Genomic DNA, 230,686 nt, shown 5'->3' on the forward strand with positions numbered 1-230,686 from the left:
TTTACCTCCTTCCCCTTCTGCACATTCCACTGCTTCAAGTGAAGATTTACCTGTGGTTATTACATCTTCAATGAGCAATATTTTCTCACCCTTTTTGATCTTAAATCCACGGCGTAATTCAAACTTACCATTAACGCGCTCGCAAAACATTGTCTTTATTCCAAGCTGCCTGCCAATCTCATAACCCACAATTATTCCACCAATTGCAGGAGATAATATTAAATCTATGGAGCTATTTAATTCTTTTTTTATTTTATCTGCTAATAATGCGCAAACTTTCATGGCTCTGCTTGGATTTTCAAAAATCTTCGCACACTGTATGTATGTGTCACTATGCAGCCCGGATGATAAAACAAAATGCCCATGCAAAATTGCTTCTGCTTCTTTAAATTCTTTTATTATTAGGTTATTTTCGTCTAATATCATTTTTTAAGTTTCACTATTACATTCTTTATTAATTATCTGAGTGATACAAACATCAGACCACACATTTATTGCAGTTTCAAACATATCGATGATTGTATAAATAGGCAAAATCAGTCCCATAATATGCAGAGGAACATTCATCGACATGAGATAACTGGTTGCCATAAAATAGCACCCCATCGGCACTCCAGCGTTACCAATTGCAGCCCCTGTAGCTAAAAAAATCCATATCAACATTTCGCTTAAGGAAAATACGTATCCGTTCATTTCTGCAACAAACATTACAGTGATTAGTATAAATGCAGCACATGCATTCATGTTAATTGTTGTGCATATTGGTAAAATAAAAGACGATAATTTCTTTGGCACCTTTAGCTTGTTCTGCACACATTCTATAGTTGTTGGCAATGTTGCACTGGATGATTTAGAAAAAAACGCAAGTGTGAGTGCTGGCATAACCCCTTTCAGCGTTTGAATTGGTGATATGCCTTTATACCACATAAATAGCGGTAAAATCAGAAATGCCTGCACAAAATTTGCAGACATTATGCAAACAAAATACCATAAAAGATTGTAGAACTCACTACCGCCTTTTAATTCATGCAAAAAACATGTGATAAAGGACCACACAGCAAGCGGAATGAATTTTAGTAACCCCTGAGCAATTTTAAGTAGCGTATCAAAAAGTGCAGAGAATATTTGATGTAATATATCCTGCTTTTCTTTTGAAAGTGAAACAATAGCTCCACCCATCAAAAAAGCGATTAATATGCTACCAATCATATTATTTTCAAGAAAAACTTGCACAAAATTAGAAGGAATGAGTGATTTTAAATATGAAAAATAACTGTGGTTATTGCTGTTAATACTCCCTATTGTATTACTTATGAAATTTTTTCTTGCTGGATCTATTAACAAATAAAACGATAATGCAACAAACGCAGCTATAATAGTTGTAAGCAGAGTATAAAATAGTGTTTTCTTAACTAAGACTTTGATTTCAATTGAGTCTTTGAGCCCGGAAATTGTGGAAACTATGGATAAAAAAACCAGAGGTAAGCTTATTAATTTGAGCAAGCTGATAAAGATATCACTAAATAGCTTTGCTATTTCAAATATGATTTCATTGTTTAGGTAGTAAGCAACTATTGCAAGCAGTATAGAAAAAAGTATTGCAAACTTGTGCATTGAAAATAAAACTTCAAAGTAACATTATACAATAATTTTGCTGTTTTGGAATCAGATTGATAGACAAAATAACTTTACAGATTAGGGAAAGATAAGAGGATGTGTTTATTCGGAGACAGTGTAAGATTTCTTAATTTAAATTTAGGTGCACTTAGCCCATTCTGGTGATAACAAATTGGAATAGATAAGATATGATAACTAACTCTTCTGCGAGTATATAGTTTTGCCGGACACAACAGTACGTACTACGTGTCCTTTTACTTTGCGACCATCGAAAGGAGAATTCTTTGATTTACTAGCAAAGTTGTCAGTTTTAATTTCCCATTCATGATTGAGGTCAACTAAAATTAAGTCTGCAGCAAGGTTTTTTTGTATACGACCACGTGGTATGTGTATTATATCTGCAGGCTTATATGTCAATTTTGCGAGCACATCAAGTAGACCCATTTGCCCACTGTGATAGAGTTCAAGTGAAAGGGGCAGCATTGTTTCAAGACCAACAATACCAAATGCAGCATTTTCAAGTGGCAGATCTTTAGAACTACGATCATGCGGAGCATGATCGGTTGCAATGCAATCAATCACACCTGTCTTTAAACCTTCAACCATAGCTAAACGATCTTCTTCAGTGCGAAGTGGCGGGTTCATTTTTGCAATTGCCCCATGTTGTTTTACTATATCTTCAGTCAAAGTGAAGTGATGAGGGGTTACTTCGCACGTAACATTTAATCCCAAATCTTTTGCACGTTTAATAGCATCAAGTGAATCTTTTGAAGAGACATGTAGAATATGGTAGTGCACATTCTCCATATCTTTCATGAGCAGTATATCGCGACTTACCATAACCGATTCTGACGCACTTAAGATCCCCTTTACTCCCAATTCTTCAGAAATTTTACCTTCGTTGATTGCACCACCTGCTGATAAATTTAAATCTTCTGCATGTTGAGCAATAGGAACACCCAGCATACTTGAATAAAGCAGCGCCTGTCTCATAATCATTGGGTTCATAACTGGCATGCCATCATCAGTGAACCCAACCGCACCTGCTTCCTTTAAAAGTGCCATTTCAGTCAGGTGTTCTTCCGAAGTGGTGATTTTAGCGTAAAATTCAACATTCACATGCGAAGTTTCAAATGCTCTATATTTCAAATATTTAGCCAAAACAACGCTATCAATTGCTGGAACAGTGTTTGGCTGACAAACTACAGTTGTAACGCCTCCTGCAGCTGCAGATTTGCTACCTGTATATATAGTTTCTTTATGTTCCTGGCCTGGTTCACGAAAATGTACGTGAATGTCAATAAGGCCTGGCATTAGAACAAGCCCTTTACAGTCTATTGTTTCATCAACTCCACTTGTTGAAAATAATGATTCACCAAAGTCAACAATTTTATCCCCTTCAGTCAATAATGAACCTTTTATATCAAGTTTAGTTTCCGGGTCGATAATACGAGCATTAGTATACGCAATTTTATAGCCTTCCTTTTGCCCTGTTTGCAACAAATCCCAAGTTTGAGTCATTATATTTGAGTATCGATTATAAAATAAATCTAAAGTTTTTTTAATAAAACACAACCAAATTAAAACACAGACTAAGAGCTGTCTTGAATTAAAGTGCTTTCATTATCCTAAAGATTTGGTTCTTATAACCTAGTTAGCTCAGTTTTAACGTTAATGTGTGAAGCTCTGAGTTCTGTTGAAGGATTTTCCAGCTGAATATCTAGCTCATTCTGTATGTTCGATAAACAAATTAAAGCTGAATCAAAAATTTCATCACACTGCTTTGCTTCATGTATATCATCAATTATTTCCTCGAATTCTTCCACATCATCCATTTCTTGCGGCGCACTTTTTAATATCGCTTTTATTTGGTTTAAGTTTTGACGAATTTTCTCCTGATATCCAACAATTCTCTCTTGATATATATCAATCATTTTTTGACATGCGTTGCCTCTAAATGGATGTTCTTTTTTCTCTTTTATGTAAGAATTTTGAAAGTCTTTACAGTTAAGGATTGCTTCTCTATGTTTTTTTATGTCATTAATTGCGCTGATTATCGACTTATCTATTTTCTTTAAATTTTCTTCCCGTTCTTCTCTTTTAATTATACTTTTGGATTCATTTTTTATCTGGTTCATTTTGTCATACAGGTTTCTGCATCCTTTGTAAGATGCCATTGGTTGTAACATTCCTTCTTCTACACCTTTATTGTAAAAATTCTTCAACTCATCACTTGATAGTATTGTTATAGCATCTTCCCTTTTACCTTGTGATTTAGGATACTTTTTATTCAATGAACTAACATGATTTAACAAGAAATCTTTAACTAGCCCTTCTTTTTTTACTTCGGATAATCTTTCTAGTGTTTCTATATATTTCAGAGTTTCCGCAAAGAGCTGTCAACCAGAGGGAGCAAATCCTTGAAGTGATTTACTCTGTGCTTTACAAAAATCGGTTTGTAAAAAATCTTCAGCTTGTTTTTTTATTACTGAAAGTTCATTAAAGGCTTTTTCTGGATTGATTTTTCTCAAAATACTAATAGCTTTTCTAATCGCTTTTTCTCTCTTTTTATTATCTTGTTTTTCATTTAATATGAGATGTTCAGTTTTGGTAAAAGCATCACCGCGATCACTCTTTGCAATGTTACAAACGATGCTTTTTACAACTTTTTCGGTTGCTGCATAATCTATTTCTTTTGCAAAGCAGTCAACAAATGATTGCCAAACTTTTTTATTAACAAGCTTACTTGTCTTATTTTCAAAATCTTCTATATCTTTGAATCCTAAAATAGTATAGAGATTTTTTTCGATTATTGGTTCGGCATGTTGTTTTGCCACTTTACCTTTTATATTGAATGGAAATTTACTAATCTTAGTTGTACCCACAATGTTACCTCAATATTAACGCTATCTATAAAAGTATAAAGATTTAATATTTAATTTTTAATTAATACTAGCACAGCTAACTACGGGAGCATTATGCTAGCATCAATTAACACTTTAACTTCTAACTTGTCATCAGTAATATTGTTTATATAAAAACTATAATTTTTTATGCCTGAACTTGGGAATATATTGCTATTGCTAGCCTGCTTATTGTCTTTGACATATTTGTTTTTACCGCTTAGTTCTTGTTGGTTTATTACCACTGCCATGTTTTTTTGTGTATCAACATCAATGGCTATTTTGATCTACTGCCACATTACAAATGATTTCTCACTCGAAAACGTATATTACCACTCACACACAACAAAACCTTTGATCTATAAGATTTGTGGTGTTTGGGGAAATAAAGAAGGGTCCATGTTGCTTTGGACATTAGTGCTTACCTTTTACCTATTTCTGATGGATATTTTTACTGATAACGACAGTAAATTGAAGAAAGTATCCTTGATCACCCAAGGCTTGATTTGCTTTTGTTTTTTACTGTTCACTTTACTTGAATCCAGCCCCTTCACTAAAATGCCAAGCGTTGAAAAAGATGGTCTTGGTTTTAATCCGATATTGCAAGATATAGGTCTTGCTATTCATCCACCGATATTATATTTAGGGTACCTTGGATTTAGCGTTCCTTTTTCGCTCTCTATAGCTGGATTAATTGCAAAAGTTGAAGGAAATGTTTGGGCTAAAATTGTCAGGCCTTGGATACTTATTTCTTGGTCGCTGCTCACTTTGGGCATCAGCTTAGGTAGCTGGTGGGCATATCGCGAACTTGGGTGGGGTGGATTTTGGTTTTGGGATCCAGTGGAAAACGTTTCTTTGATGCCGTGGCTAATTGCAGTGGCGCTGACACATTTGTTGCTTGTGGTGCGAAATTTCAATGTTTTAAGGAACTTTGCTATTTTACTTACGCTTACAACTTTTATATTGAGTGTGACTGGAACATTTCTAGTTCGCTCAGGAATACTTACCTCAGTGCACACGTTTGCAGATGACCCAAGGTATGGACTGTATATATTAGCGCTACTTGGTGTAATTACAGTCAGTAGCTTAGTAATATTTGTAGTATTTACGAGAAAAAATCACACGTCTGCGATGTCATTCCAATGCTTGACACTGGAATCTGAAAAGAAACCTGCTACTCAAGTGACAGAGGGTAGAAGATTCTTTTCACGCCTTACGATGATGCTGATGAACAATTTATTATTCATCACTGCCTTTTTCATTGTGTTCGTTGGCACTTTATACCCTACAGTGCTCGAATATTTAACCGGTGAATTAATTTCAGTTGGAGCACCATATTACAATTCTTTATTTAATCCTATTGCACTAGCTATTCTAGTGCTCACCATGATCGGGCAATACTGTAGTTGGCAGGGAAATAGTCTATTGCCAATATTCCGTGAATATAGATTTTCATTCTGCAGTGCTGCAGCTATTTTGCCGTTTATCTTTCACATGGAGCTAATGATTGTGCTATCAATTACTATCTCCATAGCATTATTAATCTTTGTTTTAGAAGCATACAGTAAAAGAATTCGTTTATTTAAGAGCGAATCAATTTTATTAGCAAAAAAAGTTTCTAAATCCTACTATGCAATGATGGCAGCTCATGCTGGAGTGGCAATTCTAGTGCTTGGTATAGCTTATTCAGTTGGTTGGCAGGAGAAAAAAGAAAATTACTTAAAAATAGGGGATAGCATAACAGTCAATAAATTTAAAGTTACTTTACGAAATATTGAGCTAATAAAAGAAAAAAATTTCCATGCAGTGAGGGGTACAATGGATATCAGGAATTTGCTGAATAACAAGATATTGGGTGAAGTAACTCCTGAATATAGATTTTACCTTGTGGAAGGTCAGAAAAATGTTGAAAGCAGTATCTACCACAATTTATTTTCTGATATTTATGTTGTAATTGGAGAGATTGATAAGAGTAAGAGCAAAATCGCAGCCAAAGTGCACTATAAAACTGGAATGTCTATAATCTGGTTTGGATCCTTTCTTATCGCTTTTGGTTCGCTCCTTGCTGCTTTGCCTTCTAGTAAACGGGCGAAGGTTGTCTAGCTGTCGTGGATTTATTAACAACGCTCCTAGGTCCAGAGTGCAATATATGAGAAATTACCGGGCTATAGATACTGATTTGCAAAGGTTAGAACCAAAGAAAGTTATATTTTTTTATTGACAGACCTATATATTACGATATTCACTAAGGGATTAGTGAGTAATGGTTATACAATATGAATGGTGGGGTATCAGACAAGGAAAAAGCTATACGCACTGCTTTCGGTTTTGGGGAGCCTGACAGCGATTGGCGTCAAAATCTTGAAAGTAATGCACAAACTCCTCTACAGCACTCCGATGATTCTTGTACAAGTGATAACAGTAATAATCATAGGTCAGGTGATTCAGATTCAGAAGAAGGTGATGGCCATGATTCAGGTATTAGTTCCGATGATGAGGATGACCGGACAACTTATACAAGCAGTACAATTAACTAATGATTCTCTTGATAGCCAAAGATATACAGGAATATGCATTCCAACACCAACTGATGGTTGGGTAGGTGAAAATAATCATCAGACTGGTTTATCAGGTAATTTGCCAAACGGAAGTAATAATCCACAAATTTTTGAAAGTACTGATTCAGTACAGCTAGATAGTATTGTTTTTAGCAATCTAATTCAGCTTTCCTTGATTAGTCAAGAGCATAATTCTACCTGCAATGATCATGTAATTTGTGATTCAGGTCACAATTTTGACGATGAGGATCAGATTCCAGAGGACTTTCCTTCAAGGAAACGAGTACGATCGATTGAAATTGATCAGTTTGAACCGTTGTACAAGAAGAGGAAAATAGAAGCACAAAATAATCAAAAATATACAGAAAATGTATGTAATCCAACAAATGGTGGTTTGTTAGGTGAAAGTGATAATCAACAGATTTCTGAAGATACAGAAATAACTTCTGATTGTAATCCAGATGATTCAGATCCAAAAGGGAATGAGGGCTATGGTTCAGATGGTTCTTGTGAAAGTAAAGAAAATTTGACAAAGGGCGCTGGTGGTAGTAATCAGACTTTTGAAGGTGAACAGAAAAGCTCAGAATTTCCGAAAGTTGACAATTGGTTAGATAGTGATGGGAACTCAGAAGATAGTTCGGACTGTGGTGATGATAATGTTGGTCATTATGATACAGATTGTGGTGAACGCTACAGTCATCTAAGTTTTCATGATGAAAACACAAACATAATAAGAAAAAAAGATTCTTTTTTTTTAGCCCAAATAGAACTGAATAAAGCAGAAAGGGAGAAGTATGAAAATATTTGGCAAGAAATGGACAAAATCCTTAGTAGTTCACATGAAGTTGGTCTATGTGAAGATGATATTGAGGAGTTGAAAGGGAGACTTGATGAAGTTATAAGCCAAGCACTGGAACAAAGAATTATGTTCACTTTTCCATATAGAGACGGCGAGTCCTTTGTAGACTGTATAATTAATACAACACAAGAACTATATTGGGTCGATTCTACTGAGAATTCTAGACTTCTAGAGGAGAAAAAGATATTACAAGTAATATCGGAGGGTGCAACTTTAAATAAATTTACTAAAGAAAGGTACGATGATTATGTAAATTGTATTTACAGAGAAAAAGAGATTTTAAGTCAAAGGAATAAAAATATTTTAGGACTTAATAATTTAGCATATGAAAGTATTGTAAACAAAAGCAAGCAGACTCAAAATGTATTAGGAGCGTCGAACAAGAAAAAAATCTTGTTAAACCGGAAAGAAACTATTTCTTCACTTCCATAGCAATTTTTATATATAATTTATCAAGAAGTACTTCTGCAGTTATAACCGACTGATCAATGGTGCTTAAGTGCCCGTTTAGGAGCGTGGTTTTGGAGGAACGGTTAAACCACTGATGGAGTCTATTATGACTACCTCGATTAGAAGATTGTATAATCTAACCGTCCCAAGCTTAAGTGCTTCTCCATTATAAGTTATAGTAGGATAATTACCATGATAAAGGCAAAAAGTAAACTAGAAATAGTGAATCCTGATACAGCAGGAATTGATATCGGCTCAGCTGTACATTATGTATGTGTACCTGAAGGAAGAGATGAACAACGTGTCAAAAAATTTGGATGCTTTACAGTTGATCTTCATAACTTAGCAGGGTGGTTAAAGAAATGTAAAGTTAGAACAGTAGCTATGGAATCAACAGGAGTATATTGGATTCCTTTGTTTCAAATACTTGAGTCATATGGATTTGAGGTAAAATTGGTAAATGCACGATATATTAAGAACGTGCCTGGTAGAAAATCCGACGTTCAAGACTGTCAATGGTTACAACAATTACACAGCTATGGATTACTCCATGGGTCGTTTAGACCTGATGATCAAATGTGTGTGTTGCGTAATTACGTTAGGCAACGTAGCAACCTGATTGAAAGTGCATCCACACATATTCTACGTATGCAAAAAGCGTTAATTCAAATGAACGTTCAATTACACAAAGTCATAAGTGATATTACTGGAGTGACCGGTATGCAAATTATCAAAGCAATAATTGAAGGTGAAAGGAATCCTGAAAAATTATCAGAATTGAGAGATGTACGGATAAGAAATGATAGATCTACCATGGCAAAAGCGCTAAAAGGCGACTACAGAAAGGAACTCTTATTTGTGTTAAAGCAAGAATTTGAATTGTATAATATTTATCAGGAAAAAATAGCAGAATGCGACAAAAGCATCGAACAATATTACAAAACATTTGAAACAAAATCTGACGAGAATAAGCGATGCAGCAAAATAAAGAATAGGTTTTCAAAAAACAGACCAGACTTTCCTTTACACGAAGAACTGTATAGAGTAACCGGTATTGATTTTACTAAAGTTCCTGGGCTTGATGTGCTAACTATACAAACAATTATCTCAGAAGTTGGTTTGAACCACGATAAATGGCCATCAGAGAAGCACTTTACTTCTTGGTTGGGGCTAAGTCCTGCTAATAAAGTTACAGGGGAAAAAGTATTTGGGACGAGAACTCGCAAAGTTATTGCTCGTGCTGCAAATGCTTTTAGGATGGCTGCCCAGTGTGTGTCAAGAAGCAACAGTGGGATTGGTGCATATTGCAGAAGGTTAAAAAAACGACTAGGAGCACCGAAAGCGATTACCGCTACGGCTAGGAAATTGGCGTGCATTTTTTATAGTATGCTAAAGTATGGACAGGAATATGTAGAGAAGGGCATTGATTACTATGAAAAGTTATATAAGGAAAAAATAGTGAAGACTCTAAGCAAGAAAGCTAGTGAATTTGGTTATGTCTTGATTAAAAAAGAGCTACTAGCAGAAAGAGTTTCTTAGAAGGTTAATCTCTCACACCCAAAATAAGTGTTTTTAAAGCTCTTTATAGCTCATGAATTCATTTGCTGGGGTTTATGGAGGGAGTTGTAAAAGATGATAAAATAAACAGCTAAGGTGCGCAGTAGCATTCTATGGTCATCTATGAAGGTAGTTTTTTGCCAACTCTTGAAATTTAGCTAACTTTAATAGACTTTAGCACAAAAACGTTGAATATTTCTTCACAATTGTGTATAATTATGAATGCTTTTTATCTTACTTTCTCATGGCTCTTTCCAAGTTTCTCGATCCTAAGAATGATATATCGTTCAAGCGCATCTTTGGTACTGAAAAAAATAAAGATATTCTTATTCACTTTCTTAATGATATTCTTGGCTTCACTGGTAAAAGTGCAATAAAGGATATAGAGTTTTTAAGTACTATTCAAGACCCTGAGATTGCCTCCAAAAAACAAAGCATTGTCGATGTTCTTTGTAGAGATGAAAATGGGCTACAAGTGATAGTCGAAATGCAGGTCGCTAAAACCAAAGGCTTTGAAAAACGTGCCCAATACTATGCTGCTAAAGCCTATTCAAGACAAGCCGATAAAGGTGATCAATACCAGGACCTTAAGGAAATTATCTTTATTGCTATAGCAGATTGTATTTTATTTCCTGATAAGTCTGAGTATAAATCAAAGCACACTATTCGCGATGAAGATACTAATGAACATGATCTAAAAGATTTTTACTTCATATTTATTGAATTGCCAAAATTTCCGAAGACAAAAGAAGATCAGTTAGAGAATATAGTTGAGAAATGGGTTTACTTCTTCAAATATGCAGACGAAACCAGTGAAGAAGAGCTGGAAAAAATAATAGGTAGTGATCTAATAATTAAAAAGGCCTATGAAGAGCTAAATAGATTCAACTGGTCAGAAAAAGAATTTATCGCCTATGAACAGGAGATCAAGCGTATTCGTGATGAACAGGCTGTCCTCGCTCAAAAACTCGATGATGCCACTCAAAAAGGTAGACAAGAAGGTAGACAAGAAGGCATCCAAATCGGTCATGAAAAAGGCAGAGCGGAAGGTCGCAAAGAAAGGGACATTGAAGTTGCAAAAAACCTACTTAAGGCTGGTGTTTCCATTGATATCATCTCCCAAACAACCGGCCTTCCTAAAGCTGAAATAAAACAACTTCAGAAAGAAATTGTCTGACATGATTCTTGTAGCTGCTTGTCTACTGTTGGATCATTTAAATAAGTTTCAGGGTTATCATCTATTCCGTCAGTAGTTTCTTGACTGTTTTCACCCCGATTTAAGGTACCCTTCCTGGTTTTTCTCTTAACTTTAGGATCATTTTGTTGTGCATTACCTAAATTTTGTCCTTGCTCCGTTCTACCAGATGAGCTACTTGACTCAAGGCCTACATTGGTTATTTTGTCTCCTTCACTAATATTCTGTTCATCTAAGAAAGCAGAAGGAGCTTTTCTGACTTTTTTATATAATATATTAAACATCTCATGCCGATTATTTTTGATAAGATTGTTTAAATACTTTGTTTTGTTGCCTGCCTTATCAAAACAAAGATCATGCAATTTTTCAAAGGTAGGGCAAATATTAAGTCCTACTCCATGTAATATCTTGGATAAATCCTTTGGTGTAAAAAGTTCTTTCTTGGCTAAGAAGTGATTTAAATGATTTTCTTTATTAAAATAAACTTTATGAAAATTTCTTAAAATAGAATTGGCATTAGTTCCTGCCATGGACAATATATTGGATAAATCACTAGGCATAAAACCCACCTTACGGAAATCAGCTAAAAGCTGCGTTTTGTTTCCTACCTCATCAAAACAAACATCATGAAAATCTTTTAAAGCAGAACAAATATTAGCTCTTACTCCATGCAATATATTACATAAATTGCTCAGCGTAAAACCTTTTTCCTCATTTAAAAAATGGTTTAAATACTTTTTTGTTTCTCCTATAAAACAAAAATCATGAAATTTTTCTAAACTATCCGCTGCTCCACTTAATATACTGCACAAATCACATGGCCTAAAACCTGCCTTATAGAAGTCATCTAAAAGTTTTGTTCTTTTTCCTTCGTCATTAAAACAAACGCTATGCAATCTTTTTAAGATGGAAGAAGTATGAATTCCTGCTTTACATAACATACAGGATAAGTTACTTGGCTCAAAACCTGCCTTATAGAAGTCATCTAAAAGTTCTGTTCTTTTTCCTTCGTCATTAAAACAAACACTATGCAATTTTTCAAAAGCATCTTTAGCACTAGCTCCTGCTCCACCTAAAATACTGGATAAGTTATACATCGTAAAAGTTTTTTCCCCATCTTTTTTCTCAATAAAATGCTTTAAATACTGCTTTTCATTTCCTTGCTCATCAAACCAAAGATCACATAAATCTTTAAAAGCTTTAGGAGCATTAGTTCCTGCTCCACCTAGAATACTGGATATATTAGATAGATTTATTCCTTCTTTCTCTAGAGTTTTTAAATATTGTGTTCTATTTCCTTGTTCATCAAACCAAAGATCATACGAGTCTTTAAAAGCTTCTGCAGCACTATTTCCTGCTCCATGCAAAATACTAGACACAGTAGATAGATTTATTCTTTCCTTTTCTAGAATTTTTAAATATTGCGTTTTATTTCCTCTTTTATCAAACCAAAGATTATATAAGTCTTTAAAGGCTTGAGCAGCACTATTTCCTGCTCGATGCAAGACACTGGACATATTAGCTAGATTCATTCCTTCTTTTTCTAGAGTTTTTAAACATTGCGTTTTATTTCCTTCTTCATCAAACCAAAGATTATATAAATCTTTAAAAGCCTTAGAAGCATTAGCTCCTGCTCCACTTAAGATACTGGACATACGAACTAGATCTACTCCATTTTCTCCTAGTTTTGTTAAATATTGTGTTTTTTTTCCGTTCTGATCAAACCAAAGATTATGTAAATCCTTAAAGGCTCGAGAAGCATTAGCTCCTGCTCCACTTAAGATACTGGACATACGAACCAGATCTACTCCATTTTCTGCTGGTTTTGTTAAATATTGTGTTTTTTTCCCGTTCTGATCAAACCAAAGGTCATACAAGTCTTTAAAGGCTTGAGCAGCACTCGCTCTCGCTCCATGTAAAATGCTTGACATATTAACTAGGTTTATTCCTTCTTTTTCTAGAGTTTTTAAATATTGCATTTTATTTCCTTCTTTATCAAACCAAAAGTTATATAAGTCTTTAAAAGCTCTTACAGCTTCATCTCCTGCTCCATGCAAAATACTAGACATATTAGCTAGACTTACCTCATTTCTTTTTAGAACTTCTAGATATCTTCTTCCTTCTCCCTTAATTAAAAAATTTAAGAATTGATAAAATGAGGGTGTTCCTTCTCTACCAACTAAGCTTCTAGCAAATTTGATTTCTTCATCAATATTTTTTTGAATTTTCTGATAACTAGACCTATTATTTTTTATATCTCCAAAAAGCTTTTCCATTATTCCCTTTGTAATAGGGCCAAATTCATGAGATTCTAACCAACGTAATGCTATTTCATGTAATTCTTTATAATTGTATGGAACTTTATTAGACTCATTATTTTTTTCTACTTCACTTTTAAGAATGCTGCTCAGTTCTTCTCTACTAGGCTGATTAATTGCAAATACTAATTTACCTAAAAATGCTTCTTTCATTTCTTCCTGAGAAAATTTTCTTTCTTTTATCACTTTCTGTATAGCAGAAGAACATTCTAATCGCTTTAAAAGTTCTTTTCTTGTTATTTTGTCTTGCGAAAATTGATAAAAACTATACCCTTGCGTATTATCGTTCATAAATAAAAAGTCTTTTAAAATGTCACATGCTTCCATATCTATACTATCAAATTTTAAAGGATAAAAACCTTTAGATAGCACTTTTTTTAATTCGTTTTTTCCTGTAAGATCTAGATCTGCATTAGTGTAGATAATAAAATATCTCATATCATTTTTTAACTCTTCAACAAAAAGAGAAAAATGCTTGTTAATAGAAAACGTATTCTTTCCTTTCTGTTTTCTGGAGGGAAATAACTGACTGTAATCAATATTACTACCTGCGTTATGAGCCTTTATGTAATCAGTTCTGTCTTTATAGTTGATAGTAATGCCATTAGATATATCAGAGCTTTTTCCTCCAAGGTTTATAGAAAACATATTTTTATGCAAGAACATATCATGCAAGAAAAACATTAACAAATTAAACTCATACATAATTCCAGGTACAAGTTCTTTATGCTTTTCTGAAGCTGTTAAATCACGTAATGTTTTTTCTTGTAATGTTATATAATTGTCTTGAATTTCACTATTCTTTTCCATTTCATTTTTAATAATGCTGTTCAGTTCTTCTCTATTAGGCTGATTAACTGCAAATACTAATTTATCTAAAAATTTTTCTTTTATTTCTTCCCGGGAAAGTTTTCTTCCTTTTATCACTTTTTGCACAGCAGACGAGCATTCTAATCGCTTTAAAAGTTCTTTTCTTGTTATTTTATCTTGCGAAAATTGATAAAAACCACACCCTTGCGCATTATCATTTGTAAACAAAAAGTCTTTCAAAATATCACATTCCTCTATATCCATGCTATCAAATTTAAAAGGGTAAAAATTTTTAAATCGTCCTTTTTTTAATTCCTTTTCTTCTGTAAGATTCAAGCATGAATTAGTATAGATAATAAGATATTCTATATCATTTGATAAACTATCCGATTTAGATATTAGATGTCTTACAAAACTCTCAAAGTAATCATTAATAAAAGAAAAACTTCGTTTTTCTTTAGTGAATAGCCTAGCATAATTAATGCCGTCATCCATATAATACTTGTCTACATTTTCAACTTGTATATGAATAGACTTCTTTTCGTAACGAAGAACAATATTACTAAACTTATCAATTTCAGAATCTTCAAATGCTAATGACAACGAAGGATATTTATGTTCATACATGGACTTTCTAAGTGAGCAAAGCACCGACAAGTCTAATTGATACATAAGCCCAATCAAATGATGAGGAATATATTTCTTAGTTTGACAAGTATTATCCAGTTCATCATGTTTAGATTCATCTTGTAAATCACTAGGAAACTCTGAGTCTTCATTATTAGTAACATTTATATTAATGCGTGCCCTTTTTATTACCTTACTGTCTTTATCTGTAACAGAACACTTACGTTTTCTAGAGCTTACACCAATTTCACAAATTTCCTTACTTGAACTTCTTGAATAACTACTTTGTTTGCGTGAGGAGTTTTCAATATTTTGCAATGGTATCGAACCGTAAACTTCCTCTCTAGAAACTTTTATGCCTCTCTTTATATCCTTTTTAATATTACTAAGAAGTGGTACAGAATGGTTTCTGTAATTCACTATATAAACAATATTATTACCTGTACCTACCTTACCTTTAGTGACATGTACTCCATCTATCTCTTCATCTCTCAATTCTATAACCCTAATTTTTACGCTATACTTTTCACATATCATTTTTCCTTCAATCTCAGATCTTCCCCATATAGCGTTTTCAATGTTTTCTGCAGTAAATTCAATACGTGAAATATATTCACAAAGTTTTCCATCTTCTCCTTTTAAAGCATTATCCAACCATGAGCCTTTTTTTGATTGATTAACTTGTTGTACATATTGCTTACAACTTTCCCGTAAAAACTTTACACTAAATCCTTTACTACTTGTAATCAAACCTTGATCTTTTAGCTCGTTCAATCCTTGAGCCAAGGAGTCAAAAAAACAATCCCCTTCACCCACAGCAGCCCCTATCTTAAAGCCCTCAGGCAACTTCTTCCTTAATGCCTCTAAAAGTCGATTTAGCTCCTCTTTTCTCTCTTCATTCTCTGCCTTTTTTATCTGACTAAAAATGGAAATAGGCTCTCTAGTCACACAGCTTTCTCGAGCACCACCATCAGATGATGAACCTGGTACTTCACTCAACTTCAACATATCAAACCCACTATATTAAACCTATACTATAGTATAGCAACAAAAATTATTAAAGCAAGTTACTTTTTGATGGCTAACAACATCACTTTAATTAATACATATTATCATATCTTCTATTATTAAATCAATAATATAATTATATTTATACATAATTAACAAGCAAACGTGAGAAGTGTTTTCTTTGGGATGTCATGGTCTACCAAATAACCAGTACGAACTTTTTTATATGGCAATTTCACTGTGCGCTAAAATCAGCTATATTAGCCCATTTCATCCATATCCACATACGAACTTTTTTGCCTAAGCTTATTGAAATAATTTAAATCTTCTATTTTTATAACCTTATTTTTACGCGGCTTGTTCTCACAAATATACGACCTTTTTTGCAATCTTAGGAAGAGTCAATAATTCAATTCTTTAGCTAGCATGGTATCTTCACTAAAATATTTTTTGAAAAAGTTAGTTGACTTATAAATAATTCTCTACTAATACTGGCATGTGTTTGTTTATTCTGCTGAAGTGGCTCCGCAGGTTACTGTATAAGCTTCAGCAGTTTCCGTACTCCTTTAAAGTATAATTCATCATGCTCTTATAGTAGTGATATCAAGTATAGGTCTTAACCATGTTGATTTATAGTAAAATTAGCTCGAATTTGGAGTCATAAGCAACTTTTAACCTCTCTATATACTCCATTGTTACTCACCATAAAAACTTAACAAAAATATGAGTAGTAAAAAGATTGTGTTGAAATTAGCTTGACCAATATTATATATTGTACATAATATATTCTATATCTAGGCTAGGAGGTAGTATGGTTACAGAGTCAGTAAAATATGTTGTAGAATCTATCAGTGAACAAAAGCTAGGAGAGGAATTAAATACTGAGCCATGGCATTCAAAAATTGAGCGTAATAGCAATGAGGGACCAACTCCTGAAAATGACGTAGCAGATTTAGGTGATTATAGTTTGTTTTTCCAAGGAATAAGTAATCGTTCGGAATGTTATGACCTTGATCAGAGACATGAAACTAGGGAGGCTGTTGACACATGTGTAAAACATACATTGTCGTATCAGAGTAAAACTGATGATATTGATTTATATTGGAAAAATTACCCTATTAGTCCAAGAGACTCTGCTTTAATTAAGCTAGATCTACCACTGACTGAAAGTGAGAGAAGTCTAATTGATGAATTTCGTAAAGAGTTAAAAGATGTAGTAGCAAAAAATGATCAAGGTTATAGGGATAAGCATGAAAATTTTACAAACACTGCTTTAGAGCGTATAGAGTGCATAACAAATAAATATTTGCAAAAAGGGATAAGACTCAATTCAAAATATAACGATGATAAGTATACTATAACAAGTTTAATTTTTAAGGAAATAAGAAATATCCCTGATAGAATACGACAGCATAAGGGATTACCACCTTATGAGAGTTTATCAGACGATAGTGAGACTATAACAAGTTTAGTTTCTAAGGGAATAAGAGATATTCCTGCCTACGAGGGTGTATCAGATGATAAAAATATAGGTATTATACGCAATATCATGAGTAATTTACTATTAAAAGGTGGAAGAGTAAAATGCAGTTCCTTTTATGATGATAAGTTATTGTATGCAACTTATGGGTTCAGTTATGAGATTTTTGCAGAATGTGAAGAAATCGATAACAAGCTAAAAAGTGTAGCAGATGAAGGTATTATAAACAGTAGTGCCCAAGGCAAAGCTTTACACGTAGAAATGGATAATGGATATTTTTATGTAAAATATTCGCAAGATAGCACTGTTGAGGTTGCAAAAGTTATAAATAATCCAAAAGTGAAAGATTTAAGTTTTAGACATCATATATTTCATGTTGGAAAGAGTATAGTAAGAGTTGAAAATGTAGGAGGAAAAAGAAATTATACAGACGTTTTAGAAGGTGGCATTGAAATGTCTTTTACTACTGAAGTAGGAAAGATTAGTATTCATCTACGTTCTAGTGATAAAGACAACAATAAAATTGAAGTAAAGATAAGTGACGATGACAAGAAGAAACTTGATCAATTAAAAGATAAGGAAGAAATAGGAGAAAATTGCTTACTTGGTGGATATTCAGTACATGATGCGATTAAACGAGGATATTTTGAAAAACATGAAACACTACGTCAATCTTCTGAAAAAATTACCTTATCTAATGAAAAGAAAAAAAATAGTTGGTGTGAGATAGTAACAAATTCAAAACAGACAACAAGCCGTACTGTAGGGTAAATGCTAAACTGCTTGATTGTCTAAAGATCTTATATTACTCACCATAAAAACTTAACAAACGACATAAGTAGTAAAAAGATTATGGTTATTGACTTAATGTTACATATCGCATACAATATATCATATATCTTAGCTTAAGGGGTAAGTATGAGTGAGTCTACTGGGATAGTAAAATCTATCATCAATTTACTAAAACCAAAATCCAAATCAGAACTATATGATTTCGAATATGAATCCATTATAGAACATTTATCATCTAAAGAGCATTTATTAAATGAACTGATGAATGATATGTGGTACTCAGGAGATTTACCATCAGTTAGAAATTATAATGAACCATCATCTTTGATAGATAGCAAACTTGGATTAAGTGAACAGATTTGTGTTTGGTTTGCTCTAGATCACGATCTTACGCCAAGTCAAAAAAATTTAAACAAAAAGTTACTTAGTGCTCTAAAATGTTTAGCTTCTAACTGTGGTTCATTTGATAATACTGAGCCCCTTGAAGAATTTTTACATGATAATAAAAACAATAAAGATTTAAAAGTAATTCTTAACCTAAGAAGAGGAGAATCTCAATCAACAGTATTGCATGCGATTGCAGGAGCAAATATTGGTGGATTTCGTCGCACAGGAAATCAGGCTATAGATTTACTCTTAGAAGCAGGTGCAGATCCTAACATACAAGATAATAAAGGAAAAACACCACTATACCTTGCTGCTGCTAAAGGTCATTACGATAATGCAAACTCTCTTCTCTTGAAAGGAGCTAACCCTAATATAACAAGTAGAAAGGGGAGAACTCCACAACAAATAGCAACTAATAACCTCTGCTATGATATTGAAGAATTATTTTTAACTGATAAACAGAAAAAGTTAAATGCAGAATTGTATGACTTACTTGTACTCGATTCAGACTGCACTCAAAATTTAAAGGAGTTTTTAAGTAAGCATAAAAGAGATTCAGACCTAAAAGTGGTGCTAAATATTCGGCAAGGAATGGGTGGATCAAAAGTGTTTTCGTATGTTGATCGTTTTTCTTGGGACAATGAAGGTCTTATTCAAGAGTTAAGAAAGATATTTTTAGAAGCAGGAGCATTAGATTATGCTATAAATATTTATCGTCAGCAAAAGGAAGGACAGGCCAGTAAATTACTCGTTAATTTAACTTCAAATCAAAAGGAGAAGTTAAATAAGTTTTCTGATAAGGTATTTCGAGCTCAAAACATGGCTGAACTTGAAAAGATTGTAAACGATGCTATAAAGTCTGGTGTACGATTAAACTATTCTCTTTCACAAGATTTCTTTTCAGGTAATGAGTACACTTTTACCGATTATGTGATGAAAAAAATCAGTGAGTTGGAAAAAAATCCTAAAGTTTCTAGTAGTATAATATGTCAATTAGTATCAAAAGGGGCAGTGTTTGGTAATACAGTTGATGCTAACACACTGACATCAGAATTTAAAGAGCATAAAACTAACCTAAAAAAAGCTTATATAGATTATGTTAGCAATTCTCATAAGTTTATTGAAATCGCAAAAAGTGCAACCAATAGCGAGCTAAAAGATGCAAGAATAGACAACTCCGTTTTTTACTTAGAATATTCTAAAGATAGTAAAATAGACATTATAAAGATAACAGATGGGGTAAGGGATTTAGGTCTAACCGATGGAGATGTAAAATGTGGAAGAAATATAGTAAAGATCGGCAATAGTGAAGTAGAAATTAAAACTGAAGATGGCAAAAGGAATTACACAGACCTTACAGAAGGCAGCGGTATAGTATTAACTTTTTATACTAGTTTAGGAGAATTAGAAGTTAGATTATATCCTGATGAGAACAATAAAAAATTGATAAGAGTAGAAGTGAGCGATGAAGATCTATTTGAAGAAATAGCAAGTCATGAAGAAATAGGGCAAAATTGCTTATTGGGAGGTTTATCGGTTATTGAAGCTATAGATCAAGGTGTTTTTGCTAGATCTGGTGGATTAATGCGTCCTGAAGTAATAAGCGAGTCTAACAACAAATGGACAGGACGTGAAGAGTTAAGAAGAACTTATGATTCTAGGGCTAGGTAGATTAATTTGCCATAAAGGTTAAAGATTATTATTTAAATATAAACTACTATAATTTATAGATTTTGGATCATTTTCTACCATTGTTGCATCCAGTATGCTAAAATCTTCATTATTTATATTGATATTTTTCGCATAATTGATTCTGTAACATTGACTTACTTTTCTATATCAATTTCAGCATCTTTTTGTGTGGCCCTTTGCAGTAGCTCCTTTTGTAATAACCTTTTTTAATTTTCTGGCACATACTTTTTTCGATGTTTTTTCATATTGTTACTTTTATAAACGTTACATTGCTAATCCATAAAATTTCTCCAATTGCTCGCTCCACAACATCGGTATTTCTTTCAAATCAGATAGCTTCAAACCTCTTGGCTGTCTCCCATTGACTATGTCTTCCTTAATCTTTGGTGCTAAATAATTCAACCTTAAAATTTGCTGTATACGTCTTGTACCTATATTAATTTTAATGCTCAGCTCCTTCACACTCCCATATTTTCCTTCCTCTAGTTGACGTTTCCAGGAATGGGCTCTCACCACTGCTTTCAGTAGCGCATTATTTGTTTTTCCTTCTGGCTCTACTACTGTGCATTTGTTTCCTTTCTTCTTCATTGGTATAAATTTTTCCTCTGATTCAGAACATACTTCTATTCCATCTTCTTTTACCATTACTCCCTTTATTAACTTTTTCACTACTTCTTTCTGTTCTCTGAAACTTAAATTTTTCCATTCTTCTCCCCATTTTTCATATAGCTGCTCTGTCTTTCTCATTACTTCTTTTTCCACCTCTCCCGCTACTATAGTTCTGTTTATTGATTCACAACCTTTTCCCCTTAAATGGTTATTGCACACGTAATATCGGTACCTTTTATTTTCTTTTTTTGCATACGTTAGTGTCATATTTACACCACAGCTCTTGCACTTAATTATTCCCCTAAGCAATGCTTCCTCATATTTTGCTTTTCTATATGGTTGATTCTTTATCAATTCCTGCGCTTTTTGCCATTTTTCTTCCTCTATTATTGCTTCATGCTTTCCTTCATACTCTTTCTCATAATGTCTTATCTTTCCCATATATATTGGATTTGTTATTATTCTTCTCACCGTCGCTTTCTTAAAGATATCTGATTTTGTTCTGTAACCTTCTCTATTTAACTCTCTTGCCAACTCTGCCATTGACTTCAACTCCAAATATCTTTCAAATATGTGCCCTACTATTTTCGCTTCTTTTTCATTTATTATTAATTCTTTATCTTTTACATCATATCCAAGCGGCAAAGTTCCTCCCATCCATAGTCCGTGTTCTTTTGATGTTGCTATTTTATTTTTTACTCTCTCTACTATCATCTCTCTTTCTAGTTGTGCTGCTCCTGATAATACCGTTTGTACAAACTTTCCCATTGGCGTATTATTGTCAAATATCTGCGTTACTGCTACAAAATTTACTCTGTGCCTTCTAAAAAATGACGTTACTTCGATGCTGTCTTTTGTTTCTCTTGAGAGCCTATCGAGCGTATATACTACTACACAGTCTATCTCTCCTCCTTTAACATCTTCAAATAATTCCTTTATTGCTGGTCTTTCTAAATTCTTTCCTGAATACCCACCATCATCGTACCTTTTTGCCAATGCTACCCAGCCCTCTTTGCTCCTGATGTACTTTTCACATGCTACTCGCTGCGCATCTAAACTGTTAAACTTCTGCTCTAGGCCATCTTCATTTGACTTTCTCGTATATATCGCACATCTTACCTCTTTTAGCATTTTATTCTCTTCAACTTTCATTTTTATCACGCATTCCAAATAATAAAGGCCCATTGTAGCTCATTCCCATTATTTTTCCGGCTACTGCTGATAATGATGTGAAAAATTCTTCTCTGTAGATTAAACCCTTATCTGTTACCATTACTGCATGCGTCTCTTCTCCTCTTTCTAATATTAGCTCTGTCCCTTCTACTGGTAATTTATCGCTACTTATTCTTTTTCCCTTCTCTAGTCGATCTGCTAGATACTCTAGTCTTTTTGCTCCTTTTCTTGACATTTCTCCATACGCTTCCTCCTGTATTCTATATGCTAGCCTCGGTATCAGATATTTCTTTGAGTATCTAGGCGCTTCTTCTCCATACACCTTCTTCCATATTTTTCTCAGCTCACCCAAAGGTTTTATCCCTAAATTCATTACTTTCTTCTCTATTTCTTTCTCCATATTTTTAGCCCTTCATAAATAGCTTCTCAATTCTGTCTGTTTCTTTCTTCAACACCTTGGTTACTTCTTTGCTATTTTTCGCATAATCCATTGCTTTCATTCCAAATTTATCTGCTTGTTCTATTTCTCCTCCAGCTTTTACTAACTCCTCCACTATTTCTTTTTCACCTACCATACATGCAAGGTGTAGCGGTGTGCATTTACTGCCATACTCTTCAGAATTAACATTTGCTCCTGACTTTATCAGTTCTCTCACGGTTTCTAGACGTTTCTCCGTTACCGCTAAGTGTAGTGCTGTATAACCTCCTAAATCTGCTGCATTCACATTCACTCCTTTTTCGACCAATAACTCCACTGTTTTTGCGTCTATCGCATAATGTAGAGCTGTTCTTCCCCTTTTGTCTCTTTCATAAATATTTTTAAACGAGTTCTCTAATAGTGACTCCTCTTTTTTACCGAGCTTTACCATAACTTACCCCACCTTTTCTTTAAATTTTAAGCCTTCCTTCTCACCCCCTCATCTATCATTTCGTTCACTTTGCTCATTATCTTGCTTGCTAAATTTTGACATTCTTTCTTTATTAGCGATTTGTCTCTCTTCCTTATTTCTCCTATCTCTATTATTTTTAGCTCCGGCATGTAGCTTCCATTCAACATGTCTGCTATTTCTCCTACTAGCCCCTCTATTCCATAGCACGTCAGTTCTCTACTTTTTGTTATTCCACCTTTTTCTCTTAAAAATTTACTTGCCTTTTCACTCTCTTCTCTATCACACAGAGAATACTTTTCACTTTCCCAGATATAGTACATTGGTGTTGCGCCATATTTATTCAGTTGATTAATTTCAGCCCCTGCTTTTACTAGCTCTTTTATTATTTCAACTCCTGCTCCTCCTATTTTGCATGCAGAGTGCAGTGGCGTACATCCACTGACATATTGAGTGGCATTTACTTCTGCTCCCGACCTTAGCAGCACTTTTACATTTTCTAAGCTTTTCGCAAATACTGCACAGTGTAGTGGCGTATAACCATTTTTATCTCTTGCATTTACCTCTGCTCCTTTTTTTATTAATAATCTCACTGTTTTGTAATCAGAGATTTCTACTGCTTGGTGCAATATCGTCTCTCCTTCTTCATTTCTTTTATTAATATCGTTACTTGATACTTCTTTAAAAAACTTACTAAAAGATTCTTTGCTAAACTTCATACTTACCTCACAAAACTAGCTTTTCTAGCGCCAGACAAATTTCTTATATTTACCTGCTGCTATTCAAGTCATGTCCTTTTTAGCATGAGAAAGCAAGTCTTTTTCTTTTTATTTCATACACTTTTACCTATTATTAATATAATATATGAGGATCTAAATATAAGTATTTAACTTATTATACATATTGCTTGACTATTTTTCCAACTTCTGTGCAAATGTCGATGTTCGTGCCATTTCAGTACTCCTGGATAAAACACTAAAATGTAATTTTCTAATTCGTGTATCGAATCTTCTTTTCCTGAACTTCTATCATTTTCGCAACTAACGTGATATTCCGTTAAATTAGCTTTCGCAACCTTTTGATCAGTAAGATTCTTTGCTTCATATTCATAGCTGATATTAAATCTTTCCAAAATTGGTTTGTATTCCAAGTTCCATAGCTGATCAGAAAGTTTATCATTACCAAGGAAAAGTATGCCTCCTATCTCTTCTTGATAACAAAGAGGAAAACAGCTATTTATTTCTCCTAATTTCCAGCTATCTGACAGTACAATCTGTGCTTTGACAAACTTAATTGCTGGTAATAAACTTTGTGGTAATGGATATAGTGCTTTTAAGTTGTACCACAAATGATTTCTTTCATAAATACCGTTATAATTCTTTGTGTGAGGCTCGGTTTCTCCAAGGATTGCTACATCTAGGCGATATATATCATTGCTTAAAGCTCGTTCATAATGATCGCGTAGATAGTTTTCTATAATCCTAATAACTGGACCACTAGACCTGAAAAAATTTACTCTTCCAAACGATAATACTGCTCCATCTTTTTCAATTTTTATCCCTGAGTAATCCGATAACAAACTTCCAAAAAAGCTTTCATCTAAAATAAACCTATCAACGTTGTAGTGGTCATTGAAAATCCTCATTAGCCGCGATCTTGCTGGTAGTGATAGTTTTGCAAGTTCCACAATTGCATCTACAAAAAAGTTATTTGGAACATCTTTTATCCCTACTTGCAACTCAAAAAAGTGTTTACCGGGTGGTTCTTCGATGATTGTAATGTCTTCTATATTTGCCCACTTGAGTGCTATTTTAAGTGATTTAGGTGTTCCTCGCAGTCTTTGAAATTTTACTCCTTCTATTACGGCTTTTCTTCTATCTTTTACCCAACGCAGTATCTCTTCTAAACCATATTCCTCAATCAACCACGGCAATATTTTTTCCCCTAGGCTAAATTTAAATCCTCTTATCCTGCTTGGATCAACTTTATAATCGATTGCATTAACCAGTGCTTGCTCTTGCTTTGTTGCGTTTGGCGGTAATAAACTTTTCATTTGTCTTTTCTTTCAAGTTGCTTTAATTTCCTTTATTTAGGTAGCTTATGAGTAACCAAGAGATCATTGCAGAAAAATAAAGATGTTCTTAATATCGAAAACACTCTCCATAATATTTGACCATATTATCCATACTTTAAAAAACAAGTTACAACTTCTGGAAGAAAATCAATACTTTCGTCTCCCTAACATTGGATCCAGTAAACCTTAAACCACTTATTGCACGCAATCCCCTCACTGGCACAAAACAAAAAAAATACGTTTTAAATCCTATCTAACTTGACGTGGCCAAGCACTGCACACTCATTCCCCAATACCACAACATCCTCTTTTGGTTCTATTAATTCTACGTTTTCTACACCCTCTACAAATAGATTCGCTATTATCCACGATCTTGTTACACTCCACCCTAATCTTTTTGCTAATTCAAACTTCTCAATAAACTGCTTCTTGATTTCCTCCTCTGATATTACAGGACTTATGCTCATTCTGCTGTGGATATCTATTTCCATAATATTGCAGCCAATTACTGTTACTGTATCGGTTAAAACCCTTATATCATCTCTAGTAACCTGCTTTTTTACAATTTCTAGTAACTCTTCTAACGCTATGCCAGTTGTGGATAATTATGTTGATAAGATTGAAATTTGTACTTTTCCTGGTATAGGTGATTCCACTAGTGCGTCTTTTACTCTACTATCTGCTGACAGTGCATGATATTTATAATATTCCTTACTTCCTCCTGTTGACCAACCTGCTATTTTTGCTTTTACCCTCTTTCTAAATCGTTCGTCATCTTCTTCTTTCTGCCTCTCTACTCCATAAAATTCAGCTAAATTACCAAGATCTTCTCCTGTTGCAAATTTTAGTAAATTACTTTTTACAGCTTCATTTATTCTTTCTCTGAGTAACAACTCTCTCCATGCTGCTACTTCTAATACCTTTATCGCTGGGTCACTTTCAATTAGTGCTGTAAAACTTTTATCTCGACTTATTAATTCTTCTTTCATCCGAGCAAAAATCTCTTCAAAGTTCAGTGGTTCGATAATATTTGGCTGCTGCATTTTTAAACAACTACTCCATTAATATTTATGAACTTACCTTCTGAAAGATAGACACCTTCTAAATTCAATGTTACTCTCCCTTCTTTTACTCCTTCAACTTTTACTTTTTCTAACTTAAATCTCTTTTCCCATTTTTCCAAAGCTTCTGCTGTTGCTGCATAGATTTCCATAGTTAAATCTCTACTGATTGGTTTATCCACTAATTCAAATAGCCTAGACCCATAATCTCTCCTCATGATTCTACTGTTTACCGGAGTAGTCAGTATATCAATTATCGACTGCTTTAAGTGCTCTATTCCTTCTAACGTCTTTCCTGTTTTAGCATCCATACCCTTCATTTCTATTTTGCAAAGACGCTTTCACTGCCTTTTATTACTTTAAACCCACATGAAACTATATCTCCTACTCTTCCTACACTAAGACCATTTGCAAACACTGTTTTTGATCCTTCAGTTAATGCTCTTCCTTCACTAAAACTGTCTCCTTGTCTACATATTGACTTACCGTTTACAAAAACATTATTACTTCCGCTAATGCAGAAATGTGGTATAGCTTCTCCACAGTAGTCTCCTAACCTCACTATTCCTTTGTTCAATTTAAGTCGATCCTTTCTGCTTTCAGTTTTATTCCACTTTTTGTCATTTCTATACTTGATCCCCCAGCTTTCAGTGTTATTTTGTCTACTACTTCAATCTCTAAATGATGTTTTTCCTTATCATATAACAATCTTGTTCCATCTTGAAACTTCATACTATTTATTTCTTTTTTATTCTCTGGTGCAGAGTATTTTTCCTGATATATTCCTCCTAATACCACTCCTAATGATAGTTCACCAAGAGGAGAAAATACCATAACCTGTTCATCGATATCTGGTGGAGACCAATCTCTATCTTTTCCTGCTTTACTCGTTATCCACGGCAACCAATCTGTTATAAATTCTCCTATTTTCACTCTTACTTTTGCTTTTTCATAATCTATTTCTTTTACAACTCCTATACGAATGATATTCGCTACTTTTCTCTGTAACTCTGCAATGGCAAAATTATTTTCCAACATGCATTTCTCCCACTGCTATTTTATGTGGTTTAATTTTCCCCTCTTCCCATACTGATTTACCTAAATGAAGCTGATGACTCCAATCAACCATCCACACCAAATATGCATCTAATTCGGGTCTCAATCCATCTGGCTCTGCAGAAAGAAATTCAGCCGGAGATACATTCTTTTCCCAGGTATTCTTGTTCACTACTCTTGCTACTTCTGCTGCTAATGACCTTACAACTAACGAGGAATCCTCGACTGTTCCATCAACTACAATCCTTGCCTCAAATCTTGCTCTCAGCGCTAATTCTTCTGTCCCTGGATCTTTTCCCGATTCTAAACTCACAAGCTCTACAAATAACGCTGGCGCTACTAATTCTTTCCTTATTGCTGGATAAATTTCACATGTCTGTATAGACGATATTTCTCTCTTCAGCGTAGTGCAGATTGCATTATGCAAATCTTTAAAATTCATACATTTCTTGTAATATCACGTTCAAAGAACTTTTTAAACACTTCCTCAACCTCATAATTAACAAGATTCCCTATTATCCTTGAAGCCTCAGGTTCGAGTGACAATTTAACTTCCTTTATTGGCAATGCTGCTCTTCCTTCACGTTTAAACATACCGCTATTTCCTTTTGGCATAACTGCTGCAAATCCTCCTATAAACTCATGCTTTCCTACTTTCGATCCTCTTCTTGTTTTTTGTATTTTGCCAATTGTCGATGCTCTAATGTCGTAGAGATTTGCTCTAATTAACACTTCTAATCTGCTTGTTTTTGCTTTAAAAATTCTTAATCTCTTTCTTATCAAACTTAATTTTATCTTCTTTTCCTCACTAATTTCTTTTGCTGTCTTCAATTTTAGCCATAGTGCTGTTCTGTTTAACGCTCTCACTATTGCTAATTCTATTTTTTTTCTTTTAGCATTTACACTTTCTATTACCTCAACTTCTATATGCACAGACATTTTACACCCCATACGCTTCGATTCGCCAGACCATTCCAGATTTATCTCTAAGTGGTGGTGTGTGTATTTTGTATTTGCAATCACCTATAACAAAAATATCTCCTACAATTGGCCTCAGTATATCAAAAATGCTTACCTCAAGAAAAAGCATCTCTCCCACAAATTGTCCTTCACCAATCTCGTATAATTTATCTGGCTGTTGCTTTAGTACTTGTACCATGTACGCCTTATTTTTCGACTTATACAAAGCTACTTCTCCTAAATGGGCAAAACAATCTTTTAGTAATCTCTTAATATTCTCTTGCATTCTTTCATAAGTATGCTAATAAGTTATATACTAGTAGAGTCCTCTTGTACCTCACCAACTTGTAGTTACTCTACCAGTATTGTTATGCTGCAACGACTTTTACTAATGTTCCTGGTCTGTGGCACATTGGCAATGGATTCGACTGCGTATGTAAATCAGTTCCTCTATCAAATCTCCTTGGCTCTTGTTTTGCATATAGTGGCTGTCCTAGTGTATTTACTGTCTCATTAAAGTCTGCTGGTGCAAAATATGTTGTAAATGTGCTCGCTGTTCCTACTGGAAAACAGTTTCCACTTTCCCTTTCTATAAACCTTCTCACATTTCCCTCAGGATCAGTTGCCTGCCCTCTATATTCCTCAAATGTTATTCCACAGAACGTAAATCCTGACCTCATATCATTTCGAAGTGCTGCTCCTTCTTGCCATCTTTCATATGCCTCTTTCACTTTACTATGCGAAGTTAGTGCATCAAAAAACTCAGGGCTTACCAGTGCATGAATTCCCGTCATATATTCACCACTTAAGTTATCCTCAATATGTCGCAATACCTCCAAGCACTTACGCTTTACATCAGTTGTTGCTGTTCCAAGGGCAAAATTTACTACTTTTGGTGTTATTTCAAATTCGTTGTACAGATTTAATAATTCCGACCCATCAGCATCTAAAATTATTCCCTTCAGCGCTCCCATACGCAAATGCTCCAACGTTATTGCATGTTTATTTCTCATTAGCTGCAAATGGTCAGTTATTACATCTGCCAGCGCTTTCAGTTCACTTTCCGACCCAAATGCTCTTATTCCCTGTACTTCCTCTGGTAACACTACATCATCGTGAGGAATATGTGGAATCGTAAATGTTCTTACTTTTCTTTTTCCTCTTTTTCCTACTGTTGCTGGTGCTCCTGGTATTTGTGTTGGTAATAAACTTAATACTCCGTTGTGTTCTTCTATGGTAATATGTCTAAATCTTACTGATCTACTTGGAAACAAATTTAAATTTTCAATTCGTCCATAATTTATCGGCAATATATTTATCGCATTTGTTAGTGCCGTCATGCTAAATGCTGTGTTTGTAAATGGATTTTGCATTTTTTATTTTCCCCCTTTGTGTTTTTTATTGTTTAATATAGCCTTAGACTGCTTTACGGATAATGATCCCTCGTCCTTCAAGTTGCTTTATTGCTGCATTTTTTTGCTCTTCAGTGATATTTGCTGGCCACACCACTGCATGATCTGCTAGTATTGCACCACGAGTAATAATTACTGCTTTGGCATTTTCTGTCGCATTTACATCACTTACTATTGCACCTATTGCTGTTTGTGTACCATCTGTGGCAGTTGGATTTATTATCTTAATCATGTTATCTTTATCGAGAGCCACTACTGTACCAAGTTTAAGATTTTGTCCCTTTGCTACTGTTATCTGATCTCTTGAATATAGACTTGACACCTCATACTTTAATAGGTCACCAAGATTATTTTGTTCGCTTATACAACTCATAAAATTTCCTCATTTATTTTCCCCTTTAGTTTTACCGCCATGTTTATAATTGTTGTACGCGGCGGTTATAAAAAAACTTAAATACTTGATTGTGCTCTAGCTTTAGCTACTTGTATCATCAAATCTTCTCCTGAATTCTGTGGTATTGCACTCAGTATCTCTGTCTTCTTTGTTCTCTCTGCAAGTAATTCCATTAAAACTTCCCTAGCTTGCTCAACACTTACACTTTGCTCAATAAATTCTCCTATCTTTTCTGGCATCTTCGATAAATTACATAAACGTATTAATTCAAGAACTTCAGTACGATACTTGGTTAAATTATCAGTTTCTAGGTCATTTGTAGTTTGTTCATTCATAGTAATACTCCTGTTTTTATTAATAGATGAAAGAATTGTCATTCCGTCTGCAAGGCCTATTTCTATTGCTCTCTCGCCAAAATATAGCCCTGCCTCCGTTGATCGAATCTTTTCAATTGAAAGACCTCTGTTCCTCGCTATTAGCTGCACAAACATTTCATATAGTCGGTCTACTTCTTTTTGTAAGCTTTCCAGACTTTCAGACGTCATTGGCTCATGTGGATTTAAATCATTTTTTCTACTTCCTGCAAATACTGTGGTATATTTTATTCCACATTTTTCATTAAATCCACTTTGATCTATATGACTTGCAATTACCCCTATGCTTCCTACTCCTGAGGTTCTGCTCACAAATACCTTTTCAGCGCTAGAGGCTATAGCGTACGCAGCAGAATATGCATCATCATTTGCTATCGCTATTATCCTCTTTTTTCCTCTTGATTCATAAATAAAGTCAGCTAGGTCAAATATACCGTTTACCTCTCCTCCGGGGCTATCTATTTCCAGTATAATTGTCTCTATGCTACTATCTGCTAATGCTTGTGTAATTTGTTCTTCTATTTGCTCATATGATGTCATTCCGAGCATTTCATCAAATGCACCAGGTTTTTTAGTTAAAATGCCATGTATCGGTATTATTCCTCTTTCACTATTTCTTACTGCATGTTTTATATTTTTAAAGATAGGCTGCTTTCCTGTTTGTAGTGACAGTAACTCAAAACTCCTTGGTTCTACCATTACACATCTGTTTAGCCATTGTTGTTTCATATCACCTCTTGATTTGCAGTAACCTCAGAATCAAAACTTAAGCCCAGTTCGCTTGCACGTCTTTGATCTTCTGCTATTTCTTGGTCAATTTCTTCAACATCGTAACCCATTTCTGATACTACTTCCGATCGACTCTTAAATCCATTTCTTACTGCCATTTGTTGTGCTTGCTGATCTTTTAGTGGATCTACCCAATCAAATCCCTGTGGTATCCATTTTACTTCTTCTTTCGCTGCTTTTACTACTTTTTCATCTATACAGAGTTCTCCACAAAGTACTGCTAACTCTAGCCATCTATTCCATACTGGTCTGCAAAATTGAAATACCATAATGTTGTGTTGCAGCATAGCACATCTACGACGAAACTCTATTAATCCTGCTCGAATGGATGAATAATTAACACCGGTTAAATCTCCTGTTAGCTGCTCATATGTTATTCCTGTACCTATTGCTATTGCCCTCAGTTGCTGTCTCATGAATGCTTCATAACTTCCTCCAACATCTGATGGCTCTGAAAATTTTATATCTTCTCCTGGGTCTAAAAGCTGCATTGTTCCAGGTTCTAGGCCAGATAGTGCTACTCCTTGCTCATTACTTTCACCTTCTCCCATGATATTTGCTTCTGGATCGAGTCTCGTAATAAATCCTGCAAACATTGCTGCAGTTTTCTTTCTCACCAGCTCTGCATCATCATATTGATCAAGCTCATAAAGCTTCAGCAGTATATTAGAAAGCCATGGCTCTCCTCTGATTTGCCCAGGTCTTAATGGTCTATAAATATGTAAAACATCATTTGCTGGCACTCTCACTGATTCACCAAACGAGCCTTCACCAGGGTGTTCTTTAAATAGGTAATATGCTTCTCTTTGCCCAAGCTTGTTAAACTCAATCCCGTTTCTTATTACATTACCATTTCCTAAAGTTTGATTTGTTTTATTATCTAAATGCTCTGATTCCAATACTTGAAGTTGCAATGGTACAGAAAATCCATCTTCGAGTTTACGATTTCGGAGACGTACGAAACACTCTCCACCTTCTATCATACTTCTGCATACTAGAGCTTGTAATCCATAAAAATCACTTACTCCACTACTGTCTGCTTCATCTGTCCATTTTAGCCATAATTCTTGCACCTTCTTTCGAAATTCACCATCTCTTGCTTTTGATTGTGGTTTTATTCCTGTGCCAATAGAGTTACTCACTATCGTATCAATAATATTTGCTGCATATGGATTTTTTCTCACCATGTCACGAGAACGACTACGTAAAGTTTCAAGGTTTTGAGACAACAAATTGTTTATACTTCCTAACTCTGGTTGAAAGTGAAAAAATCTTCTTCCTGAACCTGCTGCATCCCATGCTGAGCTTTTTATCTTTGGCTTGCTAAATAATTGCTTGAACGATTTTAATAGCATTACTTTTCCTGATCTGAAACTTTGGATAACTCAGCCTCTAGCTCTTCTACTGTTGGTAAAGCTGCCTTTATATTCTTTGGTAGATTTTCAGTAATTTTATATTCTGCCAACCCTATCGGTTTATTTATGTCTTTCAGTGTATACTTAGCTAGTACGTTATCCTTTGACTTGCATAAAATTAATCCTATAGATGGTTGATCTGTCTCATGCTTTAATAAATCATCAACGGCTGAAAGATAAAAATTCATTTTTCCTGCATATTCTGGCTTGAAATCTTTGTCTTTTAGCTCAATTACTACAAAGCAACGTAGCTTCAAATGGTAAAACAATAAATCAATATAGAAGTCTTTATTTCCAACATCTAAGTGAAACTGCCTACCAACAAATGCAAATCCTTCCCCTAGCTCAAGCAAAAACTTCTCTACATGGCCTACAAGCCCTTTTTCTACTTCTCTTTCGTGAGCATCGTCTCCTATACTCAAAAAATCAAAAATATATGGATCTTTTAATGTATAATGTGCTAAATCTGATTGGGGAGAAGGTAACTTATCTTTGAAGTTAGTAACAGCTTTTCCTTGACGTTTGTACAATTCACGTTCGATTTGCATCACCATTATACTACGTGACCAACCGTGCTCTATAGCCTTTTGAAAATAGAATAGTCTTTCTTTTGGATCTTTTACTTTATCTAAAATAACTACAATATGAAACCAAGGCAATTGTGCAGCAACCTGCTGCGTAAATTCAGTATCTTGATATTCTGCAGCAAATTGGCGCATATAAGTAAGATTCCTAGCACTAAATCCCTTCATTTCTGGAAATGCGCTTCTTAAATCCTTACTTAGCTGATCTATGATTTTAGCACCCCAGCCATGTTCTTTTTGGCGTTTTAAGATCTCTGTACCAATATGGTGGTAAAGCACAATAAGCTTGCTATTTACTGCCAGTGCTGCTTTATAACGACTAGTAGCAATCTGCTCTTTTAGCTGCTCTAAAAATTCTGTATATTCTTTTGCTATAATTTTTGTCATATGGTTCCTTTCAACGATATTATATGATCCCTTTACTCGTTGAAAAAACAATCTTTCTCTTTGGCTTCATTCCAGCAATCTTTAGTTCACCTTTGATGCGTTGTCTTAAGCTTAGCAAGTCATTTATCTGAACTTCAGCATATCTCACCACATGGTCACCATATGCAATTGATACTACTCGCTCTCCGCTTTGCAGTTTTTTTATCGCTTCTTCGACTTGACTTAAATATTCCTGATTGTACATTTTACTTCTCATTCAACCATTTACTTTGTCTCACTTTTTTAGGCTTTTTACTTTCCATTTTTCCACTCAAACTATTCCACTTACTCTCTGGCCATCTGTCTATTCCCAGTGCTATCGATGCAGCTCTTGCATAAATCCTACAGTCTAATACTTCATTTCTTTCTCTTACCTTCTGCCACTCTTGTTTGGTATATCCTTTCACTACTTTACTGACTAATTGCTCTGCCGTTAGTTGCTTAAAATATTCAGGTGCATACTCAGGAAAATGACAATATCCAGGTAGAGCTTTTCCCTCTTCTTCTTTCAAAATATTAAGTAATTGAAAAAGCTCTGACTTTAATATCGATACTCCTACTGGCCAGAGCTTTATTCCTCTTTTCAGCTTTTGACCACCAACTGTTATATCTACTCTGCTTGGACTGCTAAGTGGTACTAGCGCTTTGTTTACACCTTTCACTGCCATTACTCTTCCAGATCCTTGATGACCTCTTACCCAGTTATATACTTCTTGCGTTGCATATCCAGCATCTACCGCCATCATGCTTATCATATATTCAAGCCCATTTTCACCGATAAAATGATGACTCAGAAGCTCCGAAAGTTTTCCCCATACTTCTCCACCTCCTGTATCTCCTTCAAATACTCGGTAGTCTATTGACCAACTTTCACGGCTTTTTCCCCAGGCTACAACTTCCACCTCTAGACGATCTTTTTGGACATCTACTCCTGCAGTAAGTACCACTTCTCTCCTAGGTACTGTGCCAATCTGAAAAAATTCTCTCCTGTTAAATAATTGTTTCCAGTCTGGTACTTCTCCTTTGTCTACCCAGGTTTCTCCAAGCGTAGTATTTATCCATACTTTTAGTAATTGTTCACTTTCTTTTGCATAAAGAAAATCTTCTACTGCTTGAGTCCAACTATACCAGCCAACTGGACTATAAAGGCTTGAAAGATGAAATCCTTTTTTCTCACCTTTTACTCTATTAGTAGGCCTCCATTCTCCACGCTCAAGCATCTCTGTCTTTTGATGATTTTCTATTTTGCCGCTACATTCAGTGCAGACATAATGTGCTGTTCTTGAGTCATTGTTTTCCCATTTTATTTGTGACCATTTTAGAACTTGATAGTAATTACAATGCGGACAGGGAACAAAAAAATATCTCTTATCTGTTGCTTCAAATTCTTTCTCAATTCTGCTTATTCCATGAATTGTTGGTGTTGATACTAAAAAAATCTTTCGCTGTGCAAATGTATTAGTTCGAGCAATACTAAGCAGTACTGGATCTCCTTCTCCTCCTGAATCTCCTGGGTAGGCATCTATTTCATCAAGAAAGAGATATTTTACTGGCATGGATCTAAGTCCTACACTGCTATTCGCTCCAGTTATTACTACTATTCCACCTGGAAACTCCTTACTTTGTACAGTATTGCCTGAGTCTCTTGATCTTGGGTCTTTTACTTTACTCTTTAAACATGGTGTACTCTCTATCAACGGTGCAAATCTTCCCTTCGACCAACGTTTTCCCATTTCGACTGTTGGCTGCACAACTAACATTGGACCTGGTGTTTGATCGATAATATAGCCAATCCAATTGTTGCCAGCTTCTGTTCCCCCAATCTGCGCTCCTTTCATGAATACTACTTTTTCTGCAGGTGAAGACGGAGATAGTGAATCCATGATTTCTTTAAGATATGGTGTTCTCTCTGTTCTCCATTTACCTGGCTCTGATGCTGCAGTTGCTGCTAAAACTCGATATTCATTTGCCCACTCTGATACTTTAAGCTCTGGATCTGGTTTTAAACCTTCAGAAAAAGATGTGGCGTATATCATTGTCTGCATCTACTCGTAATTGGTTCTATCTCGACATCATTAACAGTAGAACTACACTCCTCCAGTTCCATAAACATCTTTTTCTGAAATTCGTTTTCTATATATCTTTTGCTCATCTCACTTATCATTATTGCTATAACAAGCGCAAATACCCCTGTTATTGTTGCAAAAATGATTGCACTGCTTATTGTTGCTGCTGTTAAACCTATATATGCTGCCATTACTACTGCGCTAACTGTAATACAGATGCAGATAATATTATTATGTTTTTTCATCCTTTTATCTGCTATTTCTCTCTGTGCTATATATTTATTATGAAGGGTTGGAAAATTAACAACGGTATCTCTGCAGAGCAATGACCCATTTTTTTCAGTAAATAAAACTTTAAGTAACTCCAAATTATTTGATTTGATTGCTAAGTGCAAAACAGGTGTATAGTTTGCTCCTTTTTTCAGTAGTAATTTTACTACATGTAAATGTCCTTTTTCTGCAGCAAGGTAAATCGGTGATAGACCTTTATTGTTTGAAATATCAATATCAATTTCTTCTTTTAAGATAGACTCTACAATCTCAATTTCTCCTCTTTGTGCAGCTAAATGGAGTAGACTATTCTTTTCAGAACCGTATTTATTACTCATCAAAGCCTTCTTTATCTCAGGTTTAGCGTAATCAAATGGTGTCTTGCCGCTATCGTCTTTTACCAGAGGGTCTATATCTTCTCGTGTTAGTAAAACCTCTATTGTTTTAAGTCTTTCAGCGTAATGTAGTGGCGTTTTATTTTCGTAATCTTGTAAATTGACTTGAGCATTAGGCTCCTTTATTAAGCATTTGAGGATATCAAGACATAAGTCTCTTTCATCGTAATTAGTATTACTTACAGCTATATGCACAGGTGACAATTTCATTGAGTTTTGTCCTATGCGTGCACTATTTACATCTGCTCCTAGCTTCAGCAGTAACTTTACTATTTCCAATTTTTTGTTATTAACTGCATAGTGCATTGGTGTCTGATTTCGCGCATCAAAGACATCTATTTCAGCTTTTCCTTCTCTTATCAAAATCTTTACAACTTCTGCATGTCCTATTCCTGCTGCTAGATGTAATGGCGTATGATGCAGAGCATTTCGTACATTAACGTCAATACCTTTTCCTATCAAATATCTGACTGCATTAACTTCACCTATCATTGCAGCTAAATGAAGTAAACTATCTTGTTCTGACCCGTATTTGTTACTAATTAACGCTTTCAATATTTCTGCTTTTTTCTCTTCTTTGGCGTAATCAAGAGATGTTTTACCTTCATTATCTTCCACAAAAGGATTAATGTTCTTCTTCGTGAGTAACAAATCCACCATACTTAATTCATCAAACTCTATAGCGCAATGTAGTGGGGTTTTTCCGTTTAATCCTCTAACATTTACATCTAATCCAGGTTGATTAATGAGACACTTTATTAACTCTAAACTTAAGTTATCAGCCATTTTATATTCAAAATCTTTTTTATATTTGAAATTTAGTATTAGATAATTCTTGTAATGAGTTTGTAATCTCTTCGGTTAGCGTCTTATGAATCTTTTCAGTGTCGCTCAGTGAGGCAAGCAGTGCTGAAACTCTATTTGGAATATTAAGCAAATTATTACGGACAACTCTTGCTACATTAAATGCATCGCGCTTTACTTCCTCTACTGCTACAAGTTCACCAATCTCAGCCTTAGCTTTCGCCTCAAGCAATTTGCCACGTTCCATCTCATTTTTTATTCGCGTTTTTAGCAACATTGTGGAAAGGTTACTTGTATTTTCGTTTTCTGGATTTTTCCTCCTCAGTGGCTGACTTAGATCTCTTATTGCTGCTACCGCTTCATTTGCTTGTTCTCTATTGATCAAACCATCCTCCAACTCAACTATTCCTTTTTTTACTAAATAACAGACGTATTGCTTTGATACTCCGATCTCTCTTGCCCATTCCGTCTGCGTGATTTTTTCCACTCTTTTCCTCCTCTCTTTTTGCTCCTTTTTACGAATTTTCTTCTTGAATTTCTGCAAAAGTTTTACCAGTACCAGAAAGAATTGCCTCCCTACCTGTGTATATTTGCCAACGTTTTATGGTGACATCTACAAATTTTGAATCTAGTTCTATTGTTCTGCAAATTCTTCCTGTTCTCTCACATGCAATCAGTGTACTTCCAGAGCCGCTAAATGGATCAAGTACGATATCTCCAGGTCTGCTGCTATTAACTATTGCTTTCTCCATTAGCTCTACTGGCTTCATCGTTGGATGTAGTGTATTATGTGTTGGCTTATCATAAAACCACAGATCACTTTGATTTCTACCTCCATGCCACTCACGTTTATTGCCGCTTTTCCATCCATAAAGCATTGCTTCGTATTGTCTTTGATAATCTGATCTGCCTAGTGTAAAATGATTCTTTGCCCAAATGATAAATGTTGACCAACGACCACCTGCTTCTTCAAATACTTTTTGCAACGTTGAAAACTCTGATGATGATATGCAGATGTAAATTGCACCTTTCGTATATGCTAAAATATTGGAACAGATGTCGTAGAGAAAAAGTTCGTACTTTTCACCTTGATTATCATTTAATATTTTTTTATCTTCTCTCTCCTGACTGCTACCATAATCAACATTATATGGAGGATCACACACAGTAATATCTGCCATTTTATCATCTAACAGCGCTTTATATGATTCAACTATAGAGCTATCACCACAATAGATTCGATGATCACCTAAAATCCATAGATCAGCTGGTTTTGTTATTTCTACTTTTTTGTCATCAACAACTAAGTCAGAAAGATCTTCTTTTTCACTATCTAAATCATCAAGGAAATGTTGAACTTTTTCTAATTCAAATCCAGTCATTTTAAGATCAAACTGCAAATCTTCTAACTCTTGAATTTCCACTCTCAAAAGATCATCATCCCACTTTGCCCAATTAGCTGATTGATTTGCAAGTAATCGAAAAGCTTTAGTTTGTGGTTCATTTAAATTATCACTTAAGACCACTGGTATACTTTCCATACCAAGTTTTCTTGCTGCTTTAAGTCTTAAATGGCCATCAACCACAGTCCCATCGCTTTTTGCAACTATTGGTATACGAAAACCAAACTCCCGAATAGAAGCACACATTCTATTTACTACGTCATCATTTTTACGTGGGTTACGCTCATATTCGACTAGATCTCGAGTAGGATAGTAGTGGATTGCTAAATTCATATATGTTTAAATTCTTAATAATTAAAAAGTTAATATTCAAAATATGTCTAACACTAGAAAAGGCCTGAGGTTAGCACCACCAAACCCGCCAGTATGGCCGAAAGGACCCACTTTCTATGGTATTTTTAATATGTTAAAATCTTTACCAAGATTCATAGCGTAAAACATTAAAGCAAGGGCATCTGCCTCATTATCATCTTTGGATAAAAAACCTTTTTCCTTTACAGCTTCAATAACTTCACTCTTACTTGCATTGCCTTTGCCTGTGATAAAGCGTTTTATAGTCTTAACAGGAACACTCTGATAGGGAATATGATTCTCTTCACACCAAGCAGACAAATGTGCCAAGAAACCTCCGTAGCAATGAGCAGCATCAGTTCCTAAGTGTCTTCTAACTTCCTCAAAATAAACGGTTTCAATACTTGGAAATTTTTCCTTCATTTGATTCAACCACTTACGAAAATTTAAGAAGTGCATGCCACCACCACTAAAACGACTACCATGAAAACTTTCACTACCACTTTGAATCACTCCGTTGTGAAGAATAGACCATCCTGTTTGTTTGCCTAGATCTAGTGTTAGTATTGACATCTGTATTGTAAAACTTGAAAGAAGAGAATTTGAGTTATATGTTATATATATACAAAGCAAGTTTCATTTTTTCTAAAGGAAAACAAAAAAAATTTAGAATTATAAAATTTCTTTAGGTAGATCTGTTTGTTTGCCTAGATCTAGTGTTAGTATTGAAACCTGTATTGTAAAATTTGAAAGAAGAGAATTTGAAAGATTCCTCGCTAAACCTCATACTTACCTCACAAAGTAATATGTTATATATATACAAAGCAAGTTTCATTTTTTCTAAAGGAAAGCAAAAAAAACTTAGAATTATAAAATTTCTTTAGTATCAAAGTTATTGAAATGCAAATAAGCCAAGCTCCTCTTTTTTAACTTTTTACTCCACCTAACTATAAATTATCAGTTTCATAGTATATTACATTTCATCATTACTTTATATTATTCTATATATATATGCATATATATTTACATATATTATATAATATATATAGATTTTCGGAAACCGGAAAGCTGGCCATTTTAGAGGATTTTAAAGCGTTCTGAACTGCCAAATTTTTTGGCAATGGAAATGCAATTTCTCCATATACTTAATTATAAAAAGTATTGAAATTCAATAGCTTATATTAAGCATGCTTTTATTTCCAAATTCTCAAATTTTACTGGAAATCATGGAAATTACAAAATTCAGATCAGCTTTTAGACCCCATTAAACTCATAAGAAATCTTATACGTATCCTATCTCTTTGTATACAAAAACTGGCATTCTGTAGGCCTTTAATTAATAAAGGTCATTTTATGAAATCAAAAAATATTTATAAAGGTATAAATCCTACAATCATCAAGTATGTTAAGTATCATGCTCTAAAACTTAAATCTAAGAGTTGCTTTGCCGATGAAAGTCTTGAAGACATTGAACAAGAACTTATTTGTCAGATTTGGCCTTACCTTAGTCATTATGACGAAACAAGAAGCAGTTTTAACACTTTTATTGATAGACTAGTTAATTCTCGTGCTCGCAATTTATTGCATAAACATCAATGTATGAAGTATAGCATGGTGTTTGGTCTTGATGATAATATACCTGATTATAAGCATTTTGAAGATGAAGTCTCATTGTACTTTGATATGGCAGATATTATTTCGACACTACCTGAAAATTGGAAAAATTTATGCATATTACTCAATGACTTCACTGTTGCTGAAGTAGCGGAAATTACAGGAATACCTTTATCTTCTGTCTACTATATCTTGAAGCAAATGCGTAATAAATTCTTACTGGTCAAATAATTTTTTTTTGCACCTTTTAGAAGATTTAAAAATTGCTTTGTATATATATCAAGTACATCGGGAGTAAAAATGAAAATAATGAACAGCAATGAACGGCTAAAAGTTCAAACAGGTGTAAAAATGGTCATCTTTGGACCTTACGGTATAGGTAAAACAAGTCTATTGAAGACTATAGATGACCCAACACTTTGTCTTGATTTTGAAGCTGGTTTACTTGCTGTTCAGAATTGGCAAGGAGATTCAATCAGTATTCGTACTTGGAATGAAGCGCGAGATATTGCCTGCTTAATTGGTGGTCCAAATCCTGCATTAAAATCTGATTCAGCATATAGTCAAAGACACTATGAGCACGTATCTGCTAAGTACAAAGAGCTTTTGCCAGAACTATCTAAATATCGCTGTATTTTCATTGATAGCATCACAGTAGCATCACGTCTGTGTTTATTGTGGGCAAAAATGCAACCTGAGGCTTTCTCTGACAGAAATGGCAAACAAGATATGAGAGCTGCATATGGCTTACTTGCTCAAGAAATGATGGCTTGGCTTAATCAGTTTCAACATATTCCCAATAAAGACATCATTACAGTCGGTACTCTTGGACAATATCTTGATGATTTCAATCGTCCAACATGGCTACCACAATGCGAAGGAGCTAAAACTGCCAGTGAAATACCCGGTATTGTTGATGAAGTAATTAGCATGGTTGCAATCAAGAAAGATGATGGCACAGAGGTACGTTCCTTTGTTTGTCATACCCTTAATTCTTGGGGATATCCAGCTAAAGATCGAAGTGGATGCCTTGAAATGGTTGAAGAACCACACCTAGGAAAGCTGCTTACAAAAATCAGAACTAAAACTTTTTCTAATGCTGTATAGGAGATCATTATGATACAAAATTTTTTCTCTATTAACCAAAAGGTTCCTTTTTTCAGTGTTAAGGAATACTTGGACGACCAATCACCAATACCAGAGGATATCATTCACCCAAGAATTTTAACTCAGAGGGGTTTATTGGTTCTAGGTGGCCCTCCGAAAATTGGCAAAAGTGACTTTTTGATTTCTTGGCTCGTTTGCATGGCTGCAGGAGTTTCCTTTCTTAGTATGACTCCAAGTAGACCTTTAAAAATCTTCTACATGCAGACTGAAATTGAATATGAATATATGAAAGAACGATTACAACAACTGCAACTAAATAAAGAACTTTTGAATATAGCTGCCAATAACCTACTTATTACACCAAGAGTACATTTATCATTTAATAATGAGGAAATAGATGAAATCAAGGAAATTGCGAAAGAACGCTTTAAACCTGATGTTATAGCTATTGATCCATTGCGAAACATATTTAGTAGTGAGTATGGAAATGAAAATGATAATAGTGCCATGCTATTCTTCCTTCAGAAAACACTTGAAAGGTTACGTAATGCTGTTAACCCCAATGCTTGCATAATCTTAACTCACCATACGAAAAAATTATCAAAGAAGATGCTTGAAGAAGATCCATTTCAAGGGCTAAGTGGCGCTGGATCTCTGAGAGGATTTTATAGCACTGGTATGGTTATGTATGGGCAAAATGAGGAGAGTTCCACACGTCAGATAGTTTTCGAACTACGCAATGGTGAACGTATACCAAATAAACTTGTCGATAAGATAAACGGTATTTGGCAAGTTGTTGATCAATGGAGTATTTAACCTTTTTATGGAGACTTTATGTTAGAAGAGTATTTAACTGATTTTAATACTGCAAAACTACAGAGTAGTTTAATACCTAAAGGTACAATAGTCAAGGTAAAAATGGCAATTAAACCTGGTGGTTACGAAAACTGGTTTACTAAAAGCTACGATACTGGAAGCATCTATTTAAACGCTGAATTTACTGTAATTGAAGGTCCATACGCAAATTGTAAGATTTACCAAATAATTGGTATTAAAAGTGGCAAAGCAGAAGGAAAAGAAGATACTTGGGGAGAATCTGGACGTTCTATGATTCGCAGTATTTTGGAGTCAGCTAGAAATATTCATGCAAATGACACTTCAGAAAAAGCAGTTCTTGCAAGAAAAATCAACTCAATTGCAGACTTAAATGGTTTAGAATTTACAGCAAAAATAGGCATTGAAGCGAATAATACCTATGGAGATAGGAACAAAATTGCTACGGTCATTACTCCTGAACAACAGAACAATTCAGAAGTTGATTGGGTGCCATTTTGAAGTACGACGAAGGAAAGTTGTGGGCTGCTGTTATTACTAGAGCTATTCAGGATGCAGCAGGAAAGAACCTAAAACTGAAAAAAGAGGCTTGTCAATGGATTCGCTCACGATCCTTTGAAACTGTTTGTGAGCTGGCTAATTTTGACTTTCAACGTCTAAAAAGTATGTTGAATAAATTTGGAATAAATCAGGAGGATTCTATGAATTTTTCATCTAAAAACGTTTTGAAAATAAAATTAATTGATAATATCAAAGATTGTGTATCTTATTTGCTACCTGATGGCAAATCTTACCAAAATAAATTTTATATTGGCAGTATAAACGGAAATAAAATAATAGTTGAAATAGAAGGAGAAAATGTAGGAAATTGGTACGATCTGATCGAAGAAAAGAAAGGAGATATAGTAGCAGTTGTGTTAAAAGTCAATAGAAAAATACTAAAAATAAATTTTTACTTAGTGGACTATAAAGCCAAAGATGCTTTTAACACATTTTACGTAATTTAAGTTGTAGTATTTGATTTGAATTCTTTTAAGAAGTGTGGATGTGGATAAGTGCTTTCAGTCTGTGTAAGCGCACTTATCCACAACTACACTAATTTTCAATCTAAGCAGCTTTAGGGCTATATTCCTCAGTAAAAACCCTGCCATCTCTGATTAAAGAGTTAGCAAGGATAAGTAATTTTCTCATGGCAGCAGTAGAAGCAACTTTATATGGTTTTTTGTATTGATCGTATAGCCTATCAAAGAAGATTCTTATATAAGAATTGTACTTTTGTGCACTAAGAACACACATATGTAAAACTGTTCTAATCTGTGATCTACCACCTTGAATACATCTTTTTCCTTTACTAAAACCACTATCTCGATTAAAAGGTGCAACTCCAGAAAGGCTAGATATTTCTTTATGTCGGAGAGTTCCTAATTCTGGTAGATAACAGATCATAGTAATAGCTAAGATTCTACCTGCTCCTGGCATACTAGTTATTGATATGTATTTTTCTTTAAGCTCTTGACTTTGCTCAATCAATGTTATCATCTCGTCTTCTAAAACTTGAATTTGACTTTGCAAAATGGCAAGTAGTTCTTCCATTTGTTTGATTATGGATATATCAGTTACTTGATGAGCTTGAGTTTTTTGTATTTTTGCCATTTCCACTAATTGATTTCTGCGAGATAACTTTTGCTTCAAACTGTCAATATTACTAACCTTTAAAGGAGTAACACGCATATCTGTATTATTGATATAACGTGAGATGATGCTGCAGTCTATTTTATCAGTTTTAGTAGCGATACCAAGGCTTTTTGCATAATCTCTAACCCATCTAGGTTGAATAACATATACTTCGAAACCATGGCTTAGTAAAGTATAAGCACATAATTTTTCGTACCCACCAGTTGCTTCAAGTCCAACTTTGGTTACATTATGCAAACGTAAAAAGTCGAGTATTTGATCAATAGCTTGAACGTCATTTTCAAATACTTTATAATGTCCAAGTGGATGAATGTGGATATCTAGCTTATTTTTGCTAACATCAATGCCAGCAATGATATTTGATGAATTCATAATTCCTCCGTAAGAATAATATAATACTGCATTTTCCACCCTTATATACGAGCCTAAAAACTCAATCAGTTGTTCGGAACTATTCAGTATATAAACAGAGAAGAGAACCTTGCTCCAATACGGTCCTTATGACCAAGATCTATGACGGTTCCTCTTCTCTATACATCTTTATATTACTACTTCTTAATACTTATAAAGACTTGTTTTTAACATATAAGGTCTAGAGTTATGGTTTATAAATAGAGGCAAAAAACGTGTTGCTGTGCAGATTAGAGAAACAGCAGTGGGAATGCCCTCACAAACTGTCATTGCTGAAAGCTATATTGAGCCAAAAGATATAAAGATAGATGGCACAGCAACACGTATAGAGTGGTCACCAGTGTTTTGCCATGCAGGACAAGAGTATGCAATAGTGCTACTCACTGATGATGCAGATACTGCAGTAAAAATAGCAGAACTTGGCAAATATGATGCAGTAAATAGCCGTTGGGTAACAAGTCAACCATATCAAGTAGGAGTATTACTCTCATCAAGCAATGCAAGTACGTGGACACCGCATCAAAATTTAGATTTAACGTTTCGACTACTAGCTGCAAAATTTAGCGAAAGTTCTCACGTTATTGATCTGGGCAAAATTACTGCAAATAACGCATCAGATTTAATAGTTTTGACAAATGTTGAGAAGGTGGCATTTGATACTAATGTGGAATTTATTCTAACAGATGAAGAAGGAAAAGAAAACTTTTTGTCTGATAATTTGCCGCTCGCACTGCGTGAAAGAATAAATGGGGAATTAACGGTAAAAGCAAGCCTAAAAGGAGGGCGAGAAAAAAGTCCAGTTCTTTATCCTGGGTTACAGTTAGTTATGGGTAATCTTTCAGAGTCTGGAGATTATGTTACAAGAAGCATTACAGCAGGAGCTAACACTAAGATTACCATAACATATGATGCGCTGATACCTGGCACTGCAGATGTTAAAGCATATGTGCAAAAAAATGTGGATTGGCAATTAGTAAATTTAACATCAGGAAAACCAATTGGAGAAAGCTGGGTGGAGAGAACTCATGTACTATCAAATTTTAATGCTAATGAGACGAGGGTAAAATTGGTTTTAAGTGGAACAGTTGTCTATCGTCCTAAAGTCAAAAATCTACGAATCATTATCACTTAGCAGAATGTCAGATGATAAAACAAGCAGAGGGTATCCACTGCCTCATCCAGAGAATATTGCTGTGCAGGATGTTGTTCGTATCCGTACTACAATTAAGAAAATAGATGAAGATATCGCTAAAAGAGAGAATGAGCACAATAAGCTTAAAAAAGCATTTGAACGACTGAATTTTGAGACTTTTTTGAATTTTTGGAATGACCATTGCTAACGAAGCCATAGATGCATTGCATCAAAGAATTAAAGATTTAGCAGCAAATAGCACACCTGATCAATTAGCGTACCTTGCTAAATCATTAGAATCGATGATAGGTAAAAAAGCTATTTCTGATATTGCGCAAATGACTAAAGTAAAAGAAATAATTGATGCACTACAAGAAAGGCTTAGGGATTTAGCAGCAAATAGTACGCCAGATCAATTAGCATATCTTGCTAAAGCACTGGAATCAATAATCGACAAAAGTGCAGTTTCTGAAATTGTGCAGATGACTGATGGTAAGCTAAAAGAACTTCTTGATAGTGCAAAAAAACACTTAACTGATCTGGATAATAAAAAAGCTAGTTCTTTAGCAGTGATCTCTGAATCAGAGAAGCAGTTATTAAAGAGAATTGATGAAAAAGGAACAACAAATTTATCACTACTTGATACGAGAAAGAATGCCAATATTGCAGCAATAAACAGTGTTGGCAATGATCATAAAGATGGTCTAAAAGGTTTAGTGAATAACTTCCGTACTGTTAATGATGTGCCAAGCGGTTCATCGATTATGAGGGAGATAAGGAGCAGAGAAAATCAACTAACAACTAAGCTTAACTCTATAAATGATGTACCAAGCGGCTCATCAATCATGAAAGAAGTAAGAAATCGTCACATGATTGAACCTGGAGCATTACCTTTTTTATTTGGTGTACTAAGTAGAAAAAATAATTACTTTGGTCACGGAACTTTTACAACTGAGCTTGGTCAGTGGAGTAGTGATATAACAAAAACAGACTATATGCTACAACTACTAGCAGGTACTCACACATATGATACAAGCTATGTTAGTTTTTATCGGCCAAGACAATTGTGCTTTTTAGAGGGAAGCAAAGGTACATTTATCTATGGAGAATCATACCCAAGATTCATGTATGATGGATTTTCTGAGCAATTCAATATGCTGAAATACCCTTATGCTGCATTGGGAGTAATATTCGTAAAAAACACAAGCAATGTAGATATAAGTAAAACTATAAACTTTGTTGGATCTGCAATGTGGTATAAAGATGAAGTTAATTATGGAGGAGCAGGATTATTTATAGGTACACCTGATAAAACTAATACAAGGAAGTCAGAGATTTCGAGAATTACTTGGACACGTATTTACCAGCATGAAATTAGCAGTTCTGAATTTATTGGATCAGGTAACATAATCATTCCAGCAGGAAAAACTGTTACAGTGTTACTTTATACGTCATCTAATCTTCACTCAGAAGGTGAAAGAGTTGGTGAGACACCTGAGTTCTTTGCAAGTGAGCATACGTATAGCACAATCTATGGTCAATTTATCCAGTGGGGAATATACAATTTTCGCAGCAATTTTTTAACTACAGGGCTTGAGGTGGACGTAGAGAGGACGCTAAGAGCTTGGCAATGTCCAGGGTTAGATGCAACATATAAACTTTGGCATTAAAAAAATATATAAGTTGAAACCAAAATACTTGTATCTTTCACTACGTAAGATATTAGAGCTTAAAAACAAGCCATAGGCACCAAAGAATTTTTATTGGTAAAAAAAGTTACTATTTAACAAAAGAGTATTAAACGAAGTGAAAAGAATATTCAAGAAGACTTATTACAAAATGCGTAGTTTTCTATATTTTCTAGTTTTTGTCTTTATTTTAATAAATATACTAAATCTTAAAAAGTAGTAATCAAAAGAAAATCAAAGAGTTTTCTTAACAATTTTAAAAAGCAAGTGAAGAATTCTTTAGAAAGTTTATAATAGCTATGACAGAACAATTTTTACATGGGGTAAATGTTATTGAGGTTACCTCAGGGACAAGATCAGTGCATACAGCTAAATCATCAGTGATAGGTGTAATTGGTACTGCACCTGAAGCCGATGAGCAAAAATTTCCGCTAAATAAACCAGTGTTAATTGCAGGAAGCTTAAAAGAAGCAGCAAAGCTTGGAAAGAGTGGCAGTTTACCTTCTGCAATAAATGGAATATTGTCCCAAATTGGTGCAACAGTAGTAGTTATTCGAGTTAAAGAAAGTGAAAACAGCGATTCAAAGCTCAAAGAAAGTGAAACTATCCAAAATATAATTGGCGGTGTTGATAAAGAGACTGGAGAGTATCAAGGGATAGAGGCATTCCTCAGCAGTGAAAGTATAATTCATGTTGCTCCAAGAATATTAATTGCACCTCAATTTACTCACCAACTACCAGAAGATGGCAAAAATCCAGTGGTTGCAGCATTAATTCCTATAGCAGAAAAGCTGAGAAGCATAATAGTAGCAGATGGACCAAATACTAATGATGAAGAAGCAATAAAATGGCGAAAGAGCATCGGCAGCTCAAGAGTTTACGTCGTTGATCCATGGATTAAGTTATTTATTGAAGGAAAAGAAGAAATCTTGCCAGCAAGCCCATTTGTAGCTGGTTTAATAGCGAAAGTAGATAGCGAACAAGGATTCTGGCACTCACCTTCAAATAAAGAAATAAACGGTATTGTTGGAACAAGCAGGCCTATTGATTTTACGCTCGGTAATACAAATTGTAGAGCAAACCATTTAAATGAAAATGAAGTAACAACGATAATTCATCAAAATGGCTACAGGCTTTGGGGCAATAGAACATGTTCAGATGACTCAAAATGGGCTTTTTTATCAGTGAGGCGTACTGCAGATTTGATTAATGATAGTTTACTTCGAGCTCATTTATGGGCAGTTGATCGAAATATCACCAAAACTTACATAGATGATGTAATTGAGGGGGTGAATTCTTATTTGGCCAATTTAAAAGCGCAAGGAGCGATTATCAGTGGAAAATGTTACGCAACTCCAGAGCTCAATACACCGGCAAACATTGCAAGCGGGAAAGTGTATTTTGACTTCGAGTTTACACCACCATATCCGGCAGAACAGATTACTTTCAGGTCACATCTTGTGAGTGGTACAATATTATAAAAATGGGAGAAAGAGATGTTACCGAAGATTTTAAAAAATTTTAATGTATTCGTAGATGGTCGGGGTTATGCAGGAAAAATAGATGAAATAACCTTACCGAAGCTTACCATAAAAACTGAAGAATATAGAGCTGGTGGTATGGATATTCCAATAAATATTGACATGGGCATGGAAAAGCTTGAAGCAGATTTTACTTTTGCAGAATATGATTCAGAACTTTTTAGACTTTTTGGTTTGATAGATGGAAATTCAGTAGCTTTGACGCTCCGTGGTGGAATGCAAGGGAGTGGTAGTAACGATATTGAAGCTGTAGTAATCAATCTCAGGGGAATATTCAAAGAATTTGACTTTGGTAGCTGGAAACCTGCTGAAAAAGCCACTCTCAAATGCACTGTCGCTGCTCATTACTATAAACTTACTATAGGTGGTAATGAGTTAATAGAAATCGATGCTGAAAATATGATTAGAAAGATAAATGGTGTTGATCAGATGGCACTACTTCAAACGGTGCTTGGAATATGAAGATTTTTAGAATTCTATTTTTTAGATGTTGATCAAATAGTTACAACATTTTACAAGATTTTATTTTTTATAGGAGAATTTTATGCAAACTATAACACTAAACAACCCAATAACAGTTGATGGTATTTCTGTCTCAGAGTTATCGATGCGTGAACCTAAAGTAAGAGATTTACTTACTATAGAACGCATAGAAGGCGAAGCTTTGAAAGAGGTAGCTTTAATTGCTAATCTAGCATCTGTGCCAAAAGAAGTAGTTGAAGATTTATGTATTAAAGATTATGTAGAAATACAAAAGGTACTAAAAGATTTTTTGTCGCCGCTGGAACAGAGGAGTTAAGATTCAATATTTTAAAACTTAGCTCAACAACAGGAAGTGGAATTGAGCAAATTATTAATATGAGTATAAAAGAGTTTCTAAAGTGGTTAGAAGTAAGTGAAGGAGTAACAAAAAAATGTCAATGCTTTCAATAAAGATCGGTGCAACGTTAGATGGCAGTTTTAATAGTGCAATGACAGGTAGTACAGCAAAGCTTTCTAAGTTGGGTGATAGTATAAAGCAGCTTGATTCGTCAATGAAATCTGTTTCCAAATTTAAGCAACTAAATCATGATGCCCTTGAAGCCATGAAGAATTGGAAGGAAGCGGAGAAGAAAGCAAAAGAATCAGCTGCAGTAATTGCTAAAGAGAAGAAGGAAAAAAAAGAACCAAGCAAAGCACTGAGAAATGAATTCGAAAAATTGAAAGCATCGGCATCAAAGGCAAAAGAGGCTTATATCAAAAAGAGAGATACACTTCACACATTAAATGAAGAAATAAGGAAAAGTGGAAAGGATATTAAATCTTTAGTGAGGGATCAAACTAAACTTGGTTCATCTATTGAAGTACTTAAAGGGAAATACAGTAAATTAGGATCTGTAATACAAAAACAGCAAAATGCTCTGGCAAAAAAAGCTTATTATAGGTCACAAGTAATGGAAACTATAGGACTAGGACTTTCACTTGCAGCACCAATTAAAGTTGCGATTGACTTTGAAAGTGCTATGGCTGATGTTAAAAAAGTAGTGAGATTTGCTGAAGATGAGGCAGCTCACAATCAAGGAGCCGCAGAATTTGGTCAGACATTGAAGGAACTGTCCCATACGATACCACTGTCGGCTGCTGAGTTAGCTCAAATTGCTGCAAGTGGTGGCCAGCTTGGTATCGACAAAGATAAGCTACTTGGATTTACCACAACAGTAGCTAAAATGGCCACGGCATTCGATATGTCCGCTGAACAAGCTGGTGATTCTATAGCTAAACTTTCTAACGTTTATGGAATTGATGTTAGCAAAATGGAACACGTTGGTAATGTAATCAATCACTTATCAGATAATACTGCTGCCAAAGCAAAAGATATGGTTGAAACTCTAGCAATAGTTGGTGGTACTGCAAAACAATTTGGTCTTGACATCAAGGAAACAAGTAGTTTAGTAAATGCCTTCGTTAGTTTAGGTAAACAACCAGCAAAAGCAGGAACTGCCATAAATGCTTTACTTTCTAAGCTCCAAACTGCTGAAGGGCAAGGCAAAGAATTTAAAGCAGCATTGGAATCCATAGGCATAACTGCAGAAGAGATGTCACAAAAAATTGCTCAAAATGGTCAAGAAGCATTACTATACTTTTTTAAAACTTTAGAGAAAACAGATAAACAAGAACGTTCGCAAATTCTTCTCAACCTCTTCGGTCAAGAATATCAGGATGATATTGCACTACTAGTTGGAAGCTTAAAGAATTATAAAGATGCCATAAATCATTTAGCTGACGAGAAAAAATTTAAAAAGTCCATGCAAGAAGAGTTTAATAATCGTGCAGCAACTACAGCAAATAACTTGCGATTATTGAAGAATGCGATAGCAGAGTTAGGAATGAACCTGGGCTCAGTAATGCTACCTCCTTTAAAGTGGATAAGTAATATTCTAAGAGAGATAACTAACCTCATAGCTTGGTTTGCAGAGAAGTGTCCAATTTTGACTACAGGAGTTATGAGCATAATTTCAGCTCTTATTATTGGTAAGATTGCAGTGGTAGGTTTTGGTTATGCATTTGCATTGGCTGGAGGTGGAATATTAACTTTTAAGGCTATTTTGCAGGGAACACTTTTGCCAGTATTAACTTCGTTATCAGCTCGAGTAATTCCAGCAGTGATCATGGGACTGAAAGCTTTAACGCTAACCAATCCTATAGGAGCTGCTATTGCTGGACTATCAGTTGGTGCAGCGCTTGTAATCGCTAATTGGCAAAAGGTAAAGAACTTTTTCTCAAGTATCTGGAAATCAGTGACAAAACCTATAGAAAATTGGATTAGTGTAGAAAAATTGTTTAATGATAGTCCAATAAAAGCATTAAAGAAACCAGTAGAAGCAAAAATAGGCAGTGCAACTAGTGAAAATAGAAATGTTTTTAGTAAAGGAAATCCTTTATTAAATAATAATGCTTTTAGTGGAATTTCGAATAGTAGAACGAATATTGAAAGTGTGATTACAGAAAAAAGTTCTGCAGGAGATAATTCAGAGAAAGTTTTAAAAGACTGTGAAAAGTGTGAACAAAAAATTTTCAATCAAACTTTTACATTTAATATAAGTATAAAAGCAGAACCTAACCAAGATGTACGTAGTCTTGCTGATGCAGTAATAAAAAGAATAAGAGAAAAATCGCGAGACGTTCTATTTGATTCAATAGAACCAATTTACTAATGCTATCACTTGGTCAACATAAGTTTTCTCCAACAAGTGTAAGGTATAGTAAAGAAAATCGTTGGAGTACAATTGAGTCTATTGGTAAAATACCTTCATTACAAAATATTGGCCAAGGTACAGAAAATATAGACTTAGAAGGAATAATTTATTTCCATAATCTCAATGATTTAAATCAATTAAAAAGTATGAAAGAAGCTGAGAAAAATCAGGAACCAAGTATCTTAGTAGATAGTTTAGGAAATGTTTTGGGAAGATTTGTTATTGTGCGGTTAGAAGAAAAGCAAATGTCGTATTTTCCCTGTGGATTACCAAAAAAGGTTGAATTTAGCTTAAGTTTAAGGAGTTATGTATGACAGTACATTATATAGCACGAGAAAATGAAATGTTGGATTACATATGCTTTAAACACTATGGACATAGCTCTGGAGCAGTAGAAATAGTATTGAAGGAAAATCCTGGACTTGCGGAGTATGGAAGTTTTTTGCCTGCAGGATTAAAAATTAAGTTACCTATAATACAAGAGCAATTAAAAAAATCGAAGTTAAAAGTGTGGGAGTAAATGAAACCTGAATTTAGCATTGAAGGAATAAAAGATCCTGTAATATCGGTGCATCTTACTGATGAATCTGGTACTATAGATGATGTCGCAGAGGTATGCGTTGATTATGGCAATGAAAATGTAGAAGTTCCAAATGAATTGAACATAGTACTAGGTTATAAGGAAACGGGAATCTTTCCAATGGGTATATATACAGTCAACGAAGTTACTATACAAGGCCCACCTAAAACTCTACTAATAAAAGCTCATGCAACAAATTTAAGAATATCTTTAAAAGCAAAGGTATCAAAAGAATGGCATCAAATTACCATAGAAAACTTAGTGAAAGAAATAGCTCAAAAACATGGATATGGACATAAAGTTGCTGAGGAATTTAAGAATGTATTAATACCCCACATTAATCAGGTAGATGAAAGTGATATAAGTCTGTTAACAAAGATCGCAACAGAGCGTGAAGCAATGGCAAAATTAGCTGGTGGGTATGTATTGTTTATTTCAAAAAATATGGCAAAATCAGCCACAGGAAAAGCTTTAGGAACAACAACTATTAGACCTCAAGACACAATTAATTGGAAAGTGCATTTTACCGTACGTGATAAGTATAATTCAGTAGTAGCAAAATGGCACAGCTATGAAAAGGGCGAAACTATTAAAGAAACAGTTGGTAGTAGCGAGCCAAGTTATATTATGCTGGAACTTTACTCTAATGCAGAGTCAGCGCTGAGTGCAGCAAATGCCAAATTGAAACAATTGAAGCGTAATAATGAAACTTTAGATATAACTATGCCTGGTAATCCAGAGTTATTCGCAGAAGCTAAACTTAATCTTATAGGTTTTAATCAAGCAGTAGATGGTGAATGGATAGTTAATAGAGCGGAGCATACTCTAAATAGCTCGGGTTACCTTACTATGTTGTCAGCGTCTTTGAGTAAGTGAGATTTTATGTTAAGAGAAAGTAAGTAAATTGCTGATTTAATGCTAAACATGAGCAAGATAGCAAGAAACAGGTTTTTGTGGTTTATAGTAGCAGTAGTATGTGTTGTTATTGCGTATGACTATCAGAAATCTAAGGCTGCTGAGAAGTATCAGAAAATGTTAGAAATAGCAGCTAAGAACTGTGACTTAGAAATTATGAAATCATTAATAAAAGAAAGTAGAGATGATTCAAGTGTTAGTAAAAAGGCATTATATTATGCTTCAGAGAAAGGATGCTTAGAAATTGTTGCATTTCTATTAGATGAAGGAGTAGATATAAATATTAGTTTAGCACTACTCGGTGCTGCCAACGGTGGTCAATTAGAAGTTGTAAAACTCTTACTGAAGAGAGGAGCTAACCCTCATATTGGAGACTGGAAAGGAAGAACTGCAAAAACTATAGCTGTCAGGTTATCCTATCACGAAAGTAGTAAACCTTATAGAGAAATTGCAGATCTTCTTCATAAATCGGAAAAACAATATAAGCGAGAGCAATAAAATTGTAGTTATTTTCTCACAACACGCAGTACAAATTCTCAATAACACAAATTAAATCATTATGCAAAATCAAAAAATCCCAATTACAGTAATTATCACGTTATTAATCCAAACCGTAGCAATCATATGGTGGTTATCCAAGCTAGACTCAAGGGTACAATTTCACGATAAACTCATTGAATATGGTTTAATGGAAAAAGTGTTAGTACTTGAGGAAAGGGTAAAAAATCTTTCTGAGGAATTAGATGAATTCAAAGATAACTTAAAGTCTGGTGTATAATGCTTAGACTGCGATTGGCGATTTTTCCAATTTTTGACGTATTGTCCAACTAGTGGAGAATCTCCTGTTATGATCAGTAGGTTTTCAGCATTTCTTTGCTGAGCGGCATCTGAAAAGTTAAATGATCCGGTTATGATTTTTTGCTCATCAATAATAATTACCTTGCTATGAGCAATAGCGGGTTTAAAGTCAATCCATATCGGGATTTTGTGCTCAAATAATTCGTTAATTACACTATGTTTTGAACTAGTTTGTGATTCATCTAGAATAACCTTAATATCAACTCCACGCTTTTTAGCTTGAACCAAGGATTCAGCAATAGGCTTTGAGGTAAATTGGTATGCCTGAACCAACACGGATTTTTTAGCATGATCCACGGAATCAATTATTAGGTTGGTGCAATTTTCTCTAGGAGTGAAGCAGAATGTGGCTTTTGGGCAGGAAACACATCCCGATAAAAGCGAACAAGTTAATAAAATCAATAAATACCTAACCATGGCAAAATACATCCTTTCAGTTGACGGCGGAGGCATAAGAGGCATCATACCAGCCATAATATTAGCAGAAATAGAAAAAAGAACAAGAAGAACTATAGCTGAAATCTTTCACTTAATGGCAGGAACCTCAACCGGTGGAATTGTTATAGCAGGATTATGTAAAAAAGATAAACAAGGAAATCCCAAATATTCAGCTAGTGATTTAGTCGAGCTTTACCAAAAATAAGGGTCATATATTTTTAAATCTTCATTTTTGAGAAGATCAATATTTTCTTGGCTTAATTGCGCACAATACCCACATAAAAATATTGAATTTGTACTGGATAAATATTTTGGCGATGATATCCTTAAAAACACTTTAAGTAATGTGTTGATTACGAGTTACGATATTCACAATAACTGCCCATTTTTCTTCAAAAGCTGGAAAGAGGATAGAAATTTTATTAAATTAAGGGATGTATTAAGAGCAGCAACTGCAGCACCTACTTACTTTGCACCTAAATATCTTAAAATTAACCAAAAGGAAATGGTATTAGTGGATGGCGGGGTTTTTGCCAATAATCCTGCGGCTTGCGCATATGCAAGTGGTAAGAGGTTATTTCCTAATGATGATATTATAATTCTATCAATTGGTACTGGCAGAACAGATAGAAGTATAAGGTATTCTAACTCGAGGAAATTTGGAAAGATAGGTTGGATAAAACCGCTGTTGAACGTAATGTTTGCCTCAAGTTTAGATGCAGTAAATTACCAACTTGATCAAGTTATATCTGATAAATATATACGCATACAATCGCAACTGAAAATAGCATCACCTGACATGGATAATATTACATCAAAAAATATCAAATCTCTTCAGGAGGAGGCAAATGCAATGATAGAAGGCAATCAAAAAGTAATCGATAAATTTTGTGACATTGTATCTTAATTTACATCAAGTAAAATCTAAAGCTTTAGTTGAACCAGAAAAGTAAAATAAGCAAATTTGCCTTGTTGAGAAATCTTATTATCTTTGTGTACTACTTTCTTTTTCACTACTAAAAAATCCACATAAATGGTTAAAAACCTTTTCAATAAAAAGCTCGCTTTCCTTTCCTGTAAAAGCTTCTTTTATTTCATGCAAACTACTTGTTACCTTATTGCTATTTTTTATGACTGAGTAGCTTTCAATAGCTTGGCAAGCAGACAAAATAGTTATTGCCCCTATTATAGTTGAAATAATTATGGCAATTAAAGGTGCTATTGTTGTAAGTACTGCTGCAATTAATGAGATGCCAACACAAAACGCAATAGCTGAAATGCAAAATGCTACTGTATGTTTCCTTTCATGACTAACCATACACATCTTCTTAATAAATCTGTTAAAAGGATAACTTATTTTTTTAGTACCGTCAATATTTTTAGAAAAATTGGCATACTCAAGATAATCATTTGTGATACCAATGAATTACATTAAGCAAATTTCTATTACCTAATTTAGTTATAGCCTTTCTTGTAATAGTCTGAATGTGATAAGATATGTGTTTATGGCTATAGCAGGCCAGTAGCATATTACGGTCCGTTCGGATTATTGTGAAAAAAGCTATAAGAGCTTGTCCATAAACAAGTAAATTTAAGCATATTCTCTATTTAACATAACCTTAGTCATAGCAAGATATATAAAGTTTTCAGTAGATGTTGTAAGCAAATCATATTCTTTTGATAACCTCCTGTTCCTATTGATCCAAGCAAAAGTCCTTTCTACAACCCACCTTCTCGGCTGAACTTTAAATCCAGGATCCCGTTGTGGCAATAGTTCTAGTGGTGTGTCTTTATGCACCCAAAATCTGCATGGAGGCCTTTTAATAATCTCAATTTCTATGTCATATTCTCTCTTTATGTGAGCCTTTAAATCTTTTCCTTGATACCCCATATCAGCCCACATTTTCCTAACATTAGCATATTTTTTCTTCATGTTATCTAATGCTATTTTTATACCATCTCTGTCATTCTCATTGGCAGCTCCTACATAGCAACCAAGCACAAAGCCCTGTGTATCGGTAACTATATGCCTCTTTCTACCTTTGACTTTTTTGCCTCCATCATAACCTTTGACCCCCCTTTTTCCGTTGTCTTTACTGATTGGCTGTCAACTATACACGCACTTGGCTCTTCATTCCTACCAATTTTTGCCCTGCTATACTTGGTGATTTCATAATTTATCTTTTCAAAAATTCCTTGTTTTTTCCATCTCCTGAACTGCTCATGCACAGCCTTCCATGGTGGAAAATCATGAGGTAAGTAGCGCCACTGACACCCTGTGCGTAGTACATAAAAAATTGCATTTAACATCTCGCGTTTACTGTATTTTGGTGGCCTTCCTCCTTTTTCATATGACACCTTAAAGTGCCTTTCTATCAAAACCCACTCTCTATCTTTTAAATCTGTTGGATACTTTTTTCTCATCTTTACTCCCTGTTGAATCTAGTATTTTTATACTAATTCTTTGGTTTATGGACAAGCTCTAATTCACTTCAATCTATTTGAACATTATATATTAAGTACAGAAGCACAAGAATTTCATTCAGTAATTTAGATATATTAAATATACAACTATTTTATTGATATTTTAATGTATTATTTATGAGTCAGTAAGCTACTGCAGTTTTTAACCCAGGCTAAGTTTTGAAAGCATAATTTTCAAGCTCCTCAATAGATAAATCTGTTATCTTAGAAATAGCATCAATAGAAACGTCCAACATACGTAAATTATTTGCAACTTTTATTGCCTCTGCTTTATAAATCTTTTCTTTGTAAATTTGCTTTCTTTGCGATAAAAATTCTACCCATGTATCCAGCTCATCTCGTGATTCTTGATTGTCAATCTTTTTAGACTCTCTCACCCAACTTAATAGCTCGTTTTCTGCTTTATAATTATCTTCTTCTTTCTTCACTAGATCTTCAGGATTAACTGATAACTTTTCTGCTATTTCCCATAATCTTTCACTTAAAATGGTAACACTACCTTGTTCATAGTGATGTATCTGTGAGGGTCCTATATCTAGCTTTTTTGCTAATTCTTCTTGAGTATACCCTCTTATTATTCTCCATTTTTTTATCTCTTGTCCCTCGTTTTGATGCTCAGAGCCTTTTTTCTCATCATATTCATCAGTTGATAAACCAGTTGCTCGATAGATAATATCATTATCAAACCCCACTTTCGCTAAGTTCTTGGCCATGCTTACCCTTGCAGCTTTTACATTATTTTCCTCTTCAGCTTGAATAAACCCAGTTAAATCGCGAATCAACTTGCATGACTCTTGTCCCTTTATTTTTGCTATCATCCATTCTTTGTTAAAAGAACAATTTTCTCTCAGTACTTTTTGTCTAGGAAATAAGCTGCCAACATGAACTGATAATGCTTCCGCTATGACTTTTAATTTTTTAGTTGGAATGCCACATGCCCCTTGCTCATATCTTAGTAATGTATGATATTTTATACCTGTTTTCTCTACTAAATCTTTTAGGGTATACTTTTGTTTTAGCCTCCAGCTTCTTACTTTTTGTGCTATTTTGTATCTTATAGAGATATTTGCCATATCGTAACAATTTTACCGAAATAAACATCTGTTAGAAAGCCTTTTTCAATTTTATGGTTGTAAGTAAGAAGGGAAGAAAACCTCCCTTCGTTTAAAGTTTCCGAGAAGTTTCTTTACTACCTCCACATACCTTATCAACCCACGATAATGTTTCGCTATTACTAATTGTCTTTTCAACCTTATCTTTACTCCACTTGCCACTCCTAGGAAAACTTCCTTTTTCTACTGCTTCTGTGACTGTCATTCCTCCAAAAAAACACCCTTTTCCTATAGTTTCCCCTTTTTTTTGTAGCTCAGACCACATTTCTTTATCTGCTACTCTGACCTCTACTTTATCTCTATTATGGTATATTACAATTTTTAGGCTACCAATACTTGTAGGAAATGTTATCTCAAAAGCACTATTATCAGACACATCAACGTAATTCCTCTCACCTTCTTTTTCACTTCTAACTTCAACCTTACTATTTCCTATTTCTATTACATCACCTCCTAATTTTACCTCTCCTGTGGTTAACCCTAAATTTCTTGTACCTTCCAATACTCTTGCAATATTTACCTTACTATTCTCAGAAAATTTCATAAAAAACGTCTGATTATCCATTTCCACGTCTTCTATGATTCCTTCATTTTCAATAGCACTTTCACCTATTTCTCTCAGTTCTTTAAGCCACTCATCTATCTGTGGACGAATCTCTTGATACAGTTTGTTATGCATCTCACTTATTCCCTTATCCTGCAATAGATCGTAACTGAATATTGCTCCATTTAGCATCAATTCACATATTATGTCTTCCTTCTCATTTTTTTTGCATTTGATCGAAGATACTTTCGATATTACTGTATCAGCAAAACTCTTCTGTCCTTCGCTATACGCATTTATCCTGATTCCAGCACTTAGTGCTTGGTCTATAGTCTTGTTCAGTTCTTCTACGCTTTTTGCCTTTACCACTCTACTTTTAAACCACCTCAATTCTGCATTTTCACTTGCACTTGGCTCTATCTTGCTTAAAGATGGAATAAACGGATTTTGACGATTTGAAGATTTTTTGTTATAAACCTCACGTCCTTCTCCAAGATTGATTGATTTTTCAGAAACATCGCTAGGGGAAGGCACACCTTCAGGATTCTCAAACCTGCTTTTATCATCAAATATTTTCGGATCAGTCTCGTCTACAAATATAGGCTGCTGATTTTTTTTGCCAGTACGCCTAATAGCACTATATAGTCCTTTTGGTAACTTTTTAGAATCAATGATTAACTCATAAGTATTTCCATCCATATCATCAAATGATACTGTTTTTTTAGTAGTCATATACCCTCCTATATTAAGCATATTATTCAAGTCTATAGAGCAATTTATTGCTTTACGATTAACTTAATACGCAAATTATAAAAAGATCTTGTATATTCTGCAACTATTTATAATAAAAGAATAGCTTTATCAGGACTTTCATTCTTTAACTACAACTTAATATACAAACTATACAAAGATCTTTTATATTTTGTAATTCTCCAATACAGATTCTTGACTAAGTCTTTTTGCTACTTGATTTTATATTTCATTGTGTAGCCAAACTTCTCAAGCAATTGAAATTTGGTTTATAACAGCTCTCTTTCCTTAAAACTGCAATATCCTTTGTCTGTCATAATAATGTGATCCTCTAGCTCAATTCCCACTCCTTGACACGCTGACACTAATTCTCTAGTCATTACCTTATCATCTTCTGATGGCTCTAAACTTCCTCCTGGATGATTATGGGATAATATTATCGATGCTGCTTCCATTGATAATGCCTTTTTTACCACTTTCCTTTCAGACAGGTGTACTTCATCTATTGTACCAAAATACACTTCGTCTCTTATCAAACGGTTCTGTTTATCCAAATATATTATCTGGACAGCCTCTTTTGCTGAAAAGCCTATATTTACCCTTACATACTCTATCAGCTTTTCTTGGCTATCCATTACTGGGCCTCTCTTTAATCCTTCTCTGAGTGCTCTTTTATAAGCTTCTTTTACACATTCAATTGCTGCAGCTGCATGTTCGGTCATTCCTTCTATCATTTTCAGATCATCGATTTCTCGTCCCAAAATTTCTCCTATTCCTGGGCAGTTATCCATTAGAGTTTTAGTAACATCTTGTGCTTGCTTTCTGTCATGAACTGCTCCTAGAAGCACTGCCATTATTTCGCGATCAAATAAAGCACTTCCTCCTCCGCTCTGTAGTACTCTCTCTATTTCTTCTGTAAGTTTTTCACTATTATTCATAAAATATACTCCTCGTTAATAACAAATTGTTTTTAATTATTTACTGCTGTTTTTTATCAGCATTGGCATAGAGCCATAGCTTTCGAGTGAAGTCAAATCAATTTTTCAATCTTTTTTACTTATTTTTTCATCAAGAAGTGAAAATATTAATATATAATGATTTTTTATTTTAAATTTGTTGAATTTCGTTCAAAGAGATGCCTACCGCTTGCAAAATAATGTTGATTGGAATTCCTCCTTTTACTAAATCCTTTGCAATTTTGATCTTTTCTGCTCTTTCCACTTTTTCTTCGCAAATTTGTATGCTTTCAAACAGAGATTTTATTAGCGCATAGCGTAATTCTTGACTCTCAATTTTTTTGTATTCTTTTATTAAATCAGGTAGCTCATTTTCTACTATCTCATCTTCCTCTATGAGCAGATCTGTAATGCTAATTGATAATGTTTCTGCTATTGCATATAATTTTTCCAGTGGAATGGCCACACGTCCTTGCTCATAGTTGCTTATTTCATCACGTGTTGTACTCATTTTTTCTGCTAAATCCTTCTGAGTATATTCCCGTCCATTCTTTTATCTTTTTTCCTATTTTGTAGTAGATAGAATCCGTTTTTTCTTCAACACATTCATCAGCAGATAGACCAATTGTTTTTGAAACAGTATCAACAAAAACTCCTGCTTTAACCATAGCTTTTGCAATTTTTATTCTCTCCGTTTTTTTACTATTTTTCTCATTAACTTGGACAAATTTGGTTAGCAAACAAAACATTCTACGTAACTCCTGATCGTTAATCTTCTTATATTTTCTTATTAGGTTTAATATTTCCTTTCCCTCATCTTCAAGGCAGATTTTTTCATTTGATACAGGAATGAGATCTACAATACCAATTGATAACGCTTCTGCTATAGCATATATCTTCTCAATCGAAATTTTACGTGTTCCTTTTTCATATTGTAGTACTATTTGATATGTTACACCGATTTTTCCCGCTAAACCTTTTTGAGTATAACCTCGCTTTAACCTCCAGCTCCTTACTTTTTGTGCTATTTGATACCTTATCGAGATATTTGCCATAAATATTATACAAGTTAATACTACCAAATAAAGATATACAAAATGTTTGCATTTTAGTTGAATATTTCTTCACAATTGTGTATAATTATTAATGCTTTTTAGGTTAATTTATCATGGCTTTTTCTAAATTTCTTGATGCACGCAATGATTATGCCTTCAAAAGAATATTTGGCACCGAGAAGAATAAAGATATCCTCATTCATTTCTTGAACGATATTTTAGGCTTTACTGGCTTGGCTGCTATTCACGATGTTGAATTCTTAGCTACCATTTTGGATCCTGAGATTGCCGCTAAAAAGCAGAGTATTGTCGATGTTCTTTGTAAAGACTCTCAAGGTTCAAGATATATTATAGAAATGCAGTTCACTAAGACCAAGGGCTTCGAAAAACGTGCTCAATACTATGCTGCTAAAGCCTACTCAAGTCAAGCAGATCAAGGTGATAATTATCATAATCTCAAGGAAATTATCTTCATAGCTGTTGCTGATTGTATTATTTTTCCAGATAAGGCTGAGTACAAATCTAATCATGTCATTTTAGATCAAAATAGCTTTGAACATGACTTAAAGGATTTTTACTTCGTATTCATAGAACTACCAAAATTTACAAAGACAAAAGAAGATCAACTAGAAAATATAGTAGAAAAATGGTGTTATTTTTTTCGATATGCAGCAGAAACAAACGAAGAAGACCTAGATAAAATAGTTGGCAGTGACGTAATAATAAAACGAGCATATGAGGAGATGAATAAGTTTAATTGGTCGGAAGAAGAATTACTAGCATATGAGCAAAGAAAAAAACGTTTAATGGATGAGGTAGCTGCTTTCGCTCAAAAATTTGATGAGGGTGTTAAGGTTGGGGAAGAAAGAGGCATCCTAATCGGACATGAAAAAGGCAGAGAAGAGAGGAATATTGAAGTCGCAAAAAACCTACTTAAAGCTGGTGTTTCCATTGATATCATCTCACAAACGACCGGTCTCCCTCAAGCTGAAATTGCACAACTCAAGGAAGAAATATCACAGTGATCTTTGTAGCTGCTTGTCCACTGTTGGATCATTTAAATAAGTTTGAGGTTCATTGCCTGCTTTTTCTGACAACTGACTTTTTGACCAACTAAGAGAAACAGCAGCAAGTATAGAATTAATTGTTCCTTTAACCAACTGTTCTAATAAAGGCTTGCGTGTTTGCTCTGCTTTTTCAACTTCACGTTTTGAACCTATGAAAGGAATTACTTTGGTTACTTCTTCTACATTTTTGCTATTTTTCAAGCTATTAAGATATTCTCTAGCTGTCATGCTCACTTCTTTTCCATCTAGATGATCTTGGAATTTTTTGCTGCTTAACTTCATATCAGCACTGATAAGTACCGGTACGCTACCTTCCACATTAATTTTAGTTCCAAAGTCATATAACTGTACTCTGGATATCTCTTGACCATTAATCTTGATAAGACCAAGCTCCTTATCCTGTTCTGCTAGAAGGTGACGCTCTGTTTTTATTTCTTTTGTCAGAACTTGCTTATCTTCATCAGGTAGTTGATTATTAGCTCTAGCAACATCAAAGTGTTCAACAAGAAAACCTTTTTCTTCTACTTTATAGCCAGCAGATTTTATTCCTTTTTCTACAACCTTCATAAGCTGATCAACGCTTTTTACCCCAGAAACAAACGCTGCGTTGCTGTCAAAATAAGCATAGTTATCACCTGTTCTATAAATGGCAACTACGTGATTGCTTGTTACTAAATGAATAGCGAAGTCACCTTTAATTCCAGCTATATAACTTGATAAACTGCCGAGTGTTTTATAGCTCTGAGCATGAATTAAACTTGAAGGTAGACTATTTGTAGCAGAATCTAGCTGTCTTTCAAAGCTACTAAGTAATTTACTGAAAGCAAAAACTTCTCCTTCTTCCCTTTTAGATATTTGCTTACCCTGTGCTATACGCTCATAAATTTCAGCCGAAGTTTCTAAATTACTTAAAAATGATTTGTCACTCTGTAATAATAGAGCTTGAGATAAGCTACGTGTAATTGCAGTACACTTACCATCAATCTTAACTCCACGCTCCTCAAAAGAAGGCAAATAAAGCCCTTGTTTCACTGGTTGAATAGATGACGCAAACTTTGATAAGCGAAGTTGTTGCTTCTTGTTATGGTGTACTGACTGTATTTGTTTTGGGGATAAATCCCTTGAGCTACAAGAGCTTCCTGCTACTGTGTCTAAAATTTTATCATCTTGTCCGTTCTTACTTCGGTTAGTGATACCCTTCCGGGTTTTTCTCTTAATTTTAGAATCGCTTTGTTGTAAACTATCTAAGCTTTGTTCTTGCTCCTTCATACTGAATGAGCTACTCGGGTTAAGAATTGCTTTGGTTGTTTTGCTTCCTTTTATCTCACTAACGTTTTGTTCATTTAAGAAAGTAGGAGAAACTTTTCTAACTTTTTTATATAATATATCATGTATCTTATTCGATGGGTTATCTTTGATAAGATTATTTAAATAATTTGTTTTGTTTCCTGCCTTATCAAAACAAAGATCATGCAATTTTTCAAAGGTAGGACAAATATTAAGTCCTACTCTATCCAATATCTTAGATAAATTTTTCGGCGTAAAGAGTTTTTTTTCGGCTAAGAAGTGATTTAAATAATTTTCTTTATTAAAACAAGATTTATGAAAATTTCTTAAAATAGAAGAGGCATTATTTCCTGCCATGGATAATATATTGGATAAATTACTTGGCTTAAAACCTACCTTATAGAAATCATCTAAAAACTGTGTTTTGTTTCCTATTTCATCAAAGCAAACATCATGAAAATCTTTTAAAGTAGAACAAATATTAGCTTTTGCTCCGTGCAATATCTCAGATAAATTACTTATCGTAAGACCTTTCTTCTCATTTATGAAATGATTTAAATACTTTTTTGTCTCTCCTATAAAACAAAAATCATGAAATTTTTCTAAACTATCTGCTGCTCCACTCAATATACTGCATAAATCACCCAGTCTGAAACCTGCATTATAGAAATCATCTAAAAGTTCTGTTCTTTCTCCTTTGTCGTTAAAACAAACACTATGAAATCTCTTTAAAATAGAAGAAGCACGAGCTCCTGCTCCACATAATATACAGGATAAGTTACTTGGCTCAAAACCTGCATTATAGAAATCATCTAAAAGCCCTGTTCTTTCTCCTTTGTCGTTAAAACAAACACTATGCAATTTTTCAAAAGCATCTTTAGCATTTGCTCCTGCCCCATTTAAAATACCGGATAAGTTATGCGACGTAAAACCTTCTTTTCTATCCTTGCTCTCGATAAAATGCTTTAAATGCCGTGTTTTATTTCCTTGCTCATCAAAAAAAGTATTACACAGTTCTTTAAAAGCTTTTGCAGCATTAGATCCTACCCCATGCAAAATACTAGACATGTTAGTTAAATTTATCCCTTCTCCTTCTAGAGTTTTTAAATATTGTGTTTTACTTCCTTCTTCATCAAACCAAAGATCATATAAGTCTTTAAAAGCTTTTGAAGCATTAGATCCTGCTCCACTTAAAATACTGGATATATTAGATAGATTTATTCCTTCTTTTTCTAGAGTTTTTAAATATTGTGTTTTCTTTCCTTCTGCATCAAACCAAAGGTCATACAAGTCTTTAAAAGCTTTTGCTGCATTAGCTCCTGCTTTACCTAAAATACTGGATATATTAGTCAGATTTACTCCCTCTTTTTCTAGAGCTTTTAAATATTGAGGTTTATTTCCTTGCTTATCAAACCAAAGGTCATATAAATCTTCAAAAGCTTTGGTAGCACTAGCCCCTGCTCCACTTAAAATACTGGATATATTAGATAGATTTATTCCTTCTTTTTCTAGAGTTTTTAAATATTGCTTTCTGTTTCCTTCTGCATCAAACCAAAGATCATATAAGTCTTTAAAAGCTTTTGCTGCATTAGCTCCTGTTCTACCTAAAATACTGGATACATTAGACAGACTTACTCCTTCTTTTTCTAGAGTTTTTAAATGTTGTTTTTTGTTTCCTTGCTCATCAAACCAAAGGTTATATAAGTCTTTAAAAGCTTTTGCTGCATTAGCTCCTGCCCCACCTAAAATACCAGATAAATTAGATAGATTTATTCCTTCTTTTTCTAGAGTTTTTAAATATTGTGTTTTCTTTCCTTGCTCATCAAACCAAAGGTTATATAAGTCTTTAAAAGCTTTTGCTGCATTAGCTCCTGCTCTACTTAAAATACCTGACGTGTTAGGTAGGCTTATCCCGTTTTCTTCTAAAGTTTTTAAACATTGTTTTCTGCTTCCTTCTGTATCAAACCAAAAGTCATATAAGTCTTTAAAAGCTTTTGCTGCATTAGCTCCTGCTCCATGCAAAATACTGGATATATTAGATAGATTTATTCCTTCTTTTTCTAGAGTTTTTAAATATTGCTTTTTATTTCCTTCTGCATCAAACCAAAGGTCATACAAGTCTTTAAAATCTTTAGGAGCACTGGACCCTGCTCTACTTAAAATACTGGATATATTAGCTAAATTTGTCCCTTCTTTTTCTAAAGTTTTTAAATATTGTGTTTTCTTTCCTTGCTCATCAAACCAAAGGTTATATAAGTCTTTAAAAGCTTTTGCTGCATTAGCTCCTGCTCTACTTAAAATACTAGACATATTAGTTAAATTTACTCCTTCCCTTTTCAGAACCTCTAGACATTTTTTTCCTTCTCCTTTAATTAAAAAATCTAAGAATCGATCAAACCTTGGTGTCTCTTCCCTACCGGCAACACTTTTAGCAAATTTAATTTCCTCATTAATGTCTTTATTTTGAATCTCCTGATAACTAGATCTATTGTTTTTTATATCTTCGTAAAGCTCTTTTATTTTTCTTTCTGTAATAGAAACAAGTTCATGAGATTCTAACCAACGTAACACTATTTCATGTAATTCTTCATAACTATATGGAACATTAGACTTACCTATCTCATCGCTAATAACGCCACTCAATTCTTCCTTATTAGGTTGGTTAACCGCAAATATTAGTCTATCTAAAAATTTCTCTTTTATTTCTCTTTCGCTCTCATTAGAAAGTCCTCCATCTTCTTTCTTTTTCTGCAAAGAAGGCGGAAGTTTCAATAGATTTAAAAGTTTTTCTCTTGTTGTTTCCTCCCGTGCAAATCGATAAAGACTATTCTCATCTATACACGAATAATCTCTTAAAGCTTTGTATCTTTTCTTTTGAATATCTATACTATCAAATTTTAAAGGATAAAAATCTTTAGATTGCCCTTTTTTTAACTTCTTTTCTTCTGTAAGGTCTGGATCTGCATTAGTATAGATAATAAAATATTTTATATCCTTATCCTTTTCTAATTCTTCAATAAAAAGAGCAAAATGCTTATTAATAGAAAATGTATTATTTTTTTCCTGTTGTCTAGAAGGAAATAATTGACTATAACCAATACTACTATTTGTATTATAAGCCTTTACGTAAGTAATTTTATCTTTATAATGAACAATAATGTCATTATATATATCATGGCTTTCAGAATTTATGGAGGATATGTTTTTATGCAAAAACATGTCATGCAAAAAGAGCATCAATAAATTGAACTCATATATAATCCCAGGCCCAAGTTTCTTATACTTTTCTGAAGCTGTGAGATCACGTAATATTTCTTCCTGTAGTGCTATATAATCGTATTGAACTTTACTATTTTTTTCTATTTCACTTTTAATAATGCTGTTCAATTCTTCTCTATTAGGCTGATTTACTGCAAATACTAATCTATCTAAAAATTTTTCTTTTACTTTTTCCTGAGAAAATTTTCCTTCTTTCATTACTTTTTGTGCAGCAGATGAAAATTCTAGTCGCTTTAAAAGTTCCTCTCTTGTTGTTTTATCTTGCGAAAATTGATAAAAACCACGCCCTTGCGTATTATCATTTGTAAATAAAAAGTCTTTTAAAATGCCATATTCTTCTATACTTATGCTATCAAATTTCAAAGGATAAAAATTCCTAGATCGCCCTTTCTTTAATTCCTTTTCTTCTGTAAGATCCAAGCCTGAATTGGTATAGATAACAAGATACTCTATATTATCTAATGAGCTATCTAACTTAGAGGTCAGATGTTTAACAAAACTATCAAAGTAGCTATTAATAGAAAAACTTTGTTTTCCTTTAGTAAATAGCTTAGCATAATTAATATCATTATCTGTATAATATTTGTCTACATTTTTAATTCTTATATGAATAGACTTCTCTTCATAACGAAGGGCAATATCATTGAATTTATCAATTTCAGAATCTTCAAACGCTAATGACAATAAAGGATATTTATGTTCATATGTAGACTTTCTAAGTGAGCACAGCACTGACAAGTCTAATTGATACATAAGTTCAATCAAATGATGAGGAATGTATTGCTTAGTTTGACAAGTATTATCCAATTCATCCTGTCCAGGTCTATCCTGTAAATCACTAGGAAATTCTGAATCTTCATTACTAGTAACATTTACATCCATGCGCGCCCTTTTTGGTGCTTTATTATCTTTATCCGTAACAGAACGCCCACGTTTTCTACCAGTTTCACTATTTCCCTTACCAGGACTTTTTGAACGACGACTTTGTTTATGTGAGGAATTTTCAATATTTTGTAATGGTAACATAAAAACCTCTTATTATCGCTGGTCGCATAGTAATACCAATATTCGTTATTGGGAACACAAATGAGGCAAGTTATAAATTTGCTTAACTTCGCAATTATAAGCAAAAACACCTCTTTTTCATGTGTTTCATTACTAACGGGACTTAGTATAACCATAAAAATCAGCAAAGCAAAGTTATTTTTTTATGACTAAATAAAATTATTTTAATTGGTATATATTTTCATGCTTTTTATCACTAAATTAATAATATGGTTTTACTTTTACCTAATTAACAAGCAAGCGTGAGAACTAGTTTTTTTGGGATGCATTGGTCTACCAAGTGTACCGTTCGAACTTTTCTTTATAGTGATTCTACTATATCCTAAAACCAGCTATATTAGCCTACTTTTACTACATTTACATACGAACTAACTTACCTAACTTTGTTGCAAAGATTGCAAGTTCCTATTTTCATAACCCTACTTTTACGTAGCTTGTTCTCACAAAGATACGATCTTTTTGGGATCTTTGAAGAAGTAAATAATTGAAATCTTTGTAATACTTGGTTGCAATGTTTTTTAGAGACAAAAGGTATTTTCCTATATCTGAATACAATAAATTTGTAATTCTGAAAAAAATATAAAACTATTGCTAATTATAATAATTGTGTAATAATTAAAACATAAGTTTTTAAGTTAAGGTAGTGTCGTGGGTAATCAATTGGAAGAAGTATCTAGTCCAATAAATATTCAAGCAGATTTAGAAGAGAACAGTATGGTTGATGGAATAGAAAAGCGGTCAAAAGAACAAGGTTTTTATGCAACACAGACCATACCAATTTATCAAGTTAATCAAAATATTACGTATTCATATTTAGCTACGCTCGATAGTCACTTAAAAAAAGATGAGCATTGTGTACACGAAAGTAATATACATACTGACTTACTTAATTTTGCTTTTCATGGTCACTTAGAGAAAGTTCAAGATCTATTAAACAAAGGAGCTAGCGTTGAGACAGAAGACAACGATGGTAACACGCCTTTGCATATTGCTGCTGAAATGTGTCACTTAGACGTAGTTCAATTTCTGTTAAAAAAAGGAGCTACTGTTGAGATACGAGGTTATCAAGACTGCACTGCTTTGCATTGTGCTGCTATAGGTGGGCACTTAGAAATATTTCAATTTCTGTTAGACAGAGGTGCTAGCGTTAATGTGGGAGAAGGCATTGAACCCATTGCTTTGCAATGTGCTGTTAAAGGGGGAAACTTGAAAATAGTTCAGTTTTTATTGGGCCAAATGAATAATGCTGACATACGAAAGAATAGTTTCAAATGTGTCTTGCATATTGCTGCTCGAAAGGGTTACTTAGAAATCGTTAAAGCTCTATTAGACAAAGGTACTGATATTAATGCAACAAACTATGACGGCGATACTGCTTTAAATGAAGCTGCTGGATGTGGTCGTTTGGAAGTAGTTCAATTTTTGTTAGACAAAGGAGCTAGTTTTGAAGCACGAAACGAAGAAGGATGCACTGCTTTGCATATTGCTTGTGAGGTGGGCTGTTTAGGCATAGTTAAAGCTCTGTTAGAAAAGGGATCTGATGTTAATGTAGTAAGCGAAAAAAATGGCGATACTCCATTACATGAATCTGCTAGAATGAATTGCTACAATATAGTTGAATATCTTGTAGAGGAAGAAAAGGCTACTATTGATGTAAAAAACTTGAGAGGTGAGACTCCTTCCGATTTGGCAGATTCTAATGGTTACAAAGATATAGTTAAGTATCTTAGTCTTCGAGTAAGGGAGTGTCCCAAAACCTCGGGAAGTCTGGCTGACGATAAAAATGTGATACAGTATCAAAAAGTGACAGAAAATAAACACCTAACTATAACTAATAGAGCAATAAAGACCAGTTTCTGTGTAGGCATAATGACCATGTTGACAAGTGTAGCTATTGGATGTATTGCTATTCATCTTAGTTTATCAATATCAGCTACTGCTGCATTGATTGTTGGGGCCATTGCTGGTGGCATTACATATGCAGTATTAAAGCCTAGTAGTAGGCTAAATGAATGTGAAGTGAATAGGCAAAGCTTACCTCAAATGCCTAAGGACGAATGTTGCATGTCATATTAGTTCTTGCATTTTATGTCATGCGTGTGAAAATGGTGTGTAGTATTTTTAACCGAGGTGGAGTTATGGAATTGAATAAATTGCAGGAAGCATTAACTTCTGCTAACGCTGATGTTGGTTTAAGTAAGAGTAATGTAGTTAGTAAAATAGAAGAGAGATCAAAACAAGTAGATCCAGGTACATTCTGCCAATTACATCTTGCTGTTTTAAAAAACAATAAACAAATGGTAGAAGCCCTTATAAAAGGAGGAGCTGATGTTAACACAATTGATGCGTACAGTCGTGATCCATTATATTATGCTATCTTGCAAGGGAACACAAGAATGGTAGAGATCCTAATAAAAAATGGAGCAAGTGTTAATAAGAAGTATAATGACGGAAGCACTCCTCTACATCATGCTGTCTTGAGCCAAAAAATAAAAATAGTAGAGTATCTTATAAACAATGGAGCTGATGTTAATGCGTTAGATGAAAAACGGCGCACTCCATTATACTTAGCTGGACGAAGTACACAAATGGTCTCGATTCTCATGAAGAAGGGAGCATTCCCTTTACTGGAAAACAGAGATATTGAATTTTTAAAGGATCTAGTTAAACGCATCAAAGATGATGATACAGAGTATTTAAAGGAGGTAAAGGTGGAACAGAAGGAGGGGCGGGTAAGATGATAAGTATGAGTCAATTAAATACTCGTTGCTGCTTAGTGATAACAGCTCTTTGACCTCTATTATTAAAAGGGAAAAATTCAAAAATTTAATATCTGATTGGTCTTTCAACGTACCTGATTTAAAAGATAACCAAAAAAATTTGAATAAGGCACTGTTAAATCTTCTTACAGACTTTCCATTTTGTGACATTACAAGGTTTGAGGACTTTTTACACGATAACAAAGGTGATGATCTAAAAGCTGTTCTCAATCTTCAAAGGGGAGAATCCAAATTGACAATACTACATGTAATACAAGGTATGGAGTATTTAGCAGTGGAAAAAGACATAGGTTGTGCAGTTAGTGCATTTATGACTTTACTTTTAAAATCTGGTGCTGATCCTAACATAGTTAACAGTGAAGGGCAAACACCTTTGCACTATGCTGCTTATTATAATACTTTAAATATACCTTTGCTTCTGAAAAAAGGAGCACGTGGTCAAACTGACAGACAAGGAAAAACTCCTCTAGACATTGTAATTATTAACAAAAAACCTTTTGAAGTGAATCTTTTAGAACAGATCTTTTTAACTCAGGAGCAATTGGAAGCAAAAAATGATTTAGAAGGTATTTGTGGTCATAGCTTTAACACTAATCGACTAAGAAAGTTTTTCAATCAGCACAAAGGAAATGAAGGTCTTAAAGAGATTCTCAATCTTCGTGATTGCGAAGGAAAGTCTCGAGTTTTTCAAAAGATTAGGGAGGCTTGTTATGGTAATGAAACTCATTTCAAAGAAGCAAAAAAGTTGCTGCTAGAAGCAGGAGCGATTGATTACGAAGAGTGGAAGGACAAAAAACGTTTGCCTAAGCTTAGAACTCTATGGGATGATTTAATATTAGATCAGTCGGAAAAGTTGAAAATATTTTTGGGTAGGGTAAATAAATCCAAAGATATAGATGAGTTAAAACGCGTTGTAAACGAAGCTATAGAACTTGGGGTAAGGCTGAACTTTCCTAACCAGGGTAGTATATACGGAAAGGTATATGAAAAGGAATATAGTTTTACAGATTTTGTGATAAGAAAGATTAGTGAATTAAGAAAGAGTTCCGAAGGTTCAAGGAATATAGAGGTTGCTAGTGGTATAGTATGTCAATTGATATCAAAAGGGGCAATTTTGTACAACATAAGCAGTATATATGTAATTGACGAACTGGAAGAGTTTGAAAGCCACAAAGCTAATATGAAAAACGCTTATGCAGATTATGAGAATCGTGCTTTAGATTTCATAACAATCGTTCAAAGCGCAACAAGTGGTAAGGTAAGAGACGTAAAAATCGACAACTCTACTCTCTGTCTTGAATATTCACAGGATAGTAAAGTAGATGTTGCAAAGATTACAAATGGAGCAAGGGGTTTAGGTATCACTCAGGAAGGTGTACAATACGGAAGAAATATAATAAAGATAGGTAAGAGTGAGGTAGAAATTATAACGGAAAACGCTATAAGGAATTATGTAGGCCTAGCAGATGGTAGTAATATAGTATTGACTTTCGATACTGGCTTGGGAGAGTTGGAAGTGAGATTATACCCTGATAAGCAAAATCTAATAAAGGTAGAAGTAGAAGATCAAGAAAAGTGGAAAAAATTACAGAATTGTGAGGAACGAATAGGGGAAAAATGTTTGCTTGGTGGGTGTTCAGTACGTGATGCTATTGAACGAGGTTTTTTTACTAGATCTGGAGAGTTGATTCGTTCTGAAACAATTAGTCAATCTGATGCAACAAAAGTGGGCCCTTGGGCAAAGCGCGAAAAAATGAGAAAAGCTTCAAGTCTTGAAGAAACAGTAGGCCGTTCTCTATAATGAAGTGAGGGAGTGTTAAATAAACCATACGCGTCAAGTTAAGGAAAAGTGTAAGTAAAGTTGATAGAGTGAAGGAAAATAATAAGGTATAAATTCTCTTGGATATATGAATGAGAGAACTTACAATGGACAGAATAGCTTGCTTATCAAAAGACCTCAATGAATTCTTTAATGAAAAAGCAGACGAAATATCAATTGCAGTAGGTTTTATAAAAAGAAAGAGAAAACTTAATGGCTCATCATTCATAAAAGCTATGGTTTTTGGTAACATAGGAGTTGATGATTGCAGCATAGAAACAATGTGCCAATTGCTAAATGAAGACTCGATAGAAATTACAAAACAGGGTTTAGATTTTAGGTTTAGTGAAGAAGCAGTTGAGTTCATGAAAAAAATGTATAACGAAGCTTTGTGTTTATTTAAAAAAAGTCTACAGATTGATTGCAAAATTTTACAGCAATTTGGAAGCGTTAAATTATTGGATAGCAGCTACATTAGCCTGCCCAGTAGCATGGAAGATATGTACAAAGGATATGGCAGTAGCTATAGAGATTGTGAGAATAATACCAAATCAGGAATAAAGCTACAGTTAGTCTTTGATTACCTGAATCAAGCGCTAGATAAGTTAAATTTTATGGAAGGAATAAGGTCGGATCAAGGTTATAGGGATTATCTGAACGGTTTATCAGCCAATGATTTGCTAATATTTGACTTGGGCTACTTTGTGCCTAGTTCTTTTAAACAGATTGATGAAGCAGGTGCATATTTTGTTAGTCGTTATAAGTCTGATACCAATATATATGATATAGAAACAAATCAAAAAATAGAGCTATTGGAGTATTTAGAAGGTCAATTATCTTCAGAAAAAGAAGTATTATTAGGAAAGGAAGTAAAAATTAAGGTAAGAATTATATGTCAAAAGCTAACTGAAGAACAGTCTATGGCTAGAAGAAGAAAGGCTAATAAATTAGCAAAGTCACATGGATATACATCTTCTCAAAAGAATCAAAAGTTATTAGATTGGTCAATATTTATAACTAATGTTCCAGAGAGTAAAATTAATGCTGAACAAATATTGACGGTTTATAGAGTAAGATGGCAAATCGAATTACTATTTAAACTATATAAAAGTCATATCAATCTTGATAAACTAAAAGGAAAGACAAATCCATTTAGAGTATTGTGCGAGCTATACGCAAAATTATGTGCTATTCTCGTATTTCACGAAATGGTTGGCTGTGTAAAACTAAAAAAGAACACGGAGCTCAGTTTAACAAAAGCATTTATTGAATTGAAAAGGCGGGTTAGAGAGCTCTTTTTGATATTAAACAATATTGTCAATAATTTAAAAATTTTTCTAAAAAAGCTTACTATAATCTGGTCAAAGTTTTCTTTGAAAGACAGATATAGGAAGACCAGGGTATCTACTTTAAGCTCTCTACATTCCTTAACTTGACGCGTATGGTTTATTTAACACTCCCCCACTGGACATTAGGTTTGGGACAAAAGGCTGAATAATGGGAGCTGTGTGAGTCGAGAGGGTGCGCCGTGGTACGCATTAAGAAATACTTAGCGGAGCTAAGCGGGGTTCAGAATAAATGGCCTCGAGGTGAACAACTAACTTTAACCCGAAAGGGAAGGAGGACAAGAGCATGTATGTAAAGCGAGAGTTATCTGAAGATGTGTAAGGTAACGGCTTGCAACACCTGATCAATATGGTTAAAGCTAAACTGCTTGAATTCTAATCTTCAGGGGTGGGATTTCACATCCATGGGTATCACATTTAAAACCCCATGTCTACAGTAAGCACAAATTAAACTTTCGTTTGTGTGACATTCTGGCTGTAGAACGATAAGTAGTGAACTTATTTAAGAGCGTCGAACAAGAAAAAAATCTTGTTAAACCGGAAAGAAACTATTTCTTCACTTCCATAGCAATTTTTATATATAATTTATCAAGAAGTACTTCTGCAGTTATAACCGACTGATCAATGGTGCTTAAGTGCCCGTTTAGGAGCGTGGTTTTGGAGGAACGGTTAAACCACTGATGGAGTCTATTATGACTACCTCGATTAGAAGATTGTATAATCTAACCGTCCCAAGCTTAAGTGCTTCTCCATTATAAGTTATAGTAGGATAATTACCATGATAAAGGCAAAAAGTAAACTAGAAATAGTGAATCCTGATACAGCAGGAATTGATATCGGCTCAGCTGTACATTATGTATGTGTACCTGAAGGAAGAGATGAACAACGTGTCAAAAAATTTGGATGCTTTACAGTTGATCTTCATAACTTAGCAGGGTGGTTAAAGAAATGTAAAGTTAGAACAGTAGCTATGGAATCAACAGGAGTATATTGGATTCCTTTGTTTCAAATACTTGAGTCATATGGATTTGAGGTAAAATTGGTAAATGCACGATATATTAAGAACGTGCCTGGTAGAAAATCCGACGTTCAAGACTGTCAATGGTTACAACAATTACACAGCTATGGATTACTCCATGGGTCGTTTAGACCTGATGATCAAATGTGTGTGTTGCGTAATTACGTTAGGCAACGTAGCAACCTGATTGAAAGTGCATCCACACATATTCTACGTATGCAAAAAGCGTTAATTCAAATGAACGTTCAATTACACAAAGTCATAAGTGATATTACTGGAGTGACCGGTATGCAAATTATCAAAGCAATAATTGAAGGTGAAAGGAATCCTGAAAAATTATCAGAATTGAGAGATGTACGGATAAGAAATGATAGATCTACCATGGCAAAAGCGCTAAAAGGCGACTACAGAAAGGAACTCTTATTTGTGTTAAAGCAAGAATTTGAATTGTATAATATTTATCAGGAAAAAATAGCAGAATGCGACAAAAGCATCGAACAATATTACAAAACATTTGAAACAAAATCTGACGAGAATAAGCGATGCAGCAAAATAAAGAATAGGTTTTCAAAAAACAGACCAGACTTTCCTTTACACGAAGAACTGTATAGAGTAACCGGTATTGATTTTACTAAAGTTCCTGGGCTTGATGTGCTAACTATACAAACAATTATCTCAGAAGTTGGTTTGAACCACGATAAATGGCCATCAGAGAAGCACTTTACTTCTTGGTTGGGGCTAAGTCCTGCTAATAAAGTTACAGGGGAAAAAGTATTTGGGACGAGAACTCGCAAAGTTATTGCTCGTGCTGCAAATGCTTTTAGGATGGCTGCCCAGTGTGTGTCAAGAAGCAACAGTGGGATTGGTGCATATTGCAGAAGGTTAAAAAAACGACTAGGAGCACCGAAAGCGATTACCGCTACGGCTAGGAAATTGGCGTGCATTTTTTATAGTATGCTAAAGTATGGACAGGAATATGTAGAGAAGGGCATTGATTACTATGAAAAGTTATATAAGGAAAAAATAGTGAAGACTCTAAGCAAGAAAGCTAGTGAATTTGGTTATGTCTTGATTAAAAAAGAGCTACTAGCAGAAAGAGTTTCTTAGAAGGTTCAATTAGATTAAGTGCAGTATGTAAGATTTGCATTGAAGTATTTGGTATGAACTCTAGTACTCCTCTTTGTGCTGCTTCTTGGAATACTTCAATTAAAGTCTTATGCTGAAAGAAAAGGTCAACCATTTTTACTGTGGGCAAATCAAGAGGTATGTTTGATGGATTTTTTCTTAGTATTATTAATACAGTTGGATTAGCTTTAAGCTTATCTATCGTTAAGAATGTTGGATTGGTGCAAAAATCAAGTATGATTAAACTTACAATCTTACCTTGTCCACCAACATGATAAACTCCACTTTCCACTTTTTGCCACATAAAATTTGTATCACTTAGCTGACCTTCAAACCAATTCATAAATTTCTCTGGGTTTAAATATGCAGATAAGCGGTGAAATCTTTGCTTCTTGTAGGTATTAGGTAAAATATCACGGTTGCAGTTTTCACAAATTATATTATCGCATGCTTCGTTAAAGTCCTCATCAATGAAAATCTCATTGTTACAGTATGGATCAACTATATTTGGCCAATCTAATTTATCTTGTCTACGAGAGCAGATAATGTAAGACCTCTCTTGCATCTTAATTAATTCAAGATCTGACAAATACCTTGCTGCTTTGATGTAATTTTGATTTGGATTAACCCAAGAGCTGCCAGAATTAAGAAGATCAGAGATTTGCTCTTGGCAAGATTGTAAGACCATAAAATTGTTTTATGTATGCTTTAAAATCCTCTCTTTCCCTTTTATTCAGAGGATGTTCAGAGTAGTAAATTGCTATATACTCATCACTTCGCTTGAAAAATAAGCCTATCTTTTTGCCTTGAAATATTACTTTAATCGACTCTATCAATGGCACTATGTCTCCTACAAATGGCTTTAAAACATGCAATTCCGGTGCAATAGGATCATATGGAGCAACAGTCAAAGTGATATTAGTATAGCTGTAATTGAAACGATTTGACTGAAACTTTAACTCAAAAACACGAATATTTGAATCAGATTCATTAATACAAGTTTCTATAAATTTATGCACCTGTTCCGCAAAGTTTTTATCCTGCACATCTACAAAAATACATTCGCAGCCAAAGTAACAACTTGCAATGCTATTTGCTATTTCTATAGCTTGATCGATATTTCTAGCACCAAGATCTACCTGAGTGCCATTTAGTAGAAAATCCAAAATCATCCACTCTGCCTTATGGCCATGAATAACTTTGTTTGAATTTAACAACAAATCTATATCGCTAGCTTTTCGTATTAACACATATAAACGATTCTGATGATAGAAGAAACCTTGTAGTTGATTCTCGAAACTGTCATTTCTCTTAATGTTATCTTCTTTCAGTATTTGTTGTATGATTTCCTCTGAGATAAAGTCCTTAAATGGAGTACTTGGTCGTCTTGGTATTTTTTGTAAGGCAAAAGACATGAAACTCTTTCTTTGTATTTTTTCAAAGTGATAGACAGACTTTAAAAGATTGTAATCTGCATGAAACAGTAGAAACAGCAAAGACTTCTTATCATATTTATTATTATTTTTTACAAGGTAGGATTTCATGAGTTCCGTAGTTAATGCAGATCTTGCAATTTCACTGACAGTAACTTCTAGTTTTGCACGGTCAAAACAGGTAATCAAGTAGTAAGTAACGAGAGAATCGGAATAATTAGCAATCACTTTACGTTTGTATTGTACAGATGTATTATCGTAACTTTCGTCATCAAAGAGTTGAGCATTTAATTTATCTTTAAAGGAGTTTTGAAAAATAATATTTAATTGCTTACCAGAAAGTGAATCTATCCAAGACTGACGTATTTTTGTATTGTGAAAACGATCAAGCAAATGGTTAACAGGGACTTCTAAATCATCTTCCCAAAATTTACGATTTGGATAAATGTTCATAAGAAACTAACCACAGCATAATAGACTATTTAAATAGTTAAGATAGAAATCTGAAAGCCTTGACCAATAATTATGCAAGGGCTGTTTACTGATTTTTAACCAAGTTTTTTCTAAAAAGTTTGCTTAAGAAGAAGATTTTTTGGACAAAAATTTTTCAAATCCTGAATATATATTATATAGCACTCTAGCGAAACAAATTCTGAATATAAATGTCAATCCTAACACTGGACCTTGGCAAGCAAACGGGCTGGGCAATTCTAACAGATGGAATAATTGAAAGTGGAAGCAAAGGCTTTCATGGTAGTCGTTTTAGCGGAGGTGGCATGTGCTTCTTGAATTTTCGTAATTGGCTTAACTCTTTGGAGCATAAGTTCGCTGCGGTTTATTTTGAAGAAGTAAGAAGACATCTAGGAACAGATGCAGCGCATTGCTATGGCGGTTTTCTCGCAGTTCTGTCTGCTTGGTGTGAAGAGAACAATATTCCCTACCAAGGTGTTAATGTTAAAACTATAAAACGCTTTATAGCAGGCAAAGGCAATGCAAGTAAGAGTGAAGTTATTGAAGCGATACGTGAAAAAAGTTTTTCACCTAGAGATGATAATGAGGCCGATGCTTTGGCATTAATGTTCTATATTAGTAAAGATATTAATAAGACGAAAAATCCATAAAAGTGGGTCCTTTCGGCCATACTGGCGGGTTTGGTGGTGCTAACCTCAGGCCTTTTCTAGTGTTAGACATATTTTGAATATTAACTTTTTAATTATTAAGAATTTAAACATATATGAATTTAGCAATCCACTACTATCCTACTCGAGATCTAGTCGAATATGAGCGTAACCCACGTAAAAATGATGACGTAGTAAATAGAATGTGTGCTTCTATTCGGGAGTTTGGTTTTCGTATACCAATAGTTGCAAAAAGCGATGGGACTGTGGTTGATGGCCATTTAAGACTTAAAGCAGCAAGAAAACTTGGTATGGAAAGTATACCAGTGGTCTTAAGTGATAATTTAAATGAACCACAAACTAAAGCTTTTCGATTACTTGCAAATCAATCAGCTAATTGGGCAAAGTGGGATGATGATCTTTTGAGAGTGGAAATTCAAGAGTTAGAAGATTTGCAGTTTGATCTTAAAATGACTGGATTTGAATTAGAAAAAGTTCAACATTTCCTTGATGATTTAGATAGTGAAAAAGAAGATCTTTCTGACTTAGTTGTTGATGACAAAAAAGTAGAAATAACAAAACCAGCTGATCTATGGATTTTAGGTGATCATCGAATCTATTGTGGTGATAGCTCTATAGTTGAATCATATAAAGCGCTGTTAGATGATAAAATGGCAGATATTACTGTGTGTGATCCTCCATATAATGTTGATTATGGTAGCAGTCAGGAGAGAGAAGATAAAAAAATATTAAATGATAATCAAGGTGAAAAGTACGAACTTTTTCTCTACGACATCTGTTCCAATATTTTAGCATATACGAAAGGTGCAATTTACATCTGCATATCATCATCAGAGTTTTCAACGTTGCAAAAAGTATTTGAAGAAGCAGGTGGTCGTTGGTCAACATTTATCATTTGGGCAAAGAATCATTTTACACTAGGCAGATCAGATTATCAAAGACAATACGAAGCAATGCTTTATGGATGGAAAAGCGGCAATAAACGTGAGTGGCATGGAGGTAGAAATCAAAGTGATCTGTGGTTTTATGATAAGCCAACACATAATACACTACATCCAACGATGAAGCCAGTAGAGCTAATGGAGAAAGCAATAGTTAATAGCAGCAGACCTGGAGATATCGTACTTGATCCATTTAGCGGCTCTGGAAGTACACTGATTGCATGTGAGAGAACAGGAAGAATTTGCAGAACAATAGAACTAGATTCAAAATTTGTAGATGTCACCATAAAACGTTGGCAAATATACACAGGTAGGGAGGCAATTCTTTCTGGTACTGGTAAAACTTTTGCAGAAATTCAAGAAGAAAATTCGTAAAAAGGAGCAAAAAGAGAGGAGGAAAAGAGTGGAAAAAATCACGCAGACGGAATGGGCAAGAGAGATCGGAGTATCAAAGCAATACGTCTGTTATTTAGTAAAAAAAGGAATAGTTGAGTTGGAGGATGGTTTGATCAATAGAGAACAAGCAAATGAAGCGGTAGCAGCAATAAGAGATCTAAGTCAGCCACTGAGGAGGAAAAATCCAGAAAACGAAAATACAAGTAACCTTTCCACAATGTTGCTAAAAACGCGAATAAAAAATGAGATGGAACGTGGCAAATTGCTTGAGGCGAAAGCTAAGGCTGAGATTGGTGAACTTGTAGCAGTAGAGGAAGTAAAGCGCGATGCATTTAATGTAGCAAGAGTTGTCCGTAATAATTTGCTTAATATTCCAAATAGAGTTTCAGCACTGCTTGCCTCACTGAGCGACACTGAAAAGATTCATAAGACGCTAACCGAAGAGATTACAAACTCATTACAAGAATTATCTAATACTAAATTTCAAATATAAAAAAGATTTTGAATATAAAATGGCTGATAACTTAAGTTTAGAGTTAATAAAGTGTCTCATTAATCAACCTGGATTAGATGTAAATGTTAGAGGATTAAACGGAAAAACCCCACTACATTGCGCTATAGAGTTTGATGAATTAAGTATGGTGGATTTGTTACTCACGAAGAAGAACATTAATCCTTTTGTGGAAGATAATGAAGGTAAAACATCTCTTGATTACGCCAAAGAAGAGAAAAAAGCAGAAATATTGAAAGCGTTAATTAGTAACAAATACGGGTCAGAACAAGATAGTTTACTTCATTTAGCTGCAATGATAGGTGAAGTTAATGCAGTCAGATATTTGATAGGAAAAGGTATTGACGTTAATGTACGAAATGCTCTGCATCATACGCCATTACATCTAGCAGCAGGAATAGGACATGCAGAAGTTGTAAAGATTTTGATAAGAGAAGGAAAAGCTGAAATAGATGTCTTTGATGCGCGAAATCAGACACCAATGCACTATGCAGTTAATAACAAAAAATTGGAAATAGTAAAGTTACTGCTGAAGCTAGGAGCAGATGTAAATAGTGCACGCATAGGACAAAACTCAATGAAATTGTCACCTGTGCATATAGCTGTAAGTAATACTAATTACGATGAAAGAGACTTATGTCTTGATATCCTCAAATGCTTAATAAAGGAGCCTAATGCTCAAGTCAATTTACAAGATTACGAAAATAAAACGCCACTACATTACGCTGAAAGACTTAAAACAATAGAGGTTTTACTAACACGAGAAGATATAGACCCTCTGGTAAAAGACGATAGCGGCAAGACACCATTTGATTACGCTAAACCTGAGATAAAGAAGGCTTTGATGAGTAATAAATACGGTTCTGAAAAGAATAGTCTACTCCATTTAGCTGCACAAAGAGGAGAAATTGAGATTGTAGAGTCTATCTTAAAAGAAGAAATTGATATTGATATTTCAAACAATAAAGGTCTATCACCGATTTACCTTGCTGCAGAAAAAGGACATTTACATGTAGTAAAATTACTACTGAAAAAAGGAGCAAACTATACACCTGTTTTGCACTTAGCAATCAAATCAAATAATTTGGAGTTACTTAAAGTTTTATTTACTGAAAAAAATGGGTCATTGCTCTGCAGAGATACCGTTGTTAATTTTCCAACCCTTCATAATAAATATATAGCACAGAGAGAAATAGCAGATAAAAGGATGAAAAAACATAATAATATTATCTGCATCTGTATTACAGTTAGCGCAGTAGTAATGGCAGCATATATAGGTTTAACAGCAGCAACAATAAGCAGTGCAATCATTTTTGCAACAATAACAGGGGTATTTGCGCTTGTTATAGCAATAATGATAAGTGAGATGAGCAAAAGATATATAGAAAACGAATTTCAGAAAAAGATGTTTATGGAACTGGAGGAGTGTAGTTCTACTGTTAATGATGTCGAGATAGAACCAATTACGAGTAGATGCAGACAATGATATACGCCACATCTTTTTCTGAAGGTTTAAAACCAGATCCAGAGCTTAAAGTATCAGAGTGGGCAAATGAATATCGAGTTTTAGCAGCAACTGCAGCATCAGAGCCAGGTAAATGGAGAACAGAGAGAACACCATATCTTAAAGAAATCATGGATTCACTATCTCCGTCTTCACCTGCAGAAAAAGTAGTATTCATGAAAGGAGCGCAGATTGGGGGAACAGAAGCTGGCAACAATTGGATTGGCTATATTATCGATCAAACACCAGGTCCAATGTTAGTTGTGCAGCCAACAGTCGAAATGGGAAAACGTTGGTCGAAGGGAAGATTTGCACCGTTGATAGAGAGTACACCATGTTTAAAGAGTAAAGTAAAAGACCCAAGATCAAGAGACTCAGGCAATACTGTACAAAGTAAGGAGTTTCCAGGTGGAATAGTAGTAATAACTGGAGCGAATAGCAGTGTAGGACTTAGATCCATGCCAGTAAAATATCTCTTTCTTGATGAAATAGATGCCTACCCAGGAGATTCAGGAGGAGAAGGAGATCCAGTACTGCTTAGTATTGCTCGAACTAATACATTTGCACAGCGAAAGATTTTTTTAGTATCAACACCAACAATTCATGGAATAAGCAGAATTGAGAAAGAATTTGAAGCAACAGATAAGAGATATTTTTTTGTTCCCTGTCCGCATTGTAATTACTATCAAGTTCTAAAATGGTCACAAATAAAATGGGAAAACAATGACTCAAGAACAGCACATTATGTCTGCACTGAATGTAGCGGCAAAATAGAAAATCATCAAAAGACAGAGATGCTTGAGCGTGGAGAATGGAGGCCTACTAATAGAGTAAAAGGTGAGAAAAAAGGATTTCATCTTTCAAGCCTTTATAGTCCAGTTGGCTGGTATAGTTGGACTCAAGCAGTAGAAGATTTTCTTTATGCAAAAGAAAGTGAACAATTACTAAAAGTATGGATAAATACTACGCTTGGAGAAACCTGGGTAGACAAAGGAGAAGTACCAGACTGGAAACAATTATTTAACAGGAGAGAATTTTTTCAGATTGGCACAGTACCTAGGAGAGAAGTGGTACTTACTGCAGGAGTAGATGTCCAAAAAGATCGTCTAGAGGTGGAAGTTGTAGCCTGGGGAAAAAGCCGTGAAAGTTGGTCAATAGACTACCGAGTATTTGAAGGAGATACAGGAGGTGGAGAAGTATGGGGAAAACTTTCGGAGCTTCTGAGTCATCATTTTATCGGTGAAAATGGGCTTGAATATATGATAAGCATGATGGCGGTAGATGCTGGATATGCAACGCAAGAAGTATATAACTGGGTAAGAGGTCATCAAGGATCTGGAAGAGTAATGGCAGTGAAAGGTGTAAACAAAGCGCTAGTACCACTTAGCAGTCCAAGCAGAGTAGATATAACAGTTGGTGGTCAAAAGCTGAAAAGAGGAATAAAGCTCTGGCCAGTAGGAGTATCGATATTAAAGTCAGAGCTTTTTCAATTACTTAATATTTTGAAAGAAGAAGAGGGAAAAGCTCTACCTGGATATTGTCATTTTCCTGAGTATGCACCTGAATATTTTAAGCAACTAACGGCAGAGCAATTAGTCAGTAAAGTAGTGAAAGGATATACCAAACAAGAGTGGCAGAAGGTAAGAGAAAGAAATGAAGTATTAGACTGTAGGATTTATGCAAGAGCTGCATCTATTGCGCTTGGAATCGATCGTTGGCCAGAGAGTAAATGGAATAGTTTAAGTGAAAAACCAGAAAGTAAAAAGCCTAAAAAAGTAAGACAGAGTAAGTGGCTTGGTAATCAAAATGTACAGTGAAAAATATTTAACTCAAGTTGAGAAAGCAATTCAAAAACTGCAAAGCGGAGAAAGAGTTGTCTCAATTGCATATGGTGACCATGTTGTGCGGTACGGGGAAGTTCAAATAAAGGATTTATTGGAGCTCAGGCAACGAATAAAAGCGGGGTTAAAAGTTGCAGGCATGAGGCCAAAGAGGAAAATTGTTTTTTCAACGAGTAAAGGAATTTTATAAATGCTGCTAAAAACCTTCAAGCAATTATTTAACAAACAAAAGATAAAAAGCTCAGCGTGGGATGCAGCAGGCTCAGGAAGAAGATTTTTTCACTTTCAACCAGAGTTAGGAAGTATAAACAATTTGCTGTCTCAAAACCTTGAAACTTTACGTAGTAGATCACGTGATATGGTGAGAAAAAACCCATATGCAGCAAATATCATTGATACAATAGTAAGTAACTCGATTGGAACAGGAATAAAACCACAATCAAAAGCAAGGGATGGAGAATTTCGAAAGAAGGTGCAAGAATTATGGCTAAAATGGACAGATGAAGCAGACAGTAGCGGAGTAAGTGATTTTTATGGATTACAAGCTCTAGTATGCAGAAGTATGATAGAGGGAGGAGAATGTTTTGTACGTTTAAGAACGAGAAAGCTGGAAGATAGATTTTCTGTACCATTACAACTGCAAGTACTTGAGTCTGAACATTTAGATAATAAAACAAATCAAACTTTAGGAAATGGTAATGTAATAAGAAACGGGATTGAGTTTAACAGGCTTGGGCAAAGAGAGGCATATTACTTATTTAGAGAACATCCAGGAGAAGGCTCATTTGGAGAATCAGTGAGAGTACCAGCAAATGATGTTTTACATATTTATAGACCATTAAGACCTGGGCAAATCAGAGGGGAGCCTTGGCTTTCTAATATACTGCTGAAGCTTTATGAGCTTGATCAATATGATGATGCAGAATTAGTGAGAAAAAAGACAGCAGCAATGTTTGCTGGATTTATTACGAGACTCGATCCAGAAGCAAATATCATGGGAGAAGGTGAAGCAAGTGAGCAAGGAGTAGCACTATCTGGCCTGGAACCTGGAACAATGCAGCTTTTAGACCCAGGAGAAGACATAAAATTTTCAGAGCCATCAGATGTTGGAGGAAGTTATGAAGCATTCATGAGACAGCAACTGAGGGCAATAGCAATAGGTACAGGAATAACATATGAGCAGCTAACAGGAGATTTAACCGGTGTTAATTACTCATCAATCAGAGCTGGATTAATAGAGTTTCGTCGTCGATGCGCTATGCTGCAACATAACATTATGGTATTCCAATTTTGCAGACCAGTATGGAATAGATGGCTAGAGTTAGCAGTACTTTGTGGAGAACTCTGTATAGATGAAAAAGTAGTAAAAGCAGCGAAAGAAGAAGTAAAATGGATACCACAGGGATTTGATTGGGTGGATCCACTGAAAGACCAGCAAGCACAGCAAATGGCAGTAAGAAATGGCTTCAAAAGTCGATCGGAGGTAGTATCAGAAATGGGTTACGATGTAGAAGAAATTGACCAAGAAATAGCAGAAGATCAAAAGCGTGCTGATTCTCTCAACCTTTTCTTTGATTCTGATGTCAGGACACAAACAAAATAAGTCTCGTTTACTTTATGGAAATTTTACAAACCAACTGGCTATGTAGGTCGATGATGATAGAGCAAAAAAGCTTTGACCTGTTGTCACTATATAACGGAAAACAACCTATCTTGAAAAATATAAAACATGCAGTAAATCAGAATATAGAAAAAACAGCAGTAATAGCAATACATGGAATTTTGACCAAAAAACCAGGGGCTTTTGACGATTTTCTGGGAATGACATCATATGAGAAAATTCAAGAAGAAATAGAAGAAGCATTATCAAACAAAGATATAGAAACTATTCTGCTTGATATAGATAGCTCCGGAGGAGAGGTAAACGGTATATTTGACCTATCTGACTTTATTTATGAATCAAGAGCAAAAAAGAGGATAATAGCGATAGCAAATGATGATGCATACTCTGCTGCATATGCTATAGCCTCTAGCGCTGAGAAGGTATTTGTGAGCAGAACTTCTGGTGTTGGCAGTATAGGAGTAATAGCAAGTCATATAGATCAAAGTGGGTTTGATGAAAAATGTGGAATAAAATACACAACTATTTTTACAGGCAAGAGAAAGAATGATTTAAATCCACATGAGCCTATTAACTCTGAAGGTTTAAAAAGTTTGAGAGAGGAAATAGATCGTTTATATGAGATGTTCGTCCAGCTAATAGCACGGAATCGAAATCTTTCTATAGAAGCAATCAAATCAACGGAAGCAGGGCTATATTTTGGGGAGAAAGCAGTAGAAATAGGCCTTGCAGACGGAATGACAATTCTTTCATCTATTAATAAAAACAGGAGTATTACTATGAATGAACAAACTACAACTGACCTAGAAACTGATAATTTAACTAATAAAATCAAAAATGACAGTTATCATGCTGAAGTTCTTGAATTAATACGTTTATGCAACTTATCACGAATGCCAGAGAAAATAGGAGAATTTATAGAGCAGAATGTTAGCAGCAAACAAGCACAAGAAATATTAATGTCGATACTTGCAGAACGAACAATGAAGACTGAAATTTTAAGCACATTACCACAGAATTCGTCAGAAGATTTAATGATGCAGGTAGCAAGAAGTCGTGCACAATCTGGCATTTAGAATATTCATAGTATAACAAGAGTAAAAAATAAAGGGGAAAAGCAGAATGAGTACTATAACAGAACAAAATAACCTTGGGGATCTTCTGAAATACGAAGTTTCAAATCTATATTCAAGAGACCAAATAACAGTAGCTAAAGGTCAAAATCTTAAGCTTGGTGCAGTAGTTGCCAAAAAGACGGAAGATGGTTTTATTAGAGTCCTTAATCCCACTGGAACAGACGGCACACAAACAGCAATAGGTGCAATAGTAAGTGATGTAAATGCGACAGAAAATGCCAAAGCAGTAATTATTACTCGTGGTGCAATACTAGCAGATCATGCAGTTGTGTGGCCAGCAAATATCACTGAAGAACAGAAAGCTGAAGCAATAAAGCAACTTGAAGCACGAGGGATCATTATCCGCAAGGGAGCTTAAAAAAACTATTAAAAACACAAAAGGGGAAAATAAAAAATGCAAAATCCATTTACAAATACAGCATTTAGCATGACGGCACTAACAAATGCGATGAATATATTGCCGATAAATTATGGACGAGTTGAAAATCTAAATTTGTTTCCAAGTAGGTCAGTAAGATTTAGACATATTACAATAGAAGAACATAATGGAGTTTTAAGTCTACTACCAACTCAGTTACCCGGAGCGCCAGCAACAGTAGGAAAAAGAGGAAAAAGAAAGGTAAGAACATTTACGATTCCGCACATTCCGCATGATGATGTAGTGCTGCCAGAAGAAGTACAGGGAATAAGAGCATTTGGATCAGAAAGTGAACTTAAAGCGCTGGCAGATGTAATAACCGATCATTTGCAATTGATGAGAAACAAACATGCAATAACATTAGAGCATTTGCGAATGGGAGCGCTAAAAGGAATAATTTTAGATGCTGATGGGTCAGAATTATTAAATCTGTACAACGAATTTGAAATCACACCAAAAGTAGTAAATTTTGCACTAGGAACTGCAACAACTGATGTAAAGCGTAAGTGTATGGAAGTACTCCGGCATATAGAAGATAATCTAAGTGGTGAATATATGACCGGAATTCATGCCTTGGTAAGCCCTGAGTTTTTTGATGCACTAACTTCGCATAGTAAAGTGAAAGAAGCATACGAGAGATGGCAAGAAGGAGCAGCGCTAAGGAATGATATGAGATCAGGATTTACGTTTTGTGGAATCACGTTTGAGGAATATAGAGGGCAAGCAACTGATCCTGAAGGAACCGTAAGAAGGTTTATAGAAAGAGATACAGGACACTGTTTTCCACTAGGAACAGCAAGCACATTTACAACATATTTTGCACCAGCAGATTTTAATGAAACAGTAAATACTCTTGGACAGCCACTATATGCAAAACAAGAGCCAAGAAGATTTGATAGAGGGACTGATTTGCATACGCAGTCAAACCCTCTGCCGATGTGTCACCGTCCAGCGATACTAGTCAAGATCGTTGCAACATAGGTAGAGCAAATATAAAGCGGTGTGAGGCAGAAGAATGCTTTACCTCTTCTTAGCATATAAATGTTAGTATATAGCGGAGAAACGTGCAAGAGAATATAAAGAGATTATTTAAAGATTGTTTTGCCCATTTAGGAGAAGTGGCTTTATATAAATCAAAGGATAAGTCATACATGGTACAAGTATTAAAGCAACAGCCAGATAAATTATACGAGATTGGTGAAGGACAATTTGTGGAAGAAACTTTAGCGTTAGAAGTAAGTGCGTTTGATGTGTTAAAGCCAATAGTAGGAGATGTTTTTGTTATAGGTGATCGAAGATATAAAGTACACTCACCGCCACTTAGAGACAAGTCTGGAATAACGTGGAAAATAAAAGCGTCTGGGGTGTAAAATGTCTATTCATATAGAAGTTGAGGTAATAGAAAGTGTAAATGCTAAAAGAGGAAAAATAGAATTAGCAATGGTAAAGGCACTAAACAAAACGGCATTATGGTTAAAAGCGCAAGCAGCTAAGGAAATCAGTGAGGAAAAGAAGATAAAATTAAGTTTGATAAGAAAGAGATTAAGAATTTTTAAGGCGAAAACTAGCAGATTAGAAGTGTTAATTAGAGCAAATCTCTATGACATTAGAGCATCGGCAATTGGCAAAATACAAAAAACAAGAAGAGGATCGAAAGTAGGAAAGCATGAGTTTATAGGAGGATTTGCAGCAGTTATGCCAAAAGGAAATAGCGGTATTTTTAAGCGTGAAGGAAGAACAGCATTACCAATAAAGGAAGTTAAATTGTCACTGAAACCAGAGGCTTCAAGGATAATAGAAAATCTTGTTAATTATGAAGTTGAAAAGGTATTTGAAAAATATTTTATACATTACATGAGTTAAATTATATGCATGACAAAGTTCTGGAAAGATTTACATGATAAAATTTGTACCACGCTGAAGAGAGAAATACCAGCAATACAGACGTGCGAAATTTATCCAACAATAAGGAAAGAATTGATAGCACCGGCAGTATTTGTGGAACTTAGTGGCTTTGAAAAAGGACATGATCCAGGAACAGAAGAATTAGCGTTGAGAGCAAAATTTGAAGCACGAATTGTAGTTGATGGAACAGTCGAGGATTCCTCGGTAGTTGTAAGGTCATTAGCAGCAGAAGTAGCAAGAGTAGTAAATAAAAATACTTGGAACGTAAAGAATATTTCTCCTGCTGAATTTCTCTCTGCAGAGCCTGATGGATTTAGACCCGAATTAGATGCATATTTGGTGTGGATGGTTGATTGGAGTCATCAGCTTCATTTAGGTAAATCAGTATGGGAAGAGGGGAAAATTAAGCCACATAAAATAGCAGTAGGAGAAATGCATGTTGGAAAATAATTTTGCCATTGCAGAGTTACAGAGAAAAGTAGCGAATATCATTCGTATAGGAGTTGTAAAAGAAATAGATTATGAAAAAGCAAAAGTAAGAGTGAAAATAGGAGAATTTATAACAGATTGGTTGCCGTGGATAACGAGTAAAGCAGGAAAAGATAGAGATTGGTCTCCACCAGATATCGATGAACAGGTTATGGTATTTTCTCCTCTTGGTGAACTATCATTAGGAGTGGTATTAGGAGGAATATATCAGGAAAAATACTCTGCACCAGAGAATAAAAAAGAAATAAATAGTATGAAGTTTCAAGATGGAACAAGATTGTTATATGATAAGGGAAAACATCATTTAGAGATTGAAGTAGTAGACAAAATAACACTGAAAGCTGGGGAATCGAGCATAGAAATGACAAAAAGTGGAATAAAACTGAAAGCAAAAAGGATCGACTTAAATTGAACAAAGGAATAGTGAGGTTAGGAGACTACTGTGGAGAAGCTATACCACATTTCTGCATTAGCGGAAGTAATAATGTTTTTGTAAACGGTAAGTCAATATGTAGACAAGGAGACAGTTTTAGTGAAGGAAAAGTAATGATTCAAGGATCAAAAACAGTGTTTGCAAATGGTCTTGGTATAGGAAGAGTAGAAGATATAGTTTCATGTGGGTTTAAAGTAATTAGAGGGAGTTCTGATGTTTTTACAGAGCCAGTATGAAGGGAATGAGCAAAGAAACAGGTAAAGAACTAGAGGGTTTAGAACACTTAAAGCAATCAATAATTGATATACTGACCACTCCTGTTAACAGTAGGATCATGAGAAGGGATTATGGGTCGAGATTATTTGAGTTAGTGGATAAGCCAATAAATAGAGATTTAACTTTGGAAATCTATGCAGCAACAGCAGAAGCACTGGAAAAATGGGAAAAGAGATTTAAGTTAGAAAAAGTAAAGATTGCTGAAGCTAAAGAAGGAAAAATGACTCTTGTGCTTGAAGTTATGTATCTTTCAGAAGGCAAATTCATAGGTATTAGTGGAATAGTTGTTTAGAAATGCAGACATCTAATATTATTGAAAAACTAAGCTATGAGGAAATCTTTTCCAGAATGAAGGAGGAGTTAGTGTGTAGAGATGAAACCTTTTCAGCGTTAGTAGAATCCGATCCAGCGATAAAGATTCTGGAGGTAGCAGCCTGGCGAGAACTTTTGCTCAGACAAAGGATGAACGAAGCAGTAAAGAGTAATTTACTGAAATTTGCAAGGGGAGAAGATCTTGATAATTTGGCTGAATTTTATGGAGTAGAGAGAGAAAAAGAAGAAGAGGATGAAAGATTTAGAAAGAGGGTAAAAGCAAAAATAGCAGGTTGGTCAACAGGAGGAAGTAAGGAATATTATAAATATCATGCACTGTCAGCAGATAGTAGAGTAAAAGATGCACTAGTAGAATCACCTATACCAGGGAAAGTACAGATCTCGATTTTATCAACACAATTATCCACACTGCCAGAAGAGCTACTTGAAGTTGTAAGAAAGCAAGTTACTAGAGATGATATAAGGGTTTTAACAGATACAGTAACAGTGATAGGTTGCAATATTACGGAAATAGATATTCACAGCAGAATGAGTATAAGTCCTATAATATCAAAGGAGGAAATCAAGAAGCAGTTTATTGAGAAGTTTGAAGCAAATAGAAGGCTGGGATGGAGTGTGACAAGATTATGGATAATAGCGAATCTATTTGTAGATGGTGTAGAAAATGTGGAATTAATCGAGCCAAAAGAAGATGTTGTAGTGCTAGGAAATGAATGTGCAAATTTGCGAAATTTAAAGATTGAGTTGAATTAATGTTACTGCCACCAAATGCAACAAAACAGGAAAAAGCGCTAGTAGATGCGATAGATTATAAAGTAGATCCAAGCTATATTAGAGGATTTAGATTTAGATTGGAAGAAGAAACATTGCCGTGGATAATAGAAGAATATGGTTTAGAAGAAATACTACGCTGGGTAAAAGATAGAAGAAAAGCAGTAGTAGAAGGAGTAAAATTTCAAAGACTGCGAGGAACACCTAAATCACTTAAAATAGCACTCAAGTGGGCAAATATAGAAGACATTACAATCATCGAAGAACCACCCGGTAAACACTTTTTTGAGTTGCAAGTAGGGATAAAAGAGGTAGCAAATGACTTCTTCGTAGATGCAGTAGTAGAGCTGGCAAAACTATCACTGCCTGTAAGATCCAGATTGATGAGGATTTTTAACGATAATTATAATGTGCAGAGATTTATATTGGATGAGAGTTTATTTGGAGATCTTCTTTCTGATTATTCAGGGGTAAAAATAGAAAAAGATGGACCAGTGTTATCATTTGGAAGAGTAAATTTTTCAGGTCTAGTGGTCCAGTTATTAGGATTATAGAAAACTATCTACGCGATCATTATGAACGAGCTTTAAGCAATGATATATATCGCCTAGATGTAGCAATCCTTGGAGAAACCGAGCCTCACACAAGGGATTATAAAGGCATCTATGAAAGAGATCATTTGTGGTACAACTTAAAAGCGCTATATCCGCTACCACAGAGCTTATTACCGGCAATTAAGTTTGCGAAAGCGCAAGTTATATTATCGGACAGTTGGAACTTAGGAGAAACAAATGCGTGCTTTCCGGTTGGTAGCATAGAAGAAGAAGGAAATAAATTTGTATTGGGAAACGATAAACTTTCAGGGCAACGTTGGAATTTAAAACACAAGCCAATTTTAGAAAGATTCAGCATTATACATGATTACAAAGTAGAAAATTACACCGATCAGAAGATCATAAGATACGGTTTAGCAGAACACAACGTTTACTATAAAAACAACTTAGATTCAGAGCAAAAAGACTCAATACACGAATTAGAAAAGCACATTTTAGTATTTTACCTTGGAGTACTGAAGTGGCACGAACATAGACATTTGCACAGAAGTTGGAAAAATAGTCAAGCAATATGTGTAATAAGTTAAATACTTATATTTAGATCCTCATATATTATATGAATAATAGGTTAAAATATATGAAATAAAAAGAAAAGGACTTGCTTTCTCATGCTAAAAAGGACATGACTTGAATAGCAGCAGGTAAATATAAGAAATTTATCTGACGCTAGAAAAGCTAATTTTGTGAGGTATGAAATGAGTTTTAGCAAGAGTAAGTTTTTTAAAGAAGTATCAAGTAACGGGTTTAAAAACATTAATAAAAGAAATGAAGAAGGAGAGACGATCTTGCATCAAGCAGTAGAAATCTCTGATTACAAAACAGTGAGATTATTAATAAAAAAAGGGGCAGAGGTTAATGCAAGAGATAAAAATGGTTATACGCCACTACACTGTGCAGTATTTGCGAAAAGCTTAGAAAATGTAAAAGTGCTGCTAAGGTCGGGAGCAGAAGTAAATGCCACTCAATATGTCACTGGATGTACGCCACTCCACTCTGCATGCAAAATAGGAGGAGTTGAAATAATAAAAGAGCTAGTAAAAGCAGGAGCTGAGGTTAATCAACTGAATAAATATGGTGCAACGCCAATGTATTACATCTGGGAAAGTGAAAAGTATCGTCTATGTGATAGCAAAGAGAGTGAAAAGGCAAGTAAATTTTTAAGAGAAAAAGGTGGAGTAACAAAAAGTAGAGAACTGACCTGCTATGGAATAGAGAGGCTAGTGGGAGAAATAGCAGACATGTTGAATGGGAGTTATTTACCAGAGTTAAAAATAATAGAGATAGAAGAAATAAGGAAGAGAGACAAATCGCTAATAAAGAAAGAATGTCAAAATTTAGCAAGCAAAATAATGAACCAAGTGAACGAAATGATAGATGAGGTAGCGAAAAGGAATGCTTAAAAGAGGGATTTAAATTTAAAGAAAAGGTGAGGTGGATTATGTTAAAGCTTGGCAAATTTAATAAGTCAGCAAAAGAATTATTAGAGAACTCATTTAAAAGTATTTATGCAAGAGACGAAAAGGAAAGAACAGCTCTGCATTATGCAGTAGAAGCAAAAACAGTGAAGTTATTAGTCGAAAAAGGAGCGAATGTGAATGCAGCAGATATAGGAGGATATACAGCACTGCACCTAGCGGTAACGGAGAAACGTCTAGAAATCGTGAGGGAATTGATAAAATCAGGAGCAGATGTAAATGCTGAGGAATATGGAAATAAATGCATACCTCTACACCTTGCGTGCATGGTAGGTGAAAAAGAAATAGTGGAGGAGCTAGTGAAAGCTGGAGGAGAAATAGAGCAAGCGGATAAATTTGGAATGACAGCGATGGATTATGCGAAAAATAGCAAAAAGATAACCGAGGTATTAAAGAAAGAAACAGACAGAATTGAAAAGTTATTTATGAAAGGCTAAAAATATGGAGGAAGAAATAGAAAAGAAAGTAATGAATTTAGAGAAAAAACCTTTGGGTGAACTGAGAAAAATATGGAAGAAGGTATATGGGGAAGAGGCGCCTAGATACTCAAAGAAATATCTGATACCGAGATTAGCTTATAGAATGCAGGAGGAAGCGTATGGAAAAATGTCAAGAAAAGGAGCAAAAAGACTAGAGTATCTAGCAGATCGACTAGAGAAGGGAAAAAGAATAAGTAGTGACAAACTGCCAGTAGAAGGAACAGAATTAATACTAGAGAGAGGAGAAGAGACGCATGCGGTAATGGTAACAGACAAGGGTTTAATCTACAGAGAAGGATTTTATACGTCATTATCAGCAGTGGCGGGGAAAATAATGGGAATGAGCTACAACGGACCTTTATTATTTGGAATGCGTGATAAAAATGGGAGCTGAAGAGGAGAAAATGCTAAAAGAAGTAAGGTGTGCGATATATACAAGAAAATCAAATGAGGATGGACTAGAACAAAAGTTTAACAGTCTTGATGCGCAACGAGTAGCATGTGAAAAATATATAAAAAGCCGAGAAGGATGGGTAGCATTGGCAAAAAGGTACGATGATGGAGGTTTCTCAGGAAAAAATTTAGAAAGACCAGCGATAAAGGAGTTATTTGAAGACGTGAAAGGAGGAGAAGTAGATTGTGTGGTAGTATATACGCTAGATAGGCTCTCGAGAGAAACAAAAGACAGCATAGAGGTAACATCATTTTTTAGAAGGCACCGAGTAAATTTTGTAGCAGTAACACAGATATTTGACAATAATACGCCAATGGGAAAGTTCGTACAAACAGTGTTATCAGGAGCAGCACAGCTAGAAAGAGAAATGATTGTAGAGAGAGTAAAAAATAAAATAGCAACATCAAAGGAGCAGGGATTGTGGATGGGAGGAACTTTGCCGCTTGGGTATGATGTGAAAGATAAGGAATTAATAATAAATGAGAAAGAAGCGAAAATAGTAGGGCACATATTTGAAAGATATTTGGAGCTGAAGTCAATTGCAGAACTGGCAAGGGAGTTAAATAGAGAAGGTTACAGAACAAAATCAGATATCTTTAAAAAGGCGACGGTGAGAAGAATAATAACAAATCCGATATATATGGGAAAGATAAGACATTATGAGAAAGAGTATGAGGGAAAGCATGAAGCAATAATAAAAGAGGAAAAATGGCAAAAAGCGCAGGAATTGATAAAGAATCAACCATATAGAAAGGCGAAATACGAGGAAGCATTGCTAAAGGGAATAATTAAGTGCAAGAGCTGTAATGCAAATATGACGCTGACGTACGCAAAAAAAGAGAATAAAAGGTATAGATATTACGTATGCAATAATCATTTAAGGGGAAAAAGTTGTGAATCAGAAAACCGAAATGTAATAGCAGGAGAAGTAGAAAAAGAAGTAATGAAGAGAGCTGAGCGCCTGTATGAAAATTGGGAAGAAAAAGTGGAAGAGTGGAAAAATTTAAGCTTTGGAAAACAGAAAGAAGCAGTGAAAAAGTTAATAAAAGCAGTATTGGTGAGAGAGGATGGAATAGAGGTGTATTCTGAATCGGAGGAAAAATTTATATCAATAAAGAAGAAAGGAAATAAATGCACAGTAGTAGAGCCAGAGGGGAAAACAAACAATGCATTACTGAAAGCAGTGGTAAGAGCCCATCTGTGGAAACGGCAACTAGAAGAGAGAAAATACGAAAGTGTGAAAGAGCTGAGTGCCAAAATTAATATAGGTACAAGACGTATACAGCAAATTTTGAGATTGAACTATTTAGCACCAAAGATTAAAGAAGACATAGTAAATGGGAGGCAGCCAAGGAGTTTGAAGTTAGCTAACTTGAGGGAAATACCGATGCTGTGGAGTGAGCAATTGGAGAAATTCTACGGTCTTGATTTATAAAAGCAACAGAAAAGGGCCATGCCAAAAGATGTTGAGATTGATATAGAAAAGTAAATCAATGTTACAGAATCAATTATATGAAAATATCAATATAAACAATGAAGATTCTAGCATACTGGATGCAACAGTGGTAGAAAATGATCCAAAATCTATAAATTATAGAAGTTTATATTTAAATAATAATCTTTAACTTTTTTGGCAAATTAATCTACCTAGAAACTTCTCTCCTAGGATCAGGAGTCCTTCTTAACTCTTCACGTTCTGTCCATTTGTTGTTAGACTCGCTTATTACTTCAGGACGAATTAATCCACCAGATCTAGCAAAAACACCTCGGTCTATGGCTTCAATAACTGATAAACCTCCCAATAAGCAATTTTGCCCTATTTTTTCATAATTTTCTATTCCTTCATTGCAATCTTCTATTTCATCGAGTAGAAGTAGGCCTTCTTCACTCACCTCTACTTTTATCCAATTTTCATTTTTCTCATCAGGATATAACCTAACTTCTAATTCTCCTAAACTAGTATAGAAAGTTAATACTATACTGCTACCTTCTGTAAGATCTGTGTAATTCCTTATGCCATCTTCAATTTTAATTTCTACTTCACTTTTACCGATTTTTACTATATTTCTTCCACACTTTACATCTCCATCGGTTAGACCTAAATCCCTTACCCCATCTGTTATCTTTATAATGTCTATTTTACTATCTTTAGAATATTCTAAGTAAAAAACGGAGTTGTCTACTCTTGCATCTTTTAGCTCGCTATTGGTTGCACTTTTTGCGATTTCAATAAATTTATGAGAATTGCTAATATAATCTCTATAAGCTTTTTTTAGGTTAGTTTTATGCTCTTTAAATTCTGATGTCAGTGTGTTAGCATCAACTGTATTACCAAACACTGCCCCTTTTGATACTAATTGACATATTATACTACTAGCAACTTTAGGATTTTTTTCCAACTCACTGATTTTTTTCATCACATAATCGGTAAAAGTGTACTCATTACCTGAAAAGAAATCTTGTGAAAGAGAATAGTTTAATCGTACACCAGACTTTATAGCATCGTTTACAATCTTTTCAAGTTCAACCATGTTTTGAGCATAAAATACCTTATCAAAAAAAGACTTATGCAGCTCTTCCTTCTGCTGTAAAGTTAATTTAACAAGTAGAGTGCTGATCTGTTCTTTCTTTTTGCTAGGATAATCAATATTTACACGATAATCTAATGCTCCCATCTTTAGCAAGATCTTTTTTGCTTCTTTCATACCATCTTCATTGTCCCAACAACCATCAAGATGTGAAAACAATTCTGATTCACCTCTTGCGTTACGAATGTTCAGTACCACTTTTAAATCTAAGTCTCCTTCATGCTTACTTAAAAACTTCTTTAAATTTTTAGTGTAGTCTAAATCAAATCTATCTAAGTTATACAATTCTCTCATCAACTCTTTCTGTTTATCAGTTAAAAAGAACACTTCAATGTCGTAGCGATGATTATTAACTGCTATTTGTTGCGGAGTTCTTCCTTTTCTATCTACTATACTAGGGTTAGCACCTTTAGAGAGAAGAGAGTCTATGCTATATCCATACCCTATAGCAACAGCAAGGTGTAATGGTGTCTTTCCTGCATTATTCTTTATATTAGGATCTGAACCTGCATCTAAAAGTAGATCTATAGCACGATTTCCTAGGGGACAGACCTCATCAATCTTTGCTCCTGCAATCGCATGTAGTACTGTTGACTCAGATGTTCCTCTTTTGAGATTAAGAATTACTTTTAAATCTTTATTATTTTTATTATCATGTAAAAACTTCTTAAGAGATTCAGTATTATCAAATGAGCTATAGTAAGAAGTTAAACATTCTAGGGTTTTGAATAACTCTTCATTTAATTTCTTTTGATTTGGAGTGAGATCATACTCAAGAGCAGACCAAATACAAACCTGTTCTCTTAGTGCAAGTTTGCTATCTATTAAAGATGATGGTTCATTATAGTTTCTAACTGATGGTAAATCTCCTGAGTACCACATATCATTCATCAGTTCATTTAATAAATGCTCTTTAGATGATAAATGTTCTATAATGGATTCATATTCAAAATCAGATGGTTCTGGTTTGGATTTTGGTTTTAGTAGATTGATGATAGATTTTACTATCCCGTTAGATTCACCCATACTTACCCCTTAAGCTAAGATACATAATATATTGTATGCAATATGTAACATTAAATCAACAACCATAATCTTTTTACTACTTATGTTGTTAAGCTTTTGTTAAGTTTTTATGGTGAGTAACAATGGAGTATGTAGATAGGTTAAAAGTTGCTTATGACTCCAAATTTGAGCTAATTTTACTATAAATTAACATGGTTAAGACCTATATTTGATATCACTACTATAAGAGCATGATGGATTATGCTTTAAAGGAGTGCAAAAACTGCTGAAGCTTATACAGTAACCTGCGGAGCCACTTCAGCAGAATAAACAAACACATGCCAGTATTAGTAGAGAATTATTTATAAGTCAACTAACTTTTTCAAAAATATTTTAGCAAGAACATCAGTGTTGTGAAAAAAAGTTCAAAACCTTCCAGCCTTGGTAACTATTTACACAATACATACTTTTAGCTCTTAGCTATCTAAGGAATTCACTGGAGATTGATTACTATAAATGTAATTCATATTATGCTTAGTAATAAATGTATCGGAAAACGAACTTTTAACAGCACTCCATGTACTCGTATCAGGATCATTTTGTTTTCCTTCTATAACTTTGTCACAAAACTTCTCGACAGCATAACCTACTTAAGATGACTATTTCTTAAGACTAGATCACTGATTAACTGCTCGAGATAGACCTGCTTGTTGAACATAAGGTTGTTGGAGACTACCTGGCTGTTGACCAAAAGCAACCACAGAGCTATGTCTTACATCTACCTCTACAAACTCATTACCAATTTTTATAAGGGAACCTTCATCTGTTGCACCTTTATTAAAAACAGCATATATCAGTTTCACTTTGCCAGCATCAGTAATTACCTTATACGTTTCACCTTCTTTATATCTTTTCAACTGGTCCTTAGCATCTTTTTCTTTTTTATCCAATTCTCCTTTCTTAGCAAATTTTAGCTCTATTCCAACTGGGGGGTATTCTTTTTTTTGATCAGTAGCATTTATAACCAACATAACATCCAACTTCTCTCCACCACCTATTTGAAATTCAGTAATAACTTTTATATTATCTTCTCCGTAGCTACTAAATAAACCATGCAATACAGCTTGAAATGTAGCCTCATTGCTTATTAATGATTTGAAAGGATGTAGTATATGAGAAATTTCTTCAAATAGTTTTTTGTAATCATCATATTTACCAGATTCTATAGCTTTGCTCAAAGCTGCTTTAAATTTTTTATTTTCCACAATTCGAGTAAAATTACCTTGTAAAATTTCTTTACCTCTTTTGTATTTGTCCAATGAGTCATACGTATTTACTGTAATTCCCTTATTCTTATTACAGTACTGATCAAATGGATTCTTATTACTAGGTGTACTGTATAAGTTACAGGTTATTTCTTGTATCTTTATGTCATTGACGTTTTGAATTCCCCTAATATTTTCAATAGGAATTCCTTTATTATCTGGCACTCTCAATGCAAATTCATTTTTTTCATTTATGTTGAGTATAAGCACCTTCTTACCTAAAGTTAGCACTATAGTTGTAACACAATCCTCAATACTTTCTTTTGCTGCTTCTGGGCGTTTCTGTGATCCAGTAACCATTTTATCATTTTGATCATAAATAAAAATATGTTTACCTAACTTTTCACGCTTAATAATATTAGAAATAAGTACTAGCTGACCTAAGATCATTCTGCTGACATAATTAATATTATCACTTCCACCATTGCTCCAAACAATTCCATAGTAAAGATACTCTAGCTGTGTTCTTATCACCTCAGCATTCGCTGCTTCAGTGCCAAGTAACTTTTCTATTACAGAATTACCTTTTCTGTTCAAGAATTGCTGTGCAAAAAGTAAATATTTAGGATGGTGGTTCATTTCAAAATTTAACCCTACACAAACTGCTTTATTAGCTGTAGTAACCATTCTAATGGAGTTGAAAAAGTAGCCTTTAACATAATCTTGCGCTTGCTCTATTGCTTTTTGTGCTGTACTCTTTTCATCTGTTTTTGCTTTAAGCTCAATAATCATGGGAATAGAGCTTAGCGACTTATCAGAACCACGTACAAGTAAAATAATGTCTGCATAACCTTTTCCAGCAAATAATTCGAGATAAAGTTTTAGGTGAAAACGATATTTAAAATTCATTAAGAATCCCGCTAAAAAGCCATGGTAACTTGATTCTTTACCTTCAAATTGTTTTTTAACTCCTTTATCACCTTTATATTCATTGTAGACATCAGTAATATATTTCAGCACTTTTTCAGTTGTATTCATTACCTGCTCATGGCTTTTATTTGCTAACCCTCCAATTAAATCTTTTAAGTTTTCTTTTTTGCTTTTTATTAAAGTAAATTTTTTTGCCTGTTCTGAATCATAAGGACCTACTTTAGGATTTTCCGTCACGTCACAAGCAACCTTTCTTTCCTTTTCAATTGTTATACTATATATAGTTTCTCTGAGATTTTCATATCTTGAATGTATATTTGCCAATTCTTCTGGATCAAATTTTGGTTTATGATTCTTTTTATCGGATACTGCAATATAGATTAATTTTTCACTTATTGCCTTAGAATCTTCAGTTAATACAGCTAGCTTTAAAGTACCATGATCATCAAAACGAAAGTGAATTTCCTTAACCTTAACATCTTCAAAGTCAGCAAGATCTGAATCCAACAAAGTGGCAAAAGCGCCAAAGAAGAAACTAGGGAAAAAGCCTTCCTTTCCAACTGAGTGTAAGAAAGAAGGAGACTGATCAATAAATGACTGAAACCTTTTTTGAAAATCTAAAAACTCTTCCCTTGATGTATTTTCTATCAATAGAAGCTGCACCAATTCAAGTGGCTTTGTAATATTTGGCATATAATCTCCTATTTGCTATGGCTTGAAGATTTTACGTTATACGGGGTATCAGTCAGGCTAAAACTTGATTGTGGTAAACCAGATGGTTCACCAGCCCCATCATTACCTTGAACAACTGGATCCTCTTTTTTGTGCTTAAAGGACTTATCTAGTTCAGAAAAGAGCTGTTCTATCAGCTGTTGATCTTGAGTAAATTGCTCTTCACCAATTCCATGCACTGCACTCATTCTATTTATTAAAGAATCCTGCATTTCTTTAACTTGTGTATGTTCAACACACTCCAATATTCCTGATATTTCCTTCTTTCTATTTTCATTACTTGGACTTTCCTTTCTTAATTCTGCTATTAAATTCGTTACCATTACAATAAAAGAGTAGTCCTTAAATACAGACTTTCTACACTCTTCAAAATTTTTATGTTTCCAAGCATACATAATAGTTTCTCTAGTTTGCTCAGCTAAATCTGAATTTAGAAGCATCTTTTTTGATAATGATGATAGGATAACCCCATACTGCTCGAACGAAAGACCATTAGATTCAAGTAAGTTAAATAAATTCTTAAAAGAGTCAAAGCAGTATTCATCGATCAGTTCACTTAATACTGCACAATAAGTATTTTCCTTATAATCTCTATTTAGTAATTTTTTCTTTTGTTCATCATCCATTTTAGACAGGCAAAACTCTATGGTTTCTACTTCTTTGTAACCCTTTACTGCAGATAAAGCTGCTTCAATTAACAAATTATTTTTATCTTGACTAGAAATACTGGAATCATTGTGCAATTTATTATAGAAGAACTCTATACCTTCTTCCCAGTTTTTATTAGAATTTATCTGTATGGATTTTTGCAAACCTTCAACTGATTTATATTCGTTTAGTTTTCCAATCTGCTTATCAATAAGAAAAGACCAGAAAGCTTCTATAGGGCTAGTTTCTTCGATATTTTCCAATAATTCTCTTCTCAGATCATCATCAGATCCATCCTCTTCAAAGGCACTTCTCTTAAATCTCATAAATACTTGTTCAAACAATCCAGGAATCTTATCTTCTAGACAATATTTACATGCCAAGTAATATCTATCTGCAAGATCAAGCGGATTTTCTTTTCCATTTTTATTTTTTTCTTCAGTTAGCCTTTCACCAACAGCTTTATTTTTTAATTTTATTCCATCCCAACAAGAATTATCAGAGAATATATCAGAGAAAAATTTTAATTTTCCCTCATCAAAATCTTCAATTAATTGAATATAAACCCTTAGCCATCTTTCTACTCTAAGGTGTTTTCTCGCTTTAACTTGATTATCGTCGCCTTTAATAGCACCTTTTAATATATCAAGTATTTTATTGTAATTGTGATCCAAACCAGATTCCATACCCGCAACTCCATTTTGTATTTTAATATAAACTTTAGTCTAGTAAATTATCGTTGCCAAGCCAATCTTTTTCTCCAAACCTTACCACTGCACAAGAGGAAATTTCTTGAGAGCCAAGTATGATATTTTCATTCTAATAATTAATTGTAAAACACTTTTACTTACGGAAAAATAGACCTTGCTGTAACTAAAGAAATTCCTATTTTAGTGCCACAAAAATTTGAATTATTGACTCTTCCTAAGATTGCAAAAAGGGTCGTATATTTGTGAGAACAAGCCGCGTAAAAATAAGGTTATAAAAATAGAAGATTTAAATTATTTTAATAAGCTTAGGTAAAACAGTTCGTATGTAGATATGGATCAAATGGGCTAATATGGCTAGTTTTAGCGTATAATGAAATCACTATATTAAAAAGTTCGTATGTATTGAGTGGTAGACCAACCCATCCCAAGAAAAACACTTCTCACCACCCTGCGTTTTAAGCGCTGGAAATGGTTGTGTTGTCTAGGTTTTTAATAAGATATATTACTAAATTAATATTGATTTACTTGCAGAAGAATTAAGGTAAGCTTGTGACAAAAATAGAATTTAAAAGAAAACAAAAGTCCATGTATTGAGCCTGTTATAAAAAATTATTCCAAATCTCTAAAAAATTTCCAGAGTGATAGTTGACAATTTTTAAAAATGAAATACTATCGAATAGAATTATTAATTTCTATTACGTGAGAGGAGTTAAATTTGGGTTAGAAGAAAATTTGTCTAATAGGCCTTCCATTTAGATGTGACTATAAGTGTTTAGTTAATAATGAGTGCATCAAGGGTTTATATAGTTGTTTTATTATATCAAAAATAGTAAGAGGTGTTATTAAGAGTTATGTTTAGTATTTCAAGAGAAGATGTCAATTCAAGTAAAAGAGTTAAATTTGCGGAAACCATTAGTACAAAATGCAATAGACGTCTTTTCTTAGAATTCTTCGATACAGAAAAAGGAAAAGCTATCTTTAATTCCTTTGTTAGGAATAACTGTACAAGTAGTATGTCTTGTATTCTTAATCCATTGAGAGGTAATGCTGTGGAAGTGCTTGAGGAGTTCCATGATAGGTTGTTTAATCTTCAGGGAGAACCAACACCAAAACTATGGAATATATTAAATCTGGGGATCACTCTAGCTAATCTAGCTCACATTCTGAGTCAAGCAGGAGCAAGCGCTCCAAGAGCATTCGAGGAACTTTACAACACTTTATTTGATAATCAAGGAAGGAATACACCAAAGCTAGAGCTCATGTTACATGCTGGGATAACTTCCAATAATATAAAAGATATTCTTGCTCAGACAAAAATGTGTGCTGCAGAAGTATTCAACGCATTTTATGATGTTTTGTTTTATGATAACGGAGATTACACACCATTGCTAAAAAATATACTAAATGGCAATATAACTGTGGGGAATATTGCCCATATTGTGTATAAAAAAGGGCCGTTGGCTGTGCAATCACTTCAAGGATTTATTGGTGTCCTATATGATGCTGAAGGAAACCCAACACCAGAGCTGCAGCACATGTTAAATAGCGGGTTAAATATCAATAATATAACTAAGGTGATGAGTCGAACAGGAGTAGAGGCTGTACGGACATTCCATGAATTACATGATGTTTTGTTTGATACTGAAGGAAATCCAACACCAAAACTGCAGCATATGTTAGGTGGCGAATTAAATGTCTCTAATGTAGCTCGAATACTAAATAAAGCAGGAACAGGTATTGTAAGGCTATTTCATAGATTATATGATATGTTGTTTGATGCTGAAGGAAATCTAACACCAAAGCTGCAGCATTTTATAGATAGAGGGCTAACTATAAGTAATGTATTAACTATTATAGATGGATCAGTATTAAGAATTGAAGAAATATTCGATAATCTCCATAATGTTTTGTTTACTGCACAAGGAAGTGGAAAAGCAGAGCTAGATCATTTTTTAAAATCAGGTTTCAATCTAGTTAGTTTATTCAATATTCTCAAAGCATCAAGAAAAAATTTTTTATTGACATTTAGAGAATTTCATGATGCTTTATTTGATGGTGAAGGAAATCCAAAACCAGAGCTGCAGCATTTTATAGATGAAGGGTTAGCTATTTCCTTTGTGTGCTCTATGATTGGAGTAGCAGAAAGTAAGGCTGTAGACGCATTCAAGAAATTGCATGATGTTTTATTTGATGCTGAAGGAAATCCAAAACCAGAGCTGCAGCATTTTATAGATCAAGGTTTAACTATAAGTAATATTTCCAGCATGCTAGGTGGAGCAAGGGAGATTGCATGCCCATTCAAGGAATTGCATAATACTTTCTTTGATGCCGAAGGAAATCCAAAACCAGAGCTGCGGCACATGTTAGATAACGGGTTAAATATGTCTGGTGTATCCAGCATTATATCTGGGTCAAAAGCAAAGAGTGCATTGGTATTCAAGAAATTGCATGATGCTTTGTTTGATGCTGAAGGAAACCCAACACCAGAGCAACAGCATTTTATAGATCAAGGTATGGGTTTTAATTGCTTGTCTGGCATGCTAACTGGAGCGGGAGTAAACGCTGCAGAAGCATTTAGGAATTTGCATAGTGTTTTGTTTAATGATAAGGGAGAAGAGTCACTAGAGCTACAGCATTTTATAGATAGCGGGATAACTTTTTCCAATGTGTCCTCCGTGATTGGGGGAGTGGGACTAAAGGTTCAAGAAGTATTCAAGAAGTTTCATGATGCTTTATTTGATAAGAGAGGTAAACCAAAGCCAGAGCTACAGCACATATTAGATCACAAGTTAAGGCTACCTAGCATATTTAGTATACTTTCCCAATCAAGAGCAAATGCTCCAGAAGCATTTAAGAAACTGCATGATGTTTTATTTGATGCTGAAGGAAATCCAACACCAGAGCAACAGCATTTTATAGATCAAGGTTTAACTATAAGTAATATTTCCGGCATGCTAAATTCATCAGGAAAAAAAGCTGCAGAAGTATTCAAGAGATTTCATGATGTTTTATTTGATGCTGAAGGAAACCCAACACCAGAGCTACAGTATATATTAGATAGCAGGATAAATTTATCTTCTGTGTCTTCTATTATTGGTAAAGCAGGAGGAAAGGCTCCAGAAGTATTCAAGAAGTTTCATGATGTTTTGTTTGATGCTGAAGGAAACCCAACACCAGAGCTGCAGCATATATTAGATAGCGGGATAAATTTATCTTCTGTGTCTTCTATTATTAGTAAAACAGGAGGAAAGGCTCCAGAAGTATTCAAGAAGTTTCATGATGTTTTGTTTGATGCTGAAGGAAACCCAACACCAGAGCTGCAGCATATACTGAAGCAAAACTTGAGTATGAGTAGTATATCCGTAGTGTTAAAGGGATCAGGAGTACATGGTCCAGAAAGGTTCAAGAAATTTCATGGGGCCTTGTTTGATGCTGAAGGAAACCCAACACCAGAGCTACAGCATATATTAGATAATGAGATGGATTTTTCCTCTTTCTGCAGTGGAATATCTGAGGCAAGGACTCCAGAAGCATTTAAGGCATTTCATGATGTTTTATTTGATGCTGAAGGAAATCCAACACCAGAGCTACAGCGTATATTAGATAGCGGAATAAGTTTATCTTCTCTGTCTGGTATTATTAATGGGTCGGGAATAAGGGCTCCAGAAGCATTCAAGAAATTTCATGATGTTTTATTTGATGCTGAAGGAAATCCAACACCAGAGCTACAGAATATACTAAGTAGCAAGTTGATTATTAGTAATCTCCTCAGCATATTAGCTGAATCGGGAATAAGGGCTCCAGAAGTATTCAAGGAATTACATGATGTTTTGTTTGATGATGAAGGAAACCCAACACCAAAGCTACTTAGTGTATTATCTGGTAAGGTGAGTTTCTCCTACATATCCAGTGCGCTATCTCACTCAGGAGCGGAGGCTGTGAAGAGATTTAATAAATTTCATAATGCTTTGTTTGATATTAGAGGCAACCCAACACCAGAGCTACAGCATATGTTAGATTACAAAATAGATTTATCTTCTATATCCAACATCACAAATGGATCGAAAGAAAGGGCTTCAGAGACATTCGAGGCATTTCATGATGTTTTATTTGATGCTGAAGGAAACCCAACACCAGAGCTACAGCATATATTAAATAGTAAGATAGATTTTGGCAACATATCCTGCGTTCTTGCTCAGACGGGAGGAAAGGCTCCAGAAGTATTCAAGGCATTTCATGATGTTTTATTTGATGATGAAGGAAACCCAACACCAGAACTACAGCATATATTAGGTAGCAGGATAAATTTATCTTCTCTGTCTGGTATTATTAATGGGTCAAAAGTAAACGCCCCAAAAGTATTCAAGGCATTTCATGATGTTTTGTTTGATGTTGAAGGAAACCCAACACCAGAGCTACAGCATATGTTAGGTAACAAGGTAAATTTTTCTACAGTATTCAGTATGATACCTGCTCGAACAGGAGAAGAAGCCCCAAAAGTATTCAAGGCACTTCATGATGTTTTGTTTGATGATGAAGGAAACCCAACACCAGAGCTGCAGCATATATTAAATAGCGAAATTTCTCTGGCTAGTCTGTCTTCCATAATAAGAAAATCAGGAACAAAGGTTCCAGAGACATTCAAGGCATTTCATGATGTTTTATTTGATGCTGAAGGAAACCCAACACCAGAGCTGCAGCATATATTTGATACGAAGATAACTTTTTCCTTCCTATCCGCCGTATTAATCTCTTCGGGAACAAGGGTTCTAGAGACATTCAAGGCATTTCATGATGTTTTATTTGATGCTGAAGGAAACCCAACACCAGAACTACAGCATATATTAGGTAGCAGGATAAATTTATCTTCTCTGTCTGCTATTATTGGCAAAGCAGGAACAAAGGCTCCAGATGCATTTAAGAAATTGCATGATGTTTTATTTGATGCTGAAGGAAACCCAACACCAGAACTACAGCATACATTTGATAGCGGGATAAGAATGACCAGCATACTCTGTGTTCTAAATCAATCAGGAATAAATTATGCAAGAGCATTCAAGAAATTGCATGATGTTTTATTTGATGCTGAAGGAAACCCAACACCAGAGCTACAGCATATATTAAATAGTAAGATAGATTTTAGCAGCATATCCAGAGTGCTATCGGGGTCAGGAGTAAAGATTGCAGAAACATTCAAGAAATTTCATGATATTTTATTTGATGCTGAAGGAAACCCAACACCAGAGCTACAGCATATATTGAATAGCAAGATAAGTTCTAGCGCACTGTTAAATGTTTTAGCCAAGGCGGGAGCAAATGCTCCACAGGTATTTAAGAAATTGCATGATGTTTTATTTGATGCTGAAGGCATATCAACACCAGAGCTACAGCATATACTAGATAGTGAGCTAACTCTGGATAATTTTTTCAGTATTTTAGCTGATGCAGGAACAAATGCCGCAGAGGAGTTTAAGGGATTGCATGATGATTTCTTTGATTGTTATGGTGAACTAACAACAGATTTGCAACATATGTTAATTCAGCAAATGGATCCAGATAATATATCTGCTGTCTTACATGGAGTGGAATCCGATGTTAAAAAATGTTTTCAGGCCTTACATGACACTTTGTTTGATAGTTGGGGAGTTCCGTTACCCAGTCTGCAGGCTATGTTGAATAATGAAATAACTATAAATGATATATCAGATATACTAAGCAGAGAAGGAGAACGGGTTCCAGAAGTATTTAAGGAGCTTGATAATATTTTACTTGATGCTGGAGGAAACCCAACACCAGAGCTACAGCATATATTAAATAGTAAGATAGATTTTAGCAGCATATCCAGAGCGCTATCGGGGTCAGGAGTAAGGATTGGAGAAGCATTCAAGAAATTTCATGATGTTTTGTTCGATAATAGAGGTAAACCAAAGCCAGAGCTACAGCATATATTAAATAGTAAGATAGATTTTAGCAGCATATCCAGAGCGCTATCGGGGTCAGGAGTAAGGATTGGAGAAGCATTCAAGAAATTTCATGATGTTTTGTTCGATAATAGAGGTAAACCAAAGCCAGAGCTACAGCATATATTAGATAAAAAAATAAGTTTTGCTGAAGTGTGCAGTGTTTTATCTAAAACGGGAGTGGAAGCTGCAGAATGTTTTAAGGAATTATGTGGTTTTTGGTTTAGTCCTCAGGGAGAAAAAGTGAGCGATGATTATATAGCTTCTATCTTTAATCCTGAGATGATGGGAAACAATTCATTATTTAATTTTGGTAAAAATATTGCTGACATCTATAAAGTCTTATCAAGATGGCCGGTAGAGGTATTAAACAGTAGAAATGTCCAATACCTTGCTGGTAAGCTTATAGAAAATGGAAAAAAATTCTCCAAGGATTTTGAGTTTCGGGAGATTGTTTCTATCCTTAGCGTGCTAATAAGGTTATGTAGAATTAACCAGGGATTAGCTACTTCTTCTCATGTCACTTTTAATGCTAATGTTTACAGGATTTTTGTTTCTGATCTTCTAGATCAGGCTATTAAACTCGCTCCTGAAGAACATAATATAAACCATATTATAAATATGACCTATATATTGTCTGCATTAGTTCATAACAATTTAGTAACAATAAAAAGTCAGCTATCTATATTAATTGGTTCTTTAGTTGTATGCCTTAGTAATTGTGAGTTAGATAATATTTACTCTGATAAAAATTGGTTGCATATTTCTTCTATTGTAGCTTGTTTGGGTATACTTGTCAATCTTGTTAATCGAGAAAAAGAAACTTTTGTTGATAAGGGATTTACTAACAATATAGTAAACTTACTTTCTAATATTGATAGTCTTCAAAGCAATATTTCTGATTCTAGTAAGATATTGTTGGTATTAAGTAAAATATCAAGATCGACGAGAGAGAAAGTAGAAACAAATTTCTTAGTAAGGGCTATTGGTAAGGTACTAGATAAGCTGCAGTATATTCATCAATGTTCAGATCAGGATTTAGCATTAGAAATATACTCTAACATTGGTCGGTTATCAGATCGATTAAAGAATTTATTACATTCAAACTGGTTCTTAGACAATCTTTTGAGTAACATACCCTTAAGTAAAAAAGAGAAATTCTTAAAAAGTATAGGAAAAGATGGTCCTGTGGAAGTCTCGAAAGGCCATCATCTAATCACCGATAATATACTTATTGATGAAGATCGATCAGAGAAATATACTTTAACGCAATTTAAGGAAAAACTTAAGAAAGAAGGAAAAGTCAAGTACGAGGAGGGTATAGAGAATTATGTTCGGTATGATCACGGTGCGCTTGACTTCGATTATGAATTTAATATAGAGAAAAATCATTCTAAGATTATGATTGCAAAAATTGCCTACTTAGTAGAAAGAACGGTTTACGGGGTATTTTTAGCAACTAATGAAAGTATAGAGCCTAAAACTTTCCTAGGGACCTACGTAGGAACAGGGATGGAAGATGACAAGGAAATGAACCAGCATGTTCTGGAGCGCGATTCAACAGTATCAATTGTTTCAGAAAAAGGACGTAACTGGGCAAGTTACATGAATCTTGTATCAATAGGCAACTCCAATGTTAGTTGTATTTCAAAGAGGATAGCTAGGCATGTCCATCTTACCTTGAGTACAAATAGAGAAATTTTGCCTGGTCATCAACTGCTTTGTGATCATGTGCAAGATTTTTCTTTTAAATTAGGTTACACTCCCATTTATCCGCATTATACAGATAATCACGAGTCACCTGCGCAACGTTATAATAGAGAAAAAGATTTTTATTATGGTTGTGTTATTGATCTTGACAAGGAGATTACTAGAGATTTAGGATATCATGGTTCAAAGCATTTTGTGGTAACTAAATTATTTAAACAAATATATGATAAACATAATTTTCAACAAGAATATGCGTCAGGCAGTACAGTACTATCGTTAGAAGGATTATATGTTCCAATCTATGCAGTAACTTTCAGGGATAAGAAATGGTGCTTTGATAGATATGATAGGCAACAACAGATAACTTCCTTAATGTTCTCATGTTATTTAGGGCAGGAAGATACCATAAAACTGTTATTAGAAAAAAAAGATGATGTTACCCGTCAGTCATTGCATACTGGGAATAATGCATTGTTTTTTACAGTTTTAAGTAATAAAACTAATTCAGGAACAAAAAAAAGAATCCTTAGCCTCCTGATTAATCATCTGGAAAGAGCAGAGCAAGTAAATGGCAATAAGAAGAAGGTCATATCTTTCAGATCTAGAGTACTGTGTACTACTAACTCTTCTGGTTATAATCTATTTGATTACCTTATTAATAGAGGTGAGTATTCATTATATCAAGAATTGTATCGAAAACTCAATCCCGAATATCAGAGAAAAGTTGCAAGAAAGTTTATGATTGATAGAGGAGTATTCAGTATGGTATTGACCTTAGGTGAAGAGGAATATATTAAAATAATAAACCTATTGCTGAAGAATATTTCCATAAAATTTATAAAAGAACATTTTGAGAGTTTAAAAAGAAAAGAAATTAATTATAAGAAAGTACTTGAAAGGTTGTTAGTTAATAACAGAGATGAGAAATTGAACAACTTGAGAAAGCTTACAAATCTTAACGAATATATAAAGAAGAATATTGAGATATTATTAGGACAAGGATATCAAGGAATACTATCTTATCGAAGCTCAGAAGAGCAGGATATAAGAACGGATCCAGAACATACTCCAGAAAGGCAGGATATAAGACCGGGTCCAGAACATACTCCAGAAAGGCAGGATATAAGACCGGGTCCAGAACATACTCCAGAAGAGCCGAATATAAGACCGGGTCCAGAACATACTCCAGAAGAGCCGAATATAAGACCGGGTCCAGAACATACTCCAGAAGAGCCGAATATAAGACCGGGTCCAGAACATACTCCAGAAGAGCCGAATATAAGACCGGGTCCAGAACATACTCCAGAAGAGCCGAATATAAGACCGGGTCCAGAACATACTCCAGAAGAGCCGAATATAAGACCGGGTCCAGAACATACTCCAGAAAGGCAGGATATAAGACCGGGTCCAGAACATACTCCAGAAGAGCCGAATATAAGACCGGGTCCAGAACATACTCCAGAAGAGCCGAATATAAGACCGGGTCCAGAACATACTCCAGAAGAGCCGAATATAAGACTGGATACAGAACATATTTTAGAAGGGCAAGTTGTAGATCTACTAAAGAATATGGAGAAAGTCCAGGATGAAGCTGATAAGTACTGGAAAGATAAAAAAGGTCAAAAAGAGCCTCAAGTTATTGCTTATCTAAGAACAACCCAGTTAAGTGAGATAAGTTTAAGCGATACGTTAGAAACGAGTTCTTATCGTAAAATAAATCTGCTAAACAAACAAATAGTATTACAGATTCTTTTATGGTCTGTATTGAAAAATAAGGATACGAGTGGATTGCAGGAAGTGTTGTCTCAAGCCTCATTATTAGGTTTGGATCAAGTAATCCTTTCTAGTTTTGAGTTCTATTCGATTCGGTTGGCTATCAATTATGCTGATCATGAGGACATAAGTTTGATATTAGATAAAGTGGATAGCTCTTCTCGTCAACAGATGATGGAAAGTGGTATCTTATACTCCTTAGTTTTAGATGAGAGTAGTAATAATTTTGCTCCTCTAGACTTTCTACTAGAGAAAGCAAATAACTACTACCGAGATGATCAACATTTTCTGATTAAAGCTATTAAAGCTACTATTTACTCGCATGAGAAACCTTACGAAGGAAGAAGATGGAATGGCAGATCAGCTTTTAATTTTTTAATTGAAAAGACTACTAGTAATTTTAGGGAAGGTATATTTCAATCTATCCATGATTCTTATCAAAGCGTTTTACAATGCCTATATAATCCGAATATAAGACCGGGTCCAGAACATACTCCAGAAGAGCCGAATATAAGACCGGGTCCAGAACATACTCCAGAAGAGCCGAATATAAGACCGGGTCCAGAACATACTCCAGAAGAGCCGAATATAAGACCGGGTCCAGAACATACTCCAGAAAGGCAGGATATAAGACCGGGTCCAGAACATACTCCAGAAGAGCCGAATATAAGACCGGGTCCAGAACATACTCCAGAAGAGCCGAATATAAGACCGGGTCCAGAACATACTCCAGAAGAGCCGAATATAAGACTGGATACAGAACATATTTTAGAAGGGCAAGTTGTAGATCTACTAAAGAATATGGAGAAAGTCCAGGATGAAGCTGATAAGTACTGGAAAGATAAAAAAGGTCAAAAAGAGCCTCAAGTTATTGCTTATCTAAGAACAACCCAGTTAAGTGAGATAAGTTTAAGCGATACGTTAGAAACGAGTTCTTATCGTAAAATAAATCTGCTAAACAAACAAATAGTATTACAGATTCTTTTATGGTCTGTATTGAAAAATAAGGATACGAGTGGATTGCAGGAAGTGTTGTCTCAAGCCTCATTATTAGGTTTGGATCAAGTAATCCTTTCTAGTTTTGAGTTCTATTCGATTCGGTTGGCTATCAATTATGCTGATCATGAGGACATAAGTTTGATATTAGATAAAGTGGATAGCTCTTCTCGTCAACAGATGATGGAAAGTGGTATCTTATACTCCTTAGTTTTAGATGAGAGTAGTAATAATTTTGCTCCTCTAGACTTTCTACTAGAGAAAGCAAATAACTACTACCGAGATGATCAACATTTTCTGATTAAAGCTATTAAAGCTACTATTTACTCGCATGAGAAACCTTACGAAGGAAGAAGATGGAATGGCAGATCAGCTTTTAATTTTTTAATTGAAAAGACTACTAGTAATTTTAGGGAAGGTATATTTCAATCTATCCATGATTCTTATCAAAGCGTTTTACAATGCCTATATAATCCGAATATAAGACCGGGTCCAGAACATACTCCAGAAGAGCCGAATATAAGACCGGGTCCAGAACATACTCCAGAAGAGCCGAATATAAGACCGGGTCCAGAACATACTCCAGAAGAGCCGAATATAAGACCGGGTCCAGAACATACTCCAGAAAGGCAGGATATAAGACCGGGTCCAGAACATACTCCAGAAGAGCCGAATATAAGACCGGGTCCAGAACATACTCCAGAAGAGCCGAATATAAGACCGGGTCCAGAACATACTCCAGAAGAGCCGAATATAAGACTGGATACAGAACATATTTTAGAAGGGCAAGTTGTAGATCTACTAAAGAATATGGAGAAAGTCCAGGATGAAGCTGATAAGTACTGGAAAGATAAAAAAGGTCAAAAAGAGCCTCAAGTTATTGCTTATCTAAGAACAACCCAGTTAAGTGAGATAAGTTTAAGCGATACGTTAGAAACGAGTTCTTATCGTAAAATAAATCTGCTAAACAAACAAATAGTATTACAGATTCTTTTATGGTCTGTATTGAAAAATAAGGATACGAGTGGATTGCAGGAAGTGTTGTCTCAAGCCTCATTATTAGGTTTGGATCAAGTAATCCTTTCTAGTTTTGAGTTCTATTCGATTCGGTTGGCTATCAATTATGCTGATCATGAGGACATAAGTTTGATATTAGATAAAGTGGATAGCTCTTCTCGTCAACAGATGATGGAAAGTGGTATCTTATACTCCTTAGTTTTAGATGAGAGTAGTAATAATTTTGCTCCTCTAGACTTTCTACTAGAGAAAGCAAATAACTACTACCGAGATGATCAACATTTTCTGATTAAAGCTATTAAAGCTACTATTTACTCGCATGAGAAACCTTACGAAGGAAGAAGATGGAATGGCAGATCAGCTTTTAATTTTTTAATTGAAAAGACTACTAGTAATTTTAGGGAAGGTATATTTCAATCTATCCATGATTCTTATCAAAGCGTTTTACAATGCCTATATAATCCGAATATAAGACCGGGTCCAGAACATACTCCAGAAGAGCCGAATATAAGACCGGGTCCAGAACATACTCCAGAAGAGCCGAATATAAGACCGGGTCCAGAACATACTCCAGAAAGGCAGGATATAAGACCGGGTCCAGAACATACTCCAGAAGAGCCGAATATAAGACCGGGTCCAGAACATACTCCAGAAGAGCCGAATATAAGACCGGGTCCAGAACATACTCCAGAAGAGCCGAATATAAGACCGGGTCCAGAACATACTCCAGAAGAGCCGAATATAAGACTGGATACAGAACATATTTTAGAAGGGCAAGTTGTAGATCTACTAAAGAATATGGAGAAAGTCCAGGATGAAGCTGATAAGTACTGGAAAGATAAAAAAGGTCAAAAAGAGCCTCAAGTTATTGCTTATCTAAGAACAACCCAGTTAAGTGAGATAAGTTTAAGCGATACGTTAGAAACGAGTTCTTATCGTAAAATAAATCTGCTAAACAAACAAATAGTATTACAGATTCTTTTATGGTCTGTATTGAAAAATAAGGATACGAGTGGATTGCAGGAAGTGTTGTCTCAAGCCTCATTATTAGGTTTGGATCAAGTAATCCTTTCTAGTTTTGAGTTCTATTCGATTCGGTTGGCTATCAATTATGCTGATCATGAGGACATAAGTTTGATATTAGATAAAGTGGATAGCTCTTCTCGTCAACAGATGATGGAAAGTGGTATCTTATACTCCTTAGTTTTAGATGAGAGTAGTAATAATTTTGCTCCTCTAGACTTTCTACTAGAGAAAGCAAATAACTACTACCGAGATGATCAACATTTTCTGATTAAAGCTATTAAAGCTACTATTTACTCGCATGAGAAACCTTACGAAGGAAGAAGATGGAATGGCAGATCAGCTTTTAATTTTTTAATTGAAAAGACTACTAGTAATTTTAGGGAAGGTATATTTCAATCTATCCATGATTCTTATCAAAGCGTTTTACAATGCCTATATAATCCGAATATAAGACCGGGTCCAGAACATACTCCAGAAGAGCCGAATATAAGACCGGGTCCAGAACATACTCCAGAAAGGCAGGATATAAGACCGGGTCCAGAACATACTCCAGAAGAGCCGAATATAAGACCGGGTCCAGAACATACTCCAGAAAGGCAGGATATAAGACCGGGTCCAGAACATACTCCAGAAGAGCCGAATATAAGACCGGGTCCAGAACATACTCCAGAAGAGCCGAATATAAGACCGGGTCCAGAACATACTCCAGAAGAGCCGAATATAAGACTGGATACAGAACATATTTTAGAAGGGCAAGTTGTAGATCTACTAAAGAATATGGAGAAAGTCCAGGATGAAGCTGATAAGTACTGGAAAGATAAAAAAGGTCAAAAAGAGCCTCAAGTTATTGCTTATCTAAGAACAACCCAGTTAAGTGAGATAAGTTTAAGCGATACGTTAGAAACGAGTTCTTATCGTAAAATAAATCTGCTAAACAAACAAATAGTATTACAGATTCTTTTATGGTCTGTATTGAAAAATAAGGATACGAGTGGATTGCAGGAAGTGTTGTCTCAAGCCTCATTATTAGGTTTGGATCAAGTAATCCTTTCTAGTTTTGAGTTCTATTCGATTCGGTTGGCTATCAATTATGCTGATCATGAGGACATAAGTTTGATATTAGATAAAGTGGATAGCTCTTCTCGTCAACAGATGATGGAAAGTGGTATCTTATACTCCTTAGTTTTAGATGAGAGTAGTAATAATTTTGCTCCTCTAGACTTTCTACTAGAGAAAGCAAATAACTACTACCGAGATGATCAACATTTTCTGATTAAAGCTATTAAAGCTACTATTTACTCGCATGAGAAACCTTACGAAGGAAGAAGATGGAATGGCAGATCAGCTTTTAATTTTTTAATTGAAAAGACTACTAGTAATTTTAGGGAAGGTATATTTCAATCTATCCATGATTCTTATCAAAGCGTTTTACAATGCCTATATAATCCGAATATAAGACCGGGTCCAGAACATACTCCAGAAGAGCCGAATATAAGACCGGGTCCAGAACATACTCCAGAAGAGCCGAATATAAGACCGGGTCCAGAACATACTCCAGAAAGGCAGGATATAAGACCGGGTCCAGAACATACTCCAGAAGAGCCGAATATAAGACCGGGTCCAGAACATACTCCAGAAGAGCCGAATATAAGACCGGGTCCAGAACATACTCCAGAAGAGCCGAATATAAGACTGGATACAGAACATATTTTAGAAGGGCAAGTTGTAGATCTACTAAAGAATATGGAGAAAGTCCAGGATGAAGCTGATAAGTACTGGAAAGATAAAAAAGGTCAAAAAGAGCCTCAAGTTATTGCTTATCTAAGAACAACCCAGTTAAGTGAGATAAGTTTAAGCGATACGTTAGAAACGAGTTCTTATCGTAAAATAAATCTGCTAAACAAACAAATAGTATTACAGATTCTTTTATGGTCTGTATTGAAAAATAAGGATACGAGTGGATTGCAGGAAGTGTTGTCTCAAGCCTCATTATTAGGTTTGGATCAAGTAATCCTTTCTAGTTTTGAGTTCTATTCGATTCGGTTGGCTATCAATTATGCTGATCATGAGGACATAAGTTTGATATTAGATAAAGTGGATAGCTCTTCTCGTCAACAGATGATGGAAAGTGGTATCTTATACTCCTTAGTTTTAGATGAGAGTAGTAATAATTTTGCTCCTCTAGACTTTCTACTAGAGAAAGCAAATAACTACTACCGAGATGATCAACATTTTCTGATTAAAGCTATTAAAGCTACTATTTACTCGCATGAGAAACCTTACGAAGGAAGAAGATGGAATGGCAGATCAGCTTTTAATTTTTTAATTGAAAAGACTACTAGTAATTTTAGGGAAGGTATATTTCAATCTATCCATGATTCTTATCAAAGCGTTTTACAATGCCTATATAATCCGAATATAAGACCGGGTCCAGAACATACTCCAGAAGAGCCGAATATAAGACCGGGTCCAGAACATACTCCAGAAGAGCCGAATATAAGACCGGGTCCAGAACATACTCCAGAAGAGCCGAATATAAGACCGGGTCCAGAACATACTCCAGAAAGGCAGGATATAAGACCGGGTCCAGAACATACTCCAGAAGAGCCGAATATAAGACCGGGTCCAGAACATACTCCAGAAGAGCCGAATATAAGACCGGGTCCAGAACATACTCCAGAAGAGCCGAATATAAGACCGGGTCCAGAACATACTCCAGAAGGGCCGGATGTAGATAGAGGATTACTGGCTAAACATTTTCCTGATGAACAAAAAGATGAACAAAAATTTAAAAAGTTATTATATGTAATGAGACCTTCTGATCCATCAAGCCTTTTACATCAGCCATTAGCTCAGAGGAGAATAGGAAGAGAGAGTAATATTTTGGAAAAGTGATTTTTATGAACTGCTAAACCTCTAAATAAGTTTTAAGAGGTACCAACTTTGTTCACTTTTTTATACGTTATTTCTCAATGCTTAACTGTTTTTAATCCACAAGTCAAGTTATACCTGCTTAGCAGAGTGGTAAAACAGGTAGACAAGATAAACTAAAAATAATCATAGGATAACCGTTAGGTAAGTAATCACAGTTGTGGGTAATCCTCCATGTAATAAAACTTAGAACCTGTTCATAATCTTTTCAGAAGCAAAGAAGCGAAAGCTAGAACGACCATTTATCGTCTAACGTTGAGTTTTTGTTCACAATTTTCTATAGCCTTCTACATTTTTCTAACCAAGCAAAAGATCTTCTAGTACCAGTTATAAATTAGCATAGCCCTTCTAATTAATAATAGAAACATGATAAACAGGGATTTAGGGTAACGAGAAGATAAAAGTGTCAGCAGCACACAGCTATGACTTAAGGAAAAAAGCCATTCAAGCGTTGAGTGAAGGAGAGAGTAAAACAGCAGTAGCAAAAAGGTTCAAAATTGGTAGAGTATAGCCCTTTTTACAATAGTCCGAACAGACTATAATACGCTACTGGTCTATATTTGGAGTATTATAAGAAGGGCTATAACATTGTACAAATGGGAGAAAAGGAGGAAAGAAACAGGAGATTTTCAATCGAAGAAATTGGAGAATAGGTGCTATAATCATAAAATTCACGACCGGGATGCGTTTGCAGAATTTGTGAAAAAGTACGGTGGTAAAACACAATCAGAGGTAGCCAAATTCTGGGGCAATATAAGTCGTCAAACGATTCATAGAGCTCTGAAAAATTGGATTGACACGCAAAAAAAGAAGACTTATGGATACGAAAAAAGGAGCGAAGAAAAACGAGCTGAATTTTTGAAAATTATATCGGCAGAATCTCCTAAAGATCTGTTGTATATTGATGAATCTGGTATAGACAAAATAGAGAACTATTCGTACGGATTAAAAGTGTGTGATTCATAGAGGTTATTGCAACTAATTTGTCAGATCAAGTCTGAACTTGAAATACCTGTTAAGAGGTTTTGTATTTTTGAAGTGACTTTAACTCTTGGTCATGTTTGTAATTTTGCATGACAAACGTTTCTTTTGATGAAATATAATTTTTTTGTATTTCACTTAGACAAGGAATTGTTTTTTCCAGTTCTTTATATTTTTCCCAAGGAGTCTTTCCCTGAAGAGAGCTATGAGGACGTTGTTTATTATAATATTCTTCCCAATCCCTAAGCTTGACTTGCAGTTCATGATCCTTAATGTTAACGCTACTATAAAATTCATCTAAATCTGTACGCTGCGCTCTTTCTACTTTACCATTTAAATGTGGTGAAAACGGCTTAATTGGACGGAATTTTATTTTCCATTCTTTTAGACACTCTTGCACTTCGTAAGCAAAAAATTCTTGTCCTCTATCGGTTTGAATCCTTTGACAATGAAATGGAGCCCTTTCCCTTAATTGTTTTAAGAAATCCAGAGTATTTTTTGAAGTATGCCTTGAGTATAATGCGATAACTTTATAACGCATACAATCATCTATAGCAGTATATTGATAAAGCCCCGAGGATATTTTGCAAACATCCATTTGTACACGCTCTCCTGGCACTTTGCAGTTATAACGCTTAATCTGCTTGCGATAGTGGCGTTTAATACGTAAAAGACTTACATCGTGTTTCTTCAAAACTTTGTGTATAGTAGCCAATGCAAAAGAGATATCATGTAAACGCTTCAATTCAGCTTGAATACGTCTTGCTCCTAATTTTCTAGCTTTTCTCAGATGAAGAATGAGCTGCTCATTTGACTCGTTGATTTTTTGTAAGGGTAAAGTTTTAGGCCTGCTACTAAGGTTTGACAATCCCTGTGCACCTAGCTTTTCATAACGTTTGTACCATTTTCGTAAGGTAAAGCGTGAAATGTTATAGTGTTGGCATACTTTTCCTGCATGGCCTAGTTTTTTATATAGTTTTATCCAATTTAAACGTAACTTGATTTTAGAATCCACTTGCTTTTTATTGGTAAATTTTCTGTCACGATTGTAATAAGGTATTTAAACTATCACAAGTCAAAGTTTTTATTTTATCTTACATTTTTGCTGTAATAACCTCTATGAATCACACAACTTATGCCACAAAAAATGAGAGTAAGTAACCAAAGAGAATATAACGAGTTTCTCAAAAAAAGAGGAAATGTTTTTCATTTTGTTAATCAAGCCATAGAAAATTGGTATGAAAATAGTCCAAAAGTTGCAGGTGGCAATAACACTGATAGTGATAAAGTTGTAATTTTAATACACATAATAGTTCATCTTTTTAGAATTGGCTTGAGACAAGCTGTAGGTTCTGTAAAAGGTTATATGGTACAAAAATAGGCAAAAAACTTAAGATTATCAGCTATACACAAGCTTCCAGAAGATTTAAAAAGCTTAATTTGAAGATTGATGACCATAGAAGCAATAAAGATGATCTGGAAAATGTTGAAATTGCCGTAGATAGCACTAGAGTTAGTATCTACAATAATAACGGTGGGCATAGTAAGCTTAATATTCGAAAAAGAAAATACAGTGGTTATGGTCAAGTAAGAAAATTACATGTTGTTTTAAACATAAATGATAAGAAAGCAATAAGCATGAACTACACTAGTGGTGTTGCTGTAGACTATTTGCCGGTCTGCGATATGTTAGAAGAAGTCAGTGATAAATATAACATTTGTTCTATTCGAGCAGATGCGGCTTATGATATAAAAAGTGTGTATAAAGAATGCAGAAAATACAATATTGTGCCTATTATTCGCCCTAGGAAGGATACTAAAATTTGTTTAGCTGACTACTTATCAGAAAGAAACAAGTATATTAGTAGAATTAGGTCATATGAGAATTATGAAGATGGTATTAATGAATGGAAGAAAAAAGTTAAGTATGGAGCACGGTCTTATATTGAAGTCTTTTTCTATAGGTTGAAGCAAATATTTGGGTTTGGCTTGAAAAATAAATCAGAGGTAAATCGTGAAAAAGAGCTGTTAATTAAGTGCTACTTATTGAACAAATTTACTGATATAGGTATGGCTAAATTTAAATTAGCTGCGTAAATTCACTGTGATTTACATGCCTATCAGTGCTATGCAACAAAGCCATACTGGATCTCGCCTCTTCATAGATAATAGCAGAATGTTTCTTACATATTGATCACTTATCGGATTACCTTGACTATCTATCTCTTCTGGAGTAAATTGACCCTTAGAGAATGCAAGCTGTTTATTGAAAAAATCACCTATCTTATCCATTATACAATACCTAGATGCCATATCATACCTTGGCAGTGGGTTATCTATTCCACCTATTTTCTCTTCAGTCAATTTCTGACCTAAAAAAACATTATTTAACCTTGTATCCGACCAACAATTTTCATCTTGGAATATATTGTACAAAAACTGCAGCTTATCATCCTTAAAGGATTGCACATACTCCATATAGTTTTCTACCCATCTCTTGATAGCTAATTTCTTTTCAGCAACATTTGGATCTGTACGTTGAATAGAATCTTGCAATTTTTCAAGTACTCTAGCATGACGATCTGTCCATCTTGGCATTCTACCTCCTATATAAAAATATTTACTGCATTATGCAAAAGTTAGAATCAAATATCAACAATAAAATTATCAAGGATAAAAAAATTTTATGAAAAACATTTTCTATATTTAGGCATTCTATGTTTGACTGATACGTAGAATTAGTGAGAGAATCAAATAGGCCAGTAGCAAGAATAGTGGAAGAGTTAGATATAGGCTTTAATATATTAGACTAATGGATAAGGGCTCTAAAGGAGTTACAATACTTAGGCTTTTTCCTTAAGTTTTGAAATTTCAACTTTAGGAAGACCGGTAGATTCAGCTATTAAGTCAACAGATACACCTGCTTTAAGTAGGTTTTTTGCAACTTCAATTTCTCTTTCTTTTCTGCCTTTTTCCTGGCCGATTTGGATGCCTCTTTCTTCTCCAACCCTAAGACCTTCATCAAATTTTTGAGCTAAAGCAGCTATTTCATCCATTATACGTTTTTTCATTTGTTCATATGCTAGTAATTCTTCTTCTGACCAGTTAAACTTATTCATCTCTTCATAAGCTCGTTTTATTATTACATCACTACCAACTATCTTATCTAGATCCTCTTCCCTTGTTTCTCCTGCATATCGAAAAAAATAACACCATTTCTCTACTATATTTTCTAGTTGATCTTCCTTTGTTTTTGTAAATTTTGGTAATTCTATGAATACGAAGTAAAAATCCTTTAAGTCATGTTCAAAGCTATTTTGATCTAAAATGACATGATTAGATTTGTACTCAGCTTTGTCTGGAAAAATAATACAATCAGCAACAGCAATAAAGATAATTTCCTTGAGGTTATGATAGTCATCACCTTGATCAGCTTGACTTGAATAGGCTTTAGCAGCATAATATTGAGCACGCTTTTCGAAGCCCTTGGTCTTAGTGAACTGGTCAGGTAAGGAAGCAGTATTACTACTACCCCCTCCCTTAGAAACGCAGCATGCAGGTTTCCCAACACTACGCTTGAGCCCCTTATCTAAGTTCTTCTTTTCTAGAACCGGCTTGTCCTTCATGATTCCTCAGGAAACATCATTCTTAATGGTGACACCAACAGTAGAGAACCTTCTCTTGAGAAAGAGCTTGCTAACATTCTTGTTCGTTTCACTCTCTCATCAAAATACTTTTTCCATTTTAAGTCAAGGGGATTTGCATCCGCTCTGATTTTAACATGTCGTCTGATAGGTATATCAATCAGCTTAAGCAGTCTTAAATACCGTATCTCTTTTGGTTTGTTCTTGCATAGGGGTGCAGCAAAAACCCATTGGCGTTGACCCATTACTTTGAAGTAACGATTCTTTATCCAACGTAATCCTTTACGAGGATGTCTTTTCTTTGCCCATTTCCATAAACTATGCCAAATTTCATTGTCGATCTTTCTAAACGCTTTTTTAGCACACACATGGTGATAGTAATTTCCCCATCCTCTCAGTAGAGAGTTGAGTGACTTAATTACTATAGCCTGAGTGTTCGCTATATTTGCTTTTATCAATGTACGTGCTTTATTAAGAAGTCTTTTAATACTTTCTTTCGAAGGTTTAATAATTAACTTCTTATTATATCTACGTACATTACAACCAAGAAAGTCAAACCCTGTTGTGATAGATGTAATCTTTGTCTTCTCTTCTGACAGAATTAAACCTCGCTCATGAAGAAAAGATGATACTGAAGGCTTAACTTCCTTTTCCAGTACTTCATGTGTGAAATCTGAAATAATAAAGTCGTCTGCGTATCTGATTACATTCACTCCACTTCTGATTTTGTTTCTTTTTCTACTGCCGAGTTTACCAAATCGACTTTCCAATAACTTTTCAAGTCCGTTTAAGGCTAAATTGGCTAGTATTGGAGAAATTATACCACCTTGCGGGGTACCTGCAGTTGTGGGATACAGAGTTTTTGATTCTAGGAAGCCAGCTTTTAACCAACTATGCAGAATTTTTTTCTCCATAGGAATATGCTTCATAAGCCATTCATGATTAATGTTGTCAAAGCATCCTTTGATATCACCTTCAAGTATCCATTGTAGTTGATTACGACTTGCCAGTAACAAATGACAAGCTACTGTAGCATCTGCACAGGATCTTTTAGGTCTAAAGCCATAGGAGTGACGATCACTGATCGTTTCAGCTATCGGTTCCAGAGCAAACAGATATAATGCTTGCATGGCTCTATCTTTTATCGTGGGTATTCCAAGAGGTCTTCTTTTGCCATTAGATTTACTGATATAAATCCGTTTTAGCGGAGAAGGTTTATATCCTCTTTGCTTTAACTGCTTTATTCCTTGAAATTTAGCATTGCAAGTTGACCATAGTTGACGATCTACACCCGCTGTGTTTTTTCCTTGGTTTTCAGTTACTCTCTTAACAGCCAAAGCTTTTCCGCTAAAAGAGCGTGTGAGAAGATGTTGTAAAGTTTTTACCTTACCCCATCTTCCTTCTTGGACAGCCTTAACAATACGTCTTTGTAGCCTCACAATAACTTTCTGGCATTTCTTCCATGGCAACTGCTTCCATGCTTCAAAGCTTTTGGTAGATGCACTTACAGGTTTACTTGTAATCATCTGCTTTCCTACCTTAAGTGGTTAACAAAGTTTCTTGTCACGAGGGACCAAACGGAAGTCTGCTCGTTTTCACGCGAATTAATGTTACAAATTCTATCCATTTCGTTACAAAATGGCATTCGCTTTCTCCATTCTCCTTTACCTGCACTTCCATCAGCATTCCTTGCGGTTTGCTTGCCATGTAGGCGAAAATACAGGCTTACCCTGTTTCTCCAGTCATACAATAGTGGGTTAGGTGGCTTCTCTATACCGGTGGAGTTATTATTTGCGTACATCTAGAAATGAAAAAATGTAACTTATCCACATTACCTTTTGGTCAGAGCTTATCAGCATCTTTAGCTCTTTCATCGTATCGGTACTTATAAAGCTTCACTTACGTTCACCATACCACTAGCCTAGCCCTCCAACCACATGATGCTTGCAGTTTATGCCCCTCTCACGATTGAGCATCTTCTTTTTCAAGAGGAGGTTCATTGTCCGCATCGCTTGGCACCAACCGGTTGCCCGATTCGCACTGATGCGTAGACTCAGACGGCAAAACATCTGGTTTAATAAGTTTTAGAATCCTTTCAGTTTCTTTCTGAATGAATTCCTCTCCTTTTAAACAATATGACCGAAGACTTTCAGGTCGCACCATTTCGCAAATGTATTGAGCACCTGTAGAATCTCTACAGAGAACATCAACAATACTTTGCTTTTTAGCGGCGATATCGGGGTCTTGAATAGTACTTAAAAACTCTATATCCTTTATTTCATTTTTACCAGTAAAGCCAAGAATATCATTGAGGAAGTGAATAAGGATATCTCTATTTTTTTCAGTACCGAAGATACGCTTAAACGATACATCATTTTTGGGATCAAGAAACTTAGAAAAAGTCATAAGAAAGAACCTTAAAAAGCATTAATAATTATACACAATTCTGAAGAAATGTTCAAGTTTTTTATTTTTTTAAGTTTTGAATGCGTTGATGAAAAAAATGTCTCCCATAGATGGCTTTAGAATGCTACTACGCACCTTAGACGTCCTTTTGTACATCTTTTATTGACCCTTCTATAAAGCGCCTTAAAAGGCTGGCAAATGGATGCTATGAGTTTGGAGCTGTAGGAGACATCAAAGATACCCTTTTTGGTGTATAAAAATACGAATCTACGACAACATCGTTTAAAGAAATTAGCAGCTATTAATATCTTCTACCTTTTCATAAAAAAATAAACAAAAAAAAATTGAAAATTTGATTTGACTTCACCCAAAAGCTATGGCTTTATGCCAATACTGCTAAGAAAATAACAGTAAACATTTAAAAATAATTTATTATTAGTGAAGGGTATATTATATGAACAATAAGAATAAAAGTAAAGATCGTAAAAAAGAAATAGAGTTCCGAATTGACCTTACCCAGAAAAAGTGGAGAGAAAGAAAGGAGTTTTTTCGGGTAAAATAAAATTTTGGAGGATTAGAAATGGCAAGAGAATATACGGCAGAATTCAAATTGGAAGCTGTTAAGCTGGCAAATGAACAAAGAAAGGTAGGTCAACCAGTTGCAAAAGTAGCAAGAGATCTAGGAATAAGGGATAGTGTATTAGGAAAATGGATGAAGAAATATAACGAAAAAAAGTCAGCGGCAAATGCATTTCCAGGTAGAGGTAACATGGCTCCTTACGACAAAGAGAGGTTTGATTTACAAAGCAAGAGTAACAAGGGAAAGAGACATTTAAAAAAAAGCCCTGGCCAGTCAAAAAGAGTAAAATATTTTTTTATAAAAGAGCATAGTAACTGCTATAAAGTACAGGAATTATGTAGGATTTTCTGCTAGTGGCTACTATAAGTGGACTACAAGGAAAATAAGCAGTAGAGAATCAGCAAATAAAGAGTTATTAGCAGATATTCAAAAAATATATCAAGCTTCTAAATGTAGATATGGAGCTCCTAAAATTCATGCTGAATTGAAGGCTTTGGGTAAAAGTTGCAACTTAAAAACAGTGCAAAGTATTATGCAGAAAAATGGTATTCAGGCTATATTGAGAAGAAAATTTAAAATTAAGAAACAACAAACGGACAGTAGCTCCCAATATATTAGACCAAAACTTTATTGTCGATCAACCAAATAAAGTATGGGATTACTTATATAAAAACCAAAGAAGGATGGCTATATTTGGCAACAATAATCGATCTATATTCACGCATGGTAGTTAATGAGCAGTTCAATAAATAAACAATTGGTTATGGACTCTTTATTAATGGCCGTTAACAAGCGTAAACCTGCCAAAAATCTACTATTACATAGTGATCAAGGTTCACAATATACTTCGCAAGGTTATCAATATCTCTTATCCATAAAAAACATAGATGAGTCATAAAGGTTGTTGTTACGACAATTCTGTTGTGGAAAGCTTCTTCAGTTCTCTAAAAAGGGAGTTACCAATGGACACCTCTCGGCACTCTAAACAGCATATCAAAACTGCTATATTTGAATATATAGAAATTTTTTATAACAAACAACGTCACTATTAACTATTGCATTCCAGAACAATTTGATGGATCATTCTTTTTGTAAAAAACATTCCAAACTTTCTCTCCACTTTTTCTGGGTAAGGTCATCATAGCATTAGTTAGATGCATTAGAATTGATCATGATGATGTACATATAATGTTTAGGTTTCAAGAACTTGCTCTGGAAATGCAAAAAAAAATGTTCAACATTATGTCGCGAGTCAAACTTAGGGTATTTGGCGTCTCATGTTTAATTTTTCGCACTACGTGCATCGCATGTCTTTAAAAATTTCTGGGTTTTTACCTATATAAGCCGAAACGCGCTTATAAAGCGTTACAAGACATCAAAAAATGCCAATACTCGACAGAGATAGTAAAAGACTAGCTAACTCGGGGATTCTTTGTCTTTTTTTCTGCTTAGTAAATTTCTTAAACATTTGCAGCGTAGGTTAGTTGCAATTAAAAGCAGCTGAATTTCGCTTGTCAAGCGTTTAAAACATAAAAAACGCCAATATTTTAAAGCGGATAATAACCCCAGGGCTTCTTTTGCCTTTTTTTTTATTTGGTAAATTTCTTAATGTTTATGGCTAAACGACAATCGTCATCCCGCTACTTGTTAGCGGGATCTAGAGATACCGCGAATGAATCGCGGTATGACGGTTTGTGGCGGCATGACGATAAGGTTTATACCTTGTCATCCCAGTGCTTGACACTGGGATGACAGCTAGCCTGACAATCGTCATCCCGCTACGTGTTAGCGGGATCTATGCTTTGAGATACTGCGAATGAATCGCGGTATGATGGTTAAGTAAGGGATCTATGCTAAGAGATGCCAAAGACCTTCATGAAACTTTGCCCATTTGGCTTCTCTAAAGATTTCGTTTACAGAATCTAGTAACTCAGCTATGCAGAATAAAAAAAGTTTGTATGGTATACAAATAGTGTGTTTTTTTTATAATTATTTTCTATAATACATAAACCTTTGGTCCAAGCTGTAAATGCCACCATAGGCATTAAAAGTTAATTAACAAACTGCAATGTATAATGAAATAAAGAAACTTGTAAGACTTTGATCTTACAGATTATAAACTTGTCATAAAGTTTAATAGTGTCTGTTACTGCTTTTAGGTGTGAGGCTAGAGGGTTATTAGCAGTAACAGACACTATTAAACTTATTATAGAATTTACTTAAAGTAAATACTTAATTTAAAATATTATAATATTTTTACTTACAATAGATTTATGTAAATGCTTTTTTCCTCAATTAGTATTGTACTATTATACTTGTTGAATGCTAAAAAATTATTAACCATCACTAATCTCTATTTGCATAGTAAGTTTATATATACTATTATACAGTATATCACTTAGTTTTATAGCAAACAAACAAAAGATATGGTGAAGTTATTTGCACTATTGATAATATTTTACTCAAATATATCTGTTGCCTCTGCTCCTACTTCCTGGCAATTTGGATTTCCTGCTCCTGCAACTGAAGTAATGGAGGCTGTAGTTAGGTCACATTCGTTTGTGATGCTTGTGATGGTTACAATAATGCTTTTTGTGTGGGCGCTGCTTGCTTATATAGCGTTTCGCTTTCGTAAAAGCAAAGTAACAAACATAAGTAAAACTACCCATAGTGTTCCTTTAGAAATTATTTGGTTTGTTATACCAACTATCATTGTTGGAATATTAGCCTTTGAAAACGCTAAATTACTGAAGCTACAGGAAGAAATACCGAAAGCTGACATAACACTAAAAGTTATTGGCCATCAATGGTATTGGAGCTACCAATATCCAGAATATCAAGGTGTGTCATTTGATAGTTATATTAAGGGAAAAGAAGACTTTATCGAAGGAGATTTAAAGCTATTCTCTGTTGATAACAACATCATTTTACCCGTTAATACTAACGTTCGTTTACAAGTTACAGCAGGAGATGTGATACACAGTTGGGGAGTACCGGCTTTTGGTGTAAAAATTGATGCGATACCAGGTAGGCTGAATGAGGCGTGGTTTAATATCAAAAAGCCTGGTGTTTATTATGGGCAGTGCTACGAATTGTGTGGTCAAGGCCATGGATTTATGCCAATTGTTGTTGAAGCAGTAAGCAAAGAAGATTTTAATAAGTGGATTGAAAATAGAAAATTAGTGAGTTAAATTTGGAGTATAGATATGAGTGACGTACCAAAGGGCATAAAGCGTTGGTTGTTTTCCACTAATCATAAAGACATAGGGACACTGTACATTATTTTTTCCATATTAGCTGGAATTATTGGTGGATTATTATCGGTGATTATTCGCACTCAGCTAATGCACATTAATATACTTAACAATAATTATCAATTATATAACGTAATGGTTACAGGGCATGCGTTGATAATGGTGTTTTTTATGATAATGCCAGCCCTCATGGGAGGATTTGGTAACTGGTTTGTACCTCTCATGATTGGCGCACCAGATATGGCATTTCCTCGTATGAATAATTTAAGTTTTTGGTTGTTAGTGTCATCTTTTATTTTGCTCATTCTTTCAGCATTTGCTGGCGAAGGTGCAGGTACGGGTTGGACTTTATATCCACCTTTATCACAGGTAATGTCCCATCCAAGTGCAGGAGTTGACCTTGCTATACTTGCACTCCACGTTGCTGGTATGTCGTCAATTGTTGGGGCGATCAACTTTATAGTTACTATATTTAACATGCGCGCAAAAGGAATGTCATTAACTAAGATGCCACTGTTTGTTTGGTCTGTCTTGCTAACAGCATTTATGTTGATTGTTGCCTTACCAGTACTTGCCGGTGCTATAACTATGCTTCTTACTGATCGCAATGTTGGTACTTCCTTTTTTGATCCTGCCGGTGGTGGTGACCCTGTGTTATTTCAACATTTATTTTGGTTTTTTGGTCATCCAGAAGTTTACGTAATTATTTTTCCTGCATTTGGCATCATAAGTCAGGTTGTATCAACTTTTTCTCACAGACCTGTATTTGGTTACATAGGGATGGTTTATGCAATGATAGGTATAGCAGTATTTGGCTTTATGGTTTGGGCTCACCATATGTTCACTGTTGGGCTTAGTGCTGACGCTGCTGCATTTTTTAGCACTACCACAATTTTTATCGGTGTTATAACTGGTGTAAAAGTCTTTAGCTGGATTGCAACTATGTGGGGTGGAGCAATTGAGTTTAAGACCCCTATGCTATTTGCACTAGGTTTTATTTTCATGTTTGTTGGCGGTGGCATAACGGGAATAATTCTTTCTCATGGTGGAATAGATAAGCTCTTGCACGACACCTATTATGTTGTTGCTCACTTCCATTATGTCATGTCACTTGCTGCATTATTTGGAGCTTTTGCTGGCTTTTATTATTGGATTGGTAAAATGTCGGGTAAACAATATAATGAGCGCTTAGGTCAAATCCACTTTTGGCTTACTTTTATTAGCACCAATATCACTTTTTTACCTCAACATTTCTTAGGATTAGCTGGTATGCCAAGGCGTATACCTGATTATCCTGATGCGTTTATCCCTTGGAATTATATATCCTCAATTGGTTCGTATATGTCCTTTGTTTCAGTTATGTTTTTTGTGTTTATAGTTATACATCTTTTTAAATGGGGCAAGAAAGCTGGAGATAATCCTTGGGGAGGTGACACCTTGGAATGGACGGTATCTTCACCACCGCCTTTTCATACTTTCGAAAAACCACCAGTGGTAAAATAGAATGTACACAAGTGTTTTGCTAAATGTTGAATCAACAATACTGGATTTTTGGCGTTTGCTGAAGCCAAGGATAATGTATCTTGTGGTATTTACTGCAGTTGCTGGTATGGTTACTGCACCAGGTAGTATGCACCCTTTTCTAGCACTAATATCTCTTATATGTGTTGCTCTTGGCTCAGGATCTGCAGGTGCTATAAATATGTGGTATGACAGAGACATAGATCTGCTCATGGAAAGGACAAAAAACCGCCCTATACCCTCAGGTAGAGTTTCTGCAGAAAGTGCGCTTGAATTTGGTATAACTCTTGGAATATTGTCAGTATTTATCATGGCAATAGCAGTAAACTATATTTCTGCTGCTTTGCTTGCTGTTAGCATATTATTTTACGTTTTCATATATACAATTTGGCTAAAAAGGCGTACTCCGCAGAATATCGTTATCGGTGGTGCAGCAGGTGCTTTCCCTCCAATGATTGGCTGGGCAGTTGTGACTAATTCTGTAAGTTGGGAAAGTTTCATTTTATTTTTAGTAATTTTTATGTGGACTCCACCACACTTTTGGGCCCTATCTTTAAATAAGTCTGAAGACTATGCAAAGGCATCAATTCCAATGTTCAATATTGTTTATGGTCCGGAAAAAACAAGAAAATATATATTAATTTATAGTGTTTTGCTGGTGCTAACTAGCTTGCTTCCGGCTCTATTTTTGAAAAAGGCTTTACTTTATCTAAGCATGGCAACCTTTGAAGGTTGCGTTTTTATTTGGTACGCTGTATCTGTTATGAAGTTCAAGAATCACAGCTCACAGAAAAAAATGTTTTCTTATTCAATTTCTTATCTATTTTCCCTATTCGCCAGTATTATTTTTTGTTCTATTGATTTATTTTATTTATGAAAGAACGGCAGAAGCATAAAAACTATTTTTTACTTTTCCTTTTGGTAATGCTCGTTGTCACACTTTTTTTTGTTTCTATAATAAAATTTAAAGGTGCAGCTTAAACTACCTTTAGAAATTGTGCTTTCATAAAAGCAACTATATACTTTGTTAACCGATATAAACAAAGATGAGTAAAAAAGAAGTGACAATATATACGGATGGGGCGTGTTCTGGTAATCCTGGAGCGGGAGGATGGGCAGCTATCATATTATTTCAAGATTACAGAAAAGACATTTATGGTAGAGAAGAAAATACCACAAACAATAAAATGGAGTTAACAGCGGTGATCAATGGGCTGAAAGTATTGAAATTTTCTTGTAATATTAATTTATATACGGATAGTCTTTATGTTAAGCATGGCATAACAGAATGGATAAATAAGTGGAAAATGAATGGCTGGAAAACAAGTAATAAAAAATCAGTAAAAAATATGGAATTGTGGAAAGAGCTAGACAACGTTGCTTCACAACACGAAATTGATTGGAAGTGGGTTAAAGCACACAGTGGCGATAAATATAATGAGGAGGCTGATAGTTTAGCAAGAAAAGCAATAATCGATGCTTAAAAAAATTACTATATTATTTTCCGTAGCTTTATTATTCATATTGTGCTTCTTTATTTTTTTTAAGCCTTTAGAAATCAATATTAATTATATTGATTTTTATGTTAAACATAAAATATCAAAAATATTTGTTGGCTCAAGCGTTAATATGGAGAATACCTCAGTTGTTTGGCAGAAAGATGGCAAAGATCCGTATTTAGTCATTACGGATTTGGCAATAGCAAACCCTAATTTTACTATAAAAGTTCCTGAGCTTTTTGTACATTTTAAGTTAAGTTCCTTATTTAAAGCTAGCACAAATCTCTCTCAGGTTTCAGCTGATAATGTGCATGTATGTATCAAGAGAGAAGAAACTAATGTTAATCCGCAAAACTCATTAGACCTTTTGGATAATCATTATTTAAGTAGTAACCGCCTTCCTTCGGTGTCATTCCAGCGCGTGACGCTGGAATCTAGAAAAAAAGAAACAAGTAGTCAAGCTACTTGGATGACAAGGACGAGTGCTGGGATGACAGGAAAAAAAGATACTGGGATGACAGGGAAGAATTTCAAGATGACAGAAAGTAGTGCAAAAAATCTATTAAAAACAATAAGGGAATTTTTTTTTGACTTAAATGCGGATTCAAAAATTGAATTTACTAACATCGCTATTGATAAAAGCACAGAAGATGAATTTTTTATTGATAAATTATATATAGGGAAGGGGGAAGATTTTAATGTTTTAGATATTCATGTGAATACAAAAGATGGAAAGGGATTTTTGGATGATTTATCAATTACGATAAAAAATCGCAACAATTTGCTAAATGTGTACGGGACATTTTATGATCTAAAATTGGGACTATTGAGCAAGTTTTCTACATTAGTTAAAAGCTACAATTTGGACAAAAATATAGGATTCAAAGGAAGCTTCTCAGTGAAAATTAATAAAAAGGATGAAATTGTAGATGGAAATATATACGTATTAAATACAGAAAATTATTTGAACAAAAATTTGGCCTTAACTAATGTAAATATAAATTTAACATATAGTAGTGGAATTATTAGTGTAAAAAACTTCCATTTTAAGTTAAATGACACGTATCTCTCTTTAATAGGCAAAATGAACTTTGGTACAAGTCATGCTTTGCTTAGAATTAATATTAGTAAGTTTGCTGCAAAGGATTTATGTACTTATATACCAGATAGTGTAGTAAATAGTAAATTTAAAAGCTGGTATTGTAATAATATTGATGGGGATGTTTTAAATACCATTGTAAGTTTCAATGGCAAATTGGTTGATGACGATCTGTCAGACATTGTAATTGTTGCTGATATAGAAAACGGTAGCGTAAAATTTGATGAAGATTTTGAGCAAGTAAAGGAATTAAAGGGTGATTTGATCATCAAGAATAACGATCTTGAAATTACTGTAAATAGCGCTAAGTTTCAGAATTTCACTGTTAATGGTGGTGATATTGAAATGAAATCTCTAAATAAGGAAGATTCAGTTCTAACCATTAATGGCAAAGCTGTAAGTGATGCGTATGGTTTATATGAGCCTATAAGATTTAAGCTGGATGATGTGGTGAAGGTTGAAAGGGATAAAGTAAGTGGAATGGCAAAATCCGTATTTAATTTTCGCATTTTTAATCTAAATGCTGATGACAAAAAAGTAGACTTCTCAGCAAATTTTCATTCTGAAATTGACAATTTGGCCGTCTATAATGCAAGTCTTGGTAAATATGATATTAAGCTTAGTTTTGGCAGTGACTTTATAGATTTAAATGGTAGTGGTATGGTGAATAACACACAGCTATTATTTGACCTGAAAAGTAGCAATAGGAATGAAAGTTTCGCCTGGAATTTGACCGGAGATTTACCCGCTCAAATATTTAATTTTGATAGTGGCTATGTCAGTGCAAATTTAGAGTCAGTGATAAATCAAGATAAGACGGGGTATGTTAATGGTGATATAGATTTATCAGAATTTGAATCACATTCAAGCTACTTAGGGTGGAAAAATCGCTTTGAAGATCACAATAAAATTTTGTTTTCTACAAGGTTAAAAGGAGCAGGTGAATTGTTAGTAGATAAATTAGACATTGTAGGAAATGACCTAGATATAAAATTCAGCGGAAGAGTAGAAAATGGAAATTTATATTTAAATTCTAGTAGCTTTAAATTGCCTGATAATGATTTTAGTATAGAAATTGAATCAGGTAAGGAGAAAAATGCCATAACTATTTATGGTGAGGAAATTAACTTAAGTGATATTTTAGGCTTGCTTGGCAAAAACAGTAATGGATTAAATAAAGATATAGAGATTAGTATGAATGTTGACAATGTAATTATGAAAGAAGGCATCGTTATCAAAAATGCTAAGCTGAATGTAACCTGTACTAAAGGTAATTGCAATGGAAGTCAATTTACAGGGCAGTTTCTGGAAGATAGCAGCAACATACTAGCAGAATACAGTGGAATAGGGCTCGAAATATATGCGGATAATTCAGGTATGCTTTTGCGTTCCTTAGGCATTAGTAAATCAATTAAAAACGGCAAATTGTCTTTTTATCTCTCTCCTCAGAGAGAAAGTGGAGAACATTATGGTACGTTATCCATTAGCAATTTCTACATCAAAGATGCTCCACTACTTACTACTTTATTGTCGATGTCTTCATTGCCTGGCATTGTAAATGCCATAAAAAATGAAGGTGTATACTTTTACAAATGTAATGCACCTTTTTCATACAAAGATGGCACTATTGAAATTGAAGAATCTTGGCTTGAAGGGGCGGAGTTAGGTATTAGCACTGGTGGTAAGCTCGATATTAAAGATTATAAATTCCAGGTTGCAGGACAAGTAATACCAGCATATTCAATTAATAAATCTTTGTTAAAAATTCCTATAATTGGAAAACTTCTTACTGGTGGGAAAAGTAGGGGAATCGTTTCAATAGACTATAAAGCAAGTGGTGATGACAAAAACAATAACGTATCTGTTGATCTTATCTCTTCGCTAACTCCAAACCTATTAAAGAGGTTATTGGGAGTGTTTGATCGCATTATGACAAAAACTAACGAAAGTGGCTTAAAAGGTGGTGTGAAAAAGAAATTTGGTTCGATATGACCAAAAGGGAAGTTATTTAACAAAATTATGGACAAAAATGCAAGAATTTCAGAATGATCTACCTGGTTTTTTATTTAGTTGTTTAAGTAATACCACTCCCTTTAACCTCTCTATATTTGCTGAACAACTAAAAAGGGTAGGGGGGTGGTTGTAAATTGTATCTGTTCAGCAGAGTGGCAAAATAAGGTAGACGAGAAAGGACAACTATAGGAACAAATGGGTGTCATGCCAGTGCGTGACACTGGTTTCCATCCAAAAGGGTGTCATTCCAGTGTCAGCTACTTTCATGACATCGTTTACTATGTGCCATATTGTAATGTTCGTACAGTTGTGGAATGAATCGCGGTATGACGTGTTGCTTGGGTCAGCTATAGTATAAATATACTAGGGGTTATAGTTTTCTTATGCTGCCTTTTTGTTATTAGACAACCACAATATAAAGGAGTGAAACGGATGCAAACAGTAGTGCATTTCTGCACCAAACGTATTACCTTTAACGAATAGTAAAATGTGAGATTTTTTGGAACTACCGTGGAGCAATTGCTCCACGGTTTCATTCTACTTAGAATCCACCCATGCCACTCATTTCTCCTGCACCCATAGGAGATGAAGCATTTTCTTTGCTTGGTACATCAACTATCATAGATTCAGTAGTTATCAGCACACTCGCAACAGATACCGCTGTTTCAAAAGCAATACGCACCACTTTTGCTGGATCAATCACACCAGCTGTAAATGCATTAGCGTAATTCATAGCCTCAACGTTGTATATAAGCTCTTTATCATTCTGCTTAATCAAATAGTCAATTATAACAGCAGATTCAAGACCAGCATTTTTAACTAACCTTCTAATTGGAGCACTGAGAACTTTCTTGATAATGTTTATGCCTATTTGCTCTTCGTCACTTGCACCTTTTAATTTGTCGAGAACAGATGAAGCATAAAGAAGCGCAACTCCACCACCTGGAACTATGCCTTCTTCAATTGCAGCTCTTGTTGCATGCAGCGCATCTTCGACTCTATCTCTACGTTCTTTAACTTCCACTTCAGTTGCTCCACCAACTTTGAGCACAGCAACGCCACCTGATAATTTCGCTAAACGTTCTCTTAGCTTTTCTTTATCATAATCAGAAGTTGAAGTTTCAATTTGAGATTTAATCTGCTCGATTCTAGCTTTCACACTGTCAGAATCGCTATTTTCGCTGACAACTGTGGTATTATCTTTAGTAATTTTAACATTTTTAGCCGTACCAAGATCATCAAGCGTGAGATCTTCCATCTTGATTCCAAGTTCATCTTTTATGACGTACTTAGCACCAGTTAAAGTTGCTATGTCTTCGAGCATCTCCTTTCTTCTGTCACCAAAACCTGGAGCTTTTACTGCAGCAACTTTTAAACCACCACGCAATTTATTGATAACTAAAGTGCTTAATGCTTCACCTTCGATATCCTCTGCAATAATAACCAAAGGTTTACCAGATTTAACAATAGCTTCAAGAATAGGAAGTAAAGGTTGAATAATATTTAATTTTTTCTCTGTAATTAATAGATAAGGATTATCAAGCTCCACGATCATTTTTTCATTATTTGTAATAAAATACGGAGAGAGATAACCGCGATCAAATTGCATGCCAGTAGTCAGCTCAACTTCTAACTCTTTTGAACCTTTACTCTCTTCAACAGTTATTACACCCTCTTTTCCAACTTTTTTCACGGAATCAGCGATACTATTACCTATATCCTTATCACCATTTGCAGAGATTATTGCAACTTGTGCCACTTCGTCTATTTTCTCTAGAGAAATTGTACGAGACATTGACGCAATTTCCTTTAATATTACATCTTTTGCCTTCTGTATTCCGTTTTTAATACCAACACGATCGTTTCCAGCAGCAATTGATTTTGAAGCTTCCATTATCATGTTGCTAGTTAGTATTGAGCACGTTGTTGTACCATCACCAACTTTATCGTTACATTGAGAACAACTTTGTGCAAAGATGCTTGCTATTACAGCGTTTAATGGTTTTTCAGGCTTGATACCCTTCATCACCTTATAACCATCTTTTGTAATTTCTGGTGCTCCATAGGGCTTATTAATCCCTACTGTTTTTCCTCTAGGTCCCGCAGTTATTGCTACCGTTGAATCCACTATTGCTGCGACCTCACGAAAGGCTTCTTGCAACTGCTCACCTGATACTACTACATTAGTCATTTTTATCACCTCTTGTTAATAAAAAATTTAGAAAACTATAATAAAACCATTTACAATGCGCTATGTTGCGCTTTGTTTCAGTTTAGTAAAATAAAGACTGCTACTTAATGACAGCAAGTATATCGGATTCCTTCATCACGATAAGCTTCTCATTATTATGTTCTATTTCTGTACCAGCCCATTGGCGATAGAACACTTTATCACCAGCTTTCACAGTTAAAGTTACGCGTTCGCCACTTGAATTGCGTGAACCTTCACCAATTGCTATAACTTCACCTTTAGTAGGTTTCTTTTCAGCACTTGATGGAAGCACAATTCCACCTTGCTTTTCTTCGCTAATAGGCTTGATCAGCACGCTATCATCTAATACATTTAAACTTATACTTGACATTTGTTTTTCCTCATCAACAAATTAACTTATAAGTTTATATATATACTCGTAAGTTAGATTTCAAGGGCTGGAGCTTGTAAAATATGCACGCCAAAAGCAGTTTCTAAAAGAGCCTAATGTTATATAATAAAATTTAGATTTATTTATAGAGATTTCATGAGTTATATACCATTTTTAAGTCGTGGTGTGATAGTGCTATATGGGCCTGACACTAGAGATTTTCTGCAGGGTATTATAACCAATGATATTAATAAGTTGGATAGCCAAAAAGCCATTTACTCTTTATTGCTTAGCCCTCAGGGAAAATATCTATATGATTTTTTTCTTATTGAATATGGTAAATACACCCTCTTAGAGTGCGAAAACATGCACTTGCAGCAAATAATCGAGAAACTGGATTTGCTTAAAACTTACTTGAGAGTGAAGATTAAAGACGTTAGCGCACTATATAAGGTTGGAGTTTTGTTTAATACTAAGTTGGCGGAGTGTAGTGGTAAGTCACAAGTTATTTTTCAAGATCCAAGGCACAAGCTGCTAGGAATGAGGATCATACATAAAGATGAAATAAAAGAGCCGGTTGGGGATTTTACTCAGTATGAAAAAGTCAGAATTCAAAATCTCGTTCCAGATGGAGCGAAAGATATGGTGCAGAATTCATCGTTTCCGCTGCAATTTTTAATCGATAAAGTAAACGGTATAAGCTTTAATAAGGGGTGTTATATAGGTCAGGAAGTTGTAAATCGAATGAGCAGACAAGAAATATTCAGAAGAAAACTTTACCTTGTTGAGGGGGATAACGCACTTCCAGATATTGGCACTAAAATGACAAATGAAAATAATGAAGAAATAGGGGAACTGCGCTCTAGTGTAGACAACATTGGATTTGCATTGCTTAATACTGGAAAGAGCCATGCAAATTTATATGCAGATGGAGTTAGGTGCGTTAAGACGTTGAAGTCTTAAGGTAGCACATATAGAAACGAAAAACTTGCTTGACACCCTTCGCCAGCGCCCTTATCATGGTATTGAAGGTATTCAGTTATCTTCATCTGTGCAGATTAAACAGCAAGAAAACAACGTAGTTGGCGTCTTATTTTTAATTTTTTGCACTATGTGCACCTTATGTCTTCACAACATTTCTGGGTTTTTACCTATATAAGCTGAAACGCGCTTATAAGTCGTTTAAGACAGTATAGTACGCCAATTTGCAGGATTAGAGAGTGACAACTAGCTAACACGGGGTTTCTTTTGCCTTTTTTTCTGCTTAGTAAATTTCTTAAACATTTGCAGCGTAGGTTAGTTGCATTCAAAAGCAGCTAAATTGCAGTGTTTAAGACTTAAAAACGCCAATACTGAAAATAGACAATGACTAGGGTTTCTTTTGCCTTTTTTTTCATTTGGTAAATTTTTTAATGTTTATGGCTAAACGACAACCGTCATCCCGCTGCTTGTTAGCGGGATCTCTTGTTAGCGCCGCGGAGGTATGACGGTTCGTGGCGGCGTGACGATAAGCTCGTCATCCCACTGCTTGTTAGCGGGATCTAGAGATACCGCGAATGAATCGCGGTATGACGGTTCGCGGCGGTATGACGGTTCGCAGTGGCATGACGATAAGCTCGTCATCCCGCTACTTGTTAGCGGCTAAGAGATACCGCGAATGAATCGCGGTATGACGGTTAAGTAGGGTGTCATCCCAGTGTCACGCACTGGGATGACATTATAGGAGCACTGGGATGACACCCTCTTGGATGGAAATCAGTGTCAGATAATTTCATGACACCAGTTGTTGTAAACTCACTTTTTCTCGATTTTTTGGTTTATCTTGTCTACCTATTTTGCCACTCTGCTGAACAGATACACTCAACTAATGGTCAATACATCTTCTATTAAAAATTGTACAAATTCATTGCCATTCCAGTAATTCATAGAGATTTTACCCAAAATAGCTTTAACATTACCCTGCATGATAGCAGAGCCAAGATGAGTATTTGCAGAACGAAATGCAATAGCTTTTACCATAACATTATCATCAGCAATAAAACATTTTATATGGTCAACTCCTATAACTTCAGGCTTTCTTATCTTTGCTCCTTGGATAATAAACCTTGGTTCAGGATTTCCAACTCCAAATGGTCCCAAGCGTTGCAATTGATTCCATAAAGACAAATTTATTGCTTTAGCAGTTACTATACTATCAGCTTTTAAAGTTTTCTCATTTATAGAGTTTGAAAATCTTTCAGTAAAAAAATCATGCAAATCATTTATTTTGTCTTCTTTAATTGAAAATCCTGCCGCCATACTATGGCCACCACCTTCAATAATCAAATTTATAAACTTTGCGGAAAGGACTGCAGCACCGATATCAACTCCCAAAATTGATCTACAGCTTGCTTTTCCTATTCCATTATTTAAAGATATCACTACTGTTGGCAAGTGAAACTGCTCCTTTAGCCTTGATGCAATTATACCAATTATTCCCTGGTGCCAATTGCCACTTATCATTATAAAATTCGCACCTGATTGGGTAGACTCTTCCGCTTGTGCTGTAGCTTCCAAGAGAGCCTCATTTTCTAACACTTTTCTTGCATTATTCAAATCTATTAATTTTAGCGCGATTGAATGTGCCTCTTCTTCATCATCGGTGGAAAGCAACCTTGCACCGAGCGATGCTTCTCCAATTCTTCCTCCAGCATTTATGCACGGTCCAATGCTAAACCCCAACCGCGAAACACTTGGTTTTTCAAGGATTCCCAAAGCATCAAATAAAACACGCAAGCCAACGTTTTTTCTTGTTGACATAACTTTTAATCCTTGTGAGACAAGTGCTCTATTGAGGCCTGTGATCTGCATAACATCACAGACAGTTCCCAGAGCAACCAAATCCAATAGATCAAATAAATCTGGTTCTTTTTTATTGGTAAAAAATCCTTGCTCACGTAGGCTTTTATTAAGAGCAACAATTAGCAGAAATGACACTCCAACTGCTGCTAGGTTATTATAAGGAGAGCTCTCATCAAGGCGGTTTGGATTCACAACTGCTACGGCGCTTGGTAATTTTTCCGTACCAAGGTGATGGTCAACAACTATAATATCAAGACCAAAAGCCTTTGCATCTTCTATTGGTTGATATGCAAGCGTACCACAATCAACGGAAATACATAAATCAATTCCATTCTTTTTAAGTTGTAATAAAGCATCTGTGTTTAATCCATAACCCTCATCAACACGATCTGGAATGTAGATTATAGAGTGTATACCGATTGCTCTTAGGTACCTGTTAATCAATGCTGACGATGTTGCACCATCAACATCATAGTCACCAAATATTGCAAGGTTTTCATCATTTTTTATTGCCCGTATTATACGAGAAACAGCTTTATCCATATCAAGAAGGTGAAAGGGATCTGGTAATAGCGATCTGATTAGTGGATATAAGAAGTCGCTTGCATTTTCTATGTTAACACCACGAGTAACCAATATTCTTGCTAATATTTCTGGTAACTCAAATCTCTGTGTAAGAGTTAAGATTTGCCTTTGATCTGCTTCTTGCAACTTCCACAATGCATTTGTTATGCTGCGCTTTTCAATTTCAAGTAGCATATTCTTTCTTTGTAAATAAAACTACTTTACCAGAATTTTTAAGCTTGTTCTATAATTGTATTAGACTTCTGCATAACCTAAACTAAGTAGAAAAAAGGTATCATCTAAGTAGCTGACACTGGTCTCCATCCAAGAGGGCAGTAGCCCCTTCGGTGTCATTCCAGCGCGTGACCAGGTCTTTTTAGCTATCATAGGATGACAGAAGCAGACACTCCACTTTGTCGTTCCAGTGCCTCCTTTTTTTGTCATTCCAGTGCCCCTATGATGTCATCCAAGTAGCCTCCCTCTCCTGTCATCCCAGTGCTCCTTTTTTTGTCATCCGAGTAGCTGACACTAGGATCCAGGTTGCTCACAAGCAAACTAGTATAGAAAGTGGTTACAACGTTTCCGATGAGATTGCAGAAAGGCTGGATCCCAGTGTCAAGCACTGGGATGACACCCTCCTAGTAGAAACGCTTTTGTAATTGCAACATTCGTGCAATCTTTAGCCATAAACATTAAGAAATTTACCAAACGAAAAAAAAGGCAAAAGAAGCCCCATGGTTGGCTAATTACTTACATTATACTTTCAAGTATGGCGTTTTTTTATTCTAAACGTTTAATAACCACGACTCAGCTGCTTTTAAATCGCAACTAATCTAAATTATAAACGTTAAGAAATTTACTAAACAGAAAAAAAGGCAAAAGAAACCCTAAGGTAGCTAATTATTCACTATCCATTTTTTAAGTTGGCGTTTTTTAATGTTTTAAATGCTTTATAAGCGTATTTCAGCTTGTGTAGGTAAAAACCCAGAAATTTGATAAAGACATAGAGTGCACATAGTGCAAAAAATTAAACATGAGACGCCAGATACGTGAGTTTTTTTGTCATTTAATCTGTACAGAGAAGATAAATAAATAGCTTCAGTACCATGATAAGGGGGCTGGCGGAGTTTGTCAAGGAAGTTTTTTCGTTTCTATGGGTCAGTTGGTACGCGCTTTGCCTTTTAACAGATGTAAAAGCACAATTATTACGAACAACATTCCACCAACAACTGATATAGCGCCACCTATAATGAAGCACGTGCGTGCTAACATTGACGAAATACTTGGCAGATCTGCAACCTTCCTTAAAGCACCATATCCACCAAGCCACACAAGGCCAGTGATATGGAGAAAATGCCCTATACTGTAGGCATAAATCTGTAATCTTACCATGGAACTTTTTATCTCTTTAAAGTTTAATTTAGGTAACATCCAGTAGACAAAATTCATAAAAGCTATAGTGATACCAACTACAGAACCATGGTAATGAGCGGGAATGGTGACATTTCCTTCAATAGCCAGCACTCCAAGCACATCTCCATAAATGAACAACAAGAATGAATGTAATAAATAGTTGCTTTTATTATTAATAAAAGTTCTGATGTTGCAGCACACTAATATTATCAAAAAGCACGGCAAAACTGCTCCAGCAATCCTCATATGCCAAGTAAAAAACTGTATTAACTTGGCACTATCAACTGGATAAACAAAATATACAAACGGTGCGCCTACAGCTAAAATCGTGTTTATAAATAGTGGTAAAATAGTAATTTTATTGCTTGAAGCTAAACTAATATCATTGGAACTTAGCATTATTAAATAGACTAAAAACATTCCTTGAGTAAAAGCAAACTGCAATAAATGTCCGCCTCCCCAAAAGAGATATTCGTAAAACAAATTCTTATCTGAGTGATATAGACCTGGAGGCATATTATTATATGCTAAAACAAAGCAAAGAAATGACGATACAAGTATAATAACTAGCCCAATTTGCCCAACAGAGAGAAATGAAACCTCTTTTTTTGATGTGTATGCTAGCATTGTATTTACTAATATACTGGCAATAAATAAACTGAGTCCAAGTAAAAATAATTTGTTTTGTAATACGGGAATATAGTTACTTTTGATAACTTCAGTGTTTGGAACGAATGCGGATATAAACATGAGCAGCATCGAAAGGGTTGATAGAACCCATAAAAAGTTAAACCAACTATTGGTATTTTGTAGGTTTATGATAAAGAGCAGAGATATTATAGAGCACATCCACACTAAAATTGACAAGTTCACGTGTATCACCAGCGCATTATCAAAAATATATTGTGCAGAAGGAACAAGAGAGGAGATAAAAGGCAATCGTAGAAAAATAACAATTATTGACAGTAACCCAGAGCAAGCAAGGGCACATACTGCTAGGAATATCCATCTTTTACAAAGTGAAGCATTGTCTTGTATGTTAAGCACAATCTTTTTTCTCAATTTTGTTCAATACAATATATAACACTGCAATAATACCTAAAACATAGCAATAGTATACGTGTGGCACGACTGCCAAAGGTGAAACTCCAGCAATAGTGCTAGCCAAAAGCAATTGAGCGCCATACGGTATTAATCCTTGAAATACACAAGAAAATATGCCTAGCCATGCTGCACTATAGTGAGGCGGTATTTCATATTTCTTAGCAATATCTCTAGCAATTTCACCACTAAAAATTATAGCGATGGTGTTATTTGCAAGTAAAATATCAAATATACTGACTATTTTTGCAATAAATAACTGCGCAGTTTTTTGTCCACCACGTTGTATCATAACCCAAGATGAAAGTTTATCTGCAAACTCCTTAGAATTTTTACCTACCAGTCCTGAAAGTCCGCCAACCATCAATGACAGTAGCATAATTTCATGCATACTCATAAACCCCTTAGTGATGTTTTGGCTTAAAAACAATAAACCATAATTGTTGTTATTTATAAATCCAATGATTCCAGCAAAAGTTATGCTTAAAACCAATGCCGTAAATACATTTATTCCAAAGTTTGCAAGCAATATAAGTATGATGTAAGGAGCCACAAGCAATAAAGAATACTCCTTAACTGAAATAGCAGCACTATTGCTTGAGCTATAAAATAATATAATTATTGTGAATATAGAAGCAATTAGTGCCACTTTTGCATTCAGTTTTAATTTTTTCTTTATATCAGCCTTTTGAGACATCACAGATGCAATTGTAGTATCAGAGATAATAGATAAATTGTCGCCAAACATTGCTCCTCCTACAACAGTTGCAACTTCTAAGAAACTCTTTCTGCTAGTAGCTCTTTTTTAATCAAGACATAACCAAATTCACTAGCTTTCTTGCTTAGAGTCTTCACTATTTTTTCCTTATATAACTTTTCATAGTAATCAATGCCCTTCTCTACATATTCCTGTCCATACTTTAGCATACTATAAAAAATGCACGCCAATTTCCTAGCCGTAGCGGTAATCGCTTTCGGTGCTCCTAGTCGTTTTTTTAACCTTCTGCAATATGCACCAATCCCACTGTTGCTTCTTGACACACACTGGGCAGCCATCCTAAAAGCATTTGCAGCACGAGCAATAACTTTGCGAGTTCTCGTCCCAAATACTTTTTCCCCTGTAACTTTATTAGCAGGACTTAGCCCCAACCAAGAAGTAAAGTGCTTCTCTGATGGCCATTTATCGTGGTTCAAACCAACTTCTGAGATAATTGTTTGTATAGTTAGCACATCAAGCCCAGGAACTTTAGTAAAATCAATACCGGTTACTCTATACAGTTCTTCGTGTAAAGGAAAGTCTGGTCTGTTTTTTGAAAACCTATTCTTTATTTTGCTGCATCGCTTATTCTCGTCAGATTTTGTTTCAAATGTTTTGTAATATTGTTCGATGCTTTTGTCGCATTCTGCTATTTTTTCCTGATAAATATTATACAATTCAAATTCTTGCTTTAACACAAATAAGAGTTCCTTTCTGTAGTCGCCTTTTAGCGCTTTTGCCATGGTAGATCTATCATTTCTTATCCGTACATCTCTCAATTCTGATAATTTTTCAGGATTCCTTTCACCTTCAATTATTGCTTTGATAATTTGCATACCGGTCACTCCAGTAATATCACTTATGACTTTGTGTAATTGAACGTTCATTTGAATTAACGCTTTTTGCATACGTAGAATATGTGTGGATGCACTTTCAATCAGGTTGCTACGTTGCCTAACGTAATTACGCAACACACACATTTGATCATCAGGTCTAAACGACCCATGGAGTAATCCATAGCTGTGTAATTGTTGTAACCATTGACAGTCTTGAACGTCGGATTTTCTACCAGGCACGTTCTTAATATATCGTGCATTTACCAATTTTACCTCAAATCCATATGACTCAAGTATTTGAAACAAAGGAATCCAATATACTCCTGTTGATTCCATAGCTACTGTTCTAACTTTACATTTCTTTAACCACCCTGCTAAGTTATGAAGATCAACTGTAAAGCATCCAAATTTTTTGACACGTTGTTCATCTCTTCCTTCAGGTACACATACATAATGTACAGCTGAGCCGATATCAATTCCTGCTGTATCAGGATTCACTATTTCTAGTTTACTTTTTGCCTTTATCATGGTAATTATCCTACTATAACTTATAATGGAGAAGCACTTAAGCTTGGGACGGTTAGATTATACAATCTTCTAATCGAGGTAGTCATAATAGACTCCATCAGTGGTTTAACCGTTCCTCCAAAACCACGCTCCTAAACGGGCACTTAAGCACCATTGATCAGTCGGTTATAACTGCAGAAGTACTTCTTGATAAATTATATATAAAAATTGCTATGGAAGTGAAGAAATAGTTTCTTTCCGGTTTAACAAGATTTTTTTCTTGTTCGACGCTCCTAAGGAAGGAGAAATCCCAGCTTGTGTCAGTTCAACTGCAACAGGAGCAATTGTTGCAATGGTGCCCATTGATGTACCAATAGCAGTGGAGATGAAAGCTGCTACAAAAAATAATCCTATGAGTAAAAATTGTGTTGGTATAAATGAAAGAGCCAAATTAACTGTGGCATCAGCACTACCGATTGCTTTAGTTACTTCACTGAATGCACCTGCAAGTAAAAAAATGATGCACATAGTGATAATATTACGATCTCTTACCCCATCTAGAAAGGCATACATTTTTTCTTCAGTATTGCCCTTGTATAAAACCCAACCCAGAGCTATGGCAGGAACAATGGCTACCAGTGGAGATAACTGATAAAAAGCATTTGACACGCCAAGAACAGTAAAATATATGCCGCTTCCTACAAAAAGAAATAGGAACAGTAAAATAGGCAAAAAATTTGTAAAATAAAACATACCTCAGCTCTGATAAACGCAAATCAACTATGATATAATTTATATTATTATAAACCACAGTTGGCACCTTGACCAATGTTTTTCTAGAAAGCAATCTACCAGAAAAGGTTTCCATGAAAAGGACTATTATAATATATCATCTACTTGAATTAAACTGGGAGATAGAATAAGTAAAAAATATGAATGACATAACAACAAAGCAAGTCATATCCTTATGGGATGCACAAGTTGGTGGATTTTTGCCGGATAAAAGAGAAATGGAGATTGATAATATTTTTTTAATCTAATGCTTCAATGTTTCCGACATAGGAAAAGTATCATCTTTACTTTCTATAGAGGAAGGCACACTATTTTGATTATCATCACCATCAATTGGAGTAGTAGGGTGCATTAAAGCAACTTTCATAACTTCATCAATATTCTTAGCAAAAACTACGTTGATCCCCTCTTTGATGCTTGCCGGAATCTCTTGCATATCTTTCTCATTTTCACTTGGTATAATCACAGTTTTGATTGATCCTCTGAGCGCTGCAAGCAATTTTTCTCTTAAGCCCCCAATAGCTAAAACTCTACCACGCAATGTCACTTCGCCTGTCATAGCAACATTTTTGTTAACTGGTATATTCGTCATAAGAGAAACAATAGACGTACATACCGCGCCGCCAGCAGAAGGGCCATCTTTTGGTACTGCACCCTCAGGTACATGTAAATGTATATCATTATTTTGGAATTTTTCGGGCTTTATACCAAAAAACAAACAATTTGATCGAATATAACTATACGCAGCTTTTATAGATTCTTGCATAACCTCTCCAAGCTTTCCTGTGTATTTTATTTCTCCCTTGCCCGGAATTAGGACTGATTCTATCATCAAAATATCACCACCTGTTTCAGTATAGGCGAGCCCAGTTACTATTCCTACTAAACTCTCATTTTCCGCAATGCCAAAGGTATATTTACGTACCCCTAAATAATCTTGTAAATTGTCAACCCCTACGGATATTTTCTTATTTTTATCAGTCAATATTTCTTTAACTGCCTTTCTCATGAGCTTTGCAAGCTCCCTTTCCATACTTCGCACACCACTTTCACGTGTATATAAACGTATCAACTCGTATAACGCCTCATTAGTTATGTCCCATTCCTTCTGATACAAACCATGCTCCTTCTTTAACTTCGGAATAAGGTGGTGTGTAGCAATACTGATTTTTTCATCTTCAGTATACCCGGACAATTGTATAATTTCCATCCTATCACGCAAAGGATGTGGTAAATTTAAGCTGTTTGCCGTAGCTACAAACATTACACTTGAAAGATCAAACTCAACTTCCAAGTAATGATCCGTAAAGTGTTTATTGTGCTCAGTATCTAAAACCTCAAGTAATGCAGACGCAGGATCGCCACGCGAATCAGAACCCATCTTATCTATTTCATCAAGCAGAAAAAGCGGGTTGCATGAATTAGCTTTTTTCATGTGTTGAATGATTTTACCAGGCATTGAGCCAATATAAGTTTTCCTATGCCCTCGTATCTCAGACTCATCACGCACACCACCAAGAGCTATGCGAACAAAATCTCTTCCTACTGCTCTTGCCATAGACTTAGCTAAAGAAGTTTTACCAACACCTGGCGGTCCAACTAAGCAAAGTATAGGACCTTTTATCTCTTTTACTCTTTTTAATACCGCTAAAAATTCTATTATTCTATCTTTTACTTTCTCTATGCCATAATGATTTTCATCTAAGATTTTCTTAGCTGCATTTAAGTTAATTTTTGCATCTTTGTACTTTCCCCATGGCAACTCAAGCAACCAATGCAAGTAACTAGATATAACTGTAGCTTCAGGAGAAATGGGATTCATTTTCTTGTATCTCTTCAAATCAGTTATAGCTTTCTCTCTTGCTTCCTGAGAAAGCTTTGTTTCATTTATCTTTTTTTCAAATTCATTGAGTATATTCCCTTCATCACCATTCTCAAATTCGCCTAATTCTTTCTGTATAGCTTTCAATTGCTCGTTAAGGTAGTAAACTTTCTGAGTGCTTTCAACTTGCGATTTAATTGTCTTATATAAACGGTTTTGTGCGTTCAAAATACTCATTTCTCTCTCAATAAAAGCAAAAGCTTTTTTTAAACGCTCTTCTGGGTCATAAGCCTCAAGTATGCTTTGTTTATCTGATACTTTTATATTTAAATGTGAAGCTACCGTGTCTACAAGTTGATCAACTTCTTTGATTTGATCAATGGAGTTAATGGCAACCTCGGGCTGATTTTTCTTGTTTAGCTTACACCAGCTATCGAACGCGTCTACAACAGATCGCCTTAAAGCTTCTAAGTCAATATTGTCTTCATCTTCTTTATAATGACTGTCTAACTCTACCCTGGCTTGTAATAAAGTATGAGAGCTAATATATTCTACAACTCTTCCCCTTCTTATCCCCCGGATTATAACTTTTACTGCATTGTCAGGTAATTTTATTAACGGTTGTACAATGCTTGCTAACACACCTACTTCATAAAGATCTTCAGGCTCTGGATTATCAACAGAGCCATCTTTCTGTGCTACAAGAAAAATCTCATTTTGGTGATTACTACTACTTATTGCATACTCTAGTGCATTAACAGATTTTTCTCTGCCTATGAATAAAGGCACCATTATATTTGGAAAAATTACTACATCTCTTAAAGGTAATACTGGCAATGCAGTAAAACTAGAGCTTACAGCACGTTCAATGTTCATAATATATGCCTCAAATTAATCATTAACCGTTATAACATTGCCATTGTTATTATGATTAACCGTTGCTTTTCCTAATTCTACCATTTTCTTAGTGATTACTATAGTGCTACCTTCAAAGCCTCCGTTTCCAGATGTATACATAATGTCAAGCAAAAGTGACTCCAAGATAGCACGTAACATTCTTGCACCTGTTTTGTAGCTTATAGCCTTTTTAGCAATAGCTGATATTGCTTCATCTGAAAACTCAAGGTTTACTTTGCTAAACGCAAGCAATGCTTTGTACTGTTTTATTAGTGCATTCCTTGGCTCTGTCAACACATGTATTAAATCTTCATGATCCAGCTCATCTAAAACAGCAGTTATTGGAACCCGCCCTACAAATTCGGGTATTAAACCGAATTTGATTAAATCTTCAGGTTGAACATCATGTAAAGCATTCTTTTTCTTTTGCTCTTTAGACTGACTTATATCTGCTCCAAAGCCAACTGACGTTCCCTTTTTTCTCGCTTCAATAATTTTATCGAGGCCTTCAAAAGCTCCTCCACAAATAAACAGTATGTTACTAGTATCCACTTGTATAAACTCTTGTTGTGGGTGTTTTCGCCCTCCTTGTGGCGGAACATAAGCAACTGTACCCTCCATAATCTTAAGCAGAGCTTGCTGGACCCCTTCACCTGAAACGTCACGGGTTATTGAAGTGCTTTCAGATTTTCTTGTAATCTTGTCTATTTCATCTATAAACACTATACCACGCTGTGCTTTTACAACGTCATAATTTGCAGCTTGTAATAAACGCGACAACACGCTTTCTACATCATCACCCACATAACCTGCCTCAGTTAAAGTTGTCGCATCAGCCATAGCAAATGGCACATCTGAAACTTTAGCAAGTGTTTTGGCTAGCAAAGTCTTACCAGAACCAGTGGGACCAATAAGCATTATATTTGACTTCTCGATTTCAATATCACTTATAGCATGAAATTGTACCATGGATTGACAATGGTTATACATAGCTACAGATAAAACGTGTTGCGCGTGTTCTTGACCTACAACATGCTTGCTGAGAAAGTTTTTTATATCCTCAGGTTTCTTTAGTAATAGCTTCATATCAGATATACGATCTGAATTAAAAGATCTATCTTTCTTTTGACTTATTGCTTTATGGGATAATTCTATGCACTCATTACAAATAAACACCTTTAAACCATCCGAAGAGTTAGTAATCAATTTATCTACTTCATCTTGCGCCTTGTTGCAAAAAGAACAGTAGTGTAAATCATTATTGTTATCCATTAACCCACCTTTTGTTTAACTTTAATATTTTCAATTTCAATATCTGTACGCTCAGCTATCACCCTGTCAATTAAGCCAATTTTCCTTGCTTCTTCAGGATCCATGAATTTATCTCTTTCCATCATTCCTTCAATTTTCTTCAGTGAATTTCCAGTATGTTTTTCATAAATTTGATTTAGTTTTTTCTTAACCCGCAAAATTTCATTAGCATGTATTTCTATATCAGTTGCTTGACCATGATAACCACCAGATGGCTGATGTATCATAATTCTTGAATGAGGTAGAGAGTAGCGCTTACCTTTTGTACCAGCTGCAAGCAATAAAGAACCCATAGACGCAGCTTGACCTATACATAAAGTTGAAACGTCTGGGTTTATATACTGCATTGTATCGTAGATCGACAAACCAGCAGTTACAACACCACCTGGTGAGTTGATGTACATACAAATGTCTTTATCGGGATTTTCCGATTCTAAAAATAAAAGCTGTGCTACTATTACACTGGCCATATTGTCTTCAATAGGACCTGTTACAAAAATTATTCTTTCTTTCACTAGTCTTGAATATATGTCATAAGCGCGCTCACCGCGACTAGTTTGTTCAACTACAATTGGTATAAGAGTCATACCTTTTCCTATTAAATATTATCAAATAATTCCTTTAATTCTTTCACAGAAACAATCTGCTCTTCTTTACTAACTTTTTCTATTATATAATCTGTCACTTTATACTCAAGCGCTTGCCCTCTAACTAATTCTTGAAATTGTTTATTTGATTCAAAATGCTTAAGTACTCTGTCAAATTGCACATCTTTACTGACATATTGATTTACAATAACACTCAAAACATCATTTTGAGTTAATGATATTTTATGTTCTGCACTAAATTTCATAAATAACATAGCAAGCTTTACACGTTTTTCAGCTTCTTTACGAGAATCATTTTGAGCACCCAATTCTCCTTCCATTCTTTGTTGCTCCTGTTTTACTATGTCTGTGGGTAAATCAAAACTATAATTAGCATCCAAATAATCAAACAGCTCCTTTTTAATTAAGAGATTTCTCATTTCGGTGCACTGATCACCAATCATTTTTTTTGCATGATTTATTAGCAAAGAATAATCTTTAAACCCAATACTCTTAGCTATTTCATCATCATTTTCAAAATCTTTGGCAATTTGAATCTCATTAACTCGCACAGAAAAATCAGCTTCCTGTTCTGCAAGGGAAATGGCTTGGTAATTTTCAGGAAATTTCAACTTAAAGTTCTTTGTTTCTCCCTTTTTCATACCAGTTAATTGATCTTCAAAACCATTAATAAATGTGCCAGACCCTAAATTAACGGCAAAATCTTTGCTACTTCCACCTTGAAAGAGCTTATTCCTAATCCGCCCTTCAAAATCAATTATCAATTTATCCCCATCTTTCGCTTGATAAGAAGCATCATCAACAGAGGCAAAATTGGGGAACTTTGTTTTGATAGAATCAATAAATTCTTTTATATCTTCCTCTTCAATCTTTGCTTCAATTTTCTTTAAGTTTATTTTGTCAAGATCTATCATCGGTACTTCAGGCATCGACTCAAAAGATAGCTTGTATACAAAATTGCCCTCCTCATTTTCTTTGCCCAGATCTGGTAATGATATAACATCAACCTTAGGATAAATGTGAGACTTGACTTCAATTTTTTTCATCAAATCACTTGAGCAATAATCAATTGTATTATTTATCACATATTCCAAAGCCTCGTTTTTATAATTTGCAACAACAAGGTCATAGGGCATCTTTCCAGCCCTAAATCCAGGTGATTTTGCATTTTCTGCTATCTCTTGCAACCTGGAATTTACCTTTTGTTTTATATAATCACTACCAACTGTGATTTCATACTCATACTTTAGTTTATCTATACTAAGCTCTTTGTAGGTATATACGCTACTTACTTCGACTGTATTTTGAGGTATATTATTAGACATCATAATTCATTTATTAACATTTTAATTCATATCTTAATAGAGTCATTTTACCAGAATTTAAGTTAAACACAATCCTTAAGAACAGGTTTTTACACAAACAAAAGTGTATTTAGTGATTATAAATTTTCCCTTAAAACCTAAGTTACATGACTTTAAAGTGCGGATAGAGGGACTTGAACCCCCACGAGCAAGCTCACCAGGACCTAAACCTGGCACGTCTACCAATTCCGCCATATCCGCAAGAAATTTTCAGTACCCTATTATAGGTATTCCATTAAAAATATTCAAGGTTTAAAGTCTTACTTAATTTATGGTATTTACACAATCAAAAAAGCTTATTAACATTTCTTAATGAAAGCTCTAAACCCTGAAAATCAATAATGAGATTAATAACAAGCTTCTTACTCGCAATTTTTTTGATTACACAAAGTGGTTGCACAACCCTTATAATAGGTGGTGTGGTGGCTACAGCGACAGCAACAGCAATAACAATGCAGGACAAATCCTTGGGAAATATCATTGATGATACGACTATGGTCATCAGAATTAATAAGGGGCTCTTAAAACATGGGCTATTTTCATCCATAAAGGTTAAAGTAAGTGAAGGAAGAGTATTGCTCATTGGAAGTGTTGACACTCCTGAAAAACAACTTACAGCAGAAAAAATAGCTTGGCAGCAAAAAGAAATTAAAGAAGTGATAAATGAAATAAGAGTAATACCAATTCAAATGGCTTCCATGCTAGACACCACTGTAGATGGCATGATAACAGCGGAAATAAGAACAAGACTCCTGGGAAAAAGAAATATTAAGTCAATTAATTATAGCGTTAATACGGTTGATAGAGTTGTTTATTTGATGGGTATAGCCCAAAATAAAGCGGAATTAAAAGCTGTAATAGCAATTGCAAGAAAAGTAAAGGGAGTAAAACAAGTTGTAAGTTATGTACGATATAGGTACAGTAAGTTACGCCATTAGGCAAAAATCGCTTTCAAATTATAACATTTGTACAATTGTGACAATAGGTAGAGAACATAAATGAAAGTTGCCTTTCAGATGGATGAAAATATAAATTTTGAAACTGACACTACATTCGTGCTAATAAAGGAAGCACAAAGGAGGAAGCACGAAGTTTTTGTCTATGCTCCTAACAATTTAGCACTAAAGCTAAACCATCCAATTGCTCTGGCTCAGAAAGTCAGCGTTGATGATTTTAGTTTTATCTCTAAAGATGATGTAGCAATCAACTTGAATGAAATGGACATCATATTTATCAGACAGGATCCACCCTTTGATATGCGTTATATTACAACAACATATATCTTAGAAAAAACCAGCGCATTGGTAATTAACAATCCAACAGAAATAAGAAATTGTCCTGAAAAATTGATAACTTCATTATTTCCAGAGCTAATTCCGCCAACTTTGATTACTGAAAATATATCAATGATTAGAGATTTCTACTACAACTATCAAGATATTATTCTGAAGCCATTGTATAGTTATGGAGGAAACGATGTGATAAGAATACAAGATGAGAATAGTATTCAAGTAGTAGTGGATCTCATGATAGCAAAATACGAATGCCCTGTGATTGCACAATCATTTTGTAAAAACATAGATAAAGATAAAAGAATATTGCTACTTTATGGCCAACCAATTGGTGTAATGAAACGAATTCCAAAAATCAGTGGAGAGATCAGAACAAACATGCGACTTGGAGCAAGTTTTGAGCCCGCTCAAATGAACGATAGAAACAATGAAATATGTAACAAAATTGGTCCTGAATTAAAGAAAAGAGGGCTAATATTTGTTGGTATTGATATTATAGATGACTTCCTGCTCGAAATTAACACAACTTCACCCACGGGAGTAGTTTATATCAATAAATTGTATAATATATCGCTAGAAAAGGATCTTTGGGACGTGTTTGAAGAAAAAGCAAGCAGCCATCAACTAAACCTGTGAACAATCACCTTAACAAACTCAGTAGTCCCATTCTTTATCCCTGTTTTTTCTGTACTATTGGTCATATCACGCAATTTTTGAGAATTATTTAATAGATCAAATAGTACCTCTGTTAGATTTTTTTTTGCTTCACTATTCTGCTTAACTATTATAGCTGCTCTCGAGTCTTCAATATATTTTGCGTTATAAAATTGGTGATTATCTTTTGAGTAAGGGTAAGGAATATATATAGCAGAACGCCTAGCAAGAGTGATCTCTGCTATTGAAGTTGCTCCTGCTCTGCTAATTACCAAGTGAGCATTGGCCAGTCTATTCTCCATATCATCAAAAAATTCACTCAATTCACAATCGATCTTTTCACTTTTGTATAGACTTTTGACCTTGTTTACATTTTTCTTCGTACATTGCTGCGTCACTCTAATTTTCTTTTTCATTTTAATAGGTAAATCACAAATTACGCTGCTTACTACATCATCAAAAAAATTTGCACCTTGGCTGCCTGCTATGACCAATATATTTAGGATTTTCTCAGTGCTAGAATGGCTCTGTGCTTTTATATCAACAAAATTTCCTGTAAAAATACATTTATTGCCCTCTGCATATTTAGTCTCCGGAAAGCTGGTTGCAATTAATTTTGCACTCTTGAAAAAGAATCTATTTACTCTCCCTAAAACTGTGTTTTGTTCATGTAAAATTATAGGTATAGAAAGAACTCTTGCTGCAAGAAGAGTTGGAAAAGAAGCATAGCTACCAAAACCAATGACCGATTTTGGTTTTAATTTTCTTACTTGATACAGTGCTAACATAGAGCTGTATATCAAGAAAAGGAAAAACTTAAATTTGTTGCTGCTTGGTTTACATAATGGCAAGGTGTAGTTTCCCACGTCAGTATTTTTATTTGTTTTTTTATCAGTAAATACTATGCAACTATATCCTTGTGCCTTTAGTGCTCTTGCTAAAGTTATAGCTGGAAAAATGTGTCCGCCTGTGCCACCTGTTGCTAAAATAATATCCATCTGTAAATAATAAATCCTAGATTGTTAACTGTTATTTAACAATTTGCACGTAGAATTTTATTAAGCGTTATGATAGTTGAGTTAAAAATGCCTAAAAGTAATAGTAAAAAAGAACCTAATGAGAAAAATAAACCTCAAGAACAAAGAGAAGGCAGAAGCGGAGGTTTTTTAGAACTGCTAAAAAATATAATAAAAATTCTTTTCAATTCGGTCGTTGACCTACCTGAGCACGAGCAGCATAATAAAATGAAAAGCACTAATCTACAACAAGGTTTGGATACTAAAGGAAAAGGCCCAGAAGATCTTCATCCAAAGGCAAAGCTTGAAGTTAAAGAAGCAGCTAAGGGATTGAAAGAAGAGTTACAGAATTCTGATGCTGGTGGTAATCAATCTATTGAAACTAAAGTGCCTAATCAAACTACTACTCAAGACATTGACAACTCTAAAACGATGGAACGTTAGTTCAACTATTTAACATCTGCAGCAAGCACTGATTCATGTATCATCTCTGAAATGGTTGGATGAGGAAAAATCGTAGATTTTATGTCGAAGTCTGTTCCTTCTAGTTGCTTTGCAAGAGCAAAATTGCTAATTAACTCCGTTACTTCTGCACCTATCATGTGGCTACCCAGAATTTCTCCGGTTTTTTTATCTATAATCGTTTTCACTAACCCTTCAGTTTCACTGAGTGCAACAGACTTACCATTAAAGTTAGAGTGAAATTTTCCTATTTTTATATCATACCCACCTTTTATTGCCTGTTCCTCAGTAAGGCCGATGCTCGCTATTTGTGGATGAGAATAAGTGCAATTTGGTATGCATTCTTTTTTTAACGCATGAGCATTTTTACCAGCAATCTTTTCAATGCAGATCACGGCTTCATGGCTCGCTTTATGTGCTAAACATGGTGGGCCAGCTACATCACCTATTGCATACACATTTGATTCACTAGTTTCATACCATTCATTCGTTTCAATAAAGCCAGAAGGGCTTAATTTAATTTTTGTATTTTCTAAACCTATATTTTCAATATTTGCTTGAATTCCAACCGCAACAATCACCCTCTCAAATTCTTTGCTCTCACCACTACTTAGTAGCACTTGAGCAGAGTCTTTACTTTTAGTAAGAGCTTTTACGCTACTGCTTGTATATATTTCTATCCCCTGTTTTGTGAATATTTCTTGTGCTAAATCTGAAATGTCCTTATCCTCCAGCGGCAAAATAGTGCTCTTTATCTCTATGATTGTTACATCAACACCCAAAGTACTATAAAAACTTGCAAATTCTATTCCAATTGCACCAGACCCTATAATTAGTAGCGATTTTGGTAATCTCTCTGGAGTCATAGCGTGCTGCGCATTCCATATTAAATCTCCATCTGCCTCTATTCCAGGCAGATTCCGTGCCCTCACGCCTGTTGCTAAAATGATATGCTTGGAAACAATTTCTTGTTCTTCCTTATCGCTAACGACTTTTATAGTACCATTGCCTGCAAGTTTACCAAAACCTTGATGAACTTTGATATTATTTTTTTTCATCAAATATGCAACACCGCTTGACAATTTATCAACAACGTTTCTTGAGTATTTCACTATTGATTGTATATCAAAATTCGCTCCCTTTACTTCTATACCAAACTCTTTTGATCTTTTTATTAGCCTATAAACCTCAGATGCTCTAAGCAGTGATTTTGTTGGTATACATCCCCAATTTAAGCATATACCGCCTAAATTTTTTTCTTTTTCCACAATTGCAGTTTTAAACCCAAGCTGTGCCGCCCTAATTGCCGCTATATAACCACCAGGACCGCTACCTATAACCGTAATATCATACTCATTCATCAGTTTTCTTCGTATTCAAAAAGATTATATATAACAGATGGAACCCATACAATCAATGGTCTGTCATCTACCGTCTTAAGAGTCAAGATAAAAGTTGTTATTTTTTATCATGGCATTTAAACAAACGATAATTTTTCTCATGACAGCAACTAATGCAACCTTAGCAGCTTTGCCAGAATCAACCAAACGCTGATAAAACGCTTTCATTTTTCTGTTGTGGCGCATAGCAACAAGAGCTGACATGTATAGTGCTTTCCTTGCATAAAACCTGCCTCCTTTGATTTGAGCTTTGCCAACTTTTCTTCCACTTTCACTAGTTTTAGGTGCAACTCCAACTAAGCATGCAATTTCTCTATTCTCTAATCTACCAAGCTCAGGCACCTCTGTCAGTAGAACGCTCGCCGTCTTTGATCCAATACCTTTATAGCTGATTAAAAGCTCATTTTTTCCTTTCAATTCAGCTATTGCGTCTTCTATGTCTTGCCTAATTTCTTTCAATTGTTTTTCAGCAAACCCTATCTGTCTTTCTATGTATTCTCTAGCTTTTCCCGTCGCACTTTGCAGGCGACACTTGTTTGCATGAATTGCATCATTTAAATTACGCTCAACTGCCCCCAGCTCCTTTAATTCCTCTTGCTTTTGTGAAATTATACATCCTTTTACTTCACCGTCTTTACTGACAAATTCAGCGTATTTTTCCAGTAATTTAGCATCTAACTTGTCAGTTTTTGCAAAATGATTGCAAGCTTTGGCAAATGCATATACCCGATTCGGGTGAGCTTTATGGACAGTTATCTTGCAACAATTTTATAATGAGCTTTTCATAGCCACCAGCTTACACATAACTTGATGGGTAAATCGACTATATTTGTTTCTATAAACTTAGATATAGCATCACTCACGTTTGCTATGCGCTTATGCTTGCCATTAATTGAGATGTCCAATGCTTCCTTGGAAACATCTACTCCCATGAAAATTATTCTAGCCATTTTTGTACCTATAAATATAATCAAACAATAATGCAAAATGCTGTATACAGGATTGTAATTCGATCTTTTAGATCCACCTACCGTTCGTACTACATTTTGCTTTAAGCCTTACTATTACCCACAAATAAAAACATAGTATTGTATTTACTCAAATAATTTAATTTTATTAACCTGAAAGCTTATTAGATTAAAATTATTAAACTAAGAGTTATAATTTTAGCAACTAAAAGCTGTAAATTGCACCATATAAACAGTTATTTCAAGCAAAAGTTATGCCATTAAGAGCTATGCAACAAACATTTATATTTGTGGGTAATAGTAAGATCTAAATCCGATAGAGCATTGTTGGCACACCATCAAAAGTCGCCTCAGACCTCTAATGCATCAATGTACAAACTTACACCTTTTAGTTGGTAATACCATTTTAGACGTTTATCATTCGTTTTAGAAAATACTATAGTAGCGGAATGACGAATTTTTGTTTTTCAAATTGTCAGTAAATCTAAGTCAGTTTAGCTATATAAAACATAGTATAAAAAGAGCTATTTTAGCAAAATTTTAAACAAATGAAGTTAATTACTTCACAATTGATACCTTACGAGAAAAGCACATTTGATACAGATTTAAAATACAAGTTAACGAATTATTATGATTTTTACCAAGATAATAATATAGTAAGGTTTGGTAGTGAGGTATCAAAATGGAAAAATACACCAACGCATGGTTTAATAAGAAAGATAATCATGATTGTGCAAATGATGGCACTTGCGGGCAATCTATAAAGGATTTTAGGATTGGTAATTCTGATATTTCTTTTTTTGATAGTAACAAAAACTTAATTGCCAAAGTACCTAAACTACCAAAGTATTCTAGGGATAAATATGGGCATCAATTGTATAAGGAAGCTGAGTCAAAGCAGTTCAATTATTTTTCCACAAATATACATGATGTTTTGTCTAGGCAGTGTCGACATTTATTTTAACCAAAGATAAATGCCAGCAATGTGAACAAAAGACAGAAAAGCTATGGCCAATTTGTCGTAGCGTGTAGCAACTCTGCGGAAGTGCTTGATTTTGTTGAACATCCTTTCGATTAAGTTTCTCTCTTTATACAATTCTTTGTCATATTCTCTTGGTGTTTTTCTGTTGGAACGCGGTGGGATTACTGGCTCAGCATTTACAGCTTCTGCAGCCTCAATCATATAATTTGCGTCATACCCTTTATCGGCAATAAGTGCCTCCATGTTCTTGCCTTCTATCAGGTCTAAAGCTTTTACGTAATCCGATCTTTGCCCTGCAGTAACAAAGAATCTCAGTGGGTTGCCCAAAGCATCACAAGCAGCGTGTAATTTGCTTGAAAATCCTCCTTTGCACCGTCCCAGCTCTTGTTCTTGTCTACCAGTTTCCACATTTTTTTCTTGCACCAGCAGCATGTTGATGTGCCCTGATTATTGTTGAGTCTATCATGAGCCACTCTGTGTCTCCATTAACAGCTAATGTGTTGAAAATCATCTGCCAAACACCAGATTTTGCCCACCTTATAAAACGTTTATGTACACTTGACCATTTTCCATACTCAGCCGGCAATGCTCTCCATGTTGCTCCTGTTCTACCTATCCACATTATTGCAGCTACGAATCTCCTGTTATCTTTTGCGCTTCTTCCTCTATCTCCTTCCTTACCTGGCAGACTGTTTTTTATTCTCTCCCATTGCTCATCTTTTAAATCATATAGCATTCTCTTTACCTATTAATAAAGAGTACTCTATATCACTATTTTTTTTATGTCGACAAGACCTAACAGCTTTACCGTTAAATACGGGTATATAAATTGTACTATAAAATACGACAACTTATCTGAGCAGGAACAAAACCAAATAGAAACAGACATTAAAACTGCCTATGAAGCATTTAAAGAAAAGTTTTGCTTGAAAAATAGTAATGCAAGTTACAATATAACGGTTCACATTTTTAATAATAGAAGCGATTATACAAAGTATAACAATCTTCTCGGCATAGATGAAGATGGTGGTCCAGGATATATTACACGAGGAGTAACAGATTGTCAGAATATTCTGACATATAAGCAAAGTGCCATGGATTTTGTTCTAGGTCATGAGCTAGGCCACATATTTCAATTGCGTTTTTCACCATCGGCAACAGTCCAAACTTTGAATATTCTGGATACTGAACTCATAGCGAATGTCATTGGACGAGAGGTAGAAGAAAAAAATTATAAAGCTATTTGCAAGCAGATGGGTGTAGATGAATATGAAGGCCATGGATGGATGTTTAAATTTAAATATAAAGGTACACTTTATAAATATCACAAGAACCTTTCAGAAGAAGAAAAATTTAAAGCTATACAAAATGTCAAGAATATTCGTGAACTAGTAGATGAATATGAAGATCATGGATGGATGTTTAAATTTAAATATAAAGATACAACTGGTAGTATATACCTCAAGGACCTTTCAGAAGATGAAAAATTTCAAATTATACAACGTGTCAAGAATTCTGGACTAGATGAATATGAAGACCATGGATGGATATTTAGTTTTAAATACAAAGGCACCACTTATAACGTAAGATACAAGGACTTTTCAGAAGATGAAAAATTTAAAGCTATACAAAATGTCAAGAATATTCATGAACTAGTAGATGAATATAAAGACCATGGATGGATATTTAGTTTTAAATACAAAGGCACCACTTATAACGTAAGATGCAAGTACTTTTCAGAAGAAGAAAAATTTCAATTTATCAAAGACATTAAGAACTCTCATGAATCGCTCGTTAGTGAATGTGATGGATTGGGGAATGAGAATACAGTTTTATCGATTCACGTTGATGAAAATAAGGAGATAAGTCGAATGTATTTTCGAAACTCCGACAAAAATATATTCAAACAGCTAGATAAGACACTTATAAGCAGAAGTAAGTCTGAAGAAGAGGTAAATGAAAACCGCACGAATCCAGAGCCAGAAGAAGAACAAAAAGGTGATGACTACACAGAGGTTACAGGAATGTTGCAATTTAAGTACAAAGGGACCAATTATGCTATACAACACAGAGGTTACCTTTTAGTAGAAGAAGAAAAACTTCGATTGATTCAAGATATAAAGAACTCTCATGAATCGCTCGTTAGTGAACGTTATAGATTAAATGAAGGGTCATTAAGTCAGAATGCAACTGTAGTAATTTTTGTTGATGAAAACAAGGACATAGAGAAAATGTATTTTCATAATCCAGACAAGAATATGTCCAAATGGTTAGATAAGACACTCATAAGCAGAAGTAAGCCTGAACAAGATGTGGATGACACAGCAGGAAAAGAGCCTGAACCAGAATCAGCCGAAGAGGATACTCAGCAACCCAGTAATTTCTTATCCAATATTTTTTCAGCAATTAAATCCATTATTGATTCTATCTCATCACTCTTTTCATGGTTATTTGGGTCGAAAGAGAAAGAGTCTAATCAACAATCTGATGATAATCCTTCTTTGTTTAAGCTCGATGCTAATGAGTTAGATCACGAAGTTAAGCCTGATGCCAATGAGTTAGGTCACGATGTTAGAGATCACTTATCAGACAATTATAACCATTACAACTCATCTGATGGGCTAATGTAATATAGCTAATTTACAGTATCTGTTCAGATGCATGGCTAATGTACAAATATTGAAACAAAAATTCCAGTGCCCCTGTGATGTCATTCCAGTGCTTGACACTGGAATCCAGCATTTCCATAATCATCAAAACATTGTATTTTAACAAAAAACAGCTATTTTTATGCTTGCCAACTTAATAAAATTCCTCGATCCCAGTGGGCTTTGTTGCATCGCTCAAGTGAAAAGAACTGGCAGTTACTGACAAAATTCATTATAAATAGCCATTTAACTGTTGAAGAAAAAATATGCCACAAAAAATGAGAGTCAGTAACTGCCATGAATATAACAAATTTCTCCAAGAAAGAGGAAGCATTTTTTGTTATATCAATGACGCCATAGAAAATTGGTACGAGAATTGTCCAAAAATGCAGGGCGGCAACTATATTTATAGTGATAAAGTTGTGATTTTGGTGCATATAATCGTCAGTTTCTTTAGAATTGGTTTAAGACAAACAGTCGGGTTTATAAAAGGGTATTTGCAACAAATAGGAAGAGATTTGGCAGTTATCAGCTATTCACAAGCATCAAGAAGGTTTAAGAAACTTAATATTAAGATAAATGATTGCAGAATTGATAAAAATAATATGGAAGATATCGAAATTGCTATAGACAGTACAGGAATTAGTATATACAACAACACACAGCAAGGAAAATAGCACTGACAGAAAATATCGTGGCTATGAGCAAACGAGAAAATTGCACGTAATGTTGAATATAAACAACAAAAAAGCCATAGCTGTAAAATACAGTAACGGCTGATCACTATGGAGCTTGTGATTTGCTAAAAGAAGTTGATTTTCAGCATGCCATAAAAGCACTATATGCAGATAGAGCATGTGATAGGCACAAGTTTTATAAGTTGTGTAACGAATATGATATAAAGACAAAAATTCCACCAATAAACAATGCGGCAGAACATCCAGAAATAGATTATATGTCTGACAGGAATGCTGCTATTAGGTTAATAAAATTATACGGTGAAGATGGCATGAAAGAATGGAAAAAAGAAGTAAATTATGGGAAAAGATCTTATATTGAAGGGTTTTTCTCAAGATTAAAGCAAATATTCGGATTTAGTTTTAGGAATAAATCTGAGATAAATCGAGAAAAAGAACTGCTAATCAAATGCTATTTGCTTAATAAATTCACTGATATTGGTATGGCTAAATTTGAGATAGTTACATGAATTTACCATAAATCACCATCTCATAAAGTGTGATGCAACAAAGCCATCCCAGTGTCAAGCACTGGGATGACACCCTCCTTATGGGCCAAAATCACAATGTTCGTACAGTTGTGGATTCATTCGCGGTATCTCGGCATAGATTCCGCTAACAAGTAGCGGAATGACGAATTTGTCGTTTTTCAGATTGTCGTAAGTCAGTTTAGCTATAGCATAATGCTATATTAATAAATAATCTATATAATACTATTAAATATAATAATTAAAATCTAAATTACTTTCTCTATAAAAGGAGAAATTTACCTTAATGAAAATACATATATATTTAATATTGTTTTTATTTTTTTCTTGCACTCAACTATATGCTGACGAGGAAATTGCAAAATTTGATTTACTTATTGGCGAGATAAATGAAGCAAGCTTCACTCTTAAAGGTGCAATAAAGGTTACAGTGGAACCAGGCTGGCACATGTATTATAAAGATCCTGGAGATTTTGGCCTTCCCACGTCTATTAGTTACAAAGGTAATGCATCAGATATAAATATTCACTGGCCTATTCCAAAGGAACATAAAGATAAAGTAGGGAGAGAGACGTTTGTAAGTAACGTATATGAGGATATGGTATTATTTCCCTTTAAGATGAATATATTTTTAAATCAAGGGTATATTGACCTTAACTTCCATATAAATTATGCGATATGTAAAGATAGGTGCATCCCTAAAAATGTTGAGATAAAAATCAGGCAACCATTAAAGGATTTTATAGATTCTGATATCAATAAACTTATAAATGAGTGGTATGAAAAATAGAGTTCTCATGGGGTAGGTGTCATTCCAGCGCGTGACACTGGAATCTCATTTACTTTTTTGTTCACTATGTGAGGAACTTGGGCCTACAAGTATATAAACATAATGGTTTCGCATAAAAAATTTAGATCCCAGTGTCACGCACTAACTGTACGAACATTGAGATATAAGAGTAATTTGTACCAAGAAAAAAGATGTCATCCCAGTGCCCAGACACTGGGATCCAGATTGGACACTAAGTTGGTGAGTATAAAAGTAGCTAACCTTATGTTAAAACACAATATTTTTGGTGAGGGGTTGCATTAAAAGCTGGATTCCAGTGTCAAGCACTGGAATGACATCGTCTTAACATTGTACCATATTACAATGTTCGTACAGTTATGTGTCATGCTACTTGGATGACAAGAAAAGGTTTCTAGAATGACGGAAACGAAGTCATACATAGAAAATAGGTTAGGTATTTTCAATTTTTGTTGTATACTCAAATAAAAATCTCACTTTTACAGATGGATACAGTAAAGTTTGTTTTATTACTGCCAACAATATTACTCATGCTAGTTGCTGGTGTTTACCTATCGATTAAATTAAAATGGCTACAGGTATTTAGATTACCATACGCCCTTTCACTCCTTGGAGCTAAAAAAGGAGAAAATAAATTTTCTTCTATAGCCGCTCTGTTTACAATTTTAGGGGGAAATTTAGGAGTAGGAAATATTTCAGGAACTGCTGTTGCTCTAAAAACCGGAGGACCGGGCTCTATTTTATGGATGGCAATAATTATTGTTATCACTTCTGTGATAAAATATGTCACTTGTTATCTAAGTATAAAAACCAGAAAGGAAAAGAACGGACGGTTTATAGGTGGTCCTGTAGCCTACATGGCTGATGCATTTAACTCTAGAAAAGCTACAATTGTGTTTCTAGTTGTTATGATAATGGTTTCAATAACAGTTGGTAACCTTGTTCAGGTAAATTCTCTATCAATACCACTTAACATGATAGATGTGCCTGTAGTCATTGGTGGCATTGTAATGGCCATAATATTTTTTGTTGTTGCAGCTCTCAGCTTAAAAAAAATTAAAATTTTTATATCGGCTATGATACCGATAATGACGGTAAGTTACCTCACACTTTGCGGTATCATATTATTTAAATTTAGTGAAAATATTCTTCCTTCTCTAAAACTAATAACAAGCAGTTTTTTTACAACTAGTAGCTTTAACTCTGGTTTATCTCTAGGTTTGATTTTAGAAATGTTGACTATTATTCAAGTTGGAACTTTGCGAGGTATTTTTGCAACAGATATAGGGCTTGGCCTCGAAGGAATCGTACATTCTTCAATTGTTCCTAAGAAAAATAATAATAAATTTATTATTGAACAGAGCCTAATCACAATAATATCGCCTTTTATAGTTGCATTCATAGTGTTTATTACAACAATGGTACTGCTTGTCACAGATTCTTGGGTCACTGATTTAGAGAGTACTAACATGTGCATATTTGCTTTTAGAAAAGCTATGAATTGGCCCTATATTGACTATTTAATTATGGCCATAATGTTTTGTTTTGCCTTTACTACTATTTTTACTTGGTTTTTTTGCTCAAAACAGACAATACGCTATGTGTCTATGGATAATAAATACACTAAAATCTGGATTGTAATTTTTACCATGATCATTCCGCTTGGTGCGATAGGTAAAGTCCGGTTGCTATGGGATGTTGCTGATATCTCGATTGCTGCTTTGTTGTTTATCAACATACTCGCTATACTCAAGCTAACCTCTCAAGATCCAGAAGTGTTTACTATGAGTAGCAGATATTTGAAGTTGCAAAAACAGAGCTATAGCTAAAGCAATTTAGGCTATGCAGCTGTTGTGATATAAGAGTGATTTCCGCCAAGAAGGATGTCATCCCAGTGCCCAGACACTGGGATCCAGGAATCTTGATTGGCACTAAGTTAGTGAGCATAAAAGTAGCTAATCTTATGTTAAAACACAACATTTTTGATGGGGTTCGTGAAAGGCTGGATTCCAGACTGGAATGACAACTTAAATCGTTTGATGTTACCATAAAATAGCTTGTGTCATCACATTAGTAACACAACCTTCCTTAATAAAAATTCAACCAATGCTTGTGATAATTATATTAGCTAGTATTAGCTAGAACTAAAGGCAGAGGGTTATTAGTGAGGGATATATGGGCACTAACGATACACAACAAGAACACATTTATAATGAGCGCATTCAAGAAATTTTTCCTTTATTTGATAAAATAAAAAAGGAAGACGACCCAATTTATAATGCTAGAGTTGATTTTAACACAGTAAAGTTTTTAACAAAACGCGCCAACTGGAATTGGGACGAAGAAGAAAACAAAGATAAAGCATATGGAGTTATTCTTCAGAAATGCGACAAGACAAAGAAAGCTGGACAAGACCTTGAAAGTGAAGTTAAAGAAAGGTTGAAAGAGTATGTTGATGATGTTGCAGGAGTTTCAATATACGGTAATCACGCAAGTATTACGCTGGGAAATAACAAAAAAGAGTTTAAAATCAGCGAATTTTTAAACAGTGATTTTTGTGAGAAGAATGAAATCTCGGGATTTTCAACATTGCATAGTGATGGAAAGAGCGGAATGCATGGTTTTGTTGCCGAGGAAGAAGGGAAAAAAATAAGACATTATGTCGTAACTGATGGTTCATATGAAATGACTTTAAAGTGGTATGCGGAGGGGAAGGAATGTAAGATCAAAATTAAGATTGATGCTAACGGTGTAGACCTTGTTAAAGGTGATGATTTTTCTCTAGAACGGTTAGAAGTAAACAGAGATGTAAAAATAGGTGGTTTATTCTTGCATGAAATACAATTCAGGGAGAAAGGACAAGGAAAAGCGAATGAGATGCAACATAATAAAGACAGTAACGAGCTATCATCTGAAACTACAACAAGAATTGATGTTAATAGAGGTGTTAGCGTTCAAGCTACTGATATAACTCAAAAAAAAGAAGACCACCATTCACATTTTGGACTACAATCTAACAGCAGAAGGCAGTCTTACGATAGCGGAATTGGAAAAGATTTTGACGATAAAATTAATTCTCAGGAGGCTAAAGAAAAGCGTGAGCTTAGACAAGCAGCACGAGAAGCAAATTCGGGAGGTCAAGTTTATAACCTACAATCGCTTTTTGAGGAGAATCCTCAGAACAAAAAAACTCCTCCGCCACTTCCACCTAGAACTAGTTCACTACCACCTAAAAAAGGTGTTTTCGATGAGCAAGGGGGAGCCAAATCTGGAAGCCAAAAACCAGATGACTTGCGCGAAAATGAGCAAACACCTAATAATCAGCAAAAAGGTGCAACTTCTGATTCTTCAGATAGTTCTACTTTCACCAAGTCTGTAAGCCACAATCAAGATAATAGGCAAGAAGATGAACGGTATGACAATCCTACATTTGGACATGCTGTACCTGGAAGCCAAAAACCAGATAGAAGTGAGCAAACACCTAATGATCAGCAACAACCTAAAACCCAGCAACAAGAAGGAAATAGCAAAGGCGATCTGTTACAAGACATCAGAAATTTCAAGAAAAACAACTTACGGCACATTGATGTTGATGATAGAAAAGCATCAATTGCAGGAAGTAGAAAAAATAACCCATCACCGTTAGAGACATTAAAGGACATAATTCCTTATTCATCTTCTCCAGATAACAGTGATAACCAAGATGCTAGTGATGCTAAGTGGAAAGAAAGTGAACAGCCGCTCTCTGCTACAGCACTCAATAATAAAAGTGACTCGGGCTATTCATCTCCAACTCATGACAATAATGAACAATCTCAAGTAAATCCTGAACAGTTAAAGAAGAGCTTAGAGAACATTGAACAAAGTGATCAAACTCCACCTGAAAATCTTCTTAAAGAAATCAGAGATAGATCACAGCAGGATAATAGAGGATTAAGGCAAGTTGATCCTACTGATAAACTGTCACAAGATAAAGAAGATGGATTGCAAAAAGACGATTTAGCAGATGTAAAAATAGTGGAAGGTCCAACTATTAGTGTCTCTGCTTCAACACCAAATAGTATAAGTGATTCAGGCTATATATCTCCAACTAATAGTGATAGTAAATCTCAAACAGATTTAAAACAGGTAGGAAGGAAATTAGAAGAACATATTAGACAAAGTAATCTAACTCTATTTGAAGAACTTAAAAATACATTAGGTCAAGAAAATCTCGGGTTAAAACCAGCTGATCAGAGTCAGATTAGCGAAGAAACTAAAAAACGCTTGAGAGAAGTTGGGTTGCTAAAAGACAGCTCAACAGACATAAAAGCAAACGATTCGGGCTATTCATCTCCAACTCATGACAATAATGAACAATCTCAAGTAAATCCTGAACAGTTAAAGAAGAGCTTAGAAAACATTGAACCAAAAGAAATCGGAAATACGAGTGAGTTAAAAGGAGCATTGGGAAACCCGGATAAAGGGTTAAGAGAACCGGCACAACAGGCTACTAAAGAAAATATTCCTAAAGATTCATTCTCAGAAAACATTTTAGAAAAGATAGGAGAAGGTAAACAATATGACCCTATACGTAAGTGGTTAGAAAAAACAGTGGCAGAACGAGAAAATAATGACACTAATCCAACTGTAGATAAAAATAGCGAACTATATAAATTACTAGAGAAAGATGAAGCACAACTGAAAGCTGGAGTAATAGAAGAAGAAAGAGGAGATACTTTAACAGAACACACTGATGGTTATGATCGCAATAGAATTGCATTAGCTAACAGAAATAAAAGACCACTAGATTGGGCTAAACAGGTTGCTGAGTCACAACAAAAAAAAGATACTAATAAAGGTATTTCAATATAAATTGAAGTTAAAATAATTGCTTAGCAAACAATAGGTTTCATGTAATGGTAACCCTATAACGGAAGAGTAGGAGCCGCGTAAGAACAATACGAACACTCCAGCTAGGCCTTGTATATTGCATCCCCCCGCCCTATTTTTCCACTCTTCTGATGCTAAATAATACTTAATTTCTTGTTCACTGAGACGTTTAAATTTCACTATTGTAACCACAGTCCTGATATGTTGTTTAGATTGATCGGGAGTTAATAGACATACACTGGTGTATACTCTATGCCTTCTTCCTGATAACAAGCGGATACATTTTTCTGCTTGCTCAACGTTTTCAGCTTTGAGCAATATCCTTCTACCACAAGCAACAACTGTATCAACACCAAGCACAAAATAATTTGGATTTAAACTTTGTATTTTCTCAGCTTTACTTTTTGCCATACGGATTGAGTAATCCTTCGGAAGTTCCTTTTTTAAAGGGGCTTCATCTATATCTGCTGGCAAAATTAAACCTGGCTCAATGTTTATTTGTTTTAGTAAAGCTATACGCCTTTTCGATGATGAAGCAAGAATAAGATTATTTAGAGATCGTTCTGTCACTTGTACCTTTAAGCCTTCTAATGATCCTACCCTTTCTCGCATTCCTATCGTAAATGCTCATCTCAACTAACACCCTATCCCCTATAATGATGCGTATTTTACTTCTTCTCACTTTCCCTGATACATGACAGATAATCTCATGTTCATTGTCCAGTTTCACTCTAAATTCTGCTGCAGGTAGTAAAGCAGTTACTGCCCCTTCCACTTCAAAAATTGTTTTCGATTTCTCGTCTTTTATCATATGTTATATTATAATTTAATAATCTTTTTTAGTCTACTATAGATTTTAAATTATTATCAACACAAAAGACCTTTTGCGCCCCACTTAAGTTGCAACTTAACCCCAACCATCTTCACAATGATACCCTACCTACGTTTCTACTCTCTGCCACCTTCTCAATAGAACTTATAGGACTTATGTTGAAAGATAAATCATTATCACAATTTTCTTCATCGCTATCAAGTCCACTATCAACGCTTAAAGATCTGAGTAATGTTGTCTTCTCTCTCAGTGGAACATAAGACTCATTATCAACGCTTGAAGATTTGGATAACCTTTTCTTCTGTCGTGGAGCATTACCAGACTCATTAGAAATTTCTCCCGTTAATTGATTGTTGGAGCTCCTTTGTTCATCAGCACGAATTTTTTCTTCCAGTCCATCAAGCATTCCTACCAATTCATCACCCCATTCATTTTCTTCTTCTAATAATTGTTTACACTTTTCTTTCTCACGCTCTAGCTCGTTTCTTAACTCTTCGACTTTATCTTCATCTTTAGTGAGTTCAAGTGTAAGCACCTTATCTCCTGGAAATTCCTCGTACTCGTTTTCTAGTTCTTCAATGTTGAGTTTTAGTCTCTCTTCTCCAAGTGTATCTTGTAAATCGCTATCCTGCCTATCTGATTCTTTAATCTTTTGCTCAATTTCTACTTGTACCTTATATTCCTGATCTAATTCTCTTAGCTGATCTTTCAAGCGCTCTTTCTGCTGGCGTCGTTCAACCATTATCTGTTCCGCATCTTCTCGTGCTTGATTTAGCTCTTTTTCCAAATTCTTCTTTCCTGCATTAACAATTTTCAGCTCTTCCTTTAGCTTTCTTTTTTCTTCATATACACCTTTAAGTTCTTGTGCTTTCCCTTGTAGCTCTTTTAACACACCTGCTAATTCTTCATTTTTTTGTGCCAGTTCAGTTTGCAATTCCGTGTTTTTTTGCTCCTCTTTTTCAAACCTGTCTTGTAAATTGCTATTCTGCTTCTCTAACTTTACAATTGTTTGATTAGCTTCTGCTTGGGTTGTTTCTAGTTTCTCCTGTAGTCGCTGATTTTCTTGTATTAATTCATGGTGCTTTTTATTTATCACTTGCAACCCTGCTTCTATTTCTTGCTTCAATTCAACAGCTTCTTTTTTCAAATTTGACATTTCTTGCTTCAATTCAACGTTTTTTTCGGACAGCATCTGATTATTTAAAATCAATTCATCCATTTGTTGTGAAGCAAATTCTGTCTGAGTTCCAGTGTGCTGTAAATTGACTTCCGTTTTAGTTTCGATTTGTTGTGAAGCAACTTCTGTTTGAGTTTCAGTGTGTTGTAAATTGACTTCCGTTTGAGTTGATGCATTGCTATTAATAGAAGGAGGAAGGCTATTGTCAGCATCAACTTTAGGGTCTAATTCCCCCTCTGGTTCCTCGCGATAGGCCGCTATAGACTCATTTTGAAAATTATTATTAGCAGTAGGTACAACATCAGCAGCCTTACCTTTTTCTAGTACAGCATCATATAAGGAGAGACCTTGAATATATAATTCATCGTTTTGCTTTATTAATTCTAAGATCTCATCCGATAGCACAAAATCTTCATCATTAAATTTTAGTACTTCAGTTATGCCATCGCTACTCACATTCATAATCATGGTACACATTTCGGATCCATCCTTTACAGGCCAAGTGCTTTTCATTTCATAATATGCGCCCTCTTTAAATTCATAATATCTTTCCTTACCTCTCCGATGAGCGTGTATTTCATGTTTTTTATTGCAATAGATATTCAGCTCTTTAATATCTTTCTCTTGCTGTAAAATGTCACTAATCCTGGTTTGCTCACTTCTATTGTAATTAATAAGATTGATATTCAAAACTCTATGAGTGTTATCAGTTTCTGTGTAATAAGCTCGAAACTCTACGCCTTTCTCTCCAAGATATTTACTTGCAGCTTCTTTTCCCTGCTCTGCCCACTTTATGCATTTATCTATATCTTCCTTAAAGCTCTTATTAGCAGACTCTGTTACTGCTTTATCTATGTACGTTTTTTTAAAATCTCCATCATTTATTAGGTCATAAAAACTCCACTTATCCCCAAAAGCCCTCTGCACGTAAGTGAAATTCTTTTTTTCCTTTAGTTTTCCTAAGAACCACACCTTTTCTTTCAGATTTTTCAGTTGAAAGCTTACCCTTGCCTTTACACTAGAGTTTTTGGCAGGAATACTAACTTCTTCTAATTCTTTAAGTAATTTGTTATTTTTTATAATTGAGGAGCAAAACTTTACAATAGCAGAATTTGCAAACGAAGGATCTTTTTTTATATCTTCATCAATAATTTCTTTAAAGCGTGCAAATTGAGGTAGAACATAAAAATTGATTATTTCTTTTTCTGATCTTGTTTTATTAGCATAAGAGATATCACCTAATTGTGAATATAACTCTTTTAATGTATAGTAGATAAGCGTAGAGTAATAAACCTCCCCATTCAGTGAAGTTGGTCCAATACACTTTTCAAGTTGATCACCTGTTTTTCCTGCCTCTGCTGTTTTTTCTTCTTTAGCCAAACTTCCAATCATAATACACCTCCTTAACTATATTTATATTATACCAATTAACATATATTAAAAGAAATCAAACTGTATAACCTCGCCCTACACTAACTTTTATGATTACTTAATTGTGTAAAAATAACTGCAAGTGTTAAACTTGAGCTTTTATTTTTCATTATACATTTCTTACTACATGTTTATACTGCTGTCTTGCATAATAGACTATTCGAAGTTACACAAGTATTTTTTTTATTAGATAAGAGTTAGTAAGAGCCTGTTCATAATTTTTTCAGAAGTAAGGCAGTGAAAGCCAGAACTACCATTTGTAGGCTAGTATTGAGTTTTCGCTCACAATTTTTCCACAATCTTCTACATTTTTCTAACCAAGCAAAAGATCGCTCCACAACCCATCTTTTGGGCAATACAACAAAGGAACGTAATTCATTTCTTTTGATCACTTCAACGGTTGCACCAATAATCGTTTTTATTTGAGTTACAAAATTCTCTCCAGTATAGCCTGCATCAACCAGTACATTTTTAACTCCCGAGAGGTTTTCTTTTGCATTTTCGACCATTCTCACAGCACTGCTACGGTCAGTTATCTCTGCTGTTGTTGTATAAATTGCATGCTTGCGTATCTACTGCAATACGGCCCTGAAATCTTCTTGCCTGCATCATAGCTTCAGCAGTATCTGCATTTTTTATACTCTGTGCATCAATTATGCAGAAGCTTTTCCGACCATTGTTTTGTCGCAATTATTTTTTTTTAATACCAGCTCCAGAACACTTTCTTTATTTACATCTGGTTTTTCACTCCACTTCTTAAAATAGTCGTAACAATTGCGCCATTTTGGGAACTCTTTTGATACCATTCTCCACTGGCAACCACTTTTTAACACGTATAACACTCCACAAAATATATCATGTAAATCAAGTGTTCTTGGTTTTGTCTTCTTTCTGCAAGATTCCAGATCTGCTACAATAATCTCAAACTTTTCTCGACTTATGTCACTTGGTTATAAACTTCGCATATCCTACTTTATATACTTTATCCTCTCACTTTATCTCTTTTTTGAGATTACGTACAGGCTCTAAGATACAAAGACGTTTTCAGAAATCTTTAAGCTTAATAACATCCTCTCTCTTTGGACTAGTTGAGATTAGATGAATTGGTACACCTATTAATTTTTCTAACCCTTCTATATATTTTATTAAATTGATAGGCAATGTTTCAATCGACCTTTTACCTTGAGTGTTTTCTTTCCAGCCAGGAAACTCTTCATATATTGGCTCTAATTCCCCTTGTATTGAATGCGATGCGGGTAAATAATCATACATTTTTCCGCTATACTTGTAACCAGTGCATATTTTAATTGTATCAAAAGAATTAAGCACATCTAATTTGGTTAATACAATGCTTGAAACTCCAGAGAGTTGTACGGCCTGGCGCACTAAAACTGCATCGAACCATCCGCAACGCCTTCTTCTATTGCTCACTGTTCCAAGTTCCTTACCTATAGTAAACAAGCTATCTCCTACTTCATTTTTCTGCTCAGTAGGAAATGGGCCATTGCCCACTCTTGTTGTATAAGCTTTTACCACACCAATAATGTAAGCATTGGAGGATAACCCTGAGCCTGTTATTGCTTGCGATGCTACAGTATTACTTGAAGTAACAAAAGGGTAAGTTCCGTGGTCGATATCTAAAAATGCGCCTTGGGCACCTTCAAATATTATTTTCTTACCTTCTTTCATCAAGTCATTTAATATCTTCCACACAGGTTTTTTATATGAAAGAATTTTTTCTGAAATCTCTTGAATTTCCTTTAATATTTCTTCTTTTTTAACCACCTGGTAGTTAAGGCCTTTCCTGATAGCATTGTGGTAATTCAAAAGAGTATCCACTCTTTTATTGAGCTCATCTGCGTTTTCTAAGTCACAAAGGCGTATAGCTCTCCTTCCAACTTTATCTTCATAACATGGCCCTATCCCTTTGTTTGTTGTACCAATTTTGTGATTTCCATTTAAATCTTCAAATAGCTTTTCCTTGTCCTTATGTATGCTAAGTATTAATGGACAGCTCTCGGATACCATCAAGTTGTTATAGTTTACGTCTACTCCTTTAACTTTCAATGACTCTATTTCTGAGATTAGAGCGTGTGGATCAAGAGCAACGCCATTTCCTATGATAGATATTTTGCCTGGCCTCAAAACAGCAGAGGGCAGTAAATTTAATTTATAAACCTCATCATCTACTACTATAGTGTGCCCTGCATTATTTCCTCCCTGAAATCTCACAACTACATCTGCATTCTCAGAAAGATAATCTACTATTTTACCCTTGCCTTCGTCACCCCATTGCAGACCAACAATTACAATGTTATTCATCATTATTTTCTAGATTAATACATAAATATTAATGCAGTACGCTACAAATGGAAAGAGAAATCTACGCCTTTCCTACACCCCTTAAATAAAGAAATATACTGTCGATTTTCTTAATATATTACCAAATTATTCATCATTATATGATATAACTTACAGCATATTTACAGTAAGGTGTTATTTATGAAAGAGACAAAAGGAAAAAATAATAAGAGTCCAGTAGTTAGATTAAAGGCCACAGCTAAAGAGTTCAATTTTAGTAAATTAAGAGCAGATCAAGATAATAAATTAGCGAATTCCGGTGAAACAATGTTCTTAGATTTTCAAAGGATGAATTTTATTATTAACGGAAAAGAAATAGATAAAAATCTTATTATTGCATTTAAGGAAGGAGCTAAGCACCGCAAAAGCGAACTTTTTAATAGTGATGATATATATAATGACGAAATATTTAACAAAAAAGGAACAAGAGAAATAGATACGGATCATGGCAAAGCTTTTGTTGCTTCAGTACTCGAAGATATTGAGAAAGAGCTTGTAAGTAATGCATTGGGTGAGCTATGGAAAAATCACTGTGAAAATTCCAAAACTGCCAATCATCAAAAAACCGATTCATATAAGAAAGAATTTGAAGAATTTTACAATGCTGGCCAAAGGTATATCCATCTATTACCAACAGAGAAAGATGAAAACAAGGATTACCGTTCCTTTGCAAAAGAAGTTTTCAAAAAAATGTTCAGATACGCTGGGGCAGAAGTTCCAAGTGATGCTATTTTAGAAGAGCTAGTTACCAATTGTAATCAAGCAGGGTATGAGGCTGCTCCATTTATACAAACCCAACTTGCACTTGGACAGTCGTTCATAGTAGAAAATCCTAAAAAAGTAATAAACATTGATTGTGCTAACCAAAATAATGTGAGAATTAGATCTGATATGAGGCTACCAATACTCTCTGTTAAAAATCAAGTTATGCATGGCGATAAGATATGTAATCTGTCTAGTTCATTGGAATTTACAATTGAATCTCACAATGGTGAAGACTTTGTAACATACAGAGATGGTAAATTGTCACTTACTATTCCTAAAGAGTTAAAAAATTATAAAGATAATGGCAAGAGCTTGTTTGACATTATTAAAGAATATTTTCAGAAATTCTGTGCAAAATTAGGATTTAAACCTGAGACAAAAATACAAATAGAGCATGGCTTCGGTGCTCAAAGTAACTATTTAGATGGTACAATATCAACCACAGGATCAGATGCAAATGAAGAATTTATCAATCTTTTAAGCGAAAATCTCAGAGAGAGGTTATTGGGGTCAGGAGTTGCTCTAGAAGATGAAGATGTTGATGATGTTGTTGAAGTCAGAGTATCTACCGTTATAGATCTATTGAGTGATTATGCTAAATTGGAAGATAATAAAGAACACAGAGAGTTATTAATAAGTAAAGTAGCAGATAATTTAGGACTTTCCACTCAAGATAAAAGAGCACCAGAAGTATTGATGGAATTAGGCTCTTTACCTTCTTTGACAAAAGGTCAGGTTAATCATAATCAAGTGCAGTCTGTTGTAAATACTTTTATTAAGTTAATTATTGAAGGGAAAAGCGAAGTATACAAAAAAGGAGGTGCGATTAATGCAATTGATGCAATTCATAAGGAGATAGATAAGGCAATTGTTGAGCAAGAAAAAAAAGCAACCAACAAACAAGATATAGAAAATGATAAATGGACAGATAGAATCAAAAAACAGAATTATTCTGCGGAATCACATGAACATTTACCTTAAAGATATTAGTAGGCTCTTTAAATATTTTAGAGTTCATGGTTACAACGGTTGCTATTTTACAGTGCATCTCACAACACTTTCTTCAAAAATATACATGTTAACATACCCTGGACGTACAAGATCACACTTATACCCAAGCTTTTCATAAAATACTTTCGCTTTTTGAAAATTCATGGTTGCAACGGTTGCTATTTTACAGTGCATCTCACGACCATAATCATGAACTTCTTCCATTAGCTGCTTTCCCATACCTTTTCTTCTATAATCAGAGTGCACCCAAAGCAAGTCAGTGTAAATTGAACCATAGATAACAAAACCGCTACAACCTACAATAATTTGTTCAGTATCATCGCGAATAAAAAAAGCAAATGGGTTACACGTACCTTTATCAACGGTTTCTTCATTAATCTTTTTGAGTAGGAATTCAATGTCTTTGCTACTTGGTGATGTGGTGTGTTCTATTTTCATCTCTCGGCCTAATACCGCATACTGATTTCTCTCTTTATCTTATATAAATTAATTAAGTAAAGTGAATACAGTATCCACACTACTAAAAAAAATGTGGCACAAAACATAAACATTGCAACCAGTGGCAACAGCAGGGAACTTTCTATTGCTATTCCACCTTTTCTCAAAATGCTTGCTGGCTGATGGAGAGTGGACCATAAATTCACGGAAAATTTTACTATAGGAATATTTATAGCACTAAAGATGGCAAATACTGCTGCTGATTTTTCTGCCCTCGCTTCATTATCAAAAGCGCTCCACAATGAAAGGTAGCCAACATATAGGAAAAATAAAATCAGCATTGAAGTAAGCCTTGCATCCCATACCCACCAAGTGCCCCAGGTTCCTTTTCCCCAGATGCTGCCTGTGATTAAGCATATTGCCGAAAAGACTGTCCCTGCAGGAGCAGCAGCATGTGCCAAGACACTAGCAATGCTATTGTTCCATACCAATGAAATGAAACCAAGTGATGCAATTAATCCATATATTCCAAGAGCAAGCCATGCAGAAGGCACATGAATGTACATGATTCGTACAATTTCTCCTTGTTTATAATCTTCTGGAGAGAAGAATAACGCCAAAGACATTCCAATTAAAAAACATGCGAAACAAATAACCCCAAGCCAAGGTAGAGCTTTCTTAGAAAAATAAGAGAAATTTGTAGGCTTTAATAAAAACATTCGTTTTGAGAATAATTGTGTTAAGAATTTACCAATTAGTTTGAGTTTTATCAACAGGATAGTTTTTCTATATTTACGTAGGTCAACAAATTAGCATAATTTCAGTAGCAGATTGCTAGCTATTATTTTTAGTATATGACCCTTAAAAAGCTTAATCTACACTTAGTATCAGATTCAAGTGGTGAAACTGTTATATCAGTTGCAAAATCAGCTCTGAAACACTTTCGTTCTGTAGAAACGATCGAATATGTTTGGTCTTTTGTAAAAGGAGAAGAGCAGATTGACAAAATTCTGGAGGAAATTAATAGGAAAAGTGATGAGCATAATTTTGTTATATGCACTATTACTGATGATGAGCTAAGAAAATATCTAAAAGATAACTGTATAAAGTTGAAAATTCCCTATAGAGCAATATTATCACATATTATTAGAGAAATTTCGTCTTATCTTGAAATTGAAAAAGACGAAAAGCTTGACTTGCATACTGAGATAAATAACGAATATTTTCAGCGCATTGAGGCAATAAACTACACTATTAATCATGATGATGGACAAAATATTCAAGATATTGATAAAGCAGATATAATTTTGGTTGGAGTTTCACGTACATCAAAATCTCCCACCAGTACGTATTTAGCTTACCGAGGCTATAAGGTTGCAAATATTCCTTTTGTTAGTGGGGTACCCTTTTATGTCGACTTGGCAAAATTAAAAAATAAACTAACGATAGGGGTAACAATAGACGTAAGTAGGCTAATAGAAATACGCAAAAATAGACTTACTTCAATTAACAACGAAGATAATAATATATATGCTAACCCTGAGAAAGTAGAAAAGGAAATTAAAGAAGCAGAGGAGCTCTTTAAACAGAATAACTGGCCAATTATCGATGTCACGCAAAAGTCGATCGAAGAAGTATCAGCAACAATTATACAATATTTTAATAAAATGTTATCAATTGACTAACTCTTGATAAGTGATTATAATGTAAAGTAATTTAATTCTTACTATAGATATGAAAGTCAAAGGGTCGCTAAAATCTCATCGTAACAGAGATAAAAATTGTAAAGTTGTGAAAAGGGGTGGTAAGATTTACATTATAAATAAGGTAAAGCCAAGGTGTAAAGCGCGTCAAGGTTCTTAGCTTTTTGTTCACCTTTTCATGTTATATATTTTTTATATGTGAAAGTACGGTGCTTATATCTAAAAAGAAGCAAAAGTTACTGTGTTTAAGCGCAGCCTTACTCATTTCTTCCCTTACATTATATTTCAGCATTAGCACAATTACAGGTAAACGTGGCTTATTGACGTTAATCGATTTAAAAAAAGAAATCGAGTACAATAAACTTTTGCTAAAGGATGTCTCTTCTGAAAAGGAAAAGTTGGACAACAAAGTATTTGGCTTATATGAAAAAAGCTTAGATTTAGATCTGCTTGATGAGCAAGCAAAAAATGCTTTAGGTTATGTGAACCCTAATGAACTTATGGTTGTTCTTGACGTGGAATAGCAGTAGTGACCTTACCCAGAAAAAGTGGAGAGAAAGAAAGGAGTTTTTTCGGGTAAAATAAAATTTTGGAGGATTAGAAATGGTAAGAGAATATACGGCAGAATTCAAATTGGAAGCTGTTAAGCTGGCAAATGAACAAAGAAAGGTAGGTCAACCAGTTGCAAAAGTAGCAAGAGATCTAGGAATAAGGGATAGTGTATTAGGAAAATGGATGAAGAAATATAACGAAAAAAAGTCAGCGGCAAATGCATTTCCAGATGTAGCACCTTATGACAAAGAGAGGTTTGATTTACAAAGCAAGAGTAACAAGGGAAAGAGACATTTAAAAAAAAGCCCTGGCCAGTCAAAAGGAGTAAAATATTTTTTTATATAGTAACTGCTATAAAGTACAGGAATTATGTAGGATTTTCTGCTAGTGGCTACTATAAGTGGACCACAAGAAAAATAAGCAGTAGAGAATCAGCAAATAAAGAGCTACTCGAAGCTATTCAAAAAATATATCAAGTTTCTAAATGTAGATATGGAGCTCCTAAAATTCATGCTGAATTGAAGGCTTTGGGTAAAAGTTGCAATTTGAAAACGGTGCAAAGTATTATGCAGAAAAATGACATCAGGGCTATACTGAGAAGAAAGTTTAAAATTAAAAAACAACAAACAGATAATAGAGCTGTAGCTCCCAATATACTAGATCAAAACTTTATTGTTGATCAACCAAATAAAGTATGGGATTACTTACATCAAAACCAAGGAGGGATGGCTATATTTGGCAGCAATAATTCTCACGTATGGTAGTTAATGAGTAGTGCAATAAATAAACAATTGGTTATGAACTCTTTATTAATGGCCATTAATAGGCGTAAACCTGTTAAAAATCTACTGCTGCACAGTGACCAAGGTTCACAATATACTGCGCAAGGGTATCAATATCTCTTAGCTGTAAAGAATATAGATGAGTAATAAAGGCTGTTGTTACGACAATTCTGTTGTGGAAAGCTTCTTCAGTTCTCTAAAAAGGGAGTTACCAATAGACACCTCTCGGCACTCTAAACAGCATATCAAAACTGCTATATTTGAATATATAGAAATTTTTTATAACAAACAACGTCACTATTAACTATTGCATTCCTGAGCATTTTGATTCATCATTCTCTTTGTGAAAAACATTCCAAACTTTCTCTCCACTTTTTCTGGGTAAGGTCAAAGGATCTTATGTCTTAAACCTTATCACCAGGCTTAACAAATAGGTGGCCCAATACTATTAACTTTATGGGTTTACCTTCGTTATTTGCTACTATCCAAACCCCATCGCTCTCATGATCAACAATTTCTATTGGTGCAAATACTACATAATTATTATCATCAACAATCTTTATTCCAAGAGCACCTTCGTCACTTAAGCTCAGGGCTGAAGAAGGAACTTTATATGCAAATCTTTCGCCTGAAGGTAGCCTTACGTTGGCAGTTAGTCCCTGCAAGGATATCATTTTATTATTAGTTACCTTTACTTCTACCCTATAAGACCCAGTTTTAGGCTCAGCAATTTTACTAATAAAACTTACTTCACCTGCCAATTCTTTTCCGTCCAGCAAATTAATTTGAGCTGTGCTGCCTAGCTCTATTTTATTTACTTCATTTTCCGAAACGTATAACACTACAAGAATTTGATCGAAATTAACCACGTCAGCTATTTTTTGCCCAGCATTAACAAAATCCCCTTCGTTTGCATTGATTTTATCAATATAACCATCTATAGGAGATGTGACTGCAGTATTTTCTAAATCCAATTCTAGCCTTTTTAGGTCAGCTTTTGCACTTTGTAACGCAGTAAAAGCTGCTTCTACTTGTATTTGTGCCCCATAGCCTTTTTTATTCAGTTTGTGAGAGGAATCATACTCAATTTCACGCTGCTTTAATAAAGCTTTGGCTTTCTGAGCTTGCTCAATCCTGTCATAATCTTCTATCTTTAACACTACATCATCTCTTTTTACCTTTTCACCATCAGGTAAATAAATAGCAATAATCTTACCACTTATTTTTGAGACAAGGCTAGCTCTATGTAAGGGATTTACTGTACCAGAAAAATTTAAATATATAGTGCGGTTTTGCGGCGCACATTCTTGAGTTTTTACTGAAAAGCTACTAGTTGCATTATCGCTATGAACCGCCTGATCTTTTTTTAAAAATGCACTGCTGATAAAAAACAGTAGAATAAAAGCAATACTGGAAATGATGATTACTTTATTTCTCATCTTTAAACAATAGAATTTGTTGACCAATCTTGTTAGAAACAACTGCATAAATTTTCGAATCAGAAATGTAAGTATAATACATGTACCATTGTCACTCCATAAATAGTTTTATATGAGAACAAACACAAGATTTTCCTATAATAAGTAAGTTTTTTATTGCTAAAATGCAATTTTTAATCGAATAAAATTGCAAACAAAGTTGTGCATAAGACTGGATTTAAAAAAATCTCGAAAAACATACTAAAACTTTTAAATAATAACTTTATATCTAGTGGCTTTGCCTTCTCCAAGACGCTGTAAGTATTTCATCCCTAGCAGTTTCTTTGTAATTGCCTCTACTGTTCTTGGAGGAAATCCTAGAGCTTCTATAGCATCTTTTCTACTAAATTCTTTATCTGCAAGGCTAAGTGCCCACTCCCAGAAGAATAATTGTTTTCTTGATAATAAATATTCAGTATTCTCCCTCTCAAGAATATAATGCGCCTCATTTGCTTGCGTTTTGAGCACATTAAGAAAAAATATTAACCATGGGGAAATATCTTCTTTGCCACTTTTCCAGCTACTTTGTGTTTTATTAAGCGCTAAATAGTAATCAAGTTTGTTAGTTTCAATTATCTTTTCATGTGATACAATAGATACAAAATCATAACCCTGCTGCAACAGCATTAAATTAGTTATCAATCTACTAGTTCTGCCATTTCCATCTTGAAAAGGGTGTATTGCCAAATACTCAAAAACAAAGTTAGCAACAATAATAAGAGGATGCTTAAATTTATTATTTAAGGACCAGTGATACCAATCAATAAGCTCTTGTACTTCCTTTCTAACAAGGTAAGGTGGTGTGGGATCAAAAATTATACCAACAACTTTTCCATTCTGATCTTTTGCCTCAACTCTATTAGAACTTGCTTTGTATTTTCCTCTATGATACAAATCTTTTTCACTATAAAGTAGCATCTGGTTGTTAATGTGCAATATTGATGACTCACTAATTGGAATATCCGTATAATCATGAAATATTAGTTTAAGCATTTCTAAGTAGCCAGCAATTTCTTGCTCATCTCTATTTTTAAATTTTTTGACACGTAGGTTTTTATATAGATCCTCAACTTCTTTATCGGTTAGACGATTTCCTTCAATACGGTTAGAAGCGCCAGAAGATGTAACAATAACTGAATGAGTTAATCTTTCAATTGTTTGTGGTAGTAGTTTTTTCGTTATCTGCCAGCTATTTTTAACACTATCAACTGCAGTAATTAACTCGTACACTTGCTCAATTACAGGCCCTTCTAGGTTGAGACGCGTACTAAGACGAAAATTCTTCCAGTTCATATTCTTCTCACATGCATATTATGTGAGATAATGTGAGATAATGTGATAAAAGTCAATAGTAAACTTTATATGCTCAGCAGAGCTAACTACAAAAATTATACATTTTCAAGTGATCCTAACCATATCAAAAACTACAGGGCAAAGCTGTTAGAGGAAGGCTTAATTAGTTAAAAATTTCAATCTTATGTAAAATATTGTCTTATTTTGTAATTTTCTTGTTGACTAACGAGACGATATCTACTTTTCAATAAACTCCATTTGCATTTCTTGTATACTGCTTTCTATTTGCTTTATTTGTTCTATCAACCTTTCCTCTAAGTCAAGATTACCGCTCAGCCTCGCTTCGGTTCTTTCTTTTCGTAATGCATTTAACTCTTTTAGTAACACTATATTATTCCACACAATTTCTGCAGATTTTCTCTCGTTCAGTTGGCTATTTAGTACACTAGTTTTTTCAAATACATACTTTATAACGTTAAACTGTTTCAATTCTTGTAACAAAGCCTCTTTATCGAGTTTGCTTTTGTTACTTATTACATCAATTATACGCTGTTGTAATCTTTTCATCTCATTAGTAAATTCAAAATGAGAAAATTGCTCAAAAAATATAGGACGGTTCAAGATTTCAGGAAATTCTACGGCTATACGCAAAATTACGGCCTGATTTTGCTCTGCTTCAATTAGCTCTGGAGATTTGTTATGAAGATACTCACCTTTTGTTGCTCTAGTTTTACTATTAAAAATCTGTTTTTTGAAGCTACTTCTTAGTTCACTAGCCTTATTGTAAAAATAATCTCTGTAATACCTTCTAATACTGCTGTTGCTAATAGTATTTACATATTCCATGAACTTGTGCTCAAGAATTGAATATTTTTCCGGAGCAAGTTTTTCATAATTTTGCAAATTGCTATCGATTATGTGATGCCATAAATATTCAGAATGAAGTTTTGTTGAGTGATCAAGCGCAATCAATACGTCTTCTTTCTTGTATTCCAGTTCGTTACATATATCGTATGGATCTTTATTACTCGGCAAAGTCACAAATTTTAACGTGTATCCAGGCTCTAATATTGGCAGAGCAAGTTCTGCAACTCGAGTAGCAGCATGACGTCCAGCACTATCGCCATCCATACAGATGGAGATTTCTTTAGCAAATCTCCATAGATTTTTTATCTGCTCTGCAGAAATTGCGGTACCAAGCGGAGCAACTGCATTACTAATTCCTGCTTGATGTAGCGCTATAGCGTCCATATATCCTTCAACAACGAGTATGTGCTGTTTTTTACGTATTTCGCTTAAAGCAAAGTTTAATCCGTATAAATTCTCCCTCTTCTTGAAGAGCTGACTCTCTGGACTGTTTAAATATTTCGGCTGTTGCTCAGAACTTAGCGCACGTCCGCCAAAACCAATAACTCTCCCTGCAATGCTCTGTATAGGAAATATCAGCCGGTCATAAAAATAATCACGAAAATTTTTGTTTACTAATCCAATATCAATCAAAATTCTGTCTTCAATACCTGAAGAGTTTAAATACTCTTTCAAACCAGAGCTTGGTGCATAACCTATCTTAAATTTATCTATGATTTTAGGTGAAATCTTACGCTGCTTTAAATAATCTACAACGCCCTGATTTTTTTGTGCAAACCAATTTGCAGCTAAATCAAGCACTAAAAATAGTTTATTGTTCTCTTTTGTAATACTAAGATTTTTGGGCAGTTCAACACCTGTAACCGATGCTAATTTTTCCAATGCTTCTTTAAAGCTTAATCCTTCAGTTTGTGAAATAAATTCAAATGCATCACCACTAGCTGAACAACCAAAACAGTAATATAACCCCTTAGTATTGCTCACCGAAAAAGATGGGGTTTTTTCGTTATGAAATGGACAGAGCCCAACAAAACTATCTCCTCTTTTTATTAATCTGACTTTTTTACCTACTATGTCGGATAATAATAATTTTGATTTTATAATATCTATATGATCCATCTTGTTAAATTAGTAGTAGGATAAAAATTATATAGAATTTATACACATCTGACTCGAAATTTATTTCTATAACTAAAGCAATTTAGATTTACCGACAATGTAGCTATACAAATTCAAGAGCAATCCTGTCATCCAGGTAGCCCACAGAAACAAAAAACTTCCTTGACAAACCTCGCCAGCGCCCTTATCATGAAACTGAAGCTATTTATTTATCTTCTCTGTACAGATTAAATGACAAAAAAACTCAACGTATCTGGCGTCTCATGTTTAATTTTTTGCACTATGTGCACCTTATGTCTTTATCAAATTTCCGGGTTTTGACCTACACAAGCTGAAATACGCTTATAAAGCATTTAAAACATTAAAAAACGCCAACTTAAAAAATGGATAGTGAATAACTAGCTACCCTAGGGTTTCTTTTGCCTTTTTTTCTGTTTAGTAAATTTCTTAACGTTTATAATTTAGATTAGTTGCGGCTTAAAAGCAGCTAAATCGCGGTTATTAAGTGTTTAGAATAAAAAAACGCCATACTTGAAAGTATAATGTAAGTAATTAGCCAACCACGGGGCTTCTTTTGCCTTTTTTTTCGTTTGGTAAATTTCTTAATATTTATACAGAAGGTGTCATTCCAGTGCTTGACACTGGAATCCAGTTCTTATTATACAGCTATCTGGTGTACTTATTTAAAATTAAGTTTTCTGGATCTCAGTGCCAAAGCACTGGGATGACACCCTTCCTGGCGGAGATTATTCTCAAATCACAATGTTCGTACAGTTGTGGAATGAATTGCGGTATGACGTAGGAAAACCTTAGCTATAGCTTTAGAACTCCCAAAAGGTCAGAAGCATTGAATGACTTGACAGAAAGTTCAAACCCATATAAAATGTCCTTATTTCTTATATGTTAGGTATAGTATCAATTGCCTCAGATCATGCTGGTTATGAATTAAAATCAGAAATAAAAACTTACCTGGAAGCCCTAGGTTACAGAGTAGTAGATCAAGGCTGCACTGCTAAGCAAAAGTGTGTAGATTACCCAAACTATGCTGTTAAAGTTGTAGAAGATATAACAAGCAAAAAAGCAAATTATGGGATATTAATTTGTGGTACAGGTTTGGGCATGAGTACTGTGGCAAATCGTTTTGAAGGAATCTACGCTGCTTTATGTAACAGTGTTGAGATCGCAAAATTAGCTCGCGAGCATGGCAACGCAAATGTACTGTGTCTTGGTGCAGGGTTTACTGCGAGTGGATTAGCAAAAGACATAGTCAAACAATTCCTCGAAACAGAATTTTCAAAAGAAAGCAGACATAAAAAACGCCTTGATAAACTCAGCAATATAACCTCTAAGAAAAAAAAAACAAAAACTTATAACGAAGATGAAATATCAAAATTCGCTAAAATGGCAGGCCAGTGGTGGGATGAGAACGGCAAATTCAAACCATTGCACATGATGAATCCTGTTAGAGTATCTTACATTATTGAGAAAATAAAAGAGTTAAAAAAATGCAATTTAAAAGAATTATCATTGCTTGATGTCGGGTGTGGTGGTGGCATTTTGTCAGAGTCAATGGCACGCGTTGGCATTAACGTTGTGGGAATAGATGTATGTGAAGAAAACATAAAAGTAGCGCATTCACATGCAAAAAAAGTAGGGTTAAATATAGAATATATACACACCAGCATTGAAGAGCTAAGCAATGACAAGAAGTACGACGTGGTTCTGTTGATGGAAGTAGTTGAACATGTGGATAATTTAGAGCTTTTCATGAAAAAAGCGATAGAACTGCTAAAACCGGAGGGGTTAATCTTTATATCCACAATAAATAGAACTATTAAATCCTTTTGTCTTGCAATAATTGGTGCAGAGTACATATTAAATTGGCTGCCAAAAGGTACACATAACTGGAATAAATTTCTCAAGCCGTCAGAAATTGCAAATCACTTAAGAGAAAATAATGTAACGCTGCAAAACATGGCTGGCATGGAGTACAACGTAATAAAGCGTGAGTGGAATCTAACTAAAGGCGTGGATGTTAATTATATACTCTGCGGTTTGTTAGATTTAACTCTATAAAAGCACCATTTTCACTTCCAATACTTTGAAGGATCTTGGCCAGCTTTTATACAGTAGCCTTTATTAGTTAGCGCCCAACCGGAACGACAAGCATAACCTGTACCTACACGTTCATATCCAGGAGCAGCAACACACTTTCCATTCTCCAAGGTTTGACCTTTAAAAAGACAACAAACTTCTTTTTCTGTTACCTTTGTTACAATTTGAGGAGCACCAAAAAACATAGCAACAAACATACCCAGTGCGAAAAGTGCAGGCCAAGGCATTCTGCCAAATATTGCAAGTAAGCTTGAACCAATTATTACCACTGTAATCATTGGTCCACCTATTCCATGAACGTAACCTATTACATTACACATTACATCTGTTGCTCCATCAGCGTGTGCATCAAATGCATAGAAAACTATAAATAGAATTACAAGAAAATTTCTCATTGTTCTTTCAATAATCATGCCTGATTGTTTCTTATTTTAATAAAATTTCAGTAAATAGCTTTTTTCAAAAATTATGCTTAACCCAATCAATATTTATTTATTACTGCCTTTTTAATACTATAATTAACTCAGTTGATTTTTATCAAAATGCGAAACCATGGAACAATTCGAGAACTTTTACATCACCACGCCAGTATATTACGTAAACGATAAGCCGCATATTGGTCATGCATACACTTCTCTCTTGTGTGACGTGGTGGCAAGGTTCATGAAACTAGCTGGGAAAAATGTCAAATTTACCACCGGTACAGATGAACATGGACAAAAAATAGAAAAAGCAGCTAAAGCAAAGGAAATGCAGCCAAAAGAATTTACAGATGATGTGAGCGTTTCATTTAAAGAATTGGCTAAGTTCATGAATTTTGAGTATGACGATTTTATTCGCACTACGGAGGAACGTCACAAAAAAGCAGTTATAGCTTTATGGAATAGACTTGAAGAGAGAGGGCAAATATATTTGGATTCCTATTCGGGTTGGTATTCAGTTCGTGATGAAGCATTTTATCAGGAATCAGAGCTGATAGATGGCAAAGCACCAACAGGCGCAGAAGTTCAGTGGATAAAAGAAGAGAGCTACTTTTTTCGCTTGTCAAACTGGCAAGACAAATTACTGGAACTCTATAAAAATCAGCCAAGTTTTATCTTTCCTGAGAGCAGAAGAAATGAAGTGATATCGTTTGTAAGATCAGGGCTCATTGACCTCTCAATCTCTCGTACTAGTTTTAACTGGGGAATAAAAGTACCAGGTAATGACAAACACGTAATCTATGTCTGGATAGATGCATTAACCAATTATCTTACATCAATAGGTTTCCCTAGTACTGAAGGTGAGGAATATAAAAGATTTTGGGCAGAATCCAAAACGCAGATTCCAGCGTCACGCGCTGGAATGACACCAAACCAAGGGAAAACGCAGATTCCAGTGTCAAGCGCTGCAAACCTAGCTGACAACTCTTTCAACGTTCATGTAATCGGTAAAGACATATTGCGCTTTCATGCTGTATATTGGCCAGCGATTCTCCTTGCAGCAGACCTGCCACTGCCAAAACAAATTGCAGTTCATGGTTGGTGGTTGAACGAGGGAGAGAAAATATCCAAGTCCCTTGGTAATGTCATAGATCCAATTGGCCTCGCTCAAGAGTTTGGTGTTGATCAGCTACGCTATTTTCTCCTCAGGGAAGCAAGCTTCGGCCAAGATGGCAACTTTAGTAAGAAAAATATGATCAGCCGGATAAATTCAGAACTGGCAAACAACATAGGCAATTTAGTGCAAAGAACAATTTCATTTTTACACAAGCAATGTTCTGGAATTGTACCAACAATCGATCAAAGCCTACTTAAAGGTGAAGAAAGTCTTCCAGGTTGCAAAGCTATACTCGATCAAGTGATGAATCACCTATCAAAGTATGAATTTAACCATATCATACTTCTAATCATCAACATCTCTTCTGAAGCAAATGCCTACATAGACAAAAGTGCACCCTGGACACTAAGCAAAACTGACAGAGAGCGCATGAATTTAGTAATTTACAAGTTACTGGAATATATCAGGATAATAGGCATTTTATTGCAGCCAATCGTTCCCAAGTCAGCAGAGATGATACTAAATCAACTGCAAATTCCGAAAGAACAACGAGATTTAAAATCTCTGTGCAACGCATGCGTAAGCTTAGGCATTACGCTGCCTAAACCTACGCCGGTTTTTTTGAGGGTTGATGCTAAAGAGGAGAAATAGTGTAAAAACTATTTCTCCTGGATGGGATTATCTTTAGTTAACGACGGTGCACACCGCTGTCTACATATTCAAGTTAGGTGGCAAGTGCCTTAGTTACTTTAGCACAATATGGTTTAGTAACATCAGCACCTATCACTACTACTTCAGTCATTGCCGACTTAACCTTTCCTAGGCTCCATGCAAACCAGCCTTGACCATTTTCTTCTTTAGTTGGCTGACTTTCTGGGCTAGAAATCTCAGTACCTTTTTCATCACCAGATTCTGCATCATAAAATACATCCTGATCCTCAGAAAGACTCATTAAATAACTTTTAGCAGCATCAACATTTAAATGATCAGGTTGCTTAGGAACGTTATCAATATTTAAATAATCCAAACTATTAGCTCGTTGCTTTTGCTCACTGGAAAGAACCTCAAGATTTAAATAATCCAAACGAGTTAGTTCTTGCATGCTAGGTTTAGATCCATCTTCACGCTTAAACTGCTCTTCCGGACTAGAAACCTTAGTACCATAAATCCTACTGTACAAGCTGCTTCCAACGCTGTTAAGTGCTCCTTTTGTATACTCAACTGATGTATCATAAAAATTTTTTAATTTATTTCCAGCATTATTAAATTTCCCTTTTACATACTCAATTGATGTGCCATAAGCATTTTTCGCACTACCTACGATATTTTTTAAGTCATTCGCAACATCACTACAGCGCCGCTTAACAATACCAGAAATGCGCCCACTATTGTACGCTTCTGCTACAGATGTAAATACTTCTTTGATATCCTTTGCTTGCGGAACAAAAGCATTTCCTCGTTTAAGTTCTTCTATTTCTTTTTCTTTCTCAGGTAGTTGAGTATTTTTCTCAGAAGTTTTTTGCTCTTGAGCTTGTACTCCGACCTCTTTCCTAGTAAGCTGCTGGTTTACGCTACCAATTTCTACCGCATCACCTGGCTGAGAAGCATTAATCCTTCTGGTTGCAGCCAACTCATTTTTCATTCTGAAAATCTCCCGATCTTTCTCAGAAATAGTTTTATCTTTATCTTCTATCTCTTTTGCTTGATTAGCCAGTTGAGTATTTTTTTCGGATATTTCTTTTACTTTCTCAGAAATTATTTTACCTTTAGCTTCTACTTTACTTTTTTCATCAGAAAGCTGAGCTTCCTTCTCAGAAATAGTTTTGTTCTTACTAACTGCTGCATACGAAAGTGCAATAGCTACAGCAGAAAATACAGCACCACCAATAATAAATGGAAGGCCAACACTTAATGCTGCAACTGGAGCTAAGAAACCAATATAAGGAGCTGCAGCAAACACTCCAGATGCTAATAAAGTTAAAGCAGCCAGAGTTCCAGCTATATAATAGGGTACATTGTTTTTATTCATCATCTCACGTATTATAAAATATAATACCATTATAAAAGGATTTTTAAGAAGTTGTCAAGCTATCTTTACATAAAAAAAAATAATTGATAAACTTGGGAACAAGAAGATTGCTGTCAAGCTATGAACTATGCCTTTCCGTGTAATCTTTAAATGCACCTCTGTTAGAGTCAAAATATAGCTTCATACTGCCAATTGGTCCATTTCTCTGCTTTGCAATAATGAGCTCTGCAATGTTTCTAATTTTTTCCATTTTCTCTTGCCATTCCCGATGTTTATTGTTTCCTTCATTTGGCTGTTTTCTTAGTTCATAATACTCTTCTCTATAGAGAAACATTACTATATCTGCGTCTTGCTCTATGCTCCCTGAATCACGTAAATCAGAAAGTTGTGGTTTTTTATCATCCCTCTGCTCAACAGAACGAGAGAGCTGAGATAGTGCAACAATGGGAATATTTAGCTCCTTTGCAATTGCTTTCAAACCCTGCGTCACTTCCGAGATTTCTTGCACTCTATTTTCATTACTCCTTTTTGTTGTTCCTCTGATTAGCTGCAGATAATCAATGAATACCACTTCTACATTATATAATTGATATAACAAACGTATTCTGGTGCGAAGTGCGCTAATTGATAGTGCAGGGGTGTCATCTATGAGGAAAGGCAGTTCAGATAATTCTGTACTAGTATTGATAAACTCATGCAATTCAAAATCACTAATTCTCCCGGTTAATGCCTTATAATAACTAATTCCTGAATCTATAGTAATCAATCTTGCCGTTAATTGTTCTGCTGACATTTCAAGTGAGAAAAACGCTACATGGTGTTGCTTATCTGCTCTTTTTTGCAACATCTTACAAGCATTAAGTGCGATGTTTAGCGCCAATGCTGTTTTACCCATAGAAGGCCTTGCAGCTAAAATTAATAAATCAGATTTTTGTAGACCACCAAGAAGCTGATTTAGATCTTGAAGTCCGGTTGTAACGCCTAGCGCTTCTGGATTATTTTTCAGTGTGCTGATCTTCTCAACTACATCTTTAATTGAACTTGCAAGTTTTATATATGTTTTCTCACCTTGTTTTTTTACTGCCAAATTGAACAATTTTGTCATTGCTTGTTCAATTTGCGCCTGTGCAGGATTTTCAATATCGTAGTTGTAGCTATCACCAACTATTTCTTGCCCGAGCTTGATTAAACATCTCCTTAAGTAAGTATCACGGATTATTCTAGTCAAACTATAAATATCAAGTGCAATACTTGCCTTCGCTGCAAGCTTTGCTAAGTACTCTACCCCACCACACTCGGTAAATGCTTGGTCGTTTTCAAAAAACATTTTAAGGCTCAGTTCATTGGCAACTATACCGTGTTTCCTGGTTTTAGATATTTGCGTAAAAATACTTTGATGCAGTGGATCATAGAAATTTTCTGCTGTAATTGTGTCTTCAACTGCATCACAGATTCTATTATCACGAATCATTGCACCAATAAGCATCTGTTCAGCTTCTAGATTATGCGGTAATTTACATATTTCCTTGTCTACACTTCTTGAACCCAAGAGACTAGCTAATTCATTCATTTTAAGTTTTGAGAGTAACTGTTGATTATTGTAGAATATTTAGTCCTCATTTGAAAGATGTAAAGGCAAAAAAATTTGACTAATTCCGTGTTGCCTATAGCATTAAAACTTAATGCCCCTGTGGTGGAATGGTAGACACGGCAGACTCAAAATCTGTTGCTTGCAAAAGCATGCTGGTTCAAGTCCGGCCAGGGGCACGTTAAATATTGGAAAGTGTATATATGTTACATAAATTTTTTGATCGTTTATTTTCTATTTTTTCTTCTATAAATGTTATTCAAAAGGTAAAGAAAGATGAAAATGGGATATGTTATGTAACGGGCCTCAGGCGCTATATATCAGTATTGCTTGATTTAATTATTATCGTTTTGTTCTTGCAGTTTTGCAGCCAAGCCTTAAATCAGCTCTTTATGAACTCAGAGGATAGCAAAATATTAAGTCAAATTGCTGCAAAATCCCCAATGCAAGCACCACTGTCTGCGGAAGAAAAGACAACGCAGAGTAGACTTATAAAATTACTAATCCTAAATCAAATAGTCCAGTTTATTATGCTCTTTTGCTATGTAATATATATGTGGGTAAGGTTTGCTGCTACACCTGGAAAACTATTACTTGGGCTTAGAGTTGTGGATGCACAAACTTTCGAAAAGATAACTTTAAGACAAGCAACAAAGAGATTTTTTTCCTTTATATTGTCAGTTGCACCATTATTCTTGGGCTTTTTATGGTCAAATTTCAACAAACGCTGTCAAACTTGGCACGATAAGATCGCAGGCACAGTGGTTGTCACGAGTAAAAGCCTTAGAAGGCAGAGCTAAAAACTACTTGACACCCTTCGCCAGCCCCTTTATCATGATACTGAAGGTATTCATTTATCTTCAATCTGTGCAGATTAAACGACAACAGTATTACGTATTGGCGTCTTATTTTTAATTTTTTGCACTATGTGCACGCACTGGGATGACACCTCTGGGCACTGCCGTCGTAAAGGAACCAGTGTCAGCTACTCGGATGACAAAGGAGGACAGTGTCTCAGCTACTTTCATGACACCATTTGCTGTCTTTAAAAATGAATGTTCTTACAATTGTGCGTCATGCGCTTTATTAAATATTTTACTTAAAAATCTAATTTCTTATTATACAAGAGATAAGCAATTCATTGATGATGAAAAATTACAAAAAGGGGCATAGAAAGCGCCTAAGGGAGAAAATTATTTTAGATAATGGACAATCATTACTTGATTATGAGGTTTTAGAGCACATTTTATATTCAGCATACAGTAGAATTGATGTAAAGCCGATAGCAAAGAGTTTGATAGAAAATTTTGGCAGTTTGAATAAAGTTTTTAATGCTGACCTGGAAGCGCTGCAAAACGTTGATGGTGTCAGCAATGCAGCGATATCTGCCATCTTTTGTGTAAAACAAGCCTTTGTTCGTTCTGCAAGAGAAGAAATAAAAGACCTGCCTATAATCGATAACTGGGAAAAATTGCTTGATTATTTAAGAATAAGTATAGGAAGCCTCAATAAGGAAAATTTTCGCGTCATCTATATGAATAAAAAGTATCGTCTAATAGCGGAAGACCTGCAAAATATTGGTACAGTAGATCAAACTCCTCTTTATGTCAGAGAGATCATCAAGCGCGCACTTTTGATTGGTTCAACATCCATTGTAATATCTCACAATCATCCAAGCAGAGATACACAACCTTCAAATAGCGATATATCTCTCACTAGACAACTAGCAGAAGCTTGCCAAAGTATAGGAATAGAATTAATAGATCACATTATTATTACATTCAGTAGCTATTTTAGTTTCAAGGAAAATAGGTTGTTGTGAAAGCCTTTATAGCTACAGTAACTTAGATTTACCGACAATCGTCATTCCGCTACGTGTTAGCGGGATCTATCTGCGGCGGCATGACGGTAAGTTTTATTGTGGTATGATGGTGTAGTATAATGTTGGTAAACCTCAGTTACTTTAGCTATAAACGATTAAGATGAAGTTATCATATATCTATATACTTACAAATAAAGCTAATAGCACATTATATATTGGTGTAACTGCAAATTTGATCAAGAGGATTTGGGAACACAAAAACAAAATTGTTTCAGGTTTTACATCAAGATATAATGTAAATAAACTTGTATATTTTGAAGAGTTTGAAGATATAAGTTTAGCTATTGCAAGAGAAAGGCGCCTGAAAGAATGGCCAAGGCAGTGGAAAATTAATTTGATCAATCAAAAGAATCCTAGCTGGGTTGACTTATATTACTTAGCTTTAAGATAGCTATGCTGAGATCCCGCTAACACGTAGCGGGATGACGAGAAAGGAGTGGCGGTATGACGGTTCGCGGTGGTATGACGTAGTAGCTATTTCTTGCAATCAAGTTTCGTTAAAAGTCAGATTGAATGGTTAAATCTTCCACCCAAATAACCACGCACTCTACTTGCTTGTTTGGATATATTTCTTGTACTAAGGTTTTATAGATTAACATCTGTTTTTTTATTTCATTTAATAAGGAAACAGAAACGTTACGGTGTGATTTGTAGTCAATTATGATTGCTTTATCTTGCGTTATGCATAGCCTATCTAGTCGTACTAATACTGACTTGCCATCAATTGTTCCACTCAGTGTAATCTCTGATTTGCCTTCCAAGTCAAACAAATAGCCATATTTTTCATTAAAGGCTAATATTTTACTGTAAATTTCATCCTTATCTTCACTGATGTTATCAAGGTATTTTCTGACCCAGTTTTTTCTCCTTTCTTTTTCTATCTTGGGCATATACTGCAATATGCTGTGAATTATTAGGCCTCTTGTATAACCATCTGTCATCCAAGTAGCTGACACTGGGATCCATTCTGCTCCTTCTTTTTCACTGGATTCCAGCGTCACGCGCTGGGATGACACCGAAGAGTAGGCTAAAGCTGGTGGAAGGGAAATGACCGGAACGTCAAAGTAATCACGTTTTTTATAAATGTAAGGGTAGTTTGCGTTCACACATAGCACTTCAACTTTTTCTTTAAATATTGGCTGTAAACTCCTTTGTTTCTTTTCATATGGCTCTCCGTACTTAGTGATTAGATCATACCAAGAGCCCTTTTGCACTGGCTCTTTACTTAAGATGTATAACTCATCTTCAGCACGTGTGAGTGCTACGTATAATAAACGCAAATATTCATTATAATCCTCTAGTTTTTTCTCTCTTTTTACTTGATCACAATAAGCGTTGTTGTTTTTTCCACACCAAAATGGTGCTTCCGTTCCATCAAAGATAATGCTTTCACTGTTTCTTGGCACTGTGTTTGTATCAACCAAAAATACTATTGGAGCTTGCAGACCTTTTGATTTGTGAATTGTCATTATTCGCACAGCATTGCGTTCTGATTGCATATCATTCTTAATCTCTGGGTTATTCTCCTTGATCCATTGAACAAATGCTTGAAGAGATGGGTTCTCAAATTGCAACACAAGGTTCATAAATTCGTCTAGAACCTCGAAGCACTCAAGACCTAGCCTTGCAGCAAATTTCTTCTTACCTGTGCGCAGTATATGCGTGAATAATGCGAGAGGGGATTCTGTGCGAGATAAGTTAATGAGATAGTTTAATTCACTATAGATAACCACAGAATAATCCTGAATTCTTTCCCATAGTGAATGCTCTTTACGGTCGTATGCAATGTTAAATAAATCATCCTCGGTGAAATTAAATAGCGGTGATTTTAAAGCATTTGCAAGAGCTAAATCATTTGCCTGGAGGAGTAAAAATTCGGCCAAAGCTATTAAGTCCTGCACGGCTATATAGTCCATAATTCTAAAATAATCTCGGCCTACAACTGGCACGTTTGCTTTTTTAAGTTCGCTTATTATGTAATCAACTAACACGTTTCGTTGTCGTACCAGAACCATAATGTCTCTTGGTTCTATATGGCGATCTTTAGCGACTAAAATTCGCCCTTCATTTAACCAATTGTGAATTCTGTTGGCTATTGTTTGAGCAAGTAATCGGTCTGCTATTATATAATTTTCCCTGCATGTCAGAGGAATTTGTAAAGCTTGCTGTTCTTTCTCTTTGCGCCTTGGTAACGCTGGCCAAATTTCAATATATCCTTGGTCATTTTCTCTATGTGGAACATGTTTTATTTCATTATCATTAAAAGATATTTCTGCGCGGAAGTTATTAAATATTCTATCTACAAGCATCAAAACTTCTGGAGTTGAACGAAATGACTTTTCAAGTTGGCATGATATCCAATCTCTACCACCAGTTTTCGTATGAAAGTATTGTTGCATATAGTTGAATAGATGGGGATTTGCTCCTTGAAATCTGTATATGGATTGTTTTACGTCACCAACAACAAATAAGGTTCGCTTTTCATCATTACCGGCAAAAAATTCATCGCAGAGATTTGTTATAATTTTCCACTGACTGATGCTATTGTCTTGTGCCTCGTCAACAAGGATGTGATCTATTTTTTGATCTAAGTTAAACAATACCCAATCTTTATGATCTGGGTTGCTGAGAAGATTTGTTGCTAAGTCAATTATATCATTGTAATCAAGCAGTGCATTTTTTGATTTTTCGCTACTGTATAGATCAACATATACTTTAAATATACCAAGTAAGCTACTGGTTCTCTTGAATATTTGATAAGAGTTCATGTCTCTTGTATGGGTAAATACTACATTCTGAACGCTCTCTATTATTTGCTCTGCATCTTTGAATTTCTCCAAAATACTTTTTGTTGCAATGGATGATATGCTCTTTTTTTCGTGCGATTCTGATTTTAGAAATACCTTGGCTAGGTTTTCTATTTTGGTGTCATTCCACTTTATTCCGGTATCATCCGAGTAGCTGACACTGGTTCTTTTTTTCTGGATCCCAGCTGGGATGACAGTAGAATAAAGTATTTCACTATAACTCTGATCTCTTTTACTGCCTTCACTTAATATCTCGGCTAGTCTTTCCACGTGCTCGATTGTTTCACTCTGTAAGTCATGAATTTCATCTGGGGCGCTCAATTTATCTTTGATATATTTCGAATCATTTGCTGATATCGATCTTTTTATACATAAAGTATAAAGCAAATCGCGTAGTTTATTTTCATCAATTTCAGTTGCAATAAGGTTGATATCATCCTGCACAGTTTCGTTATGAAGCACTTTATTGAATATGATGGAATGTAATTCTTTACATTCACTCAGCGTGCAATTTGGAGCAATGCCAGCTTCTATAGGAAAGCTGGAGATTAATTTGTAACAGAAAGCGTGTATGGTTTGTATAGTTAGACCAAGATTTTCCAGTTCAGAGAAAAGCCTTCTTGCTTTGGTTAAATAATCTTTATTTTTTCTGGATCCCAGTGTCACGCACTGGGATGACAAGTAGGGATGCTGGGATGACATCGAAGGGTGGGCTACTGGATTTTCACTTAAATCGTGGTTATGTGGTGCTATCACCTCAGCATCATTCTCCGTTATTTCTGCGCCATCCCCTGTCATCCCAGTGCGTGACACTGGGATCCAGGTTTCTTTTTTTCTGATTTGCAATAGGTCTAGTTGTTCCAGATCCATTATTAATTCACTCTCTGAACATATTGCCCACTTACTGAGTATGCTGTGAATGCGATTCTCCATTTCGTTTGCTGCAGCATTGGTGAATGTTAAGCAAAGAATATTTCTTTTGTTTTCTAATAAAAGTCTCAATACTCTGTCTATTAAGATTTTTGTTTTGCCTGTACCAGCGGACGCATTTACCCACACAGAGAAATTAGGATTTATGGCATTTGATCTCATCAGAAGTGCGAGAACCTTATAAAAGTTGACTAGAATAGCATTATACATATAATGTAAAAATAGTGTTAGTGAAGATATATAATGAAAAGTTTTTGTGTAAAGGCGCCTGCAAAAATCAATCTTTTTTTGCATGTTGTAGACAAAAAAGAAACAGGGTATCACTTGATTGAAGGTTTATTTGTCTTTGCTAATCTCTCTAATTTTTTGGAAATAAAAGTAGGTGAGAAGGATTCTAGATACGATAACTCTACAGTTGAATTTATAAACTCCGAGTCTAAAATAAATAACCAATATAACACTGTAATGAAAGCGGTTAATCTGCTGCTTAGGCATGCTCCTGTACGCACTAAAGTCACTGTAAAGGTTGTAAAAAACATACCAATTGCTGCAGGACTTGGTAGCGGATCCTCAGATGCTGGAGCTGTGGTACGTACGCTAGGGAAGCTGTGGGAGATTGATAGGACGATTTTAAATGAAATAGCCTTAAACGTTGGTGCTGATGTTCCCGCAAGCGTAGATAGCAAGCCAGTTTTTGTTAGAGGTATTGGCGAAGAATTATGCCACATTAAAAAATTCTCTTTACCTACAAATGTGGTGCTTGTGAAACCGAAAAAAAGGTTTTTGAGTACACCAGAGGTATTTTCCAAACATGAAGGAAAATTTTCTGAGCCAATTAAATGGAGCGATGACGCTGAAAAGGATTTGTTGAAGCTTCTTAAAGAGACGAGAAACGATCTTCAAGAAATAGCAATAAGCTTTGTACCTGAAATTAAGGATGTGATATCAACACTTGAGTCACAAGAAGGCTCTATACTTTCTCGCATGTCAGGCAGTGGTGTATCATGTTTTGGAATATTCGATAGTGAGGAAAATGCAAAAGCTGCTGCAGTTAATATCGGAAAAAAGCAACCAGAATGGTGGGTATGTGACACTCAATTAATAGTTTGACTTATGCCCTTAATTTCCGAGAATAAAAATCTTATAAATGGTTACAGGGAAGGAAAATTTTTGGTAAACAATCAAGAATATTATGGCTCAATTATAATTTTTCCTGAAAAGGTGATAAAATTGAAAGAAAGTGATATAAACAGCAAGGAGTATTTTGAATCTTTTTTAACAGAGGAAATAGAAATTTTGTTAATAGGTACTGGTAAAACACGCAATATACCAAGTTCTTCAGTGAAGTCCTATCTTATGGAACAAAAAGGTTTAAATTTTGAATTTATGACAACAGGTTCTGCATGCAGAACCCATAACGTTTTAATATCCGAAGATAGATTTGTTGTCAGTTATCTAATAGCCATATAGCATGTTTGAAATGTTTACCCAGGACTTTTTCATCAATAGTCTAGTTGCAGTAGTTGTAATTAGCCTAGTAACAGGCGCTTTAGGATCGTTTATGATATGGCAAAGGTTATCTTATCTTGGTGATAGTTTGTCCCATTCTTCGTTGCTTGGTGTTGCACTTGCTTTAATCTTTAAGATTAGCCCATCGCTTAGCATAATGCTCATTGCAATTACATTTGCTATACTACTTTCTCTTAATTTTAACAGATTATATTCTGCTGATACGATATTGAACATTGTTACCAATGTAGTTTTATCATCGAGTTTAATACTTATGTCTTTTCTTCCATCTGGCAATAATAGTATTATTAGCTCACTGTTTGGTGATATATTAACGCTCGATCAAAGTGATATAGTATTGATTTTTTTAACCTCTGCAGTAGTTACTTTGATATTAATATTTAGATGGCGTTATTGGTTAATGATTTCAATTAATCAAGATTTAGCAGTAGTTGAAAAAATTAATGTTACCTTTGTTAGACTAGAATTTTTAATCACTCTTGCTATATTTATAGCAATTGCTGCCCAACTAATAGGAATATTACTCATTGCTGCATTTTTGCTAATACCAGCAGCATCTGCAAGGCTCATTTCGAAAACTCCAATGCAGATGATTATTGTTGCAACAGTTTTTTCTGTGATCTCTGGGATATCAGGTCTCATGTTATCTGCAAGTTTTGATTTGTTAACTGGACCTGCAATTATACTTGTTGCAGCGGTATATTTAATTATCGCTTATTTTATAAGGCTAGTATTAAGCAGGTTGGCTTAATTTTGATCTCGAATGTTAATAATTTTGTAATATACTCATTATAAAACATCACTATCTTAGCACAAAATAGTTTTTGCTATACTATTATTTATATGCTAATGATAAGTTGTTAATTTTATGGAGTAAGCAATATGAGCGAAGAAGGATTTTTTTCCAAATATATATCTCAACCTGTGAAAAAATTTTATAATTATATTACAGGAAAAACAGAAGAGTCAGATGATGTAGCAGGTGATGTGCATAATATTGCACAAGGAGACTCAGAGTCTTTGGATACTCATGTACAGTCAAATGAGAATGATATCATATAGATAGCATGAGGGTCACACCATCCAAAGTTAAAAAATTCCTAGAGAAACCTGATGCTTTACGTGGTGTGTTAATTCATGGAAGTGATAACAGTAGGGTTGATTTTTATGTACAAGAAATAATTGCTAATTTGGGTGAGTATTCAGTTCAGGTGATGGGTTTTGCAATAGTGAATAAGTCACCCAGTTTACTGTTTTCTGAATTGGCAAACGTTTCGATGTTTACCAGCAAAAAATTAATTAAGCTGATAAATGTGAGTGGAGGTATATCCAAGGAGTTAAAAAATGTATTGGATTATAACGCAAGTGGTCATTATGTAATGATGGTAGCAAATGATCTTCCATATAATTCTGCGACTAAAAGTTATATGGAGAGTTCAAAAATTTTTGGTGTGATTGCTTGCTATAAAGACAGCAACAGCAATCTTTATGATATTATATCAAGTTACTTAAAACAAAATGATATAAAATGCACAAATGAGATAATCTACCATTTGCAATCTTACTTTAATCATAGCAAGCTGCCTATATGTTCAGAACTTGAGAAGTTAGTTTTGTACTTAGGGGAGAGAAAAGACCTAAAACTTACTGATATAGAATTATGCTTTTCAACTTCCGGCAACGACTATGCTACACTTGATGATCTATGCTCTGCCATAGCAAGTAAAGATATGTCGCGCTTCATTAGAATTTCTGATGCATTGATATCGCAAGAAAATTTTTCACCGATAGCGCTAATTCGCATTATATCAAATTATTTCCTACGCCTTGAAAACGTTTTGCTGTCAGTGCAAGGTGGAATGAGTGAGCAGGCTGCGATTGATCAGCTAAGCCCTCCATTGTTTTTTAAACAATTGCAGAGTTTTAAATCTCATTTGAAAAGTTTGCAACTTTCAGAACTTAAGAAGATCTTGGAAAAATTGATAAGCTTAGAAGTTACCTGTAAAAAAACTGATTTAGATCATAAAATGATTTTTCAACATGCACTGACGGGTAGCTGACTACTCGGATCCAGCCTTTCTTATAATTTCATCAAAATGTTGTATTTTAACATAAAATAGCTGCTTTTATGCCTACCAAAATTCATTCTTTAGTGTGTGTCTCACAAGTATTCTTTGCTAATAGGATATTTTCGAATATAATTGAATATAACTAGGTCTTGTCGACATAAAAAAATAGTGATATAGAGTACTCTTTATTAATAGGTAAAGAGAATGCTATATGATTTAAAAGATGAGCAATGGGAGAGAATAAAAAACAGTCTGCCAGGTAAGGAAGGAGATAGAGGAAGAAGCGCAAAAGATAACAGGAGATTCGTAGCTGCAATAATGTGGATAGGTAGAACAGGAGCAACATGGAGAGCATTGCCGGCTGAGTATGGAAAATGGTCAAGTGTACATAAACGTTTTATAAGGTGGGCAAAATCTGGTGTTTGGCAGATGATTTTCAACACATTAGCTGTTAATGGAGACACAGAGTGGCTCATGATAGACTCAACAATAATCAGGGCACATCAACATGCTGCTGGTGCAAGAAAAAAATGTGGAAACTGGTAGACAAGAACAAGAGCTGGGACGGTGCAAAGGAGGATTTTCAAGCAAATTACACGCTGCTTGTGATGCTTTGGGCAACCCACTGAGATTCTTTGTTACTGCAGGGCAAAGATCGGATTACGTAAAAGCTTTAGACCTGATAGAAGGCAAGAACATGGAGGCACTTATTGCCGATAAAGGGTATGACGCAAATTATATGATTGAGGCTGCAGAAGCTGTAAATGCTGAGCCAGTAATCCCACCGCGTTCCAACAGAAAAACACCAAGAGAATATGACAAAGAATTGTATAAAGAGAGAAACTTAATCGAAAGGATGTTCAACAAAATCAAGCACTTCCGCAGAGTTGCTACACGCTACGACAAATTGGCCATAGCTTTTCTGTCTTTTGTTCACATTGCTGGCATTTATCTTTGGTTAAAATAAATGTCGACACTGCCTAGATAAAAATACAGATATGTTTGACATTTCAAAAATTGTAATAACACCTGAAATGTTAAAATTAGTTGCTGAAATTGATGAATTTAAAGGAGCATGGCAATTGTTTGGTAATTTAGCTCCAGAACGTTTACAAATGCTCAAGAAAATTGCAACAATTGAAAGTATTGGTTCTTCTACTCGTATTGAAGGGGCAAGATTATCAGACCGTGAAGTTGAGCAATTACTATCCAAACTTGATACACGCTCATTTCGTTCTCTAGATGAACGAGAAATAGCCGGATATGCGTATGTGTGTGAAGAAGTATTTCAAAACTTTAACAAGATGCCATTTACAGAAAACACTATAAAACAGTTTCACATCTGGCTTTTACAATTTTCATATAAAGATCAAAGGCACATGGGAGAATATAAAAAATTCCCCAATCATGTTGAAGCGTTTGATGAATCTGGAAAAAGCTTGGGCATAGTTTTTGAAACAGCCTCTCCATTTGAGACAGCAACACAAATGCAAGAACTTATTTATTGGACTAGCCAGCAATTAGAGGTGAAATCGTTACACCCTCTATTAATTATTGGCATTTTTATAGTTACTTTTTTAGCTATTCATCCCTTCCAGGATGGAAATGGCAGATTATCACGCATTCTCACAACTTTCTTGTTACTAAAGTTAGGGTATATCTATGTACCTTACAGTTCCCTTGAAAGTAATAAGGAGAGTTACTACTTAGCTTTGCGTCGTACTCAACAATCCTTGAAGACGAGCAGCTATGATTTTAATCCATGGCTTATATTCTTTTTAAGGTCACTACAAAAGCAAAAATTTCATCTTGAACAAAAGGTGTCACATGAAAAAGTGTTAAATCTCTATTTACCACCACTTTCTGCTAAAGTATTAGCACTACTCAGCAAACATGGACGTCTTACAATTAAGGATTTGGAAAATATTACTAAAGCAAACTGCAATACCTTAAAGAAGCACGTATCTAATCTCGTAAAGAGTAATCACATCACTCAGCATGGAAAAGGCAAAGCAACCTGGTATGTAATATAGAGCTCAATAGGATATGTATTCATTTTGAATTGTTAAATTATTCAGCTATAGAATATAGATCACAACTGTACAAACATTGTAGTTTGAGCCCACTAGATCCCAGTGCCCTATTCTTGTCATCCCAGTGCCTTCTCCTGTCATCCCAGTGCCCAGACACTGGGATCCAGAAAAGTTTGCTTGTAAGCAAGCAAACTAGCATAGAAAAACGTTTTCGATGAGATTGCAGAAAGGCTAGATTCCAGACTGGAATGACATCGTTCACTATGTACCATATTGCAATAGTTGTGGTCAAGGCACTGGGATCTGAAATTGCAGTGTTCGTACAGCTATAGAATATAGATCAGAAGTGACAGAGCTTAAAAAAAGGCCTAACATTCTTAATAAACGTAAAAAGCTTTATGAAAATCAGAGTTGGAGTAATAGGCTGCTTAGGCAGAATGGGCAAAAAAATACTCAATGAATTAATTACAAATACCAAAGTGGAAATAGCAGGTGCTGTTGCCCGTTCAGGCAGTAAGTACATAGATTCAGATATTGGACCAATTATAGCCAATCTAGGAATTAAAGTTACAAGTTCTATTAGTGGCATATTTGAGTCATCTGACGTTGTAATAGATTTTACAACTAAAGAATGTATGTTAGACTGCCTTAAAGCAGCTGTAAAATTTAAAACACCGCTGGTTAGTGGCACAACTGGAATAGAAGGTGTCGATTTGAAAGAATATGCTGCTGAAGTTCCAATATTATGGTCAGCAAATATGAGTGTTGGGGTTAATGTGTTGCTGAAATTGGTAAAAAAAGCTGCTGAGCTTTTAGGTAATGAATATGACGTTGAGATTTGGGAAATGCATCATAACTTAAAAAAGGATTCACCATCTGGAACAGCTATAGAACTTGGCAAAACAATTGCTAACGCTTCAAAAGTGGATTTTCAGTCCAATCAATATTTACATAGTGGTTCAAACATAAGGAAAAAGGGGGGAATAGGTTTTGCAGTATCTCGTGGAGGTGGAGTAATAGGAGATCACAGCGTGATGTTTGTTAATTCTGATGAACGGATAGAACTAAACCACAAAGCAATTGATCGCACAACATTTGCTAGAGGAGCTGTTCAAGCAGCAGTATGGCTATACGAAAATAAAAGAGAAATTCCGGGGCTCTATTCAATGCAGGATGTGATATGAGCAATACACGTGCCTCTGTTAAAGATTTAAATCTCTGGTACGGCTCTAAGCAAGTTTTATTCGATATAAATTTGAATATTTATAAAAGAAAAGTTACTACTTTTATCGGACCATCCGGGTGCGGTAAATCAACATTTTTGCGTTGTTTTAATCGTATGAATGACTATGTACCAGGTTGCAAAACTGTTGGTGAATTAGATATCGATGGGCTGGGTGATATATATTCACGCGATATGGATGTTGTACTACTTAGAGCAAAAGTTGGTATGGTATTTCAAAAGCCAAATCCTTTTCCAAAATCAATATATGATAATGTTGCTTGTGGGCCAAAATTGCATGGTATGGCGAAGGATAAGCAAAAATTGAATGAGATGGTGGAAAATAGTTTAACCAAGGTTGGTTTATGGGAAGAATTGAAGGACAGATTGCAAGATAGCGCACTCAATTTATCCGGTGGCCAACAACAGAGACTATGCATTGCTCGCGCAATTGCAGTGAAGCCAACTATTTTATTAATGGATGAACCGTGCTCCGCTCTTGATCCAATGGCAACCAATGCAATCGAAAATCTTATACAAGAGCTGAAATTAAGATTTACTATAATTATGGTAACTCATTCAATGAAGCAAGCTAAGAAGTTATCTGATAGTGTGATTTTCTTTCATAATGGCAGAATTGTTGAGTCTGGAAGCACTCAAGAAATATTCGAAAATGCTCAATCTCCCTTAACAAAGGAGTATATCCTGGATCATTAAATTTCTGACCTTACCCAGAAAAAGTGGAGAGAAAGAAAGGAGTTTTTTCGGGTAAAATAAAATTTTGGAGGATTAGAAATGGTAAGAGAATATACGGCAGAATTCAAATTGGAAGCTGTTAAGCTGGCAAATGAACAAAGAAAGGTAGGTCAACCAGTTGCAAAAGTAGCAAGAGATCTAGGTCTTGTCGACATAAAAAAAATAGTGATATAGAGTACTCTTTATTAATAGGTAAAGAGAATGCTATATGATTTAAAAGATGAGCAATGGGAGAGAATAAAAAACAGTCTGCCAGGTAAGGAAGGAGATAGAGGAAGAAGCGCAAAAGATAACAGGAGATTCGTAGCTGCAATAATGTGGATAGGTAGAACAGGAGCAACATGGAGAGCATTGCCGGCTGAGTATGGAAAATGGTCAAGTGTACATAAACGTTTTATAAGGTGGGCAAAATCTGGTGTTTGGCAGATGATTTTCAACACATTAGCTGTTAATGGAGACACAGAGTGGCTCATGATAGACTCAACAATAATCAGGGCACATCAACATGCTGCTGGTGCAAGAAAAAAATGTGGAAACTGGTAGACAAGAACAAGAGCTGGGACGGTGCAAAGGAGGATTTTCAAGCAAATTACACGCTGCTTGTGATGCTTTGGGCAACCCACTGAGATTCTTTGTTACTGCAGGGCAAAGATCGGATTACGTAAAAGCTTTAGACCTGATAGAAGGCAAGAACATGGAGGCACTTATTGCCGATAAAGGGTATGACGCAAATTATATGATTGAGGCTGCAGAAGCTGTAAATGCTGAGCCAGTAATCCCACCGCGTTCCAACAGAAAAACACCAAGAGAATATGACAAAGAATTGTATAAAGAGAGAAACTTAATCGAAAGGATGTTCAACAAAATCAAGCACTTCCGCAGAGTTGCTACACGCTACGACAAATTGGCCATAGCTTTTCTGTCTTTTGTTCACATTGCTGGCATTTATCTTTGGTTAAAATAAATGTCGACACTGCCTAGGAATAAGGGATAGTGTATTAGGAAAATGGATGAAGAAATATAACGAAAAAAAGTCAGCGGCAAATGCATTTCCAGATGTAGCACCTTATGACAAAGAGAGGTTTGATTTACAAAGCAAGAGTAACAAGGGAAAGAGACATTTAAAAAAAAGCCCTGGCCAGTCAAAAGGAGTAAAATATTTTTTTATATAGTAACTGCTATAAAGTACAGGAATTATGTAGGATTTTCTGCTAGTGGCTACTATAAGTGGACCACAAGAAAAATAAGCAGTAGAGAATCAGCAAATAAAGAGCTACTCGAAGCTATTCAAAAAATATATCAAGTTTCTAAATGTAGATATGGAGCTCCTAAAATTCATGCTGAATTGAAGGCTTTGGGTAAAAGTTGCAATTTGAAAACGGTGCAAAGTATTATGCAGAAAAATGACATCAGGGCTATACTGAGAAGAAAGTTTAAAATTAAAAAACAACAAACAGATAATAGAGCTGTAGCTCCCAATATACTAGATCAAAACTTTATTGTTGATCAACCAAATAAAGTATGGGATTACTTACATCAAAACCAAGGAGGGATGGCTATATTTGGCAGCAATAATTCTCACGTATGGTAGTTAATGAGTAGTGCAATAAATAAACAATTGGTTATGAACTCTTTATTAATGGCCATTAATAGGCGTAAACCTGTTAAAAATCTACTATTACATAGTGATCAAGGTTCACAATATACTGCGCAAGGGTATCAATATCTCTTAGCTGTAAAGAATATAGATGAGTAATAAAGGCTGTTGTTACGACAATTCTGTTGCAGAAAGCTTCTTTAGCTCATTGAAAAGAGAAATACTTATTGATACTTCACAACACTCTGCTCAACAAACTAGAACTGCAATATTTGAATACATAGAAATTTTTTATAACAAACAACGTCACTATTAACTATTGCATTCCAGAACAATTTGATGCATCATTCTTTTTGTAAAAAACATTCCAAACTTTCTCTCCACTTTTTCTGGGTAAGGTCACTTTTCCACTGATCATATTTAATCGCCATAACTTTACTCCTACTTTAACAATATTTTAATTATCATATATTATGGCAAGAAAGTCAACCCTACCTAATTTTGCTTAGTAAGCACACTAACTATGAAACAATCTATATTACCATCAAAAACAGAATTTATATTGCCCACTTCATGTCCGGTTCTTAAATCCTTCACCATTTGATATGGATGCATAACGTACGATCTGATCTGATTACCCCAGCCTATATCGCATTTTTTACCATACTCTTCAGCCATTTTCTGTTCTTTTTTTTCCAGTTCAATTTGGTATAAACGTCCTTTAAGTAATTTTAACGCCTCATCTTTATTTCTATGTTGAGAACGACCATTTTGGCATTGAACTACAACACCAGTTGGAATATGCGTAATGCGTACTGCACTTTCAGTTTTGTTCACATGCTGACCGCCTGCTCCAGAAGCTCGGTAGGTGTCGATCTTTAGATCCTTTTCATCCACAGCAATATCAATTGAATCTTCGATCACTGGAGTTACTCCTACACTTGCAAAACTGGTATGACGTTTACCATTTGCATCAAATGGCGATATTCTAACCAGCCTGTGAATTCCACTTTCACTTTTTGCCCACCCATAAGCTTTTTCTCCAACGATTTTTATCATTGCAGACTTTATACCAACTGACTCTCCTTCTAATTTTTCTACAACTTCAACTTTAAAGTTGTGATAAATTTCTGCCCACCTTATATACATGCGCATCAGCATTTCAGCCCAATCATTGCTCTCGGTTCCGCCAGCTCCTGAGTGGATTTCTAAAAAGCAGTTATTATTATCTGCTTCACCAGTAAATAAGGACTCTGTTTCTTTATACTTGATTAATTTCTCTAGCTTAGCTAATTCATTTTCAACTTCAGAGAAAAATTCTTCATCATTTTCATCAATAGCAGACTTCATTAAGCTGATGGCATCGTTGTAATCGCTTTCCAGCTTTAAAAACGACTCTACGTCATTCTTAATTTTAGAACGTTCTTTTAAAACTTCTTGTGCTTTTTGGTTATCTTGCCATAGGTCATCATTCGACGCTTGGGAGTCAAGCTCTTCAAGACGCAACTTTAATTTTTCTATGTCAAAGACACCTCCTGATAAGAGAAATACTTTTATTTAAGCTTTGAAAGTGTTCAAGAATTTCTGGATAAGTTTTCATTATACTTTAGATTTTAATATATTTACTATCAATAACAATAACAGTAAACAAAATAGAAATTTAACCATATGATAGTTAATTTAAATAATTTCATTATACTTTAATGTTTAAGGAAATCAAGCGCGTATATTTATTAAAAAACAAGGTAAAGTAATGAATATTGAAATAAGTTCCCATTATGGTTTAGACAAAAAGGCTATTGATGACTTAATAGAGTCACTTGATAACGAGGAGCTAGAGAATGTTCGTAATATTGTAAAAACGATAGACAGTGTTCAGTTAGCTTATTTTTTATCTACTTCGATCAGTGATCACAGGGAGAAATTAGTTAATATCCTCGATCAACATTTGTTAAGTGATGCCCTAGTGCATGTAGTGCCAGATTTACAAATAGAGATCATAGAAACATTGGGAATAGAAAATACAGCAAAGTTACTAATGCTCCTTGATGTAGAAGATATAGTAACCATAGTGAAAGATTTAGATAGAAAGTCTGTAGAAAATATACTTTACTATTTGCCCAGCAAAACTCAGAAATCGGTAGAGGAGTTGCTATCATATCCAGAAGAAAGTGCAGGAAGGTTAATACATAAAGATATGGTTATAGCTCCATATTATTGGACAATAAATCAACTGACAGAATTTGTGTGCAACTATAAAAAAATACCAGAAAAATTTCACCAGATATTCATTATCAACTCAAAATTAGAGCCTATAGGCAGTGTTAATTTAAATAAGGTAATATCTCACTCAGGAGACACAATAATAAAAGAGATAATGGATCATGACATAAAAATCATTAAAACTGGAATAGACCAAGAGGAAGTAGCAAGAATATTTAAAGATTACTCTCTATTATCGGCTCCGGTAGTAAATAAGAATGGTAAAATTATTGGTGTGATCTTAATTGAAGATGTGATAAAAGTTGTTCAACAAGAAACAGAAGAGGATGTACTCAAAATAAGCGGTGTATCTTCTAAAGCCGATATAAATGCCCCTATACATAAAACTATAATTAAAAGGCTACCTTGGTTACTGTTTAACCTCTTAGCTGCAACAATGTGTTCCATAGTAGTTGGCTTTTTCGATGATGTAATAAAAAGTTTTATAGTGCTGCCAATAATCATGCCGATAATTGCATCAATGAGCGGAAATGCAGGATCCCAAACAGTAACGCTAACCATCCGGGCAATCGCAACAAAATATCTAACTGAGCAAAATGCAAAAAGAATACTGATGAAAGAATTTTTAATAGGTCTTATAAACGGGGTGATCTTATCTACTATTTCATTAGTAGTGTTAGCAATAAGGTTTCACAACTTCAAAGTGGAGATGATTTTTGTGGTCTCCATGATTATGATGTCAATTATTGCAACGTTCATCGGAACTTTCATTCCTATAATGCTTCACCGTTTAAAGTCTGACCCTGCAGTTTCTTCTTCAATCCTAACATCGGCAACAACTGATATTCTCTCAGCTTTTATATTTCTTGGTTTAGCTACGATCTTTTTATTAAATAGCTAATACTATCTATAGCTATACCGCCGCGAACCGTCATGCCGCGATTCATTCGCGGTATCTCTTAGCATAGATCCCGCTAACAAGTAGCGGGATGACGAGAAAGGGGCTACTTGGATGACATTCTTCCTGGTGTGCCCAAATCACAATGTTCGTACATCTGTGGATTTATTCGCGGTATAGATTCCGCTAACGAGTAGCGGAATGACGGTTTTTCAAATTGTCGTAAGTCAGTTTAGCTATAATATCAAATTTTACCAACTATTTCTTTCTATTAAATAAGAATAAATTGCCTATACAAAAATAGATTGGCAATATTTCAAGTCTGCCAAGCAGCATTAAAAACGATAGAAATAATTTTACTTCATTACTGAAAGAGGAATAATTACCCGAAGGACCTATTAAATTACTAAATCCCGGGCCAGAGTTTGTAAGCGTTGCAGAGACTGAACTGATGCTAGTTATAAAGTCTGCATTGCTTAAGTAAGACATCACTATTGATGAAATGGTAAACGTTAACATGAAAATTGCAAAAAATATAAAGACAGAGTGAACTTCATCATTCTCCAGGGTTTTTCCATTGAATTTTACTCCATTGTCTGCATCAGGGTTTAATAAAAGGTAAAAGTAATTTCTTATAGACCTTAAAAGAACAATCAAGCGGAAGATTTTGACACCACCACTTGAAGAACCACTACATCCACCAACAAAGGTGAGAAAAAAAGCTAAGACTGAAATGAAACTCCAATCTATATGATTACAGATTGCATAACCAGTTGACGTAATCAAGGAAGTGATGGTAAATGTGCTGCATCTAAATGATAATGACACTCCTAAATCAACATTTTTATACAACCAAAAACAAGCAAATAAAGATGAGATAGTAGCTATCTTAACAAAGTAAGAGACTTGCTCATCATAGCAAATGTCTAATCGTCTTATAATTTTTAAATAGCTAAGAAAAGGCAGAGAACCCAAAATCATAAAAATGATCGTTATGACTTCTAACATAGGGTTATTGTAGTGCCCTATAGAATCATTATAGTTAGCAAATCCGCCAGTTGATACAGCGGACATTCCGTGACATATTGCATCAAACAGTGGCATACCAGCTAGATAATAGGAAGATATACATAACAAAATTAGGCCATAATATATTGCCGTAACATGAATTACTACGCTTCGCGTATTCGGCAACTTCCTTTTGGTAGCATCTGAATATTCAGAATAAAGTAAATTATTTAGGCTGAGAACCTTAAACATGGAAAAAACTGCAATTCCTAAAGTGATTACACCAAAACCCCCCATGCCATGTAGCATTGCTCTCCATAGCAGTATTCCTGGAGATTGTTTTTCAATATCATTAAATATAGTTGCTCCTGTGGTTGTGATGCCAGATATCGTTTCAAACAATGCATCAACATAGCTCAGATTATCAAAATAGAAAGGAATAGCTGCAAACAGAGACAAGGCAATCCAGGTGCAACTAGTAATCGCAAAAATTGCTGGCATTCCATGCAATCTACTTAATTTACCGAGTAAAATAAAAATTGCGCCAGATGTGCAGGTAATTATGAATCCAGCGAGGAAATTTTTCCATTCGTAGCTGAGATACTTATTGGTAATAGCAGGAATAAGCATTGCTAAGCTAAACAGCAATAGGAATATTCCCACAATAAATACAATTGAACGCAAATTTTGTAAACGTTGATGATTTTTCATAGAGTTACTTCCTCGCTATACAAAGCCATAAAAGCTACTCTAACGTCAAGCATTTTGTTGGCCTTTATTAACAGTTATTAACAATATACTTGATTTACTTGTAAATATGTGTGATAATTAAATTTTTATTAGAGGTAAGATATGGTTGAATTAACTGATGCACAAGAAGAAATTCTAGGTTCATTAAGACAGGCAGTCAGGAATGACAATTTTCAAGAAGTCCAGAACGTACTCGACAATAAGGAACATAAGGAACATAAGGATATACAAGCAGTTTTGAGCCACGAGGGGACTCTGACTAGTGACAAAGGTACCATTTTAAATGATGTTATTGACTGTTCTAATGCTAGCGTTAGCACTAAAGTAGGGATCATTGAACTAATTTGGCAGAAAGCTAATAAAGAAACTCGTGATTTTTTGTGTTGTCGTGCAATAGATAGTTTTCAAGGATTTGGCCTTTATAACATACCTGCTCTTAAAACAGTTATTCAAGAAATGGAAGAGTGCAAGATGGGAATTCTTGATATGGCACTAAGACATGCAATAAAAAGCCTTGATGTTAATCAAGTTAAAGCAGCATTAGAGAATTGTGGTGAAAATGCAGCAAGGGTTTTAGAGCGATGTGTATATTGGGATGATGGAAGCGTAGATGCCCTTTTAGTTTATCCTCTGCTGGTTAACTATGATAGAGAATTGAACCAAGAAGATGTGAAAAAGATAAAAGAAAGCTTTAAATTAATGTTTGATGCTGCTTCTCCAGGGCTCCTTGGGTTCGAGCCCAATGGAAATAACTATGTAATGGATAAACTTACATGTGCACAAAAACGTTTTGCTAAAATACCTGGAGTAGGTGAGCAATGCTTTCAAGATTTGATTCAAGAATTTGAGGAAAAACTTAGTAAAAATGAACTAGATAATGCCAAGATTAATGATCAGATAGCATGGGATAAAGAGTATGCGACTCGATTTTCACAAGAAATCAATCAGGATCCGTCTGAGAATGATGATCTTAACTTTATAGATGACACTGATCTAGATCAAAACACCGTAAACTCTGCACCAACTGCAGACAACAAAACCCCAGAAAAAAACGATACAAACTTCTGGAGTGAACACAAAGGGAAGATCGCTCTGGGCGTTGTTGGACTATGCGTAGTTGGTGCTATTGCAGCCTATGTGCTGGCATATCCTGTAGTTGCATTAGTTTTAGAAGTTTTAGCAGTTTCAGCATTGGCTGTACTAGCTTATATTGGAGGAGTTTGTGAGAAATCAGAAAGCCCAAATACGAAAAGCTCGGACCCGGTTGTTTCTGGGGTGTTGCAACAACGCAGAACTGTCTAATTAGTAATCCATTGTCATCCCAGCGCGCCGCGCTGGGTCTGACTACGCTAGAACAAAGAATATAAAAGAAACGTTGCCGTCACGTTATATCATAAACCTTTGCTGAAGCTTTCTTTATATCTTCACTTGAAAGTGGAATTAGACCAAGCCTAGATAGGTACCCATCTTCAATGCCGATCGAATCTATAATTTCTTTTATGAATTCTCTTAATCCATCAACAGTATCCAGGTGTTCTTTCTTTATATAAAGGTATAGAGGTCTTGCTAATATATATTTTCCCGATGATATATTTTCGTAAGTTGGCTCAATTCCTGCAATTGTGCTCCCTTGTATTTTATCTTGATTTCTCATTAAAAAGCTAAAACTAAATATCCCTAAGGCGTTCTTGTTACTTTTCAATTTTTGTATTATTATGTTTTCATTAATTCCAACTTCTATATACCTTCCGTCATCCCTTATATTACCACATGCTTGCTTTCTTTCTTCCTGATCTTTATAATTCTCTTTGAAAATTCTCGAGTTCATGCATGAATATTGATCAAGCATAATAGAATTAACCAAAGTTTCGTATGTGCCTGTATTTTGATGTGGACCATAAATTTCAATTTCTGTTTTTGGTAAGGCTTGATTTACATCAGACCAAAACTTCTTATTATTTTTTACTAATTTATCATTTTCTTGAGAATATGCAGATAAAGTTTCAAATAAGTCCTTCTTTGTGAAATCAAATCTATGGCTTTGATTTGAATTTGCAATGACAATTCCATCATAGCCAATGATGATCTCTATCACTTCATTAATTTTATTTCTTTTACATAGTTCTCTTTCTACTTCCTTCATAGGGCGAGATGAAGTGGTGATGTCTGGCGTGTCTTCCCCTATTCCTGAGCAAAACATTTTGAACCCTGATCCACTTCCTATTGATTCCACAACTGGAGTCTTAAAGGAGAATACACGGTTGAACTCTTCGGCTATAAACGAGATAAAAGGAAAAACAGTTGAAGATCCAACAATTCTGATGTATTTCCTGGCATCAGCATTTGATAGCGGCGTGAATAATACGAATACAAAAATCAGGAGAAAGTTTCTAAGCATTATTTTTAGTTAAGAACATAAATCTAATTATTATAACAAAAATCAAACTGAAAAGCTTTAATTGCATGACAAAAGCTACAGTTTACATTTAAATTTTATTTTATATTATTGTAAGTATTACACAACTTTAAGGGGCAATTATGGCAGTTATGCCAGATAAATGGATAAGAGAAAAAGCTGAAAATTTTGGAATGATAGAGCCTTTTGTGAATCACAAAAGCAGCAAAGGTGTTATATCTTTCGGACTATCATCTTATGGTTACGATGCAAGAGTGGATAATAAATTTAAAATTTTTACTAACGTTAATTCAGCTATCGTGGACCCTAAAAATTTTTCTGAGAATAGTTTTATAGATAAGGAAACAGATGTATGCATAATTCCACCAAATAGTTTCGTACTTGCAAGTACAGTGGAATATTTTCGTATACCAAGGAATGTACTGGTCATTTGTGTTGGTAAATCAACTTACGCAAGGTGTGGAATTATAGTAAACGTTACTCCCTTAGAACCTGGATGGGAAGGTCATGTCACACTCGAATTCTCAAACACCACTCCACTTCCTGCGAAAATTTACGCTAATGAAGGCGCATGCCAATTCGTATTTTTAAGCGGCGAAAGTGAATGCGAGAAATCATATGATGATATGAAAGGAAAATATATGAATCAGCATGGTATCACTTTGCCGCTGGTGAAGTGATTGCCATGAGAGTGGTAATTTTTCACTTCCGTACTTTTTCATTGTTGCTTACAATAATTATAGCTACACCATGTGCTTTTCTTAATTAAAAACTTCAATTATTAATTGTAAATTATTGAATTTGCTACTATTTAGTAGCAAATTGTCATCCAAGTGGCTGTAAAATGACAAATTCGTCATTCCGCTACTAGTTAGCGGAATCTATGCTAAGAGATACCGCGAATGAATCGCGGTATGACGGTTCGCGGCGGCATAACGATAAGCTCGTCATCCCGCTGCTTGTTAGCGGGATCTATCCGCTGCGGCATGACGTAGAGCCTACATTAGCTATAGAAACAAAAAGGAGGATCATTATGTCTACAATAATTTTATCATCAATTTTTGGTCAAGCAGGCAGCATTTTTGGGCCAATTGGCCGGATTATCGGCTCAGAACTCGGTGCTCTTCTTGGTGCACAGCTAGATGGGGCAATGTTTGGCCTTGATGCCGAGCAAAAAGTAACACATGGTGCGAGGCTAAAAAATCTGCAAGTTCAAACCTCAACCTACGGCAGAACGATCCCAATTATCTATGGCACTGCTCGTGTTGCAGGGAACATTATTTGGGCGCAGCCAATAAAAGAAGAGGCGATAACCACCAAAAGTAAAATTGGAAGAGGTATGAACGTTACATATAATTACTATGCAACGCTTGCAATTGCGATCTGCAAGGGGAAAGTAGAAAAATTAAACAGAATCTGGGCAGATACAACATCACTTAGCTTTGATGAAATAGATTATACTTTTTACAGCGGCAGAGAAGACCAAAATCCTGATCCATTTATGTCATCAATTGAAGGAGAGGGGAATGTGCCGGCTTATAGGGGAATATCTTACATAGTTATCAAGAATTTTCCTTTAGCAGACTATAACAATCGCGTCCCGATATTTACATTTGAAGTGCGAACTGCATTAAAACCCAGTGGATTTTCAATAGCAGAAAATATTCGGAATATCAATATAATACCAGGCTCAGGAGAGTTTGTATATGATACAAAAATACAGAAGAAAATCGCGCAAGAGAAAATAAGCAGCAACCAATATATCCCATATGGGCTGGCGCAAAGGGTAAATCACAACAACCACACTAAAAAGAGCGATGCAATGCTTTCTTTGGATCAATTAAAGGGAGATTTACCAAATGTTGAGTGGGTATCGGTAGTAGTCAATTGGTTTGTGAATGATCTGAACATTAAAGATTGTAAAATATACCCTGCAGTTGAATTTCAAGATGATTCCGCAATATTACCTGATGATTGGCAAGTAGGAAGTAGTACCAGAGATAATGCTCAGCTAATTTCAAAAGATGCGAGTGGAAACCCAAGATATGGTGGCACAGTTAGTGATGCAGCGCTAATAAGATATATAGAAGAGCTACACAGCAGAGGCTACAAGGTGATGCTCTATCCAATGCCCTTGCTTGACACAAAGAACAAAGAGTGGCGAGGAAAATTGAGCGGGACTCCTGGGGATATAAGTGATTTTTTTGAGAATCAATATAACAAATTTATAGAGCATTATGCAAGCATTGCCAAACAAACTAAAGTGGAAGGGTTTATCATCGGTTCTGAACTTGTGCGGCTTACCAAAATCAGGGATGAACAAGGGAATTACCCTGCCGTTATAGAGCTAGTTAAGCTTGCAAAGCGAATAAAACTTCAGCTTGGAAAAGAAGTAACGGTAACTTACGCTGCTGATTGGAGCGAATACCATTCATATGATGGTTGGTATAATATGGATGAGCTTTGGTCTTCAGAGTACATCGACGTTATTGGCATAGATGCTTATTTTCCACTGACTGATGGGCCAGAGCCTCCTTTTGGTTATTCCGCGGAAGATGTAATGGGTGGTTGGAGCAGTGGAGTGGGGTATGATTATTTCTATGATTACTCAAAGGGTGAGCCTGAAAAAGTAAAGTATAACGACAGCAGGTATGCGTGGAAAAACATAGCAAAATGGTGGAGTAAAACTCACATAAATCCAGGTGGTAGTAAAACGAAATGGCAACCAAAAATGAAAAAAATATGGTTTACTGAATATGGATTTCCCAGTATGAACGGCTGCACTAATGAACCAAATGTGTTTGTTGACAAAGGCAGCATAGAGAGCAAATATCCACGATATTCAAACGGAGAGGTGAGCTTTCTTTCGCAAAAAATTGCAATTGAAGGAACGTTAAAAAAGTGGCAAAGCTCGGAAATGGTAGAAAAAATGTTTCTCTGGGCGTGGGATGCAAGGCCATTTCCTTACTTTCCCAATTTATGTGATATGTGGACTGACTGCCATAATTGGCAGACAGGACATTGGATTCAGGGAAAGCTTTCACAGCTTAATATTTCCGATGTTTTATCGGATCTGTTACAAAAAACAGGTTTAAAAAGCGATCAGTTCGATACAAGCAACGTCAAAGGGTTATTGTCTTGGTATGTGATAAATGACCAGCAATCGGTACGTTCAATTATTAAAATGCTGCAAAGTTGCTATTTTTTTGATGTGGTTGAACAGGACTCTAAACTGAAATTTGTCCAAAAGGGCAGGGGAGTTACGACTGGAATACCAATTGGTGAAATGGTTTTCAGTAACAATTCAAAACTTGTTAATATTAGTCAACTGGATTTAAACAATAAAGTTAACGTCGTTTATTTTAATCGAAATTTTGGCTATCCAATTGATGTTAAATATGCTGAGTTGCCAAAGCAAGGCACTGCTATAACAGTTGAAATACCGCTCATTATGGAGGAGGGAGAGGCGCAAAATATCGCTGAGGTTTTACTTTATTCTTCGTGGCAAGAGAGAAATATATACAATTTCAAGCTACCGATAAAATATGCGTGGCTTGTGCCAAGTGATGTAATAACGATTTTAGACAGTGAGAAAAAACATACGGTGAGAATTATAAAAACGAAATTCGAAAGCATGTCCATTCAAGTAAGTGGTGTTAGTTATGATCGCTCTATATATAAGCTCTCTTTTCCTTCAACAAGGTCACTTATGCTGAAGGAATACCCTCCTTCTCACATCAGTAAAACCATCATAGAAATGATAGATTTACCGCATGTTAAGGGTAATAGCGCAAGCTTTACTTTAATTAACGAGGAAAAGAATTGGAAAGGAGCAACACTCTTTATTTCGTACAACGATAAGGATTATAAGCCTATTGCAAGCACAAACAAGCAGTCTACTTACGGATATGTAATGGAATCTACCGACGAGGGGCTTATAGTAGTGTTACGTTTTGGTAAGCTGCCAAGCACGAGCCCAATTGCAAACTCAAATTTAGCACTGGTTGGAAAAGAGGTAATAAAATTCCAGAATGCTGAACTTATAGATAAAAATAAATATAAGCTTAGCAACCTAATCAGAGGACAAGAAGATACTAAAGAATATGATCATGCCACAGGTGAAAAATTTGTTCTACTTGATGATTCAATAATATCTTTCGAAGTGCAAATGGGGAAAAAGTTTTACCTAAAAGCAGTGACTTACGGTGACTCGCTGGAAAATACGGAAGTGAAAGTGATAAATTCATTTAGTAATTGAAATTTAATAAAGTAAGTGCTAGAATTAATATACAGGTATTAATGGTAGAGATATAACATGTCAAAGGAAATGGTCAATGCGTTGAAAGCTGAAGTGAAGAAGCTCAAATATGCTGATTTCAAAGCTAACACTTGGGACGAAGTAATTTCTGGTGAGGGAACATATAAGGATCTTAATAGAACACACGGCCTTGCTATTAACGGACAAAAAATAACTAACGAATTTATTAACAATCTGTATTCAAACCATAAAAATCTAATTCTACGGGATGAAAACGGAAAAGGGAATTATCGTCCATTTCTCAGACAAATTTTTACAGAAATGTTTAAACACGTTGGTGCAACAATTCCCAATAACTCTATTATTGAGGAGTTAATAAATAACTATTATCAGGGCGGATATACTCATTTTCTTCCTAATGATATGAATCAAGCTCTTGGATCTTTTCATTTGTCAACGCAAGGCAACTGTATGACAAGAGAGTATATTATGGATTGTCGTGAACCCAATTGTATAAAGCTTAGTTTTAGCATGAAATATACAAAAATGCTTAACTATGATGATTGTACATATATCGAAACACCAGGTTTTTGCAGTTCAGCGGAGTTTAAACTGAAATGTGAAGATAAAAATGTAACATATGAAGATGGTAAAGTACTTCTTACCATTCCTAAAGAGTTAGAGGACTATAAAGCTGGTGATGACGGTTTGTTTGATAAGCTTACTTATATTATAAATAAGCTTATTGAGTATTTCAAAAAACTTTGTGAGAAATTGGGCTTTGAGTTTGATACAAGAATAGAGTACGATCCTGAGCGTAATATAAAAATAGAGCATAATCTTGGTGAACCACTAAAGGTAGTAAGTGAGGCAAATGCATCTTCTGTTGAAGACTTAAAGCTTAAAGTGAATAATCAAAGATAAGGTATTGAAATTCAGGCTTTTCATGATTTTAGCTTAAGATTTCAGTGTCCGCTACTCGAATGACATCGTTTACTATGTAACATTGTACTTATACTAATGAAAAAAATACATTATAATTAAGCATATTTACCAATAAATCATTAAGTGAAAACAGCTCTTTCGCAAAATATCATCTCTCTTATTATGATATTGTCTGTAGCAATTGTCGATATGGCAACTGACCTATACTCAGTTGCACTACCAAGCATTGCCAATTATTTTAAAGTAGAAGGCAGTGTAGTGCAGCTTACAATTAGCTTAAATCTAGTTGGATTTGCGGTATCTGGCTTAATTTATGGTCCATTATCGGACCATTATGGTAGGCGTCCAATGATGCTGATTGGTATGACAATTTTTACTTTGGCAAGTGTCATGTGTTATATAGCCGACAGCATTGCGCTCTTGATACTAATTCGCTTCATACAAGGAACAGGGGCTGGTGTTGCAGGTGTTGTTGGGTATGCAGCAATAAGGGATATGTACTCGGGTAGTGAATACTCGAGAGTCATTTCAAAATTAAATATGGTTGTGGCACTCTCACCTGGAATAGCTCCAGTGGTGGGCAGTTATATAATTTCACATGGGTATAGTTGGAAATTTTTGTTTTTTATTATATCACTTGCAGCAATTGCTATACTTATTTTTATCTACTTTAAGTTACAAGAAACACTCACTGTAAATAAAAATGAAACCAGTATAACTAACATAACTACTAATATCTTCAAGCAATATATATCAATATTTAGAAATTATCGTTTCCTTGGGTTTTCAGCCATTCATGGATTAACTTTCATGTGGCTTTGGGCATACATTGCTAACTACCCGTTCATATTTGAATCGATGGGCATTGAAGTACAGTATTTTGGCTACCTCATATCGATCATAGTCATATTTTACATAATTGGAACTTTAATTAATAGAAGGTATGTACCAAAAGTAGGGGTTAGCAAAATGCTAATAATAGGTTTGGTGTTACCGATAATATCCGATAGTTTATTGGTATATTTTTATTTCGCGGACAAGTTAAATATATTAATTCTTCAAACTGTTTGGATTCCAGCCAATATCGGACTTGCATTAATAATAAGCAATAACGTAACTTCTGCTTTAGAAACGATCAAAGGTATAGGGCTTGGTAGTGCAGTCCTCTCATTCTGCAATATGATGTTTGGGGCTATTGGAATATATATAGTAGGAAAATTTTTTCGCTATGGTATTTTACCAAATTTACTATTAACAATAGCATGCTCTACAATTGCGATTCTTATGTACAGCCAGCTCAAATGTACTGAAAAACACAGGGAATAACCATTATTTGCGTGATCCAGAGCTCATGGGTTATTAATGACTTTATCATGATAATATAATTTTACAGGGGGTGAGAGCTCATAGATTATTAACGACTTTATCATAACAATATAGTTTTACAGGAGGTATGGGATGAGCAATTCAAACAGAGATATAAATGCTGAATTACGTAAGGCTGCTCTAGAAGGTAATATTGAGAAAGTAAAAAGTCTAATAAGTGAAGGAGCAGATGTTAATGTAGAAAATGATAAAGGAGAGACTCCTTTACATATTGCTGCTGTATGGGGCCATAAAGAGGTAGTAGAAGCTCTATTGGACAAAGGGGCAAATGTTAATGCAGAAGATGAAGAGGGAAACACTCCCTTAGTTTTAACTACTGACGAAGAAATAAAAACTCTATTACAAAGCACAGCTAAATTACTTGAGGTTGCTAAAAGCGGTAATATTCAGGAAGTAAACAGTCTAATAAGTGAAGGAGCAAAGGTTAATGTAAAAGATCAAGATAACAAGACTCCTCTACATTTGGCTGCTGAAAAGGGCCATAAAGAGGTAGTAGACGCCCTACTGAAAGTAAATGGAATCAATGTTAATGCAACAGATTGGTCGCAAAAGACTCCTTTACATTGGGCTGCTGTAGAGAGCCATAAAGAGGTAGTAGAAGCCCTACTGAAAGTAAATGGGATCAATGTTAATGCAACAGATTGGTTGCAAGAAACTCCTTTACATTTAGCTGCTGTAAAGAACCATAAAGAGGTAGTAGACGCCCTATTGGGAAAAGATGGAATCAATGTTAGAGCTTGTCCATAAACAAGTAAATTTAAGCATATTCTCTATTTAACATAACCTTAGTCATAGCAAGATATATAAAGTTTTCAGTAGATGTTGTAAGCAAATCATATTCTTTTGATAACCTCCTGTTCCTATTGATCCAAGCAAAAGTCCTTTCTACAACCCACCTTCTCGGCTGAACTTTAAATCCAGGATCCCGTTGTGGCAATAGTTCTAGTGGTGTGTCTTTATGCACCCAAAATCTGCATGGAGGCCTTTTAATAATCTCAATTTCTATGTCATATTCTCTCTTTATGTGAGCCTTTAAATCTTTTCCTTGATACCCCATATCAGCCCACATTTTCCTAACATTAGCATATTTTTTCTTCATGTTATCTAATGCTATTTTTATACCATCTCTGTCATTCTCATTGGCAGCTCCTACATAGCAACCAAGCACAAAGCCCTGTGTATCGGTAACTATATGCCTCTTTCTACCTTTGACTTTTTTGCCTCCATCATAACCTTTGACCCCCCTTTTTCCGTTGTCTTTACTGATTGGCTGTCAACTATACACGCACTTGGCTCTTCATTCCTACCAATTTTTGCCCTGCTATACTTGGTGATTTCATAATTTATCTTTTCAAAAATTCCTTGTTTTTTCCATCTCCTGAACTGCTCATGCACAGCCTTCCATGGTGGAAAATCATGAGGTAAGTAGCGCCACTGACACCCTGTGCGTAGTACATAAAAAATTGCATTTAACATCTCGCGTTTACTGTATTTTGGTGGCCTTCCTCCTTTTTCATATGACACCTTAAAGTGCCTTTCTATCAAAACCCACTCTCTATCTTTTAAATCTGTTGGATACTTTTTTCTCATCTTTACTCCCTGTTGAATCTAGTATTTTTATACTAATTCTTTGGTTTATGGACAAGCTCTAATTTACCAAATAACAAGAAAGATACTCCTTTACATTCTGTTCTTAAAAAGGACAACATAGATATAAATGTATTGAACGCTCTACTGGGAGCAGAAGGAATCAACGTTAATGCACAAGATGAATATGGCGAAACTCCTTTACATTTGGTCCTTAAAAAGGGCAATATAGACATAAATGTATTGAACGCTCTACTGGGAGCAAAAGAAATCGATGTTAATGCACAAGATGGAGATAGGGCTCCTTTACATTTGGCTGCTGAAAAGGGCCATAAAGAGGTAGTAGAAGCCCTACTGCAAGTAAAAGGAATCGATGTTAATGCAACAAATCAGCAGAAAGAGACTCCTCTACATTTGGCTGCTGAAAAGGGCCATAAAGAGGTAGTAGAAGCTCTATTGGACAAAGGGGCAAATGTTGATGCAGAAGATGAAAATGGAGACACTCCTTTAGATTTAGCCACTACTCAAGACATACGAACTCTATTACAAAACACAGATGAATTACTTAAGGCTGCTGGAAGAGGTGATATCGATACAGTAAACGATCTAATAAATCAAGGAGCAAGTGTTAATGCAACAGATCAAGATGGAAAGACTCCTCTACATTGTGCTGCTAAAAATAGCCATGAAGAGGTAGTAGAAGCCCTATTGGGAAAAGATGGAATCGATGTTAATTTAGCAGATAAGAATAAAGATACTCCTTTACATTCTGTTCTTAAAAAGGGCAACATAGATATAAATGTATTGAACGCTCTACTTAGAAAAGAGGGAATTGATGTTAATTTAGCAGATAAGAATAAAGATACTCCTTTACATTCTGTTCTTAAAAAGGACAACATAGATATAAATGTATTGAACGCTCTACTGGGAGCAAAAGAAATCAATGTTAATGCACAAGATAAAGATGACAGGACTCCTTTGCATTTGGCTGCTAAAAAGGACAACATAGATATAAATGTATTGAACGCTCTACTGAGAGCAGAAGGAATCAATGTTAATGCACAAGATAAAGATGACAGGACTCCTTTGCATTTGGCTGCTAAAAAGGACAACATAGATATAAATGTATTGAACGCTCTACTGGGAGCAGAAGGAATCGATGTTAATATAAAAGATAAACTTGCAGAACAGACTCCTTTACATTGGGCCGTTGTAAAGGGCCATAAAGAGGCAGTAGAAGCCCTATTGGGAAAAGATGGAATCGATGTTAATATAGAAGATAAACATGGAAACACTCCTTTCAAATTAGCCACTGATGAAGGAATAAAAACTCTATTGCAACCAGCAGAAAAATCTGATGATGGTTCAGCGGGTGGATCATCGACAGATAGTGAAGGGGGTCAAGAGGAAGAAAAACGAGTAGGTGATGATACTGAACTACAATCAGATAATAGCAAAGAAGGGGAAAAAACCAGCACCACCAATGCAGAACGAGGAACTGATGTACAAGACAACGATGTAGGTCCTGTTGCTTCCACAGAACCTGCACAAACAGAAGAACAGCCGAGCTCTTTTTTTGGTAGTTTGTTTAGTATACTTATGAAGCCTTTTTCATTAATTGCATCATTTTTTGGTGGTTTTTTTTCATGGTTGTTTGGGTCTGACGAAGAAAAGTCTGACACACAACCTTATGATGATTCTTCTTCACCTGGGGTCGATCAATCAGTTGAACAAAATAATGGTGATCATAATGACCAGAGCAATGTGATTTGATAGTGATCTTCTACCGGAAAAGGTGTCATCCCAGTGTCAAGCACTGGGATGACACCGTCTTGGATGGAAAACTGGATTCCAGTGTCAAGTGCTGGAATGACATCCTCTCTAAGTAGCCTCCTTCTCCTGTTATCCCAGTGTCACGCACTGGGATCTCATTTTACTTTATGATGATGTCATGAAAGTAGCTGACATTGGGATCCAGAAGACTTAATTTCAACCAAATAATAAAGGCTAGATCCCAGTGTCACGCACTGGGATGACAAAAAAAGGAGCACTGGAATGACACCATCTTGGATGGAAATAACGTCACGCGCTGGAATGACAAAGAAGAGTGGGCTTTCATATGGTTATGCAAGAGGTTTACTGAATGCAACCTAACTTCTCACACACACATTTTACCACATGATCAGCGTTGATATTAAAATGCTCATAAAGTGTTTTATAAGGTGCTGATTCTCCGAAGCTTTTCATGCCAATAAATATACCGTTTGAACCTATGTATTTATGCCAACCCATTTCACTTCCGGCTTCAATTGCAACTTTAATGCTGTCATTATTTAATATTGCCGCTTTATATTCATCGCTTTGCTCGTCAAAAAGCCTCCAGCATGGCATAGAAACAATCCTTGTACCTATACCCTTTTCCTGCAATTTCTCCCTTGCTTCAACTGCAATTTCAACCTCGGACCCCGTAGCAAATATCGTCACTTTTAATTCTTTTGAACATTCACACAAAATATATGCACCAAACTTCGATAAATTAGCAGATTGATCGATATCAGAGTAGAACTTGCGCATGTAACTTACGTTTTGCCTTGAGAGCGCAAACAGTGCTGGAGATTCTTTCTTTTCGAGTGCAATGCTAACACACTCCAGAGTTTCAACTGCATCGGCTGGCCTAAAAACATATAGATTTGGTATAGCACGCAAAGAGGCTAAATGCTCTATTGGCTGATGAGTTGGGCCATCTTCTCCCACTCCAATTGAGTCGTGAGTCATGACATACATAACCTGCTGCTTCATCAGAGCTGAAAGACGTATAGCAGGACGACAATAGTCAGAAAATACCAAAAAAGTGCCGCCATAAGGAAGAATCGCGCCGTGAAGTGCCATACCATTCATACAAGCTGCCATAGCGTGTTCTCTCACTCCATAGTGGACATAAGAGCCACTATAATTATTGCTATTTATTACCTGCATGTGCTTATATTTAGTGCAATTTGACCCGGTAAGATCAGCAGAACCGCCGATTAATTCCGGCATATGTTGTGTTAAAAGTTCCATTACCATGCCGAAAGAAGAACGTGTAGCTTCGTTTGGCATTAGCTCACATATTTGTTTCTTCAGGTCAGCTAAAACACCAGCGATATTATCTGGTAGATGTTTATCTAACCGTCTTTGAAGTTCTGCATGATACCCTGTCATCCCAGCATTCTCTTCTGTCATCCCAGTGCTTGACACTGGGATCCATTCTTTTTCTTCTTTCCTGGTCACGCGCTGGAATGACATCGTGTAGTTTTGTTTTGCTCTCTCAACAGTTTTCTTCCAGGCATTTTTCACATCTTCTGGTACATGGAATGGTTCATAATTCCAGTTTAATTTCTCTCTCATCTGTTTTATGTCTTCCTCCGAAAAAGCACCACTGTGAGCAGAGGATGTGCCAGCACGGCTTGAAAATTTTCCGATAATAGTTTTGCAGCAGATCATTGTAGGTTTATCAGACTTTTTTGCTTGCTCTATTGCAAGGGATATGGCATCAAAATCATGGCCATCAATTTTGTCAACATTCCATCCATACGCTAAGAAGCGTTTCTCTACATCGTCAGAACAGGAAAGGCAAGTAGCGCCATCTATAGAAATATCATTATCATCAAAAAGAGCTATAAGCTTATTCAATTTAAGATGCCCAGCAAGTGATGCTGCTTCATGGCTTATTCCTTCCATAAGACAGCCATCCCCTAGCATCACGTAAGTGTAGTGATTAATTAAGCTATCTCCAAATTGTTCTTTAAGAATCGATTCAGCAAGTGCCATGCCAACAGCAGCGGCAAACCCCTGCCCTAAAGGGCCTGTCGTTGCCTCTACCCCGGAAGTCAAGCCAAACTCTGGATGACCTGGGGTCTTGGATCTCATTTGCCTGAAGTTTTTTAGCTCATCTATGCTAATATAACCTGTCAAATATAATATTGAGTATAGTAACATTGACCCATGGCCGTTTGATAAAACAAAGCGATCTCTATTGAACCATTTAGAATCATCAGGATTATGATTCAGATATTTAGCAAACAAAACAGTTGCAACATCTGCCATGCCAAGTGGCATACCTGGGTGTCCAGAGTTTGCTTTTTGTACTGCATCAATTGATAAAAAACGGATGGCGTTTGCCATAGATTTTAAATGTGAATGATTCATGTGTTAATAGAAAAACTTAAAAATGAAGTATAAAAGATTATACCAGCAAAAACAAGTTGACACTGAGTGCTAAAATCCTTAATAATCTAGAGTTGAATCGTGAGAGTTTTTATATGACAACTGTTATCACTAGAAAGTATAGGATTAGCCGTAGACTTGGTGTAAATTTATGGGGTAGAGCTAAAGACCCAGTAAACAAAAGGAAATACCCTCCAGGTCAACATGGTATTCTTGGATTCAAGAAGTTATCCGACTTTGGTAAGCAGTTTGCTGCGCATAAGAAATTTAAGTTTTACTATGCGATTTCAAGTAAGCAGCTCAGACGTACATTTTTAGATGCTTATAACAGAAAGGGTTATACGGCTGATAATTTTATCGGTATCTTAGAATCGAGATTAAGTTCTGTTTTATACCACTCTGGTCTTGTTCCAACAATTTACTCAGCAAAGCAGCTCATATCTCACAAGCACGTTACAGTTAATGATAAGGTGGTTAACATATCGAGTTATCGAGTGAAGCCAGGTGATATAATAAAAATAAGAGAAAGGGCAGCAAAAATCCCTGTAGTAGTAGAGGCTGAACAAAAACAAGAGCGCAAGGCTCCGGATTATTTAGAAGCAGATAGTAAAGAGCATTCAGTGAAGTATTTGAGGTCACCTCAATATTCTGAGGTTCCTTATTCAGCAGACATGGAAGTCAATTTAGTAGTAGAGTTTTACTCTAGATAGATAAAAAAAGCCCGTGTGGCGGAATCGGTAGACGCAGCGGACTTAAAATCCGTGGGTTTTGCGACCTTGGGAGTTCAAGTCTCCCCATGGGCACCAATTTAACTTAGCAGATAAATACAAAAAAGTATGAAATGGCTTGATATAGAAGATATTGTGGAAGCTCTGGAGGAAAAATTTCCAAATGAGAATATAATTAGTATCAGATTCACTGAGCTTAAAAAAAAGGTCTTGAGTTTAGAGGAATTTGATGATGATGAAAAACGCTGTAACGAAAAAATACTCGAAGCTATTCAAGCAGCTTGGATTGAGGAAAGATTAACCGCATAGCAATAAACCATACGCAAACGTGATTTCTATTACAATTTGCATATTGATTATGCTATTTTTTGGATCTAGCCTGGCAAGTTAATAATAATTTAACTAATTACAATTAAAACAGCTATAAGGTTAATTATGAGGCAAAACAAAAATTTTTGAATGGAACGATCTTGACAAGTGCTACGTTGAGATAAGTTTTGCATAAAAATACTGCTTTTACGGTGTGAGGCTAGAGGTTTGTAAAGCAGTTAGAAGGTTGTCATCTAAGTAGCGTGACCAGGGCTAGATTCCGCGGCGGAATGACGACTATGCAATATGCGTTGCGGAGTGACGATTATGGTCATACCGTCACGGTATCTCACAAACATGTAGCAGTAATGACAAAATCTCAAGTTATATGTATACTTTTATATTATCTACCTACTAAAAAAACAGAAAAATGCTCAAACGTAGCGGTCCAAAAAAATTAAAGTCTATAATAGAAAACTATGCATTAAAATGCATGAAAAATAAGATTAGCAAAAATGAAATACGTCTTATTTTAAACTGGCGAAATATAGTAGGGAAAGAAATAGCAGAGTGTACAAAACCGAAAAAGATCTCATATGCACAGAATATAAATTCGGGTGTGTTGCATCTGGTAGTAACAAATGGCAGCAAAGCATTGGAAATTCAGCATATGATTTCTCTTATAATAGAAAAAATTACGATATTTTTTGGTTATAAAGCAGTATATGGTATAAAAATTAAGCAAGAGAGTATTGACTATTTGACTATATAAGGTAATCTAAGTACATAGAATAATTTGGTATATTGAAGTGAGTAGAGTTTGTGAATTAACAAATAGAAAAAAATCTTTTGGTAATAAGGTATCACATTCGAATCGTAAAACAAAGCGTACCTTTCTTTTAAATTTACATAAGGTTACGTTAACAAGTGATATATTGAATAAAAAGTTTAGATTTCGTGTGGCAACAAGAACTTTGAGAACTATAGATTACAAAGGTGATTTAGATGCTTTTTTGCTCAACACAAGAACGATTAAACTAAGTGAGAAAGCGCAGAAGATAAAAAGAAGGTTGAAAAAAGTTTTAGTAAAGCAAGAGGTAGAGTTAGCAGTTTCAGATGCATAGTAAGCCTCCATGGCTCAGAGCAAAAGCTCCGACCGGTGAAGTATTCAATGAGACCTTAAACATCGTTAAACTGCATAACTTGCATACAGTGTGCGAAGAGGCTGCATGTCCAAATATTGGTGAATGTTGGAATAAACGTCATGCTACTGTGATGATTCTTGGTTCTGTTTGCACTCGTGCTTGTGCATTTTGCAACGTTGCAACTGGCATTCCTGATAAACTAGACCCTCATGAGCCAGAAAATTTAGCAAAAGCGATAAAAAAGTTAAACTTAAAACATGTTGTCATTACTTCCGTTGATCGTGATGATTTGCCAGATGGTGGCGCAAATCAGTTTATACAGTGCATAGAAGAAATTAGAAAGATAACTTCAGAAACAACAATAGAGATTTTAACTCCTGATTTTTTAAATAAGAAAGGAGCATTTGAAGCAATCGCTGTTGCATCACCTGATGTCTATAACCACAATATTGAAACAGTGCCGAGATTGTATGCAAAAATAAGACCACGAGCTCGCTATTTTCATTCACTATATTTACTGAAGATGGTAAAGCAGATTAATCCTAAAGTTTTCACAAAGTCAGGGCTTATGGTTGGTCTTGGAGAAACAAAAGAGGAAATACTGCAGGTTATGGACGATTTGCGCAGTGCTGAGGTTGATTTTATTACAATTGGTCAATATCTACAACCAACTCCAAAACATGCAAAACTTGATAGGTATGTTACCCCAGAGGAATTTGAGCATTATAAATATATCGCTTACTCCAAAGGGTTCCTAGTGGTTGCATCAAGCCCACTAACTCGGTCATCATACCACGCTGAAGAAGATTTTAACAGGCTCAAGGCTTGTCGTTGACATTTGTGTTAATTCAAATTAATTTTTACTAATTATAAAGGAGTTTTTACGTAATGTCTACTATAAAAATCAAGAAGAAATCGCAATTAGTTAAAGAGGTATTCGATTCCGTGGCAAGTCGCTACGACACCATGAATGATATAATGAGCCTCGGAATGCACAGATTATGGAAAGATAGGATGGTAAATAGTGTGCATTTTACAAAAAACTCTAAGGTTTTAGATGTTGCTGGAGGAACTGGAGATATAGCAATAAGAATAGTAAGAAAAGAGCCAAGTGCTAAGGTTACAGTATGCGATATAAATCAAAACATGCTAAGCAGAGGACGTGATAAAGCTATAAATTCAAACCAAATTAATTTTGATTGGGTATGTGCAAGTGCAGAAAGTTTACCATTTGAAGACTCCGAATTTGATTATTGCACAATAGCTTTTGGCATTCGAAATGTTTCTGACCGCAAGAAGGCTTTAAATGAGGCGCACAGGGTATTAAAACCACATGGGAAATTTATCTGCTTAGAATTTGCCCCTATGCACTATCAAAATGAGATATTTACCAAACTTTATGACTTATATTCATTTAAAGTAATTCCTAAAATTGGCAGCATAGTTGCTAAAGACAAGAGTTCTTATGAATATTTAGTGAAGAGCATCAGAGAATTTCCAACTCAGGCTGATTTTAAAATGGAAATTGAAGAGGTAGGCTTTAAGAATGTTGAGTTTCATAATATGAGCTATGGAATAGTGGCATTACACATTGGAACAAAATGAATATTAAACTCTGGTATAGAACGCTGGATTATTATCTCATCCTTCCAGTGTTTTTTTTGCTCACTATAAGCTTCATTCTTGTTTATTCAGCAAGCCCTGTAATTGCGCAGCGTCTTTCTTTACCACAAGATTATTTTATACGGCGTCACACAATTTATATAGTCCTGTCACTAATTACCTTGGTAACATTTTCTTTTCTCAACACAAGAACTATACTTAACCTCTCGTTCGCAGGTTTCATTTTATTTACTATTCTAGTAGCAATTGCGATAATACTTGGTATAGAGGTAAAAGGTGCGAAACGATGGTTACATATTGTCAAAATTTCTGTTCAACCATCTGAGTTCGTAAGGCCATTTTTTTCTGTTGTTATAGCTAGTATCTTGGCCAGCGAAATGAAGTTTAAAATACACATATCAATCATAATATTTCTGTTAGTTTTTGTGTTGTTACTTTTGCAACCTGATTTCAGTATGTCTATGCTTTTAACATATTCTTTTATCGGTCAAATGTTTATTGCATGTATACCATTTTTATACTTTCTATGCATAATAGGAATGGCCACAACTGGAACTACAATAGCTTACTTATGCCTCCCGCATATAAAGCAAAGGATTTACAATTTTGTCTTTTTTACGCAGCGCG

At 35.0% G+C, this 230,686-nt stretch carries 203 protein-coding genes, 3 tRNA genes and 13 pseudogenes (2 of these 219 cut by a window edge); 128 read left to right on the top strand and 91 right to left on the bottom strand.

Annotation, left to right across the window (positions count from 1 at the left end; all coding sequences use genetic code 11):
* The 6 genes from pyrE to AAGD50_RS02690 all read right to left on the bottom strand — a co-directional run.
* Positions 1 to 426: the 5' portion of an orotate phosphoribosyltransferase gene (gene pyrE, locus AAGD50_RS02665; protein ID WP_006279657.1), read on the bottom strand. It extends 171 nt beyond the left edge of the window; the window shows 426 of its 597 coding nt (coding positions 1–426); it begins with the start codon at positions 424 to 426; the stop codon falls past the left edge of the window.
* 3 nt (positions 427 to 429) lie between these two features.
* Positions 430 to 1,614 carry a dicarboxylate/amino acid:cation symporter gene (locus AAGD50_RS02670; protein WP_155968759.1) on the bottom strand — a complete coding sequence of 395 codons (1,185 nt, stop codon included), beginning with the start codon at positions 1,612 to 1,614 and terminating at the stop codon, positions 430 to 432.
* Between the two features lie 198 nt (positions 1,615 to 1,812).
* On the bottom strand, positions 1,813 to 3,138 hold the full coding sequence (locus AAGD50_RS02675) for a dihydroorotase (RefSeq protein WP_155968756.1): 1,326 nt from the start codon (positions 3,136 to 3,138) through the stop codon (positions 1,813 to 1,815).
* Positions 3,139 to 3,260: 122 nt separating this feature from the next.
* Positions 3,261 to 3,911, bottom strand: coding sequence for a hypothetical protein (locus AAGD50_RS02680; protein WP_264723732.1), 651 nt, complete (start codon positions 3,909 to 3,911; stop codon positions 3,261 to 3,263).
* Positions 3,912 to 4,016: 105 nt separating this feature from the next.
* On the bottom strand, positions 4,017 to 4,502 hold the full coding sequence (locus AAGD50_RS02685; protein WP_264723733.1) for a hypothetical protein: 486 nt from the start codon (positions 4,500 to 4,502) through the stop codon (positions 4,017 to 4,019).
* Positions 4,503 to 4,582: 80 nt separating this feature from the next.
* Positions 4,583 to 4,771 carry a hypothetical protein gene (locus AAGD50_RS02690; protein ID WP_264723734.1) on the bottom strand — a complete coding sequence of 63 codons (189 nt, stop codon included), beginning with the start codon at positions 4,769 to 4,771 and terminating at the stop codon, positions 4,583 to 4,585.
* A 22-nt stretch (positions 4,772 to 4,793) separates the two neighbouring features.
* On the opposite strand from AAGD50_RS02690, the gene AAGD50_RS02695 reads away from it, so the two are divergent.
* The 5 genes from AAGD50_RS02695 to AAGD50_RS02715 all read left to right on the top strand — a co-directional run bounded on the left by AAGD50_RS02695 (position 4,794) and on the right by AAGD50_RS02715 (position 11,121).
* The gene (locus tag AAGD50_RS02695; RefSeq protein WP_264723735.1) at positions 4,794 to 6,623 is read left to right on the top strand and encodes a heme lyase CcmF/NrfE family subunit; all 1,830 of its coding nucleotides are present in this window, start codon (positions 4,794 to 4,796) and stop codon (positions 6,621 to 6,623) included.
* 173 nt (positions 6,624 to 6,796) lie between these two features.
* Entirely contained in the window at positions 6,797 to 7,057 is a 261-nt protein-coding gene (locus tag AAGD50_RS02700) for a hypothetical protein (protein WP_341810087.1), read from the top strand.
* Positions 6,990 to 8,369 carry a hypothetical protein gene (locus AAGD50_RS02705; protein WP_341810088.1) on the top strand — a complete coding sequence of 460 codons (1,380 nt, stop codon included), beginning with the start codon at positions 6,990 to 6,992 and terminating at the stop codon, positions 8,367 to 8,369. The genes AAGD50_RS02700 and AAGD50_RS02705 overlap by 68 nt, the downstream gene beginning before the upstream one ends.
* A 210-nt stretch (positions 8,370 to 8,579) precedes the next feature.
* Entirely contained in the window at positions 8,580 to 9,926 is a 1,347-nt protein-coding gene (locus AAGD50_RS02710) for an IS110 family transposase (RefSeq protein WP_174515809.1), read from the top strand.
* A gap of 262 nt (positions 9,927 to 10,188) precedes the next feature.
* Positions 10,189 to 11,121 (top strand): Rpn family recombination-promoting nuclease/putative transposase, encoded by a 933-nt coding sequence (locus tag AAGD50_RS02715; RefSeq protein WP_264376342.1) that lies wholly within the window; start codon positions 10,189 to 10,191, stop codon positions 11,119 to 11,121.
* On the opposite strand, the gene AAGD50_RS02720 is transcribed toward AAGD50_RS02715, so the two are convergent.
* Positions 11,103 to 15,902: a hypothetical protein gene (locus tag AAGD50_RS02720; RefSeq protein WP_341810089.1), complete on the bottom strand. Its 4,800-nt coding sequence runs from the start codon at positions 15,900 to 15,902 to the stop codon at positions 11,103 to 11,105. The genes AAGD50_RS02715 and AAGD50_RS02720 overlap by 19 nt on opposite strands.
* 811 nt (positions 15,903 to 16,713) lie before the next feature.
* On the opposite strand from AAGD50_RS02720, the gene AAGD50_RS02725 reads away from it, so the two are divergent.
* Together AAGD50_RS02725 and AAGD50_RS02730 are read left to right on the top strand one after the other, a co-directional pair.
* Positions 16,714 to 18,153, top strand: coding sequence for a hypothetical protein (locus AAGD50_RS02725; protein WP_264724095.1), 1,440 nt, complete (start codon positions 16,714 to 16,716; stop codon positions 18,151 to 18,153).
* A gap of 147 nt (positions 18,154 to 18,300) precedes the next feature.
* A complete protein-coding gene (locus AAGD50_RS02730) occupies positions 18,301 to 20,232 on the top strand; it encodes an ankyrin repeat domain-containing protein (RefSeq protein WP_265040951.1) in 1,932 nt (643 codons plus the stop codon).
* A 285-nt stretch (positions 20,233 to 20,517) separates the two neighbouring features.
* Here the strand turns inward: AAGD50_RS02730 and AAGD50_RS02735 are convergent, their stop codons facing one another.
* The 23 genes and pseudogenes from AAGD50_RS02735 to AAGD50_RS02845 all read right to left on the bottom strand — a co-directional run bounded on the left by AAGD50_RS02735 (position 20,518) and on the right by AAGD50_RS02845 (position 39,329).
* Positions 20,518 to 21,993: a recombinase family protein gene (locus tag AAGD50_RS02735; protein WP_341810139.1), complete on the bottom strand. Its 1,476-nt coding sequence runs from the start codon at positions 21,991 to 21,993 to the stop codon at positions 20,518 to 20,520.
* 10 nt (positions 21,994 to 22,003) lie between these two features.
* A complete protein-coding gene (locus AAGD50_RS02740; RefSeq protein WP_341810011.1) occupies positions 22,004 to 22,435 on the bottom strand; it encodes a DUF2924 domain-containing protein in 432 nt (143 codons plus the stop codon).
* A 4-nt stretch (positions 22,436 to 22,439) separates the two neighbouring features.
* Positions 22,440 to 22,904, bottom strand: coding sequence for an ankyrin repeat domain-containing protein (locus AAGD50_RS02745; protein WP_341810012.1), 465 nt, complete (start codon positions 22,902 to 22,904; stop codon positions 22,440 to 22,442).
* A gap of 26 nt (positions 22,905 to 22,930) precedes the next feature.
* Positions 22,931 to 23,641 (bottom strand): ankyrin repeat domain-containing protein, encoded by a 711-nt coding sequence (locus AAGD50_RS02750; RefSeq protein ID WP_341810013.1) that lies wholly within the window; start codon positions 23,639 to 23,641, stop codon positions 22,931 to 22,933.
* Between the two features lie 167 nt (positions 23,642 to 23,808).
* Positions 23,809 to 24,975: a phage tail protein gene (locus AAGD50_RS02755; protein ID WP_341810014.1), complete on the bottom strand. Its 1,167-nt coding sequence runs from the start codon at positions 24,973 to 24,975 to the stop codon at positions 23,809 to 23,811.
* A gap of 263 nt (positions 24,976 to 25,238) precedes the next feature.
* A pseudogene (locus tag AAGD50_RS02760) lies at positions 25,239 to 26,039 on the bottom strand (baseplate J/gp47 family protein).
* A 2-nt stretch (positions 26,040 to 26,041) separates the two neighbouring features.
* Positions 26,042 to 26,377: a GPW/gp25 family protein gene (locus AAGD50_RS02765; protein ID WP_264375260.1), complete on the bottom strand. Its 336-nt coding sequence runs from the start codon at positions 26,375 to 26,377 to the stop codon at positions 26,042 to 26,044.
* A 2-nt stretch (positions 26,378 to 26,379) separates the two neighbouring features.
* Positions 26,380 to 26,634, bottom strand: coding sequence for a PAAR domain-containing protein (locus AAGD50_RS02770; RefSeq protein ID WP_047759655.1), 255 nt, complete (start codon positions 26,632 to 26,634; stop codon positions 26,380 to 26,382).
* The gene (locus tag AAGD50_RS02775; RefSeq protein ID WP_264724209.1) at positions 26,631 to 27,095 is read right to left on the bottom strand and encodes a phage baseplate assembly protein V; all 465 of its coding nucleotides are present in this window, start codon (positions 27,093 to 27,095) and stop codon (positions 26,631 to 26,633) included. The genes AAGD50_RS02770 and AAGD50_RS02775 overlap by 4 nt, the downstream gene beginning before the upstream one ends.
* A complete protein-coding gene (locus AAGD50_RS02780; RefSeq protein WP_250120148.1) occupies positions 27,082 to 27,555 on the bottom strand; it encodes a hypothetical protein in 474 nt (157 codons plus the stop codon). Before AAGD50_RS02780 ends, AAGD50_RS02775 begins: the two co-directional genes overlap by 14 nt.
* The gene (locus AAGD50_RS02785) at positions 27,552 to 28,052 is read right to left on the bottom strand and encodes a phage tail protein (RefSeq protein WP_341810140.1); all 501 of its coding nucleotides are present in this window, start codon (positions 28,050 to 28,052) and stop codon (positions 27,552 to 27,554) included. Before AAGD50_RS02785 ends, AAGD50_RS02780 begins: the two co-directional genes overlap by 4 nt.
* A gap of 1 nt (position 28,053) precedes the next feature.
* Positions 28,054 to 28,359 (bottom strand): hypothetical protein, encoded by a 306-nt coding sequence (locus tag AAGD50_RS02790; protein ID WP_341810090.1) that lies wholly within the window; start codon positions 28,357 to 28,359, stop codon positions 28,054 to 28,056.
* A gap of 82 nt (positions 28,360 to 28,441) precedes the next feature.
* Positions 28,442 to 29,446, bottom strand: a complete 1,005-nt coding sequence (locus AAGD50_RS02795; protein ID WP_264685631.1) for a major capsid protein — start codon at positions 29,444 to 29,446, stop codon at positions 28,442 to 28,444.
* A gap of 43 nt (positions 29,447 to 29,489) precedes the next feature.
* Complete coding sequence (locus tag AAGD50_RS02800; protein ID WP_191110935.1) at positions 29,490 to 29,858, bottom strand: head decoration protein; 369 nt, start codon at positions 29,856 to 29,858, stop codon at positions 29,490 to 29,492.
* A 77-nt stretch (positions 29,859 to 29,935) separates the two neighbouring features.
* Entirely contained in the window at positions 29,936 to 30,982 is a 1,047-nt protein-coding gene (locus AAGD50_RS02805; protein WP_341810091.1) for a S49 family peptidase, read from the bottom strand.
* On the bottom strand, positions 30,979 to 32,397 hold the full coding sequence (locus tag AAGD50_RS02810) for a phage portal protein (RefSeq protein ID WP_341810092.1): 1,419 nt from the start codon (positions 32,395 to 32,397) through the stop codon (positions 30,979 to 30,981). Before AAGD50_RS02810 ends, AAGD50_RS02805 begins: the two co-directional genes overlap by 4 nt.
* The gene (locus AAGD50_RS02815; protein ID WP_341810093.1) at positions 32,397 to 33,428 is read right to left on the bottom strand and encodes a YhcG family protein; all 1,032 of its coding nucleotides are present in this window, start codon (positions 33,426 to 33,428) and stop codon (positions 32,397 to 32,399) included. Before AAGD50_RS02815 ends, AAGD50_RS02810 begins: the two co-directional genes overlap by 1 nt.
* 19 nt (positions 33,429 to 33,447) lie before the next feature.
* Positions 33,448 to 33,672, bottom strand: coding sequence for a gpW family head-tail joining protein (locus AAGD50_RS02820; RefSeq protein ID WP_341810141.1), 225 nt, complete (start codon positions 33,670 to 33,672; stop codon positions 33,448 to 33,450).
* A gap of 1 nt (position 33,673) precedes the next feature.
* Complete coding sequence (locus AAGD50_RS02825; RefSeq protein ID WP_341810094.1) at positions 33,674 to 35,503, bottom strand: phage terminase large subunit family protein; 1,830 nt, start codon at positions 35,501 to 35,503, stop codon at positions 33,674 to 33,676.
* Complete coding sequence (locus AAGD50_RS02830) at positions 35,500 to 36,984, bottom strand: ankyrin repeat domain-containing protein (RefSeq protein ID WP_341810095.1); 1,485 nt, start codon at positions 36,982 to 36,984, stop codon at positions 35,500 to 35,502. Before AAGD50_RS02830 ends, AAGD50_RS02825 begins: the two co-directional genes overlap by 4 nt.
* A gap of 19 nt (positions 36,985 to 37,003) precedes the next feature.
* Complete coding sequence (locus AAGD50_RS02835) at positions 37,004 to 37,489, bottom strand: hypothetical protein (RefSeq protein ID WP_341810096.1); 486 nt, start codon at positions 37,487 to 37,489, stop codon at positions 37,004 to 37,006.
* Between the two features lie 28 nt (positions 37,490 to 37,517).
* Positions 37,518 to 38,738 carry a DNA modification methylase gene (locus AAGD50_RS02840; RefSeq protein WP_341810097.1) on the bottom strand — a complete coding sequence of 407 codons (1,221 nt, stop codon included), beginning with the start codon at positions 38,736 to 38,738 and terminating at the stop codon, positions 37,518 to 37,520.
* Between the two features lie 114 nt (positions 38,739 to 38,852).
* Positions 38,853 to 39,329, bottom strand: a complete 477-nt coding sequence (locus AAGD50_RS02845) for a Holliday junction resolvase (RefSeq protein ID WP_341810098.1) — start codon at positions 39,327 to 39,329, stop codon at positions 38,853 to 38,855.
* A 780-nt stretch (positions 39,330 to 40,109) separates the two neighbouring features.
* Here AAGD50_RS02845 and AAGD50_RS02850 point away from each other — a divergent pair.
* The 5 genes from AAGD50_RS02850 to AAGD50_RS02870 all read left to right on the top strand — a co-directional run bounded on the left by AAGD50_RS02850 (position 40,110) and on the right by AAGD50_RS02870 (position 43,318).
* Positions 40,110 to 40,601, top strand: a complete 492-nt coding sequence (locus tag AAGD50_RS02850; protein ID WP_341810099.1) for a sigma-70 family RNA polymerase sigma factor — start codon at positions 40,110 to 40,112, stop codon at positions 40,599 to 40,601.
* A 69-nt stretch (positions 40,602 to 40,670) separates the two neighbouring features.
* Positions 40,671 to 41,477 (top strand): ATP-binding protein, encoded by an 807-nt coding sequence (locus AAGD50_RS02855; protein WP_341810100.1) that lies wholly within the window; start codon positions 40,671 to 40,673, stop codon positions 41,475 to 41,477.
* A gap of 9 nt (positions 41,478 to 41,486) precedes the next feature.
* The gene (locus AAGD50_RS02860) at positions 41,487 to 42,293 is read left to right on the top strand and encodes an AAA family ATPase (RefSeq protein WP_341810101.1); all 807 of its coding nucleotides are present in this window, start codon (positions 41,487 to 41,489) and stop codon (positions 42,291 to 42,293) included.
* Positions 42,294 to 42,311: 18 nt separating this feature from the next.
* Positions 42,312 to 42,812, top strand: a complete 501-nt coding sequence (locus tag AAGD50_RS02865) for a hypothetical protein (protein WP_341810102.1) — start codon at positions 42,312 to 42,314, stop codon at positions 42,810 to 42,812.
* Entirely contained in the window at positions 42,809 to 43,318 is a 510-nt protein-coding gene (locus tag AAGD50_RS02870) for a hypothetical protein (protein WP_341810103.1), read from the top strand. Before AAGD50_RS02865 ends, AAGD50_RS02870 begins: the two co-directional genes overlap by 4 nt.
* A 100-nt stretch (positions 43,319 to 43,418) precedes the next feature.
* On the opposite strand, the gene AAGD50_RS02875 is transcribed toward AAGD50_RS02870, so the two are convergent.
* Entirely contained in the window at positions 43,419 to 44,378 is a 960-nt protein-coding gene (locus AAGD50_RS02875) for an IS110 family transposase (RefSeq protein ID WP_264688607.1), read from the bottom strand.
* A 217-nt stretch (positions 44,379 to 44,595) separates the two neighbouring features.
* Here AAGD50_RS02875 and AAGD50_RS02880 point away from each other — a divergent pair.
* The 12 genes and pseudogenes from AAGD50_RS02880 to AAGD50_RS02935 all read left to right on the top strand — a co-directional run.
* A pseudogene (locus AAGD50_RS02880) lies at positions 44,596 to 45,549 on the top strand (hypothetical protein); the annotation flags it as partial.
* A 4-nt stretch (positions 45,550 to 45,553) separates the two neighbouring features.
* Positions 45,554 to 45,757 (top strand): hypothetical protein, encoded by a 204-nt coding sequence (locus AAGD50_RS02885; RefSeq protein ID WP_114516972.1) that lies wholly within the window; start codon positions 45,554 to 45,556, stop codon positions 45,755 to 45,757.
* Positions 45,744 to 47,219: a hypothetical protein gene (locus AAGD50_RS02890; protein WP_264954162.1), complete on the top strand. Its 1,476-nt coding sequence runs from the start codon at positions 45,744 to 45,746 to the stop codon at positions 47,217 to 47,219. Before AAGD50_RS02885 ends, AAGD50_RS02890 begins: the two co-directional genes overlap by 14 nt.
* A gap of 317 nt (positions 47,220 to 47,536) precedes the next feature.
* Positions 47,537 to 48,718 carry a phage tail sheath subtilisin-like domain-containing protein gene (locus AAGD50_RS02895; RefSeq protein ID WP_341810104.1) on the top strand — a complete coding sequence of 394 codons (1,182 nt, stop codon included), beginning with the start codon at positions 47,537 to 47,539 and terminating at the stop codon, positions 48,716 to 48,718.
* Positions 48,719 to 48,733: 15 nt separating this feature from the next.
* On the top strand, positions 48,734 to 49,240 hold the full coding sequence (locus AAGD50_RS02900; protein WP_264704346.1) for a phage major tail tube protein: 507 nt from the start codon (positions 48,734 to 48,736) through the stop codon (positions 49,238 to 49,240).
* Between the two features lie 82 nt (positions 49,241 to 49,322).
* The gene (locus AAGD50_RS02905) at positions 49,323 to 49,577 is read left to right on the top strand and encodes a phage tail assembly protein (protein WP_262986551.1); all 255 of its coding nucleotides are present in this window, start codon (positions 49,323 to 49,325) and stop codon (positions 49,575 to 49,577) included.
* 115 nt (positions 49,578 to 49,692) lie between these two features.
* Positions 49,693 to 51,972 (top strand): phage tail tape measure protein, encoded by a 2,280-nt coding sequence (locus tag AAGD50_RS02910; protein ID WP_341810105.1) that lies wholly within the window; start codon positions 49,693 to 49,695, stop codon positions 51,970 to 51,972.
* Positions 51,972 to 52,328: a phage tail protein gene (locus AAGD50_RS02915; protein WP_213863735.1), complete on the top strand. Its 357-nt coding sequence runs from the start codon at positions 51,972 to 51,974 to the stop codon at positions 52,326 to 52,328. Before AAGD50_RS02910 ends, AAGD50_RS02915 begins: the two co-directional genes overlap by 1 nt.
* A complete protein-coding gene (locus tag AAGD50_RS02920; protein ID WP_264704344.1) occupies positions 52,325 to 52,534 on the top strand; it encodes a tail protein X in 210 nt (69 codons plus the stop codon). The genes AAGD50_RS02915 and AAGD50_RS02920 overlap by 4 nt, the downstream gene beginning before the upstream one ends.
* On the top strand, positions 52,535 to 53,470 hold the full coding sequence (locus AAGD50_RS02925; protein ID WP_341810106.1) for a contractile injection system protein, VgrG/Pvc8 family: 936 nt from the start codon (positions 52,535 to 52,537) through the stop codon (positions 53,468 to 53,470). It begins immediately after the preceding gene.
* A gap of 48 nt (positions 53,471 to 53,518) precedes the next feature.
* A complete protein-coding gene (locus tag AAGD50_RS02930; protein WP_341810107.1) occupies positions 53,519 to 54,007 on the top strand; it encodes an ankyrin repeat domain-containing protein in 489 nt (162 codons plus the stop codon).
* A 61-nt stretch (positions 54,008 to 54,068) separates the two neighbouring features.
* Positions 54,069 to 54,287, top strand: a complete 219-nt coding sequence (locus AAGD50_RS02935) for a hypothetical protein (RefSeq protein ID WP_264376279.1) — start codon at positions 54,069 to 54,071, stop codon at positions 54,285 to 54,287.
* Here the strand turns inward: AAGD50_RS02935 and AAGD50_RS02940 are convergent.
* Positions 54,278 to 54,784 (bottom strand): annotated as a pseudogene (locus AAGD50_RS02940) (phospholipase D family protein); the annotation flags it as partial. The gene AAGD50_RS02935 and the pseudogene AAGD50_RS02940 overlap by 10 nt on opposite strands.
* On the opposite strand from AAGD50_RS02940, the pseudogene AAGD50_RS02945 reads away from it, so the two are divergent.
* A pseudogene (locus tag AAGD50_RS02945) lies at positions 54,783 to 55,712 on the top strand (patatin-like phospholipase family protein). The pseudogenes AAGD50_RS02940 and AAGD50_RS02945 sit on opposite strands and share 2 nt — an antisense overlap.
* A 78-nt stretch (positions 55,713 to 55,790) precedes the next feature.
* Here AAGD50_RS02945 and AAGD50_RS02950 read toward each other — a convergent pair.
* From AAGD50_RS02950 to AAGD50_RS02975, 6 genes and pseudogenes are all read right to left on the bottom strand, one after another.
* Entirely contained in the window at positions 55,791 to 56,123 is a 333-nt protein-coding gene (locus tag AAGD50_RS02950; protein WP_341810108.1) for a hypothetical protein, read from the bottom strand.
* A gap of 273 nt (positions 56,124 to 56,396) precedes the next feature.
* Positions 56,397 to 57,229 (bottom strand): IS5 family transposase gene (locus AAGD50_RS02955; protein ID WP_341809994.1). Its coding sequence is split into 2 segments (ribosomal slippage): positions 56,397 to 56,860 and positions 56,860 to 57,229, totalling 834 coding nucleotides; the frame shifts between segments, so codons are not numbered across the junction.
* A 212-nt stretch (positions 57,230 to 57,441) separates the two neighbouring features.
* Positions 57,442 to 58,362, bottom strand: coding sequence for a helix-turn-helix domain-containing protein (locus tag AAGD50_RS02960; protein ID WP_341810109.1), 921 nt, complete (start codon positions 58,360 to 58,362; stop codon positions 57,442 to 57,444).
* Positions 58,363 to 58,453: 91 nt separating this feature from the next.
* Positions 58,454 to 59,677: a hypothetical protein gene (locus AAGD50_RS02965; RefSeq protein WP_341810110.1), complete on the bottom strand. Its 1,224-nt coding sequence runs from the start codon at positions 59,675 to 59,677 to the stop codon at positions 58,454 to 58,456.
* A 287-nt stretch (positions 59,678 to 59,964) separates the two neighbouring features.
* Positions 59,965 to 60,633 carry a RadC family protein gene (locus tag AAGD50_RS02970; protein WP_341810111.1) on the bottom strand — a complete coding sequence of 223 codons (669 nt, stop codon included), beginning with the start codon at positions 60,631 to 60,633 and terminating at the stop codon, positions 59,965 to 59,967.
* A 169-nt stretch (positions 60,634 to 60,802) separates the two neighbouring features.
* Positions 60,803 to 61,706 (bottom strand): annotated as a pseudogene (locus AAGD50_RS02975) (helix-turn-helix domain-containing protein).
* Positions 61,707 to 61,819: 113 nt separating this feature from the next.
* On the opposite strand from AAGD50_RS02975, the gene AAGD50_RS02980 reads away from it, so the two are divergent.
* Positions 61,820 to 62,731, top strand: coding sequence for an Rpn family recombination-promoting nuclease/putative transposase (locus AAGD50_RS02980; RefSeq protein WP_285534741.1), 912 nt, complete (start codon positions 61,820 to 61,822; stop codon positions 62,729 to 62,731).
* Here the strand turns inward: AAGD50_RS02980 and AAGD50_RS02985 are convergent.
* Positions 62,723 to 68,365 (bottom strand): hypothetical protein, encoded by a 5,643-nt coding sequence (locus tag AAGD50_RS02985; RefSeq protein WP_341810112.1) that lies wholly within the window; start codon positions 68,363 to 68,365, stop codon positions 62,723 to 62,725. The genes AAGD50_RS02980 and AAGD50_RS02985 overlap by 9 nt on opposite strands.
* A gap of 687 nt (positions 68,366 to 69,052) precedes the next feature.
* Here AAGD50_RS02985 and AAGD50_RS02990 point away from each other — a divergent pair.
* The 5 genes from AAGD50_RS02990 to AAGD50_RS03010 all read left to right on the top strand — a co-directional run bounded on the left by AAGD50_RS02990 (position 69,053) and on the right by AAGD50_RS03010 (position 76,474).
* Positions 69,053 to 70,480, top strand: a complete 1,428-nt coding sequence (locus AAGD50_RS02990) for an ankyrin repeat domain-containing protein (protein ID WP_341810113.1) — start codon at positions 69,053 to 69,055, stop codon at positions 70,478 to 70,480.
* Positions 70,481 to 70,542: 62 nt separating this feature from the next.
* Positions 70,543 to 71,145 (top strand): ankyrin repeat domain-containing protein, encoded by a 603-nt coding sequence (locus AAGD50_RS02995; RefSeq protein WP_341810114.1) that lies wholly within the window; start codon positions 70,543 to 70,545, stop codon positions 71,143 to 71,145.
* A gap of 25 nt (positions 71,146 to 71,170) precedes the next feature.
* The gene (locus AAGD50_RS03000; RefSeq protein WP_341810115.1) at positions 71,171 to 72,985 is read left to right on the top strand and encodes an ankyrin repeat domain-containing protein; all 1,815 of its coding nucleotides are present in this window, start codon (positions 71,171 to 71,173) and stop codon (positions 72,983 to 72,985) included.
* A gap of 125 nt (positions 72,986 to 73,110) precedes the next feature.
* Complete coding sequence (locus AAGD50_RS03005; protein ID WP_155969615.1) at positions 73,111 to 74,439, top strand: IS4-like element ISWosp9 family transposase; 1,329 nt, start codon at positions 73,111 to 73,113, stop codon at positions 74,437 to 74,439.
* A 688-nt stretch (positions 74,440 to 75,127) separates the two neighbouring features.
* On the top strand, positions 75,128 to 76,474 hold the full coding sequence (locus tag AAGD50_RS03010) for an IS110 family transposase (RefSeq protein WP_174515809.1): 1,347 nt from the start codon (positions 75,128 to 75,130) through the stop codon (positions 76,472 to 76,474).
* Here the strand turns inward: AAGD50_RS03010 and AAGD50_RS03015 are convergent.
* Together AAGD50_RS03015 and AAGD50_RS03020 are read right to left on the bottom strand one after the other, a co-directional pair.
* On the bottom strand, positions 76,440 to 77,180 hold the full coding sequence (locus AAGD50_RS03015) for a hypothetical protein (protein ID WP_341810116.1): 741 nt from the start codon (positions 77,178 to 77,180) through the stop codon (positions 76,440 to 76,442). The two genes, AAGD50_RS03010 and AAGD50_RS03015, sit on opposite strands and share 35 nt — an antisense overlap.
* On the bottom strand, positions 77,146 to 78,378 hold the full coding sequence (locus AAGD50_RS03020) for a hypothetical protein (RefSeq protein WP_230609158.1): 1,233 nt from the start codon (positions 78,376 to 78,378) through the stop codon (positions 77,146 to 77,148). The genes AAGD50_RS03015 and AAGD50_RS03020 overlap by 35 nt, the downstream gene beginning before the upstream one ends.
* Positions 78,379 to 78,587: 209 nt before the next feature.
* Between AAGD50_RS03020 and AAGD50_RS03025 the strand changes: the two genes are divergently transcribed.
* From AAGD50_RS03025 to AAGD50_RS03135, 23 genes and pseudogenes are all read left to right on the top strand, one after another.
* The gene (locus tag AAGD50_RS03025; protein WP_341810117.1) at positions 78,588 to 79,046 is read left to right on the top strand and encodes a Holliday junction resolvase; all 459 of its coding nucleotides are present in this window, start codon (positions 78,588 to 78,590) and stop codon (positions 79,044 to 79,046) included.
* 113 nt (positions 79,047 to 79,159) lie between these two features.
* Positions 79,160 to 80,380 carry a DNA modification methylase gene (locus AAGD50_RS03030; protein WP_341810097.1) on the top strand — a complete coding sequence of 407 codons (1,221 nt, stop codon included), beginning with the start codon at positions 79,160 to 79,162 and terminating at the stop codon, positions 80,378 to 80,380.
* 28 nt (positions 80,381 to 80,408) lie between these two features.
* A complete protein-coding gene (locus AAGD50_RS03035; protein ID WP_341810096.1) occupies positions 80,409 to 80,894 on the top strand; it encodes a hypothetical protein in 486 nt (161 codons plus the stop codon).
* A gap of 19 nt (positions 80,895 to 80,913) precedes the next feature.
* Complete coding sequence (locus AAGD50_RS03040) at positions 80,914 to 82,398, top strand: ankyrin repeat domain-containing protein (protein WP_341810095.1); 1,485 nt, start codon at positions 80,914 to 80,916, stop codon at positions 82,396 to 82,398.
* Complete coding sequence (locus AAGD50_RS03045) at positions 82,395 to 84,233, top strand: phage terminase large subunit family protein (protein ID WP_341810118.1); 1,839 nt, start codon at positions 82,395 to 82,397, stop codon at positions 84,231 to 84,233. The genes AAGD50_RS03040 and AAGD50_RS03045 overlap by 4 nt, the downstream gene beginning before the upstream one ends.
* Positions 84,223 to 84,447, top strand: coding sequence for a gpW family head-tail joining protein (locus tag AAGD50_RS03050; protein ID WP_174516715.1), 225 nt, complete (start codon positions 84,223 to 84,225; stop codon positions 84,445 to 84,447). The genes AAGD50_RS03045 and AAGD50_RS03050 overlap by 11 nt, the downstream gene beginning before the upstream one ends.
* On the top strand, positions 84,448 to 85,860 hold the full coding sequence (locus AAGD50_RS03055; RefSeq protein ID WP_341810119.1) for a phage portal protein: 1,413 nt from the start codon (positions 84,448 to 84,450) through the stop codon (positions 85,858 to 85,860).
* A 14-nt stretch (positions 85,861 to 85,874) separates the two neighbouring features.
* Positions 85,875 to 86,954, top strand: coding sequence for a S49 family peptidase (locus tag AAGD50_RS03060; RefSeq protein WP_341810120.1), 1,080 nt, complete (start codon positions 85,875 to 85,877; stop codon positions 86,952 to 86,954).
* A gap of 46 nt (positions 86,955 to 87,000) precedes the next feature.
* Positions 87,001 to 87,372, top strand: coding sequence for a head decoration protein (locus AAGD50_RS03065; protein WP_262986461.1), 372 nt, complete (start codon positions 87,001 to 87,003; stop codon positions 87,370 to 87,372).
* 36 nt (positions 87,373 to 87,408) lie between these two features.
* Positions 87,409 to 88,413 carry a major capsid protein gene (locus AAGD50_RS03070; RefSeq protein WP_341810121.1) on the top strand — a complete coding sequence of 335 codons (1,005 nt, stop codon included), beginning with the start codon at positions 87,409 to 87,411 and terminating at the stop codon, positions 88,411 to 88,413.
* Between the two features lie 83 nt (positions 88,414 to 88,496).
* The gene (locus tag AAGD50_RS03075; protein ID WP_341810122.1) at positions 88,497 to 88,802 is read left to right on the top strand and encodes a hypothetical protein; all 306 of its coding nucleotides are present in this window, start codon (positions 88,497 to 88,499) and stop codon (positions 88,800 to 88,802) included.
* Position 88,803: 1 nt separating this feature from the next.
* Positions 88,804 to 89,295, top strand: coding sequence for a phage tail protein (locus AAGD50_RS03080; RefSeq protein ID WP_341810123.1), 492 nt, complete (start codon positions 88,804 to 88,806; stop codon positions 89,293 to 89,295).
* 9 nt (positions 89,296 to 89,304) lie between these two features.
* A complete protein-coding gene (locus AAGD50_RS03085) occupies positions 89,305 to 89,787 on the top strand; it encodes a hypothetical protein (RefSeq protein ID WP_341810124.1) in 483 nt (160 codons plus the stop codon).
* Entirely contained in the window at positions 89,774 to 90,238 is a 465-nt protein-coding gene (locus tag AAGD50_RS03090) for a phage baseplate assembly protein V (RefSeq protein WP_341810125.1), read from the top strand. The genes AAGD50_RS03085 and AAGD50_RS03090 overlap by 14 nt, the downstream gene beginning before the upstream one ends.
* A complete protein-coding gene (locus AAGD50_RS03095; RefSeq protein ID WP_265014515.1) occupies positions 90,235 to 90,495 on the top strand; it encodes a PAAR domain-containing protein in 261 nt (86 codons plus the stop codon). The genes AAGD50_RS03090 and AAGD50_RS03095 overlap by 4 nt, the downstream gene beginning before the upstream one ends.
* The gene (locus AAGD50_RS03100) at positions 90,492 to 90,827 is read left to right on the top strand and encodes a GPW/gp25 family protein (RefSeq protein WP_341810126.1); all 336 of its coding nucleotides are present in this window, start codon (positions 90,492 to 90,494) and stop codon (positions 90,825 to 90,827) included. The genes AAGD50_RS03095 and AAGD50_RS03100 overlap by 4 nt, the downstream gene beginning before the upstream one ends.
* A 2-nt stretch (positions 90,828 to 90,829) precedes the next feature.
* Positions 90,830 to 91,621: a baseplate J/gp47 family protein gene (locus AAGD50_RS03105; protein WP_341810127.1), complete on the top strand. Its 792-nt coding sequence runs from the start codon at positions 90,830 to 90,832 to the stop codon at positions 91,619 to 91,621.
* Positions 91,621 to 92,780, top strand: a pseudogene (locus AAGD50_RS03110) (phage tail protein). The gene AAGD50_RS03105 and the pseudogene AAGD50_RS03110 overlap by 1 nt, the downstream one beginning before the upstream one ends.
* A gap of 168 nt (positions 92,781 to 92,948) precedes the next feature.
* Positions 92,949 to 93,653, top strand: coding sequence for an ankyrin repeat domain-containing protein (locus AAGD50_RS03115; RefSeq protein ID WP_341810128.1), 705 nt, complete (start codon positions 92,949 to 92,951; stop codon positions 93,651 to 93,653).
* Positions 93,654 to 93,691: 38 nt separating this feature from the next.
* Complete coding sequence (locus AAGD50_RS03120) at positions 93,692 to 94,165, top strand: ankyrin repeat domain-containing protein (RefSeq protein WP_341810129.1); 474 nt, start codon at positions 93,692 to 93,694, stop codon at positions 94,163 to 94,165.
* A gap of 4 nt (positions 94,166 to 94,169) precedes the next feature.
* Entirely contained in the window at positions 94,170 to 94,601 is a 432-nt protein-coding gene (locus tag AAGD50_RS03125; protein ID WP_341810130.1) for a DUF2924 domain-containing protein, read from the top strand.
* A gap of 10 nt (positions 94,602 to 94,611) precedes the next feature.
* Positions 94,612 to 96,096 carry a recombinase family protein gene (locus AAGD50_RS03130; RefSeq protein WP_341810131.1) on the top strand — a complete coding sequence of 495 codons (1,485 nt, stop codon included), beginning with the start codon at positions 94,612 to 94,614 and terminating at the stop codon, positions 96,094 to 96,096.
* Between the two features lie 58 nt (positions 96,097 to 96,154).
* Positions 96,155 to 96,286: a hypothetical protein gene (locus AAGD50_RS03135; RefSeq protein ID WP_264686477.1), complete on the top strand. Its 132-nt coding sequence runs from the start codon at positions 96,155 to 96,157 to the stop codon at positions 96,284 to 96,286.
* Positions 96,287 to 96,304: 18 nt separating this feature from the next.
* Here the strand turns inward: AAGD50_RS03135 and AAGD50_RS03140 are convergent, their stop codons facing one another.
* The 3 genes from AAGD50_RS03140 to AAGD50_RS03150 form a co-directional block, all read right to left on the bottom strand.
* On the bottom strand, positions 96,305 to 98,275 hold the full coding sequence (locus AAGD50_RS03140) for an ankyrin repeat domain-containing protein (RefSeq protein WP_341810132.1): 1,971 nt from the start codon (positions 98,273 to 98,275) through the stop codon (positions 96,305 to 96,307).
* Between the two features lie 656 nt (positions 98,276 to 98,931).
* Positions 98,932 to 101,142 carry a hypothetical protein gene (locus tag AAGD50_RS03145; RefSeq protein WP_341810133.1) on the bottom strand — a complete coding sequence of 737 codons (2,211 nt, stop codon included), beginning with the start codon at positions 101,140 to 101,142 and terminating at the stop codon, positions 98,932 to 98,934.
* Between the two features lie 8 nt (positions 101,143 to 101,150).
* Positions 101,151 to 102,515, bottom strand: coding sequence for a hypothetical protein (locus AAGD50_RS03150; protein ID WP_341810134.1), 1,365 nt, complete (start codon positions 102,513 to 102,515; stop codon positions 101,151 to 101,153).
* Between the two features lie 875 nt (positions 102,516 to 103,390).
* On the opposite strand from AAGD50_RS03150, the gene AAGD50_RS03155 reads away from it, so the two are divergent.
* Together AAGD50_RS03155 and AAGD50_RS03160 are read left to right on the top strand one after the other, a co-directional pair.
* Positions 103,391 to 117,916, top strand: coding sequence for a hypothetical protein (locus AAGD50_RS03155; protein ID WP_341810135.1), 14,526 nt, complete (start codon positions 103,391 to 103,393; stop codon positions 117,914 to 117,916).
* A 439-nt stretch (positions 117,917 to 118,355) separates the two neighbouring features.
* Positions 118,356 to 118,897: pseudogene (locus AAGD50_RS03160) on the top strand (hypothetical protein); the annotation flags it as partial.
* Positions 118,898 to 118,967: 70 nt separating this feature from the next.
* On the opposite strand, the gene AAGD50_RS03165 reads toward AAGD50_RS03160, so the two are convergent.
* On the bottom strand, positions 118,968 to 119,948 hold the full coding sequence (locus AAGD50_RS03165) for an IS481 family transposase (RefSeq protein ID WP_265024677.1): 981 nt from the start codon (positions 119,946 to 119,948) through the stop codon (positions 118,968 to 118,970).
* A 120-nt stretch (positions 119,949 to 120,068) separates the two neighbouring features.
* Here AAGD50_RS03165 and AAGD50_RS03170 point away from each other — a divergent pair, with 120 nt between their 5' ends.
* Positions 120,069 to 120,314 (top strand): transposase, encoded by a 246-nt coding sequence (locus AAGD50_RS03170; protein WP_265041134.1) that lies wholly within the window; start codon positions 120,069 to 120,071, stop codon positions 120,312 to 120,314.
* Positions 120,315 to 120,373: 59 nt separating this feature from the next.
* Positions 120,374 to 121,030 (top strand): transposase, encoded by a 657-nt coding sequence (locus tag AAGD50_RS03175; RefSeq protein ID WP_230609067.1) that lies wholly within the window; start codon positions 120,374 to 120,376, stop codon positions 121,028 to 121,030.
* A gap of 12 nt (positions 121,031 to 121,042) precedes the next feature.
* Here AAGD50_RS03175 and AAGD50_RS03180 read toward each other — a convergent pair whose 3' ends face one another.
* From AAGD50_RS03180 to AAGD50_RS03200, 5 genes and pseudogenes are all read right to left on the bottom strand, one after another.
* Positions 121,043 to 121,531, bottom strand: coding sequence for a hypothetical protein (locus AAGD50_RS03180; RefSeq protein WP_341810136.1), 489 nt, complete (start codon positions 121,529 to 121,531; stop codon positions 121,043 to 121,045).
* 245 nt (positions 121,532 to 121,776) lie between these two features.
* On the bottom strand, positions 121,777 to 122,559 hold the full coding sequence (locus AAGD50_RS03185; RefSeq protein WP_230609053.1) for an Rpn family recombination-promoting nuclease/putative transposase: 783 nt from the start codon (positions 122,557 to 122,559) through the stop codon (positions 121,777 to 121,779).
* Entirely contained in the window at positions 122,556 to 124,103 is a 1,548-nt protein-coding gene (gene ltrA, locus AAGD50_RS03190) for a group II intron reverse transcriptase/maturase (protein ID WP_341809996.1), read from the bottom strand. The genes AAGD50_RS03185 and ltrA overlap by 4 nt, the downstream gene beginning before the upstream one ends.
* Positions 124,104 to 124,111: 8 nt before the next feature.
* Entirely contained in the window at positions 124,112 to 124,378 is a 267-nt protein-coding gene (locus AAGD50_RS03195; RefSeq protein ID WP_338482311.1) for a hypothetical protein, read from the bottom strand.
* A gap of 359 nt (positions 124,379 to 124,737) precedes the next feature.
* Positions 124,738 to 124,983 (bottom strand): annotated as a pseudogene (locus AAGD50_RS03200) (PD-(D/E)XK nuclease family transposase); the annotation flags it as partial.
* A 580-nt stretch (positions 124,984 to 125,563) separates the two neighbouring features.
* Here AAGD50_RS03200 and AAGD50_RS03205 point away from each other — a divergent pair.
* The 11 genes from AAGD50_RS03205 to AAGD50_RS03250 all read left to right on the top strand — a co-directional run bounded on the left by AAGD50_RS03205 (position 125,564) and on the right by AAGD50_RS03250 (position 135,307).
* Positions 125,564 to 125,917: a transposase gene (locus AAGD50_RS03205; RefSeq protein ID WP_253303621.1), complete on the top strand. Its 354-nt coding sequence runs from the start codon at positions 125,564 to 125,566 to the stop codon at positions 125,915 to 125,917.
* A gap of 79 nt (positions 125,918 to 125,996) precedes the next feature.
* A complete protein-coding gene (locus tag AAGD50_RS06805) occupies positions 125,997 to 126,212 on the top strand; it encodes an IS3 family transposase (protein ID WP_245836010.1) in 216 nt (71 codons plus the stop codon).
* 84 nt (positions 126,213 to 126,296) lie between these two features.
* The gene (locus AAGD50_RS03210; protein WP_156768661.1) at positions 126,297 to 126,461 is read left to right on the top strand and encodes a DDE-type integrase/transposase/recombinase; all 165 of its coding nucleotides are present in this window, start codon (positions 126,297 to 126,299) and stop codon (positions 126,459 to 126,461) included.
* The gene (locus AAGD50_RS03215; protein ID WP_264724206.1) at positions 126,451 to 126,615 is read left to right on the top strand and encodes an IS3 family transposase; all 165 of its coding nucleotides are present in this window, start codon (positions 126,451 to 126,453) and stop codon (positions 126,613 to 126,615) included. Before AAGD50_RS03210 ends, AAGD50_RS03215 begins: the two co-directional genes overlap by 11 nt.
* A 562-nt stretch (positions 126,616 to 127,177) precedes the next feature.
* Positions 127,178 to 127,315 carry a hypothetical protein gene (locus AAGD50_RS03220; protein WP_174515962.1) on the top strand — a complete coding sequence of 46 codons (138 nt, stop codon included), beginning with the start codon at positions 127,178 to 127,180 and terminating at the stop codon, positions 127,313 to 127,315.
* A 674-nt stretch (positions 127,316 to 127,989) separates the two neighbouring features.
* Positions 127,990 to 128,754 (top strand): cytochrome c oxidase subunit II, encoded by a 765-nt coding sequence (gene coxB / locus AAGD50_RS03225; RefSeq protein ID WP_010962498.1) that lies wholly within the window; start codon positions 127,990 to 127,992, stop codon positions 128,752 to 128,754.
* A 15-nt stretch (positions 128,755 to 128,769) separates the two neighbouring features.
* Entirely contained in the window at positions 128,770 to 130,320 is a 1,551-nt protein-coding gene (ctaD, locus tag AAGD50_RS03230) for a cytochrome c oxidase subunit I (protein WP_264724205.1), read from the top strand.
* Position 130,321: 1 nt separating this feature from the next.
* Positions 130,322 to 131,215: a heme o synthase gene (locus AAGD50_RS03235; RefSeq protein WP_265041208.1), complete on the top strand. Its 894-nt coding sequence runs from the start codon at positions 130,322 to 130,324 to the stop codon at positions 131,213 to 131,215.
* 169 nt (positions 131,216 to 131,384) lie between these two features.
* Entirely contained in the window at positions 131,385 to 131,822 is a 438-nt protein-coding gene (rnhA, locus tag AAGD50_RS03240) for a ribonuclease HI (protein WP_151807582.1), read from the top strand.
* The gene (locus tag AAGD50_RS03245) at positions 131,815 to 134,928 is read left to right on the top strand and encodes a DUF3971 domain-containing protein (protein ID WP_264724203.1); all 3,114 of its coding nucleotides are present in this window, start codon (positions 131,815 to 131,817) and stop codon (positions 134,926 to 134,928) included. Before rnhA ends, AAGD50_RS03245 begins: the two co-directional genes overlap by 8 nt.
* Positions 134,929 to 135,163: 235 nt before the next feature.
* Positions 135,164 to 135,307 carry a hypothetical protein gene (locus tag AAGD50_RS03250; RefSeq protein WP_264705617.1) on the top strand — a complete coding sequence of 48 codons (144 nt, stop codon included), beginning with the start codon at positions 135,164 to 135,166 and terminating at the stop codon, positions 135,305 to 135,307.
* A gap of 183 nt (positions 135,308 to 135,490) precedes the next feature.
* On the opposite strand, the gene groL is transcribed toward AAGD50_RS03250, so the two are convergent.
* Positions 135,491 to 137,140, bottom strand: a complete 1,650-nt coding sequence (gene groL / locus AAGD50_RS03255; RefSeq protein ID WP_155968879.1) for a chaperonin GroEL — start codon at positions 137,138 to 137,140, stop codon at positions 135,491 to 135,493.
* Positions 137,141 to 137,240: 100 nt separating this feature from the next.
* A complete protein-coding gene (locus AAGD50_RS03260; protein ID WP_173862895.1) occupies positions 137,241 to 137,522 on the bottom strand; it encodes a co-chaperone GroES in 282 nt (93 codons plus the stop codon).
* Positions 137,523 to 137,687: 165 nt separating this feature from the next.
* On the opposite strand from AAGD50_RS03260, the gene AAGD50_RS03265 reads away from it, so the two are divergent.
* On the top strand, positions 137,688 to 138,494 hold the full coding sequence (locus AAGD50_RS03265) for a YgfZ/GcvT domain-containing protein (protein WP_264724201.1): 807 nt from the start codon (positions 137,688 to 137,690) through the stop codon (positions 138,492 to 138,494).
* An 897-nt stretch (positions 138,495 to 139,391) separates the two neighbouring features.
* Here the strand turns inward: AAGD50_RS03265 and recJ are convergent.
* The 12 genes from recJ to AAGD50_RS03325 form a co-directional block, all read right to left on the bottom strand.
* A complete protein-coding gene (recJ, locus tag AAGD50_RS03270; protein ID WP_265041206.1) occupies positions 139,392 to 141,131 on the bottom strand; it encodes a single-stranded-DNA-specific exonuclease RecJ in 1,740 nt (579 codons plus the stop codon).
* A gap of 60 nt (positions 141,132 to 141,191) precedes the next feature.
* Positions 141,192 to 141,380, bottom strand: a complete 189-nt coding sequence (locus AAGD50_RS03275) for a hypothetical protein (RefSeq protein ID WP_264954149.1) — start codon at positions 141,378 to 141,380, stop codon at positions 141,192 to 141,194.
* Complete coding sequence (locus AAGD50_RS03280) at positions 141,377 to 141,559, bottom strand: hypothetical protein (RefSeq protein WP_265024640.1); 183 nt, start codon at positions 141,557 to 141,559, stop codon at positions 141,377 to 141,379. The genes AAGD50_RS03275 and AAGD50_RS03280 overlap by 4 nt, the downstream gene beginning before the upstream one ends.
* Before the next feature lie 535 nt (positions 141,560 to 142,094).
* On the bottom strand, positions 142,095 to 143,396 hold the full coding sequence (locus AAGD50_RS03285) for a cbb3-type cytochrome c oxidase subunit I (RefSeq protein ID WP_341810137.1): 1,302 nt from the start codon (positions 143,394 to 143,396) through the stop codon (positions 142,095 to 142,097).
* Entirely contained in the window at positions 143,389 to 144,198 is an 810-nt protein-coding gene (locus AAGD50_RS03290; protein ID WP_285534911.1) for a hypothetical protein, read from the bottom strand. Before AAGD50_RS03290 ends, AAGD50_RS03285 begins: the two co-directional genes overlap by 8 nt.
* A gap of 26 nt (positions 144,199 to 144,224) precedes the next feature.
* Entirely contained in the window at positions 144,225 to 145,571 is a 1,347-nt protein-coding gene (locus AAGD50_RS03295) for an IS110 family transposase (protein ID WP_174515809.1), read from the bottom strand.
* A 210-nt stretch (positions 145,572 to 145,781) separates the two neighbouring features.
* Positions 145,782 to 146,303, bottom strand: coding sequence for a Na+/H+ antiporter NhaC family protein (locus tag AAGD50_RS03300; RefSeq protein ID WP_265041203.1), 522 nt, complete (start codon positions 146,301 to 146,303; stop codon positions 145,782 to 145,784).
* A 283-nt stretch (positions 146,304 to 146,586) separates the two neighbouring features.
* The gene (lon, locus tag AAGD50_RS03305) at positions 146,587 to 149,040 is read right to left on the bottom strand and encodes an endopeptidase La (RefSeq protein WP_155968871.1); all 2,454 of its coding nucleotides are present in this window, start codon (positions 149,038 to 149,040) and stop codon (positions 146,587 to 146,589) included.
* Between the two features lie 15 nt (positions 149,041 to 149,055).
* Positions 149,056 to 150,333 (bottom strand): ATP-dependent Clp protease ATP-binding subunit ClpX, encoded by a 1,278-nt coding sequence (gene clpX / locus AAGD50_RS03310; RefSeq protein WP_006279985.1) that lies wholly within the window; start codon positions 150,331 to 150,333, stop codon positions 149,056 to 149,058.
* Positions 150,333 to 150,959 carry an ATP-dependent Clp endopeptidase proteolytic subunit ClpP gene (gene clpP, locus AAGD50_RS03315; protein WP_006280254.1) on the bottom strand — a complete coding sequence of 209 codons (627 nt, stop codon included), beginning with the start codon at positions 150,957 to 150,959 and terminating at the stop codon, positions 150,333 to 150,335. The genes clpX and clpP overlap by 1 nt, the downstream gene beginning before the upstream one ends.
* Before the next feature lie 11 nt (positions 150,960 to 150,970).
* Positions 150,971 to 152,305, bottom strand: a complete 1,335-nt coding sequence (gene tig, locus AAGD50_RS03320) for a trigger factor (protein ID WP_264724118.1) — start codon at positions 152,303 to 152,305, stop codon at positions 150,971 to 150,973.
* Between the two features lie 158 nt (positions 152,306 to 152,463).
* Positions 152,464 to 152,545 (bottom strand) — tRNA-Leu (locus AAGD50_RS03325).
* 140 nt (positions 152,546 to 152,685) lie between these two features.
* Here AAGD50_RS03325 and AAGD50_RS03330 point away from each other — a divergent pair.
* A complete protein-coding gene (locus AAGD50_RS03330) occupies positions 152,686 to 153,282 on the top strand; it encodes a BON domain-containing protein (RefSeq protein WP_006279461.1) in 597 nt (198 codons plus the stop codon).
* Positions 153,283 to 153,342: 60 nt separating this feature from the next.
* Positions 153,343 to 154,272 carry a glutathione synthase gene (gene gshB, locus AAGD50_RS03335; protein WP_264724119.1) on the top strand — a complete coding sequence of 310 codons (930 nt, stop codon included), beginning with the start codon at positions 153,343 to 153,345 and terminating at the stop codon, positions 154,270 to 154,272.
* On the opposite strand, the gene murG is transcribed toward gshB, so the two are convergent.
* Positions 154,257 to 155,288, bottom strand: coding sequence for an undecaprenyldiphospho-muramoylpentapeptide beta-N-acetylglucosaminyltransferase (gene murG, locus AAGD50_RS03340; RefSeq protein WP_155968867.1), 1,032 nt, complete (start codon positions 155,286 to 155,288; stop codon positions 154,257 to 154,259). The genes gshB and murG overlap by 16 nt on opposite strands.
* Positions 155,289 to 155,357: 69 nt before the next feature.
* Here murG and AAGD50_RS03345 point away from each other — a divergent pair, with 69 nt between their 5' ends.
* The gene (locus tag AAGD50_RS03345; protein ID WP_006279962.1) at positions 155,358 to 155,750 is read left to right on the top strand and encodes a hypothetical protein; all 393 of its coding nucleotides are present in this window, start codon (positions 155,358 to 155,360) and stop codon (positions 155,748 to 155,750) included.
* Positions 155,751 to 155,755: 5 nt separating this feature from the next.
* Here the strand turns inward: AAGD50_RS03345 and lpdA are convergent, their stop codons facing one another.
* From lpdA to AAGD50_RS03360, 3 genes are all read right to left on the bottom strand, one after another.
* The gene (gene lpdA, locus AAGD50_RS03350) at positions 155,756 to 157,129 is read right to left on the bottom strand and encodes a dihydrolipoyl dehydrogenase (RefSeq protein ID WP_151807945.1); all 1,374 of its coding nucleotides are present in this window, start codon (positions 157,127 to 157,129) and stop codon (positions 155,756 to 155,758) included.
* A gap of 75 nt (positions 157,130 to 157,204) precedes the next feature.
* Positions 157,205 to 157,627: an IS110 family transposase gene (locus AAGD50_RS03355; protein ID WP_049973639.1), complete on the bottom strand. Its 423-nt coding sequence runs from the start codon at positions 157,625 to 157,627 to the stop codon at positions 157,205 to 157,207.
* A gap of 323 nt (positions 157,628 to 157,950) precedes the next feature.
* On the bottom strand, positions 157,951 to 158,118 hold the full coding sequence (locus AAGD50_RS03360) for a hypothetical protein (protein WP_155968863.1): 168 nt from the start codon (positions 158,116 to 158,118) through the stop codon (positions 157,951 to 157,953).
* A gap of 700 nt (positions 158,119 to 158,818) precedes the next feature.
* Here AAGD50_RS03360 and AAGD50_RS03365 point away from each other — a divergent pair.
* Positions 158,819 to 159,100, top strand: coding sequence for a hypothetical protein (locus AAGD50_RS03365; protein ID WP_264724120.1), 282 nt, complete (start codon positions 158,819 to 158,821; stop codon positions 159,098 to 159,100).
* On the opposite strand, the pseudogene AAGD50_RS03370 reads toward AAGD50_RS03365, so the two are convergent.
* Positions 159,092 to 159,854, bottom strand: a pseudogene (locus AAGD50_RS03370) (IS5 family transposase). The gene AAGD50_RS03365 and the pseudogene AAGD50_RS03370 sit on opposite strands and share 9 nt — an antisense overlap.
* Positions 159,855 to 159,900: 46 nt before the next feature.
* On the opposite strand from AAGD50_RS03370, the gene AAGD50_RS03375 reads away from it, so the two are divergent.
* Positions 159,901 to 161,748 carry a hypothetical protein gene (locus tag AAGD50_RS03375; protein WP_264724121.1) on the top strand — a complete coding sequence of 616 codons (1,848 nt, stop codon included), beginning with the start codon at positions 159,901 to 159,903 and terminating at the stop codon, positions 161,746 to 161,748.
* 10 nt (positions 161,749 to 161,758) lie between these two features.
* On the opposite strand, the gene AAGD50_RS03380 is transcribed toward AAGD50_RS03375, so the two are convergent.
* Positions 161,759 to 161,893, bottom strand: coding sequence for a hypothetical protein (locus AAGD50_RS03380; protein WP_264339156.1), 135 nt, complete (start codon positions 161,891 to 161,893; stop codon positions 161,759 to 161,761).
* Between the two features lie 139 nt (positions 161,894 to 162,032).
* Between AAGD50_RS03380 and AAGD50_RS03385 the strand changes: the two genes are divergently transcribed.
* The 6 genes from AAGD50_RS03385 (at position 162,033) to AAGD50_RS03410 (ending at position 168,653) form a co-directional block, all read left to right on the top strand.
* A complete protein-coding gene (locus AAGD50_RS03385) occupies positions 162,033 to 162,443 on the top strand; it encodes a transposase (protein ID WP_151807722.1) in 411 nt (136 codons plus the stop codon).
* Between the two features lie 122 nt (positions 162,444 to 162,565).
* Complete coding sequence (locus AAGD50_RS03390; protein WP_174516160.1) at positions 162,566 to 162,973, top strand: transposase; 408 nt, start codon at positions 162,566 to 162,568, stop codon at positions 162,971 to 162,973.
* Positions 162,974 to 163,277: 304 nt separating this feature from the next.
* Complete coding sequence (locus AAGD50_RS03395; RefSeq protein WP_264724122.1) at positions 163,278 to 163,781, top strand: protein-disulfide reductase DsbD domain-containing protein; 504 nt, start codon at positions 163,278 to 163,280, stop codon at positions 163,779 to 163,781.
* A 503-nt stretch (positions 163,782 to 164,284) separates the two neighbouring features.
* Positions 164,285 to 165,628 carry an alanine:cation symporter family protein gene (locus tag AAGD50_RS03400; RefSeq protein WP_213862762.1) on the top strand — a complete coding sequence of 448 codons (1,344 nt, stop codon included), beginning with the start codon at positions 164,285 to 164,287 and terminating at the stop codon, positions 165,626 to 165,628.
* A 35-nt stretch (positions 165,629 to 165,663) separates the two neighbouring features.
* Positions 165,664 to 165,822, top strand: a complete 159-nt coding sequence (locus tag AAGD50_RS03405; RefSeq protein ID WP_153296804.1) for a hypothetical protein — start codon at positions 165,664 to 165,666, stop codon at positions 165,820 to 165,822.
* A gap of 152 nt (positions 165,823 to 165,974) precedes the next feature.
* Complete coding sequence (locus AAGD50_RS03410) at positions 165,975 to 168,653, top strand: hypothetical protein (RefSeq protein ID WP_341809987.1); 2,679 nt, start codon at positions 165,975 to 165,977, stop codon at positions 168,651 to 168,653.
* Here AAGD50_RS03410 and AAGD50_RS03415 read toward each other — a convergent pair.
* From AAGD50_RS03415 to AAGD50_RS03435, 5 genes and pseudogenes are all read right to left on the bottom strand, one after another.
* The gene (locus AAGD50_RS03415) at positions 168,645 to 169,241 is read right to left on the bottom strand and encodes a Maf family nucleotide pyrophosphatase (protein ID WP_010082554.1); all 597 of its coding nucleotides are present in this window, start codon (positions 169,239 to 169,241) and stop codon (positions 168,645 to 168,647) included. The genes AAGD50_RS03410 and AAGD50_RS03415 overlap by 9 nt on opposite strands.
* Positions 169,219 to 169,482 carry a translation initiation factor IF-1 gene (gene infA, locus AAGD50_RS03420; protein ID WP_007550159.1) on the bottom strand — a complete coding sequence of 88 codons (264 nt, stop codon included), beginning with the start codon at positions 169,480 to 169,482 and terminating at the stop codon, positions 169,219 to 169,221. Before infA ends, AAGD50_RS03415 begins: the two co-directional genes overlap by 23 nt.
* A gap of 112 nt (positions 169,483 to 169,594) precedes the next feature.
* The gene (locus tag AAGD50_RS03425) at positions 169,595 to 172,072 is read right to left on the bottom strand and encodes a hypothetical protein (RefSeq protein ID WP_341809988.1); all 2,478 of its coding nucleotides are present in this window, start codon (positions 172,070 to 172,072) and stop codon (positions 169,595 to 169,597) included.
* A gap of 251 nt (positions 172,073 to 172,323) precedes the next feature.
* Positions 172,324 to 173,052, bottom strand: a pseudogene (locus AAGD50_RS03430) (IS5 family transposase).
* Between the two features lie 103 nt (positions 173,053 to 173,155).
* Entirely contained in the window at positions 173,156 to 174,433 is a 1,278-nt protein-coding gene (locus tag AAGD50_RS03435; RefSeq protein ID WP_070357042.1) for an adenylosuccinate synthase, read from the bottom strand.
* A gap of 180 nt (positions 174,434 to 174,613) precedes the next feature.
* Here AAGD50_RS03435 and AAGD50_RS03440 point away from each other — a divergent pair, with 180 nt between their 5' ends.
* Positions 174,614 to 176,218, top strand: a complete 1,605-nt coding sequence (locus tag AAGD50_RS03440; RefSeq protein WP_265041191.1) for a hypothetical protein — start codon at positions 174,614 to 174,616, stop codon at positions 176,216 to 176,218.
* 51 nt (positions 176,219 to 176,269) lie between these two features.
* Here the strand turns inward: AAGD50_RS03440 and AAGD50_RS03445 are convergent, their stop codons facing one another.
* Positions 176,270 to 176,686 (bottom strand): GNAT family N-acetyltransferase, encoded by a 417-nt coding sequence (locus AAGD50_RS03445; RefSeq protein WP_083250453.1) that lies wholly within the window; start codon positions 176,684 to 176,686, stop codon positions 176,270 to 176,272.
* An 8-nt stretch (positions 176,687 to 176,694) separates the two neighbouring features.
* The gene (ccmC, locus tag AAGD50_RS03450; RefSeq protein WP_010962525.1) at positions 176,695 to 177,405 is read right to left on the bottom strand and encodes a heme ABC transporter permease CcmC; all 711 of its coding nucleotides are present in this window, start codon (positions 177,403 to 177,405) and stop codon (positions 176,695 to 176,697) included.
* Between the two features lie 135 nt (positions 177,406 to 177,540).
* Between ccmC and AAGD50_RS03455 the strand changes: the two genes are divergently transcribed.
* From AAGD50_RS03455 to AAGD50_RS03485, 7 genes are all read left to right on the top strand, one after another.
* The gene (locus AAGD50_RS03455) at positions 177,541 to 178,371 is read left to right on the top strand and encodes a pyruvate, water dikinase regulatory protein (RefSeq protein ID WP_006280267.1); all 831 of its coding nucleotides are present in this window, start codon (positions 177,541 to 177,543) and stop codon (positions 178,369 to 178,371) included.
* 49 nt (positions 178,372 to 178,420) lie between these two features.
* Complete coding sequence (gene ykgO / locus AAGD50_RS03460) at positions 178,421 to 178,549, top strand: type B 50S ribosomal protein L36 (protein ID WP_006279631.1); 129 nt, start codon at positions 178,421 to 178,423, stop codon at positions 178,547 to 178,549.
* Positions 178,550 to 178,709: 160 nt separating this feature from the next.
* Positions 178,710 to 178,913 (top strand): septum formation initiator family protein, encoded by a 204-nt coding sequence (locus AAGD50_RS03465; RefSeq protein WP_233700147.1) that lies wholly within the window; start codon positions 178,710 to 178,712, stop codon positions 178,911 to 178,913.
* A gap of 79 nt (positions 178,914 to 178,992) precedes the next feature.
* On the top strand, positions 178,993 to 179,286 hold the full coding sequence (locus AAGD50_RS03470; RefSeq protein ID WP_264723898.1) for a transposase: 294 nt from the start codon (positions 178,993 to 178,995) through the stop codon (positions 179,284 to 179,286).
* Positions 179,287 to 179,408: 122 nt separating this feature from the next.
* The gene (locus AAGD50_RS03475; RefSeq protein ID WP_094189604.1) at positions 179,409 to 179,705 is read left to right on the top strand and encodes an IS3 family transposase; all 297 of its coding nucleotides are present in this window, start codon (positions 179,409 to 179,411) and stop codon (positions 179,703 to 179,705) included.
* A 3-nt stretch (positions 179,706 to 179,708) separates the two neighbouring features.
* Positions 179,709 to 179,870, top strand: coding sequence for a DDE-type integrase/transposase/recombinase (locus AAGD50_RS03480; RefSeq protein WP_010082071.1), 162 nt, complete (start codon positions 179,709 to 179,711; stop codon positions 179,868 to 179,870).
* Complete coding sequence (locus AAGD50_RS03485; protein ID WP_141456809.1) at positions 179,863 to 180,027, top strand: IS3 family transposase; 165 nt, start codon at positions 179,863 to 179,865, stop codon at positions 180,025 to 180,027. The genes AAGD50_RS03480 and AAGD50_RS03485 overlap by 8 nt, the downstream gene beginning before the upstream one ends.
* A 100-nt stretch (positions 180,028 to 180,127) precedes the next feature.
* On the opposite strand, the gene AAGD50_RS03490 is transcribed toward AAGD50_RS03485, so the two are convergent.
* The 4 genes and pseudogenes from AAGD50_RS03490 to AAGD50_RS06810 all read right to left on the bottom strand — a co-directional run.
* Positions 180,128 to 181,210 carry an efflux RND transporter periplasmic adaptor subunit gene (locus AAGD50_RS03490; protein WP_264724125.1) on the bottom strand — a complete coding sequence of 361 codons (1,083 nt, stop codon included), beginning with the start codon at positions 181,208 to 181,210 and terminating at the stop codon, positions 180,128 to 180,130.
* Positions 181,211 to 181,411: 201 nt separating this feature from the next.
* A complete protein-coding gene (locus AAGD50_RS03495; protein ID WP_213863077.1) occupies positions 181,412 to 182,494 on the bottom strand; it encodes a Fic family protein in 1,083 nt (360 codons plus the stop codon).
* Positions 182,495 to 182,731: 237 nt separating this feature from the next.
* Positions 182,732 to 184,480 (bottom strand): DNA primase, encoded by a 1,749-nt coding sequence (gene dnaG / locus AAGD50_RS03500; protein WP_264724126.1) that lies wholly within the window; start codon positions 184,478 to 184,480, stop codon positions 182,732 to 182,734.
* Positions 184,481 to 185,098: 618 nt separating this feature from the next.
* Positions 185,099 to 185,185, bottom strand: a pseudogene (locus AAGD50_RS06810) (WPE palindromic element domain-containing protein); the annotation flags it as partial.
* A 195-nt stretch (positions 185,186 to 185,380) separates the two neighbouring features.
* On the opposite strand from AAGD50_RS06810, the gene ubiG reads away from it, so the two are divergent.
* Complete coding sequence (gene ubiG / locus AAGD50_RS03505) at positions 185,381 to 186,556, top strand: bifunctional 2-polyprenyl-6-hydroxyphenol methylase/3-demethylubiquinol 3-O-methyltransferase UbiG (protein ID WP_341809989.1); 1,176 nt, start codon at positions 185,381 to 185,383, stop codon at positions 186,554 to 186,556.
* A gap of 11 nt (positions 186,557 to 186,567) precedes the next feature.
* Here the strand turns inward: ubiG and AAGD50_RS03510 are convergent, their stop codons facing one another.
* Complete coding sequence (locus AAGD50_RS03510) at positions 186,568 to 187,008, bottom strand: TrbC/VirB2 family protein (RefSeq protein ID WP_264724127.1); 441 nt, start codon at positions 187,006 to 187,008, stop codon at positions 186,568 to 186,570.
* Between the two features lie 139 nt (positions 187,009 to 187,147).
* Between AAGD50_RS03510 and metG the strand changes: the two genes are divergently transcribed.
* The gene (gene metG, locus AAGD50_RS03515) at positions 187,148 to 188,785 is read left to right on the top strand and encodes a methionine--tRNA ligase (protein WP_264724128.1); all 1,638 of its coding nucleotides are present in this window, start codon (positions 187,148 to 187,150) and stop codon (positions 188,783 to 188,785) included.
* 73 nt (positions 188,786 to 188,858) lie between these two features.
* On the opposite strand, the gene AAGD50_RS03520 is transcribed toward metG, so the two are convergent.
* Together AAGD50_RS03520 and AAGD50_RS03525 are read right to left on the bottom strand one after the other, a co-directional pair.
* Entirely contained in the window at positions 188,859 to 190,193 is a 1,335-nt protein-coding gene (locus tag AAGD50_RS03520; protein WP_264724129.1) for a hypothetical protein, read from the bottom strand.
* 88 nt (positions 190,194 to 190,281) lie between these two features.
* Positions 190,282 to 191,733, bottom strand: coding sequence for a replicative DNA helicase (locus tag AAGD50_RS03525; RefSeq protein ID WP_264724130.1), 1,452 nt, complete (start codon positions 191,731 to 191,733; stop codon positions 190,282 to 190,284).
* 114 nt (positions 191,734 to 191,847) lie between these two features.
* Between AAGD50_RS03525 and AAGD50_RS03530 the strand changes: the two genes are divergently transcribed.
* The 5 genes from AAGD50_RS03530 (at position 191,848) to AAGD50_RS03550 (ending at position 194,024) form a co-directional block, all read left to right on the top strand.
* Positions 191,848 to 191,930: transfer RNA gene (locus tag AAGD50_RS03530), tRNA-Leu, on the top strand.
* Positions 191,931 to 191,954: 24 nt separating this feature from the next.
* Complete coding sequence (locus tag AAGD50_RS03535) at positions 191,955 to 192,551, top strand: RDD family protein (RefSeq protein WP_064124935.1); 597 nt, start codon at positions 191,955 to 191,957, stop codon at positions 192,549 to 192,551.
* A 142-nt stretch (positions 192,552 to 192,693) separates the two neighbouring features.
* Positions 192,694 to 192,924, top strand: a complete 231-nt coding sequence (locus tag AAGD50_RS03540; protein WP_041573522.1) for a hypothetical protein — start codon at positions 192,694 to 192,696, stop codon at positions 192,922 to 192,924.
* Positions 192,899 to 193,573, top strand: coding sequence for a RadC family protein (radC, locus tag AAGD50_RS03545; protein ID WP_006280440.1), 675 nt, complete (start codon positions 192,899 to 192,901; stop codon positions 193,571 to 193,573). Before AAGD50_RS03540 ends, radC begins: the two co-directional genes overlap by 26 nt.
* A 160-nt stretch (positions 193,574 to 193,733) precedes the next feature.
* Positions 193,734 to 194,024 carry a GIY-YIG nuclease family protein gene (locus tag AAGD50_RS03550; RefSeq protein ID WP_007549156.1) on the top strand — a complete coding sequence of 97 codons (291 nt, stop codon included), beginning with the start codon at positions 193,734 to 193,736 and terminating at the stop codon, positions 194,022 to 194,024.
* Positions 194,025 to 194,130: 106 nt separating this feature from the next.
* On the opposite strand, the gene AAGD50_RS03555 is transcribed toward AAGD50_RS03550, so the two are convergent.
* Complete coding sequence (locus AAGD50_RS03555) at positions 194,131 to 197,532, bottom strand: UvrD-helicase domain-containing protein (protein WP_341809990.1); 3,402 nt, start codon at positions 197,530 to 197,532, stop codon at positions 194,131 to 194,133.
* 81 nt (positions 197,533 to 197,613) lie between these two features.
* Between AAGD50_RS03555 and AAGD50_RS03560 the strand changes: the two genes are divergently transcribed.
* The 16 genes and pseudogenes from AAGD50_RS03560 to AAGD50_RS03635 all read left to right on the top strand — a co-directional run bounded on the left by AAGD50_RS03560 (position 197,614) and on the right by AAGD50_RS03635 (position 206,893).
* Positions 197,614 to 198,480: a 4-(cytidine 5'-diphospho)-2-C-methyl-D-erythritol kinase gene (locus AAGD50_RS03560; RefSeq protein ID WP_006280386.1), complete on the top strand. Its 867-nt coding sequence runs from the start codon at positions 197,614 to 197,616 to the stop codon at positions 198,478 to 198,480.
* A gap of 3 nt (positions 198,481 to 198,483) precedes the next feature.
* Positions 198,484 to 198,840 (top strand): Mth938-like domain-containing protein, encoded by a 357-nt coding sequence (locus AAGD50_RS03565; RefSeq protein ID WP_285534872.1) that lies wholly within the window; start codon positions 198,484 to 198,486, stop codon positions 198,838 to 198,840.
* 1 nt (position 198,841) lies between these two features.
* Positions 198,842 to 199,651 (top strand): metal ABC transporter permease, encoded by an 810-nt coding sequence (locus tag AAGD50_RS03570; protein ID WP_049973644.1) that lies wholly within the window; start codon positions 198,842 to 198,844, stop codon positions 199,649 to 199,651.
* A gap of 131 nt (positions 199,652 to 199,782) precedes the next feature.
* On the top strand, positions 199,783 to 199,962 hold the full coding sequence (locus AAGD50_RS03575) for a hypothetical protein (protein WP_010082539.1): 180 nt from the start codon (positions 199,783 to 199,785) through the stop codon (positions 199,960 to 199,962).
* A 5-nt stretch (positions 199,963 to 199,967) separates the two neighbouring features.
* Entirely contained in the window at positions 199,968 to 200,960 is a 993-nt protein-coding gene (holA, locus tag AAGD50_RS03580; RefSeq protein WP_264724133.1) for a DNA polymerase III subunit delta, read from the top strand.
* Positions 200,961 to 201,173: 213 nt separating this feature from the next.
* A pseudogene (locus tag AAGD50_RS03585) lies at positions 201,174 to 201,936 on the top strand (IS5 family transposase).
* 31 nt (positions 201,937 to 201,967) lie between these two features.
* A complete protein-coding gene (locus tag AAGD50_RS03590; RefSeq protein WP_209472855.1) occupies positions 201,968 to 203,002 on the top strand; it encodes a Fic family protein in 1,035 nt (344 codons plus the stop codon).
* 29 nt (positions 203,003 to 203,031) lie between these two features.
* On the top strand, positions 203,032 to 203,220 hold the full coding sequence (locus tag AAGD50_RS03595) for a hypothetical protein (protein WP_264724137.1): 189 nt from the start codon (positions 203,032 to 203,034) through the stop codon (positions 203,218 to 203,220).
* Between the two features lie 180 nt (positions 203,221 to 203,400).
* Positions 203,401 to 204,186, top strand: coding sequence for a 4-hydroxy-tetrahydrodipicolinate reductase (dapB, locus tag AAGD50_RS03600; protein WP_010962542.1), 786 nt, complete (start codon positions 203,401 to 203,403; stop codon positions 204,184 to 204,186).
* Positions 204,183 to 204,941, top strand: coding sequence for a phosphate ABC transporter ATP-binding protein PstB (gene pstB / locus AAGD50_RS03605; RefSeq protein WP_006280935.1), 759 nt, complete (start codon positions 204,183 to 204,185; stop codon positions 204,939 to 204,941). Before dapB ends, pstB begins: the two co-directional genes overlap by 4 nt.
* 78 nt (positions 204,942 to 205,019) lie before the next feature.
* Positions 205,020 to 205,154: a hypothetical protein gene (locus tag AAGD50_RS03610; protein WP_341809991.1), complete on the top strand. Its 135-nt coding sequence runs from the start codon at positions 205,020 to 205,022 to the stop codon at positions 205,152 to 205,154.
* Between the two features lie 27 nt (positions 205,155 to 205,181).
* Positions 205,182 to 205,944 (top strand): annotated as a pseudogene (locus AAGD50_RS03615) (IS5 family transposase).
* 46 nt (positions 205,945 to 205,990) lie between these two features.
* Complete coding sequence (locus AAGD50_RS03620) at positions 205,991 to 206,152, top strand: hypothetical protein (protein WP_264724099.1); 162 nt, start codon at positions 205,991 to 205,993, stop codon at positions 206,150 to 206,152.
* A 122-nt stretch (positions 206,153 to 206,274) separates the two neighbouring features.
* Positions 206,275 to 206,571 (top strand): IS3 family transposase, encoded by a 297-nt coding sequence (locus AAGD50_RS03625; protein ID WP_094189604.1) that lies wholly within the window; start codon positions 206,275 to 206,277, stop codon positions 206,569 to 206,571.
* A 3-nt stretch (positions 206,572 to 206,574) separates the two neighbouring features.
* Positions 206,575 to 206,736 carry a DDE-type integrase/transposase/recombinase gene (locus AAGD50_RS03630; protein WP_010082071.1) on the top strand — a complete coding sequence of 54 codons (162 nt, stop codon included), beginning with the start codon at positions 206,575 to 206,577 and terminating at the stop codon, positions 206,734 to 206,736.
* A complete protein-coding gene (locus tag AAGD50_RS03635; RefSeq protein WP_010082072.1) occupies positions 206,729 to 206,893 on the top strand; it encodes an IS3 family transposase in 165 nt (54 codons plus the stop codon). The genes AAGD50_RS03630 and AAGD50_RS03635 overlap by 8 nt, the downstream gene beginning before the upstream one ends.
* A 179-nt stretch (positions 206,894 to 207,072) precedes the next feature.
* Here the strand turns inward: AAGD50_RS03635 and prfB are convergent.
* Positions 207,073 to 208,177, bottom strand: a protein-coding gene (gene prfB, locus AAGD50_RS03640) for a peptide chain release factor 2 (RefSeq protein WP_141456981.1) whose coding sequence is annotated in 2 segments (ribosomal slippage) — positions 207,073 to 208,101 and positions 208,103 to 208,177 — 1,104 coding nt in all. Because the reading frame shifts where the segments join, the coding sequence is not laid out codon by codon here.
* Between the two features lie 153 nt (positions 208,178 to 208,330).
* On the opposite strand from prfB, the gene mgtE reads away from it, so the two are divergent.
* Positions 208,331 to 209,701 (top strand): magnesium transporter, encoded by a 1,371-nt coding sequence (gene mgtE / locus AAGD50_RS03645; protein WP_006280192.1) that lies wholly within the window; start codon positions 208,331 to 208,333, stop codon positions 209,699 to 209,701.
* A 255-nt stretch (positions 209,702 to 209,956) separates the two neighbouring features.
* On the opposite strand, the gene AAGD50_RS03650 is transcribed toward mgtE, so the two are convergent.
* The gene (locus AAGD50_RS03650; RefSeq protein WP_264724100.1) at positions 209,957 to 211,417 is read right to left on the bottom strand and encodes a TrkH family potassium uptake protein; all 1,461 of its coding nucleotides are present in this window, start codon (positions 211,415 to 211,417) and stop codon (positions 209,957 to 209,959) included.
* A gap of 141 nt (positions 211,418 to 211,558) precedes the next feature.
* Here AAGD50_RS03650 and AAGD50_RS03655 point away from each other — a divergent pair, with 141 nt between their 5' ends.
* On the top strand, positions 211,559 to 212,758 hold the full coding sequence (locus tag AAGD50_RS03655; RefSeq protein WP_265024656.1) for a hypothetical protein: 1,200 nt from the start codon (positions 211,559 to 211,561) through the stop codon (positions 212,756 to 212,758).
* Between the two features lie 79 nt (positions 212,759 to 212,837).
* On the opposite strand, the gene AAGD50_RS03660 is transcribed toward AAGD50_RS03655, so the two are convergent.
* Entirely contained in the window at positions 212,838 to 213,854 is a 1,017-nt protein-coding gene (locus tag AAGD50_RS03660; protein ID WP_264724103.1) for a substrate-binding domain-containing protein, read from the bottom strand.
* A gap of 140 nt (positions 213,855 to 213,994) precedes the next feature.
* On the opposite strand from AAGD50_RS03660, the gene dcd reads away from it, so the two are divergent.
* From dcd to AAGD50_RS03685, 5 genes are all read left to right on the top strand, one after another.
* On the top strand, positions 213,995 to 214,552 hold the full coding sequence (gene dcd / locus AAGD50_RS03665) for a dCTP deaminase (protein WP_006280485.1): 558 nt from the start codon (positions 213,995 to 213,997) through the stop codon (positions 214,550 to 214,552).
* Between the two features lie 353 nt (positions 214,553 to 214,905).
* Positions 214,906 to 218,130, top strand: coding sequence for a glycoside hydrolase TIM-barrel-like domain-containing protein (locus AAGD50_RS03670; protein ID WP_341809992.1), 3,225 nt, complete (start codon positions 214,906 to 214,908; stop codon positions 218,128 to 218,130).
* Between the two features lie 57 nt (positions 218,131 to 218,187).
* Positions 218,188 to 219,054: a hypothetical protein gene (locus AAGD50_RS03675; protein ID WP_264724107.1), complete on the top strand. Its 867-nt coding sequence runs from the start codon at positions 218,188 to 218,190 to the stop codon at positions 219,052 to 219,054.
* A gap of 183 nt (positions 219,055 to 219,237) precedes the next feature.
* Complete coding sequence (locus tag AAGD50_RS03680) at positions 219,238 to 220,401, top strand: multidrug effflux MFS transporter (RefSeq protein WP_264724108.1); 1,164 nt, start codon at positions 219,238 to 219,240, stop codon at positions 220,399 to 220,401.
* 132 nt (positions 220,402 to 220,533) lie between these two features.
* Positions 220,534 to 221,208 carry an ankyrin repeat domain-containing protein gene (locus tag AAGD50_RS03685; RefSeq protein ID WP_341809993.1) on the top strand — a complete coding sequence of 225 codons (675 nt, stop codon included), beginning with the start codon at positions 220,534 to 220,536 and terminating at the stop codon, positions 221,206 to 221,208.
* Positions 221,209 to 221,218: 10 nt separating this feature from the next.
* Here AAGD50_RS03685 and AAGD50_RS03690 read toward each other — a convergent pair.
* Positions 221,219 to 222,051, bottom strand: a protein-coding gene (locus AAGD50_RS03690; RefSeq protein ID WP_341809994.1) for an IS5 family transposase whose coding sequence is annotated in 2 segments (ribosomal slippage) — positions 221,219 to 221,682 and positions 221,682 to 222,051 — 834 coding nt in all. Because the reading frame shifts where the segments join, the coding sequence is not laid out codon by codon here.
* 117 nt (positions 222,052 to 222,168) lie between these two features.
* On the opposite strand from AAGD50_RS03690, the gene AAGD50_RS03695 reads away from it, so the two are divergent.
* On the top strand, positions 222,169 to 223,821 hold the full coding sequence (locus AAGD50_RS03695) for an ankyrin repeat domain-containing protein (RefSeq protein WP_341810142.1): 1,653 nt from the start codon (positions 222,169 to 222,171) through the stop codon (positions 223,819 to 223,821).
* 25 nt (positions 223,822 to 223,846) lie between these two features.
* Here the strand turns inward: AAGD50_RS03695 and AAGD50_RS03700 are convergent, their stop codons facing one another.
* On the bottom strand, positions 223,847 to 223,969 hold the full coding sequence (locus AAGD50_RS03700) for a hypothetical protein (RefSeq protein WP_264724113.1): 123 nt from the start codon (positions 223,967 to 223,969) through the stop codon (positions 223,847 to 223,849).
* Between the two features lie 215 nt (positions 223,970 to 224,184).
* Positions 224,185 to 226,236 (bottom strand): transketolase, encoded by a 2,052-nt coding sequence (tkt, locus tag AAGD50_RS03705; protein WP_265024660.1) that lies wholly within the window; start codon positions 226,234 to 226,236, stop codon positions 224,185 to 224,187.
* Between the two features lie 113 nt (positions 226,237 to 226,349).
* Here tkt and rpsD point away from each other — a divergent pair, with 113 nt between their 5' ends.
* From rpsD to AAGD50_RS03745, 8 genes are all read left to right on the top strand, one after another.
* The gene (gene rpsD, locus AAGD50_RS03710) at positions 226,350 to 226,964 is read left to right on the top strand and encodes a 30S ribosomal protein S4 (RefSeq protein WP_010962555.1); all 615 of its coding nucleotides are present in this window, start codon (positions 226,350 to 226,352) and stop codon (positions 226,962 to 226,964) included.
* Between the two features lie 9 nt (positions 226,965 to 226,973).
* A tRNA-Leu gene (locus AAGD50_RS03715) sits at positions 226,974 to 227,060 on the top strand.
* 30 nt (positions 227,061 to 227,090) lie between these two features.
* A complete protein-coding gene (gene iscX, locus AAGD50_RS03720) occupies positions 227,091 to 227,291 on the top strand; it encodes a Fe-S cluster assembly protein IscX (protein ID WP_007552114.1) in 201 nt (66 codons plus the stop codon).
* A 430-nt stretch (positions 227,292 to 227,721) separates the two neighbouring features.
* Positions 227,722 to 228,063, top strand: a complete 342-nt coding sequence (locus AAGD50_RS03725) for a DUF721 domain-containing protein (RefSeq protein WP_010082513.1) — start codon at positions 227,722 to 227,724, stop codon at positions 228,061 to 228,063.
* A 37-nt stretch (positions 228,064 to 228,100) separates the two neighbouring features.
* Positions 228,101 to 228,415 (top strand): 50S ribosomal protein L28, encoded by a 315-nt coding sequence (gene rpmB / locus AAGD50_RS03730; RefSeq protein ID WP_006279619.1) that lies wholly within the window; start codon positions 228,101 to 228,103, stop codon positions 228,413 to 228,415.
* Positions 228,408 to 229,271 (top strand): lipoyl synthase, encoded by an 864-nt coding sequence (gene lipA, locus AAGD50_RS03735; protein WP_264724115.1) that lies wholly within the window; start codon positions 228,408 to 228,410, stop codon positions 229,269 to 229,271. The genes rpmB and lipA overlap by 8 nt, the downstream gene beginning before the upstream one ends.
* Positions 229,272 to 229,324: 53 nt before the next feature.
* Complete coding sequence (gene ubiE, locus AAGD50_RS03740) at positions 229,325 to 230,041, top strand: bifunctional demethylmenaquinone methyltransferase/2-methoxy-6-polyprenyl-1,4-benzoquinol methylase UbiE (protein ID WP_264724116.1); 717 nt, start codon at positions 229,325 to 229,327, stop codon at positions 230,039 to 230,041.
* Positions 230,038 to 230,686, top strand: the 5' portion of a protein-coding gene (locus AAGD50_RS03745) for an FtsW/RodA/SpoVE family cell cycle protein (protein WP_264339356.1). It continues 467 nt past the right edge of the window; only the first 649 of its 1,116 coding nucleotides appear in the window; it begins with the start codon at positions 230,038 to 230,040; its stop codon lies off the right edge, out of view. Before ubiE ends, AAGD50_RS03745 begins: the two co-directional genes overlap by 4 nt.

The sequence above is a fragment of the Wolbachia endosymbiont (group A) of Apotomis capreana genome, assembly GCF_964027025.1.
Classification (GTDB): domain Bacteria; phylum Pseudomonadota; class Alphaproteobacteria; order Rickettsiales; family Anaplasmataceae; genus Wolbachia; species Wolbachia pipientis.

Bases quoted from the DNA above. Each gene is read 5' to 3' on its own strand.
- AAGD50_RS02670 (WP_155968759.1), bottom strand. From the start codon at position 1,614: ATGCACAAGTTTGCAATACTTTTTTCTATACTGCTTGCAATAGTTGCT.
- AAGD50_RS02675 (WP_155968756.1), bottom strand. From the start codon at position 3,138: ATGACTCAAACTTGGGATTTGTTGCAAACAGGGCAAAAGGAAGGCTAT.
- AAGD50_RS02690 (WP_264723734.1), bottom strand. From the start codon at position 4,771: ATGGCAGTGGTAATAAACCAACAAGAACTAAGCGGTAAAAACAAATAT.
- AAGD50_RS02695 (WP_264723735.1), top strand. From the start codon at position 4,794: ATGGCTATTTTGATCTACTGCCACATTACAAATGATTTCTCACTCGAA.
- AAGD50_RS02700 (WP_341810087.1), top strand. From the start codon at position 6,797: ATGAATGGTGGGGTATCAGACAAGGAAAAAGCTATACGCACTGCTTTC.
- AAGD50_RS02705 (WP_341810088.1), top strand. From the start codon at position 6,990: ATGATTCAGGTATTAGTTCCGATGATGAGGATGACCGGACAACTTATA.
- AAGD50_RS02710 (WP_174515809.1), top strand. From the start codon at position 8,580: ATGATAAAGGCAAAAAGTAAACTAGAAATAGTGAATCCTGATACAGCA.
- AAGD50_RS02715 (WP_264376342.1), top strand. From the start codon at position 10,189: ATGGCTCTTTCCAAGTTTCTCGATCCTAAGAATGATATATCGTTCAAG.
- AAGD50_RS02720 (WP_341810089.1), bottom strand. From the start codon at position 15,902: ATGTTGAAGTTGAGTGAAGTACCAGGTTCATCATCTGATGGTGGTGCT.
- AAGD50_RS02725 (WP_264724095.1), top strand. From the start codon at position 16,714: ATGGTTACAGAGTCAGTAAAATATGTTGTAGAATCTATCAGTGAACAA.
- AAGD50_RS02730 (WP_265040951.1), top strand. From the start codon at position 18,301: ATGAGTGAGTCTACTGGGATAGTAAAATCTATCATCAATTTACTAAAA.
- AAGD50_RS02735 (WP_341810139.1), bottom strand. From the start codon at position 21,993: ATGCTAAAAGAGGTAAGATGTGCGATATATACGAGAAAGTCAAATGAA.
- AAGD50_RS02740 (WP_341810011.1), bottom strand. From the start codon at position 22,435: ATGGAGAAAGAAATAGAGAAGAAAGTAATGAATTTAGGGATAAAACCT.
- AAGD50_RS02745 (WP_341810012.1), bottom strand. From the start codon at position 22,904: ATGGTAAAGCTCGGTAAAAAAGAGGAGTCACTATTAGAGAACTCGTTT.
- AAGD50_RS02750 (WP_341810013.1), bottom strand. From the start codon at position 23,641: ATGAAGTTTAGCAAAGAATCTTTTAGTAAGTTTTTTAAAGAAGTATCA.
- AAGD50_RS02755 (WP_341810014.1), bottom strand. From the start codon at position 24,975: ATGAAAAGTTTATTACCGCCAAACGCAACAAAGCAAGAGCAAGCACTG.
- AAGD50_RS02765 (WP_264375260.1), bottom strand. From the start codon at position 26,377: ATGAAGGGTATGGATGCTAAAACAGGAAAGACGTTAGAAGGAATAGAG.
- AAGD50_RS02775 (WP_264724209.1), bottom strand. From the start codon at position 27,095: ATGTTGGAAAATAATTTTGCCATTGCAGAGTTACAGAGAAAAGTAGCG.
- AAGD50_RS02780 (WP_250120148.1), bottom strand. From the start codon at position 27,555: ATGAATTTTAAAGATTTGCATAATGCAATCTGCACTACGCTGAAGAGA.
- AAGD50_RS02785 (WP_341810140.1), bottom strand. From the start codon at position 28,052: ATGTCTGTGCATATAGAAGTTGAGGTAATAGAAAGTGTAAATGCTAAA.
- AAGD50_RS02790 (WP_341810090.1), bottom strand. From the start codon at position 28,359: ATGCAAGAGAATATTAAGAGATTACTAAAAGATTGTTTTGCCCATTTA.
- AAGD50_RS02795 (WP_264685631.1), bottom strand. From the start codon at position 29,446: ATGCAAAATCCATTTACAAACACAGCATTTAGCATGACGGCACTAACA.
- AAGD50_RS02800 (WP_191110935.1), bottom strand. From the start codon at position 29,858: ATGAGTTGTATAAGCGAACAAAATAATCTTGGTGACCTATTAAAGTAT.
- AAGD50_RS02805 (WP_341810091.1), bottom strand. From the start codon at position 30,982: ATGAAACAACAATGGCTAAACAGATGTGTAATGGTAGAACCAAGGAGT.
- AAGD50_RS02810 (WP_341810092.1), bottom strand. From the start codon at position 32,397: ATGCTATTAAAATCGTTCAAGCAATTATTTAGCAAGCCAAAGATAAAA.
- AAGD50_RS02815 (WP_341810093.1), bottom strand. From the start codon at position 33,428: ATGACAAAAATTATAGCAAAAGAATATACAGAATTTTTAGAGCAGCTA.
- AAGD50_RS02820 (WP_341810141.1), bottom strand. From the start codon at position 33,672: ATGTACAATCAGGAATATTTAAGTCAAGTCGAAGAAGCGATAAAAAAA.
- AAGD50_RS02825 (WP_341810094.1), bottom strand. From the start codon at position 35,503: ATGATATACGCCACATCTTTTTCTGAAGGTTTAAAACCAGATCCAGAG.
- AAGD50_RS02830 (WP_341810095.1), bottom strand. From the start codon at position 36,984: ATGGCTGATAACTTAAGTTTAGAGTTAATAAAGTGTCTCATTAATCAA.
- AAGD50_RS02840 (WP_341810097.1), bottom strand. From the start codon at position 38,738: ATGAATTTAGCAATCCACTACTATCCTACTCGAGATCTAGTCGAATAT.
- AAGD50_RS02845 (WP_341810098.1), bottom strand. From the start codon at position 39,329: ATGTCAATACTAACACTAGATCTAGGCAAACAAACAGGATGGTCTATT.
- AAGD50_RS02850 (WP_341810099.1), top strand. From the start codon at position 40,110: ATGAAATCAAAAAATATTTATAAAGGTATAAATCCTACAATCATCAAG.
- AAGD50_RS02855 (WP_341810100.1), top strand. From the start codon at position 40,671: ATGAAAATAATGAACAGCAATGAACGGCTAAAAGTTCAAACAGGTGTA.
- AAGD50_RS02860 (WP_341810101.1), top strand. From the start codon at position 41,487: ATGATACAAAATTTTTTCTCTATTAACCAAAAGGTTCCTTTTTTCAGT.
- AAGD50_RS02865 (WP_341810102.1), top strand. From the start codon at position 42,312: ATGTTAGAAGAGTATTTAACTGATTTTAATACTGCAAAACTACAGAGT.
- AAGD50_RS02875 (WP_264688607.1), bottom strand. From the start codon at position 44,378: ATGAATTCATCAAATATCATTGCTGGCATTGATGTTAGCAAAAATAAG.
- AAGD50_RS02885 (WP_114516972.1), top strand. From the start codon at position 45,554: ATGTCAGATGATAAAACAAGCAGAGGGTATCCACTGCCTCATCCAGAG.
- AAGD50_RS02890 (WP_264954162.1), top strand. From the start codon at position 45,744: ATGACCATTGCTAACGAAGCCATAGATGCATTGCATCAAAGAATTAAA.
- AAGD50_RS02895 (WP_341810104.1), top strand. From the start codon at position 47,537: ATGACAGAACAATTTTTACATGGGGTAAATGTTATTGAGGTTACCTCA.
- AAGD50_RS02900 (WP_264704346.1), top strand. From the start codon at position 48,734: ATGTTACCGAAGATTTTAAAAAATTTTAATGTATTCGTAGATGGTCGG.
- AAGD50_RS02905 (WP_262986551.1), top strand. From the start codon at position 49,323: ATGCAAACTATAACACTAAACAACCCAATAACAGTTGATGGTATTTCT.
- AAGD50_RS02910 (WP_341810105.1), top strand. From the start codon at position 49,693: ATGTCAATGCTTTCAATAAAGATCGGTGCAACGTTAGATGGCAGTTTT.
- AAGD50_RS02915 (WP_213863735.1), top strand. From the start codon at position 51,972: ATGCTATCACTTGGTCAACATAAGTTTTCTCCAACAAGTGTAAGGTAT.
- AAGD50_RS02920 (WP_264704344.1), top strand. From the start codon at position 52,325: ATGACAGTACATTATATAGCACGAGAAAATGAAATGTTGGATTACATA.
- AAGD50_RS02925 (WP_341810106.1), top strand. From the start codon at position 52,535: ATGAAACCTGAATTTAGCATTGAAGGAATAAAAGATCCTGTAATATCG.
- AAGD50_RS02930 (WP_341810107.1), top strand. From the start codon at position 53,519: ATGAGCAAGATAGCAAGAAACAGGTTTTTGTGGTTTATAGTAGCAGTA.
- AAGD50_RS02935 (WP_264376279.1), top strand. From the start codon at position 54,069: ATGCAAAATCAAAAAATCCCAATTACAGTAATTATCACGTTATTAATC.
- AAGD50_RS02950 (WP_341810108.1), bottom strand. From the start codon at position 56,123: ATGGTTAGTCATGAAAGGAAACATACAGTAGCATTTTGCATTTCAGCT.
- AAGD50_RS02960 (WP_341810109.1), bottom strand. From the start codon at position 58,362: ATGGCAAATATCTCTATAAGATACAAAATAGCACAAAAAGTAAGAAGC.
- AAGD50_RS02965 (WP_341810110.1), bottom strand. From the start codon at position 59,677: ATGACTACTAAAAAAACAGTATCATTTGATGATATGGATGGAAATACT.
- AAGD50_RS02970 (WP_341810111.1), bottom strand. From the start codon at position 60,633: ATGAATAATAGTGAAAAACTTACAGAAGAAATAGAGAGAGTACTACAG.
- AAGD50_RS02980 (WP_285534741.1), top strand. From the start codon at position 61,820: ATGGCTTTTTCTAAATTTCTTGATGCACGCAATGATTATGCCTTCAAA.
- AAGD50_RS02985 (WP_341810112.1), bottom strand. From the start codon at position 68,365: ATGTTACCATTACAAAATATTGAAAATTCCTCACATAAACAAAGTCGT.
- AAGD50_RS02995 (WP_341810114.1), top strand. From the start codon at position 70,543: ATGGAATTGAATAAATTGCAGGAAGCATTAACTTCTGCTAACGCTGAT.
- AAGD50_RS03005 (WP_155969615.1), top strand. From the start codon at position 73,111: ATGGACAGAATAGCTTGCTTATCAAAAGACCTCAATGAATTCTTTAAT.
- AAGD50_RS03010 (WP_174515809.1), top strand. From the start codon at position 75,128: ATGATAAAGGCAAAAAGTAAACTAGAAATAGTGAATCCTGATACAGCA.
- AAGD50_RS03015 (WP_341810116.1), bottom strand. From the start codon at position 77,180: ATGGTCTTACAATCTTGCCAAGAGCAAATCTCTGATCTTCTTAATTCT.
- AAGD50_RS03020 (WP_230609158.1), bottom strand. From the start codon at position 78,378: ATGAACATTTATCCAAATCGTAAATTTTGGGAAGATGATTTAGAAGTC.
- AAGD50_RS03025 (WP_341810117.1), top strand. From the start codon at position 78,588: ATGTCAATCCTAACACTGGACCTTGGCAAGCAAACGGGCTGGGCAATT.
- AAGD50_RS03030 (WP_341810097.1), top strand. From the start codon at position 79,160: ATGAATTTAGCAATCCACTACTATCCTACTCGAGATCTAGTCGAATAT.
- AAGD50_RS03040 (WP_341810095.1), top strand. From the start codon at position 80,914: ATGGCTGATAACTTAAGTTTAGAGTTAATAAAGTGTCTCATTAATCAA.
- AAGD50_RS03045 (WP_341810118.1), top strand. From the start codon at position 82,395: ATGATATACGCCACATCTTTTTCTGAAGGTTTAAAACCAGATCCAGAG.
- AAGD50_RS03050 (WP_174516715.1), top strand. From the start codon at position 84,223: ATGTACAGTGAAAAATATTTAACTCAAGTTGAGAAAGCAATTCAAAAA.
- AAGD50_RS03055 (WP_341810119.1), top strand. From the start codon at position 84,448: ATGCTGCTAAAAACCTTCAAGCAATTATTTAACAAACAAAAGATAAAA.
- AAGD50_RS03060 (WP_341810120.1), top strand. From the start codon at position 85,875: ATGGAAATTTTACAAACCAACTGGCTATGTAGGTCGATGATGATAGAG.
- AAGD50_RS03065 (WP_262986461.1), top strand. From the start codon at position 87,001: ATGAGTACTATAACAGAACAAAATAACCTTGGGGATCTTCTGAAATAC.
- AAGD50_RS03070 (WP_341810121.1), top strand. From the start codon at position 87,409: ATGCAAAATCCATTTACAAATACAGCATTTAGCATGACGGCACTAACA.
- AAGD50_RS03080 (WP_341810123.1), top strand. From the start codon at position 88,804: ATGTCTATTCATATAGAAGTTGAGGTAATAGAAAGTGTAAATGCTAAA.
- AAGD50_RS03085 (WP_341810124.1), top strand. From the start codon at position 89,305: ATGACAAAGTTCTGGAAAGATTTACATGATAAAATTTGTACCACGCTG.
- AAGD50_RS03090 (WP_341810125.1), top strand. From the start codon at position 89,774: ATGTTGGAAAATAATTTTGCCATTGCAGAGTTACAGAGAAAAGTAGCG.
- AAGD50_RS03100 (WP_341810126.1), top strand. From the start codon at position 90,492: ATGAAGGGAATGAGCAAAGAAACAGGTAAAGAACTAGAGGGTTTAGAA.
- AAGD50_RS03105 (WP_341810127.1), top strand. From the start codon at position 90,830: ATGCAGACATCTAATATTATTGAAAAACTAAGCTATGAGGAAATCTTT.
- AAGD50_RS03115 (WP_341810128.1), top strand. From the start codon at position 92,949: ATGAGTTTTAGCAAGAGTAAGTTTTTTAAAGAAGTATCAAGTAACGGG.
- AAGD50_RS03120 (WP_341810129.1), top strand. From the start codon at position 93,692: ATGTTAAAGCTTGGCAAATTTAATAAGTCAGCAAAAGAATTATTAGAG.
- AAGD50_RS03125 (WP_341810130.1), top strand. From the start codon at position 94,170: ATGGAGGAAGAAATAGAAAAGAAAGTAATGAATTTAGAGAAAAAACCT.
- AAGD50_RS03130 (WP_341810131.1), top strand. From the start codon at position 94,612: ATGCTAAAAGAAGTAAGGTGTGCGATATATACAAGAAAATCAAATGAG.
- AAGD50_RS03135 (WP_264686477.1), top strand. From the start codon at position 96,155: ATGTTACAGAATCAATTATATGAAAATATCAATATAAACAATGAAGAT.
- AAGD50_RS03140 (WP_341810132.1), bottom strand. From the start codon at position 98,275: ATGGGTGAATCTAACGGGATAGTAAAATCTATCATCAATCTACTAAAA.
- AAGD50_RS03145 (WP_341810133.1), bottom strand. From the start codon at position 101,142: ATGCCAAATATTACAAAGCCACTTGAATTGGTGCAGCTTCTATTGATA.
- AAGD50_RS03150 (WP_341810134.1), bottom strand. From the start codon at position 102,515: ATGGAATCTGGTTTGGATCACAATTACAATAAAATACTTGATATATTA.
- AAGD50_RS03155 (WP_341810135.1), top strand. From the start codon at position 103,391: ATGTTTAGTATTTCAAGAGAAGATGTCAATTCAAGTAAAAGAGTTAAA.
- AAGD50_RS03170 (WP_265041134.1), top strand. From the start codon at position 120,069: ATGCCACAAAAAATGAGAGTAAGTAACCAAAGAGAATATAACGAGTTT.
- AAGD50_RS03180 (WP_341810136.1), bottom strand. From the start codon at position 121,531: ATGCCAAGATGGACAGATCGTCATGCTAGAGTACTTGAAAAATTGCAA.
- AAGD50_RS03185 (WP_230609053.1), bottom strand. From the start codon at position 122,559: ATGAAGGACAAGCCGGTTCTAGAAAAGAAGAACTTAGATAAGGGGCTC.
- ltrA (WP_341809996.1), bottom strand. From the start codon at position 124,103: ATGATTACAAGTAAACCTGTAAGTGCATCTACCAAAAGCTTTGAAGCA.
- AAGD50_RS03195 (WP_338482311.1), bottom strand. From the start codon at position 124,378: ATGTACGCAAATAATAACTCCACCGGTATAGAGAAGCCACCTAACCCA.
- AAGD50_RS03205 (WP_253303621.1), top strand. From the start codon at position 125,564: ATGGCAAGAGAATATACGGCAGAATTCAAATTGGAAGCTGTTAAGCTG.
- AAGD50_RS03210 (WP_156768661.1), top strand. From the start codon at position 126,297: ATGAGCAGTTCAATAAATAAACAATTGGTTATGGACTCTTTATTAATG.
- AAGD50_RS03215 (WP_264724206.1), top strand. From the start codon at position 126,451: ATGAGTCATAAAGGTTGTTGTTACGACAATTCTGTTGTGGAAAGCTTC.
- AAGD50_RS03220 (WP_174515962.1), top strand. From the start codon at position 127,178: ATGGCTAAACGACAATCGTCATCCCGCTACTTGTTAGCGGGATCTAGA.
- coxB (WP_010962498.1), top strand. From the start codon at position 127,990: ATGGTGAAGTTATTTGCACTATTGATAATATTTTACTCAAATATATCT.
- ctaD (WP_264724205.1), top strand. From the start codon at position 128,770: ATGAGTGACGTACCAAAGGGCATAAAGCGTTGGTTGTTTTCCACTAAT.
- AAGD50_RS03235 (WP_265041208.1), top strand. From the start codon at position 130,322: ATGTACACAAGTGTTTTGCTAAATGTTGAATCAACAATACTGGATTTT.
- rnhA (WP_151807582.1), top strand. From the start codon at position 131,385: ATGAGTAAAAAAGAAGTGACAATATATACGGATGGGGCGTGTTCTGGT.
- AAGD50_RS03245 (WP_264724203.1), top strand. From the start codon at position 131,815: ATGCTTAAAAAAATTACTATATTATTTTCCGTAGCTTTATTATTCATA.
- groL (WP_155968879.1), bottom strand. From the start codon at position 137,140: ATGACTAATGTAGTAGTATCAGGTGAGCAGTTGCAAGAAGCCTTTCGT.
- AAGD50_RS03265 (WP_264724201.1), top strand. From the start codon at position 137,688: ATGAGTTATATACCATTTTTAAGTCGTGGTGTGATAGTGCTATATGGG.
- recJ (WP_265041206.1), bottom strand. From the start codon at position 141,131: ATGCTACTTGAAATTGAAAAGCGCAGCATAACAAATGCATTGTGGAAG.
- AAGD50_RS03275 (WP_264954149.1), bottom strand. From the start codon at position 141,380: ATGACAAAAAAAGGAGGCACTGGAACGACAAAGTGGAGTGTCTGCTTC.
- AAGD50_RS03290 (WP_285534911.1), bottom strand. From the start codon at position 144,198: ATGTTTGGCGACAATTTATCTATTATCTCTGATACTACAATTGCATCT.
- AAGD50_RS03295 (WP_174515809.1), bottom strand. From the start codon at position 145,571: ATGATAAAGGCAAAAAGTAAACTAGAAATAGTGAATCCTGATACAGCA.
- AAGD50_RS03300 (WP_265041203.1), bottom strand. From the start codon at position 146,303: ATGTTTTATTTTACAAATTTTTTGCCTATTTTACTGTTCCTATTTCTT.
- lon (WP_155968871.1), bottom strand. From the start codon at position 149,040: ATGAACATTGAACGTGCTGTAAGCTCTAGTTTTACTGCATTGCCAGTA.
- clpX (WP_006279985.1), bottom strand. From the start codon at position 150,333: ATGGATAACAATAATGATTTACACTACTGTTCTTTTTGCAACAAGGCG.
- clpP (WP_006280254.1), bottom strand. From the start codon at position 150,959: ATGACTCTTATACCAATTGTAGTTGAACAAACTAGTCGCGGTGAGCGC.
- tig (WP_264724118.1), bottom strand. From the start codon at position 152,305: ATGTCTAATAATATACCTCAAAATACAGTCGAAGTAAGTAGCGTATAT.
- AAGD50_RS03330 (WP_006279461.1), top strand. From the start codon at position 152,686: ATGAGATTAATAACAAGCTTCTTACTCGCAATTTTTTTGATTACACAA.
- gshB (WP_264724119.1), top strand. From the start codon at position 153,343: ATGAAAGTTGCCTTTCAGATGGATGAAAATATAAATTTTGAAACTGAC.
- murG (WP_155968867.1), bottom strand. From the start codon at position 155,288: ATGGATATTATTTTAGCAACAGGTGGCACAGGCGGACACATTTTTCCA.
- AAGD50_RS03345 (WP_006279962.1), top strand. From the start codon at position 155,358: ATGATAGTTGAGTTAAAAATGCCTAAAAGTAATAGTAAAAAAGAACCT.
- lpdA (WP_151807945.1), bottom strand. From the start codon at position 157,129: ATGAATGAGTATGATATTACGGTTATAGGTAGCGGTCCTGGTGGTTAT.
- AAGD50_RS03360 (WP_155968863.1), bottom strand. From the start codon at position 158,118: ATGGCTAGAATAATTTTCATGGGAGTAGATGTTTCCAAGGAAGCATTG.
- AAGD50_RS03365 (WP_264724120.1), top strand. From the start codon at position 158,819: ATGGAAAAATACACCAACGCATGGTTTAATAAGAAAGATAATCATGAT.
- AAGD50_RS03375 (WP_264724121.1), top strand. From the start codon at position 159,901: ATGTCGACAAGACCTAACAGCTTTACCGTTAAATACGGGTATATAAAT.
- AAGD50_RS03385 (WP_151807722.1), top strand. From the start codon at position 162,033: ATGCCACAAAAAATGAGAGTCAGTAACTGCCATGAATATAACAAATTT.
- AAGD50_RS03395 (WP_264724122.1), top strand. From the start codon at position 163,278: ATGAAAATACATATATATTTAATATTGTTTTTATTTTTTTCTTGCACT.
- AAGD50_RS03400 (WP_213862762.1), top strand. From the start codon at position 164,285: ATGGATACAGTAAAGTTTGTTTTATTACTGCCAACAATATTACTCATG.
- AAGD50_RS03410 (WP_341809987.1), top strand. From the start codon at position 165,975: ATGGGCACTAACGATACACAACAAGAACACATTTATAATGAGCGCATT.
- infA (WP_007550159.1), bottom strand. From the start codon at position 169,482: ATGATAAAAGACGAGAAATCGAAAACAATTTTTGAAGTGGAAGGGGCA.
- AAGD50_RS03425 (WP_341809988.1), bottom strand. From the start codon at position 172,072: ATGATTGGAAGTTTGGCTAAAGAAGAAAAAACAGCAGAGGCAGGAAAA.
- AAGD50_RS03435 (WP_070357042.1), bottom strand. From the start codon at position 174,433: ATGAATAACATTGTAATTGTTGGTCTGCAATGGGGTGACGAAGGCAAG.
- AAGD50_RS03440 (WP_265041191.1), top strand. From the start codon at position 174,614: ATGAAAGAGACAAAAGGAAAAAATAATAAGAGTCCAGTAGTTAGATTA.
- AAGD50_RS03445 (WP_083250453.1), bottom strand. From the start codon at position 176,686: ATGAAAATAGAACACACCACATCACCAAGTAGCAAAGACATTGAATTC.
- ccmC (WP_010962525.1), bottom strand. From the start codon at position 177,405: ATGTTTTTATTAAAGCCTACAAATTTCTCTTATTTTTCTAAGAAAGCT.
- AAGD50_RS03455 (WP_006280267.1), top strand. From the start codon at position 177,541: ATGACCCTTAAAAAGCTTAATCTACACTTAGTATCAGATTCAAGTGGT.
- ykgO (WP_006279631.1), top strand. From the start codon at position 178,421: ATGAAAGTCAAAGGGTCGCTAAAATCTCATCGTAACAGAGATAAAAAT.
- AAGD50_RS03470 (WP_264723898.1), top strand. From the start codon at position 178,993: ATGGTAAGAGAATATACGGCAGAATTCAAATTGGAAGCTGTTAAGCTG.
- AAGD50_RS03480 (WP_010082071.1), top strand. From the start codon at position 179,709: ATGAGTAGTGCAATAAATAAACAATTGGTTATGAACTCTTTATTAATG.
- AAGD50_RS03485 (WP_141456809.1), top strand. From the start codon at position 179,863: ATGAGTAATAAAGGCTGTTGTTACGACAATTCTGTTGTGGAAAGCTTC.
- AAGD50_RS03490 (WP_264724125.1), bottom strand. From the start codon at position 181,210: ATGCAGTTGTTTCTAACAAGATTGGTCAACAAATTCTATTGTTTAAAG.
- AAGD50_RS03495 (WP_213863077.1), bottom strand. From the start codon at position 182,494: ATGAACTGGAAGAATTTTCGTCTTAGTACGCGTCTCAACCTAGAAGGG.
- dnaG (WP_264724126.1), bottom strand. From the start codon at position 184,480: ATGGATCATATAGATATTATAAAATCAAAATTATTATTATCCGACATA.
- ubiG (WP_341809989.1), top strand. From the start codon at position 185,381: ATGTTAGGTATAGTATCAATTGCCTCAGATCATGCTGGTTATGAATTA.
- AAGD50_RS03510 (WP_264724127.1), bottom strand. From the start codon at position 187,008: ATGATTATTGAAAGAACAATGAGAAATTTTCTTGTAATTCTATTTATA.
- metG (WP_264724128.1), top strand. From the start codon at position 187,148: ATGGAACAATTCGAGAACTTTTACATCACCACGCCAGTATATTACGTA.
- AAGD50_RS03520 (WP_264724129.1), bottom strand. From the start codon at position 190,193: ATGGTATTATATTTTATAATACGTGAGATGATGAATAAAAACAATGTA.
- AAGD50_RS03525 (WP_264724130.1), bottom strand. From the start codon at position 191,733: ATGAATGAATTAGCTAGTCTCTTGGGTTCAAGAAGTGTAGACAAGGAA.
- AAGD50_RS03535 (WP_064124935.1), top strand. From the start codon at position 191,955: ATGTTACATAAATTTTTTGATCGTTTATTTTCTATTTTTTCTTCTATA.
- AAGD50_RS03540 (WP_041573522.1), top strand. From the start codon at position 192,694: ATGACACCTCTGGGCACTGCCGTCGTAAAGGAACCAGTGTCAGCTACT.
- radC (WP_006280440.1), top strand. From the start codon at position 192,899: ATGAAAAATTACAAAAAGGGGCATAGAAAGCGCCTAAGGGAGAAAATT.
- AAGD50_RS03550 (WP_007549156.1), top strand. From the start codon at position 193,734: ATGAAGTTATCATATATCTATATACTTACAAATAAAGCTAATAGCACA.
- AAGD50_RS03555 (WP_341809990.1), bottom strand. From the start codon at position 197,532: ATGAGATCAAATGCCATAAATCCTAATTTCTCTGTGTGGGTAAATGCG.
- AAGD50_RS03560 (WP_006280386.1), top strand. From the start codon at position 197,614: ATGAAAAGTTTTTGTGTAAAGGCGCCTGCAAAAATCAATCTTTTTTTG.
- AAGD50_RS03565 (WP_285534872.1), top strand. From the start codon at position 198,484: ATGCCCTTAATTTCCGAGAATAAAAATCTTATAAATGGTTACAGGGAA.
- AAGD50_RS03570 (WP_049973644.1), top strand. From the start codon at position 198,842: ATGTTTGAAATGTTTACCCAGGACTTTTTCATCAATAGTCTAGTTGCA.
- AAGD50_RS03575 (WP_010082539.1), top strand. From the start codon at position 199,783: ATGAGCGAAGAAGGATTTTTTTCCAAATATATATCTCAACCTGTGAAA.
- holA (WP_264724133.1), top strand. From the start codon at position 199,968: ATGAGGGTCACACCATCCAAAGTTAAAAAATTCCTAGAGAAACCTGAT.
- AAGD50_RS03590 (WP_209472855.1), top strand. From the start codon at position 201,968: ATGTTTGACATTTCAAAAATTGTAATAACACCTGAAATGTTAAAATTA.
- dapB (WP_010962542.1), top strand. From the start codon at position 203,401: ATGAAAATCAGAGTTGGAGTAATAGGCTGCTTAGGCAGAATGGGCAAA.
- pstB (WP_006280935.1), top strand. From the start codon at position 204,183: ATGAGCAATACACGTGCCTCTGTTAAAGATTTAAATCTCTGGTACGGC.
- AAGD50_RS03610 (WP_341809991.1), top strand. From the start codon at position 205,020: ATGGTAAGAGAATATACGGCAGAATTCAAATTGGAAGCTGTTAAGCTG.
- AAGD50_RS03620 (WP_264724099.1), top strand. From the start codon at position 205,991: ATGAAGAAATATAACGAAAAAAAGTCAGCGGCAAATGCATTTCCAGAT.
- AAGD50_RS03630 (WP_010082071.1), top strand. From the start codon at position 206,575: ATGAGTAGTGCAATAAATAAACAATTGGTTATGAACTCTTTATTAATG.
- AAGD50_RS03635 (WP_010082072.1), top strand. From the start codon at position 206,729: ATGAGTAATAAAGGCTGTTGTTACGACAATTCTGTTGCAGAAAGCTTC.
- mgtE (WP_006280192.1), top strand. From the start codon at position 208,331: ATGAATATTGAAATAAGTTCCCATTATGGTTTAGACAAAAAGGCTATT.
- AAGD50_RS03650 (WP_264724100.1), bottom strand. From the start codon at position 211,417: ATGAAAAATCATCAACGTTTACAAAATTTGCGTTCAATTGTATTTATT.
- AAGD50_RS03655 (WP_265024656.1), top strand. From the start codon at position 211,559: ATGGTTGAATTAACTGATGCACAAGAAGAAATTCTAGGTTCATTAAGA.
- AAGD50_RS03660 (WP_264724103.1), bottom strand. From the start codon at position 213,854: ATGCTTAGAAACTTTCTCCTGATTTTTGTATTCGTATTATTCACGCCG.
- dcd (WP_006280485.1), top strand. From the start codon at position 213,995: ATGGCAGTTATGCCAGATAAATGGATAAGAGAAAAAGCTGAAAATTTT.
- AAGD50_RS03670 (WP_341809992.1), top strand. From the start codon at position 214,906: ATGTCTACAATAATTTTATCATCAATTTTTGGTCAAGCAGGCAGCATT.
- AAGD50_RS03675 (WP_264724107.1), top strand. From the start codon at position 218,188: ATGTCAAAGGAAATGGTCAATGCGTTGAAAGCTGAAGTGAAGAAGCTC.
- AAGD50_RS03680 (WP_264724108.1), top strand. From the start codon at position 219,238: ATGATATTGTCTGTAGCAATTGTCGATATGGCAACTGACCTATACTCA.
- AAGD50_RS03685 (WP_341809993.1), top strand. From the start codon at position 220,534: ATGAGCAATTCAAACAGAGATATAAATGCTGAATTACGTAAGGCTGCT.
- tkt (WP_265024660.1), bottom strand. From the start codon at position 226,236: ATGAATCATTCACATTTAAAATCTATGGCAAACGCCATCCGTTTTTTA.
- rpsD (WP_010962555.1), top strand. From the start codon at position 226,350: ATGACAACTGTTATCACTAGAAAGTATAGGATTAGCCGTAGACTTGGT.
- iscX (WP_007552114.1), top strand. From the start codon at position 227,091: ATGAAATGGCTTGATATAGAAGATATTGTGGAAGCTCTGGAGGAAAAA.
- AAGD50_RS03725 (WP_010082513.1), top strand. From the start codon at position 227,722: ATGCTCAAACGTAGCGGTCCAAAAAAATTAAAGTCTATAATAGAAAAC.
- lipA (WP_264724115.1), top strand. From the start codon at position 228,408: ATGCATAGTAAGCCTCCATGGCTCAGAGCAAAAGCTCCGACCGGTGAA.
- ubiE (WP_264724116.1), top strand. From the start codon at position 229,325: ATGTCTACTATAAAAATCAAGAAGAAATCGCAATTAGTTAAAGAGGTA.